The organism is Bradyrhizobium sp. UFLA06-06 (assembly GCF_054820065.1).
On record NZ_JADFUD010000005.1, the window covers coordinates 55,772 to 241,088 of the forward strand.

Consider the following 185,317-nt stretch of genomic DNA (forward strand, 5'->3'; position numbering starts at 1 on the left):
TAGCTCAGGCCAAGGCACGTACCCGGAGACGGCGGATTGTTCGTCGGCCTGATACAGCCGGGCACGTTGACTTCGCCGGTCGCCGCCCACGAGGTCGGGCCCTGGTAATCGTACAGGCCGCCGGCGTCGGCATAGACCGCGCCCTTGAGCCCGACTTCCTTCGGCAGGAACCAGAACGGCATCTGCAGTTCCGCCGACACACCCCAGTACTTGGTGCCGCCGATGGCGTCCATGGTGCCGTACGGGTTGATGTCACGCGGACCGATACCGTTCGGCGCGAAGCCGCGGACCAGGTTCGGGCCCATCTGGAAGTGATCGAGCATGCGCAGATCCGAGGTCCCGAGCTTGTTCAGGATGCCGCCCTGGGCGTGGATCACGCCGACGATGTCGGAGACCAGCGGGGTGTAGTACTTCGCGTCGATCGCGGTCTTGATGTAGCTGACGTCACCGCCAACGCCGGCGAAGTCCTGCTTGAAGTCGACGATCAGACCGTCGGTCGGGTTCTTGTTGTTGTCGAGCGTGTTGTAGTTGAGCGTGTAACCCAGCGCCGACGTGAGGGTCTTGCCGCCCGCCAGCTCCTTGCGGACCGGCAGCGAGGCTTCGCCGTCAAAGAAGCAGCCGAGACCATTGGTCGATACCAGGCTGATTCCGTTCAGGTTCGCATAGGCCGGGCTCGGATTGAACGCGGGATTGGGCGTTCCATCCGGCAGGAGCGGCACGTTGTTACAGTTGTTCAGCGTCGACGGCAGGGTGATTTCCTGCTGGTAGATCGAGTAGCGCAGCTGCAGCGACAGATCTTCCCGCAGGCTGAAGCCGAGCCGCGGGCTGAAGCCCAGCGTCTTGGTGCCGTACGCGATGTAGCTGTTGGACAGCTGCTGGCGCTGATAGAGGTCGAGGCCGAGCGCGACGCGGTAGTCGAGCAGATAGGGCTCGACGAACGACAGCGAGTAGCCGCGGGCATACTGGCCGTAGGTCACCGACGCCTTCGCGTACAGGCCGCGGCCGAGCAGGTTGCGCTCGGAGACGCTGACTTCGGCCAGCGCGCCGTCGGTGGTCGAGTAACCGCCCGACACCGAGAAGTCGCCGGTCGACTTCTCCTCGAGATCGACAATCAGGATGACGCGATCGCTGGAGGAGCCCGGCTCGGTGGTGATCTTCACCGTCTTGAAGAAGTCGAGGTTCTTCAGCCGGCGCTCGGCACGGTCGACCAGCGCACGGTTGTAGGCGTCGCCTTCCGAGATATCGAACTCGCGGCGGATCACGTAGTCGCGGGTACGGCTGTTGCCGCGGATGTTGATGCGCTCGATATAGGTGCGCGGACCTTCGTCGATCGCGAAGGTGATCGACACCGTGTGATTGTCGAAGTTGCGATCGCCGCGCGGCCGGACCACCGCGAAGGCGTAGCCGCGGCGCGATGCCTCGATCTGCATCTCCTCGACCGATTTCTCCAGCGCCTCGGCGTTGTAGAGCGAGCCGACATTGACGCGCGAGTAGGTGCGCAGCGCGTTCGGGTCGAGCGTTGCGATCGACGACGTATAGTTGACGGACGCGACGCGGTACTGCTGGCCTTCCTCGATCTTGAAGGTAACCAGGAAGCCCTTCTTGTCGGGATCGTATTCGGTCAGCGCGGCCACGACCTGGACGTCGGCATAGCCGTTCTTGAGGTAGAAGCGACGCAGCAGGTCGCGATCGGCCTCGACCCGGTCGGGGTCGTAGACGTCGTTGCCGCCGAGGAAGCTCAGGATGTTCGATTCGCGGGTCTTGATGACGTCGCGCAGACGGGACGCCGAATAGGCGCTGTTGCCGATGAACTCGATCGACCGGACGCCAGTCTTCACGCCTTCATTGACCTCGAAGATCAGGTCGACGCGGTTGTTCGGCTGCTCGATGATCTGCGGATTGACCCGCACGTCATAGCGGCCGGACCGGCGGTAGATTTCGGCGATGCGCAGGGCGTCCGACTGGACCATCGGACGCGAGAACGTGCCGCGCGGCTTGGACTGCACTTCAGCGGTGAGCTGTTCGTCCTTGATCTTCTTGTTGCCCTCGAAGGCAACGCGGCCGATCACCGGGTTCTCGACCACGACCACGACGAGGCGCCCGCCCCGCTGGTCGATATGGACGTCCTGGAACAGGCCGGTCTCGATCAGCGCCTTCAGACCGTCGTCGATCTGGGCCTGGCCCAGCCGACCGCCCGGCCCGGGATGGAAGTAGGAGCGGATGGTTTCAAGCTCGACACGGCGGTTCCCCTCCACCGTGATCGAATCGACGGTCTGCGCCGACGCAGGCACAGACACAGCTACGGTCGCCAAGGTGGCAACCACCGGCGCGGCGAACATGACCAAGGCGGCGAACAGCCCCCCCCTCACTCGCATTCCAAACATCATGCGCAACGCGCCCTTATCTTAACGATGCCAGATCGTTCCCCAACGACCCGACAGATTCCCAACCTGCCGCTCAGCTTGTAACCAAATTTGCCAAGGGGGCAAACTTACTAGAGCTGAACATTTCCATTTTCGTTCCAAGACGTTGCCCATTGGCAACGCCACAAAAAAGCCCGTTTCAGGACCCGGCGATCCTGAGGATGTCGTTATACGTCGCAAACACCATCAACATCAGGACCAGACCCAGCCCGATTCGGAAACCCACCTCTTGCGTCCGCTCCGACAGCGGGCGTCCCCGCAGCGCCTCCGCACCGTAGAAAAGCAGGTGTCCGCCATCCAAAAGCGGGATCGGAAACAGGTTCAGCAGGCCGATCGAGACCGACAGGATGGCGCAAAGATTGATCACGAACTGGAACCCGGCGCTCGCGGCCTGCCCCGACAGCTTCGCGATTCCAATGACCCCGCTCACCTCGGCAGGATTGCCGGTTCCAACGAACAGCGACCCGAGGAACTTGAACGTGCTGGAAATGATGTACCAAACCTGCTCGACGCCGATCTTCAGGGCCTCCAGCACGCCGACCGAGGCGCTGGTCGCCTCGCCGACCTGAGCCTTATGCTCGATTCCCAGCACGCCGATTCGGTGGGCATTGCCGAAGGGGTCCTTGACCTCCCTGAGCGCCGGCGTCGCCTTGAGCGCGACGATCGCGCCATCGCGCTTCACCTTGAACCCAAGCTCTGAACCCGCGTTCGAGGCTACAATCCGCTGCATGTCGGCGAAGCTCTGGATCGCGCTGCCGTCGATATCCACGACGACATCACCGACCTTAAAGCCGGCGTTCGCGGCGACGCTTTCGGCCACCAGGCCGTCGACCCGGGCAATCGTGCTCGGCTTGCCGTAGTAGAGCGCCATGCCCGCAAAAATCAGGGCGCCGAGAATGAAGTTCGCCACCGGCCCGGCCGCGACGATGGCAGTGCGCTTTCCGACCGATTTGTGATGGAAGCTGCCTTCGCGCTCCTCCGCCGTCATGGCGGCGAGCGTCTCGGTCGACGGCGTCGATGCCTCGCTGTCGTCGCCGAAGAATTTGACGTAACCGCCGAGCGGTATCGCCGAGATCTTCCAGCGCGTGCCATGCCGGTCGTTGAAGCCGGCGAGCTCCGGCCCGAAGCCCAGCGAGAACGTCAACACCTTCACGCCAGCCCAGCGCGCGACCAGGAAGTGGCCGAGTTCATGGAAGAAGACGACGATGGTCAAGACGAAGAGGAAGGGAACGATGGTACCGAGAAGCCCATGACTCAACGCATTGATACTATGAATAAAATACTCGGGCATTCGATTTCCCTCGACAAGAGCCAAAGGCTCCGCCCCCAACCCTCTAGGTTGCCTTTAAGGCAATTTGAGGCAATAGGGCGGCAGCTTTATTTCGCGCGATATGGTCAACGGAAATCGCATCATCCGCCGAGCGCAGTGGTGGCTGATTCCCTGACTTGATCCAATCGTTCATCGTCGCCTCGACCAGCCGGGCGATCGCGCCGAACTTGATCTTGCCGGCGATAAACGCGGCGACCGCGATCTCGTTCGCGGCGTTGTAGACCGTCGTCGCGCCGTGCCCCATCCGCAGCGCCTCATATGCCAGCCGCAGTCCCGGGAAGCGCTCAAAGTCCGGCGCCTCGAAGGTGAGCTGTCCGATCTTGGCGAGGTCGAGCTTGGCGGACGGGCCGACGACGCGGTCGGGCCAGCCGAGGCAATGCGCGATCGGGATCCGCATGTCGGGCGTACCGAGTTGCGCCACCACCGAACGGTCGGAGAACTCGACCATGCCGTGGATGATCGACTGCGGGTGCACCAGCACGTCGATCTCGTCGGGCGCCAAAGCGAACAGATAGGACGCCTCGATCACCTCGAGGCCCTTGTTCATCATCGACGCGGAATCGATCGTGATCTTCTGCCCCATGCTCCAGTTGGGATGTTTCAGCGCCTGTTCCAGCGTCGCCTGCTCGATGTCGGCGGGCGCCCAAGTGCGGAACGGCCCGCCGGACGCGGTGATGATCACCCGCGTCAGTTCCTCGCGATTGCCGGAAGCCAGCGCCTGGAACAGCGCATTGTGCTCGGAGTCCGCCGGCAGAATGCAGGCGCCGGCCTTCTTGGCCCGCTCCATGAAGATATCGCCGGCGCAGACCAAACATTCCTTGTTGGCGAGCGCGACGGTGGCGCCGCGATCGACCGCGGCAAGCGCGGGCTTCAGCCCGGCCGCGCCGCTGACCGCCGCCATCACCCAATCGGCAGGCCGCGCGGCCGCCTCGATGATCGCGCTCGCCCCGGCCCCGCATTCGGTCCGGGTTCCGGCCAGCGCGTCCTTCAGTTCCGAAAGCTTCGCCGGGTCGGCAATGGCGGCGAACCGCGCGCCGAATTCCTTGGCCAGCTTGGCGAGGCCCTCGACATTGCTGTTCGCGGTCAGCGCCTCGACCCGGTAGCGGTCGCGCGCGCCGCGCAGCAGATCCAAGGTGCTATCGCCGATCGAGCCGGTGGCACCGAGGACGGTTACGGTCCGCACGGCGGACACCGCCGCGGCCTTGTTGTTACGCAACGGAACTGCGCTCATCTCATCACCAAACCATAAGACCGCGCCCGACGCCATCGGCGCCACCACGGAGAAAGCCGAAAATCGCCGCCACAATGACGGCCGCGACAAATCCGTCCAGGCGGTCCAGGAGGCCGCCGTGACCGGGAATGATGTGGCTCGAATCCTTCACGCCGAACCGCCGCTTCACCGCGGATTCGAAGAGATCGCCGAGTTGCGAGACCACCGACAACACGGCGCCGAGCATCAAGAGCGGACCGGTCGAGCCGATCTCGAAGGCGGCAAAGCCGGCAGCGACCAGCAGGCTCGCCACGAAGCCGCCGACCGCGCCCGCCCACGTCTTCTTCGGGCTGACCCGCACCCAGAGCTTTGGCCCGCCGATGCTGCGGCCCGCGAAGTAGCCGCCGATATCGGTGACCCACACGATCAGCAACACGAACATCAGCGCGGCAAAGCCCTTCGCCGTGTCGAGGCGCAGCAGGACCGACGCGATCTCGGCCCCTGCCGCATAGAGCAATCCCGCAATGGCCCAGTTGCGCCGCGCGCCGGACGTCAGTGCCATAACAACCGCTCCGACGGCGAGCACGATCAGGGCCGCATCGATACGGCCGGCCATCAGGCACAGTCCGGCGAGCAGCAACGCGATTACGCCGGGCACCAGGATCCGGAGCTCGCGTCCAAGTCCGGTGACAACAAGCCATTCCGCGAACAATCCGGCCGCCGCCAATGTCACGAGGAGCGACCAGGCGACGCCACCCATATAGGCCAGCGCGATCGCAACCGGCGCCAGCACCAGCGCCGCAATCACGCGCATCGCGAGATTGCGCGACCCCTGTTCGTTTGCTGCCGCCGGCGCGGCCTCGCCCTCGGTCACGATCCGGTTTTCGCAGCGAGTCCGCCGAACCGGCGCTCGCGCCTGCCGTATTCCGCAATCGCGCCTTCGAGCGCCGCCTTGTCGAAATCCGGCCAGTGAATCGGCACGAACACGAGCTCGCTATAGGCCGCCTGCCACATCAGGAAGTTGGACAGACGCTGCTCGCCGCTGGTGCGGATAATCAGATCAGGATCCGGGATGTCGGGCGCATCGAGATATTGCCCGAGCGTGTCGGCATCGATGGAGCTGGCGTCGCGCTTGCCTTCGGCGACCTCGCGCGCAAGGCGCCGCGCTGCGGAAGCGATCTCCGCGCGCGAACCGTAGTTGAAGGCGACCACGAGGTTGAGCTTGTCATTATTCCTGGTCAGCTCCTCGGCTTCGTTGAGCAGCGCGCAGATGTCGGCGTCGAGGCCGTCACGCTCGCCGATCACGCGTACCCGCACCCCATCGCGGTGCAGCGTCGCCAGATCGTTGCGGATGAAGCGGCGCAACAGGCCAAACAGATCGCCGATCTCGCTGGCCGGCCGCGACCAGTTCTCCGAGCTGAAGGAAAAGATCGTGAGATAGACGATGCCGAGTTCATGGGCTGCGCGCACCACGCGGCGCAGCGCTTCGACGCCGCGGCGGTGGCCCTCGACGCGCGGCAGGCCGCGCGACTTGGCCCAGCGCCCGTTGCCGTCCATGATAACAGCCACATGCAACGGACTGCCGGAGCGATCCGGTCCGTCGGTTGCTGGGGCGGCGGCGTTCGACATCGGCTGTTTCCGTAGCGCCTTCAGACCGTCAGGATTTCCTTTTCCTTGGCGGCGAGCAGCTGATCGATTTCGGCGATCATGCCGTCGGTCGCCTTCTGCACCTCGTTCGACAGGCGCTCCTGATCGTCCTCGGAGATCTCGTGATTCTTCTCGAGCTTCTTGATCACGTCGAGACCGTCTCGGCGCACGTGGCGCACGGCGACCTTGGCCGCTTCGGCATATTTGTGCGCGACCTTGACGAGCTCCTTGCGGCGCTCCTCGTTGAGTTCGGGAATCCGCAAGCGCAACACCTGACCTTCGGTCGCGGGCGACAGGCCGAGATTGGAATCGACGATCGCCTTTTCGACCGCCTTCACCATCGTCTTGTCCCAGACCTGCACCGAGAGCAGGCGCGGCTCGGGCACGCTGATGGTCGCAACCTGGTTGAGCGGCATATGCGAGCCGTAAGCCTCGACCTGAACCGGCTCCAGCATGGACGCCGCGGCACGGCCGGTGCGCAAACCGCCGAGCTCGTGCTTGAGCGATTGTGTGGCGCCCTGCATGCGGCGCTTCACGTCGTTGATGTCAAAACCAGGTGCGGCCATGACGTTCTCCCTTCCCTAGAAACCGACTGTCGACGCCCGGAGGCGCGGCATCAGCCGGCGACGACCGTGCCGTGTCCGGTACCGCGCAGAATCGCACCGATCGAACCGGGCTCCGCGATCGAGAACACGATGATAGGCAGCGACGTCTCGCGGGCAAGCGCGAAAGCGGTCGCGTCCATGACCTTGTAGCCGCCCTCGATCGCCTGCGAATGGGTCAGGCGGTCGAAGCGCTTGGCTTTGGGGTCCTTCTTCGGATCGGCGCTGTAGACGCCGTCGACATTGGTGGCCTTCAGCACCGCCTGCGCGCCGATTTCGGCCGCGCGGAGCACGGCGGTGGTGTCGGTCGTGAAGAACGGGTTGCCGGTTCCACCGCCGAGCAGGACGATGCGTCCCTCGGCGAGATATTTGTGCGTTGCACTACGGGTGAACAGCTCGGAGATCTCCGGCATCACGAATGCCGATAGGGTCCGCGCCGGGGTTCCCTTGCGCTCGATCGCCGCCTCCAGCGCGAGGCAGTTCATCATGGTGGCAAGCATGCCCATGGTGTCGCCGGTCGGCCGGGAAACGCCGCGCGAGGACACCTCGACGCCGCGGACGATGTTGCCGCCGCCGATCACGACGGCGACCTCGATGCCAAGCTTGCGGGCTGCGATCAGGTCGTCGGCGACGCGATCGACCGTCGGTTGATCGATACCGAACCCGTGGGAGCCGGCCAGATATTCGCCGGACAGCTTGATCACCACGCGACGATAGATCGGCTCAGCCATGATGCGATCGCTTTCCTATCCCGCGCAGGCAGGCTTCCGGCGCAAAGCGCCGGAGGCCCTCTGGGGTCAGCGGTTACTTCTTGCCGCTGGCGGCCGCGACTTCGGCGGCGAAGTCGCTTTCCTGCTTCTCGATTCCCTCACCGAGAGCATAGTTCACAAAGCCAGCGATTTTGATCGCCCCGCCGACCTTACCCTCAGCTTCCTTCACCGCCTGGGCAACCGACTTGCCGCTGTCGTGGATGAAGGCCTGATCGAGCAGGCAGACCTCCTTGTAGTAGGTCTTCAGGCCGGAATCGACGATCTTCTCGATGACGTTCTCCGGCTTGCCCTGCTGGCGGTACTTGTCGGCCAGCACGTCCTTCTCGCGCTTGACGGTCTCCGGATCGAGCCCGGCCGGGTCGAGCGCCAGCGGCTTCGCCGCCGCCACGTGCATGGCGAGCTGGCGGCCGAGCACCGCGAGCTCGTCGGCCTTGCCTGCGGACTCCAGCGCCACGATCACGCCGATCTTGCCGGCGCCCTCGACGACCGCATTGTGGACGTAACTCGACACCACGCCCTTGCTTACCTCGAGCGAAGCGGCGCGGCGCAGCGTCATGTTCTCGCCGATGGTCGCGATCGCGTCGGAGATCGCGGTCTCGACGGTGACGTCGCCGACCTTGGCCGCCTTGATGGTCTCGACGTCGGCACCGTTGTGCAGCGCGACCTGGGCGATCATCTTGACCAGGCCCTGGAACTGCTCATTGCGCGCAACGAAGTCGGTCTCGGAATTGACCTCGACGAGCACGCCCTTGGTGCCGGAGGTCAGCGCGCCGATCAGGCCCTCGGCCGCCACGCGGCCGGCCTTCTTGGCGGCCTTGGAAAGGCCTTTCTTGCGCAGCCAATCCTGCGCTTCCTGCATGTCGCCGTTGTTCTCGGTCAGCGCCGCCTTGCAATCCATCATGCCCGCGCCGGTCGACTCGCGGAGCTCCTTGACCATCGCTGCTGTGATCGTTGCCATCGTTCAATGTCCTTCTTGCCTGTACAGAAACCGCGGCGCCCAATGGCGCCGCCGTCTGCGACAGGGAGATCGTTGTTCGTGGAATAGAAGCGGCGGCCGGGCGAGACCCGGCCACGCCGCGTAGCCTTTATTCCGCTTCGGCGAGCGTCTTGGCCTGGGCGACCCAGGCGTCGGCACGGCTCGGCAGACCGACTTCTTCGCCGATCTTGTGCGCGGTGTCGTGATCGAGCTCGGCGAGCTGCCAGTAGTGGAAGATGCCGAGGTCGTTGAGCTTCTTCTCGATCGCACCGGACACGCCGGTGAGCTTCTTGAGGTTGTCGGCGGTGCCGCGCGGGCCAGCGAGGCCCTGGAAGCCGGACGGCGCAGCCGCCGGAAGGTCTTCCTGCACGGGCGTCGCCGACGCACCGATGTCGATTCCGGAATCGCCCTGAGCGCGCGAGATGCCGTCGATGGCGGCGCGCGCGACGAGATCGCAATACAGCGAGATCGCGCGGCCGGCGTCGTCATTGCCCGGCACCACATAGGTGATGCCCTTCGGGTCCGAATTGGTGTCGACGATCGCGGCGACCGGGATGTTAAGCCGCTGGGCTTCCTGGATCGCGATGTCTTCCTTGTTGGTGTCGATCACGAAGATCATGTCGGGAAGACCGCCCATGTCCTTGATGCCGCCGAGCGAACGGTCGAGCTTGTCGCGCTCGCGCTGCAGCGTCAGCCGCTCCTTCTTGGTGTAGGAGTTGGCTTCGCCCGACGACAGCACGTCGTCGAGATGACGCAGGCGCTTGATCGAGGCCGAGATCGTCTTCCAGTTGGTCAGCGTGCCGCCGAGCCAGCGCGAGTTGACGAAGTACTGCGCCGAACGCTTGGCAGCGTCGGCAACGCCGTCCTGGGCCGAGCGCTTGGTGCCGACGAACAGGATGCGGCCGCCCTTGGCGACGGTATCGCTGACCGCCTGCAGGGCACGGTGCAGCATCGGCACGGTCTGCGCGAGGTCGATGATGTGGATGTTGTTGCGGGCGCCGAAGATGTAATCCTGCATCTTCGGATTCCAGCGGTGGGCCTGGTGGCCAAAGTGAACGCCAGCTTCCAAAAGCTGACGCATGTTGAATTCGGGCAGCGACATAGATCTAATTCTCCGGTTGGTTCCTCCGGAAACGTGTGAGCAAACGTGCCTGAATGGCCCGGTTGCCACCGGACGGCCTTGAGAGCCATGTTTCCGTGTGAGATGGCGCGCTATATAGCGCGATTTGCGCGAGAAGCAAGGAAATACGGCCGGTTACACCGGCCGGCCGGGCCCAAATCGTGCCGAAACAGCCCTGTTTGGCGCCCGAAATCCCCCTTTAGAGGGTCTGCACGTCGACCACGCCCGCCACCGCCTTGATCGCGCCGGCGATCTGCGGCGAGACCTTGTAGCGGCCGGGCAGCTTCATCTCCACCTCGGTTTCGAGGTCCAGCATCATCACCAGCGAGACGTCGCCATCGGCCCCTGCCGCCGGTGGCGGCGGCGCGGCGGCCGGCTTCACGGCCGGCGCCTTGGCGGCGCCGCCCGGGGCGGGCGCGGCTTCCGGCATGTTGAGGCGGCGGGCGATCGAATCCAGCGGCTTGGTGTCGCGGACGAAGATGCGCAGGCCCTTTTGCGTCTTGGCGGCGGCGTGATCCAGCGGCTCGGCGTGCAGCACCCTCGCCCGCACGTCCTCGCCCTGCAATTCGGCGCCGAGCTGCAACAGCACGGCCGCCCCCGGCTCGAGCACGTCGCGGTATTGCGCGAGGCCCTCCGAGAACAGCACCGCCTCGAAATGGCCGGTCGGGTCCGACAGGCCCATGATGCCCATCTTGTTGCCGGTCTTGGTGCGCCGTTCCATGCGCGACACCACGGTTGCCGCGACCTTGCCCGCGGTGGCGCCGGTCTTCACCGCGCGCGAGAATTCCGCCCAGGACTGCACGCGCAGCCGCTTCAGCGCGGTCGCGTAATCGTCGAGCGGATGGCCCGACAGGAAGAAGCCGATGGCGTCGTATTCGCGCCGCAGCCGGTCCGCGGGCAGCCACGGCTCGATCTGCGGCAGCATGATGCTCGGCGCATCCGCCGCACCGCCGAACATGTCGTTCTGGCCCGAGGTCGCCGCCTCATGGCTGCGCTGGCAGGCGGCGAGAATCGCATCGGCACCGGCGAAGACGCGCGCGCGGTTCGGCTCCAGCGTGTCGAAGGCACCGGCCGCCGCAAGGCTCTCGATGATCCGCTTGTTGACGGCGCGCGGGCTCACCCTTGCTGCGAAATCGGCGAGCGAGGTGAAGGCGCCCTTCCTGTTGCGCTCCTCGATGATCTGCTCGACCGCCTGGATGCCGACGCCCTTCAGCGCCGCGAGCGCGTAGTAGATCGTGTTGTCGCTGACCTCGAAGGTCGCGCCGGAGCGATTGATGTTGGGCGCCTCGACCTTGATGCCGAGCCGCTGCGCCTCGGAACGAAATTCGGAGAGCTTGTCGGTGTTGTTGAGTTCGAGCGTCATCGACGCCGCCAAAAACTCGACCGGGTAGTGCGCCTTCATATAGGCGGTGTGGTACGACACCAGCGCATAGGCGGCCGCGTGGCTCTTGTTGAAGCCGTAGTCGGCGAACTTGGCGAGCAGCTCGAAGATCGTCTCGGCCTGGCCCTTCGCCACGCCGTTCTTCATCGCACCGGCGACGAAGATGTCGCGCTGCTTGTCCATCTCGGCGCGGATCTTCTTGCCCATCGCGCGACGCAGCAGGTCGGCCTGGCCGAGCGAGTAGCCCGCCATCTGCTGCGCGATCTGCATCACCTGTTCCTGATAGATGATGACGCCGAAGGTCTCCTTCAGGATCGGCTCCAGGATCGGATGCAGATATTCCGATTCCTCGTCACCGTGCTTGCGCGCGCAATAGGTCGGGATGTTCGCCATCGGGCCCGGGCGATACAGCGCCACCAGCGCGATGATATCCTCGAAGCGGTCCGGCCGCATGTCGATCAGCGCACGCCGCATGCCCTGGCTTTCCACCTGGAACACGCCGACGACATCGCCCCGCGCCAACATCTGATAGCTCGGCGCATCGTCGATCGGCAGCGTCGCGAGATCTACATGAACGTTGCGCTGCTTGAGCAGCTTCACCGCGACGTCGAGCACGGTCAGCGTCTTCAGGCCGAGGAAGTCGAACTTCACGAGGCCCGCCGGCTCGACCCATTTCATGTTGAACTGGGTAACCGGCATGTCGGATTTCGGATCGCGGTAGAGCGGCACCAGCTCGCTCAGCGGCCGGTCGCCGATCACGATGCCGGCGGCATGGGTCGAGGCATGGCGCGTCAGACCCTCGAGGCGCTGCGCGATGTCGAACGCACGCGCCACCACCGGATCCTCGTCGCGGAATGCCTGCAGCTTCGGCTCGCCCTCGATCGCCTGCGCCAGCGTCACCGGTGCTGCGGGATTCTGCGGCACCAGCTTGGTCAGCTTGTCGACCTGCCCATAGGGCATCTGCAGCACGCGCCCGACGTCGCGCAGCACGCCGCGCGCCTGCAGCGTACCGAAGGTGATGATCTGCGCCACCTGGTCGCGGCCGTAGCGCTCCTGCACGTACTGGATCACCTCGCCGCGGCGGTCCTGGCAGAAGTCGATGTCGAAGTCCGGCATCGAGACGCGTTCGGGATTGAGGAAGCGCTCGAACAGCAGCGCAAACCGCATCGGATCGAGGTCGGTGATGGTGAGCACCCAGGCGACCAGCGAGCCCGCGCCGGAGCCGCGGCCCGGTCCGACCGGAATGCCCTGCGCCTTCGCCCATTTGATGAAGTCGGAGACGATCAGGAAGTAGCCCGCATATTTCATGCGGGTGATGACGTCGAGCTCGAAGGCAAGCCGCTTGCTGTAGTCTTCCTCGGTCATTCCCGGCGAGAGACCGTGCACCCGCAGGCGATTCGCGAGCCCCTCCTCGGCCTGGCGCTTCAGCTCGGCGGCCTCGTCGGCGGCGGCATCGGCGCTGGCGGCGGCACCCACCGTGAAGAACGGCAGGATCGGCTTGCGGGTCTTCGGCCGGAACGAGCAGCGCTCGGCGATCTCCACCGTCGAGGCCAGCGCCTCCGGGATGTCGGCGAACAGCACCGCCATTTCCGCGCGGGTCTTGAAGCGATGATCCGGGGTCAGTTGCTCCCGGTTGGTCTCGGCGATCAGGTGGCCGCCGGCGATGCAGAGCAGCGCATCATGCGATTCGTAGTCGTCATTGCTGGCGAAATACGGCTCGTTGGTCGCGACCAGCGGCAGGCCCTTGCTGTAGGCGAGATCGATCAGGCCGCCCTCGGTGCGGCGTTCCTTGTCGGCGCCGTGGCGCTGCAATTCGATGTAGAGGCGATCGCCGAACAGGCTGGCCAGGCGCTCGCAGCGGGTGGTCGCCAGCGCCGCCTGTTCGGCCCGGAGTGCCAGCGCGATCGGGCCGTCGGGGCCGCCGGTCAGCGCGATCAGGTCTTCGGCGTCGTCGGTGAGCCAATCGAACTTGATGTGCGGGGTCTGGTTGACCGGCGTCTCCAGGAACGCCCGCGAGTTCAGCCGCATCAGGCTGCGGTAGCCGCGCTCGCGCGCCGCCAGCAGCACGATTCGCGCCGGGCCCGTCGTCGCAAGGATGCTCCGCGTATTCGGATCGACGTCGCCGAAATCCACCGCCAGCTCGCAGCCGACGATCGGCTGGATGCCGTAGCCGGCCATCTTGTCGGAGAATTCCAGCGCCCCGAACATGTTGTCGGTATCGGTCAGCGCCAGCGCCGGCTGGCGGTCGGCCTTCGCGAGCTCGCCCAGCTTGGCGATCTTGATCGAGCCCTTCAGCAGCGAATAGGCGGAATGAACGTGAAGATGAACGAATCCGGCATTCGGCATGGCTGCTTACGGAAGCTCTTGGGTCAGGGATGGAGCGAGCGCCAAGGCCGGAACTCGAAAGCGTCAGACCCGACTCGCGATCCCATCGTGGGGCCTGAACCCTGCCAAGTCCACGCCGAACGCGGCGTGGCGGCAAGTCCTCCCGCTTTTCCCCAAGGGCAAACCATGCCGTCGGCTCCGCCCCTGTCCCCGCGGGCGCATTTTCAGAATTGGGTGATCAGCTGGGCCCACACCGCGATCATCCCGACGAACAGCGTGATCGATGCCAGCGCTGCAGCTTCCTGCACGAAAATCTTCAACATGGCCGCTCTCCCTGAACTGGAACGTATGCAGAACACTGTTCCTTTTTTGTTCTCGGAGTCAAGCAACGGTCCGTGGGTCAGATTGAAAACTGCCCGCGAAAGAATTCCCTTGGTTAATCGTGGCAGGAAGTGGCAGCGACTCGATAGTTTGAAGCGTTGCTGCGCTCAGCGTAGGACGTGCTGAATCACTTCTCAAACTGGGCTGCCAGCGTTGCTTGGGTAGTGGGTCGGTTTGATTGTGGCAGTCGGCCGGGGTGGAAATTGGCTGGCACAGGGTGCATACTTGCTCCATGAGCCACTGGCTAAAAACTGCCTTGATCATTTTCGGCATGTGCGCCGGGTGGATGGCCTTTGGTTACTTGACCACCGATGACGATGAGATCGTCCGAATCGTTGCGGCGCAAAAATGACGCCTAAACGCCCCAGAGACCCCAACCTCTGTGGTTAATTCCTGACCGGCCGACGTCTCGCCGCCGATCTGGATGGCGAGCTGGTCGGAGGCTCCGGGGAGCTAGTTACTGCAGCAATTCCCCGCCTGCTTGGGCGGGCACGGGATCGTTCCGTATGAGCAAAATACGCAGCAATCTCCTGCTTTCGGCTTCAGGCGAGTGCCGCACCCCTTGCAGTCATAGAAGAACCGGCAGGCATCGGTCGGCATCGTCTCGATGGAGACATGGCCGCAGGATGGGCACGTCAGTTCGGAGATAAGCTGCACGTTCGTCATGCCCCCAATATGTGGCGTTGACCGTTCGGTTGGAAAGCCCCGCCCAATCAAACCTGCCCCGAATCCCGAAGCGGACAGCAAGCCCCCTTGCTCCTGGCCGACGAGCTGCGCCGCCAAGCCAACAAAAAACCCCGGGCCGAAGCCCGGGGTTTTCGATGCCGCTTGAATTAAGCGAGCGATCAGTACTTCGCGATGACCGGACCACCGAACTTGTAGTTCAGACGGCCGAGGACCATGTCGGTGTCGCCACCGGTGTGGAAGCCAGCCACTGCAACACCAGCCGGGGTGACGAAGGTCGCGCCGTGGGTGTCTTCGAAGATGTGGTTGTATTCGACGCCGAGCGACCAGCCCTGCGAGAAGGCGAATTCGAGGCCAACGCCCACCGTCGGGCTCCAACGAGTGTCGAAGCCGGTCTGGGAGGCCAGATTGCCGGCCGCGTTGAGGAACTGGAAGTTGCGATCGGTGACCGCAGCACCGCCCTTGGCGTACAGCAGGACGTTGTTCCAGGCGTAGCCGATCTGACCGGTGAACAGGCCGAACGCATCGGTCTTCGAGCGAACGATGCCGCCCGGGACGACCAGGTTGCCGGTGCTGCCGGAGAAGTCAGCCCAGTTGCCCTGAGCTTCCAGACCGAACACCCAGCCGCCGGCCTGCCAGCGGTAGCCGATCTGGCCACCGACGGTGCCGCCGTTGGCGTCGTAGCTTCCGACGCCGCCGAAGCCGTCGACCGAACGGTTGTCGTGGCTCTGGCCCCAACCGCCGTTGATACCGATGTAGAAGCCAGTCCAATCATAAACAGCGGCAACCATGGGCGGCGGAGCCTTGGTGTAAGGGCGAGCCGCGAGGTCAGCCGCGGAAGCAGCAGTCGCGCTGAGCGCGATCATGCTGGCGGTGACAAGCAAAATCTTTTTCATTTTCCCGTTCCAACTTTTTCTACAGGCCCCCAAGGCCGCGAGACACCGTCATAGCAGCCCCCGGCGGAATTGCTGTAACTTCGCGGCAACAGGCAGGGCCAAACGACTTCGCTCAAATTTGAAGTTAATACTGTATTACGGGCACTTCCTGGGGCTTTTGCCACATAACTGCCGCACAATCTTCACAATTCAGGTCCGCCGCGCAGCTGCGCGCAAGATCGTGTTGACCGGAAACGGCTTGTCCGATTTGGATCGTCGCCAAGGTCGAATCTTCGCAGCAAAAGGAATGCACATGCGGACGATGATTCTTGCTGCTGCAGCGTCGGCGGCCGCACTCGCAACGCTGGGGACTGCGCCCGCGCATGCCGTCGGCGTGCGTTACCCGTTCTGCATTCAGGGCGACCGCTATCCCGGCCTGAGCAACTGCTCCTATCCGTCGTATGAGGCGTGCCTGGCCACTGCTTCGGGCATCGGGCAGAACTGCGTCGCCAACCCCTATTATGCCGGCGACAACGACCCGCGCTCCTATCTTCACGTGTCCCCGCGGGACCGCCGTGAGGGCAATTTCTTCGACCTGTTCATCCACTGACGCCCGATCCGGCAAGCACCGGCGCGGGAATGTGAGTTGATCCAGCGCTGCGCGCAGGTGCCTATTCGCGCGCGCTCGGTATGAGCGTTGCCGACGCCTGACCGACGAGGAGATTTGTGATGCGCAGTCTGATTCTGGCACTGTTGCCGGCATTCCTGGCCTTGGCGGCGCCGGCACCAGCCAGCGCCCAGAAATACGATTCGACCTCGCCGGTCTGCAAAACCAACTACCGATGGGGCGGTGAGGATACCGACTGCGGCTACACGTCGATCGCGCAGTGCCAGGCCTCGGCGTCCGGCCTGGCGGCGATCTGCAGCAACAACCCCTATTATGCCGGACCGCCGGTCGACCGTCGGCCGAGGCAGCCCGGCAGACGCCCCGCCTATTGAGGATCAAGCGCTTTCCGAGCCGCGCGAAGCAGGACGAAAAAGGCTCCGGATTCCAGCCCTTAGCGCGCGTTCTTCGCGCGAACAATTACCCGGTTCGCGCGACGGCGCACTATTCGAGCTCGACAACCTGTCCGTTCGACAGCGACACCCTGCGATCCATTCGCGCGGCGAGATCCAGATTGTGGGTTGCGATCAGCATCGCGACCCGGGTCGCCTTCACGAGTTGCATCAGCGCGCTGAAGACGTGGTCGGCGGTGCCGGGATCGAGATTGCCGGTCGGCTCGTCCGCGAACAGCACCCGGGGCGCGTTGGCGACCGCACGCGCGATCGCGACACGCTGCTGCTCGCCGCCCGAGAGCTCGGCCGGACGATGGGTGATGCGGTCGCCGAGCCCGAGATAGGAGAGAATCTCGGTCGACCGTTTCACGGTTTCGGAGCGTTTGAGGCCGCGAATCATCTGCGGCAGCATGACGTTCTCGAGCGCCGAGAACTCCGGCAGCAGCCGGTGCGATTGATAGACGAAGCCGATATCGGAACGGCGAATCTGGGTGCGGTCGACGTCGGACATCTGCGAGGTCGGCGTGCCCGCGACATAGACTTCGCCGTCATCAGGGGTCTCCAGCAGGCCCGCGATGTGCAGCAATGTCGACTTGCCGGATCCCGACGGCGCCACCAGCGCCACCGATTGCCCGGGCCACAGCGCGAGCTTGGCGCCGTTCAGGACCGTCAGCGTCGCTTCGCCCTGCCGGTATTCCCGCTTTATGTCATGAAGATAGACGACCGGTGTGTCTTCCGCCCCCTCAGCCATGTGCGCTCCTTATTCGTACCGGAGCGCGTCGACCGGATCGAGGCGCGCGGCGCGCCAAGACGGGTAGAGCGTCGCAAGGAAGGACAGCGTCAGCGCCATGATCACGACGGCGAGCGTCTCGCCAAAATCGATTTCAGCAGGCAGCTTCGACAGGAAATACAGCGTGGGATCGAACAGTTCCGTGTTGGTGAGCCACGACAGGAATTGCCTGATGGTTTCGATATTGAAACAGATCAGCAAGCCGACCAGCAGACCGACCAGCGTGCCGACAACGCCAATCGATGCGCCGGTGATCAGGAATATCCGCATGATCGAACCCTGCGAGGCGCCCATGGTACGCAGGATCGCGATGTCCTGGCCCTTGTCCTTCACCAGCATGATCAATCCCGAGACGATGTTGAGCGCCGCGACCAGCACGATCATGGTCAGGATCAGGAACATCACGTTGCGTTCGACCTGAAGCGCGTTGAAGAAGGTCGAATTGCGCTGCCGCCAGTCGACCAGGAAGACCGGCCGGCCCGCCGCCTCGGTCACCAGCTTGCGATAGGTCTCGATCTTGTCCGGATTGGTGGTGAATACCTCGATCGAGGACACGTCGTTGTTACGGTTGAAATAGGCCTGCGCCTCGGTCAGCGGCATGAACACGAAGGTCGAATCATATTCCGACATGCCGATCTCGAACACCGCAGTGATCTTGTAGGGCTTGATGCGCGGTGTGGTGCCCATCGGCGTCACCGCGCCCTTCGGCGAAACCAGCGTGATCATGTCGCCGGCATGCAGCGACAGCTGGTCGGCGAGGCGGCGACCAATCGCGACGCCCTGCCCCTCATCAAAGCCCTCGAGCGAGCCTTGCTTGATGTTCTTGGCGATCGAGGTGAGGTTGTTGAGATCGTCGGCGCGGATGCCGCGGATGAAGACACCGGCGGCGTTGAACGGCGACGATCCGAGCCCCTGCCCGTCGACGACAGGCGCGGCGAGGCGGATGCCCTGCACCTGGCTGATGCGGTCGGCGACATCCTTCCAGTCGGTCAGCGGCGATTCCAGCGGCTGCACCAGAATATGTCCGTTGAGGCCGAGGATCTTGTCCAGCAATTCCTTGCGGAAGCCGTTCATGACCGCCATCACCACGATCAGCGTGGCGACGCCGAGCATGATGCCGAGGAACGAAAAGCCGGCGATGACCGAAATGAACCCTTCCTTGCGGCGCGCGCGCAAATAGCGTCCGGACAGCAGCCATTCGAATGGCGCAAAGGGCGGGGTACGGACTGGCTCGCTCATGGTCTCATCCATCTGTCGATAATCCCATGATTCGGGCCAAATGTGGCCGGATTACCCCGCCGATCAGCGCGGCGCGAATAAACTTTAACCCGCGAGCTTCGCGACCACGTCGGCGGGGCTCATGTTGTCGCGTGAGCCGTCGCTGCGACGCTTCACTTCAACCTTGCCGTCCGCAAGCCCCTTGGGCCCGACGAGAATCTGCCACGGGATGCCGATCAGATCGGCCGCGGCGAACTTGGCGCCGGCACGCTGGTCGGTGTCGTCGTAGAGCACGTCGACGCCCTTCGCCGAGAGCTCGCGATAGAGCTGCTCGCAGGCGCCATCGACCGCGGCATCGCCCTGCTTGAGATTGAGGATCGCGGCGCGGAACGGCGCGACGGCCTCGGGCCATTTGATGCCGGCGTCGTCGTGACACGCTTCGATGATCGCGCCGACCAGACGCGACACGCCGACCCCGTAGGAGCCGCCATGGATCGGCACGTCGACGCCGTCGGGACCGGCCACCATCGCCTTCATGGTGTCGGAATATTTGGTGCCGAAATAGAAGATCTGGCCGACCTCGATGCCGCGCGTGTTCAACCGCTTTGCCTCGGGCACTTCCTGTTCGAAGCGCGCGGCCTCGTGGACGTCCTCGGTCGCGGCGTAGACCGAAGTCCACTGCTTGATGATCGGCGTCAGATCACCGTCATAATCGACGTCCTCGCCCGGCACCGGCAGGTCCAGCACATCGCGGTTGATGTAGACGCCGGACTCGCCGGTCTCCGCGAGCACGATGAATTCGTGGCTGAGGTCGCCGCCGATCGGGCCGGTCTCGGCCCGCATCGGGATCGCCTTGAGGCCCATCCGCGCAAAAGTGCGCAAATAGGCCACGAACATCTTGTTGTAGGAGCGCCGCGCGCCGGCCTCGTCGAGGTCGAACGAATACGCGTCCTTCATCAGGAACTCGCGGCCGCGCATCACGCCGAAGCGCGGACGCTGCTCGTCGCGGAATTTCCACTGGATGTGGTAGAGGTTGAGCGGCAGGTTCTTGTAGGACTTGATGTAGGAGCGGAAAATCTCCGTGATCATTTCCTCGTTGGTCGGCCCGTACAACAGCTCGCGCTTGTGACGATCGAGGATGCGCAGCATCTCCGGGCCATAGGCGTCGTAGCGGCCGCTTTCGCGCCAGAGATCGGCGAGCTGCAGCGTCGGCATCAGGAGCTCGAGCGCGCCGGCGCGGTCCTGTTCCTCGCGAACGATCTGCTCGATCTTCTTCAGCACCCGGAAGCCGAGCGGCAGCCAGGCATAAATGCCGGCCGCCTCCTGCCGCATCATGCCCGCGCGCAGCATCAGCCGATGCGAGACGATCTCCGCCTCTTTCGGGTTTTCTTTCAGGATGGGCAGGAAAAACCGCGACAATCGCATGGCGTTACTCGGGAATCAGGAAAGCGTGGGAAGAGCTGCAGTGAAACCGGATCGGCTGTGAAAACACAAGGCCGCCAAATAAGAAAAACCCTTCAAATCAGGCGATTTTCGGCCATTTGAACGAATTGCGTCCCAGCGAAGCGCCGAGCGCGCTGACCGCGGCTTTACCTCACCTCGAAATCGTCTTCCAGCGTCACTTTCTTGAAATCGGTCACCAGGGCGTCGATCTGCATGTGCCAGCGGCCCGGGACCGGCAGCGGCACCTTGCGCACGTGCCAATAGCCGTCGGCACCGCGCGCGGCGGCGCGTTCCATCGGTTCGATGCCGCGCTCGGGCAGGCTCAGCGTCAGCGTCGCCTCCTTGGCTGCAAACGGGCTGGCATCGCCGTTCATCAGCTGCAGCACGAAGTCGTTCGGCCCGACCTTGCCCGGCGCGATCAGGACCTGGAACATCGCGGCATCGGTGTGGATGTGGACCGCGAGCGGAACATCGGCCGACATCGCCAGAACGCGCGGCGGCGGCGTGAAGCGCCAGAGTGCGACGAGGCCGAGAATGGCGATCATCAGCACGAATTCGAGCGCAATCGAGCGCTGCAGCGGCCGTGTCCGATGAAACTCGCGCGCGATGGCCGGCGTGAACACCAACCGGTTCAGCGCAGCGAGCCCGAGCAACAACACCACCAGCACCAGTTTCGCAACCAGGATGTTGCCGTACCCGGTATCGATCAGCGCGCCAAAGCTTTCGAGTTGGACGACGCGAGGGCGAGGCCCGACAAGGCGATCAACGCGACGACTGGTACCGCGATCGTCGAAAAATGCCGCAGCACCCGCAGCAGCGAATCCTTGCGCTGCCAGGCGAGTACCGCGAGCGGCGCCAGCGCGCCCATCCAGAACGCCAGGCCCACGCCATGGATGAACAGCGCGGTTCGCGTCAGCCATTGCGGCGAAGCGGTGGCGGCGTGGCCGCTGACCGCAAACGACAGCCCGACACAGATCATTGCGATCGCAGTGCGGGTGAAAGCTGCACCGAACGACGGGCTGCGCCACGCGATCGCCGCGATCAGCATCGCGGCGATCGCGAGCAGCAGCGCGGGAAACAGGCTGGTGCCGGCGGCGCTGGCCCATGCCGCCCACGTCACGATGCCCGAGAGCGGCAGGTTCAACAGGTCGACGCCCTGCAATCCAAGCGACGCGATCGCGCCGACAAGGCCGATCTTCAGCGACCACATGATCAGCCGTTCGCCGGCCGGGCCCTGCCCGATCCAGGCCGCAAAGAACACGCCGCCGACGCCGGCAAACAGGCCCAGATAGAGCCCGAGCCGCGCCAGCCAGATCAACACATCGAGCACGCCGTCGCTTGACGGCGCCGCCGAGCCGGTGACGACGCCGATCGAAAACAGCAGCGAGCCCGCGACCGGATGGCCATCCTGCGACACCACGCGATAGCTGACCACCTGCGTGCCCTTCGGCAGGCCCGCCGGCAGTGTCACCATCACCGACTGGTCGACGGCGCGGATCGCGACGTCGCGCGGCTTGCCCGCAGCGTCGAGCAGGCTGACCGCAGTCGGCGCCACCGCTTCGTTGAAGCGGAGCACCACCATCTTGGGTGCTTCAGCCACCACACTGCCGTCGGCCGGTTCAGCGCCGATCAGGACGGCATGCGCATGGGCTGAGGTCGCAAGACACAGCGCCGCGAGCAGCGCTGCGAGGTTTGCGACCAGCCGCATCGCTTACGACTTCGGCAGCAGCTTGACGCCGGGAGCCGGTGTCTTGCTGCCATGGTCGTGCCCGCCGCCCTGCCCGTCGGCCGGGATATCGATCCAGCGGCTGACGCCCTGCTCGCACTCCTGCACGACCGGAAAGTACAACGTGGTGTTGGGCTTCAAGGTATCGGTGAGAAACGTCTGCATCACGAACTCGTCGTAGTTCTGGTCCGAAAGCTTGCCACCGCTCCAGGCGACTTCCCTGACGCCCTCGGAAAGCTTGGCGCCGTGATAGTCGTATTGGGCGGCGTATTTGCCGGTGACCGTATCGAGAGTCCAACCCGCCTTCGGCATCGGCTTTACTCCGATCACGCCCTCCGGAATCTGCACCCGGATCTTGATCGTCGCCGAGCCCGCGCAGCCATGCGGCACGGCGAACACCGCCTTGTAGTACGATCCGACCGCCGCCTGCTTTCCTTCGAGCGTGATATGCGCGATCGCCGGCTGCGCTGCGAGCAGCGCCGCCGTGGCAATGAGGAGCGTCTGTGATCGCATGGCTCCCTCACATCTTCTTCATGTCCATGTGACCGGAATGCTCGCCATGGCCGGAACGATCGCCGCCGCCCGGCGCCTGCGCGCCGACGGCCTGCACGTCAAGCGAGACCGAGACCTTGCCGGCCTTTTCGAATTCGAGCGTGACCGGTACCTTGTCGCCCTGCTTCAGCGGGTTCTTCAGGTCGAACATCATCAGATGATAGCCGCCCGGCGCGAGCTTCACGGTCTTGCCGGGCTCGATGGAGAGGCCCTTGTCGAGCGCTCGCATCTTCATCACGCCATTGTCCATCGACATCTCGTGGACTTCGATCTTGCCGGCAACATCGCCGGAGCCTGACACCAGCCGGTCGGGCGTCGTTCCCTTGTTCTCGATCGTCAGGTAGCCGCCGCCGATCTTGGCGCCGTTCGGCGTTGCGCGCGTCCAGGCCTGCGTGATCACGAGGTCGCCGGCCTTGACGTCCTCGGCGCGTGCGGACGTCGACACGAGTGCAGCGGTCAGCGCTGCGAGGGCAAGGATGCGGGGGAGCGTCTTCATGGTGACGGATTTCCTTTCAAGTTGAAATTCAAGTGTCATCGAGCAGCTGCCGACTGGGCGCTGGACCATTTGTCCAGATCGGCAATTTCGGCCGATCCTTCGATCGTCGTGATCGTTCCATCCCGCGCAATCAGCATGGTTCGCGGGATATCGCCTTGCCAGGCCGGATCGATCTCAAATCTCAACCGCTCGGCAAAGCCGTCGTCGAAGATCCAGTTTTCGGCCGCGCCGAGGCCGGCGCGATCCAGCATCGATCGCGTCGCCTCCGGTAGGTTGGGAACCAGATCCGCGCTGATCGTGACGACATCGATTCCGGGATGATCCTTCATGAACTTGCCAAGCTGCGGCAGCTCGACCTTGCATGGTCCGCAGGTTACTCCCCAGAAGTGCACCAGGGTCGGATGACCGGCATGCGCATGCAGCAGCTTTTGCCAGCTGCCGCGTTCGAACGGCTTTGGCGCCCCCTCTCCCGCCGCCAATGCGGTCGGCAGCGTTGCGAACAGGATCAGCGCAGCGAGCAGATGACGCTTCATGGTTCGCCCTCGATCGCTTGAAAATGGTAGCCGTCGGCCTTCGTCATCCACGACAGATAGGTCTGCCGGCTGTCCGAGACGAGCAGCGGATGGTCGGAACTGTCGGCGGTGTCCGAAATCACCGTTGGCTTCGACCATGTCGCTCCATCGTCGTGCGATGTCATGAGGTCGACTGTCGTCTTCTGCCCGTCGAATTCCTTCCAGGCCATGACAAGCCCCTGCGGCCCCGCGATAATCTGCGGCCGGGATGGGCTGCGGTTTGGCTGACCAACCGGAAGCGGATCGGAGAAGGTTTTGCCGCCGTCGCGCGATCGCGCATAGAACAATCCCTTGCGCGCCTTGCCGTTGGTGTACCACGTCACATGGTAGGTTCCTTCGGGCGATATGGTCAGGCTCGGACCGTGATGCGGACAGGCCGATATCTGCCAGTCGTCACGGCTCACCCGATGTATCTCGCCGGGCGTGGCCAGATCGGAGAACGTCACGATCGCATGGTCGCGCACGCCGCCCTCAAAGATGTTCCGGAATACGACCACCGGATGGCCCGCGCCGTCGAACGCCAAAGCGAGGCGGCAGCATTCGCAGGTGTTGTCGGCGACGAGCCGCGCGTCGGAATAGGTTGCTCCGCCATCTCCCGATGACGCGAAAAACAATCCGGCGCCGTCATATTTCTGGCCGCGCTGCTGCGCCGGCACGCGGTTGCGCTTGTCGAGCCACGCGGCAAACACCGCCCCCGCAGGATCGAAACCGATCGCCTCGAACCGTTGGCTCTCATTGCTCGCGGTGATCGGCTTCGGCGCATCGAAGCTGCGCCCGCCATCGGTCGATCGCGTGGTCAGCACCTGACCGTTGAAATTCTGATCGCGGAAGATCGAGAAGGCCACAGCGATGTTGCCCTTGGCATCGATCGCAAGCTTCGGCCGCGCATCCGGTCCCCAATCGAGATTGAGCCGCTCCCGGGTGACCTGCACCGGTGTGGAAAAGCTCTTGCCTTGGTCTTTTGAGCTCGCGACGGAGATCTGGCCTCCGGCCATCCACACCAGCCACAATGTCCCATCCCGCCCAAAGGCGGGCGTGACCTTGGTCGCGCAGCGCAGGGCCGCCTCTTCGCAGGCAGCTTCAGAGGCGTGCTGATGGCTCATCTGTGCGACGGCAAGGCTCGGCAAGGCCGCGAGCACGAGCGACGCAAGCAACGTCAGGGCGACCGGTTTGCGATAGGTCATCGATGCGCTCCTCATTTGAACGCAATCTTCATGCCCGCCACGAAGGCGCGCGGCGATCCGGCATAGATCGAGTTGGTCGAGTTCGCCAGTACGCTCGCGGGATTTTGAATGCCGGCCGCGGTCACCGAATTTGAGATGTTGTTCGCCGACGCCACGTAGGTCCGGTCGAAGACGTTCCTCACCTCGATGTACAGGTTCAGCGCCTTGAAGTAATCGGAGACGAGATCAGTCTTGTAGTGCAGGTTGAGGTTGACCAGCTCATAGCCCGGCGCCTTCAAGAGGTTGGCGTTGTCCATGTAGAAGCTGTCCTTCCACTGGACTTCGACGAACCCGCCAAGTCCCTGCAACGGACCCGACAACTGGTCGTAGCCTAGCCGCGCCGTGAGCTCGTTGGGTGAGATGCCGGGGATCTTGTTGCCGGCGCGATTGAAGCTGAACACCGCGCCGTTCGTGATGTTCTCGACGTATTCGGTGTAGACCTCGTCGAGATAGGTGTAGGCCGCCGAGAACCGCCAGCCCGGCAGGAATTTCCAGTCGGCGGCCAGTTCGACGCCGCGATGCTCCGATCGCGGCGCGTTGAACGTGTAGGAGATGCCCGCAAGTGGCGTGGCCTGGGAAACGAGCTCGTCCTTGAAGAACTCGTAGAACCCGGTGACGCTGAGCTTGAGCGCGTTGTTCGGTGTCCAGTCGGCGCCGACGTCGTAGCCGAGATTCTTCTGCGTCCGCAGCTGGGTGTTATTGCCCGAGGCGCCGCTCGGCAGGACGAACAAATTGCCGACCTGCGGCGTACCATATCCTGTTGCCACCCGCCCGCGGAATTGCCACTCGCTGCTCAGCCGGTAGAGCAATGCGAGCTCGGGCGCGGTATTCTGGAATTGCCGGTCCGCCGTCGTGATCGCCGTGGTGGTGGTTCCGGCCGCGCCGGCGTAGCTGTAGGCGGTGTTTCGGCCCGTCAGACTGGTGGCCTCCCAGCCAATGCCGGCAACGGCCGTCAGCGCAGACGTGAGCCTCAATTCCTCCCGTGCACGAACACCGTAATTCGTCGTCGTGCTGAGCAAATTGCTGGACAGGCTTCCGAGCGTCGCGTTTCCGCCCGGCATCACATTGCGCGTGTCGCTCGACGCGGTGAGCGTATTGTAGAAGCCGCCGAAATAGGTCGTCGAATCCAGCCCGAAGATATCGCCGCGTCTGACGACGTCGCTCATGTAGTTGTAGGACGGGAAGTCGCCGATCGCGCTCGTCGATCCAGTCGGCTGGTTGATGTTGCGATCGTCGAAGACGAACTGGTTGCGCCAGGTGGTCTGGTTGTCGAAGTCGTGCTCCCAACGGCCTCCGACGATGGTACGGCGGTCGTCGCGCCCGAGGCCGGCCTGAACCGCGGTCTCCCTGTCGGTTCCTGCCGCCGCGTTGAAGCCGTTGTTGAACAACGTCACGGTGGCGCATCCCGGCGCGGCCGTCGCGCCGGTCGTGCAACCCTGCTGGAACGGGTTCTGGTAGAACTGGTTCAGCGAAGAGCGGATCGGCAGGCGCGTCGTCAGGTCGTTGTTGATCAGCTTCACCGTGAAGCGGTCGTCCGGCGTGACCTGCAGCGTGCCGAGGAAATTGACGGTCTGGGTGTTGAACCAGCTGTTGCCGATGTAGCCGTCGCCGCGCGCATCGCTCGCGAACAGCGAGCCCTCGAAATTGCCGACCTTCTTGCCAGCGGCGAGATAATTGTTGAGGTAACCGAAGCTGCCGCCGTCGACGCCATACTCGACGCCGTCGATCGTGCCGCCCGGCCGGGTCCGGAAATTCAGCGCGCCGCCGGTCGCGTAGTTGCCGTAGAGCGCCGAGGATGGCCCGCGGACCACGTCGATCGCGCCATAGGCACGCGGATCGATCAGGTCGCTGCGCGATAGGCCGTCCGGCTGGGTCACCGGGAAACCATCGTCGAAGATGACGAGGTTGCGGATGCCGAAGCCGTTCCGCGCATTCGACCCGCGGATCGAGATGCCGAAATCACGCGGGCCGTTGCCCTGCTTGATCGAGATGCCCGGACTGTCCCGCAGCACATCGGCGACGGAGAACGCCGGTCGGTTGTCGAACTGGCTGCGGTCGATGGTCGTCTGCGTCTGGCCTGTGGGCGCCCGGTTCAAACCGTCGCGAGTCGCGGCAAGCGTCTCCCCCGGCCTCGCGCCGCCCGCCGGGGCCGCCGTCGCGGCCGGCCCTGCCGCCGGCTTCGGTGGCCGCCGGACGGACGCCGCACGAACGCGCGGCTTCGCCGCCGCCGGTTTGGCGCGCACCGCCGTCCGGGGCGCCTCGACGGTGACGGAGGGTAGCTCCGTGCTGGGTGCCTGGGCTTCGGCAGCGGACGGCAATGCGCAAAGCGTCGCGCCCAGCGCGAGCACGCTTGCCGCTTCCAGCGGATGATAGCGAAACATGGATGAATCCTGACACCGGCGCTCCGGCCGGCTTGCTCAAGGGCACTTGCCGGCGCGGGACGCACCGGCAGCGACAAGGTCGTCAGGAAAACAGCGGCGGCGCGCGGGCTTGCGCCGAGAGGCCGGCGCGCGAACGATCGAGCTCGGAGGCGAAATCAAGCCAGGCGATGCGGCTCGGCAGGCGTTCGACGGCCTGGGCCGCAACTTGCGGGCTATCAACCGGCGCACCTGTCTGCAGCACGCTGCAGGCCGAGCAGCAGCCGTCATGGGCGTCGTGACTGGTCTGGTCACCCTGCCCGGCTCCGGAGCCGGCATCGCCGTGGCAGATGGTGGCGGCCGCGAGCGGATCGGACGCGGCAAGGCTCGCCGCCCAGCAGGCCCCGATCGGCGCAAGAATCTGCACCAGCAGGGCAACCAGGACGATGGGCAGAAAATTCTTCAGCCGCCGGCGCATCGCAAAACCATCCGGGACGGAACTAACCACCATGAGCGCCGGAAGTCGAGATCGCCGACGCGCCCCGTTTCTTCCAGCCGACGGAAATAGCCGAGCGTGGCACTTGTGTCACGGCGGCCCCGAAATCAGTCGTATCCCCTTACCCTGCCACGTGTTTTACATCTCCCGTCACAACCGCCAGTGGCGCCATCCCAATCATTTCGCAAATTGCTCGAAAATTGAACAATCGTTGCCGAAAATGATGACAAGCCTGGAAAGATAGTCTACCAATTCGGGCTCAGGCCAGCCGCGAGGTGTGTCCTGGTGGTCCAAGTCTCGGGAGGAGCCCGACGCGCACAAGCAGCGTCACCCCATCAATCAAGATCAAATCGAATTTTTGGGGCAAATAGGGTCGACACAATTTTTGGAGCAGGGCTTTCAGCCCTGCTCTTTTTTTATGTGATGATCGCAATCCGCTATGACTCCATCATTGAATCCGATCGAACGCAGCTTTGAACTCGCAGCCGCGCGTTGCGATGATTTGACACCATTGGTCTATCGCCGCCTGTTTCACGAACATCCCGAGACGCAGGCGATGTTTCGCACCGAAGGCAGCGAGCCTGTGAAAGGCTCGATGCTGCAGCTGACGATCGAAGCCATCCTCGATTTCGCGGGCGAGCGCCGCGGACATTTTCGCCTGATCGAGTCGGAAGTGTTCTCGCACGACGCCTACGGCACGCCGCGCGAACTGTTCGTGGCATTCTTCGCGGTGATCGCCGATGCGCTGCGCGACATTCTCGGCGAGCAATGGACTGCGGAGATCGATGCTGCGTGGCACAAGCTGCTCGGCGACATCGAAGCCATCGTGCTGCAGCAGAAACATCTCGTGGACGAGAGGCCGTAGCGTCATCGTTCCGATTGTGACACACTCGTTTTATCCGCGGCGCGTGCAACTGACGCCGACGGTCAGAAAAACGAAGAGGGAGCAAGCAATGCCAGGGACCGACAAGGGGATGGACAAGGCGTCGACGACGCGGCGCGACCTTTTGCAGATGGCGGCGGCGGGTGGAGCTGCGGCCGGCCTGTTCGGCGGAATGGGCATGACGACGTCCGCGCTCGCCGCCGAAATGGGACGCTCGGAAAAGCCGCTGAAGGCGGCGTTCTCCAACGCCGGACTGCAGGCGACGTGGTGCGCACAGGGCAAGCAGGCCGCCGAATTCTGGGGCAAGCTGTTCAACGTCGAGGTGACCTGGTTCGACGGCCAGCTCGATGCCGTCAAGCAGCGCGCCGCGATCGACAACATGGCGTCGCAGAAATGGGACTTCGTCGCGATCCAGGCGTTCGGCATCGGCACGCTGACCCAGCCGGTGCAGAAGATGATCGACGCCGGCACTCCCGTGATCGACATGGACACGCTTATTGCTCCTCTCGATCAAATTAACGTCCACTCGTTCCTCGCGCCCGACAACGAGTTCATGGGCGCCTCGGTGACCCAGGCGCTGTGCAACGCGATCGGCGGCAAGGGCAAGGTCATCATGACCCAGGGCGCGCTCGGCCACACCGGCGCGCAGGGCCGCGCCAAGGGCTTCAACTCGGTCATCAAGCAGTTTCCGAACATCGAGGTGCTGGACACCCAGCCCGCCGACTGGGACGTCTCCAAGACCGCTCGGCTCTGGGAAACCTATCTGACCAAATACTCGCAGATCGACGCCGCCTTCTTCCACAATGACGACATGGCGCTCGCCGCCTACAACATCATGAAGGCGCGCAACCGCACCAACATCCTGATCGGCGGCGTCGACGCCATGCCGCCGGCGATCCAGGCGGTCAGCGAAGGCCGCATGTTCGCGACCGTCCGCAATCCGTCCTGCCGCATCCATGGCGGCGCGATCGTCGCGGGTGTCGCCGCCGTGGTCGGCGGCGAGAAGAGCGGCCAGGGCATTCCGAAGAACGTCGTGACCGACGGTCCCGTCGTGACCAAGGCCAACGCCGCCGGCATGCAATGGATGGAGGATCACTTCCTGATCTGAGCGGGCCTCATGACGCAGGGACGCTCGGCGATCCTCGAATTGCACCAGATCACGAAGGCCTTCGGCGGCGTCGAAGCCCTTCGTGGGGTCGACTTCGCGCTGCACGCCGGCGAGATCCACGGTCTCGTCGGCGAGAACGGCGCCGGCAAGAGCACGCTGATGAAGATCATCGCCGGCGTGCACCCCGAGTTCTCCGGCCGCTTCATGCTGGACGGCAAGGAGACCCGCTTCCGCTCCACCCGCGACGCACACGCCGCCGGCATCGGCATGGTGCATCAGGAGCTCAGCGTCGCGCCTGATCTCACGGTCGCCGAGAACGTGTTCCTCGGCAACCAGCTCACCAACCGCCTCGGCTTCGTGCAGTGGCGGCGGATGGCGCGCGAGGCCGGCGAGCAGCTGGCACGGTTTGGCATCGACGTCGACCCGATGACGCGGCTCGGCGATTTGCCGATCGGCCTGCAGCAGCTGATCGAGATCGCCCGCGTGCTGTTTTCCGGCGCACGCATCATCATCCTGGACGAGCCGACCTCCGCCCTCTCCCCACCCGAGGTGGAACGCCTCTTTGCGACGCTCCACAAGCTGCGCGACCAAGGCACCAGCATCGTCTTCATCTCGCATTTCATCGAGGACATTTTGCGGGTCTCCGACGTGGTGACGGTGTTCCGCAACGGACGGAAGATCGCCGAGACGGCGTCCGCGGACACCACCAAGGGCGCGCTGATCGAGGCCATGATCGGCCGCGGCGGCGAGGCGCTGGAGCACAGCTACACCGACGACCTCATGCTCCCGCAACCGGGCGGCGGCGCGGCGGTGCTGAAGGTCGATCAGCTCTCGCTCCGCCGCAGCCTGCAGGACGTCACGTTCGAGGCCCGCTCCGGGGAAGTGCTCGGCATCTACGGCTTCATGGGCTGCGGGCAGTTGGAGCTGTCGCGCATCCTGTTCGGCAAGCTCCGGCCCGACGGCGGAACGCTGGTGGTCGACGGCGCCGCCAAGACCTTCCGCAGCACCGCAGCCGCCCGGCGGGCCGGCGTTGCGCTGGTACCTGAAAGCCGCCGCGCCATGCTGTTCCACCAGGAGCCCGTCTACAAGAACATCTCGATCAGCATCCTCGAGCGGATCTCGGCGCTGCTGCTCAAGCCGGTGCGCGAGCGCGCGATCGCCCAGCGCCAGGTCGAGCAATTGCAGATCCGGCCGCCAGTGGTCGGCCTCGATCTCGGCATGCTGTCCGGCGGCAATCAGCAGAAGGTGGCGCTGGCGAAATGGCTCGCCTATCCGCCGCGCGTCCTGGTGCTGTGCGAGCCGACCCGCGGCATGGATGTCGGCGCCAAGAACGACGTGATCAACATCGTGCGCGATCTCCGCGCCAGGGGACTGGCGATCATCGTGCTGTCGACCGAGCCGGAGACGGTGCTGTCGCTCGCAGACCGGATCCTGGTGCTGAAGCGCGGCGCGGTGGTGCGCGAATTCGCGGGCGAAGCGGTCAGCAAGGACCGGCTGCTGGAGGCCGCCTAGAGCATGATCCGGAAAATTGCGAAGCGGTTTTCCGATGAGATCATGCTCAAACAAACAGAGAAAGCGCGATGACCACCTCATCGCGCTTGATGGAGAGACATGATGGCAAGCAGTGACGGCGCGACGGCGCGAGCGGATCACCGGCGGTCGCGCGGGCTGGCGCCCTTCCTGCGCTCGCAGATGCGCAACATCGCGCCGTTCCTGACGCTGATCTTCCTCAGCGCCTTCTTCGCGATCGCGAGCCCGTCGTTTGCCACCATCGACAATGTCGGCAACATCCTCACGCAAGTCTCGGTCACCGGCATCATCGCCGTCGGCCTCACCTTCGTGATCCTGTGCGCCGAGATCGACCTGTCGATCGCCAGCATCGCCAACGTCACCGGCATTGCCGTGGCGTACTTCACGCTGCAGGAATCCTACGTCAACATCGCCAATGTCCCGATGCCGGGCATCGTCGCGATCCTGCTGGCGTTGGCGCTGTGCGCACTGCTCGGCCTCGTCAACGCGCTGGGGCTGACCATGATCGGCATCCCCTCCTTCATCATGACGCTGGCCATGATGCAGATTGCGGCCGGCGTCTCGGCGCTGCTGGTGCGCGGCCAGATCGCCTACAAGGTGCCGGACCTGATCACGACGCTGGGCTCCGGATCGATCGGCGGCATCCCCTGGATCGTGATCGTCGCCGCGGTGATGCTGCTCGGCGGCCATCTGGTGCTGACCTATACGCGGTTCGGCCGCTACGTCTACATGGTCGGCGGCAACCGCGAGGCCGCCGAATTCGCCGGGCTGAACGTCAAGCTCATCCTCGGCAGCGTGATGGTGATCTCGGCGGTCTGCTCCGGGATCGGCGGCATGCTCGGCGTCGCCCATTTCGGCAGCGCCCAGCAGAACGAATTCGATACCTATCTCTTGGATTCGATCGCGGCCGTGGTGGTCGGCGGCACCAGCCTGTTCGGCGGCCGCGGCGGCATCGGCAACACCATCGTCGGCCTGTTCGTGCTCGGCGTGCTCAACAACGGCCTCGACCACATCAATATCGACAGCTTCCTCAAGATCCTGATCCGCGGGTTGATCCTGCTCGCGGCGCTGATCATCAACGTCTACGCGCAGCGGCTGCGGGAGCAAGCGGCGGAGTGACATGTTAGGTCCGTCATCCTGAGGTGCGAGCCTTGCGGCGCAATTGCGCCGCTGGGCGAGCCTCGAAGGATGGATCGGCCGGAGTGGGGCCGTGCATCCTTCGAGGCTCGCAAGGGCTCGCACCTCAGGATGACGGGGCCGCGATCGTTGGCACGCGTTCTCTCCATTCGTCGTCCCTGCGAAAGCAGGGACCCATACTCCGCGGCGGATGTGGTGAACCGGACTCGTCGTTCCGCGATCGCACAACAATGACCATCTGTGGTTATGGGTCCCTGCTCCCGTGCGCAATTGCGCACTAGGCAGGGACGACAGCGAATGTGTGGCTCGGTTCGTGAGTCATACTTCGGTGTTCTCGCGACATGAATTGCCCGAGCTTTGCTGTTCGTTTCACCTTCTGAAAGCAGAGGGCGCAGGGAAAGCCGGGTGCCGATCGCACCCATGGGCCCCGTGCAAAAGGTAGAAAGCACGGGGGTAGGACCACAGGTGTAACCGGAAACAACCCGGCTTTCCCTGCGCGATGGGCTACGGCTTATTTCGTGCTCTCCCCGGCGAGACTGGGCTTGCTTGTCACCGTCTTCGCAACGCGCACCGCGCAATCGGAAAAGACACCTGCCGCTAGGACGTCAGGACCACACGACTTCACCGTCCGCCTCATGCGCGTTCGTCAACTGCGCAATCGGCGTCCACCGCATCTCGACCCACGTTCGTGACGACCGCGAAGCGCCCCTCGTGTCGGGCGAGACGGAGGGATTAAACATCTGAGTTGGGGTCCACGTCAAGATAAAATTCGGAAAACACGAATATCTCCACCCCCGCTACCTGGCAAAATCCGGCTGCCAGTGGCGCAGCTCGCGCGCGGCGTAGGTGACTGCGCCGATCGTCGTGAAGGATGCGGCCTCCAGCATCATGTTGCGGGCGAGCTTGAGGGCCCGCGCCTCGCAGATCGCGCGCTGCTTCTCATCCGCGATCCACTCGAAATCGATGTTGTGCGCGAGACCAAGGATGCGCCGGACGGTCTTGGCCGCGGCGAAGCCGACGGTGTCCTGGAACAATCGCGCCATGTAGGCCTGCCGTTCGGCCTCCAGCCGCGCGGTGCCAGCTTCGCCCGTGAACAGCGACGACGGATAACCGTCGCCCTTCGCCTCGCTGCGCCACAGCGCGAGAAATTTGCGCGAGAACCCGGCCCAGACGCCCTCGATGGTCTCCAGCAGCCATGCCTCGAACGAGGCACGGTCGCCCGGCGCGCGCTCGTGGCCGGCGGAGGCGAGATAGGCCATCAGCAGATTGCCGATCACCGCGCCGATGTCGAAGCCCATCGGGCCGTAGAAGGCGAATTCGGGATCGATCACCTTGGTTTCGCTCTCGGTGACCATGATCGAGCCGGTGTGCAGGTCGCCATGCAGCAGCGCTTCCGGGCTCGCCATGAATTTCAGCTTCAGCCTGCTGATCGCGACATGCAGGTCGAGATCCTCGCGGAATGCAGCGGCCGTGGCGTCGAGATACGGCGCGGTCCAGCGGTTCTGCTCGGCGGTGCGGTAGGGATCGGTGAAGATCAGGTCCTCGGTGATCTTGCAGAGCGCATGGTTGCCGGCGAAATCGGCGATCCCTTGCTTCTTCTCCGCGGCCGACAACGCAAGGTCGGACGTGAAGAACAGCGTCTGCGCCAGGAAGGTCGAAATATCCTCGACAAAGCGCGGGTACCGCGTGGCCTCGATCAGGCCCTTGCGCATGATGATGTGCGGCTCGAGCAGCTCCATCGCCGTGAGCGCGAGCGGCGCATCATGATGCAGCACCGCCGGCACGAGCATCGGCGCCAGCCGCGCCTGATGCACCAGCGCCATGTGCTCGTAGTGCGCCCGCGACAGCGGCAGCGGCCAGCTCTCGCCGACGAGGCGCACATAGGGCAGCGCCTGCTTGACCGCGAGGCCGCCGCTTCCGCCCTTGACGATGAAGACGAGGTTGAGGTTGCCGTCGCCGACCTCGCTGATCGACCAGTCCGCCGGCGCGCCGCCGAGCTGCGCGACTATGGAAGGAATGTTCGCGAGATAGTCCCGCAGGTCCGCTTCCCGCAGGATTCGATACTGGCTCTGCCCGGAGCCCGGCTGGGCCTGCAGGTTCATCGTGGTCGCCTCCTCCGCATTGCCAGGGCGAGGTTGATCCCCGCTCCATTGGCGTCAGTTTCTAAAACAGCATCCCCATCGGTACGTAGCCCGGGTGAGCGAAGCGATACCCGGGAAAGTGATCCCGCATGTCGCTTCGCTCATGCGGGCTACTTCTGATCCAACGAAAACTGCGTATCAGAACGGCATCCCCATCAGTTTCGACAGCCGCTCGATCGAGAGATAGCCGGAATGATAGGCCCACATCGCGATCGCGAAGATCACGGCCGAGATCAGCGTGGTCCACAACAGCTTGCGGCCCATCCGCGCCAGGATCGGCGCGCCGGGATCGGTGCCGGGCGCGCCGACGCCGTCCTCATGCTGGCTGCGTATGCCAAACGGCAGCGTCAGGAACAGCACGAGCCACCAAAGCACGAAGTAGATCGCTAGCCCTGTGGAGATCTGGTACGCCATATGGCCTCAGGCCTGTTCGATCTCGACCAACGCGCCGGAAAAGTCCTTCGGGTGGAAGAACAGCACCGGCTTGCCATGCGCGCCGATCTTCGGCTGGCCGTCGCCGAGCACCCGCGCGCCCTCGGCGATCATGCGGTCACGGGCGGCGATGATGTCGGGCACGTCGTAGCAGACATGGTGGATGCCGCCGTCGGCATTGCGCTCGACGAATTTCGCGATCGGCGAGGCATCGCCCAGCGGCTCGATGAACTCGATCTTGGTGTTCGGCAGCGTCACGAACACGGTGATGACGCCGTGCTCCGGCAGCGGCACCGCATCGGAAATCTCGGCATTGAAGGCAGTGCCGTAGATCTTCGCGGCCTGCTTGGCGTCCTTGACCGCGATCGCGACGTGATTGAGCCGGCCCAGCATCTCTCTCTCCCTTTAGTTGAGCATGATCTTTTCGGAAAACCGCTTCGCACTTTTCCGGATCATGCTTAGGCTCAAACCGTCAGAACGTGCACGACGCAGATCGGCTTCTTGCCCCATTGCTCGTTCAGCACCGCCCGCACCGCGCGCCGCACCGATTCCCCCAGCGCGTCCGGATCGCGCCGCCGCGGCTTCGGCAGGCCCTCGATCGTCGATACCACCACATCGAACACGATGTCGTCGAGCAGTTCGCCTGCCGCATTGTTCTCCGGCATGCCGACCAGATCAACCTCGGGGTCGTCGACGAGCTCGCCCTGCGCGGTCATGGCGATGGCGACGAAGGCGCAGCCGGCAAAGCCCATCCGCCGCCGCTCCACCACGGCGCGCGACTTCGAGTCCTCAAGGATGGTTCCGTCCTTGTAGAGCCGGCCCGCCGGCACCTCGCCGACGATGCCGGGCTCACCGGGCCCGAGCTTGACGAGGTCGCCGTTGCGGCAGGTCAAGACCTTGGGCACGCCGGCGGCGCGCGCCAGCTTGGCGTGTTCGGCCAGATGCAGCGCCTCGCCATGGACGGGGATCAAGAGCTGCGGCCGCACCCAGGAGATCATGTCGCGCAACTCGTCGCGACGCGGGTGGCCGGAGACGTGCACCAGATGCTCGCGGTCGGTGATGATCTCGACGCCCTGCATGACCAGGTTGTTGATGATCGAGCCGACCGCCTTCTCGTTGCCGGGAATGGTGCGGGAGGAGAAGATCACGGTGTCGCCCTTGTTCAGGGTGACCTGCGGATGGTCGTCATTGGCGATCCGCGCCAGCGCCGCGCGCGGCTCGCCCTGGCTGCCGGTGCACAGCGCCAGCACCTTGTCGGCCGGGAAATGGCCGTAATAGTCGGCGCTGCGGAATTTATGCGAGCCGTCGAGATAGCCGCATTCGCGCGCCACCTGCACCACGCGCTCCATGGCGCGGCCGACCACGACCACCTCGCGGTCGGCGGCGTTCGCGGCGTCCGCCACCGCCCGCACCCGGGCGACATTGGAGGCGAAGGTCGTCACCGCGACCCGGCCCTTGGCCGCCTTGACCAGCTTCTTGATGGTGGCGGCGACCTCGGTCTCCGACGGCGAGCGCCCGTCGCGCACCGCATTGGTGGAATCGCCGACCAGCGCCAGCACGCCTTCATCGCCGAGCTCGCGCAGCCGCCGCTCGTCGGTCGGCTGGCCGATGATCGGGGTCGGATCGATCTTCCAGTCGCCGGTATGCAGCACGGTGCCGACATCGGTCTTGATCGCCAGCGCGTGCGATTCCGGAATCGAATGCGCGACGGGGATGAACTCGACATTGAACGGGCCGATATCGACCCGCCCGCCCGACGGGATCACCGTGACCGGGATTTTTGGTGGGTTGCGCTCGGCGGCGCATTTGGCCTCGAACAGCGCCGCGCTGAATTGCGTCGCGTAGATCTTGCAGCCGAGCTTCGGCCAGAGATCGATGATGGCGCCGAAATGATCCTCATGGGCGTGCGTCAGCACGAGGCCCACCAGGTTGTTGCGCTCCTTCTCGAGGAAGCGGACATCGGGCATGATCAGGTCGATGCCCGGCAGATGCTCCTCGTCGCCAAAGGAGACGCCGAGATCAACCGCGAGGAAGGAGCGCTGGTGGCGGTTGCCGAGGCCGTAGATCGACAGGTTCATGCCGATCTCGCCGACGCCGCCGAGCGGCGCAAAGGTGAGCTCGTCGGGACGCGCCATCAGTTCGCCCTCACCGAGGCTGCGGAGCCGAAATAGACCTCGCCCGCCGTCACGGGCAGGCGCTCGCCATCAGCGGTGCGGACGATCAGGCAGCCGGTATCATCGATGGTGTCGAACGTGCCCTCAAGGGTCGCCGATCCGGTCTGGACCGCGACCTTCTCGCCGAGCCCGGCCGCGCGCTCCAGCCAGAGCCTGCGGATCCCGGGGAAGCCGCGGCCGTCGTCCCAGATGCCGCGAAACTCGACCCAGGCGTCCGACAGCGCGGCAAACAGCTCCTCCGCCCCGATCTGGATGCCGAGCGCCGCGAGCGATACGGCCGGCGTCGGCGTCCCCTCGGGTGCTGCGACGACATTGGTGCCGATGCCGACCACGACCGCCAGCCGGCTCCCGATGGCCTCGGCCTCCAGCAGGATGCCCGAGAGCTTCTTGCCGTTGGCCAGCACGTCGTTCGGCCATTTCAGGGTGAACTTCGGGCTGTCCGGCCCGAGCCGCAGCGCCGCCTCGATGCTGACCTTCCGCAGCGCGGCTTCGAGCGACAGCCCGGCGGCAAAGCCGAGGGTGGCGGCGACTGCCGGCTGGACGTCCGTCACCTCGAGGATCGTGCTGGCGAGATTGCCGCGCGGCGCGACCCAGACCCGCTGCCGCCGCCCGCGGCCCGCGGTCTGTTCCGGCGTCACGAACCACATCGGCCCCTGCTCGCCGTCGCGGGCGCGCAGCATCGCCTCGGCATTGGTCGAGCCGATCTGATCGAAGGCGGCGAGCCGGTAGCCCGCCGCTATGGCCCGGGGCCCGAGCGTGAAGGTCATGTCAGCGTTATGCGCATGATTGGTTCCGAAAGCCAGCATCCCGATTTCGGAACCGCAGGCGTCAAAATAGTGATTTGGCCGCCGCCGTGGCCACGCTCACCAGCGGACCCGGATAGGCGAAGAAGAAGATGTTGAAGATGCCTGCGACCGCCAGCACGGTGCGCAGCTCGACGCGGACCGGGTCGAGCTTGCCGAGCGGCTGGTCGAAATACATCACCTTGACGATCGACAGATAGTAGAACGCGCCCACCACGCTGGTCAGCACGCCGATCACGGCGAGCGTGAACAGATTGGCCTTGATCGCGGCGACGAACACGTACCACTTGCCGAAGAACCCGGCGAGCGGCGGCACGCCGGCCAGCGAGAACAGCAGCATCGCGAAGATGAAGGCGAGCAGCGGGTTGGTGCGGGACAGGCCGGCGAAATCGCTGATCTGCTCCAGTGCCTGGCCGTTCCGCTTCATCGCCAGGATGATGCTGAACGAGCCGAGCGTCATCGCGACATAGATCGCGATGTAGATCAGGACGCCCTGCGCGCCCTCGACCGTGCCGGAGGCGAGGCCGACCAGCGCAAAGCCCATATGGCCGATCGAGGAATAGGCCATCAGGCGTTTGATGTTGGTCTGGCCGATCGCCGCGAACGAGCCCAGCGCCATCGAGGCGATCGCCACGAATACCAGGATCTGCTGCCACTGGGTGACGATGCCCGGGAACGCGGTCAGTGTCGCGCGGGTGAACACCGCGAGGGCCGCGACCTTCGGAGCGGACGCGAAGAACGCGGTCACCGGCGTCGGCGCGCCCTCATAGACGTCCGGCGTCCACATGTGGAACGGCACCGCCGAGACCTTGAAGCAGAGGCCGGCGAGCAGGAACACCAGGCCGAACACGATGCCGATGCTGCCGGTGGTTGCCGCCGCGGCGATGCCGGCGAAGCTGACGGTACCGGTGAAGCCGTAGATCAGCGAGGCGCCGTAGAGCAGCATGCCCGACGACAGCGCCCCGAGCACGAAATACTTCAGGCCCGCCTCGCTCGACTTGGCGTTGTCGCGCTGGCTGGCGGCGACGACGTAGAGCGCAAGGCTCATCAGCTCGAGGCCGAGATAGAGCGAGATCAAATCGCCGGCCGAGATCAGCACCATCATGCCGAGCGTCGACAGCAGCACCAGGATCGAGAACTCGAAGTTGCGGCTCGACGGCTGGGACAGGTATTCGGTCGACAGGATCAGGGTTGCCGCCGAGGCGATCAGCGCGAGGACCTTCAGGAAGCGGGCGAAGTCGTCGACGATGAAGCTGCCGCCGAAGGTCACGAGCTTGCCGGCCGGCAGCCAGAGCTCCAGCACGCCAGTCAGCACCAGGAGACAGATCGCCAGCGCCGTGACGAGCCGCGTCGTCCCCTGCCCGCGATAGGCTCCGATCATCAACAGCACCATGGCGCCGACCGCGAGCACCAGCTCCGGCAGCACCGGCTGCAACTGATAACCTGCACTGGAAAAGCTCATGACGAGGGCCTTACTGGACGGTCAGCGCGGCTGCCTTCACGGCAGTCACGGCGGTTTGGTAATTGTTGACGAGCTGCTGCACTGAGGCGGCCGACATGTCGAGCACCGGCTTCGGGTAGACGCCGAACAGGATGGTCAGCGCGATCAGCGGGAACAGCGTCACGCATTCGCGGAAGGTGAGATCCTTGATCGACATCAGCGACGGCTTGACCAGCGCGCCGAACACCACCTTGCGGTAGAGCCAGAGCGCGTAGCAGGCCGACAGGATCACGCCGGTGGTGGCGAAGAACGCGGTCGGCAGCGAGATCTTGAAGGTTCCGAGCAGCGTCATGAACTCGCCGACGAATCCGCTCGTGCCCGGCAGACCGACATTGGCCATGGTGAAGACCATGAAGGTCAGCGCGTAGAGCGGCATCCGGTTGACGAGGCCGCCATAGGCCGCGATCTCGCGGGTGTGCATGCGGTCGTAGACCACGCCGACGCAGAGGAACAGCGCGCCGGAGACGATGCCGTGCGAGACCATCTGGAACATGCCGCCGGCGACGCCCTGCGTCGTCACCGCGAAGATGCCCATGGTGACGAAGCCCATATGCGCGACGGACGAATATGCGATCAGCTTCTTCATGTCCTCCTGCATCATCGCCACCAGCGAGGTGTAGATGATGGCGATGACGGACAGCACGAACACGAACGGCGCGAAGTCGTGCGAGGCCAGCGGGAACATCGGCAGCGAGAAGCGCAAGAAGCCGTAGCCGCCCATCTTCAGCAGGATCGCGGCCAGGATCACCGAGCCCGCCGTCGGCGCCTCGACGTGCGCATCGGGCAGCCAGGTGTGCACCGGCCACATCGGCATCTTCACCGCGAACGAGGCGAAGAAGGCCAGCCACGCCCAGGTCTGCATCGACCGCGGCACCGCGGTGTGCATCAGGGTCGGGATGTCGGTGGTGCCGGCGTTCCAGTACAGCGCCATGATGGCGAGCAGCATCAGGACCGAGCCGAGGAAGGTGTAGAGGAAGAACTTGAACGACGCGTAGACCCGGCGCGGGCCGCCCCAGACGCCGATGATCAGGAACATCGGGATCAGGCCGCCCTCGAAGAACAGGTAGAACAGCACGAGGTCGAGCGCCGAGAAGGTGCCGACCATCAGCGTTTCCAGGATCAGGAACGCCATCATGTATTCGCCGACGCGCTGCGTCACCGACTTCCAGCTCGCGATGATGCAGAGCGGCATGATCGCGGTGGTCAGGATGATCAGCGGCAGCGAGATGCCGTCGACGCCCATGTGATAGGTGATGCCGGTGGCGAGCCAGGATGCCTTCTCGACGAACTGGAAGTCGGTCGAGGCCGGATCGAAGCGCGCCACGAGGATCAGCGAAATCGCGAAGGTGATCAGCGTGGTCCACAGCGCGATCCAGCGCGCCGTGCGGCTCGCGGTCTCGTCACCGCCCCGCGCCAGCAGATAGACCAGAATCGCACCGACCGCCGGCAGGAAGGTCGTGACCGAAAGAATGGGCCAGGTTGTCATTTACTGGCCTCCCAAGCCGAACATGAACCAGGTGATCAATCCGGCGGCCCCGATCAGCATCGCGAATGCGTAGTGATAGAGGTAGCCGGTCTGCAATTTCACGACGTTGCGGGTGACGTCGAGCACGCGGGCCGAGACGCCGTCGGGACCTAAGCCGTCGATGATGAAGCCGTCGCCCTTCTTCCACAGAGTGTAGCCGAGCCACTTCGCCGGCCGCACGAAGATCCAGTCGTACAGCTCGTCGAAGTACCATTTGTTGAGCAGGAACTGGTACAGCATCGGCTGCTGCTGCGCGAGCTCGACAGGCAGGTACGGCCTGCGGATGTAGAACAGATACGAGATGAACAGGCCGAGCGCCATCATCACGGTGGGCAGCGGCGCAAGCCAGCCCGGCATATGCTCCATGTCCTCGAGGATGTGCGGGTTCATCTTCACGGACTCGCGGAAGAACTCTTCCACGCCGTGATGGCCGACGAACAGCTCCTTGAACGGCAGGCCGGCCAGGATCGAGCCGGCGGCGAGCACGCCGATCGGCACCAGCATCCACACCGGGCTCTCATGCGCCGCCTCGTAGTGCTTCTGGTCGTGCGGCTCGCCGAAGAACGTCTTGAAGATCAGACGCCAGGAGTAGAACGAGGTCAGGCCGGCGGCCACGATGGTCAAGAGATAGGCGTAGGTCGCGAACGGATTATGCGCCGCATAGGCCGCCTCGATGATCGCGTCCTTGGAGAAGTAGCCGGCGAACAGCGGGAAGCCAGTCAGCGCCAGGGTGCCGATGCACATCACCGCGAAAGTGTACGGAATCTTGCGCCACAGCCCGCCCATGTTGCGGATGTCCTGCTCGTGGTGCATCGCGTAGATCACCGAGCCGGAGCCTAAGAACAGCAGCGCCTTGAAGAAGGCGTGCGTGAACAGGTGGAACATGCCGACCGAATAGGCCCCCGCTCCCATCGCCACGAACATGTAGCCGAGCTGCGAACAAGTCGAATACGCGACGATGCGCTTGATGTCGTTCTGCACGAGGCCGATCGTGGCAGCGAAGAACGCCGTGGTCGCGCCGAAGAACATCACCACCGCCTGCGCAGTCGGCGACAGCTCGAACAGCGGCGACAGCCGCGCCACCATGAACACCCCGGCGGTGACCATGGTCGCGGCGTGGATCAGCGCTGACACCGGGGTCGGACCTTCCATCGCGTCCGGCAACCAGGTGTGCAGCAGGAACTGGGCCGACTTGCCCATCGCGCCCATGAACAGCAACAGGCAGGTCAAGGTCAGCGCGTCGACCTGCCAGCCGAAGAAGTTGATGGTCTTGCCGGTCAGCCCGGGCGCGGCGTGAAAGATGGTCTCGAAATCGGTCGAGCCGACCAGCGCGAAGATCGCGAAGATGCCGAGCGCGAAACCGAAGTCGCCGACGCGGTTGACCACGAAGGCCTTGATCGCCGCGGCGTTGGCAGACGGTTTCTGGTACCAGAAGCCGATCAGGAGGTAGCTCGCGAGGCCGACGCCCTCCCAGCCGAAGAACAGCTGCACGAGGTTGTCTGACGTCACCAGCATCAGCATCGCGAAGGTGAACAAGCTGAGATAGCCGAAGAAGCGCGGCCGGTTCGGATCCTCGTCCATGTAGCCGATGGAGTAGAGGTGGACGAGCGCCGACACCGTGTTGACCACGACCAGCATCACGGCGGTCAGGGTGTCGACCCGCAGCGTCCAGGCCACCTGCAGGTCGCCCGAGGTGATCCAGGGCAGCAGCACGACGCGCGCGTCATGGTGCATAAAACCGACATCGACCAACGCGAACCAGGACAGCGCCGCCGACACGAACAAGAGACCCGTGGTGATCAGCTCGGCGAGGCGCGAGCCGGCGGCCGCCGGCTCGGAGACATGGTGATCGTCATGGCCATGGTCGTCATGACCGTGATCGTCATGGGCGGCGGAGGCATGGGCGTCGCCATGCGCATCGTCGTGATGGTCGACGGTATCGCCGCCGGGGCAGCGCGCGTGGGCACCGACCAGCGAGATAATGCCTGCGAGGATGGCGCCCAGCAGAGGCAGGAATACGATTGCCTGAACCATAACTGCGCCTAGCCCTTCATCAGATTGACGTCTTCAACCGCGATCGAACCGCGGTTGCGGAAATACACCACCAGCACGGCGAGCCCGATCGCAGCCTCGGCTGCGGCCACTGTCAGCACCAAGAGCGCGAACACCTGGCCGACGATGTCGCCGAGGAAGGTCGAGAACGCCACCAGGTTGATGTTGACCGACAGCAGGATCAGCTCGATCGACATCAGGATGACGATGATGTTCTTGCGGTTGAGGAAGATGCCGAGGATCCCGAGCGTGAACAGGATCGCGGCGACCGCGAGATAGTGTCCGAGCCCGATCGTCATTTCACCCACTCCGCCGCGTCGGCATCTTGCAGGCCCTGCCCCGACGCCACCTTGCGCATCGCCATCGCCATCTCGGGCGTGCGCGCGTTCTGCACGTTGATGTTCTGCCGCTTGACCTTGGCCTTGTGACGCAGCGTCAGCACGATGGCGCCGATCATCGCGACCAGCAGCACCATGCCGGCGAGCTGGAAGTAATGGATGTACTTCGTATAGAGCACGAGGCCGAGCGCCTCGGTGTTGCTGACATTGGTCGGGATCGCCGCGGTGATCGTCTTGGTCACGGCCGGGTTGATCACCCAGGCGCCGACCACGAGCAGCAGCTCGAACATGAAGATGCCGCCGATCACGATGCCGATCGGCAGATACTGGATGAAGCCCTCGCGCAGCTCGACGAAGTCGACGTCGAGCATCATGATCACGAACAGGAACAGCACCGCGACGGCGCCGACATAGACCACGATCAGCATCATACCGAGGAACTCGGCGCCCATCAGGACGAACAGCCCGGCCGCGTTGACGAAGGCCAGGATCAGGAACAGCACGGAGTGCACGGGATTGCGCGAGACAATCACCATGACCGCCGAGGCCACGCAAGCCGCGGCAAACAGATAGAAGAACAGCGCCGGAAGGATCATGCCCTCACCTCACCGGTACGGCGCGTCGAGCGCGATCGACTTCGCGATCTCGCGCTCCCAGCGGTCGCCATTGGCGAGTAGCTTGGCCTTGTCATAGTACAGTTCCTCGCGGGTCTCGGTCGCGAATTCGAAATTCGGTCCCTCGACGATGGCGTCCACCGGGCATGCCTCCTGGCACAGGCCGCAATAGATGCACTTCACCATGTCGATGTCGTAACGCACCGTGCGGCGGGTGCCGTCGTTGCGGCGCGGGCCGGCCTCGATCGTGATCGCCTGCGCCGGGCAGATCGCCTCGCACAGCTTGCAGGCGATGCAGCGCTCCTCGCCGTTCGGATAGCGGCGCAGCGCGTGCTCGCCGCGGAAGCGCGGCGAGATCGGGCCCTTCTCGAAGGGATAGTTCAGCGTCGGCTTCGGCTGGAAGAAATAACGCATCGCGAGGAAGAACGCCGAGACGAATTCCGACAGCAGAAGGGAGCGGGCTGTTGCGTTGACATTGACACTCATGACGGCCTCACTTCGGCGCGATGCCGGCGAACTGCAGCACGCCGGCCACGATCACCACCATCGCCAGCGACAGCGGCAGGAACACCTTCCAGCCGAGCCGCATCAGTTGATCGTAGCGGTAGCGCGGCACGATCGCCTTCGCCATCGCGAACATGAAGAACATGAAGAACACCTTCAGGGCGAACCAGACGATGCCCGGAATCCAGGTGAACGGCGGCAGGTTGACCGGCGGCAGCCAGCCGCCCAGGAACAGGATCGACGCCAGCGCGCACATCGTGGTGATCGCGACATACTCGCCGAGCATGAACAAAAGATACGGCGTCGAGCCGTATTCGGTCATGAAGCCGGCGACCAGTTCGGATTCGGCTTCGACCAGGTCGAACGGCGGACGGTTGGTTTCCGCCAGCGCCGAGACGTAGAACACCACGAACATCGGGAACAGCGGCCACACGTACCAGTTCAGGATGGTGAGCTGCGGCAGGCCGATCAGGTGCGCAAGCCCGCGGGTATTCTGCGCCTCGACCACCGCCGACAGGTTCAGCGAGCCGACGCAGAGCAGCACGGTGATGATGACGAAGCCGATCGAGACCTCGTAGGACACCATCTGCGCCGCCGAGCGCAGCGCGGCCAGGAACGGGTATTTCGAGTTCGACGACCAGCCGGCCATAATGATGCCGTAGATCGACAGCGACGAGATCGCGAAGATGTAGAGAACGCCGACATTGATGTCGGAGATCACCCAGCCGAGATCGAACGGGATCACGGCCCAGGCGGCCAGCGCCAGCACGCACGAGACCAGCGGCGCCAGCAGGAACACGCCCTTGTTGGAGCCGGACGGAATCACCGGCTCCTTCAGCACGAATTTCAGGAGGTCGGCGAAGGATTGCAGCAATCCGAACGGGCCGACCACGTTGGGGCCGCGGCGGATCTGCACCGCCGCCCAGATCTTGCGGTCGGCGAGCAGGATGTAGGCGATCGCGATCAGGAGCACGACAAGCAGCAACAGGCTCTCCGCGACCATGATGATCAGCGGCCAGAGGAAGCCGGTCCAGAACGAGCTTGCGAAGAATTCAGCCATCAGGTCACGCTCACTCCGCTGCCGTCAGCATTCGGCCCGACGCCAGCCGCGAACATTCCGCCATCACGGCAGAGGCCCGCGCGATCGGGTTGGTCAGATAAAAATCCTCGACGGTCGGCTTGAATGCCGCCTTGTCGGCGCTGCCGCCCTTGCCGGCCAGCGCCTTGACGTCGTCGGCCCTGCCGGCCTCGATCTGGTCGAGCCGCATCAGATGCGGATAGGCCTTGAACATCGCCTGCCGCAGCGCCTGCAGCGAGTCGAACGGCAGCTTCTTGCCGAGCACGTCGGACAGCGCGCGGATGATCGCCCAGTCCTCGCGGGCCTCGCCCGGCGGGAACGCGGCCCGGTTGGCGATCTGCGCCCGGCCCTCGGTGTTGACGTAGATGCCGGACTTCTCGGTATAGGCCGCGCCCGGCAGGATGACGTCGGCGCGATGCGCGCCCTGGTCGCCATGGGTGCCGATATAGACGACGAAGGTGCCGTCCGGCACCTTGATCTCGTCGGCGCCGAGCAGGAACAGCACGTCGAGCGTGCCGAAGGTCGTCATCTGCGCCGAGGTCAGCCCGCCCGCCGCCGGCGAGAAGCCGATATCGAGCGCGCCGGCGCGGGAGGCGGTATCCTGCAGCACGGCAAAGCCGTTCCAGCCGTCCTTCAGCGCGCCGACGTCGACCGCGAGCTTGGCGGCCTGCGCCAGCACGGCCGCGCCGTCATGCCTGGTATAGGCGCCGGCGCCGACCAGGATGATCGGGTGCTGGGCCTTCTTCAAGACGTCGGCAAAGGAGTGCTTGCCCGCCACGAGATCGGCCAGCGTATCGGTGCCAGCGCCGAGATAGTCGTGGTCATAGGTGAAATCGGCCTTGGCGCCGATCATGCCGACCTTGAGCCCGCCGGTGCGCCAGCGCTTGCGGATCCGCGCGTTCAGCACCGCGGCTTCCTTGCGCGGATGCGAGCCGACGATCAGGATCGCGTCGGCCTGGTCGATCCCGGCGATGGTCGGATTGAAGATGTACGAGCCGCGGCCGGCCTTGGCGTCGAACGCATCGCCGCCCTGCACGGCGAGATTGACCGAGCCGAACTTCGCGAGCAGTTCCTTCAGCGCATACATTTCGTCGACCGCGGCGAGATCGCCGGCGATCGCGCCGATCCGCTTGCCGTCGCTGCGGCCGGCCCTGGCGGCGATCGCGGCGAAGGCTTCCTGCCAGGTCGCCGGCCGGAGCTGGCCGTTCTCGCGCACATAGGGCCGGTCGAGCCGCTGGGTGCGCAGGCCGTCGACGACGTGGCGGGTCTTGTCGGAGATCCACTCCTCGTTCACCGCCTCATTGATGCGCGGCAGGATGCGCATCACCTCGCGGCCGCGGGTGTCGACGCGGATCGCAGATCCCACGCCGTCCATGACGTCGACCGACTGGGTCTTGCCGAGCTCCCAGGGCCGCGCCGCGAAGGCGTAGGGCTTCGAGGTCAGAGCGCCGACCGGGCAGATGTCGACGAGGTTGCCCTGCAGCTCCGAGCTCAGCGCCTGCTCCAGATAGGTGGTGATCTCCATGTCCTCGCCGCGGCCGGTCGCGCCCATTTCCGGCGCGCCGCAGACTTCGGCCGAGAAGCGGACGCAGCGCGTGCACTGGATGCAGCGGTTCATCGAAGTCTTGACCAGCGCGCCGAGATACTTGTCCTCGACCGCGCGCTTGTTCTCGGCGAAACGGCTGGTGTCGACGCCGTAGCCCATCGCCTGGTCCTGCAGATCGCACTCGCCGCCCTGGTCGCAGATCGGGCAGTCCAGCGGATGGTTGATCAGCAGGAACTCCATCACGCCTTCGCGTGCCTTCTTCACCATCGGCGAACGGGTCGAAATCTCCGGCGGCTCGCCCTTCGGGCCCGGACGGCAGTCGCGCACGGCCCAGGCGCAGCTCGCCACCGGCTTCGGGCCGCCCTTCACCTCGACCAGGCACATCCGGCAATTGCCGGCGATCGACAGCCGCTCGTGATAGCAGAAGCGCGGAATCTCTGCGCCGGCCGCCTCGCATGCCTGCAGCAGCGTGTACTCCGGCGGCACATCGATCTCTTTGCCATCGACGATGATCTTGCTCATGTCTGTCTCAAGTCTTTCCGAGCTTGCAGTCGGGCGGTGCGACGCTCGCGGTTTTCAATGAGGTCTTCACCCATTGCTGGGTGTCGGCGCCGTAGGTCGCGAGATAGGCAGGCTGCGCCTGGTTCTTCTCGCAGAGGAACGGCAGATGCGGCTTCAGGTCGTAGTCACACGATGCCTGCCATTCGCGCTTGTCCGCGAATGCGGCAAAAGTCTCCTCGCAGGCATAGAGGAAGTACGAGACAAAACTCTCATACTGCGATCGCTCTTCGCGGCCGCCGGCCTTGATGGCGTCGTAATCGGGCTGAGCGAATTTCGGATTCTGGAATGCGAGATCGGTGTAGCCGAGAAACGCCGAACGCGCGCTGGAGGCGCGGTTCGAGGTGCGGATTTCGTTGATCTGCAGCAGGATTGCAACAAAGCCGAGCAGCGCCACGGTCGCCTGCGCCATCTGCGCAAGCGTCCCGTATTTCTGCCACCATACGGCCTGTTGCGTCATCGCCAGCATTACTCCGCAGCAACCATGTGCATGGGATCGCGCACGCCCTGATCGTCGAGATCGGCCTTGTGCGAATACTGGTCGATGCGCTCTTCGATCTCGTGACGGAAATGCGCGATCAGGCCCTGGATCGGCCAGGCAGCGGCGTCGCCGAGCGCGCAGATGGTGTGGCCCTCGACCTGCTTGGTGACCTCGAGCAGCATGTCGATCTCGCGCTTGTGGGCGCGGCCCTCGGCCATCCGGGTCAGGACGCGCCACATCCAGCCGGTGCCCTCGCGGCACGGCGTGCACTGGCCGCAGCTCTCATGCTTGTAGAAATAGGAGATGCGCGCGATCGCCCGGATCAGGTCGGTCGACTTGTCCATCACGATCACCGCCGCGGTGCCGAGGCCCGAGCGCAGCTTGCTCAAAGAGTCGAAATCCATCGGCGTGTCGATGATCTGCTCGGCCGGCACCATGCGCACCGACGAGCCGCCGGGGATCACGGCCTTCAGATTGCCCCAGCCGCCGCGGATGCCGCCGCAATGTTTCTCGATCAGCTCGCGGAACGGAATCCCCATCGCCTCTTCGACGTTGCAGGGGCGCTCGACATGGCCGGAGATGCAGAACAGCTTGGTGCCGACATTGTTCGGCCGGCCGATGCCGGCGAACCAGGCGGCGCCGCGGCGCAGGATGTCGGGCGCGACCGCAATCGACTCGACGTTGTTGACGGTGGTCGGGCAGCCATAGAGGCCGACATTGGCCGGGAACGGCGGCTTCAGCCGCGGCTGGCCCTTCTTGCCCTCGAGGCTTTCGAGCAGCGCGGTCTCCTCGCCGCAGATATAGGCGCCGGCGCCGTGCGCGACATAGATGTCGAACGGCCAGCCGTTGATGTTGTCCTTGCCGACCAGCTTGGCCTCATAGGCCTGGTCGATCGCCGCCTGCAGCCGCTCGCGCTCGCGGATGAACTCGCCGCGGATATAGACGTAGCAGGCATGTGCGCCCATCGCGAAGCTCGCGAGCAGGCAGCCCTCGACCAAAAGGTGCGGGTCATGCCGCATGATCTCGCGGTCCTTGCAGGTGCCGGGCTCCGACTCGTCGGCGTTGACGACGAGGTAGCTCGGACGGCCGTCCTTGGATTCCTTCGGCATGAAGGACCACTTCATGCCGGTCGGGAAGCCGGCGCCGCCGCGGCCGCGCAGGCCCGACGCCTTCATCTCGTTGATGATCCAGTCGCGACCCTTGTCGATGATCCCTTTGGTGCCATCCCAGGCGCCTCTGCGGCGCGCGCCCTCGAGGCCCCAATCATGCAGGCCGTAGAGGTTCTTGAAGATGCGGTCCTTGTCGTCGAGCATGCTCAAAACTTTCCGAACATCACCGATTGGCTTGCGAATAAGCGAGCCCGGCGGCGCAGCCGCCGAACACGATGGCCCACAACAGGCTGGATTCCAGCGTGGCGCTCAGGCCGTAGCGTTGCAGCAGGAACATGAAGCCCGCCGCGACGACGGTATGCAGGGCGATCGTGCGCCAGGCCTTCATCGCAGCGCCCCTTCCTGCCTTGTTTCCCTGCCCGTTTGCCAGCACCTGAAAGCTCCGCATCAGGTGGTTTCCTTCAGCGTCGTCGGCCCGCCCGCGGGCGCCGAGAACTGACGGTCGACCTGCGGGCCCGGCTTCGGCGGATTGCCGGCGGCAAAGCCGTCGAGCACCTTGCCGAAGCTTTCCTTGGTCAGGTCCTCATAGGTGTCCTTCCAGATCAGCACCATCGGCGCGTTCACGCAGGCCCCTAAGCACTCGACCTCTTCCCAGGAGAAGTTGCCGTCCTTCGACAGCTGGAAGGGATCGTGATGGATGCGATGTTGGCAGACCTCGATCAGGTCGGCGGCGCCGCGCAGCCGGCACGGCGTGGTGCCGCACACCTGCACATGGGCCTTCTTGCCGACCGGCGAGAGCTGGAACATGGTGTAGAAGGTCGCGATCTCCAGCATGCGGATATGCGGCATCTCGAGCAGGTCGGCGACGGCGCGGATCGCCGCTTCCGAGACCCAGCCTTCATGCTGCTCCTGCACGCGCCACAGGATCGCGATCGCGGCCGAAGCCTGCCGTCCGGGCGGATATTTCTCGATCTGCTTCTTGGCCCAGGCGAGATTCTCGTCCGTGAACGTGAAGCTCGCGGGCTGCAATTCCTTCGGGGCAAGGCGGCGGACGGACATCGATCAAACTCTCATTGCGCGCGGTGCGGATGCGAACATCGTCACCGGTCGACCTCGCCGAACACGATGTCCAGCGAGCCCAGGATGGCGGAAACGTCGGCCAGCAGATGGCCCCTGCAGATGTGATCCATCGCCTGCAGATGGGCGAAGCCCGGCGCGCGGATCTTGCACTTGTAGGGCTTGTTGGTGCCGTCGGCGACGAGGTAGACGCCGAACTCGCCCTTCGGCGCCTCGACGGCGGCATAGACTTCGCCGGCCGGCACGTGCACGCCTTCGGTGTAGAGCTTGAAGTGATGGATCAGCGCTTCCATCGAGCGCTTCATCTCACCACGGCGCGGCGGCGCGATCTTGTTGTCCTCGACCACCACCGGGCCCTGCCCGTCGGGTGCTTTGAGCTTCAGGATGCACTGCTTCATGATGCGCACCGACTGGCGCATCTCTTCCATGCGGATCAGATAGCGGTCGTAGCAGTCGCCGTTCTTGCCGATCGGAATGTCGAAATCCATCTCGGCGTAGCACTCGTAGGGCTGCGACTTGCGCAGGTCCCAGGCCGCGCCCGAGCCGCGCACCATCACGCCGGAGAAGCCCCACTCCCAGGCTTCCTTCAGCGGCACCACGCCGATATCGACGTTGCGCTGCTTGAAGATGCGGTTGCCGGTGAGCAGCCGATCGAGGTCGTCGACCACCTTGAGGAACGGATCGCACCACGTCTCGATGTCGTCGATCAGCTTCGGCGGCAGGTCCTGATGCACGCCGCCGACGCGGAAGAACGCCGCGTGCATGCGCGAGCCCGAGGCGCGCTCGTAGAACACCATCAGTTTCTCGCGCTCTTCGAAGCCCCACAGCGGCGGGGTCAGCGCGCCGACGTCCATCGCCTGCGTGGTGACGTTGAGCAGGTGCGAGAGAATGCGGCCGATCTCGCAATAGAGCACGCGGATCAGCTGGCCGCGGCGCGGCACCGTGATGCCGAGCAGCTTTTCGGCCGCGAGGCAGAACGCATGCTCCTGGTTCATCGGCGCGACGTAGTCGAGCCGGTCGAAATACGGAATCGCCTGCAGATAGGTCTTGTGTTCGATCAGCTTCTCGGTGCCGCGGTGAAGCAGGCCGATATGCGGATCGACGCGTTCGACGACTTCGCCATCGAGCTCCAGCACGAGGCGCAGCACGCCGTGCGCCGCCGGATGCTGCGGTCCAAAGTTGATGGTGAAATTGCGAAGATTCTGTTCGTTCATGATCAGGCCTTCGGTTCCGCCTTCGCCTTTTCGTCACCCGGCAAGGGGTAGTCAGCCCCCTCCCACGGAGACAGGAAATCGAACTTGCGGAATTCCTGGTTGAGCCGGACCGGCTCATACAGCACCCGCTTCTCCTGGTCGTCGTAGCGGACCTCGACGAAGCCGGTGAGCGGGAAATCCTTGCGCAGCGGATGGCCGTCGAAGCCGTAATCCGTCAGCAGGCGGCGCATGTCCGGATGACCGGTGAAGATCACGCCATAGAGGTCGTAGGTCTCGCGCTCGAACCAGTCGGCGCCGGGGAAGACGCCGATAATCGACGGCACCTGCGTGGTCTCGTCGGCCTGGCCGCGCAAACGGATGCGCGCGTTCAGCGTCGGCGACAGCAAATGGTAGACGACATCGAAACGCTTCTCGCGGCTCGGATAGTCGACTGCGGTCACGTCGGTGACGTTGACGAAGCGGCAGCCGGGATCGTCACGCAGAAAACGTGCGACCTCCACGATTCTGCCAATCTCGACGTCGATAGTGAGTTGATTGAACGCGACCGAGTGCGCCGTGGCCGCGCCCGGAAGCGCGCTCACGATCGTCTGCCCAAGGGCGTCGAGCTTGCCGTCGTCCATACCTGAAACCTTAGCGTTCAATGGTGCCGATACGGCGGATCTTCTTCTGCAGCAGCAGCACGCCGTAGAGCAACGCTTCCGCCGTGGGCGGACAGCCCGGCACGTAGATGTCGATCGGCACGATGCGATCGCAGCCACGCACCACCGAATAGGAGTAGTGATAGTAGCCGCCGCCATTGGCGCAGGAGCCCATCGAGATGACGTAGCGCGGCTCCGGCATCTGGTCGTAGACCTTGCGCAGCGCGGGCGCCATCTTGTTGGTCAGGGTGCCCGCAACGATCATCACATCGGACTGCCGCGGCGAGGCGCGCGGTGCGAAGCCGAAGCGTTCGACGTCATAGCGCGGCATCGAGACCTGCATCATCTCGACCGCACAGCAGGCGAGACCGAAGGTCATCCACATCAGGGAGCCGGTGCGCGCCCAAGTGATGAGGTCATCGGCCGCGGCGACGAAGAAGCCCTTGTCGGACAGCTCGTGATTGACCTCGAGGAAAAACGGATCATTGGCGCCGACCGGCTTGCCGGTCGACGGATCAAGAATCCCCTTCGGAGCCATGGCGATCTCAGATTTGGCAATCGCCGGCTGGGAGGTTGCGGCGGTGGGGCTCAATCCCATTCGAGCGCGCCTTTCTTCCATTCATACGCAAACCCGACCGTCAGCACGGCCAGGAACACCATCATCGACCAGAACCCGGTGGCGCCGAGCTTTCCGAACGCCACGGCCCAGGGGAACAGGAACGCCACTTCGAGGTCGAAGATGATGAAGAGGATCGCCACCAGATAGAAGCGGACGTCGAACTTCATGCGGGCGTCGTCAAAAGCGTTGAATCCGCATTCATAGGCGGACAGCTTTTCCGGGTCCGGCGATTGGAACGCGACCAGGAACGGTGCGATCAGGAGCGCCAGACCGATCAGGCTCGCAACTCCGATAAAGACCACAAGTGGGAGATAATTCTGCAGGATGCCGGTCATCGGCGAGGCCTTCTTGCTGCGGTTTCGGACGTGCCGCAGATTCGTTGATTGGAATTGTTCTTGAGGCTTTAGCGCAGCGCAACAGGGGGCGCAAGACAAGCTATTTTGACGCTTTTACCGTCCTTCCCGCGGGCTCTTGGCCTCATCAGGCGGATGCGCTTGCCTCCATGGGCAACGCCGCGACGGCCATCCTGTGCCCTGCGCTCTCCCCATATCAGCCCAGCCCCCGTTCGGCAGCGAGCATCTCGGCGGCGGTCAGGGTGAGCCGATCGATGTGTCCGAGCAGCAGCTCGAGATCCCCCGGCGCAAGCTGTTCCAGCAGACGCCGGTTTCGCTCCTGCGCGCCGGCCACGATGGCATCATGGGCGGCCAGGCCGGCCTTGGTAAGAGAGACCAAAGTCTCCCGGTTGTCGCGCGGATTGGCCGCCTTCGCCACCAGCTTGCGCGCCACGAGCTCGGCGAGCGCCCGGCTGATCTGCCCCTTGTCCATGCCGACGGCCTCGGCGAGCCGCACCACACTCATCGGCGGCCGCCGGCCGAGCGAGGCGACCAGGCCGAACTCGACCGAGGATAGGCCGGTCAGGCGCTTGTAGCGCAGCATCGCGCCGCGCCTGAGCAGGTTCGCCAGCACCATCAGCCGCGACGACATCATCGCGGTGATCGGCGCCAGTTCGGAATCGACAACGGCCTCCGGCGGCAAGGCCCTCTCAGTCCTGAGCTTCTCGGTCATCACCAACCTCTGCCAACAAAGCCGCGCGCTGCCAAGCTCAACGAGATCGTTGACATTGTCATCGATCTATCGTTGACTTGGTCAACGATAGATCGGCCGCCGGCGCCAGACCAGCGGCGGGGAGGACAACATGACGATCACCCAGCGGGACCGCGATCTCGGCACGGCCTATGCGATGAAGCCGTCCAGCACCCGGACCGAGCTCACCTCGGTCGGCCGCGGCACGCCGATGGGCGAGCTGCTGCGCCGGTATTGGCACCCGGTCGGCCTCACCGGTGACGCCACCGATATCCCCAGAAAAGTCCGCGCGCTTGGCGAAGACCTGATCCTGTTCCGCGACCGGCATGGCCGGGTCGGCCTGCTGCATGCGCGCTGCTGCCACCGCGGCACCACACTCTATTACGGCAAGGTCGAGGAAGACGGCATCCGCTGCTGCTATCACGGCTGGAAGTTCGACACCGAGGGCCGCTGCCTCGAACAACCCTGCGAGCCCGAAGGCGGCCTGTTCAAGGACAAGGTGCGCCAGCCCTGGTATCCGGTGCAGGAACGCTACGGCCTGATCTTCGCCTATATGGGGCCGGCCGAGAAACGGCCGGTGCTGCCGCGCTACGAGTGCCTGGAGAACATGGACGACGGCGAGTTCGTCGAGGCCGACGATTCCTCGATCGGCGGCGGCGGCCCTGCCGTGATCCCCTGCAACTGGCTGCAGCATTTCGAGAACGTCGCCGACCCCTATCATGTGCCGGTGCTGCACGGCTCGTTCTCGGGGCCGCAGTTCACCAACATGATGGCCTCGATGCCCGAGGTGAAGTTCGAGATGTCGCCGCGCGGCGTTGCGGTGCGTTCGATCCGCAGGCAGAACGACGGCAAGGTGTTCTATCGCGTCACCGAGGCCGCCCTCCCCACGCTCCGCGTCGTGCCCAATCCGCGCGTCGCGCAGTTCGCGCGCGTCGAATCGATCGGCTGGACCTTGCCGATCGACGACACCTCGTTTCGCATCTACGTCGCCGGCCGGGTCAACAACGCGGGCGATATCGGGCGGATGCGCTCGAAGTTCAACGGCAAGTTCTGGTGGGACATGACCGAGGCCGAGCACCAGCAATTCCCCGGCGACTATGAGGCCCAGGTCGGCCAGGGAGCGGTGACGATCCATTCCGAAGAGCATTTTGGCCAGAGCGACCGCGGCGTCCTGATGATCCGCCGGATGCTCTCTGACCAGCTCGAGGCCATGGCCAGCGGCCGCGACCCGATCGGGGTGTCGTTCGACGCCGACACGAGGCCGGTCGAATTCGAGGCAGGGAATTACATCCGCGAGGCGTAAGGCCCGCGCGCAAGCAGCAACAATAAAGAAGATCCGGGGGAGGAAGTCATGGTCGATGTCGCACCGCAGGCGGCCGCGCCAACCCAAGCTGCGGCCGCGCCGTCGGCGCGCCGCTACTACGTCCTCGCCTTGCTCACGATCATCTACGCCCTCAACTTCCTCGACCGCACCATCTTCAACGTCCTGATCGAACCGATCAAGAAGGAGTTCACGCTCAGCGACACCACGATGGGACTGCTCGCCGGGTTCGGCTTCGTGCTGTTCTATTCGCTGCTCGGCATCCCGATCGCGCGGATGGCCGATCGCCTCAACCGCCGCAACATCGTCGCGGTCGCCTTCGCGTTCTGGAGCGCGATGACCTATCTCTGCGGCCTCGCCTCCAGCGTCACGACGCTGGCATTGGCCCGGGTCGGCGTCGGCATCGGGGAGTCAGCGGGAACGCCGGCCTCACAATCGATGATCGCCGATCTGTTCGACAAGAACGAACGACCGCGCGCGCTCGGCATCTACGCGATCGGCACCTATCTCGGCGTCTTCCTCGGCTATTTCATCGGCGGCTATGTCAACCAGCACTATGGCTGGCGGATGGCGTTCTTCACCGCGGGCCTGCCCGGCATCGCGCTTGCCGCCGTGCTGTGGCTGACGATCACCGAACCGAAGCGCGGCGCAATGGCCGAGACCTTCAAGGCCGAGCCGATCGGGCCGACATTGCGCTTCCTCGTATCGCAGCCGAGCTTCGTCATCGTGCTGATCGGCTTTTGTCTGACGACCTACACCAACTACGCCACCGCGGTGTGGATCCCGCCGTTTCTGGCACGCATCCATCACCTCACCAGCGCCGAGATCGGCACCTATGCCGGCACCTTCAAGGGTCTCGCCGGCATGGCGGGCACGCTGGTCGGCGGCCTCGTGGTGGCGCAGATCGGCCGTCGCGACGACCGCTGGAAGCTGTGGGCGCCCGCGATCATGTCCGGTCTCGCCGGCCCGGTGTTCGCGTTGTGCATGCTGACGCAGAGCTTCACGCTGATGGTCGCGACCCTGGCGCTGACCTCGTTCATGGTCGGCTTCCATCTCGGCCCGATCTTCGCGATCGCGCAGACGGTGGCAAAACCCAGCATGCGCGCGCTGGCCTCGGCGATCGTGCTGTTGACCGCCACCTGCTTCGGCCAGGGCGTCGGCCCCCTCGCCGTCGGCATGATCAACGACGCGCTGAAAGGCGCCTACGGCGTCGATGCGGTTCGCTACTCGCTGCTGTCGGCCGCGCTCACCACGACGCTCGGTGCCCTGCTGTTCGTCTGGGCAGCGCGCGCGATCCGCGCCGACATCGCGCGCGCGAGCTAGCGCCCGTCTCAGCCGAGCCTGCGCGTGGTGTCAGGCGGCGCTCACGTCAGCTTTCCCGTATACTTCTCCAGCGCCGCCCAGGCGTCCGCGCCGTAGGTCTTCTGCCACTGCGTGTAGAAGCCGGCCTTCACCAACGCGGCCCTGAACTGCACGGGATCAGGCTTGTTGAAGGTCATGCCCTTCTCGGTCAGCTCGGCCTGCAGCGAGCGGTCCATCTCGACCAGATCGGCGCGCTCCTTCACCGCCGCGGCGTCGAACGCGGCATTGATGAGCTCGAGCAGATCGGGCGGCAGGGCCGCCATCGCGCGGCGGTTCCAGAGGATCCAGTAGCCGCTCCAGCAATGGTTCGAGAGCGCGCAGAATTTCTGCACCTCGTAGAGCTTTCCAGTGGAGACCTGCGCCAGCGGATTCTCCTGCCCTTCGACGATGTGGGTCTGCAGCGCCGAATAGAGCTCGCTGTAGGAGATGCTCGACGGCAATGCGCCGAGCCCTGAGAACAGCGACGTCAGCAATGCCGTCACCGGCACGCGGATCTTGAAGCCCTTGAGATCGTCGACGCTGTTGAGCTGCCGGCTCGACGACGAGGTGATCTGGCGGAAGCCGTTGTCCCAGACCTTCTTCAGCGGCACGACGCCGGTCTTCGCGATCGCCTCGCGCACGAGGTCGCCGACGCCGCCGTCCATCGCCGCCCAGACCTGGTCGTAGGACTGGAAGGCGAAGCCGATGCTGGGCAGCCCCGACAGCGGCACCAGCGTCGACAGCGTCATGCTGGGCGCCGCCAACAGCTCGATCCCGCCGGCCCGGACCTGCGACAGCATCTCCGGATCGCCGCCGAGCTGGCTGTTGGCGAACACCGTGATGTTGACCCGGCCGGACGACTGCGCGCCGACCGCCTTGGCGGCCTCAGTCAGGCGCATTGTTAGCGGATGGGTTTCCGGAGTGTTGACGCCGAGCTTGAGATCGAACTCGGCGGCGGCAAGGGCCGGCTTACCAAACATCGTGGCGGCAACTGCAGCAGAACCGGTTCCCAGCACCCGGCGTCGGGTCATTCTCATTGTTATCATTATTGTTTTTCTCCCAAGCGCATGTCCACGCTCGCGGCCAGTTTTAGCCGGCCGCCAGTGTGACGCAAGGCACGGTGAAACCAATCCGCCCGTGGCACGAAACCATTTCCCGGAACTCACGAAACGATCCGGAAACAGATGGGGCTTACCAGTACCTGCCATAGACGGCGCACAGACGCCCGGAGGCGACCATGAACCACTCGATCCATTCAGCTGACCGCGCGACCCATCTCAAGATTGTGGTGGTTGCCCTTGTTGCGGCGATCGGGATTGCGGCGCTCGGCATCTCGGCCCGGAACAACGCGGATTTCACCCAGACCGCCCAGTCCACGCAGGTCGTCAAGGCCGGCAAACCGGTGGCGATCACCTCCTCGGGCACCTCGACGGTTCGCTAAAGATTTCTGCTGGCTTCCACAGGCAAGACGGCCGCCCTCGGGCGGCCTTTTTTGTTGGTCCTGATCGTCTCGAGCTCGGACCAGGAGTGTGTGGCCTTTGCGAGCAAGTTCGGCTACGGCGATTGCCGGACCACCGAGACCGGGGCGCGCGCGATCGACGTGTGCAAGGTCGCAACCCGGCTGAGCGCCGCGCATGACTGAGCCTCGCCTCGCCGGCGACAACATTGCGAAGCCGCCGGATGCTTCCCGCACCGACGGGGCGCCCCCGTTGCTCGGCCTCCCGGCATCGCTGCCGCTGGTGCTCGACCTCGACGGCACGCTGATCACGGGCGACCTGCTCTATCTGAGCTTCTTCTCGATCCTGCGCCGCAATCCGCTGATCGCCGTGTCTTGCGCCGTTTGGCTGACGCGCGGCCGCGCGGCGCTGAAGCGCCGGCTCGCACAGCGCCAGCACATCGACTGGAGCCGGATCGAACTGCACCAGGACGTCGTCGCATTGGCCGAGCGCGAGAACGCGGCCGGCCGCCGCATCGTGCTGGCAACCGCGGCCGACGCGCTGCTCGCACAGAAGCTGGCGTCGCGTCTGCCCTGGATCGAGCAGGTGCTCGCCTCCGACGGCGAACATAATCTCAAGGGCGCGAACAAGGCCGACCTGTTGCGGAAGACATTTCCCGGGGGCTTCATCTACGCCGGCGACAGCGCCTCCGACCTCGCGGTCTGGGCCCACGCTGCCGGCATCATCACCGTCAATGCCCGCGATGCCGTGCGCGCCGCCGCGGCCGGGCTCGGCAGGCCGACGCTGCATCTGCAGGGCCGCGCGGCCGCAGCGAAGTCTTAATCGCGTCCTAACGCGGTCGCTCGATTGCAATCCGCTCCGCGACCCCAGTCTTAAAAGTTGTTCGGTTAAGGTCGGCGTCAACAGAGGCGCAGGCCACAATGAATTTGCAGCAGCAAGTAATTTCAACCGGCTTCAAGATCATCTGCACGGATTGCGGCAGCCTGGCGATCAAGGTCGCCGATCCGGCGCACGCATCCGGCGACACCATCATCGAATGCCGCCGCTGCAACGCGGTGCGCGGCACGGTGGCGGACCTGCACAACCTGGCGCGGCACGGCCGCGACCTGTTCGAATTCTAACCGCGGCCCCGTCGATGCTGTCAGACCCGAAGGCAACCGTGCAGAGCGACGTTCCCTTGGACACGGTCTGGTCGATCCTCGAGGCCGCCAACGAATTGGGCGACACCCACACGGTTGACGCCTGCCGCCGCGTGATCGACGCCAATCTGCGCGGCGATGCGCCGGGACAATCCGACCTCAACGCGGTCGCCGCATTCTTTGCCTGATCAAGACAACGTGTTGCCGTTCTGTGAATTCAATAAGGCGTCGCGGTGACGAATCGCCAAGCAGAAACATAACAACACAGACCGAGATATTGCTTTACTTGCTTCGTCCAGGGCCGACCGGCTAGCTGCCCGGCAGCTTTCGGATTCGGACTGGCCGATGACATTGACGCGCGATGACTTGGCTGTCGGGGTCACGATCCCCGGGTTCTTCGTCCTCAGCGTCGTCTCGATGATCGCCTGCGGGCACGCGTTCCCGGCGATGCATGTCTGGCGATCCGACATCACCCCGCAGGCTGTCCTCGGCACCGCCATCATGGTCGCGTTCGTCCCGGCGTTCGTCGCGGCACGGTTCAGCTTCGGTTATCTGGTGGGCTTCTCGCTGCTGTCAGCCGTGTTCGGCTTCGTCTGGCTCAGCTTCTTCAGCGCATTCAATTATCCGCACGCCATCGCCCGCTGGGCTATGATCGCCGCGCTGGCCGCCGCGATGATCCCTCTGATGCTGCAGAATATCCCGGTTTGGCGGCCCGATTTGTCCGATGCGGCCGTCAAGCGCATCACGGTTCTGCTGGTGGCGTCGTGTTTCGCCGTGTTGGTCGGCGACATCTCCTACGGGGCCAATCTTGGCAATCCCTATGGCGCAACCCGCACCGCCGTCGTGCGGCCGGCGCTGCTGAACTATCTCACCGGGATCATGATCGGCGCGGTGCTGCCCTACCTGTTCGCGCATTTCGCATCGTGCAGGCGATGGATGCCGGCAGCCGGCGTGCTGCTGCTTGCGCTTTGCTTCTATCCCGTCGTCAACAACAAGACCGTGCTGCTGCTGCCGATCTGGCTGCCGTTTCTGTTCTGGCTGTATGGCCGGTTCGAGCCGCGGCTGGCCACGGTGCTCGCATTTCTGATCCCGATGATCATCGGCCTTTCGGCTTTCGTCATTCTCGTCGCCGACAAGAACTACATCGTGTTCAGCGCCATCAATCTGCGCTTCGTCGCGATCCCGTCGCTCGCGCTCGATCAATACGCCGACTTCTTCGCGCACCGCGAGCTCACCCGGTTCTGCCAGATCACCGTCGTGCGATACATGACCGCCTGCCCGTACGGCGAGCTCGGCCCGACGCTCGGAGCGATCTATCAGGATGGCAATTTCAATGCGTCGTTCCTCGCCACCGAAGGTATCGCGTCGGTCGGTCTTGCGCTCGCCCCTCTGTCGGCGCTTGTCTGCGGCCTGATCCTGTCGGTGGGATCGATGGTCTCAAAACACCTGTCGCCGCGCTTCATTGCGGTTTCGTCCGGCATCGCAGTTCAGGCGATCATGAACGTGCCGCTCACGACAGGCCTGCTGTCGAACGGCTTAGCGCTGCTGTTCCTGCTGTGGTGGCTGACGCCCGAACGGCGCACGGCATTATCCGTCAGGCCCGAGCAGGCCGCTCAACCGGTCAGCGCCGTCGGCCTCGCGGCGTCCTGAGCTGTCGCGACACTCGCCAGATGCAGTGAACAGGAGGGCAAGCAACTCGTTACGGCACCGGCCCAGAGGGTCCGATGGTTCCGGATCAACACGCTGCTAAGTCATTGAAATGAATGGCGCGAGAGACGGGACTCGAACCCGCGGCCTCCGCCGTGACAGGGCGGCGCTCTAACCAACTGAGCTACTCCCGCGGATGCCGATCATCGGATTGATCCGCGCAGGACCGAGGGCATAAAGGCCCGCATCCGGTTAGTCAAGGACGTTGCGGATCCCTGCACAGCGTCGGCATTTTCGCGGCGCCGGCGCGAGTTGTCGCCTGTTTTCAGGGGAAACGGCGTAGTCAGCGAAGCCCCGAATCAAATAAGGCCTGATACGTCTGGGTTTCCTGTGGCCGGCCCGGCGCTGCCCGTTCCCGGAACCGGCGGTTTTCAGGACTTGTCCGGACGCACTTTCCCGACGCGAACGGCGCGCCATTCGCGTGAAAGCAGCAATCCAGCCATTCAGCAACGAGGAGGGCCAGACATGGCGAAGAAAGCAGCGACACCGGCGACGATCACGCTGAAGCATTTGGCGGCGGCCATCGCCGAAGAGCAGGAGCTGTCCAAGAAGCAGGCCGAGGCGATCCTGACCGACATGGTCACAAGGATCACCAAGCACCTCAAGAAGGGCGAGCGCATCAGGATCGTCGGCCTCGGCATCCTGCAGGTCCGCAAGCGCGCCGCCCGCATGGGCCGCAACCCGGCGACCGGCGAACAGATCCACATCAAGGCAAGCAAGAAGGTCGCCTTCCGCGCCGCCAAGGAGCTGAAGGAAGCCGTCTAGCGCCTTCTCTCTCCGTTAAGGCAAAGCGCCATTCCGGCTCGTGACGCGGCCCCGGAGTGGCGCTTTTCTGTTATTGTCCTTCGAAATTCGCCTTGACGCGGTTTGCTCGCGCGAACCAACTTCGCTAAAGCGCATTGTTCCTTTTCCCTGTTTTTGCGCGGTTTTCATGCTGGTACCGGCTCTCGACTTCAAGCACACCGTCACCGAGCGCTTCCTGCGCTATGTCGTGATCGATACCCAGTCCGACCCGGATTCACCGACCTGCCCCTCCACCGAGAAGCAGAAGAATCTCGGGCGCCTGCTGGTCGCCGAGCTGCAGGCGATGGGAATATCCGACGCACATCTTGATCCGCACGGATACGTCTATGCGACGATCCCGGCCAACACCGACAAGACGGTGCCGGTGATCTGCTTCTGCTCGCACATGGACACCTCCCCCGACTGCACCGGCAAGAACGTCAGGCCGCAGGTCGTGAAGAACTACCGCGGCGGCGACATCGTGCTTCCCGCCGATGCCTCGCAGGTGATCCGCCCCGCCGAGCACGAAGCGCTGGCCGACCAGATCGGCAACGACATCATCACCACCGACGGCACTACCCTGCTCGGCGCCGACAACAAGGCGGGCCTCGCCGAGATCATGGATGCCGCGCATTTCCTGGTCACCAATCCGCAGATCAAGCACGGCACCATCAAGATCCTGTTCACGCCGGACGAGGAGATCGGCCGCGGCGTCGACAAGGTCGACATCAAGAAGCTGGGGGCCGATTTCGGCTACACCATGGACGGCGAGACCGCCGGCCATATCGAGGACGAGACTTTCTCGGCCGACGGCGCCAGCATCATCATCGAAGGTGTCGCGACCCATCCGGGCTTCGCCAAGGGCAAGATGGAGCACGCCATCAAGATCGCCGCCGCGATCGTCGATCGCTTGCCCAAAGACACCTGCTCGCCCGAGACCACCGAGGGCAAGGAAGGCTTCCTGCATCCGGTCGCGATCTCGGGCGCGCTGGAGAACGCGCGGATCGATTTCATCGTGCGCGATTTCACCGAGGCCGGCCTGAAGCAGAAGGAAGCGCTGCTGGAAGACATCGTGAACGATGTCATGAAGGGCTATCCGCGCTCGACCTACCGCATGGAGGTCAAGCAGCAGTACCGCAACATGAAGGATGTGATCGATCGCCACCCGCAGATCGTGGCCTATGCGATCGAGGCGATCGAGCGCGCCGGCCTCACGCCGGTGAAGACCTCGATCCGCGGCGGCACCGATGGCTCGCGGCTGTCCTTCATGGGACTGCCCTGCCCGAACATCTTCGCCGGCGAGCACGCGTTCCATTCGCGGCTCGAATGGGTCAGCCGGCAGGACATGGAGAAGGCCGTGCAGACCATCGTGCACCTGGCGATGATCTGGGAAGAGAAGGCCTGATCAGGCCCGCGCCGTCACGATCCAGATCGCGCCGGGCAGCAGCACCGCATCGCCCTTGACGAACGGCGCCAGCGCCTCGCGCATCGAGGCGATCGCCGCAGCGCGCACCTCATCGGGGTGCCCTTCCAGCGCGCGGCTGGCCGGCCCGATCTCGAGCGCGCCCTGGATCGCGGCATCGATGCCGCGCCCGGTCGCGACATCGAGCTCAACCCGGCACGGCTCCATGGCAATGCCGGAGAAGCCGGCTTCGCCCAGGATCCGCTTCACCCGCGCCTCGGAGGCGAACGCGAACGGGCCGGGATCCTCGGGCCCGAGCGGTGGCAGTTTCGGCACGTGCTTGTAGACGGCAGCAAGCGGCGTCATGAAGAACGGATTTTCGCGCGGCTCCTGCCAGCAGGCGAAGGCGAGACGGCCCGTCGGCTTCATCGCCTTGTGCAGATTGGCGAACGACACCACGGGATCGGCAAAGAACATCACGCCAAAGCGCGAGGCCAACAGATCAAAGCTCGCGCTGACAAACGGATAGACGGTCGCATCGGCCAGCGCGAACTCGACCGGCAAACCCTGCGGCGCGCTCTGCCGCGCCCGCGTCAGCATCGGCTCCGAGACATCGACGCCGAGCACGTGACCAGCGGGCGCGACCTTGGCCGCCAGCGCAAAGCTCGAGGCGCCGCTGCCACAGCCGACATCAACGACGCGTTCGCCGGCCTTCGGCGCGGCGCGATCGATCAGGAGGTCGAGCACCGGTTGCAGCACGATATCCTGCGCGGCCTGCCGTGTGGCCCAGCGCTGACCGCCCGGCCCGTTCCAGTATGCGATCTGATCGGCGTTTTGCGGGTGGCCTGCGTTCATGCGATCCAAACCTTCTCAGGAAGCTTCTGTCGTCTCATGTTTGGGGAAAACCGCTTCGCACTTTTCCGGATCATGCCCTAGCAGCTCTCGCGCGTCGCGGCGCGCAGCATCGGCATCACCTGATAGGTGAATCCGGCATTGGCCTTGGTGACGGGATCGTTGGCGACGATCTCCTGCGGATCGGCATCGTCGGAGAGTTGCAGCACGCCCAGGCCCCAGATCCCTGCCGGATCGGCGACCGGCCCAAACACCAGCGCCTTGCCGGCCTGCAGCAGCTCGCCGCAATAGGCGACGTGCGCCTGCATGATGGCGGCTTCCTGCGGCGTCATGTCCTGCGGAAAGGTCGGGCGCGGTCCTGTCAATTTGCAGACGTAGTATTTCATCGACCCGATCCGCGCTCGGAGATTATTTGGCGGCTGCGCTCGTGGGCTTGGCCGGCTTCGGCTTCGCGGCATTCGCCTTGGGCGCGCCCTGCCCGTCGCTGCGCGCAATGCCCCAGGGATCGGTCGGCTTCTGATCCGGCACACCGCTGAGCGCACGCTGATAGGCACGCTGCTGCCGCGCCTCGTTGGCCACATCGGCCGGCGACTTCTCGACCTCTTCGCGATAGCGCTGAACGTGATCCGACTGTGCGAATGCGGGTCCGGCAATCATGGTGAGAAGAAAAATCGCGGCGAGTTTGCGCATGCATCAAGTTCCCGGTTAGGCGGACAGAATAGCATCGCTGCAGCGTCGGCATCAAACCTGAGCGCGTGACTTTCGGCACCTTTCGCGCGATCGGCCATCGAACGACACTTGCCACGCCAGCGCGGAGCAAGCGCGGTCCCGGCCACCCCATCCACGCCACGGCCGGGATCGCGCCCTCTCCACGCGTTCACCGAGAGCCGTGCAATGGGCTTGCTCCGTAGGGCTCATCAACCAGAGGCCGCTTTGCAGCTCGTGAAACACCGCGCCACCGTCATCCTGCGCGAGCATGTGCAAGCGGAGGCCGAGCTGGTCGGACGAGCCGCGGTTCTCACCGATGGAACCGCAGGGACCATCGAGGGCGTGTTTCTGGACGAATCTCATGGGTTGCGCATCTCGATCAAGGGCCACATCGGGAAGTGGCCGATCGCGACCATCAGAATGCTTCAGCCATAGGCTGGATCCAGCGCCTTTACCTCAACGGGCAAGCGCCGATGCAATCTCCCAATCATCGGGAGAAGCATGCCCACTCGTCCGGACGGCTGGGCCGCTCGATAGGCTTCGTCTGAGGGGCGCGAATGGTGGGCGGTGAGAGGATCGAACTCCCGACCAATGGTGTGTAAAACCAGTGCTCTACCGCTGAGCTAACCGCCCTTGCCAGCGCGCCTCTTTAGCCTCGCCAGCCCTCAGGGCGCAAGGTCGCAAACGCCTCAATCTGTCAGCTCCAGTCCTTGGGTCGCGCCGGCAATTCCTTGAGATCATTGATCCATGGCGCGGCGGAGCGGCACCAGACCTGGCGTCGCGGGGGCAATCGGTCGCGCTGGAGAATGCTGCCCCAGCGGATGCCCCAGTCGTCGGGCCCGCCGTCCTCGCCACTCGTGAACAGCGGCGAACCGCAGTCGCCGCAAAAATGCTGGAAGCGGATCCGGCCGTTGTCGCCCCGCTTGCTGTAGATCTTCGGCACACCTGCGGTCAGCCGCATCTGTTCGGCGCCACAGATCACCGTGACGCGATAGGGCGAGCCGGTCAGCGCTTGGCAGTCCGTGCAATGGCAGATCGACACCCGTTCGGGGTCGATCTCGGCCTGATAGGTGATAGCCCCGCAATGGCATTGCCCGTCGATACGCATGTGGCGCGCTCCAATTCCGTCAAACAAAGCAGCCGCCGTGGGCGCGGTTCCATCGTCCAGGGCCCCGGCGCTCGGCCCGCCTCCCTCGACGGAGCAACGCCGGTATCCCGTACCCGCCTTGTTTGGGATACCAAATCGGGATACGAAAGCCGCCTGACCGAGATTCCGCGCCCGCCAAGGGGCGGCCAAAGGACGGCGCCATGTCGCAGATGCTTCAGATCCATGACCAGCTCCGGGAGATGATCCTGTCCCTCGACCTCGGTCCCGGCGAGCGGCTGACCGAGCGCTGGCTGGAGAGCCGGTTCGAGGGATCTCGCACGCCGATCCGTGCCGCGCTGGTCCGGCTCGAAGGCGAAGAGCTGGTGCGTCGCGACGGCCGCAACTGGATCGTCGCACCGATCGACCTCGGTGAGCTGGAGGCGCTGGCCGAGTTCCGGATTCCCCTGGAGACGACGGCCGTCCGCCTCGCCTGCGCGCGGGCGAGTGCGGCCGATATCGCCGGCGTCGAGGAAATGCTGGATGCCTGCCAGTCCGGCGCGCCGCGCGAGGAATGGCATCGGGTCGGCACCGATTTCCATGTCGAGATCGCGCGGCTCTCCGGCAATCCCTTCATCGTCAAGGCAATCGCCGGCGCCATGACCCGGCTGTCGCGGGCGCGCTGGCTGGAAGTGTGGACCGAGCCGTCGCGCGAGCAGGCCTGGCGCGAGCACCGGCGCATCCTCGGCTTCATCAAGGCCAACGATCCGGAGGCCGCCGCGCGCGAGGCCGCCGACCACATCACCGATACCCGCGATCGCCTGCTGCGTTCGCTCAACGAGGATCGCCGCGGCCTGCGCGCGCGCGGCTTCGCCGTGATCGGGCTGCGCTAACATGAACATCGAAGTCGATCGCGAAGCCCTGCTCGACGCGGGTCCCTGGAAACGCAATTTGATCGTCTGCGTGTTCGGCTCCTTCACGACAATCGTGGGGATGACGCTGCTGCTGCCGTTCCTGCCGCTCTATGTCGAGCAGCTCGGCGTGACCGATCATGCCGCGATCGTGCAATGGTCGGGCGTCGCCTATGGCGCAGCCTTCTTCAGCGCGGCGCTGACGGCCCCTCTGTGGGGACGGCTCGCCGATCGCTACGGCCGCAAGCTGATGCTGATCCGCGCCAGCCTCGGCATGGCGATCGCCATGTCGCTGATCGGCATGGCGCACAATGTCTACGAGCTGGTCGGCCTGCGGCTGCTGACCGGCCTGCTCGGCGGCTACGCGTCGGGTTCGACCGTGCTGGTCGCGGCGCAGACGCCGAAAGCGCGGTCCGGCTGGGCAATCGGCGTGCTGTCGGCCGGCATCATGGCCGGCAGCCTGGTCGGCCCCTTGATCGGCGGCGTGCTGCCGGGGCTGATCGGCATCCGCGCGACCTTCTTCCTGATCGGCGGCGTCATCTTCTTTACCTTCCTCGGCACGACGTTCCTGATCCGCGAGGAAGCACGCCCGAAGACCGCGAAAGGCGGCAAGGCGCGTGGCGGCTGGTCGCTGGTCCCGGACAAGCGCCCTGTCGTCGCGATGTGGGGAACGGGCCTGCTGCTGATGGTCGCCAACATGTCGATCGAGCCGATCATCACGGTCTATGTCGCGCAGCTCGTCGAGACACCGCAGGTGACGTTCGTTGCCGGCCTCGTGATGTCGGCGGCGGCCTTCGGCAGCCTGTTGTCGTCCTCGCATCTCGGCAAGCTGGCCGATCGGGTCGGCCACTGGCGGATCATCACCATCTGCCTTGCTGTCTCGGCGCTGCTGTTGATCCCGCAGGCCTTCGTGGTCAGCGGCTGGCAGTTGATCCTGCTCCGCTTCCTGATGGGGCTCGCGCTCGGCGGCCTCCTGCCCTGCATCGCGAGCGTGATCCGGCACAACGTGCCCGATGCGGTCACCGGCAGCATGCTCGGCTATTCGATCTCGGCGCAATATGCCGGCCAGGTGATCGGCCCGCTCGCAGGCGGCTTCATCGGCGGCCATATCGGCATGCCCGCGGTGTTCCTCGGCACCAGCGTGCTGATGGCACTCGGCGCGATCGGCAATTTCATCGTCGAGAGGAAAGACTAGTTCCGGCGCCGGCGTACCCACGTCGGCAACTCGATCGTTCCGTACCGCAACGACGAAAAAGCCCGTCGGGGTGTCGGAACGCGCGCCATTCGTTCGTCCTTTTGCCTGTGAAGCCAGCAAATGGAGATACCCAATGGCCGACCTGACGCTGACCACCTTCGATTGGGTTCCGGAGATGCCGCGGGGATTTGTGCGCGACCTCCGGGTGCGCTGGGCATTGGAAGAGGCGCGCTTGCCGTATCGCGTTGCGAGCGTGCCATTTCGCAATCGGAGCGCCGAGCACTTCGCGCACCAGCCGTTCGGCCAGGTGCCGTGGCTGACCGACGGCGACATCTCGATCTTCGAGAGCGGCGCGATCCTGCTGCATCTCGGCGAGCGCAGCGACGCGCTGCTGCCGACCGATCCGCGCCAACGCAACGAGGCATTGAAATGGCTGTTCGCAGCGCTCAACTCGGTCGAGATGGCGAGCCTGCCTTGGTCGCTCCTGGTATTCTCGGGCGAGAGCGGCGGCACGTCGGCATGGACACGCTTCGACGGCTTCCTGCAATCCCGGCTCAGGCACATGGAGCCGGTGCTGACGGGCCGCAAATGGCTGGCCGGGCCGTTCTCCGTCGCCGACGTTCTCATGGCGGATGTGCTGCGCCTGGTCGACCGCTTCGACGGACTGGCGGAATATCCCGCGTGTCGCGACTACGTCGCGCGCGCCACGGCGCGGCCGGCTTTCGCAAAAGCGCATGCCGATCAGATGGCGCACTTTGCCGCCGCGGACAGAGCCGCAGCCTTCCCGACCTGATCGCGAACAGCGAAAGCAAAAACGGCGCCCGAAGGCGCCGTTTTCTTATGTCGATCTGAGCTCGCTTCAGTGCGCCGTCAGGCCGCCGGACGCTTCATCGGAAGCATCGGGCTTGACGTCGACCTTGCTGGTCTCCTCTTCCCAGACGATCGGCGCCGGCACGCGGGTCAGCGCCTTGGCGACGACCTCATCCAGCCGCGAGACCGGAATGATGTCCATGCCGCCCTTGATCGCATCGGAAATCTCCGTGAGATCCTTGGCGTTGTCCTCCGGGATCAGCACCGTCTTGATGCCACCGCGCGCGGCAGCCAGAAGCTTCTCCTTCAGACCGCCGATCGGCAGCACGCGACCACGCAGCGTGATCTCGCCGGTCATCGCGACATCGTGGCGAACCGGGATGCCGGTCATGACCGAGATGATCGCGGTGGCCATCGCCACACCGGCGGACGGACCGTCCTTCGGCGTCGCGCCCTCCGGCACGTGAACGTGTATGTCGCGGCGGTCGAACATCGGCGGTTCGATGCCGTAGACGATCGCACGCGAGCGGACGTAAGACGCCGCCGCCGAGATCGACTCCTTCATCACGTCGCGCAGATTGCCCGTGACGGTCATCTTGCCCTTGCCGGGCATCATGACGCCTTCAATGGTCAACAGCTCGCCGCCGACATCGGTCCACGCCAGACCGGTGACGATACCGACCTGATCCTCGTCGTCGATCTCGCCGAAGCGATACTTCGGAACGCCAAGGAACTCTTCGATGTTCGCCTCGGTGACCTTCACCGACTTCTTCTTGGAGATCATCAGCTCCTTCACCGCCTTGCGGGCGAGTGTGGAGAGCTCACGCTCCAGGTTACGCACGCCCGCTTCGCGGGTGTAGCGGCGGATCATCAAGAGCAAGGCCGCGTCGTCGATCGACCATTCCTTGGAGTCCAGACCGTGCTTGGAGAGCGCGCTCGGGATCAGATGCTTGCGCGCGATTTCGACCTTCTCGTTCTCCGTGTAGCCGGCGATCCGGATGATCTCCATGCGGTCCATCAGCGGGCCGGGAATATTCAGCGTATTCGCGGTCGTGATGAACATCACGTTGGACAGGTCGTAGTCGACCTCCAGGTAGTGGTCGTTGAAGGTCGAGTTCTGCTCGGGGTCCAAGACCTCAAGCAGCGCCGACGACGGATCGCCGCGGAAATCGGCGCCCATCTTGTCGATCTCGTCCAGCAGGAACAGCGGGTTCGAGGTCTTCGCCTTGCGCATCGACTGGATGATCTTGCCGGGCATCGAGCCGATATAGGTGCGGCGGTGACCGCGGATCTCGGCCTCGTCACGCACGCCGCCGAGCGACACGCGCACGAATTCGCGCCCCGTGGCCTTCGCGATCGACTTGCCGAGCGAGGTCTTGCCGACGCCGGGAGGCCCGACCAGGCACAGGATCGGTCCGGTCAGCTTGTTGGCGCGCGACTGCACCGCGAGATACTCGACGATACGGTCCTTGACTTTCTCGAGCCCGTAGTGGTCGGAGTCCAGCACCGCCTGCGCGGCCTCGAGGTCCTTCTTGACCTTGGACTTCTTGCCCCACGGGATCGACAGCAGCCAATCCAGATAGTTGCGCACGACGGTCGCTTCCGCGGACATCGGCGACATCTGGCGCAGCTTCTTCAGCTCGTGCTGGGCCTTCTCGCGTGCTTCCTTGGACAGCTTGGTCTTGGAGATCTTCTCCTCCAGATCGGCCAGCTCGTCGCGACCTTCGTCGTCGCCGAGCTCCTTCTGGATCGCCTTCATCTGCTCGTTCAGGTAATACTCGCGCTGGGTCTTCTCCATCTGGCGCTTGACGCGCGAGCGGATGCGCTTCTCGACCTGCAACACCGAGATCTCGCTTTCCATCAGGCCCAGCACCTTCTCCAGGCGCTGCGTGACGGACAACGTCTCCAGGATCGCTTGCCGATCGGCAATCTTGACCGCGAGATGCGAGGCGACGGTATCGCCGAGCTTGGCGAAATCGGTGATCGCCTGAACCACGCCGACGACTTCGGCGGAGATCTTCTTGTTCAGCTTCACATAGCTTTCGAAGTCGGACACGACCGACCGCGCCAGCGCCTCGGCTTCGACCGAGTTGGCGTCAGTGTCGGCGAGCGCGACCGCGGTCGCCTCGTAATATTCGCTGCGGTCGGAATACTTCTCGACGCGCGCGCGCTCGAGGCCCTCGACCAGCACCTTCACGGTGCCGTCGGGCAGTTTCAGGAGCTGCAGGACGCTGGCGAGCGTACCGGTCTCGTAAATTGAATCGGGTGCCGGATCGTCATCGGACGCGTTCTTCTGCGTCGCGAGCATGATCAGCGCGTCGTTCTTCATCACCTCTTCGAGCGCGCGGATCGATTTCTCGCGGCCGACGAACAGCGGCACGATCATGTGCGGGAAGACGACGATGTCGCGGAGCGGCAGCACCGGATAGGAGTGGCTTTCGCCGTGGACGATCGTTGGCCGGGGTTTTGAGGTCGTCATGGCCTAATCCTTTTGTTGTGCCCCCTTGCACGCAGTCCGCCTGCTTGCGCAACCGCCACAAGGTGCCTTGGTGATCCGGAATGAGAGTGCCGTCAGCAGCCGCTTATTCCGCATCGTGAAGCGACGAATCTCAACGCATGAGATCCCTCACCGATAGCATTAGGTGGCTATCAGGCGGGGGGGTGTCAAGTCTCAGAAGTGTCGGGAAATATAGGCTAAACAGGCATTTGCTGCTACGCCGCAAGGGCGCCGCTGCTGCGCCACCGCGGCCGCCGGAGCGTCCGGCAGCCGTGCATTTTTGGCGGGTCGAGACGAGCGCCGTTTAGGCGCTCGCGCTGCTCTCGACGGCGCGGTCGGAACGATCCGCGTAGATGTAGAGCGGACGCGCCGTTCCCTCGACGACCTCGCGCGAGATCACGACTTCCTCGACGCCTTCCAGGCCCGGGAGGTCGAACATGGTTTCGAGCAGGATGCTCTCCAGGATCGACCGCAGGCCGCGCGCGCCGGTCTTGCGCTCGATCGCCTTGCGGGCGACCGCGCCAAGCGCCTCGTCGGCGAAGGTCAGCTCGATGTTCTCCATCTCGAACAGCCGCTGGTACTGCTTCACCAGCGCGTTCTTCGGATCGGTCAGGATCTTCTTCAGCGAGGCCTCGTCGAGGTCCTCCAGCGTCGCGACGACGGGCAGACGGCCGACGAATTCCGGGATCAAGCCGTACTTCAGCAGGTCTTCCGGCTCGACGTGACGGAAGATCTCGCCGGTGCGGCGGTCCTCCGGCGCGAGCACCTGCGCCGCGAAGCCGATCGAGGTCGAGCGGCCGCGCGCGGAGATGATCTTCTCGAGACCCGAGAACGCACCGCCGCAGATGAACAGGATGTTGGTGGTATCCACCTGCAGGAATTCCTGCTGCGGATGCTTGCGGCCGCCCTGCGGCGGGACCGAGGCCACCGTGCCTTCCATGATCTTCAGCAGCGCCTGCTGGACGCCCTCGCCCGACACATCGCGGGTGATCGAGGGATTGTCCGACTTGCGGCTGATCTTGTCGATTTCGTCGATATAGACGATGCCGCGCTGCGCACGCTCGACGTTGTAATCGGCGGCCTGCAGCAGCTTCAGGATGATGTTCTCGACGTCTTCGCCGACATAGCCGGCTTCGGTCAGCGTCGTCGCATCAGCCATGGTGAAGGGCACGTCGAGGATGCGGGCCAGCGTCTGCGCGAGCAGCGTCTTGCCCGAACCGGTCGGACCGATCAGCAGGATGTTCGACTTCGCCAGCTCGACGTCGTTGTGCTTGGTCTGATGGTTGAGCCGCTTGTAGTGGTTGTGGACGGCGACCGACAGCACCTTCTTGGCATGGCTCTGGCCGATCACGTAGTCGTCCAGGACCTTGCAGATTTCCTTCGGCGTCGGGATGCCGTCGCGCGACTTCACCAGCGAGGACTTGTTCTCCTCGCGAATGATGTCCATGCACAGTTCGACACACTCGTCGCAAATGAAGACAGTCGGTCCGGCAATCAGCTTGCGAACTTCATGCTGGCTCTTGCCGCAGAACGAGCAATATAGCGTGTTCTTGGCGTCGCTCGTGCCGACCTTACTCATTCATTATCTCCGTCCGCCGTTCGATCTTGTTTGCCAGATCGACCCAATCCGGCACAAAACCGGGGTCTTGGGTAGATAGAGCAAATTCCGTACCAAAAAAGACCCTACGCAATACTGACCGTGTGGATCACGGTTTATTCGAATCTCCGCGATCATAGCCGATGCATCACAGCCAACCATGCTGGCACCCGACTATCAAGAATTCGCTAATCGGATGGCCGGCTCAAGACCGTGACAATACCGTGATTTTCAACGATCGCACGTGGAATACGCGTCGAAATCCACGGAACGTTGCGGGATTACCACGTCGGTATATGAGCACGAAACCGGAACTTTCCGCCTGTGCGCATGCACCCGCCCGCGGGTCCATCGCCCTGCTTTTGCCGGTTATGTGAGGCGTCAATGTGGAGATCACACCGACGCCTCGAGATACCTGCCCAGATCAGGCCGCCTTCGCGGCGGCCGGATCGTCCGGACGCTTGTCGATGACCTTGTCGACGAGGCCGAACGCCTTGGCGTCCTCGGCGGTGAGGAACTTGTCCCGCTCGAGCGCGTCCTCGATCGCCTTGTAGGTCTGGCCGGTGTGCTTCACGTAGATCTCGTTGAGGCGCTTCTTGAGATTCAGGATCTCCTGCGCGTGCAGCATGATGTCGGTGGCCTGGCCCTGGAAGCCGCCGGAGGGCTGGTGCACCATGATGCGGGAATTCGGCAGCGTGAAGCGCATGTCCTTCTCGCCGGCGGCCAGCAGCAGCGAGCCCATCGAGGCCGCCTGCCCCGTGCACAGCGTCGATACCGGCGGACGGATGAACTGCATCGTGTCGTAGATCGCAAGGCCCGACGTCACCACGCCACCCGGCGAGTTGATGTACATCGAGATTTCCTTCTTCGGATTCTCGGCCTCGAGGAACAGCAGCTGCGCGACGATCAGCGTCGACATGCCGTCTTCCACCGGACCCGTGACGAAGATGATGCGCTCTTTCAGAAGGCGCGAGAAAATGTCGTAGGCGCGTTCGCCGCGATTGGTCTGCTCGACGACCATCGGCACGAGGTTCATGTAGGTTTCAACGGGATCGCGCATGAAAGAACCCAAGGGTTAGGGGTGATGCAGAACTTTGCTCAAGACTACTTGGCTCAAGACTACCGCCTCAAGGCTTAACCCAGATATGGGCCAATTTCCGGCCGACAAGACCGTCAACTCGCCGCACTAGCCGCCTGGGCAGGTCGCAGAAGTTCAAGCTGATTCGCGTCGGTGCGCCTAGCGACGGGACCCGTCGCGAGGCGCGCTTTCGCGGTTCATCATTAACGCGAGGTGCCGAAATTAAGCGGCAGTTTTCTCGGCGTCTTCATCCTTGAACAGCTCTTCCTTGGTGACCTTCTTCTCGGTCACATTGGCGAGCTCCAGGACGAAGTCGACGACCTTGTCCTCGTAGATCGGGGCGCGGAGCTGGGCCAGCGCCTGGGCGTTGCTGCGGTAGTAGTCCCAGACCTCCTTCTCACGGCCGGGCATCTGGCGCGCACGCTCGATCACGGCGCGCGACACCTCGTCGTCGGTCACGGTGATCTTGTTCTTCTCGCCGATCTCCGACAGCACGAGGCCGAGGCGGACGCGGCGGTCGGCGATCTTGTGGTACTCCTCCTTTGCCGCTTCCTCGGTGGTGTTCTCGTCGGCGAAAGTCTTGCCGGACGAGTCCATCTCGGCCTTGATCGAGTTCCACATCAGGTTGAACTCTTCGGCGACAAGCGACGGCGGGGCCTCGAATTTGTGGCTCTCGTCGAGCCGGTCGAGCAGCGCGCGCTTGACCTTCTGGCGGGTGGCGCCGGCGAACTCGGCCGTCAGGCGCTCGCGGGCGGCTTCCTTCAGCTTGTCGAGCGACTCGAGGCCCAGCGTCTTGGCGAACTCGTCGTCGATCGTGGTCTCACCGGGCGCCTCGATCAGCGTTGCCGTGGTCTCGAACTCGGCCGGCTGGCCGGCGAGCTTCTCGTTCAGATAGTTCTTCGGGAACGAGACCTTCAGCGTGCGGGTCTCATTGGTGCCGATGCCGATCAGCTGCTCCTCGAAGCCCGGGATGAACTGGCCGGCGCCGATCACGACCTGGATGCCCTCGCCGGTGCCGCCCTCGAAGGCCTCACCGTTGATGGTGCCCTTGAAGCTGATGGTGACGCGGTCGCCCTTCTCCGCCGCGCCCTCGGCCTTGGCATTGTACGGGCGGCTGCCTTCGGCGATCCGCTTGATGGCATCGTCGACGTCGGCGTCGGAGACGTCGACCACCGGCTTCTCGACCGAGAACGACTTGAAATCGGCGAGCTGGATCGGCGGCACGACCTCGATCGCGACGGTGTAGGTCAGGTCGGTCTTGCCCGACAGCAATTCCTCGACCTGGTCCTTCTCGGTCGGCATTGTGATCTTCGGCTCGCCGGCGAGGCGGAAGCCGCGATCTTCGAAGATCTGCCGGTTGGTGTCGCTGATGGTCTGGTCGATGGTCTCGGCCATCACCGAGCGGCCGTAGATCTTCTTCAGATGCGCCACCGGCACCTTGCCGGGACGGAAGCCGTTGAGACGGACCTTGTCCTTGAGGTCGACCAGCTTGGCGTCCGCCTTGGCATCGAGATCGGATGCCGGGACGCTGATCGTGAATTCGTGCTTCAATCCCTCGTTGAGGGTCTCGGTGACCTGCATGGTATCAATCTTCTTCCGCTTTTGCCGCGGCCCGAGCGGCCGTGGCAGTGTTCAATCTGTTCGACGGTGGGCCTTGCGGCCTAACGTCTGTGGGTTCGGCGAACCCTCACCCCATCGGGGCCAAAGGTTCTCCAAGAATTCGTCATGCAAACGCTGTAAGCGCTTGGTGCGGGCGGAGGGACTCGAACCCCCACAACTTTCGTCACTGGAACCTAAATCCAGCGCGTCTACCAGTTCCGCCACGCCCGCGCGAAAAGCATCCCAGTCCGGCCGCGATGCCGCGGGCGGCCGGGCTTATAACATGCGCCCACCGGTTCGCAGCAAAAAAATGGCCGCTGTTGAGCCCGCCCTGCGACCGATCGCGACTGGACAGGTACTCTTGAAAATGGTCCGCATCGGCCGGATGGCAAGTCCTCCCGCAACTCCCGAATTTTCACTCAGCCGGCGCAATCTGATCGCCGCCCTCGGCGCCGCGGCGCTTTGCCCCGCTCTGCCGGCCACCGGCTTGGCGCAGGGCCGGACCGCGGTCGCGCTCCAGGCCAAACCCGACCGCATCTCGCTTCGCCCAGGCGACGGACCGGGTCCAGGCGGACCGGGTCGTGGCGGACCGGAGACGCCGGTCTGGTCACTCGGCAGCGGCGACCTCCGCTTCAAGCGCGGCGAGGTCCTCGACGTGACCTTTGGCAATGAACTGCCGGTCGCGGCCGCGCTGGATTGCCGCGGGCTCGACGGCGTCGCGGCCGCGGAGCCACTGGCCTCCCGGGCGCTGCTTGCCTCCGGGGCCAAGGATAGCTTCCAGCTGCCGCTTCGGCATGCCGGCACCTTCCTGTGCGAGCCGCTGCTCGGCGATGGCGGCATGGCACCGGCACGGCCGCGGCCGCTGATCGTGACCGGCACTTCGCCGGTGGCAGTCGATCGCGACGAGGTCTTGCTGATCGAGGAGTGGCGCCTGCAGCCGGACGGAAGCGCAATCCCGGCCGGCAACGATCCTAAAGATTCGACGCAGATTCATACAATTAACGGCAAAACCTCATACGACATCTCGGCACCGGCCAATGCCCGCCTCAGACTTCGCTTTATCAACGGCAGCCAACGCAGGGTATTGGCGATCAAGCTGGAAAACCTCGACGTCCGGGTGATGGCCATCGACGGCCAGCCGGCCGAACCGTTTCCGGCCCGCAACGGTGCGTTGGTCCTCGCTCCCGGCAGCCGCACCGATGTCTTCGTCGACGCGGCCGGACCGGCCGGAACCAGCTTTCCGATCCTGCTGCACGACGGCAAGCAGGCCCGCCCGGTCGGCAGACTGGCCGTCTCGAACGACCCGCCGGTCCGCCCGGCGCCGTTCCCGCCGGCACCGCCGCTGCCCGGCAACGATATGCCCGCCCAGCTCGATCTCAAGAGCGCCGCCAGGTTCGAGCTAACCCTCGGCACGCCGACCGAATGGTTCCGCCCGGCGGACTTCAAGCCATCGGCCGCGCCGGCCTTTCAGGCCAAAGCCGGCCGGCCGGTGGTGCTGGCGCTGACCAACCGCGGCCCGATCGCCAGCGTCTTTCATCTGCACGGCCATCACTTCCGTCTGCTCGACCGGCTCGACGACGGCTGGAAGCCGTTCTGGCTCGACACGCTCGCGATTGAGCCGGGCCAGACCCAGCGCATCGCCTTCCTCGCCGAATATCCCGGCCGCTATTTGATCGAGCAGGTCGCGACCGACTGGGCCGCGCCGCGGCTGGTCCGATGGTACAGTGTCCAATAACAAGAAGAGGAAACGTCCATGAGCCAGACAGTTGCAGCGATCCGCGGAGTTCGGGCGCGAAGCGTCGTGGTGCCGCTCAAGCGCCCTGTGAAGAATGCCTTCGGCGTGATCGATTCCGGCCCGCTGGTTCTGATCGATGTCGAGACTGATCAGGGCGTTACCGGTCGCACCTACATCTTCGCCTACAGCAAGCTCACGCTTAAACCTCTTGCCTATCTGATCGAGGAGATCGGCCGCGAGCTCATCGGCAAGCCGGTCGCCCCGTTCGACCTCATGAAGGCGATGGACGCCAAGTTTCGCCTGCTCGGCTGGCAGGGCCTCGTCGGCATGGCGGTATCCGGACTCGACATGGCCTATTGGGACGTGCTCGGCCAGCTCGCCGGCCGGCCGCTGGTCGAACTGCTTGGCGGCTCGGCGAAGCCGATCAAGGCCTATGACAGCTACGGCGTGGTCGATCCCGTCGCCGATGAGCGCGCGCTGCGCCGCTCGCTCGACCAGGGCTTTCGCGGCATCAAGATCAAGGGCGGCGATGGCGACGCCGCCAATGACGAGCGCGTCGTGAAGGGCGTGCGCGCCCTGCTCGGCCCCGACATCGCGTTGATGATCGACTTCAACCAGTCGCTCGATCCGGCGGAAGCGACCCGGCGCATCGCCCGCCTTGCGCCCTACGATTTGCACTGGATCGAGGAGCCGGTCCCGCAGGAGAGCCTGTCCGGCCACGCCAAAGTCCGCGAGACCTCGCCGACACCGATCCAGGCCGGTGAGAACTGGTGGTTTCCGCGCGGCTTTGCCGAAGCGATCGCGGCCGGCGCATCCGACTTCATCATGCCCGACGTGATGAAGGTCGGCGGCGTCACCGGCTGGATGCAGGTCGCGGGACAAGCCGACGCCGCCTCGATCCCGATGTCGAGCCATCTGTTCGCGGAAGTCAGCGCGCATCTGCTCGCGGTGACGCCGACCGCGCACTGGCTCGAATTCCTCGACTTCGCCGGCTCCATCCTCGCAAGGCCCGCCGAAATCGTCGACGGCGCGGTGACCGCCCGCGGTCCCGGGCTCGGGATCGACTGGAACGAGCCGGCGGTAGCGAAGTATCTCGTGACCTAGCGGCGATCCTGGCTGGTGAGCGCGCGCTTCACCTTTGCGACGCATTCATGTAGGTCGATCCGAAATCGGAGCGCCCAATGTCGACCAACAACAAGCTGACGCTCAAATTCCGTTGCCCGACGGAACTCGAGGGACTGATACCGGCCCCCATATCGGCGGCGCAGGGCGTTCCCGACTGGCTCAAGGCCATGCCGGCGACGGCCTTCTCTTCGATCAACCTGCACGACGAGGACACCATCAAGCGCTGCCCGCCGTTCGTGGATGCGATGACCTGCGGGTTCTTGCTGCCGCTGGTTTGCGATCTCAAGGTCGAGGACGGCGAAATCACCTGGGACCATGATCTGCCGCCGGGAGGCACGCCGGAATTCCCACGCTCACCGATCGGCTTCCACGACCCGGGTCAGGTCACCGGCACCCCGCTGTTTGAAGAGGGCCGCTTCTTTCTCAAATTCCACAATTTGTGGACCGTCGAAGCCCCGGAAGGCTACGCGATCTACTTCACCCATCCCGTCAACCGCTTCGACCTGCCATTCACCACACTCAGCGGCCTGGTCAATTCCGACCTCTACGCCGACAATTGGGTGCACTTTCCGGCGTACTGGCACGACAGGAATTTCAGAGGCGTCCTGCCCAAGGGTACTCCGATCGCGCAATGCATTCCGGTCAAGCGAGACGACTGGACCGCGCAAGCATCGCCGTTCACCGCGGAGGACGCCAAGCGGGTCGGCGAACTCCGCTCCGAGCTCAAACGGCAGCCGAACCTCTACCGGAGAAACTTCAGGGCGTAAGGCAAGGCGGAATGTCGTCCGCCGCGCTCAATCTCACTCCCCGCCGAGGAACTTCGCAGCGGCACTCTGGGAGAAGAAGAAGCGGCCGTGAGATCCCGAGGCCATGACGAATGCCGCGCGTCCAAATAGCTGGGGCTGACCGCGCATCACCGAACGCAGCGCCGCCTCGGCGGCATCGCGCTCACCCTGCTCGAAAAGGCACGTGGCAAGGTGGGCGCGGGTCGAGCGATCATCCGGGTATTGCCCGAGCACGCGGCGGAACGCATCCGCGGCTGCGGCGTAGTCGCCAACGAGGATCAGGACCCGCCCGAGCTGGTTGAGAACGTCGGGGCGTCCCGGCGCAGCATCACGTGCCGCCGTCAGAACGCTTGCAGCCCGCGCGATGTCATTGGTCTCTTGCAACAGGCGCCCGAGATCGAGCTTCAGATCGACGCTCTCAGGAGCCAGCGCCAGACCGGCCTCGATCGTGCTGATCGCCTCGTCGTGTTGACCGGCCTTGGCAAGCTGCCCGGCGAGTTCCTGAAAGGACGGAAAATATGGCGGGCGGCGCGCCGCCGTGCGCCGAAGCTGCGCGATGCCGTCGGTGACGCGGCCCGCGCCGCACAGCAGCGCGCCGAGCAAAGTCTCGACCTCTCCATCGTCGCCGCGACGCGCAACGCGCTCGAGCGCTGCGATCGCCTCGCCTCCCCGGTTCTGCCCCATCAGGGCATGCGCCAGAAGAAGCGCGGCGTGTCTGTCCGTGCGGTTTGATTTGAGGATGTTCGTCGCAATCTGCTCGGCCTGAGCAAACTGCTGCGCCCGCAACGCCAAGGCGCCTTGTTGCAGTGCCTGAGCGAGGAAATTGTTCTGCCTGCCACTCACGAGCGAGATTCACGGTGCCGAGGGAATACCCTGCGCGTTTAGCCCGCATCTTTCGACGCGTCCACCAAAAGTATCGTAAGGTGGACGAGGCCCGGATGTCCGCATGCGTTGATCACGCGGACATCGTGCGCTTCGTCCCGCTATTCCCCGCCGGCGGCGATCCCGCCGGGGCTTGGTTGCAGCTTGCCGCGCACCTCCGCGGATGACGCTTCGCCGTCCATCGCCTCCGGCCGCAACGCCTCCAGCGGACGCTTGCGGGTCTCGATGCCGAGCGCCGCGACCGCGATCGCCTGCACCACGAGGAGCCCGGCCACCACAGAGACAACGCCGGTGACGCCGAACCTCGTGAACAGCTCGACCACGATGAACGGCGTCACGATCGACATCAGGCGACCGGCGGTGTTGCAGATGCCGGATCCGCGCATCCTGAGCTCGGTCGGGAACAGTTCGGGGATGTAGAGCCCCCAGGCCAGCGCCAGCATCACCGCCACCGTGAACACCAGGAGGAAGCCGATCGCGACGAAGGCGACGGGGTTGATGAACATCGGATAGATCAGCCCCAGCCCGGCCGCCGCGAGCGACAGCACGATCAGCGACGGCTTGCGGTCGATCTTCTCGCCGATCCACATGCCTGACAGCGTGCCGAGCGGGCTGCCGAGCGTCATCAGCATGGTGTAGCCGAGCGATGACGACAGGTTGATGCCCTGCTTGACAAAGAAGGTCGGGATCCAGGCGATGAAGCCGTAGACCGCAGTGTTGAGCCCGATCAGGATCAGGCAGCCGACGATGGTCCGCGCGATCAACGCGCGCGAGAACAGGCGCGTGAAGCGAACGTCCGGCTGCACCGGGGCCGGCTGATAGGCCGGGGTCGGCAGGGTCCTGCCCTTGCCGACCTCTTGCTCGATCGCCGCCAGCACCGCCTCCGCCTCGGCGCTCTTGCCCTGCGTCTCGAGCCAGCGCGGCGATTCCGGCAGCGAGCGCCGCAGGAACCAGACGATCATCGCGCCGATGCCGCACAGCGCGAACATCCAGCGCCAGCCGAGATGCGGAATGACGACCCAGCCGACCAGCGTCGCGACGAACAGCGCACCATTGGTGCAGGTCGCGAGCGCCGCGCCCCAGCGGCCGCGCTGCTGCGGCGGGATGAATTCGCTGAGCACGACATAGCCGACGACGATCTCGGCGCCGAGCCCGAGGCCCATCACGAAGCGGGCCCCGATCAGCCAGTTCATCGACGGGGCGAGCGTTGCCGCCAGCGCGCTGAGGCCGAAGATCAGGAGATTGGCCTGGTAAGCGAACTTGCGGCCGAAGCGGTCGCCGGCGACGCCCGCCAGCCAGGCGCCGATCAGCATCCCGACAAAGGTCGCCGAGATGAAGCGCGCATTCTGGGCAAGGTCCGAATAGCCGGATTGAACCAGTGCGCCGAGAATGCTGCCGGCGAGGAAGATCTCGAAGCCGTCTACGAACAGTCCGGCTCCGATCAGCGCGAATATCCGGTAGTGAAATCCGGCGATCGGCAATCTATCGAGCCGGCCCCCCGCGTTAACGCCCTTGGTCACTTCAGCCTCCCTGATTTTGATTTTGTTCTGATCGTTGTCTGCGCCGATTTTTGTGCCGGGGCTATCCGGTCGAGACGCGCGCCTCCTCGTCTGCGCTTGCATGCGCGGCTTGCGGCCGCGGCAGGCCGAGATTCTCGCGCAACGTGTCACCCTGATACTCGCGCTGGAACAGGCCGCGGCGTTGCAGCTCGGGCACCACGAGGCGCACGAAGTCCTGGTAGGTGCCGGGCACATGGGTGGCGGCGACGACAAAGCCGTCGCAGCCGCCTTCGCAGAACCAGCGCTCCATCTGATCGGCGACCGCCTTGGGCGAGCCGACGAAGGTCGGCAGTTCGGCGAGTGTCCCGCGCCCGCTGAACTGCACGAAGTCCCGCGGCGTCGGATTGGGCTTGCCGCTGAGATTCACCACGCGGTCGCGGATTGCCTGCAATCCGCTGATCGAAGCCAGCTCGTCCGACGTGAACGGTTCGTCCATCGGCTTGGCCGCGAAATCGTAGTTCAGCACCTCCGACAACAGCGTCAGCGCGTCGATCGGCTTGGCGAGCCGGCTGATCGCCGCGAACTTATCCTCGGCCTCGGCCTGGGTCTCGGCGACGACAGGATAGACCGCCGGCGCGATGCTGATGTCCCTGCCCGTCTTGGCCAGCGTTCCCTTGAGGTCGGCATATTGCTTCTTCGCAAGGTCGAGATTGGGATAGATCACGAAGATCAGTTCGCCCCAGCGCGCCGCGAAAGTCTTGCCGCGGCCGCTCTGGCCGGCCTGGATGATCACCGGATGGCCCTGCGGCGAGCGCGGCACCGTGAACGGGCCGCGCGAGCGGAAGAAATGCCCGTGATGGTCAAGCCGGTGCACCTTGGCCGGGTCGGCGAACAGCCCGCTCTCGCGGTCGAAGCTGACGGCGCCGTCCTCCCAGCTGTTCCAGTGGCCGAGCACGACCTCCATGAACTCGTCGGCGCGGTCATAGCGCAGATCGTGGCTCAGATGCTGCGAGGCGCCGAAATTCGCCGCCTCGGAGTCATTCAGCGAGGTCACCACGTTCCAGGCCGCGCGGCCGTTCAGCAGCAGGTCCATCGTTGCGAACACCCGCGCGACGTGAAACGGCTCGTAATAGGTGGTCGAATAGGTCACGCCGATGCCGAGCCGCTCGGTCGCCAACCCCATCGTCAGCGCGACCGAGACCGGATCGAGCTTCGCCGCGCGTACGCCGTGGCGGATGGTCTCGCGGAAATCGTCGCCAAAGCGATCGGGGATTGCGAGCCGGTCGTCGAAGAAGGCGAGATGGAACTTGCCGTGCTCCAGCGTGCGCCCGATCTCCTGATAGTAGTCGCGCGAGAACCAGTTCGGCTTCGAGTCCGGATGGCGCCAGGAGGCGGGATAGTTCGAGCAATTCTGGGCCTGCAGGAAGCCGATCAATTTCATCTGCCTGGTCATGGCGTGGTTCCTTCGTGGCCGCGGGAGAATTGGGGCATGTCAGATCACCCCGTCGCTGCGCAGCGCGGCGAGCGCCGCCGCGGTTGCGCCGGCAAGCGAGGTCAGGACGTCGTCGGTGTGGGCGCCGAGCGCGACGCCGGCGTGCCGGAACTGGGGCGGCGTGCGCGACATTTTTGGGATCGCACTAGGCACCGCGATCGGGCCGGCGCGGGAGGGCACCTCGGCGATGTTGCCGCGAGCGCGGTATTGCGGGTCGGCGAAGATGTCCGCAACGCTGTAGATCGGCCCGCAGGGCACGTCGTAGCGCTCGCATTCGGCAAGCGCCGCCTCCAGCGGCATGGAGCCGATCCAGTCGGCGACCATCCCGTTGACCTCCTCGCGCCGCGCCAGGCGGCCGGCCATGGCTGCATAGCGCGGGTCGGTCGCGAGATCCGGCCGCTGCATCGCCTGCGCCAGGCGCTCGAACATCTTGTCGCTCGAACAGGCCAGCGCCACCCATTTGCCGTCGGCGGTCTGGTAATGGCTGTGCGGCACGACATTGACCGTGTCGGCGCCGAGGCGTTCGCGGACGAAGCCGGTCTTGGCGAACACGGTCGCCATTTCATCAAGCAGCCGAAACACCGATTCATAGAGCCCGATATCGACCACCTGCCCGTGTCCGGTGGCTTCGGCATGGCGCAGCGCCAGCAGCACGCCGAGCGCGCCCCAGAGCCCGGAAATATAATCGGCGAGCGAGGTCGATCCCGGCATCACCGGCGCCCGTCCCGCCTCGCCGGCAAGATAGGCGAGCCCGCTGAAGCCGTGCGCGATCCGGGCAAAGCCCGGCTTGTCGCGCAGCGGGCCATCCTGCCCATAGGCGCTGATGCGCAGCATCACGAGTTTTGGGTTGATCTCGCGCAGCGCCTCGAAGCCGAGCTCCCATTTCTCCAGCGTGCCCGGCCGGAAGTTCTCCAGCACCACGTGGGATTGGCGGACCAGCTCGCGAAACAGCGCGGCGCCCCGCTCGCTGCGCAGATCGAGCGTCACCGACTTCTTGTTGCGGGCTTCGCTGAGCCAGACATAGGTGTCGCCGCAGTCGCTCGGCGTACCGAACCGGCGCAAGGGATCGCCGACGCCCGGCTGCTCGATCTTGATCACCTCGGCGCCGAAGTCGGACAGCACCGTCCCGCAGAACGGCGCCGCCACGAAGGTCGCGATGTCGAGCACGCGAATTCCGGCAAGCGGTGGTTCATGCGACATCGCGCGCTCCTGCCCTGCCCGCCGCCTGAATTGCGTCATGGCGGTCGATGATCGCCTGCGCGCGCTTGAGCACCGCAAGATCTATCAACACCCCGTCCTGCCCGAAGGCGCCGTCGCCGCCGGCGCTGGCGGATTGAATCTTGGCCGTGATCTCGCGCGCCCAGCCGGTCTCGCGCGCGGTCGGCGAGAACACCTCGTTGGCGGTCTCGAGCTGCGAGGGATGGATCGCCCATTTGCCCTCGAAGCCGAGCGCGGCCGCCCGCGCCGCACTGGCGCGAAAGCCCGCGGCATCGCCGAAATTGGCATAGGGGCCGTCGATCGCACGCAGGCCGTGGGCGCGGCAGGCATTGGCAATCCGGGCGAGCGCGAAGTGCCACTGGTCGTTCCAGTGCACGCGGCGCGCGCCGCCCTCGTCCGCATCGGTGAGCACGGCATAGCGCGGATCGGAGGCGCCGATAATCTCGCCGCAGGTGCGCAGGTCGATCGAGTAATCGCCGATGCCGAAGATCACAGCCTCCAACCGCTCCGACGCCTCCACGATGTCCTCGACATTGGCGAGCCCAAGCGTGGTCTCGATCAGGATCTCGATGCCCAGCGGCCTTGCGCGCGGGAACTCGCGCTCGAGCCCCGTCAGCAGCGCATCGACGAAACGGACGTCGAATGCGGTGCCGACCTTCGGCACCATGACGAGGTCGAGGCGCGGCGCGCGGCTGACAATCTCGATGATGTCGCGATGCGCCCATTCGGTGTCGAGGCCGTTGATCCGCACCGCCAGCGTCTTGTTGCCCCAATCCATCCGGTTCAGCGCCTCGATCGCGATCTCGCGCGCCTCCACCTTTCGCGGCGGCGCAACCGCGTCCTCCAGATCGAGGAAGATGAAATCGGCGGCGCTACTCGCGGCGCGTTCGAAGAAATGGGTCGAGGTCGCGGGAACCGCGAGTTCGGAACGCTGGACGCGGCGGGTGCGCGGCTTGGTGACGGTGAAGGACATGAAGCATCTTTTCTGCATCGCGCCGCAGGATCGTCTCCCGCGGCCAACACAATCATGCTAGATGTCCGACACTGATCTTTCTAACGAGATTATCTTAAGAACTGTTCAGTTCTTCGGGACGATCCCCTGCAGGGCAAAACGATGTCGCAGATCAATTTCAAGCTGCTGCACATGTTCATCGCGGTCGCCGAGAACAAGAGCTTTCGCCAGGCCTCCGAGCAGCTCAATCGCTCGCAATCCGCGGTCAGCATGCAGATCAAGCTGCTGGAGGACCAGGTCGGCGCCGCCCTGTTTCATCGCACCACGCGGCGCGTCGAGTTGACCGCCGAGGGACTGCAATTGCTGACGCACGCGCGGCGTGCGCTCGGCGAATGGGAGAACGGCCTGCGCGAGATCCGCGAGGTCATCGACATCCAGCGCGGCACGCTGTCGCTGGCCTGCGTTCCGACCATTGCCGCGACCATCCTGCCGCAGGCGCTGCATGCCTTCCAGGCGAGCTATCCCGGCATCAACATCAATCTGCGCGAGCTTGCGGCCGAGGACATGCTGGACTGCCTGCGCCGCCGCGAGGCGGATTTCGGCATCGGGCCGGAGATGGACGGCTCGACCGAGTTTCAGTTTGCGCCGCTGTTCAACGACCCGATCTATGCGCTGGCGACCAAGGCGTTTCCGTTTCGCAAGCGCAGCGCGGTCGACCTGACCGAGCTGTCCGCCTACCCGATCCTGCTCAACTCAAAATCGGCGGCGCTGCGCTCGATGCTGGAGCGCGCGCTCGCCACGCGCAATCTGCAGATGAAGATCAAGTTCGAGGTCGAGCACAGCTACACGCTGGCCGCGCTGGCCGGCGCCGGCCTCGGCGTCGGCATCCTGCCGAAGGTCGCCTTGCCGCGGCCGATCAGGAAGACGATGCAGGCGCTGCCGATCGTCAATCCGACGCTGGAGCGCACGGTCTGCATCGTCTCGCTGCGCGGACAATCGTTCTCGCCGGCCGCCGGCGCGCTGACATCAGTGATTCACAAATTCCTCAAGCCGCGCCCTTAGGTCTGCCGGGCCACCCCGCAGAACGCGCCGCCAAAATAGATCAGCGGCGTCTCCCCCTCACGTAGATGCATCGCGCGGACCGCGCCGACGAAGATCGAATGCGTGTCGTGCGCATGCTCGTCGATCAGCTCGCAGTCGAGCCCGATCAGCGCACCCTTAAGGATCGGCGCGCCGGTCGCAAGCGACAGCCAGCCGTCGGCGTCGGAAAACCGATCGTCCCGCTCGATGCCGCGGCGGCCGGCGAACACGTTGGCCAGCTCGGCTTGGTCGGCGTGCAGCATGTTGACGCCGAACGCGGCGGTGCGCCGGATCAGGCCATGCGCGCTCGCCGAACGGTTGACGCAGGCGATCAGCCGCGGTGGCGTGTCCGACAGCGAACAGACCGACGTCGCCGTCATGCCCGTTCTGTCGCCCGGCCCGCCCGCCGACAGGATCGTCACCGCGCCGGCGTGGTGGCGCATCGCCGCGCGATAGGACGCGGGGTCGACGTCGTGGTGAAGCGCGCCGGCGGTCCGTGCGGCGGTAGAGAGCTGGCTGCTCGGTGCGATCATCTGACTGTTCCGCGCAAGTGACAAGGATGCCGATCCTATAGGTCAGTCGAACCGATCGCGGAAACGCAAATATCTAACGAGTTGTTCAGTTCAGCCGATCAATGCCGAAAGGTCCGGCAATCCCCAGTTCGCCTTGGGCAAAAACATAACGTCGATCGCGGACTATGACGCTGTCATCGATCCAATCCGCTAGCGCCGCATGGAAATGAGTGGCCGGCAGGTTGGCGATCCCAAAGAGGCCGCGCAGGCGATGCTGAAGCTCGCAATGTCGGCCGATCCACCGGCGCATCTGCTGCTCGGCAGCGGTGCCGTGCGGCTGGTCGAGGACAAAATCAAACTGCAGCGGGCCGAATTCGACGCGTGGAAGGGCGTTTCGCTCTCCACCGACGTTGCCTGAGTGGCGTCAGCCGTTCGAACAAGAAGCCAGAGCTTCAGTCCTGATCCAATCAGAACCGAAGCTGTAGCGAACTTTGCCGTCCATCAACCGGCAGACTAGATGAACTCATTGCACAAGCGCCCTGGCCTTCACCGGAGGTGTACCGTCCAACTCGGCAATCCGGCGTTCAATCACACCGATCACGTATTTCGAGAACGGCCCGAAGTGCAAGTACAGCGCCATCAGCATCACGATGTAGCGCAGCGCGCCTGGATTGGACTTGGCGACCTCGACGAAGACCTTCCAGAACGGCTCGCGAACCTCCGGCAGGGCACTTATGATCTTGTGTACGCCTTCGATGCCGCCAAGTCTCTTGCGCATGTCGCCATCCGGCAGGTCGCGGCGCCGGTCCGACCGGTCGAGCATGGCGGCAAGCCGCGACAGCCGTCCTGCATATTCCGTCGGGCTGTACACGTGCCCGAGCACCGCCTTGTAATCCGTGAGGATGTCACGAAGCGGACGCTTGGTGTCGAAATTGCAGCCCAGCGTGCATTGGTCGCCCGCCTGCTCGACCTTCATAAGATCATGGCCCTCGTGCAGTCGGCCCTCCTGGGCCAGCCGCCGCGTCAGCTGTGTGCCAGGCAGCGCATAGAGCAGTCCAACCATGCAGACTGGAATGCTCGCCTCCTCGATGAAGTCGATCATCGCCTGTGCCATCGAGACTTTCTCGGTATCGAACCCGACGATGAAACCCGCGGTGACGAACATGCCGTAGTCATAGATCTTGTGAACGCTCTCGGCGATGTTGCGCCTGGTGTTCTGCTTTTTCTTCATCTGCACGAGGGTCTCTGGATCCGGACTCTCAATGCCGACGAAAATGCCGAAGAAGTTGGCGTCCTTCATTGCCTGCAGCAGTTCGCTGTCGTCAGCGATATTGATCGAGGCTTCGGTCGAGAATTCGAACGGATAGTCCCGCTCTTCCAGCCAGGCTTTGAGCCGCGGCAGCAAGACTCGGAGGTTTTTCTTGTTGCCGATGAAATTGTCGTCGACGAAATCGACATGCCCTCGATAACCATGATCGTAGAGCGCTTGCAGCTCGGCGAGAATCTGATCGGGAGTTTTGGTACGCGGCACGCGCCCGTACAGCTCGATAATATCGCAGAACTCGCAGGTAAACGGGCAGCCGCGCGAATACTGCACGCCAATGAAGAGATAATGCTCGAACTTGATCAGATCGTAGCGGGGCATCGGGCTTAGCGTGACGTCGATCTTGAATTTCTCGGCGGTGAACACGCCCTTGCGCTCACCGCGTTCCCAAGCGGCGATGAATTCCTCGATGATGTGCTCGGCCTCGCCGATCACCTGGAAGTCCGCATCCGCGTAGAGGTGCGGGCTGGAGGAGACGTCGGGCCCGCCGACACATACCGGCTTGCCGCGCCGGTGGGCGAGATCGATCAGGTGGAGAAAATCAGGCTGCTGGTTGAGCATACCGCCGATCATGACGAGATCGGCCCAGTCGAGGTCCGCGTCCGTCGAAGGCTCGGTGTTACGGTTGACGAGGCGAATCTCCCAGTGCTTCGGCAGCATGGCGGCCACGGTGATCAGTCCGAGTGGCGCCGCCGGATACTTCGCGCCGACGAGTTCGCAAGCCTCCGTATAGTTCCAGAAAGAATCCGGAACGAACTTCGGATAGATCATGAGGACGCGGCAGGGACTCGTCATGTTGCTCCGGTCCGTACCACAAAACCTCAAGGCTCAAGGGTACATTCGCTGGTCGATACAGGCATTAAGTGCTCAAAAGGTGGCGGATAGCCAGACGATATTTCGTCTTGCCGCGAGCCCGGTCCTATCCCCGGGCCTGCCGCGGTCAGCTACTCCGGTCAAAATCACTCACCCGCCGGCCCGCGCGTCCAGCGATAGCGCACGCCCGGCTCCCTCTCCTCGTTGTCGCTGCCGTCGGTCTCCTCAACCGCGACAAAACCGCGCGTCTCGTAGAAGCGGCGCGCGCGGGCGTTGCGTTGAAACGTCCAGAGCTGCAGCCGGTCCTCCGCGTCTTGCCTTGCGATCTCGAGCAGCGCGCCGCCGATGCCGCGGCCCTGCGCGTCCGGCAGCACATAGAGCTGCTCGATCCAGTCGTCATGAAACGCAATCACGCCCCGCATCGCCGTGCCGTCGAACGCCCCCCATAGCGTGCAGGTCGCAAACATCCGCTCGCGGTAGAACCAGCGATCGTCGTCGGGCGTGTGCAGACCGGCGAGCCACGGCAGCGCCTGATCGAACGCCGCGCGATGCACGCGCGCGGCGGCATCCATGTCGGCCAGCGTGAGCCGCCTAATACTCAACCCCGAACTCGTCATAGAGGCGGCGGAACACGGCGGGCAGCACTTCGGTGAGATCTTCCGCGATCAGGCCGGGGCCCGCCTCGCTCGCGCTCTCGCCGTGCATCCAGACGGCGATGCTGGCCGCCTCGAAGGCCGCGACGCCCTGCGCCAGGAAACCCGCGATGATGCCTGACAGCACGTCGCCGGCGCCGGCGGTGGCGAGCCACGGCGGCGCGTTGGCGGCGACGGTGGCGCGGCCGTCGGGAGACGCGATCACCGTGTCGGCGCCCTTCAGCAGCACCACCGCGCCGGAGCGCTCAGCCGCCGCGCGCACGCGCTCGAGCTTGGAACGGCCTGGATGCTTGTTCGAAATATCGCTGAACAGCCGCGGAAACTCGCCCTCATGCGGCGTCAACACCACCTGCTGACCGTCGCATGCCTTGATCGCCTCGAACAGCCGGTCCGGCGCGCCGGCAAAGCTGGTCAGCGCGTCGGCGTCGAGCACCAGATGCCGCTGCGCCGACAGCGCGGTGTGGACGAAGTCACGGGTCCGCGCGCTGACCCCGGCGCCGGGACCGATCACGCAGGCATTGAGGCGCTTGTCGCCGAGCAACTCGGCGAACTGGATCGGGTTGTCGACCGCGCGCACCATCACCGCGGTCAGCGCCGCGGCATTGACGGCAAGCGCATCGCGCGGCGAGGCCAGCGTCACGAGGCCGGCGCCGGCGCGCAGCGCCGCGCGCGCGGCGAGCCGTGCCGCCCCGGTCGAGGCGAGATCGCCCGAGACCACGACGGCATGCCCCCGCGCGTATTTGTGGCCGTCGATCCGCGGCACCGGAAACGACCAGCGCCAGGCCTCCGGCAAGTTCTCCGCGGTCAGCGGCTTGATCTCGTCGAGCACCTGCGCGGCGATGCCGATGTCGGCAACGCGCACCCGGCCGCAATACATCCGGCCCGGCAGCAACAGATGCGCGGGCTTCTTGCGGAAGAAGGTGACGGTCTCGGTTGCCTGCACGGCCGCGCCCATCACGGCGCCTGATGTGCCGTTGATGCCGCTCGGCAGGTCGACCGCCAGCACCGGCGTACCGTTGGCATTGATGGCCGCGATCATCTCCAGCGGATCGCCCTTCACCGGCCGGTTGAGGCCGGCACCGAACAGCGCGTCGATGATCAGCGCCGGCCTGCCGAGTGCCTGCGGGTTGAACGGCAGCACCGGATATTTCCAGCCCTTCGCCGCCAGCGCCGCGTCGCCCTGCAGGCTGTCGCGCTCGCAGAGCAGGATCACCGAGACCTCGCGGCCGCGCGCGGCAAGCTCTGCGGCCGCAACGAAGCCGTCGCCGCCATTGTTGCCGCGGCCGGCGACCACCACGATCGGGCCCTCCTCGACGAGGTCCATCGCGGCTTCCGCGACGGCCTGGCCGGCGCTCATCATCAGCGCGAAGCCCGGCGTTCCGGCTGCGATGGTCAGCCGGTCGGCGCGTTCCATCTCGGTGGTGGTCAGAACGTCCATGCCGAATCCTCAATCGCTTCGCCTTTTCGAGAGGCAATTCCTGTGACGTTCGCGGGGTTTCTACTGGCCGACTGCATACGGATTGATCTATTTGCCTATTTGTTAGGCTTGGATATCATAGCCCATGTGGTTCGATATCAGCCGATTGCCTGTTAAAAGGCTGATAACATTCCGAAATCGGGGACCTTAACAACTTGGCATAGACCCTGCTTTTGAGGAAGCCGCGCGCAAGGCCGCTCCATGCGACCATTGCGCGTGTTTCCGGCAACCGGCCGGAAGCCTTAAGACCAACCAGACTGCGCCCCACGCGCATCGAACTCGACCCTGCAATCTGCAATGCCCGGGAGGCGCTCAGTGAAGAAGATTGAAGCCATCATCAAGCCCTTCAAGCTCGACGAGGTGAAAGAAGCGCTCCAGGAAGTCGGACTGCAAGGCATCACCGTCACCGAGGCCAAGGGATTTGGCCGCCAGAAGGGCCATGCCGAACTCTATCGCGGTGCGGAATACATCGTCGACTTCCTGCCCAAGGTGAAGATCGAGATCGTCATCGGCGACGACCTGGTCGAGAAGGCGATCGACGCGATCCGCCGCGCGGCGCAGACCGGCCGGATCGGCGACGGCAAGATCTTCGTCTCCAACATCGAGGAAGCCATCCGCATCCGGACCGGCGAATCCGGGCTGGACGCTATTTAAGGGCGGTGCTATCCGGATTTTCTGACGGCAAAAGAGAAAAAAGGCTGCTTCGGCAGCCTGATTTCGTTTGTGCAGTCACACGAACTCGCCAAAAGCGGGAATAACGTCGCTCTCCGCTGGAAACCGACCCGCACATCCATAAGGGGTATTCATGAAGACCGCCAAAGACGTCCTGAAATCGATCAAGGACAACGACGTCAAATACGTCGACCTGCGCTTCACCGATCCGCGCGGCAAGTGGCAGCACGTCACCTTCGACGTCAGCATGATCGACGATGACATCTTCGCCGAGGGAACGATGTTCGACGGTTCGTCGATCGCCGGCTGGAAGGCGATCAATGAATCCGACATGTGCCTGATGCCCGACCCGGTCACCGCGACGATCGACCCGTTCTTCGCCGAGACCACCATGGTCATCACCTGCGACGTGCTCGAGCCGACCACCGGCGAGCCCTACAACCGCGATCCCCGCGGCATCGCCAAGAAGGCCGAGGCGATGGTGAAGTCGATGGGCGTGGGCGACACCGTGTTCGTCGGTCCCGAGGCCGAGTTCTTCGTGTTCGACGACGTGCGCTATTCGGCCGAGCCCTACAACACCGGCTTCCGCCTCGACTCCTCCGAGCTGCCGATCAACTCGGCGACCGAATATGAGGGCGGCAACCTCGGCCACCGCATCCGCACCAAGGCCGGCTACTTCCCGGTGCCGCCGCAGGACTCGGTGCAGGACATGCGCTCGGAGATGCTCGGCGCAATGGCCAAGATGGGCGTCAAGGTCGAGAAGCATCACCACGAAGTCGCTTCGGCCCAGCACGAGCTCGGCATGAAGTTCGACACCCTGACGCTGATGGCCGACCATATGCAGATCTACAAGTACTGCATCCACCAGGTCGCCCACATCTACGGCAAGACCGCCACCTTCATGCCGAAGCCGGTCTATGGCGACAACGGCTCGGGCATGCACGTCCACCAGTCGATCTGGAAGGACGGCAAGCCGACCTTCGCCGGCAACAAATACGCCGACCTGTCGGAGACCTGCCTGCACTACATCGGCGGCGTCATCAAGCACGCCAAGGCGATCAACGCCTTCACCAACCCGTCGACCAACTCCTACAAACGTCTGGTCCCGGGCTATGAAGCCCCCGTGCTGCTCGCCTATTCCGCGCGCAACCGCTCGGCGGCCTGCCGAATCCCCTACACGGCGAACCCGAAGGCCAAGCGCGTCGAGGTGCGTTTCCCCGACCCGATGGCCAACCCCTATCTCGGCTTCGCCGCGATGCTGATGGCCGGCCTCGACGGCATCAAGAACAAGATCGATCCGGGTCCGGCGATGGACAAGGACCTCTACGATCTGCCGAAGGAAGAGCTGAAGCAGATCCCGACCGTCTGCGGCTCGCTCCGCGAGGCGCTCGAGAGCCTCGACAAGGACCGCGCGTTCCTCAAGAACGGCGGCGTGTTCGACGACGACTTCATCGACGCCTATATCGAGCTGAAGATGACCGAGGTCGCGCGTTTCGAAATGACCCCGCACCCGGTCGAGTTCGAGATGTACTACTCGCTGTAAGTTTTACGGCACCGACGAAATGCGAAAGGCGCTTCCACGGGAAGCGCCTTTTGTTTTGCGGGGTGTCGCCGTCGCGCGCGATCCGTAGGATGGGTAGAGCGAAGCAAAACCCAACATCTCGAAGCTTGCACCGGCGCGATGGGTTTCGCTTCGCTCTACCCATCCTACGAAGGGTGGTTACACCTTCGCCTTGGCGAGCCGCCGTCCGCCGGCGTCGAGCGCGCCGAATTTGCCCGCGATCATGTCCGGCGTCGGGATCATCCCGCCGAGCGACCAGCTCGCCGGCTCGCCCTCCTCGATCTTGACCCAGACGTTGCGGCGGAAGTCCGGGTTGCCCTGCCCCTCGATCTCGACCATGAGATCGGTGACGCGCTCCAGCAGCGCCTGCTTCTGCGCGACATCGAAGATGCCGCGGACGGTAGAAATGGTGACGTAAGGCATGGTCTCTCTCCATTGCTGAGGGTGTGATAACGCAGCGAAGATGGACCGGCACGGCACAATCAGGCAGTGGCCGATCGGACAGAGATCGGGCAATATCTGCCACCGCCCGATCGCGCGGATCGGCTAGCATGACGGCAAATTCCGGAGGTCCCATGAAGCTTGCGATCCTCGCGCTGGAAGGCTGCATGCAATCGGCGGTCGCCGGCATCGCCGACATCCTCACCCTCGCCAACCACGTGATGCAGCTGCGCGGCGGCAAGGCGCGCTTCAGCTGGCAGACGCTCTCGCTCGACGGCAAGGCGGTGCGCGCCGGCGGCGGCAAGTTGCTCGCCGTCGATGGTGCGGTGGGCGGACGGACGGCGTGCGACGCGATCATCGTGCCGGGCAGCCTGGTCGATCATCTCATCGCCGAGCGCCTGCAGCCGCAATATGACCGTGCCGGCGCCTGGCTGCGCCGGCAGCATGCCAGCGGCCGCTTGATCGGCGCGTTCTGCAGCGGCGTGCTGCTGCTCGCCAATGCCGGCCTGCTCGACGGCCGCCGCGCCACCATCACCTGGTGGCTGCAGAGCGAGCTTCGCCGCCGCCATCCCAGGGTCGATCTCGCCGGCGATGCCGTGATCACACAGGCCGATCGCCTGGTCTGCGCCGCCGGCCCGATGTCGTGGGTCGATCTCCTGCTGCGGCTGATCGAGCTTGTCGAAGGCGCGGAGGTCGCAAAAATTTGCGCCGACTATGCGGTGATCGACACCGCGCAGCGCACCCAGGCGATCTTCATGCCGCTCGGCTACATGCTCGGCCAGGATCCGCTGCTGATCAAGGCGGACATGCTGGTGCGCCGCACCGGCAAGACCCCGATCACGGTGCGCGGCCTCGCACACGCGCTCGGCCTCAGCGAACGCACGCTGAACCGCCGCTTCCGCGAACTGACCCACGAGTCTCCGCAGGCCTTCATCATGCGCCGCCGCGTCGAGCACGCCCGCACGCTATTGGAGACCACGGCGCAGCCGATCAAGGCGATCGCCCGCGCCACCGGCTATGAGGACGAGAGCAGCTTTCGAAAAGCCTTCCGCAAGCTCACGCTGACATCGCCACAGGCCTATCGCGCGCAGCGATCGATGCGCGCGGCCTGATCGCGGGAAGCCCGGAAGACTACGGTCAGCAACGCTGACGAACCTGATGACGTGCTGCGAACCGCACACAAGGTTGTGTTTCCGGGATCGACAACGCCTGGGCTCGGGTGTTCACTGCCGGCAAGGACCCGAAAAGCGGCCTCCGATAAAACACGCATTCATTTTCTGCATGGGGAGAAACGAGATGTCTTTCGTCGCTCGACGAATGGCGGCGCTTTCGACCGCCATCACCATTCTCGCTGTCTGTGCTGGCAGCGCATTTGCCCAGAAGAAATACGACACCGGCGCAACCGATACTGAAATCAAGATCGGCAACATCATGCCCTACAGCGGGCCGGCATCGGCCTATGGCACCAGCGGCCGGGCCCAGGCGGCTTATTTCCGCAAGATCAACGCCGAGGGCGGCATCAACGGCCGCAAGATCAACTTCATCTCCTACGACGACAGCTACAGTCCGCCGAAGACGGTCGAGCAGGCGCGCAAGCTGGTCGAAGGCGACGAGGTCCTGCTGATCTTCGCCTCTCTCGGCACGGCATCCAACGGCGCGATTCAGAAATACATGAACGTGAAGAAAGTACCGCAGCTGTTCATTCAAACCGGTGCCACCAAGTGGAACGATCCGCAGAACTTCCCGTGGACCATGGGCTGGCAGCCCAGCTATCAGAGCGAGGGACGGATCTACGCCAAGCACATATTGAAGGAAAAGCCGAACGGCAGGATCGCGGTCCTCTACCAGAACGACGATTATGGAAAGGACTATCTCAAGGGCCTGAAGGACGGCCTCGGCGACAAGGCGGCGTCGATGATCGTCATCGAGGATGCCTATGAGGTGGCCGAGCCGACCATCGACACGCACATCGTCAAGATGAAATCGATGAATGCCGATGTATTCGTCGACATAGCCACACCGAAATTCGCGGCGCAGGCCATCAAGAAGACGGCCGAGATCGGCTGGAAACCGCTGCACATCCTCAACTCGGTCGGTTCCTCGCTCGGTGCCGTGATCCAGCCCGCCGGCTTCGAGAACGCGCAAGGCATCATTTCGGTGGCCTACCTGATGGATCCGCTCGATCCGCAATGGAAGGACGACCCCGGCATGAAGGCGTTCGACGAATATCTCTCCAAATATTTCCCCGAGGGCAATCGGGCCGACGGCCTGATTGTGACAGGGTACAATGCCGCCCAGACGCTGGTTCAGGTGTTGAAGCAGTGTGGCGACGATCTCACGCGCGCCAACGTGATGAAACAGGCCGCCAACCTGAAGGCCTTCCGGACCACCAACCTGCTTCCCGGCATCACGATGAACACCAGCCCGATCGATTTCGCGCCGATCAAGCAGATGCAACTCAGACGACTCAAGGGCGAGAGATGGGAGCTGTTCGGGCCGATGCTCAGCGCGGAAGTGGGCGGTTAGCGCGATCTGTAGGATGGGTAGAGCGCAGCGAAATCCATCACCCTCGCCCCTTTGCACAGGCGATGGGTTTCGCTTCGCTCTACCCATCCTACGGGGGCCGAACTACACCCGGAACAGCTTCGCGTACTTCGCCTTGATCTCCTCGGACTGCACCTGCACCTGAGCCGGATCGGCTTTCAGCATTTTCAGTTTGTCGAGCGGCACGTGCCCGGCCTTCTCCTTCACCTTGGCGTGGAACGAGCGGTGCGCGAATTCGTCGGCCAGCATCTGCTGGGTCTCGGCGCTGAAGAAATAGCTCTGGAACAGGCGCGCGGCATTCGGGTTCGGCGCGTTCTTGAAGATGCCGCTGGGGACGATGATCAGCGGCGCGCCCTCGGTTGGATAGACCACCTCGACCGGCTTGCCCTGATCCTTGGCCAGCACGAGGTTATAGTCGTTGCCGTCGGCCATCACCGCGCGCTCGCCGAGCAGGATCTTTTTCGGTGGATCGGCCGCCGACTGCACCTGCATCACCCGCTGCTGAGAAAGCTTCTCCAGATACGGCCAGCCGAGATCGCGCGCCAGCACGAAGGTCGCGGTCATGATCGCGCCGGAGTAGCTCGGGTGGCCCTTGACGATCTTGCCGCGCCACTTGGGATCGAGCAGGTCGGCGTAGCTCTTCGGCGCCTCCTCGCGCTTCACCTGCTCGGTGTTGTAGCCGATCACCTCGAACCAGGCGCAGGATGTCGCCGAGGTGCCGTCGGGATCGACCTGGTCGGCCGGAAAATGCCTGGCGACGTCCTCCGGCACATAGGCCGCGAGCCAGTCGTTCTTCTTCCAGTCGAGATAATGCGCGGGATCGGTGGAATTGGCGACATCGACGGCGTTGATGCCGCTGCCCTGCTCCTGCGCGATGCGCTGGAAGATGCGCTCCGCGCCGGAGCGCTCAACGCGGACGCTGATCCCGGGATATTTCTGCTCGAAGTCACGCGCGAGACGCTCGGCCGTGTTCAGTTCCAGCGCGCTGTAGAACGAGATCTTGCCTTCCTTCTTGGCGGCTGCGATCAGCTCCGGCGTCACCGCTTCCGCCGGCGGCACCGCCGCGCGCAGCGGCTCCGCAAATACCATGCCGGCGGCGGTGGCCGCCGTCGCCTTGAGCCAGTCGCGCCTCGACCATTTGCGGTCCTGCATTCCATACTCCCTGAGATCGGGCCGTTGACCGGCCGCGGCTTTGTCGCGGGAGCTTAGCGCGTAGGATGGGTAGAGCGAAGCGAAACCCAGCGGCCACATTAGAGATATTGGGTTTCGCGAAGTTATCATCGGGCCGCGCGTTGCGCGGCCCGATTGGCTGTACCTATCCTACACATCGCTCGACGCCGGCTAAATCTTCCCCGGCGGATTCTCGCGCAGGAAGCGTTCGAGATCGGGCTGTACCGAGTAAGGCTGCGGAACCGGATCGCCCTGAAAGTCGACCTGAAGATCAAGGCAGCGCCGCAGCATCCGCGCCAGCTCGCCGCGCCGATAGGGCTTGGTGAGCAGCGGAATGCCGTGGCCACCGCGCCCCTGTTGTGCGGGCAGCACGCCGTCGCTGTAGCCCGAGGTGAACAGCACCCGCAGCGCCGGGCGCCCCGCCATCAGTGTCTCCGCCAATTGCCGGCCGTTCATGCTGCCGGGCATCACGATATCGGTGAACAGCAGGTCGAAGGCGGTGCCTCGTTTGACGATTTCGAGCGCGGCGTCCGCGTTCGCCGCGACCAGAACGTGGTAGCCGAGGCTTTCGAGCTGGCCCGTGACATAGTCCCGGATCGTAGGATCGTCCTCGACGCACAGGATCGTCTCGTCGCCGCCCCTGACGGGCAGATCGTCCTCGTCCGCCGCGCGCTGTGCGGTGCCGTCGGCCTTCGGCAGATAGATCCTGAAGATGGTGCCGCGCCCCTGCTCGCTCTTGACCTCGATGCCGCCGCCGCTTTGCTTGACGAAGCCGAACACCATGCTGAGCCCGAGCCCGGCGCCCTGCCCGACCTCCTTGGTGGAAAAGAACGGATCGAAGATCTTTTCCAGATGCGTCGGCGAAATGCCGGTGCCGGTATCGGTTACCTCGATCACGAGATGATCGCCGGCGCGCTCGACGCCGCACGCCACGGCGTCGGGAATCCCGAGCTGGATGTTGCGGGTCGCAAAGCTCAGCGTGCCGCCGTCAGGCATGGCATCGCGCGCATTGATGGCGAGATTGACCAGCGCGGCACCAAGCTGACTGCGGTCGACGAGGGCGAGCCAGGCGTTGCGGCCGAGCTCCGTCCTGATCTCGGTCTGCGAGCCCAGCGTCTGCGACAGCAGCCGGACCACCTCGCCGATCAGGTCGTTGACGTCGGTCTCGGCGGGCTGCAGCGGCTGCTTGCGCGCGAATGCCAGGAGGCTCGAGGTGAGCTGCGCGCCGCGATCGGCGGCATCGCTGATCAGCTTGGCGATCGCGGCGAGCTGCGGGTTGTCCTTGACGCCGTCGGCGAGGATCTCGATCGTGCCGGTGATCACGGTCAGCATGTTGTTGAAGTCGTGCGCGATGCCGCCGGTCAACCGCCCCAGCGATTCAGACTTCTGTGCCTGGATCAGCTGCTCCTCGGCGATCCGGCGCTGGCTGACGTCCCTGACAAAGGAATTGATGATCCAGCCATCGCCGCGGCGCAGCGCGTTGAGCGACACCTCGACATAGAACCGATGACCGTCGCGGTGCAGGCACGCCGTTTCATAGCGCATGCCCATGCCGCCGGCCGCGGTCTCCTGCAGGAAGCGGGTGATCCGCTGCCGGTGCGCAAGGCGCAGCTCCTCCGGAAACACCAGTTCGACCACCCGATAGCCGACCGCCTCGGACCGCGTCCAGCCGGTCAGTACCTCGGCCTGCGGGCTCCAGTCGAGAATGAAGCCGTCCTGGTCGGTCTGGACGAAGGCGTCGAGCGCGGTCCTGACGATGGCCTGCGCCATCTGCTCGCTTTCAACCAGCGCCTGATGTGCCCGCCGCTGCGCGGTGACGTCGTGCAGCACGGCGACCGCGCCCCGCAGATTGCCGGTATCGTCGCGCAGCGGCCGCGCGTTGACGACAAGACAGACGGCCGGTTGCGGCGGTTGCGGTTTGACGATCAGCTCGAAATCGTCGACGTCATCGCCGCGCAGCGCACGCGCCATCGGCGTGTCCGGGATCGGCATCACGGTGGTGCCGTCGGCATAATAGTTCTGGAAGGTGCGAACGCCGGTCAGGGTATCAAACCCGGGTTCGACACTGTACAACCGTCGCGCCGCGGCGTTGATGATCACGATCATCCCGTGCTCGTCGGCGACCACCACCGGATCGCGGATGCTCTCGACGGTCTTCTCCAGCAGGTGCTGCCTGCTGCCCAGCTGCGCCGACAATTCGGCAAGCGTCGCCGCGAGCTGAGCAGTCTCGCCGTCATCGCTTGAGCCGAGCGAGACCTGCTGGCCGCGCGACAGCGCCTCCGCCGCCCGCACCAGCTGGGCGGGCGTCCTGGACAGCGATCTCGCAATCACCTCAGCCGTCATCAATACCACCGCAACCGCGCCACCCGCGAGCAGAATGCCCGGCCAGGTCACGCCATGGATGAAGCCCAGCGCGAGCAGGAGCGCGGCGACGGGAAACATCATCCCCATCGCCAGACGGCCCGACAAATTCATCCCGACCAACCCCTCGTGTCGGCTGCACCGAAAATCGAAAAGGAAAAACAGTATTCGGAAAAGGGGGTCGTCGGCGCCGGAGCAAATATCCCTGTTGCTTAGCCGAGTCCGGCGCTGCAATCCGCCACTTTCGTATCCGTATTAGTACGGAGAAAGACCGATTCCGGCGCGCGCTCGATACCGGAAGAACAGCTGCGGCCTGTCGACCAGCGGGACTTTCTCGCCAGCAGCGCAACTCAACATACCGAGAATGCGCGTGAGGGCCCCGGGATACATGTCTGGCGCCACGGTCAGGCACCGGCCGAAGGCGCCATGCAGGATGCCGACATGGTCGCTTGCCGAACATGGAGCGCTCCGCATCCCCGCGTTTCAGGGTCCAGCCCGCCCTCTCCGGCGCTTGGTGACGCTCTCAACGCCGACCAACGATACCTCGACGTAATGTGCCTCGGCTCCGAGAGGCATCCGATGTTCGCGCTCGATAGCGTGAGGCGGCCGAACAGCACCCCGATCCACGAGCTCCAGCGCTCCATGGCAAGCGGTGTTCCCGATTGCGGACGAACGATATCTCGGTCAAAATCGTCGGGACAGTTCAGGAAGGGTGAGCTGATAAAAGAAAGACGATGTGACGTACAGGCCGCATCCTCATCCCTGGGAAGCTTAAGCTGCAAATACCCATCCGGGTCCCGTTGAATGTTAGCGCGCCGAGGAGCGGATCTGCTCTCAAGGCGGGTGACCTTGCATTTGATACGGAGCAAAAAATGCATTCCATGCTGGATGACAGAGGCGCGGAAGGGCGGCTCGCGAGCTTGGAAGAGCAGCTTTCGAACCTCGCGCGCGAAGCAGGAGTCACTCCTTCCGACCCGCCGACCACCATGAAGGCGTTTCGCGCGCCGCTAGCGACGGTTCATCGATTGGTGGATTGGCGCCACCTGGCTGTTGTCGGTACTGTGTTGGCAGCATGCATTGGTGGCGCTGCTTGGTGGTGGTCGTCACCCGTTGATACGGCGATGGTGGCCTCCTCCGGCCCCCCATCGCCTCCTGCGCAAACCCCGCCGAAAGACGCCGCGCCGAAAGACGTTGCGCCGACTGCTGCGGCACTTTCTTCCGACTTGGCGCAGCAGCTTCAACCGATGGCGCGCGATCTCGCTGCCTTAAGGCAAGCGGTCGAACAGCTTGAGGTGAGGCAGGAACAATTGGTCCGCGACCATAAAAACGTCGCGAGCCAACTCGAGGCGAGCCAAGCAGAAATGGCGCGCAGCAAAGATATCATCGACCAGATCAAGGCGACCCAGGATCAGATGGCGCGCGAAAGCGAGACGGTCACCGAGCGGCTCAACGCAAGCCAGGAACAGCTGGCTGGTGTCATCGCCAACGCCGCAGAGCCAAAGGTGAGCTCCGAACAGCCAACGGTAACCCCGGAAATACCACTGCCGCGCCCGCGGCCGTCGGCCAATGTTGCCCAGACACGCAAACCGGCGCCACCCCCGGCGCGGCCGCACGCCACCGCCAAACCGCAACCGTCGGCATGGCCATGGTCAGTGCGCTAATGCCGTGACGTGCTTGCTTCCTGCGCGCCATCGACGCGGCAACGGCCCATACCTGCATTTGTGATCAATGAAGCAACACGAAGAGGCCGCTGGCGCTGGTCAGCGGCCTCCTGAACCTGATCTCAAATGAACGTCTTGGTGGTAAAATCTTTGCCTCAGGTCCGCCATTATTAAACGGGGAATTCGCCACACAGTGAAGTCCCAACAGGTGCGATGCTCAACGGAACTCTTGTGACGTTGCGGGGACAACACACTTTGCGTTCGTGACGCCCGGATTTGGGGACGATCTATTCACCTGCCGCTCGGCTCGCGCGGATTGGCTCAGGAAAGCCCCGCGTCTTTCATGGCTTCCCAAACCGGCGAGACTGGGCTTGTTTGTCACCGTCTTCACAGACGACGCCACACATTCGCTGTCGTCCCTGCGAAAGCAGGGACCCATAACCACCGATGGTCATTGTTGAGCAGTGCTGCAACGACGAGTCCCCTCCACTACAACCGCTGCGGAGTATGGGTCCCTGCTTTCGCAGGGACGACAGCGCGCTTTTTGAAGACGACGTCGTGACTAGACGCGCAGGGACGATGGCGGTGAGACCATCCTACGCCGCCCGCCGCCGCTCGCGCAGCGCGTCGCCGAAGGCCTCGAACAGGGCGCGGTTGATCGGATTGCGCTGCGGATCGTATTCGGCGTGCCACTGCACACCCAGCGCAAAACCCGGCGCGTCGGCGATGCGGATCGCCTCGATGGTGCCGTCCTCGGCGATGCCCTCGATCACGACGCGCTTGCCGGGCTCGAGGATGCCCTGGCCGTGCAGCGAATTGACCCGAATGGTCTCCCGGCCGAGGATTCTTGCGAACGCACCGCCCGGCGTCAGTGCGACGTCGTGACGGTCGGCGAACACAACGGTCGGGTCAGGATGGATTTCACCGTTCTCGAGCCGTGGCATCCGGTGGTTCATGCGGCCCGGAATCTCGCGGATCTCCGGATGCAGCGAGCCGCCGAAGGCGACGTTCATCTCCTGCAGGCCGCGGCAGATGCCGAAGATCGGCACGCCGCGCGCGACGCAGGCTTCCGACAGCGCCAGCGCGACGTCGTCGCGATGGATGTCGTAAGGCTCGTGCGCGGCACACGGTTCGGTGTTGAAGCGCGTCGGATGAACATTGGCGCGGGCTCCGGTCAGCACCACGCCGTCAACCACGTCGAGCAAGGCGCCGACCTCGGTGATTTCGGGGCTGCCCGCGAACATCAGCGGCACTGCGCCCGACACCTCGGCAACCGCACGAAGGTTGCGCTCCCCGACCATCTGGACTGTGAAACGATTTTCGATGCGATGGGCGTTTCCGATCACGCCGACCACGGGCCGTCTCATTATTGAAGTCTCGCGCAATGATTCTTCTAAGTTTGCGACGTTGCGGAGACGATCATGCCTTCGAGTTCCGGCCGGATCAACTGTCTATATCTGCACAGGGGGCCTTGCAGTCCTGCACAGATTCGCGCCCCTCGGGACCCAGAGCCGGCCAGATGCCCACCAATCGCGCCCGGCGCCGCGGCGCGTCAGCGGCAAACCGGCACGCTCCCGCCAGCTTGATCCCGGCGGGATTTTCGCCAAAGACTGCTTCGGACCGTCGCGAAGGGGGAATCACCCGTGACAGACTCGGCTGACAATCGCCTGCAGGCCCGCAACGACTTGGCATGGGCGATCGCCGTCGGCGGCATCGGCGTGGTGCTGTTCGCAGCCCTGCTGACCTTCGCCTGGCATTTCGCCGCGACCCTGTTCCTGCTGTTCGCGGGCATGCTGCTCGGGGTTGCCCTCAATGCCATGACCACCCTGCTCGGCCGGCTGACCAAGCTGCCCCACGCGCTGCGGCTTGCGATCGTCTGCCTGGCGATGGCCGGGCTGCTGTCCGGCATCGTGTTCCTCGGCGGCACCACGATCGCGCAGCAGGCCACGGTGTTGAGCAACACGATCAAATCACAGCTCGGCAGCGTCAAGGACTTCCTCGAGCAGCACGGGGTCGACACCAGCTATCTCGATTTCACAAATGCCGCCGGCGAGGCGAAGGGCGAAGGCAGCGCCGTCACGACAACGACGACGACACCCGCGCCGTCCCAGTCCCATGGCATCCCCGGCGCCGGCGCGCTGGCCTCAAGCGGCGGCGCCATCATCAGCCAGACGCTAAAGGTGCTGCTCGGCACCGTCAGCGTCGTCGGCAACTTCTTCATCGTGCTGTTCCTCGGGCTCGCCTTTGCGGCCCAGCCAAGCATCTACCGCGCCGGGCTGTTGTTCATCGCGCCGGCGAAGTACCGCGCGCAGTCGACGGTCATCGTCGACCGCATCGGCGAGACGCTGGAGCGCTGGCTGATCGCGCAGATCATCACGATGACGGCGGTGTTCCTCGTCACCTGGATCGGGCTTGCCATCATCGGCATTCCGAGCTCGTTCATCCTCGGCATCCAGGCCGGCCTGCTCGCCTTCATCCCGACGGTCGGCGCGATCCTCGGCGGGCTGATCGTGGTGCTGGCGAGCCTTGCGACCGGATGGATCGCGGCGCTCTCGGCCTTCATCCTGTTCCTCGGCGTCCACGCGCTGGAAAGCTACGTGCTGACGCCGATCATCCAGCGCCAGGCGCTCGACATCCCGCCGGCCACGCTGTTCGCGTTCCAGATCCTGCTCGGCGTCGTGTTCGGCATCTGGGGGCTGGCGCTGGCGCTGCCGCTGATGGCAATCGCCAAGGTGATGATCGACCACTTCAAGACGGAGGATCCGGCGCGGGCCGCGTGACGTCAGGAGAGCAGCAGCACCGTTCCCGCGACCATCAGCATCACGCCGGCCAGCATCACCACCGGCCAGCGACTCTTCGGCGGCTGGTATCGCCCCTGCGCGCGCCGTTCGGCGATCAGCGCGGTCTCGTATTCATGGGAGTCCGAGAACAGGCAGGCGAAACCGCTGCGCGCCGAAACCGCATCGGCTTCGAGCGACATCAGGGCTGACTGCGGATTACGGGTGCGGATCGACTCCATGCCCGAAAGCATGGGATTGAATGGTTAACCGCTCGTTACCGCGCTCATGCCCGGACGCTCGCCGGCTTTTGTCGCGCCGAAGCCGGCAGGCCCGCGGTCTTGCGCCGCCAGTTCTCCAGCGAGAGCGGCAATTCCTCCGCCGCCTCGACGCGGTTGCGGCCGCCGCGCTTGGCCTGGTAGAGCGCGGTGTCTGCCGAGGCCAACAGCACCTCGAGCTCGGTCCCGGCGGGGCCGCCGGCGACGCCGATGCTGACCGTGGTGTCGACCGCGCCTTCCTCGCAGGTGATGTTGCTGTTCTCGAAGGCTTCGCGCACGCGCTCGGCGACCAGCACACCCTCCTCCAGCGAGCACGGCAGCAGCGCCGCGAATTCCTCGCCGCCGATCCGGCCCGACAGATCGCTGATCCTGAGACTGTTGACCACGACAGCGGAGAACAGCTTCAGGATCTCGTCACCGGCGGGATGGCCGAAGCGGTCGTTGATCGACTTGAAGTGATCGATGTCGAAGATCATCACGGTGACCGGCCGGCCGGCAATGGACTCGCGCTCGATCACCCGCGCGCAGGCCTCGGTGAAGCCGCGGCGGTTGAGCATGCCGCTCAGGGGGTCGATCGACGCGGCCGTCTTGTGCACGGCCACCGCGCGGTCCGACACCATCATGAAGATCACGAACACGGTGCCGATCGCGTACAGAACGAGCTCGATCGAAAACAGCGTGACCCAAAAGCTGGATACGAAATTCTGGCCGTTCAATCGCAGCAGGTCGCCGACCAGGATCGGCAGCATCAGGACGCAACCGTGCGCGACCGGGATGACGATCGCGAGCCAGCGCCGCTGCATCGCGCGGCGGCGCTCGCTCCACAGCTCGGAGGCGGTCAGCGCGGCGTAGATCGCGACGATCCCGGCGCCGATCGTCAGGCGCATCGCGGGATCCTCAACCGTCGTCACCGCCCCGATCCATGCGATCGGGCCGAGCACGAGGCCCAGCAAATTGGCCTTGCGGCCGTGGAAAATGCGCGCGGCATTCCAGACCAGGCCGCAGGCGGCGAAGCCGATCGCATTGAGGCCCAGCAGAACCATCGGATCGAGCGTCGAACTGCCGACCGTCCAGACCGCGACCGAGGCCGCGCCGAGCAGATAGGCGGTGCCCCACCATTTCAGCGCGGAAATGTTCTCCTGCCTGCCGAACAACCACAGCATGGCGCCGAGCATGCCCGCGACCATGGTGGCGAACAAATAAAGTGTCGATGGATCGAACGACATAAACTCACCCCAGCCCGGTGTGATGCAACGTTCGCAGGCGCAAATAAATACGGTGATGCAGCGCCACTGCGAGCCCGCAAGCTAGAAGGTGCGAGTTCCAATTTCGTTTGCACGCAGGCGCAAGTTTTCATGAAAAACTGCGCTAATTCGCGCCGAAGCACGGCCGGTCGGACGCAGCAAAAAGGGCGCCTCGCGGCGCCCTCTGCAACTCGATGCTTGCGGCAATTGCCGCCAATTTTAGAACTCGAATTAGCGCTTCGAGAACTGGAAGGACTTGCGGGCCTTCGCCTTGCCGTACTTCTTGCGCTCGACCGAGCGGCTGTCGCGGGTCAGGAAGCCGCCCTTCTTGAGGACGCCGCGCAGCTCGGGCTCGAAGTTGGTCAGCGCCTTCGAGATGCCGTGCCGAACAGCACCGGCCTGGCCCGAGAGACCGCCGCCGGCGACGGTGCAGATCACGTCGTACTGGCCGTTACGGGCCGCAGCGACCAGCGGCTGCTGGATCATCATGCGCAGCACCGGGCGGGCGAAGTAGACTTCGAACTCGCGGGTGTTGACCGAGATCTTGCCGGAGCCGGGCTTGACCCAGACGCGGGCGACCGCGTCCTTGCGCTTGCCGGTGGCGTAGGCGCGATTGTATTTGTCGACCTTCTTGACGTATTTCGGCGCGTCGGGCGCGGCCGGCTTGACCTGCGAGAGCTGGTCGAGGGACTGCAACGTATCGGACATTATGCGGCCCTCGTGTTCTTGCGATTCAGGGAAGCGATATCGACCTTCTCGGGGCTCTGCGCTTCATGCGGATGATCGGCACCCGGATAGACGCGCAGATTGCCCATCTGCATGCGGCCGAGCGGACCGCGCGGGATCATGCGCTCGATCGCCTTCTCGACGACGCGCTCGGGGAAGCGACCCTCGAGGATCTGCTTCGCGGTGCGCTCCTTGATGCCACCGATGAAGCCGGTGTGCTTGTAGTAGGTCTTCTGGTCGCGCTTGCGACCGGTCAGCACCACATGCGCGGCGTTGACGATGATGACGTTGTCGCCGCAATCGACATGCGGCGTGTAGGTGGGCAGGTGTTTGCCGCGCAGGCGCATCGCGACGAGGGTGGCGAGACGACCGACGACCAGACCCTTGGCGTCGATCACGACCCACTTCTTCGTCACTTCGGCGGGCTTGGCCGAGAACGTGCTCATGTGTGAAATCCGTGAAAAGGAAATCGGCGCCGTATGCGCCGAACTGGGCGGCTTTCTAGAGAAGCCGCGATCGCGCGTCAACGCCCACGCGATCAAATTACACCAGCGAAAACAATGGCTTGTAAATATGGTGCAATAATACCGTAGAAAAGCCTATTGATTCGGAATGGAATAGGTCGCCGTGACATGGGCAATGGGATCGGGAGACGAGCCGGACAGCAGGTTGACCTCGCCGACCGCGAGCCGCTTGCCGAGCTTGAGCAGCCTCGCCACCGCGAGTACGTCCTGCCCCGGCTGGCCCTTGCGCAGGAAGTTAATGTTGAGGTTGGTGGTCACGGCAAGGCCGACCGGCCCGATCGCCGACAGCAGCACCACGTACATCGCGAAATCTGCCAGGCCCATCAGGGTCGGCCCGGACACCGTACCGCCCGGCCGCAGCATGCGCTCGCTGAAGCGCTGGCGCAGCAGGGCCGTCTCGCCGTCGGCGCTTTCGATCCGGACATCGTCGTGGACGAACGCCTGCGGGAATTCCCTCCGCAGGAACTCCTCCACGTCAGCCACGCTCATTTTCGCTGTCGCCATGCCGTCCCTGCCCTCGCTTCAGCCTGCCTGTTACATTAAGTTGTCACAGAGACCAAAGTGGAATTTTCATCATGTCCGCCCAAGCCGCCCGCGCCGAAGCGCCGCAACGCCAGCCGATCCTGCTGCGTGAGACCATCGGCAGTATCGCGCTATTGACGCTCAATCGGCCCGGAGCGCGCAACAGCCTCTCCGAGGGCCTGATCGCCGAGCTGCACGCCGCGTTGAACGAGATCAGCGGTGAAAAGCGCATCCGCGCCGTCGTGCTCGCCGCCAACGGCCCGGCGTTCTGCGCCGGCCACGACCTCAAGGAGCTTACCGCGCGCCGCAGCGATGCCGACCGCGGCCGCGCCTATTTCGCGCAAATCATGAACGCCTGCAGCGCGATGATGCAGGCCATCGTGCGCCTGCCGAAGCCGGTGGTCGCATCCGTCCAGGGCATCGCCACCGCGGCCGGCTGCCAGCTGGTCGCAAGCTGCGACCTCGCGGTCGCCTCCGACGCGGCGGCGTTTGCGACGCCGGGCGTCGACATCGGGCTGTTCTGCTCGACGCCGATGGTGGCGCTGTCGCGCAACGTGCCGCGCAAGCAGGCCATGGAGATGCTGCTGACCGGAGAGCCGGTCTCGGCGGCAACGGCGCAGAGCATCGGCCTCGTCAACCGCGTGGTATCCGCGGGCACCGAACGCGACGCCGCGATCGCGCTGGCCGAGAAGGTCGCGCTGAAATCGGCCTACACCGTCAAGCTCGGTAAGGAAGCGTTCTATCGCCAGGCCGAGATGACCCTCGCCGACGCCTATCGCTTCGCCGCCGAGGTGATGACCGAAAACATGATGGCGCGCGACGCCGAGGAAGGTATCGGCGCCTTCATCGAGAAGCGCGATCCGAAGTGGCAAGACAAGTGACGACCTGAGGTCGTCATTCCGGGATGGTGCGTTAGCACCAGACCCGGAATCTCGAGATTCCGGGTTCTCGCTACGCGAGCCCCGGAATGACAAACCCGGAAGAAAAATGAACCACGACACCTACGACGACAATTACATCCGCAGCATTCTGAACAACGTCAAGACGATCGCGATGGTCGGCGCGTCGCCGGTCAATGTGCGGCCGAGCTATTTCGCCTTCAAATATCTGGCGCAGCGCGGCTACGACATGATCCCGGTCAACCCCGGCCATGTCGGCAAGACGCTGATGGGCAAGCCGTTCGTCGCCTCGCTTGCGGACATCGATCGGCCGATCGACATGATCGACATCTTCCGCAATTCAAGCCACATCATGCCCGTGGTCGAGGAGGCGCTGAAATTGTCGACGCCGCCGAAGGTGATCTGGATGCAGCTTGGCGCGCGCGACGACGCCGCGGCCGAGAAGGCGGAAGCCGCGGGCCTCAAGGTGGTGATGAACCGCTGCCCGAAGATCGAGTATGGCCGGCTGTCGTCGGAGATCTCGTGGATGGGCGTCAACTCGCGCACGCTGAGTTCCAAGCGTGCGCCGATCCCGACGCAGGGCATGCGGCTGTCGCTCAATCGCACGAGCTTCGGCGGCGGACAGACCGCGGCATCCGACCGCGCGGCAAAGAACAAGACCGAGACGACCTGACATCGCGGCGGAATAATCGCTGCGATCTTCCGGTATAGCGCGGGATGCCCCTCCAGAAACTGGCGGCGTGCCCAACTCGCTTGACGGCGGGCGCCGGCGCCATCAGCATGCCGCGCGTTTCGACCAGGCTACAACAGGATACAAAGAATGACCGATCGCCTTCCGGGATTTTCCACCCTCGCCGTGCACGCCGGCGCGCAGCCTGATCCCACCACCGGCGCGCGGGCGACGCCGATCTACCAGACCACGTCATTCGTCTTCAACGACGCCGACCACGCGGCCTCGCTGTTCGGCCTGCAGGCATTCGGCAACATCTATACCCGCATCGGCAACCCGACCAATGCCGTGCTCGAGGAACGTGTCGCAGCCCTCGAAGGCGGCACCGCGGCGCTCGCCGTCGCTTCCGGTCACGCAGCGCAGGTCGTCGTGCTGCAGCAGCTGTTGAAGCCCGGCGATGAGATCATCGCGGCACGCAAGCTCTATGGCGGCTCGATCAACCAGTTCACCCACGCCTTCAAGGCGTTCGGCTGGAATGTGGCCTGGGCCGATCCCGATGAGATCGAAAGCTTCGAGCGCGCGGTGACGCCGCACACCAAGGCGATCTTCATCGAGTCGATCGCCAACCCGGCCGGCAGCATCACCGACATCGAGGCGATCGCCGCCGTTGCGCGCAAGGCCGGCGTGCCGCTGATCGTCGACAACACGCTGGCCTCGCCCTATCTGATCAAGCCGATCGACCACGGCGCCGACATCGTCGTGCACTCCCTGACCAAGTTCCTCGGCGGTCACGGTAACTCACTCGGCGGCATCATTGTCGACGCCGGCACCTTCGACTGGTCGAAGGACAACAAATATCCGATGCTGAGCGAGCCGCGCCCGGAATATCACGGCATCAGGATCCAGGAGACCTTCGGCAACTTCGCCTTCGCGATCGCCTGCCGCGTGCTCGGCCTGCGCGACCTCGGCCCCGCACTGTCGCCGTTCAACGCCTTCATGATCCTGACTGGCATCGAAACGCTGCCGCTGCGCATGCAGAAGCACTGCGACAACGCCAAGGCGGTGGCGGAATTCCTCTCCACCCACCCCGCGGTCTCAGCGGTGAATTATGCCGGCCTGCCCGGCGACAGGTACAACGCGCTGCAGCGCAAATATTCGCCGAAGGGCGCCGGGGCGGTGTTCACCTTCAGCCTCAAGGGCGGCTACGACGCCGGCGTCAATCTGGTGTCGAACCTGAAGCTGTTCTCGCATCTCGCCAATGTCGGCGACACCCGCTCGCTGGTGATCCATCCGGCCTCCACCACCCACAGCCAACTCGACGACGCCGCCAAGGTGAGGTCGGGCGCGGCGCCCGAGGTGGTGCGGCTTTCGATCGGCATCGAGGACAAGGAAGACCTGATCGCCGACCTCGACCAGGCCCTGCGCGCCTGATCCCGCAATTGTTCCGGAGCGGTGCGCCGCATCGCTCCGGCAACTTGCCCAAGGCGACCGACCTCCCGTTAACGCTTAATACCGACGGGCCTCTCGTTAACGTTCAATCCGGCTTAAAGTGGCAGTGATAGGCTCCGGATGATTCGGGAGACCATTGATGCTGCGCTGGACATTGCCGCTCGCGATCGCATTGTTTGCGATCCCGCCTGCTGACGCCGCCGACGGCCCGGCCGTCGCCAAGAGCGCCACCGTCAAGGCCGCGCGCCAGCTGCCGGCGGGCCTGCCGCGGCAGCATTACGCCTACCGCACCACCATCACGCCGCCGACCTATGTGCGGCGCGGACGCCAGCTCGTGGTCGTCGAGCCCGTGGTGATCCCGCTCAATACCGAGCCGTATATCCCGTTCGTGCCCGGCGAACCGCTGCTGCCGGGATCGTCGTCACTGCCCGGCTATTACGGCAACTGGCACTCCTACAACTATTTCGGCCCGTACTACGGCGGTGCCTATGTGACCTATTGGGACCGCCTGCCCTACGCCTGCGGCGTCTACGGCTACTGCTAGCGCGGACCGATCGCGTGGCCAGATCGCCGCAGAAATCCAGCGCACCGGCTTCGGGGAACGCGGTGACCGCCGATCTCGTCGCGGTGCTGGTCGCCGTCACCGAGGGCACGCCGAAGATCATGACCATCGCCGGCGGCTCCGCGCTGCCGAGCGGCCCGTTCGAGTTCACCCATCGCTCGCTGCAGACCGCGCTGCGGGCCTGGGTCGAAGCGCAGACCGGCCACCCGCTCGGCTATGTCGAGCAGCTCTACACCTTTGCCGACCGCGGCCGCTCCGGCGACACCAAGGTGCCGCACAGCGTCTCGATCAGCTATCTCGGCCTGACCCGCGAGGATCGTGTCGGCGAAGGCTTCGAGGCCCACTGGTCCGGCTGGTACGACTACTTCCCCTGGGAGGATCATCGCGCCGGCGCGCCGGCCTTCCTGGCCAAGACGATCGCGCCGAAGCTCAAAACGTGGGCGAAGGCGGCGCCGTCACCAACGCTGCAACGCGAGCGCTGGCAGCGCTGCGCCATCACCTTCGGTCTCGATGATCGCGACTGGAACGAGGAGCTGGTGCTGCAGCGCTATGAGCTGCTCTACGAGGCCGCTCTGATCCCGGAAGCCGGGCGCGCGCATGGCCGCGAGGCGCCGGTCGTGCCGGGCAAGCCCATGACGGCGGATCACCGCCGCATTCTCGCGACCGGGATCGCGCGGCTGCGCGCCAAGATCAAATACCGTCCGGTGGTATTCGAGCTGATGCCGGCCGAGTTCACCCTGCTGCAACTGCAACGCAGTGTTGAGGCGCTCGCAGGCCGGCTGGTCCACAAGCAGAACTTCCGCCGGCTGATCGAGCAGCAGGAACTCGTTGAAGAGACTGGCGCAATGGCCGCCGATACCGTCGGCCGGCCGGCCAAGCTATTCCGCTTCCGCCATGCCGTGCTGGCCGAGCGGGCCGTCGCCGGCACCAAGCTCCCGCTTTCGCGCACTTGACACGCCTTATGCTCAGGATAAGTATAAGCCATCTTATGCTCACGGAGAGTATAAATGGTTGCACTCGATACCGATCTTCTCACCCGCACCGCGCCGCTCTATGAGCGCGTCAAACGCGTCATCCCGCCGTTCGAATGGGCCACGTTCGCCGAGGACGTCGACGCGATCCTCGCGCTGAAACGCCGCCGCAATGCGGTGGTGCTGGCGCACAATTACCAGACGCCCGAAATCTTCCACGGCGTCGCCGATATCGTCGGCGACAGCCTGTTGCTCGCGCGCGAAGCGACCAAGGTCGATGCCGATGTCATCGTGCTCGCGGGCGTGCATTTCATGGCCGAGACGGCGAAGCTGCTCAATCCGGCCAAGACCGTGCTGATCCCCGACCTCAAGGCTGGCTGCTCGCTGGCGGATTCCATCACGGCGCAGGACGTGCGGCTGATGCGGGCGCGCTACCCGGACGCACCGGTCGTCGCCTATGTCAACACCTCGACCGCGGTGAAGGCCGAGTCTGACATCTGCTGCACGTCGGGCAATGCGCTGAAGGTGGTTGAATCGCTCGGCGCCGAGCGCGTCATCATGCTGCCGGATGAATATCTGGCGCAGAACATCGCCAAGCAGACCAGCAAGAAGATCATCGCCTGGAAGGGCCACTGCGAGGTGCACGAGCTGTTCACCGCCGACGACGTGCGTCAGCTGCGCGAGGATCATCCCGATATCACCATCCTGGCGCATCCGGAATGCCCGCCCGAGGTGGTCGCCGAAGCAGACTTTGCAGGGTCGACGGCTGCGATGCAGTCGTTCGTCGAGACCAAACGTCCGCCGCGCGTCGTGCTGCTGACGGAATGCTCGATGAGCGACAACATCGCGGCACGAAACCCCGATGTCGACTTCGTCCGCCCCTGCAATCTCTGTCCGCATATGAAGCGGATCACGCTGAAGAACATCCGCCACGCGCTGGAGACCAACCAGCACGAGGTCACGATCGACCCTGCGATCGCCGATCGCGCGCGCAAGAGCGTCGAAAGGATGCTGGCGATATGAGCACCGATATCTCCGATCTCAACGGCCGCCCGGTGATCATCGGCGGCGGCGCCGCCGGGCTGATGACCGCGCTTCAGCTCGCGCCCGAGCCGGTCGTCCTGCTGTCGAAATCGCCGCTCGGCGCGGAAGCTTCCAGCATGTGGGCACAGGGCGGCCTTGCCGCGCCGGTCGGCGCCGATGACAGCCCTGCCCTGCATCTCGCCGATACGCTCGCGGCCGGCGCCGGCCTTTGCGACGCGGCCGCCGCGAGCCGGATCGTCCACGCCGCGCCCGCCGCCGTCGAACAGCTGGCGAGGCTCGGCGTCGCCTTCGACCGGCACGCCGACGGCAGCTGGCGCCTCGGGCTCGAGGCCGCACACCGCCGCAACCGCATCGTGCACGCCACCGGCGACGGCACCGGTCGCGAGATCATGCGCGCGCTGATCGCGGCGGTCCGCCAGACGCCGTCGATCACGCTGCTGGAAGGCGTCGAGGCGCGCCGGCTGATCGTCGAGGACAATGCGGTGAGGGGCGTGCTTGCAGCCAGCGCAAGTGGCGCGCTGACGATCGCGAGCAACCGCGTCGTGATCGCGACCGGCGGCATCGGCGGGCTGTTCTCCGACAGCACCAATCCCGGCGGTTGTTTCGGCCAGGGGCTCGCGCTCGCCGCACATGCCGGCGCGAAACTGTCGGACATCGAGTTCGTCCAGTTTCATCCGACCGCGTTCGACGGGCCGTCGCGCCCGATGCCGCTGTTGACCGAGGCGATCCGCGGCGATGGGGCGGTATTGATCGACGAGACCGGCCAGCGCTTCATGGCCGATCAGCCCGGCGCCGAACTTGCGCCACGCGACATCGTCGCGCGCGCCGTGTGGCGCCACCGCGCCGCGGGGCATCGCACCTTCCTCGACGCGCGCCAACATCCGGGCGCGGAGTTTGCGCAGCGCTATCCTGTGATCAGCGCGTTCTGCAAGATGGCCGGCATCGATCCCGCCCATGATCCGATCCCGATCCGGCCGGCGGTTCACTACCACATGGGCGGCATCGCGGTTGACGGTTTTGGCCGCAGCACGGTGCAGGGCCTGTGGGCCTGCGGCGAGGCCGCGCGCACCGGGTTGCACGGCGCCAACCGGCTCGCCAGCAACTCGCTGATGGAAGCGATCGTCTGCGCGCGCTGGGTCGCCGAGAGCATCGAAAGCGTGAGTGCGGGCCCGCGCGCCATGCTGCGCGAGGACGCGATGCCACAGGCTTCCGATCCCTCCGCTGTGCGGCCGGTCCTCACCCAGGGGCTCGGCGTCCTGCGCGACCGCGACGGGATCGCTCGTGCGATCCGCAACCTCTATCCACTCGCATGCAGCCACAGTGCGGCGTCCGATGCAGCATTGATCGGATTGATGGTCGCGGTTGCCGCAATCAGGCGTGAGGAAAGCCGCGGCGGCCACTTCCGCAGCGATTTCCCACACACCGCTGCGTCGGCCGTTCCGTCGTCCCTCACCCGCGTCGATGCACTCGGCGCCGCGCGCGACATCGTCGAATCCACGCCATTTGCCAGGAGTGCCCTGTCATGACCCTCAATCCCCTGTTGCCGCTGCTCTATGAGCCGATCGTGCAGACTGCGCTGCGCGAGGATCTCGGCCGCGTCGGCGATATCACCGCAGACGCCATCGTGCCGTCCGCCCAGCAGGCGCGGCTGGTGATGCGGGCGCGGCAGCCCGGCGTGATCGCCGGGCTCGACGTCGCGCGGTCGGCCTTCCAGACGGTGTCGCCGGCGATCACGCTGCGCGCCGAACGGCCCGACGGCAGCGCGGTCGAACCCGACCAGGTCATTGCGATCATCGACGGCCCGGCCCGCAGCCTGCTCACCGCGGAACGCACCGCGCTCAACTTCCTCTGCCATCTGAGCGGCGTCGCCACCGCCACCGCCACGCTCGTGAAAGCCGTGGCTGGCACCCGCGCGCAGATCGTCTGCACCCGCAAGACCACGCCGGGACTGCGTGCGCTGGAGAAATATGCGGTGCGCGCCGGCGGGGGCGGCAATCACCGCTTCGGCCTCGACGATGCCGTGCTGATCAAGGACAACCACATCGCGCTCGCCGGCGGCATCCGCAGCGCGATCGAGCGCGCCAAGGCCAACGCGGGTCATCTCGTCAAGATCGAGGTCGAGGTCGACACGCTGTCGCAGCTCGAAGAAGCGCTGACGCTCGGCGTCGACGCGGTGCTGCTCGACAACATGACGACCGAGGAGCTCAGCCAGGCGGTGGACATGGCGCGCGGCAAGGCGCTCACCGAAGCCTCCGGCCGCATCACCGCGGCGACGGCCGCAGCGATTGCCGCAACCGGCGTCGACCTGATCTCGGTCGGCTGGGTGACCCACAGCTCGGCCGCGCTCGATATCGGACTCGACTATCTGTCCTGACGGATCAGAGGGACTGGCCGACCGGAACGAGGGTCGGCTGGTCCCGTTCGGTCCGGCGCGCCGCGAAGCGCTCGGCCTGCAGCACCGCGAGCGTCAGCACGACGATGGCGACGGCCTGGTGCGTCAGCGCCAGATCGATCGGCACCTGATGCAGCAGCGTCAGGATGCCGAGCGTCGCCTGCAACGTGATCGCCGCGACCAGCCACCAGGCGCCCGCGATCACCGCGCTGCCGGCGCGCGCGCGCATGGCATCGATCGCATGCGCGATCGCCAGCACGAACAGCAGATAGGCGGTCATGCGATGTTCGAACTGCACCGTCAGCGTGTTGTCGAACAGATTGCGCCACCACGGCGTCTCGAACCAGAGACGGTCAGCCGACGGGATGAAGCCGCCGTCGATGTCGGGCCAGGTATTATAAACCCTGCCGGCGCGCAGCCCGGCGACCAGCGCGCCGAAATAGAGCTGCACGAAGGTCAGCACGAGCAGCACCGCGCTCGTGATCTTCAGCCTGAGCGGCGCGATCACGGAAGGACGGTCCGTCAGGCGCCGCAGCGTCCAGACGATCGCCGCGAAGATCAGGAGCGCCAGCACCAGATGCGTCGCCAGCCGATACTGCGATACCTCGATGCGTTCCGAGAGGCCGGACGCGACCATCCACCAGCCGACGCCGCCCTGCAGCGCGCCGAGGCCGAAAATCACCCACAGCCGCCGGCCGAGCTCGCCGCTCACCGCGCCGCGCCAAAGGAAATACAGGAACGGCAGCAGATAGGCCGCGCCGATCACGCGGCCGAGCAGCCGGTGGCTCCACTCCCACCAGAAAATCGTCTTGAAGTCCGCGAGCGTCATCCCGGCGTTGAGCTCGCGATATTGCGGGATCCTCTTGTAGCCCTCGAAGGCCTGGGTCCACTGCGCCTCGGTCAGCGGCGGCAGCGTGCCGGTCACCGGCTTCCATTCGACGATCGACAGGCCGGACTCGGTCAGCCGCGTGGCGCCGCCGACCAGCACCATCAGCGCGATCAGGGCGGCCACCGCGACCAGCCATACCCTGACGGCGCGGAGCTGCGATGTCTTTGCGGAAATACCGGCCATTTCGCCCTGACTTGATTGGATTTTCGGGCCCCTTATAGTCCGCCGCGCCCGCAGCGCAAGATCACGAGTTACCCATATCAGCCATGGCCATACGCACCCGCAAACTGCTCGGAACCATTTTCCTGCTCATCTTGGTGGTGGTGTGGTCGCTGCTCGGCATGACCGTCGCGCAGACGCCGTGGCTCGCGAATTCCGGATTGTTGCAGGCGATCTTCTACGTCGTCGCGGGCCTCGGCTGGGTGCTGCCGGCAATGCCGATCGTCGCCTGGATGTCGCGGCCCGATCGCGTCTAAGTAACGTTCTGGTCGCGCGCGCTCCGTGTCGGCCGCACAGGCGCGAACATCACGCCCGACAGCAGCACCCGCATCATCCGCAGCGAGCGCACCCGGCCGTCCCATGCGATCCGCGGCAGCGCGTGCAGATTGGTGCGGCCCTGCGCCTCGACGACCCCGGAGATCGTCGACACCGCGCTGGCAAAGCCGGCCTCCTCGGCCATCACCACATGCGGACGGCCGAACGCTTCGCGGTCCCCGAAGGGGAATGCGAAATGCCTGACCTGGCGCCGCAGCGCGCTCTCGGCCACCGCCTTGCCCATCGCCATCTCGCGCTGCGCGTCGGCATCCCTGAGGCTCGACAGAGCGGAATAGTTCACCGTGGCGCTGCCAAACGTCACGTTCGGATCGGCGGCAAGCTTCGCCAGATCCTGCCAGTCGAGTGACGCATGGCGTGACAATTGGGCCGCGTCGACCGAATAGCGCCTGGCGAGATCATTCAGCGCGTAGGACAGGTCCGACGGCGGCAGCTTGCGCAGCCAGCCGGACAGGAAATCGAACAGCTCGTATTTGTCCGACGGCGTCGAGATCGCAAAGTGCTGCTCCCTGCCGTCGACCATCATGCTGATGCGGCTCTCGCGGGCGATGATGTCCTCGAGCGCCAGCCACCACGCGACGCCCACGCCGTCCGGGAAAGCCGTCGGCAAATACAGGGTGAAGGCGACGCCGTGCCTGGCGAGCACCGGCCAGGCATGGGTGACGATGTCCTTGCTGGCGCCGTCAAAGGTCAGGCAGGCAAAGCGTCGGCGCTTAGGCAAGGTCACCGCGCGGCGGCAAGCCTCGTCGATCCCGACGATGTCATACCGCCAGCGCCTCAACGCACGGATCGTGCGATCGAGGAAAGCCGGCGTGATCTCCTGGGACTTCAGCGGCTGAAACCGGCCGCGTCGCGCAGGACGAACGCGGGCGAAGCGCAGGATCACCCCGGCGCCGCCGCTTTCGCGTTCGCGCAGCTTGAAGGCGCCACTGAAATACGCGAGCTCCATTCGGGCCCGTCGTAAAATCCCGCTGTCCGGCGCCAAGATCCCCGTCCGTGTCAGGCGGTTCCCGCACACCGCCGCGGCATTGTTATTACTCTTTGTTGACATTTCCCTGCGAAGGTCGGCCCCAGCCGAGAACTGTAAATTAATACCTAAAGAAAATTTGGGTTCCGAGATGACCATGGCGGCGGCAATCGAAGGCCAAACGGCTGAGACGCGGGCGTGGCCGAACGCAATCCGCGTTGCCGGCGTCGACATCTTTCATGATCTCACCGCGGCCGAAGCGACCTGGCGCGGCTTCGAGACATCGCAGCACAGCTACACGCCCTATCAGCGGTTCGATTTCCTCGCCAGTTGGCAGCGCCAGGTCGGCGAGCGCGAGGGCCTGCGGCCCTTCATCGTCGTCGCTCATGACAGCGAACGCCGGCCGCTGCTGCTGCTGCCGCTCGCAATCGAGTCCCGCCTCGGCGCGAACTGCGCGAGCTTCATGGGCGGCAAGCATACGACCTTCAACATGGCGCTGTGCGCGAAGGATTTCGCCGCCAACGCGACGGAAGCCGACATCGCGGCTCTGATCGGATCGATCGCCGAACGCTCCCGCGCCGATGCGCTCGTGCTCTGCCAGCAGCCGCTGCGCTGGCAGGACCTCCCGAATCCGCTGGCGCTGCTGCTGCATCAGCCTTCGGTCAACGATTGCCCGGTGCTGGCGATCGAGCCCGGCGCGACACCGGCGACGCTGGTCAGCAACTCGTTCCGCCGCCGCCTCAAGGGCAAGGAGCGCAAGCTGCAGGCGCTGCCCGGCTACCGCTATTACGTCGCGAGCGAGAGCGCCGATGTCTGCCGCCTGCTCGACTGGTTCTTCCGCGTCAAGCCGCAGCGCATGGCCGAGCAGAAGCTGCCGAACGTGTTCGCCGAGCCGGGCATCGAGCATTTCATTCGCGCCGCCTGCCTCGCGCCGCGCGCCGACGGCAATGGCTATGCGATCGACGTCCACGCGCTGGAGTGCGACGAGGAAGTGATCGCGATCTTCGCCGGCGTGTCCGACGGTCATCGCTTCTCGATGATGTTCAACACCTACACGATGTCGGCCAATTCCAAGTTCAGCCCCGGCCTGATCCTGATGCGCGATATCATCGATCGCCATGCCGGTCTGAACTACCGCGCTCTCGATCTCGGCATCGGCTCGGACGAGTACAAGCGGCTGTTCTGCAAGGACGATGAAGCCGTCGTCGACAGCTTCGTTCCGCTCAGTCTGCGCGGCAAGCCGGCGGCCAGCGCGCTGTCGGCCATCAATCGCGCCAAGCGCGCCGTGAAGCAAAATCCGGCGCTGTTCGAGATTGCGCAGAACCTGCGCAGCATGTTCCGCTGAGCACTCAGCTCGCCGCGTCGCCCTGCTCTGTGCCGCCACCCGGTACGCCGAGCCGCTTCATCGCGTCGAACAGCAATGCCGCGGCGGGTGACAGCGCACGCTTGCGCAGCTTGATCAGGCCGTAATTCTCCAACAACAGCCTGTCCCGCAGGCGCAGCACCTTGAACCGCTGCGGATCGACCAGATCGAACACCAGCATGGGGACCGGCACGATCGCGTCGATGCCTGCGGCAATTCCGACCGATGCGAAAAACGACTCGGTATTGATGACCCGGCGCGGCGGCGTCACGCCGCGGCTCATGAACAGCCTCTCGAGCGCCTGGCGCATGAAGGATTCGCGCGGCTGGCAGATCCATTGCTGGTCGGCCATGTCCTCCAGTTCGACCGTCTCGCGGCCGGCCAACGGATGCTCCGCACGAACGAGCAGCACCGCCTCCTCCGCGCCGATCTCAAAATAGTCGAATTGCCGGGGATCGATGCCGGCGGGAATCCTGGCGACGACGAAATCGAACTCGAGCGCCAGCAGTCGCGTGATCAATGGCGGGCTGGTGCTGACATCGAGCGAGATGTTCACCCGATTCAGCTTCTCGCCGAGATACTGGATCACGTCGACGACGAGGTCGATGCTCGGCTTGGCGACCGTTCCAACGGAGACGGTGCCGAGCTCACCGGACTTGTAGCCCGCGAACTCGTCGGTGACCTGGTCGAGATCGGCCAGCACGCTCTTGCCGCCACGGATCAGGATCGACCCATAGGCCGTCGGTTCGACGCCGCGCGCGGTGCGCTCGAACAAGGGAACCCGCGCCAGCGCCTCGATTTCGGCGAGCATCTTCGATGCAGCGGATTGGGTGATGTTCAACCGCTCGGCGGCGAGCTGCAACTTGCGCTCATTGTCGAGAGCGACCAGCAGGCGCAGCTGGCGCAGTTTCAGATTATTGATCACGGCCCGCCACCATCCTGCCCGGCAAGAGCGTGTTCCGTTCCGATTAGACCGGAACGGGGCTCCAGATTCTGCTTTGAGGCGTTTTCTTGGCGCGAACGAGCAGCCACTTCGCTGGAAAACGCTCCAGGGTTCCCGCGTTTATACCGCGGTGCATCATGACAGTTTCGCCGTGGCTCCATTCCCAAATGCCATTAGTCACGCGGCAGTCGATTACACAACAATGAACAAGACTTGCAAGAGCAACGCGACGAACCGCTGCGGGTGCGCCAGGTGCCGCCTCGAACAGCGCAGTGATCGTCTGCCGATTCGAAAAACAGGAAGGGATGGGAACGATGAGCGACGATATCGAGAAGCGCGCGATCGGAAAGATGATGCGGCGGCTGATTCCGTTCCTCATCCTGTGTTACTTCGTGGCCTATCTCGATCGCGTCAATGTCGGCTTCGCCAAGCTGCACATGAACGCAGCGCTCGGCCTCAGCGAGGCCGCCTACGGGCTCGGCGCCGGCCTGTTCTTCATCGGCTACTTCTTCTTCGAGGTGCCCTCCAACATCCTTCTGGAGCGGTTCGGTGCGCGGCGCTGGATCGCCCGCATCATGATCAGCTGGGGCATCGTCTCGGCCGCATTTGCCTTCATCCCACAGATGTCCGCGGCGAGCGGCCTGTCGAGCGAGTGGATCTTCTACTTCCTGCGCCTTCTGCTCGGCGCCTGCGAAGCCGGCTTCTTCCCCGGCATCATCTTCTATCTGACGCTCTGGTTTCCGTCGGTGTACCGCGCGCGCGTCATCAGCCTGTTCATGCTGGCGATCCCGATCTCGAGCATCATCGGGGCGCCGATCTCGGGATTGCTGCTCAACCTGTCTGGCGCCGGCCTGACCGGATGGCAGTGGCTGTTCGTCTGCGAGGCATTGCCGTCGGTCCTGGTCGGCTTCGCTGTCCTGACCTTCCTTCCGGACTTTCCGCGCCAGGCAAGCTGGCTGCAGCCCGACGAGATCAAGTGGATCCAGACCACGCTTGAACGCGAGCGGCAGCAAACCGAGGCCGTGGAGCATATTTCCGTTCTGCAGTCGCTCACCGACTCGCGGGTCCTTGCCTGCGCCTTCGTGTATTTCTGCCTCAACGCTGCGAGCTACGGCGTCGCCTTCTTCCTGCCCACCATCATCAAGGCGTTTGGCGTCACCGACACCCAGACCGGCTTGATCGCGGCCCTGCCCTTCGTGTTCGGCGCGGTCGGCATGGTGCTGCTCGGCCGCCATTCAGACAAGACCGGCGAGCGGCGCTACCATGTCGCTGGCGCACTGACGCTCGCCGCCGTCGGCATCGGCCTTGCCGGGCTGATGTCGAATCCGGTGCTGATCGTCGCCCTGCTCTGCCTTGCGCAGATCGGCGTGTCGGCGGTGCCGCCGATGTTCTGGCCGATGCCGGCCGGCATCCTGACCGGCGCCTCGGCAGCGGCAGGCATTGCCGCGATCAACTCGCTCGGCAACCTGTCAGGCTTCGCCGGCCCGTTCGCCGTCGGCTACCTGAAGGACCTGACCGGCAGCTTCACGGCGGGGCTGCTGCTGCTCGCCGTGATGGGGCTGATCGGCGCGCTCGTCACGATCAGGCTGCGGATCGATCCGGTGCTCGAGCGAACCGCGCGCGAGCCGATGATGGCGCACTAGGCGTCGGGCGCCCGCACTGAAGGGAACGGCGCCCGCAATTCGCGTCATTTGCGGACGGCCGCTTTGCTTGCGGCCGCCTTGGCGACCTCGCGGATGCAGGCGATGAAGATCTCGGCGGTCGGACCCAAGGTGCGGCCTTTCAACGTGACGATCGCGGCCGAGACGGCGGCCGCTCGCGGAAGCTGAACCGGAAGCACCTTCAGGCCGAGATCGCCGCCGGCAAACCGCGCGACCGAGCCCGGCAGCACGGTGATGAAGCGGCCGGTCGCGGCGAGCCGGCAGCACAAATGAAGCGACAGCGTCGTGATCGGCGCGCTTGGCATCCGCATTCCGAATTCGCGAAACATCTCCGCCACCGCGGAGCCCGGAAAGGTGTCCGGCGGAGGCAACACCCAGCGCTCGCCTGCAAGGTCGGCCAATTCGAGCCTGGATGCACGCGCCCATTTGCTTCGCCTTCCCGCGACCACGACGCGCCGATCATCGAGCAAGGGCTCGACCGCCAAGTCCGTCTCGTCAAACGGCGTCGGCGTCCATCCAAGCAACAGATCGATGTTGCGCTCGCGCAGTTCGCGGTAACGCAGATCGCTGAGAACGGTCTGCGCGACATTGATGCGGATGCCGGGATGCTGCCGCGTGAAGCGGTCGATCGCCACCGGAAGCAAGCCCGCTGCGATGCTCTCCGTACTGCCGATGCGCAACTCTCCGATGCTCGGATCAGCCAGAAACTCGAGTTCCTGCAAGCCCTGGGTAAGCTCGTCGAAGATCGAGACCCCGCGTCGCACCAGAGCATGGCCATAGGCCGTCAGTTCGATGCCGTTACGGCAACGATCGAACAGCCGAAGTCCGAGCGCGTGCTCCATGTCGCTGACCGCCCGCGAGATGGCCGGCTGCGACACCGCGAGCTCCGCGGCAGCCTTCGCCATGCTGCCGCGCCGCGCGATGACGAGAAGGATGTGTAGGTCGCGCAGCTTGATCCGGCGTCGGGCACGCTCGATGTCCTGCATCAGCGATCGTTACCAAAACGGTTATGGACGCCTCAGACACTAGCATTGGACGTTTATCCCCGCCTCACGCATCCTCCGCGTGCGATGACGCAGATCGTCGCGCCCCGGACGGCGCGGCTCGACGACCATGGAGGCATGCATGTTGACCCGTCGCGACGTCCTGACCGCGTCAGCGGCCGGTGCCGCGCTCGCCGCCGCGGGCCTGGTCCGGCCAGTCGCCGCGCAGCCCCGCCTGAAGACCGCCCATATCCTGACCGGCTACACACCCGGATTGCCGGACGCCGTCGCAAGGCTCATTGCCGGGCAGATGAAGGATTATGCTGACTCCATCGTCGTCGAGACCCGGCCCGGCGCGAGCGGCCGGATTGCCATCGAGGCCGTGAAGAACGCCGAGGCCGATGGATCGGTCATGCTGCTCGCGCCGCTTGGGTTCATCGCGCTGTTTCCGCACACCTACAAATCGCTCGCATACGCACCGCAGGACTTCACGCCGGTCTCGACCGTCGGCTCATTCGCGACGCTGCTGGCGGTCGGCCCGAAAGTCCCGAACGACGTCAGGAGCCTCGCCGACTTCGTCGCCTGGTGCCGCGCCAACCCGACGCAGGCGACCTATGGCACGCCGGGCGTCGGCACCACGCTACATTTCATCGGTGCGATGCTCGGCCGGACCGCGGGTTTCGACTATCTCCACGTGCCCTATCAAGGCAGAGGGGCGGTCCAGGATCTCCTGAAGGGCGAGATCGCGTCGGCCGTGATGCCGATCGACAGCCTGCTGGGCCAGGTCCAGTCCGGACAGCTTCGCGCTCTGGCGACGACCGGTCCCAGCCGTCTCAAATCTCTCCCCGATGTGCCGACGGTGGCGGAAGCCGGTTATCCCGGACTTCAGGACGTGACCTGGTTCGGCATCTTCCTGCCGGCGAAGACGCCCGCGGCAATCGTCGCGCAACTCAACGGCGCGATCAAGGCGTCATTGCGCAGCGACGAGGTCAAGTCCGGCATGGCCAAACTGTCGGTCGCCGTCGACGCGATCGCGATGAATGACTTTGCGCAACTGCTCGCCACCGAATCCGATCGCTGGAAAGGGATCGTGCGGGCGACCGGATTTACCCCGACGGGCTGACGGTGGCGCTCAGGCGGCCACCACCCGCGGGCCCCTCGCGACCGCTTCCGACGCCGCGCACGGCTTGCTCAGCATCGTCACTTCGGCGAAGCCGACCGCCCTGAGTTGCTCGACCATCGAGTGGCGGGCATCCTGCGCCATGGCGGCGTCGGGCACGACGACCGCCTGTGCCTTCGCGGTCAGCAGTTCGGCCGGCAGGTCGACGGCCGAACCGGCGTCGAGCAGCACGTGGTCGTAGACCCTGAGCAGCGCGTCGATCGCAAGGGCGAGCCGCGGCGATTGCAGATGCGAGCGATCGAAGCCCGGACGCCCGGCGCTGACGATCTGAACACGCGACTGCCGATCCTTGGTGATGATCTGCGCGAAGGTCGCCTCGCCCTGCATCAGCTCGGCAAGGCCGGGCGCCGCCGGATCGACGGTCGCCGACGTCAGTACCGGCGAGGACGCGACGAGATCGACGACGACGACCTTGGACTGGCGCGCCATCAGGCGCGCCAGCGTCAGGGCGGTCAGCGTGACGCTATCAGGCGCAGCCGGGCCGAGCACGGTGACCTTGTGGGCGGCGGGACCGGCGGCGACAAGGCGCTCGGCGAGCTCATCGATCTCGTCGGCGGTCTGGGCGGACTCTGGCTGCGGCGGAGGTTCATAGGCAGCCGCAGGCTCCAGCGGCAGTTCGGGCTCCACCGCCGTCTTCGGCGCGACCGCCGATGCGAGCGCGGGTTCAGGCGGCAGCGCCGGCGCGGGCTGGTCCACGGTTGCGGCATCCATGACCGGCTCGCGGCGCCTGATCACGGCAGCCGCCGGCGCGAAGGCGCGGCCAACCGCACCGGGCGCGGAGATGCGCAGCAGCTCGCCGGTGATGATGATGCCGGACGACAGCAGCAGCGTCGCCAGCGTCGCGATCAGCACGATCGGCAGCTTCTTCGGATAGGCCGGCGTATTCGAAACCGACGCGCGCGAGATGATGCGGCCGTCGGTCGGCGCGGCCTCGATGTTCTCGCGCGCCGTCGCCTCGCGATACTTGGCGAGATAGGCCTCCAGCAGGTCGCGCTGCGCCTTGGCTTCACGCTCCAGCCCGCGCAGTTGCACGTCCTGGCTATTGCTCGACGACGCCTGCTTCTTCGACTGGTCCAGGCTAGCCTGCAGCGCCATGACACGGCCATCGGCGACGCGGGCGTCATTGTCCAGCGAGCGCGAAACCTTGCCGGCTTCCTCGCGCAATTGCCGATCGAGATCGGCGATCTGCGCCTTCAATTCCTTGATGCGCGGATGGTTGTCGAGCAGCGTCGAGGACTGCTCGGCGAGCTGCGCGCGCAGCGTACCGCGCTGTTCGGCGAGCCGGCGGATCAGCTCGGAATTGAGCACCTCCGACGCCTCGATCGGCTTGCCGCCCTGGAGCATCTCGCGGATCAGCCGCGCCTTGGTCTCGGCATCCGCCTTCAGCGCGCGGGCATTGTTGAGCTGCGTGTTCAACTCGCCCATCTGCTGGTTCGACAGCGGGATGTTGTTGGTGCCGACGAACAGGCTCGACTTCGAGCGGAATTCCTCGACGCGCGAATCCGCGTCCGCGACCTTGGTGCGCAGCTTGTCGATCTCGCCGAGCAGCCAGGTGCTGGCGGATTTGGCCTGGTCCTGCCGCGCGGCCTGCTGCAGCACGAGATAGCCGTCTGCAATCGAGTTGGCGACGCGCGCCGCGAGCTCGGGATCCTCGGACTGGAACTCGATCACCATGACGCGCGACTTGTCGACCGCGAAAGCCTGGAAGCGCTCGTAATAGGAATCAAGCACCCGCTCTTCCGGCGTCAGGCTGAACGGGTCACGGCCGATGCCGAACAGCGCCAGCAGCGACTTCAACGGCGAAAAGCCCCGCAGCACCGGATCGAACTCCGGACGTTCGGCCAGCTTGTTCTTCTTGATGATGTCGCGTGCGAGATCGCGCGACAGCAACAGCTGCACCTGGCTCGTCACCGCCTCGGCGTCGAGCGAGGTACGCTCGAGGTCGCGCTCGCCGTTCGGACGCAGGAAGGCGTTCTCGCGATTGTCGATCAGGATTCGCGCTTCCGACTTGTAGCGCGGCGTCACGACATTGACCGCGGCAAGCGACAGCGCAAATACGAGCACGGTCGGCACGATGATCCAGCCGCGCTTGCGTGCCAGCGCGCGGCCGAGCACGTGCAGGTCGAGATCGGCCGCCTCCGCTGGACGCGCCGGCTTGTCAGGAGCAGGCTTGTCAGAAGCAGGCTTATCAGGCGCAGGCTTGGGCGCAGCCGCCTTCACGACAGCGTCGTCGGCGACGGGCGCAGACTTCGGCAACGCCCGTTGCACGACGGCCTTATCCTTGCCTCTACGCCAGAATGCAAAACGCATAACGAACTCCCGCGGACGCCGCGACTCCATCGCAATGGGGCGATTACAGTCCATTAAGGTTGCCGCTGGGTTAATCGGTGGGGTTGACGGGCATCGCGGCCACCACCCACCCCGTCATTCTTTGTTAACCACGAGTGCCGTTAATCGAGGCCGATATTGTCGCGGGATTCCTCATATGCGCGATCTGCGCGCTCCCCTTATTTGCCTGGTCGCTGCGCTCGCGCTGTCGGGCTGCATGGGCCGGACGTCGCCGGTCGCCGGCGACCCCGGCCTCGATTCGATGGCGTATGCTGCGCCCGTGGCCTATGCCGAGCCCGCGCGGACGCGCGAAGGCTACAATCTCGGCCCCGGCGACAGGCTCCGGGTCGTGGTCTATGGCCAGGAAGGGCTCACCAACGCCTATGCGATCGACGCCGCCGGCGCGATCACCATGCCGCTGATCGGCTCGGTGCCGGCGCGCGGCCGCACCCCTGCCGGGCTTGCCGCCGAGATCACCGCACGGCTGCGCAACGGCTTCATCCGCGAGCCGTCCGTGGCGGTCGAGATCGAGGCCTACCGGCCGTTCTTCATCCTCGGCGAAGTCCAGGCCCCCGGCCAATATCCCTATGTGCCCAACATGACGGTCGAAAGCGCGGTTGCAATCGCCGGCGGCTTCTCGCCGCGCGCCAGGCGCGACGAGGTCACCCTCACCCACACCGATGCATCCGGCGCGGGCCGCTTCGTCGCTCCGCTGGGCACGCCGATCGGCCCCGGCGACACCGTGTTCGTCGGCGAGCGCTGGTTCTGATCGATGGCGCGGGATCAAAATCAGCAACCGCCGCTCCGCATCCTGCATGTCGTCCGTGCCCCGGTCGGCGGCATCATTCGTCATATCCTCGATGTCGCCAACGGCCAGATCGAACGCGGCCATCATGTCGGAATCGTCGCCGACAGCCTGACCGGCGGCGCGCGGGCCGACGCGGCGCTTGCCGAGATCGAGCCGCGGCTCAAGCTCGGCGTCCGCCGGGTGGCGATACGCCGCGAGCCGCGCTTCGCCGACTTCATGGTCTGGGCCCACATCGCCGGCCTGATCCGCAAGCTGAAACCCGATGTCGTGCACGGCCATGGCGCCAAGGCCGGCGCCTATGTCCGGCTGCGGCGGCGGTCGAGCAAGGTGATCCGGGTCTACACGCCGCATGGCGGCTCGCTGCACTACCCGCTCGACACCTGGAAGGGCCGCTTCTACAGCCAGCTCGAGCGCACCCTGATGAACAGCACCGACCTGTTCCTGTTCGAGAGCGCGTTTGCCCGCGACACCTATCAGCGCACCGTCGGCAAACCGGCAGGCCTCGTGCGCTGCGTGTTCAATGGCGTCACCGCGGAGGAATTCGAACCGGTCCCCCGGGCCGACGATGCCACCGATGTGGCCTATGTGGGCGAGTTCCGGCGCATCAAGGGCGCCGATCTCCTGATCGACGCGGTGGCGAAGCTGCGAGCCGAGGGGAAGCCGGTGACGCTGACGCTCGGCGGTGACGGCGAGGAATTCGAGCGTCTCAAGGAGCAGGTGAAGCGGCTGTCGCTCGGCGAGGCCGTCCGCTTCATCGGTCACGTCAAGGCGCGCTACGGTTTCTCCAAGGGCAGCCTGCTGGTGGTGCCCTCGCGCGGAGATTCGATGCCCTATGTGGTGATCGAGGCCGCAGCCGCCGGCGTTCCGATGATCGCCGCCGATGTCGGCGGCATCCCCGAGATATTCGATACCCACACCGACGCCCTGTTCGCGCCGAGCAATGCCGGGGCGATGGCCGACGCGATCGAGGCCGCGCTGGACAATCCCGCCGCGACCGCGGCGCGCGCCGAGAGACTGCGTGAGCGGATTTCGGAACATTTCTCGCAGGACGCGATGGTCGAAGGTGTGCTGGCCGGCTATCGCGACGCATTTGCCAAACGTTAACCACTTCTTGCACACGTAACCGTTTCTTCCGATTTGTCCCCTTAAGTCACGTCCGGGGGAATTTTCGTACTGCGCGCGGATGCCCATCTGCTTGCGCAGGAATGGACGTGGACTCGTGGAACCGTTTAACGCACGCTCGATGCTGAATGCCGCTGCGTCTGCGACGGCCGCTCAGCCGCAGATCGAACGGCGCCGGCGCCTCTCGCCGGCCGCGCTCGCCGTTACCAACCAGAAGGTTCGCGGTGCTTACTCGCCGGTCGTGATCGCTGGCGTGGTTCGCCTCGCCGACTTCGTGCTGCTCAGCCTGGTCGGCGTCGGGCTTTATCTCGCCTATGTCAGGCCGCTCGCCGGCGGGGGCATTCACTGGGGATACATCGCATCGATCCTCGGCATGGCGGCTGCCGCCGTGGTCTGCTTCCAGGCCGCCGATATCTACCAGGTGCAGATCTTCCGCGGCCAGCTGCGCCAGATGACGCGCATGATCTCGTCATGGGCCGTCGTGTTCCTGCTGTTCATCGGCATCTCCTTCCTGGTCAAGCTCGGCGGCGAAGTTTCGCGGGTCTGGCTGTCGTCGTTCTTCTGCGTCGGCCTTGCGGTCCTGATCGCCGAACGGCTGCTGCTGCGATCGATGGTGCGCGCCTGGGCGCATGACGGTCGGCTCGACCGCCGCACCATCATCGTCGGAGCCGACCATAACGGCGAGCAGCTGATCGAGGCGCTGAACGCCGAGGATGATTCCGACATCCATTTGCTCGGCGTGTTCGACGACCGCAATGACGATCGCGCCACCAATACCTGCGCCGGCTCACCGAAACTCGGCAAGATCGATGACATCGTCGAATTCGCCCGCCGCACCCGCGTCGACCTCGTGCTGTTCGCGCTGCCGATTTCGGCGGAGACCCGCATCCTGGAAATGCTGAAGAAGCTCTGGGTGCTGCCGGTCGACATCCGCCTGTCGGCCCATACCAACAAGCTGCGCTTCCACCCCCGTTCCTATTCCTATATCGGCAAGGTGCCGACGCTCGATATGTTCGAGGCGCCGATCACCGACTGGGATCTGGTGCTGAAATGGCTGTTCGACCGCGTGGTCGGCGGCATGGCCCTGCTTGCCGCGCTGCCGGTGTTGGGACTGGTGGCGCTCGCGGTGAAACTCGACAGCCCCGGCCCGGTGCTGTTCCGCCAGAAGCGCTTCGGCTTCAACAATGAGCGGATCGACGTCTACAAATTTCGCTCGCTCCACCATCACCAGGCCGATCCCACCGCCTCCAAGGTGGTGACCAAGAACGATCCGCGCGTCACCCGCGTCGGCCGCTTCATCCGCAAGACCTCGCTCGACGAATTGCCGCAACTGTTCAACGTCGTGCTGAAGGGCAATCTGTCGCTGGTCGGCCCGCGGCCGCACGCCGTGCAGAGCAAACTGGAGAACCGCCTGTTCGACGAGGCGGTCGACGGCTACTTCGCCCGCCACCGCGTCAAGCCCGGCATCACCGGCTGGGCGCAGATCAACGGCTGGCGCGGCGAGGTCGACACCGACGAGAAGATCCAGAAGCGCGTCGAATATGACCTCTACTACATCGAAAACTGGTCGGTGCTGTTCGACCTCTACATCCTGCTCAAGACCCCGTTCTCGCTGCTGACCAAGAGCGAGAACGCGTACTGAGAACCAACCTACTGTCGTCATTGCGAGCGCAGCGAAGCAATCCAGTTCGCAATTCGGGGATAGGTGGATTGCTTCGTCGCTTCGCTCCTCGCAATGACGAAGCATCTGTTGCGTGTTTTGTACCAAGTTGCGTGAGTATCCGATGGCCTATGCGGCGACAGCCGGGACGTCCCATTCGCTGACATCAGCACCAACGGGCGTGCTGGCGCTGCAGCGGGCGCTGGTGTGGCTGGCCGGCGCGTCCGGCGCCATCGTGTTCATCGAGCCGAGCCCGTATGAGCTCGTCACGCTGACCGCCTGCGTGCTGTTCTTCGCCACGGGCCTGCGCATGCGGCTCGTGTTCATGCCGCTGCTGTTCACATTGATCGTGCTCAATGTCGGCTACAGCATCGGCGCGATACCGTTCCTCGACAAGCCGGAGGTGGTGAACTGGGTGCTCACCTCCTGGTACATGGCCGTCACCGTCATCTTCTTCGCGATGGTGATGTCGGAGGATACCGAAGCCCGCCTCGACATGCTGCGCCGCGGCCTGATCGTCGGCGCGATGATCGCCTCGCTCGCGGGCATCGCCGGCTACTTCCGTCTGGTGCCCGGTGGCTACGACCTGCTGACGCTGTACGATCGCGCCCGCGGCACCTTCAAGGATCCGAACGTGCTCGGCGCCTTCCTGATCCTGCCGGCGCTGTTCACGTTGCAAAGCGTCGTCTCCGACCGCTTCGGCAAGGCGTTCCGCAACGCCATCGCCTTCGGCATCATCTCGCTCGCGATCCTGCTGTCGTTCTCGCGCGCCGCCTGGGGCGGCCTCGTGATCACCGCGGCCTTCATGCTGGCGCTGATGGTGTTCACCAGCCGCTCGCAGGCGCAGCGCTCGCGCATCATCGTGATGACCTTGATCGCCGCGATCCTGGCCGTGGCGCTGATCGCGGTGCTGCTCTCGATCGGCTCGGTCGCCGACATGTTCAAGCAGCGCGCGAGCTTCGATCAAAGCTATGACGAAGGCCGCTTCGGCCGGTTCGGCCGCCACATCCTCGGCGCGCAGATGGCGCTGGAGCTGCCGTTCGGCATCGGGCCGCTGCAATTCCACACCTACTTCCCCGAGGACACCCACAATTCCTATCTCAACGCCTTCATGTCGGGCGGCTGGATCTCCGGCATCTGCTATCCGGCGCTGGTGTTCGTCACCGCGATCATCGGCTTCCGCTACATCTACCTGCAGGTGCCGTGGCAGCGCGGCTATCTCGCGGTCTTCTCGGCGTTCCTCGGCTTCGTCGGCGAGAGCTTCATCATCGATACCGACCACTGGCGGCACTTCTGGATGATGCTGGGCACGATGTGGGGCATGTATGCGGCCGCCGAGCGCTATCGCGCGATGTCGGCGCGGATCATCGACGAGTCTTCGGCGGCATCTTGAGACTGGCGCGCTGCTCCGGCGGCATGTCGATCACCGCTTTCAACGCTCCGGTCGCTTCCAGCACGCCCTTGTAGCCGTCATTGGCGAAGCGCAGCAGCAAGCGCAGCTCGTCGTCGGTGTAGCTGCTCCACAGCTTGAGCATCGCCTCCTGCATCGGCACGTAGAACTTGCCGATCTCCGCCGCCTTTTCCTCCACGACCGAGATGAAGACCTTGCGGCGGTCGCTCTCGTCCCGCTCGCGGCGCACGTAACCCGCCTTCTCCAGACGATCGACCACGCCGGTGATCGCGCCGGTGGTCAGGCCGGTGACTTCGGCGAGACGGCCGGCGGTCACGCGCCCCTCCAGATGCAGGATGTCCATGCACTCCATGTCGGAGTTGGAGATTCCGGCCATGTTCGCAACGGCTTGGCCGTACATCACGCCCTGCGCCGATGACCGGCGCATCGCCTCCTCGAGTTCCTGCATCAGCGCTGCACGCGACTTCGCACTTGACAAAGCGGCTCCTGTATCTTACTCGCCTTATATCTTAGATACTAAGATAGTTAGCAATTGACCTTTCCTACCCCACACGGATGCATGGAGCAAGGCATGACCTCTCGTCCCCGTAAAGCTCTGATCATCGGCGCCGGCATCGCGGGTCCAGTGACCGCGATGTTCCTGACCCGCGCCGGAATCGAGACCGAGCTCTATGAAGCCTGGCCCTATTCCACCGGGATCGGCGGCGGGCTTCAGATCGCGCCGAACGGCATGCATGTGCTGGCGGAGCTCGGCCTCGCCGACGAACTGATCCGCAACGGCTCGATCGCGGAGTCCTTCGACTTCTATTCGCAGGGCGGCAAGAAGCTCGGCTCGCTCAACCAGAACATGCAGCAGCGCTTCGGCCAGCCCGCGGTGAACATGTGCCGCGCGACGTTGAACGAGACGCTGATCGACAAGGCCTGGGCCTCCAATGTCTCGGTGTTCTTCGAGAAGAAGCTTGTGAAGATCGAGGACCGCGGCGACCAGCCCGTCATCGCCTATTTCAACGACGGAACAACCGCCGAAGGCGATTTCGTGATCGGCGCCGACGGCGTGCACTCGGCGGTGCGGCGCCACGTGATCCCGGATGGGCCGACGCCGTTCGACACCGGGCTGATCGGCTTCGGCGGATTCGTGCCCCGCGCGGTGATCGAGAAGCTGCCGATCGGCCAGAGGGTGGCGACCACGTTCGGGCAGAGCGGCTTCTTCGGCTATGGGATGTGCAGCCCCGATCCGGACACGGGCGCGATGTGGTGGAGCACGCAGCCGTCGCACGGCATGACCGCGGCGGCCTACCGGCTGCAGAGCCAGGACGCGATCAGGCAGCATCTGCGCGATTTCCACGCCGGCTGGCACGCGCCGATCCCCGCGATCATCGAAGCCGCCGAGAATATCGTGGTCACCGACACGCTCGACGTCGCAACGCTACCGACCTGGTCGCGCAAGCGCACACTGTTGATCGGCGACGCCGCGCACGCCACCAGCCCGCATGCCGGCCAGGGCGCATCGCTGGCGCTGGAGGACGCGCTGCGGCTCGGGATCCTGATGCGCGAGGGCCAGGAGTTCGGCATGACGTTCCAGGCCTTCGAGCACGAGCGGCGCCCGCGCGCCGAGAAGATCGTCGCAATCGCCCGCCGCAACGGCAACAGCAAGCGCGAGTTCAGCCCGACCGGCGCCTGGCTGCGCGATCATATCCTGAAGCTGCTGCTGCCGGTGTCGTCCAAGGGCATGGACTTCATGTACGCCTATGATCCGCGGGCGGCGGCGTAGCCGTTACTGTCATGCCCCGCGAAAGCGGGGCATCCAGTACGCCGCGGCGTATCCGCTCAGGCACAACGGTCTCTGGAATACTGGATCGCCCGGTCCCGTCTTCGCCAAGGCTTCGACGAGGCCACGGTCCCCTGGCGCGCCGAAGCTTTAGCGGAGGCGGCGAGCCGGGCGACGACATCGAGCAAGATTGCGAGACGCTACTTCTCGACCTCGAATGTCAGCCCGGCGTGATCGACCAGGCGCTTGATGAGCTTGTGCTGCATCGCGGCCCCCGGCGTCCAGAAGCCGGGCGCAACGTCGGGCGTATCGCGCAACAGGCAGATCGCGCATTCCGAGATCATCTTCGAGGTCGAGCCATAGCCGGGATCGCGATCGCCCTTGATGCCGGCGCGGACCATCCGGCCGTCGGGCGCGACCGCGAGATAGAGCAGATCGTAGCGGCCGTTCTCGCGCTCTTCCTTTGACGGGCCCTCGCCCGGCTTCGGCGCGCTTGGGCCGGTCTTCTCGGCGTTCAGCGCCATCACACGCTTGGCGTTGGCCTCGCCCTTCTCGCCCGGGCCGGTCAGGACCATCTCGTCGTAGACGAAGTCCCGTCCGTAGGGAAAGCCCATCAGCATGTTGGAGCGGTGGACGTTGCGTGTATTGATCAGCGCCATCATGAACGGCGCGGTCCAGGAGTGCAGATCCTCCTCGTAGGCCGGCTTGCTGCCGCGCGGCTGCTTCGACCCCTCGAAGCCCGGCGTCAGCGCGAACGGGTTGTTGAGGATCGCAACCAGGCTGAGGTCCTTGGCGACCGCATCGAAAGTCGCCTTGGCGCTCGCCGCGGTGCCGCCGGACAGCGTACCGCGCATGTCGCGCACGCGGCCCTTGACGCGCTGCGCCGGCGCGCCGAACACCCGCTTGGCTTCCTCCTGGACAAAGAACGCACCCAGTTCGAACGGCACCGAGTCGAAACCGCAGGAGAATACGATGCGCGCGCCGCTCGTCTTCGCGGCGGCTTCGTATTTATCGATCATCTGCCGCATCCAGACCGGCTCGCCGCAAAGATCGAAATAGTCGGTGCCGCTTTCCACGCAGGCCGCGATCAGCTCGTTGCCATAGAGCTGATACGGTCCGACCGTCGAGATGACAGACTTGGTTTGCGCCAGCATCGCCTTCAGCGAGGCGGCATCGCCGGCATCTGCGACGATCAGCGGCGTGTCGGCGGGCGCGCCGATCGCGTCGCGTACCGAGGCGAGCTTGTCCTTGCTGCGCCCGGCCATGGCCCATTTCAGGCTGCCGTCGCGATAATGCGCCGCGAGATATTCGGCGACGAGTTGGCCGGTGAAGCCGGTCGCACCGTAGACGACGATGTCGAGTTTCGACGAGGACATGGATCAGGCTCCCTGCGCAGCGAATGGGCGCCCTTTTGTCATCGCGGGCGCGGCAACGCAATGCGCTATTTCTTGTACGATACGCCCATGCCGGCGCGCACGTCGGCCTGGATGCCGTAGGGCGCGATCGGGTAGCGCAAACCGTTCTTGGCAAGCTGCTTCATGCCCGCGATCGCCTTCACCAGATGGGCCGGCGGCAGTGCCATCAGCATCTCCTCGTCCGGCACGCCGCCATAACGGCGTTCGGCGAAGCATGGCAGCGACAGGCTCGGCTCGCCGGTCTTCAGCGCCCGCCCCCACGAATCCGCGCAGGCAGTCTCGCCGACCACGCCCCATTCGAACTTCTTGTAGCCGGTATACTGGAGTCCGTTGATCAGGATGATCATCTGTCCCGGCGTCGCATAGACGAGGCAGATGTCGGGCGGATTGAGCCGTCCGCTGGTCAGTGGGCTCACCGCCATCGCCTGGTACTGGCCGTAAGGCACCACGTCGAGCGCCTCCTGGCGCTTGCGCGCGTCTTCGGCGGTGCCGTGCCAGACGCCGACATAGTTCTCGCCGGCAAGCCATTTCTCATCCTGCGGCGCGAGCCCGATCACGGCGCGGCATTGCGCGCCGACCAGATCGTCGCCGGTGATGCCGACGGTCCAGCCGAGCCGCGAGGCCATGCTGACGATCTGGTCCGTGGTGTGGACCGCCGACGGGCGGCGGATCTTCGGGATCGCCTCCATCTCCTCGACGCGCGCGAACATCTTGATGCCGATGACCGTGGTCTTCAACCGCAGCAGATTGTTCAGATCGGCGACGATTGCGCCGAGGTCGAACTGTTCCGGCGGTGTCTGCTGTTGCATGGCGTGAACTCCCGTGATCGGCGGCTTGGCGCCGCTTGTTGCGTCGATGTTAGGATTGGCCGTCGGAGGCGACAAGTGCCTGCGGCTCAGCGCGCGGCCGGTCCCGGCAGCAAATCATCGGTTCTGCCGGCCAGATGATAGGCCAGAAGCCCGATCCATTCCCGTGTGCCGAGATCGGTGCGCGACAGGCCCTCGATCGCAAGCGTTGCGAAGCTGAAGACATTGCCGACGCGCCAGTCGACCGGATAGGCCTCGACGTTGAATCCCGCCTTGCGGAACAGCCCGACCGAGCGCGGCATGTGGTAGGCCGAGGTGACGAGCAGCCAGCGCTCGCCCGGCTTGGGATCGACCAGCGCCTTGGAGAATTCGGCATTCTCCACCGTGTTGCGGGAGCGGCGCTCGATGATCAATCGCGACCTGGCAATACCGAGACCCTCGAACATCTCGGCCGCATAGTCGGCTTCGCGCGCATCGTTCGAGATCAGGTTCGCGCTGCCGCCGGTGAACACGAGGCGCGCATTCGGATATCTGCGCGCGAGCGCCGCCGCCGCGATGACGCGATCAGCCGCGCTGCGCACCACCGGCGTACCATGCGCAAGCGACAGATCGGCGTCGATCGAGCCGCCGAGCACGATGATGCCGTCCGGCGCGCCGCGCGAGGCGTCCCATGGCGGGAAGCGCTGCTCCAATGTGGAGATCAGGACATTGCCGAGCGGCGAGAAGCCGCAGATCGCGAGCAGCAGCAGCGCGGCGACCATCAACCTGCGGCCGAGGCGCGCAAACCGCGTCAACAGCAGCACGGCGCCGATCACGCCGATGCCGATCAGGAAGTTGATCGGCAGCAGCATGATGCCGAGCGTCTTGGAGAGCACAAAAAACAAGAGAAGCCCCTGAGAAGTTCTGCTACAGCGTCATACGCTGCTGGGAAACCAATCAAAAGCCGTCACATGACCCATCATCATCTCAAGTCGAGCCCCGAAACCTGCCATTGGGGCTTCTTTGAAGCCAAGCTGAAACCGGTTCTGACCGTTGCGAGCGGCGACGAGATCACGATCGAGACCGTCAGCGGCGGCCCGGACGTGGTGCCCGACCGCGGCAAATTCTTCGTTCCGCCGGAGCTCGACGACATCCATGCGAAGTGCGAGCGGATGGTACCCGGACACATTCTGACCGGCCCGATCGCCGTTGCCGGCGCCGAACCCGGCGACGTGCTCGAGGTCGATATTCTCGACGTTCAGCTGCGACAGGACTGGGGTTACAATCTGATCAAGCCATTGTCCGGCACCCTGCCCGACGATTTCCACGAGACACGCGTCCTCAACATCCCGCTCGATCGCGGGCGCATGGTCGGCCGCATGCCCTGGGGGCTCGATCTGCCGCTCAAGCCGTTCTTCGGCGTGATGGGCGTGTCGCCGCCGCCAGCCTGGGGCCGGATCTCCTCGCTGATCCCGCGCGCGATGGGCGGCAATCTCGACAACAAGGAGCTCGGCGCCGGCGCCAAGCTCTATCTGCCGGTGTTCGTTCCGGGCGCGCTGTTCTCCTGCGGCGACGGTCATGGCGTGCAGGGCGACGGCGAGGTCTGCGTCACCGCGATCGAGACCGCGCTGACCGGCCGCTTCCGCCTCACACTGCGCAAGGATATCAAGCTCACCTATCCACGCGCAGAGACCGCGGACCATTACATGACCATGGCGATGGATCCCGATCTCGACCAGTGCGTGGTGCGGGCGCTGCGCGACATGATCGTGCTGCTCGGCGAGAAGCGCAACCTGTCGCGTGAGGACGCCTACACGCTGTGCAGTCTGGCCGCCGACCTGCGCGTGACGCAGACGGTCAACGGCTCCAAGGGCATCCACTGCATGATCGCCAAATCCGTGGTCCACGGCTGACAGGCGGTCGATAAGCCGCACTTGTGTTCCGCGAGCACGGCTCGATACAATCCCCGTCCCAACGAACAAGAATGGACGGGGACGGATATGCTGAAGGACAGGCTTTCGCCGGCCGACGAGGCTGCGCGCGACAGGGAGATGCAGGAGACGCTCGCCGCCTGCCCGCGCATCCTCGACCTCATTGCCCGCGGCCCGCAGGGTGCGCCGGACGCTGAAGCCGCGATCTATCTGCGCTCGCCGCTCGATCCCGACCCGGTCGTGATCTCGAACGATCATTTGATGGGCTGCATCAAGGCCGCTGAAACCTATTTCCGTAAGCAGGGCATCGGCAAGGACGATGCGGTGGCTGTCCTGCTCCCGGCGTGCCCTGCGACCGTCGTCGCGATCTTCGGCGCTGCCGCCTGCGGTGTCGCCGAGCCGCTCAACCTGCTGTTCACGCGCGAAGCGATCGTCGCCCAGCTCAATGCGATCAACGCAAAGCTGTTGCTGGCGCCGCCGCCGGGCATGCCGGGCGGGCTCTATGAGAGGGTCGAGGGCCTGCAGCGCGAGGTGCCGTCCCTGAAGCGCATCGTGATCGTGCCGCTCGACGGCAGCATCGCCTTCGACGGCGAGGTGCTGCGGCCTGATCCCGCCTGGCGCGACGACTACGGCAAGTCCAAGGACATGAGCGAGGCCGACCGCGTCGCCGTGATGCTGCCGACCGGCGGCACCACCGGCCACCCCAAGGTGGCGCGGCTCACCAATCGCGCGATGGTCGCCTCCACGGTATCCTCGCGGATGGCGCTCGATTTCCATCGCGGCGAGCGCGCGATGATCACGATGCCGCTGTTCCATGTCGGCGGCCTGTTCTGCACCACGGCCAATTCCCTGGCGGCCGGCACGACGATGGTCATCCCCGGCCCCGCCGGCGCGCGCGATCCGGCGCTGGTCCGGCACTTCTGGCAGATCATCGAGAAGTACCGCATCAACATCGCCGGCAACGTGCCGACGATACTCGGCGCCCTCGCCGATATCCCGGTCGCGGACAGCGACATCTCGACCCTGCGTGTCACTGCCACCGGCGCCTCGATCTGCCCACCGGAGATCGAGCGGCGTTATCTTGCGACCTGGGGCGGTCCCTGCATCCAGCAGCTTTACGGCATGACCGAGCTCGCCGGTGCCATCACTCACGATGTGCACGGCGTGAAGCCGCGCGCCGAGAGCGTCGGCACCCGCAATCCGCTGGTCGAGCTTGCGATCCTCGACGGCGGCAAGCTCCACACCGGGCCGTGGCCCTCGCCGGTCGGCGAACTGCTGACCAGGGGCCCGCAGGTGTTCGCTGGCTATGTCGACAAGAAGCAGACCGAGGAGGCGTTCCGCGACGGCTGGCTGCGCACCGGCGACATCTGCCGGATCGATGCCGACGGCTTCGTCTACATCATGGGCCGTGCCAAGGACGTCATCATCCGCGGCGGCCACAACATCGATCCGCGCGCGATCGAGGATGCCGCGCTGGCGTTTCCGGGCGTGGCGCTTGCCGCTGCCGTCGGACGTCCCGACACCTACGCCGGCGAAGTGCCGATGCTGTTCGTCTCGGCGCAGCCCGGCTCCCATATCGATCCGAACGCGCTCGCCGCCTTCGTGCAGGACAACATCCTGGAGCCGCCGGCACGCCCGCGCGTGGTGTCGGTGATTCCTGAGATGCCGGTCACGCCTGTCGGCAAGATCTTCAAGCCGAAGCTGCGCGAGATCGCCGCCGGCGAGGCCGCGCGCGAACTGCTGGCGCTGGAAGGATTATCCGGCGAGGTCAGTGTCGACGCGATCACCGATCCGTCCCGCGGGCTGTACCTGAGTGTGAGCGCGCCTCCGGACAAGGCAGAGACGGCTGAGCGACTTCTCAAGAAGTTCCCGGTCAAGGTCGAGTTACGGTCCTAACACCCTCATTATTCAAGACAGTCTGACTACAATACCGCGCCGGAACTGGCCTCCGGCGCGGCAGGACGCGGCCGCCCGTATTTTGCAGTCTATGGCTTGACGGACCGTCATATTCCTAAATAGACTCTAAATAGATACTTTTCAGTACAAGCGTTCAGGGTTAAGCGTTTCACCATGGCTACGGAAAAGGCCGAAACCGACCGCGTCCCGGTCACGCTGGCGCTCTCGACCATCGGATACCTCGAGAAGCTGGTGAGACAGGGCACCCACGGCACGAGCGTCCCGGGCGTCGCACGGACATTGATCGAGGAAGGCATTCGGCTCGCCATCAAGGACGGGTTGCTTGCAATCCGCGACAACGGCCGCACGCCCTAGAGCATGATCCGGAAAAGTGGAGACCGGTTTTCCGAAGAGATCATGCTCAAAAGGGGATGAGATCACGGCGCGATCGCTTGTCATCGCGTGGTGAGCTCAGGCGTGTGCCGGCGCGGCGGTTCAACACAGAACGTGGAACCGTCAAATGATTGCCATCGAACCAACCTGGACGCCGGAGCGCGTCGACCAACTCAAGATCTACTTTGAAGCCGGCCTCTCCTGCCGCGATATCGCCGTCAATATCGGCGTCAGCCGCAATGCGGTGATCGGCAAGCTGTCGCGGCTGAACCTCACGCGCGCGACGCCGGACGAACGGCGGGCCCGGCGCAAGAAATCCGCCGCGCACGCCGCGCAACGGGCGACCGCCAAGCAACAGCTCCGGTTGCTTCAGGCGGTCTACGAGCAGCCCTGCGACGATGCACCGATCGTCAGCGCCAACAATTGCTCGCTGTTCGAGCTGAGCGAGCAGCGCTGCCGCTGGCCGATCAGCACGCCCGGCGCCGACGATTTCTGCTTTTGCGGCAACACGCCGCTCGGCGGCATGCCCTATTGCTCGGGGCATTACCGCCTCGCTTATCAGGCGGGCTCGCGCCAGCGCGCGATGCGCGGGTAGTTGGATCGCAAGACGGAAGCGCTTATCCCGTCATCCTGAGGTGCGAGCGGAGCGAGCCTCGAAGGATGAACGGCCCCGCAGTCGGGCCGTCGACCCTTCGAGGGCCGCTGAAGGAGCGGCCACCTCCAGCGACAAAGGCAAAGCCTTTGCGCGGGGGTGACGGGTCTTCTGCAATCAGCCGACCTTCCAGCCGGTTGCCGCTACGATGTTCTGGTAGAACTCCGGCGTGTAGGCCTGTTCCGGCGACTCGCGCACGCGCTCGTCGAGCACATGCGCATCGTCGCCGACCAGAATGCGCCAGCGCTCGGCCTTCACGCCGTCGAGGATGATCTTGGCGGCGGCCGCGGCCGAGGTCGGGGCTTCGTCATGGAAGATGCGGGCGCGATCGAGCGCGAGCTGCTGGATGTCGGCATCCGACATCTTGGCGACGTCGATCCCCTGCCCTTGCAGACGCTGACGGGCCTGCTTGAGCTCGTCGGCATTGAGTTGGTCGGAGCCGTTCTGCACCTTGCGCGAGTTCGACACGATCGAGGTGCCGATATGGCCGGGCATCACGACCGCGCACTTCACATGCGGCGCATTAAGGCGGAGATCGTTGATCATCGCCTCGGTGAATCCCTTCACGGCAAATTTCGCCGCGCTGTAGGCGGTGTGCGATACGCCCATGCCGACCGAAGCCCAGAAACCGTTGACGCTCGAGGTGTTGACGATGTGCGCCTCGTCGGCCTTCACCAACAGCGGCAGGAAGGTGCGGACACCGAGATAGACGCCGCCCCAGCAGATGTTGAAGGTGCGCTCCCACTGCTCGCGCGTGTTGGAGAACAGGCTGCCGCCGCCACCGATGCCGGCATTGTTGATCAGCAGGTGGATCTTGTCGGTCGCCTGCTGCTCGATCAGCTCATCGCGGAAGCGCTTGTAGTGATCTTCGATCGAGACGTCGGCCACGTGGGTCGTGATGCGCAGGCCCTGCGGCAGCTTCTCGACCTCGCAGAGTCGCTTGGTCTCGGCCATCGCCTCGGCCGAGACGTCGCACATCGCGACATTGCAGCCCTCGGCAACGAGCTGCCGTGCCAGCTCGCGCCCCATGCCCGTGCCGCCACCGGTGATGACGGCAATCTTTCCGGCAAAATCCTTCATGTGAGATTCGTTCCTTCCCTTATTTTTCTTGCCCTGGTTCTTCTTTGTTTCGGCCGGAGCGCGGATCGCAGTCCCAACCGCTTGGCTGCGGCACCTTACATCACCGAATTGTCGCCCAGCAACGGCGCCTCCTCACGCGCAAGTGAGCCGCGTACAGCAAATTGAAGCAGCGGCCGCGTAACGAAATCATTCCGCGTTGCGAACAATCCGACATCGACAATCGGAGACGATGATCGTGCACATCCTGAACAGATTGGTCGCGACAACGCTGATGGCGATCGCGGCCGGAATTTCCACCGCGGCCGCTGCCGCCGAGGTAACTCCAGCGAAGCAGAACGACAGCACCTGCGCAGCTGGACCACGTTGATCGCAATCGGCGCAGAGCGCGGCGCGCGGCGTGGCACAGCGCGCGATCGTCATAGCCGGAGCTCTGACAATGTTGGGATCAGGTCGCCCGAATTCGAATACTTGTTTGCGAGGCGCGTGAGCCCCACGCGATGATCGCGCGCATCTTGGCCGCAGGCCAAGCCGCGTCATGACGCGGCCCCGCGCTATTCGGCTGTCTCGATGCGTACGGATGCGCGCCGCCGCAGGACGCCGGCACCCGCGCTCAGGGCCAGCTTGAACAGGCCGCGCCACGAGAAATCGATGATCACCTCATGGTGCCGCAATCCCTTGCCGCCCTTCACCAAACCGAGATCCCGGATCAGGCAATAGTGGCCGCTGCTCATGCGCGCCAGGCGGCTGTTCTTGAAGCGTCCCATGAATGGCGAGAATGCACTGCGGATCGATTCCGTCAAATCTTGACGGCGTCGAATCGGCGAGGCGACGGCAACCCGATCGCCAGCCGCAGCTTGCGCGGGCCGCGCACGCCACCGTCGTCGACGCCGGCTGGGGCCCTTGAATCAAAAACCTCCGGCAGGGCATTGCCGGAGGTTTGGGAGGCTTAGCAGCTAGCTAAGAGCCACATTCAATGTGTTGGCCGTGGCGTATATAGTTTAGTAGATCAGGTAAGTAAATAAGTTTGCGGCTAATGAATCGCATGGCTCGTCTTCGTCGTTCGCGTGGACCGAAATGACGCAGCTCAGCTCTTCTCGGAATCTTCCGCAAACAAAAACCCCGGCAGTTGCCTGCCGGGGTTCTGTTGGATCGTGATCAGATCAACCGGAATTACCAGTTGCGCTGAGCGCGGAAGAGCATCTGGACAGTGTCCTGATCCTTCAGCTCGTAGGTCGCGGTCGGCTTGCCGATAGCAGTCGACGACGTGGTGATGATGCCCGCATACTTCTGATCGAGGTGCGAGTAGGTCACGTCGGCCGAGAAGGTCAGGTTCTTGACCGGGGTCCAACGGGTGATCACGCCGATCTGCGCGATGTTGTAGTCGGGGTTGCAGGCGGTCACGCCAGCGCCGCCAGCGAATGCGGCACGGAACGAACCACCGACGCCACCAACGCCGCAGATGAGCGACTTAGCCGCGTCGTTGTACGAGACAGCGGCGAACGCACCGTACAAGCTGGTGTTCCAGTAGGGATCCCAGTTGTGGGTGTACGCACCGCGCATACCCCAGGTCTTGATGGACTGCTGCTGACCGCCGGGGCCGAACACCGTGTCGGGTGCCGTTCCGAAGCCAACGCTGCCATAGACGCCCGGCAGGCTCGAACCGCCGAAGATGGCGATCGAGCTGGCCTGGCTGGCCAGTTCCTGGATGTTGTAACGGGTCGCACCGTCGGTGTAGACGCCCTGGATGTTGATGGTGTCGCCGGGTCCGGTCGGGATGTTCTTGATCGACAGGGCCAACGCACCAGCCCAACCCCACTTGTCGTCGGGATGACCGGTCAACTCGGTGCCGCCGTAGTAGGCAGCGTGGTTGTCATGCGCGGCGACCGACGCCTGGAAGATACCCCAAGCCTGGTCGACCTTGAGCGAAGCGACGAAGTCCGGAGCGATCGTGCCGGCGTAGTCGCTGGAGCCGTAAGCACCACCGACACCGAGGTTGTTCACGCCAGCCTGCATGTAGGCAACCTGGTCCTGCGCCGACAGAGCGAGCGACACGCCGTTGCCGAACTGCGCGGTGTAGGTGAACTGGTTGATGCCGTTGGTGGTGTTCACGCCACCGACGAGCGCGTCGTAGTTGTTGCCCGGATAACCGTTCCAGGGGGCAGCGAACTGCGAAACCGCCTTACCCATCGTGAAGCCGGCGAACTGGATGAAGGCATAGTAGACGCCGACCGTGCCGGCAGCCACGTTGCCCGAACCTGCGTTGTTCGGCGCAGAAGACGAGCCGATCGCCGAGTACACGGTCGAGCCGTTGCCCTGGCCGGCGTAGGTGTCGGACGTCCAGGTGAACACCGCATCGAAATAGGTGCGGACCACGCCGTATTCGGTCGCGGTGCGCGTATCGATGTTGAAGTCTTCACGCGAACGCCAGGTGTAGCCGTTCGTGAAACGGTTGTTGGCACCGCTGGCGCCGTTGTAGTTCGCGCCGTACACGCTGTTGCCGTTCACCACGACGTCAGCACGCACATAGCCGCCCAGCTTGATGCAGGTGTCGGTGCCGGGGATGTAGTAGAAGCCCGGACCGTAAAGCGAGCAAACCTTCACGTACTCGACCGCTTTGGCCTTGACGGGAAGATCGGCCGCCTGTGCCCCGCCGACCGCGACCAGCGCAGCCGTCGAGCCCAGGATAAGGCTCTTCAAATTCATATTAAACCTCCAAGTTGCTCATATGCGGAGAGTCCGAGGCCGCGAGCGCCCCGTGATCCTCCCGCATTGTCCAAGACCGTTTTCCCCAAACCCCGCACCCTCAGATCAATCTGTGGTGTGCGACGGACTTGAACGATCACCGCAACGGGACGATCGAGATTCCCCTACCGCCGGGTTCAATATGCATTGGCCAGTTCGCCAATCAAAATAGTTTATAAAGTCAGGAATACGAATGAGGCCACACTGTGTCTCGCCGGCAACGCTGCCTGTAAGCCCTTTGCTTACCTGAGAAAACTTGTCACATCCCAAATAGTCCAACCGTCACACGGCCATCATAATTACTTTACGTTCACTTGCGTTCGTTGGCGGCTTGCGAGAAAAAACGTACTGCAGCGCAGAAAACAAGAAATAAATCAGCACAAAGCTGAGTCGGCGCCCGAGGGAAGAGGAAGCTGTGTCAGTGACAAGGAAGGATACGACGCGCCAGCGCGCCATCGAACATCTCGACATCATCAAGCGGTTCACGCTCGAGATTTCCGCCATCAACTCGCATCTGGAGCGCGTCCGTCAGTTCTGGGGCAGGTCGCTTGGCGTCAGCGGTCCGCAATGGATGATTCTCATCGCGATCTCGGATCTCGACAAGGATGACGGCGTGCCGATCAACGTGGTGTCGAAGCTGCTGCACGTCGATCCGTCGTTCGTGACCACGCAGTCCAAGCTGCTCGAGCAGAAGGAGTTGCTGCGGCGCGCGCCCTCCCCGGCCGATGCGCGCGTGGTCCGGCTGTCGCTGACCGACAAGACCAAGAAGCATCTCGCGGGCCTCGCCGAACAGCACAAGGCGTTCAAGAAAACCGTCTTCGAGGAGTTCAGCGAGCCTGAGCTGGCCGAGTTCACGGCCAAGCTTTCGATGCTCACCAACCGCCTGGAAAAGGCCTGCCTGATTGTTGCGATGGAGGCCGAGGCCTGAAGTCGCGGCCACATCGGCCGCAAGGAACGCCGCCGAACGTTCCGAAAAATAGTCGGAGCGAGAGGATTTGAACCTCCGACCCCTAGTCTCCCAGACTAAAAAATGACGCTAAAGGCTAGAAGCCGAACTTCGTGCGCAAGTAGTCAACCAGAAACGTGATAAACCCCATCTTCTTTACCCACTGCCACGCTATCGGCCCTATCGAACGCGCGACCTCAAACCAATACATTCGCGTCGCCTGCTTATCGCCGAAGCGCTCGGCGTTCTTTTGGAACATTTCCTCAAGATCACCGAGCAGTGCTTGCGCTGAATCCTTGGGTGCGATGAATGCCAGCAGGAACGCTGCCGTCACGGGCGGCGATGAGCGCTTAGGAGGCGGTGCGGCATGCACTTCGACGTTTTCTATTTTCTTGCGAGCGGCTTTGAGGACCGCAGCAAACGCCGCGTGTTCCAGCTTCGCCACTTCTATCTCTCTTTGAAGAAAGAGGTTACCCAGAGCCACCTTTGATAAGGTCAGTTCGTAGGCATCCTGGAAATACCTCACGTGTTCCAGGTTTTCTTCCGAATTGGCCTGTTTGTCGTTGTCCCCGCTCGTCTCAGTCACGCCATGGCTCCTGCCAATTTGGTCCCTGCACGCAACCGGTCGAGTGCAGAGAGTGAAGCGTTCAGGGCCATTTGCCCCTTGCCGGTTATCTCGAAGAACATCTTCGCCCGGCCGCCGCGTTCTGCAGTTGCCTGGCCTTGTTTGCTTTTAACGAACCCCTTCTTTTCGAGGGTTTCCAAAGTCGCATAGATCGTCGCCATCGGAACTTTGTTTTGACGCTTTTCGAGTTCCTCGAAGATGGAGACGCCATACGCGTCGGGCTGCTTACGCAAGATTGCGAGCATTACGACCTGCTCCGTCTGCTTGAGGGTGTCCATTTTTCGCCTTCTCAGCCATTCTGAATTTTGATTCTGTTTCGTTCGTTTGATTTTTGCCGGTGCAAACCTCCCCCGGTATTTTCCAATGTATGGAAGAAATGCGGTGGAGTCAATCTTCCAGAAACTGGAAAATATCTACCGGCCGTTCGCATCGCTGCGCGCGATACCCGATCCGTTACCCTGACTGAAATCCGGACGCCCTGAAATCCGGCTAAGTATTGGTCGGAGCGAGAGGATTTGAACCTCCGACCCCTAGTCTCCCAGACTAGTGCGCTAACCGGGCTGCGCCACGCTCCGATGCCGTTCCATTAGCTGCGATCCTGCGTTCGCGCAAGGCGGGGCAGGCTCTCAAAGACTGTATTCCGAGGCCGGTTCCCTTGGCAGGCGTCGTTGCCTCAGCCGTCCTTCATCGCAGCGTCGATCATCTGCCGGCAGGCGACCAGCTCCTGCAGCACGCGCTCGAGTCGCTCCCGATCGACTGACGGGACGGAGGGACGCACCGGCGGCGCCACGGCGGGCGCCTTGCCCGGCTGGGCGTGCGCCTTGTAGGTCGACAGGATCGGATCCTCGTCGGGATCGACGAATCGGTAGTCGATTCCCTTCTCGTCGCCGTCGCCCTCCTCGCCGTCGAAATCGAGGCCGTCGCTGCTCTCGAGGTCGTCGGGCTCGGCCATGCTGTTGCCGACGGCTTCCTCGACCGCGCCGAACGAGACCGCCGCGGTCTGGTCGGCGATGCCCTGCACCGACTTGATGCCGTGCTCCTTCAGGATCCGCTGCACGCCGCGGATGGTGTAGCCCTCGCCGTACAGCAGCCGGCGGATGCCCTTGAGCAGATCGACGTCGTCGGGGCGATAATAGCGGCGTCCGCCGCTGCGCTTCATCGGCTTGATCTGCGCGAAGCGCGTTTCCCAGAATCTCAGCACATGCTGGGGAATATCGAGTTCATCAGCGACCTCGCTGATAGTACGGAACGCATCCGGCGCCTTGTCCAAATGCCCGCTCCTCTGGCTTCAATGCCTGGCGCCTTTTCCGTTCCGATTGAATCGGAACGGGGCTCCGGATTCTAGTTTTGCCGCGTTTTCTTCACGCGAACCGGGTATCCACTTCGCTTGAAAACGCTCTAGTCGGCCTTGCTGCCGTCGCCATTGGTGACGACATGGCCATTGATCCGCTGCTTCAGGATCGCCGACGGCTTGAACACCATCACCCGCCGCGGCGAGATCGGCACCTCGGTGCCGGTCTTCGGATTACGGCCGATACGCTGGCCCTTCTTGCGCACCATGAAGGAGCCGAATGAGGACAGCTTCACCGTCTCGCCCTTTTCCAGGCAATCGGTGATCTCCTTCAGCACCAACTCGACAAATGCCGACGATTCCGTGCGCGACAGACCCACCTTTTGGTAGACCGCCTCACACAAATCGACGCGCGTAACTGTTTTTCCGGTTCCCGTGGTCATCGCCTGCCCCGCACTCTCGGCGAACAATTTCTTGACTGAAATTAAAAGCTTAGCGCGCAATGGTCAACAGCGACAAGCATCCGGGTGCAGAAAGATACCAGCAACCTGTCGATACTCTTTGGCGATGCGCTACCAGCGCACGAGCGCCGAGCCCCAGGTGAAGCCGCCGCCCATCGCCTCGAACAGCACCAGATCGCCCTTCTTGACGCGCCCGTCCTTCACGGCGACCGACAGCGCGAGCGGGATCGAGGCCGCCGACGTGTTGCCGTGCTTGTCGACCGTCAAGACCACCTTCTGCGGCGCAATATGAAGCTTGTGCGCCGACGCATCGATGATTCGCTTGTTGGCCTGGTGCGGAATGAACCAGGTGATGTCCTCGGCGGTGAAGCCGGTGGCGTTGAAGGCGTCGACGATCACGTCGGTGATCATGCCGACGGCGTGCTTGAACACCTCGCGGCCCTCCATCCGGAGATGCCCGACCGTCCGGGTCGAGCCGGGCCCGCCATCGACGAACAGCTTGGCCTTGTGGCGGCCGTCGGAGCGCAGATGCGTCGTCAACACGCCGCGGTCGCTGGTGGTGCCGGAATGCTGCTGCGCCTCCAGGACGACCGCGCCGGCGCCGTCGCCGAACAGCACGCAGGTGCCGCGGTCGTTCCAGTCGAGGATGCGCGAGAAGGTTTCGGCACCGATCACCAGCGCCCGCTTGTGGGTGCCGGCGCGCAGGAAATTATCGGCGGTGGCCAGCGCGAAGACGAAGCCGGAACAGACCGCCTGCAGGTCGAACGCGACGCCATGGTTGATGCCGAGCCCGTGCTGGACGGCGACCGCGGTGGCGGGAAAGGTGTTGTCGGGCGTCGAGGTCGCGAGCACGATCAGGTCGATCGACTGCGCATCGACTTGCGCATGGGCGAGCGCGGCCTGCGCCGCCTTGATCGCCAGATGCGAGGTGAATTCGTCGTCGGCCGCGATGTGGCGCTCGCTGATGCCGGTGCGCTGCACGATCCAGTCATCCGACGTGTCGATCCGGCTGGCCAGTTCGGCATTGGTCAAAACCCGCTCCGGCAAATATGAGCCGCAGCCGAGCACTACCGAACGTATAGCAGTCACGAGACAGCCTCCTGCGCGGTCTGCGCCTGCACCAAGGCGCTGCCGTCGCGATTAAGCATCTGATTGATCTTGGTGAGGAGATCGAAGTGGGCCATCTCATAGCCAACATCCACCGCATAGGCAAAGCCTTCCGCGTTGGTGCCGCCATGGCTCTTGACCACCACGCCCTTCAGGCCGAGCAGCAGGCCGCCATTCGACTTGTTGGGATCGAGCTTGTCGCGCAGCTTCTGGAACGCGCCGCGGGCCAGCACATAGCCGATCCGCGCCAGCCAGCTCGATGACATGGCCTCGCGCAGCAGCGTGAACATCTGGCGCGCGGTTCCCTCGGCGGCCTTGAGCGCGATGTTGCCGCTGAAACCTTCCGACACGATGACGTCGGCGAGGCCCTTGCCGATCGCGTCGCCCTCGACGAAGCCGATATAGTTGAACTGGGTCGAGTTCATCGCGCGCAACATCTCGGCCGCCTCGCGGATTTCCCCATGCCCCTTGATCTCCTCGGATCCGATATTGAGCAGGCCGACGGTCGGCCGTTCGAGGTTGAACAGCACGCTCGCCATGGCGCTGCCCATCACCGCCAGCGTCGCCAGATGGCGGGCGTCGCCGCCGATCGTGGCGCCGAGGTCCAGCACGACAGAGTCGCCGCGCAGCGTCGGCCACACCGCCGCAAGCGCCGGGCGGTCGACACCGGGCAGCGTCCGCAGATTGAGGCTGCCCATCGCCATCAGCGCGCCGCTGTTGCCGGCGGAGACCGCGACGTCGGCCTGGCCATGCTTGACGGCGTCGATCGCGAGCCACATCGAGGACGCCCTGCGGGTCCGCCGCAGTGCCTGGCTCGGCTTCTCATCGTTCTTCACGGCGACGTCGGTATGGATCACTTTCGATACCGCCTTCAGCGCCGGATGCTTGGCGAGCTCCGGCTCGATCTGGGCCCGGTCCCCGACCAGCAGGAATTCGCTGTCGGGATGACGGCTTAACGAGATTGCGGCGCCGGGAATGACGACGGAAGCGCCGACATCGCCCCCCATGGCGTCAAGCGCTATTCGAACCTTTTGAGGCATGAACGTCCCGGAAGCCTGCTTTCCCGCAGCCTTCAGACGAAGACCGCGAGCTTGAAGTCACCGCCGTCAACGGCGCGCGGCGAAACACCAACTCGCGTCCCGGCCGGGCCGCGACAATAGCGTGTCCTCGATCCGACACAACCTCTTGACCGCAAATGAGGCAGCTGCCGAACCGTCACGCAACACATCAAAGCATACCAGAAATGCATTGTATTTCAATGTATTGTGACGCTTATTTGAAGTAACTGGGAACACCGCTCGCGCAAGCTTGCAGGCAAGCCATCCCCGCAAATGTGGCGCCGGCTACCCTCAATTCCCCTTGGGCTTCTTGCCGTCCGGCTTTTCCTTCAGCGCCTTCAGGGCCGCGAAAGGATGATTTTCCGGGTCAGGCACATCAACCTTCTGTTCAAAGACCGCATCCACCTTGCGCGGATACGGGTCTATGCCGAGAAACAGCGCATCGGTGGCGAGCCGGCCGATGTCGATGAAGCCGCCGACGATCGGCTCCGGCGGGTCCGGCGTTTCCTCATCGCTGTCGTCGGCGTCGTCGACCAGGTCGGCCATTTGCGGAATCTGCGCGGGCGGCGCGAACACCACATCGATCGGCTCATCGACCTCGTTCTCGATCGGATCGAGCGTCACCACGCAGGTCTGCCCGACCCTGGCCTTAACTCTGCCGGTGACGTGGTAGCTGCCGTCGCGCTTGGGCTGCAGGTCGAACTCTGCATGCGCGGAGACGACCTCCCGCAACTCGGCAACTTCGGCCATCGCCTTGCGCACCGGCTCGTCGGCCGCGATCTCGCGATGCAGGCCGGTCTCCGGTATCTGCGCGACATTGACGAGGACCCGCCAGGGGTCGCGGTCGCGCCGTGCATCGGGCTGCCCTGTGGTGCCGCCGCTCATGCCGCCGTCCCCGCAGCCTGTGGTACCGGAAAGCGCCACGCGCCCTTGGCCAACGCCGCGAGATCGGCGCGCGCCAGCTCTTCGATCGCCTCCCGGGCGTAGGCGGCGAGCTCGCGGGCCTTGTCGAAATTCTGACCGTTGAGGATGTTCTTGCAGAACGACTCGGCCAAAGCCGCCTCGCTGTCGGTCAGCGCCAGATCATAGGCCGCGGTGCGGCCGTAGAAGGCCTCGCCGAAGGCCTGCATGCGCTTCGGCACCGTGAGGTCGCCGACGCCCATTTCGCGCAGATTGTCGTCCATATCGATGCAGAAATGATCGAACAGGGCCTGGGACAGCCCCACGCCGCCCTCGACGGATTTGAGGCGCCGCAGCACCAGCCACAGATGCATCAGAAGCAGGTCAAAACGGCCGTTAACCGTGTCCGGAACGCCCAAGTCACGGTAAAACAACGGTTCTCGCGCCTGCGTCACGATCATGCCATAGATGGTCTCAATGGTGCTGCGCGCGGGCACCCGGGGTCTTCTGAAGTGATTGAACGGCCAAAGCATGACGGGTTCCGGCTGCCGGTCCCCAAAGGGTCGCCTGTTGAGAGGTCGCCCATTGGAGCTCGGCATGATTGCAATCCATTGAGCTGCCCGGTACGTCAATGCCTCGGCCGATGCAAGGGGACGGATCAGTTCCGCCGATGAACCACACTCTTTCACGACAGTCTCGCGCCGCTTCCGCGCGCGGGTTCTTTTCGCGTCTCCGCGCCGTCGCGGCGATTGGCCTCGTCTGCGCCGCACTCGGCGGCTGCGCCGGCGAACAATTCCAGAAGGGCTACATCCTGCCGGAAGGGGCGCTCGAGCAAATCCCGATCGGCGCGAGCCAGGACCAGGTGCTCATCGTCCTCGGCACGCCCTCGACGGTCGCAACGCTGGACGGCGAGGTGTTTTATTACATCTCGCAGCGGACCTCTCGCCCGGTCGCCTTCATGAATCAGCGGGTGATCGACCAGCGCGTGATCGCGGTCTATTTCGACAAGAACCGGCAAGTGCGCCGGCTCGCCAATTACGGCCTGAAGGACGGCAAGATCTTCGACTTCGTCAGCCGGTCCACGCCGACGTCGGGCCAGGAAATGTCCTACCTGACACCGCTCTTCAAGCTGCTGAGCTTCAACTAGAGCGAAGTGGACTCCGGTTCGCGTGAAGAAACGCGTCAAACCGGAGTCCAGAGCTTAAGCCGCTGCGCCAAGTTGTCGCTTGCCCGAGGGGCAAGCGGTCCCCTAGTTTGCTCGCAAACAAAAGCCTGAGCAGGGGGTAAGCGCATGAGAGCCAAGAGATTTTCCCGTCGTACGGTATTGTCGGGCACAGCAGCAATGACGGCCGCGTCGATCCTGCCGCGCACAAGCCTCGGCGCCGGCGACTGGCGGCCGACCGAGACCGTCCGCATCATCGTGCCGGCGGCGGCGGGCGGCTCGACCGACGTGATGGGGCGGCTGCTCGCGGCGCATTTGCAGCCGCTCTGGGGCCAGTCGGTGGTGGTGGAGAATCGCTCCGGCGCCGGCGGCACCATCGGCACATCCGAGGTCGCGCGCGCCAAGGGCGACGGCCACACCATCCTGATCGGCAATCCCGGCCCCAACGCGATCGCCTACAGCATCTTCCGCAACCTGACCTACAAGGCCGACCAGTTGCAGCCGGTCTCCAACATGATCCGGATCCCGAACATCGTGTCGGCGCATCCGTCGACCGGCCTCAAATCGATCCCCGAATTGATCGCCTTCCTGAAGCAGAACCCCGACAAGCTTACCTACGGCTCGTCCGGCACCGGACAGAGCCCTCACCTCACCGGCGCCTGGTTCCTGCAACTCACCGGGCTGAAGATGACGCACGTGCCGTTCCGCGGCGCCGGTCCCGCATTGCAGGCGGGGCTCGCCGGCGACATCCAGATCCTGTTCGACAATCTCTATCCGTCGCTGCCGCAGGTGCAGGACGGCAAGCTCAACGGCCTCTGTGTCACCACGCCGGAGCGCAGCGATTCCGCACCGAACCTGCCGACGATGCGCGAGGGCGCGCCGGAACTGGCAAAGTTCGACGTCTCGTCCTGGTTTGGCGTGTTCCTGCCGAAGACCGCGACTGCCCCGGTGCTCGACGAGCTGAACCGCCAGGTCAAGGCGCTGCTGGAGCGCGACGACGTCAAGAAGAACATCGCCGGCATGGGCGCGCGCGCCGACTACGGCACGCCCCAGCAATTCTCAGACTTTGTCGATGCCGAGACGAAGAAATTTGCCGCGATCATCGAGAAGGAAGGCTTGCAGATGGAGGTGAAATAGCCTCCGAACAAAGCTCGCGCCGCGCGCTTCGCGTCATCCTGAGAGCCTGACCGAAAATGAAATCGAGTCATTTCTACATCTTGCGGCGGGCATCATCGGAACAGAAACCTCGGATCGCTGTTGCGAAAGCGCTTAATTCGTAGAGGATTCCGATCGGGAGGAATCTATTACCTCCTAAGAGCCCGGCACCGCGTCCCTTGGTTTTCAAAGACTTATTTTGAGTCAGACTCTGAGGAGCCGCGCGCTTGCGCGGCGTCTCGAAGGATGGCCGCATGCACCGCCTCTCATCCTTCGAGGCTCGCTCCGCTCGCACCTCCAGCGACAAAGGCGAAGCCTTTGCGCGGGGATGACGACTGCTGAGCTGTAAGGCGGATCGGCCGACCGCGTCCGCCGTAGCTCAACGAGCGAAGGCAGAAGGCGTAATCCGCCGCCGCGGTTAGACCTGTCGGTGGATTACGCTTCGCTAATCCACCCTACGATTCTGTCCCAGTCCGCAGCTCGGTGCGGCTACGACGACTTGTTGATCTTCTTGACCTTGGCGTCGGTTGCTTCAATCGACATCGCCAGTTCCATGATCGCCTTCGAGAGCAGTTCGATGGCCTCCTTCTGATCCTGTGACTTGGAAGCGCGGAGCGCGTAGTTCCGTGCGGATGAGAGCGACATCGATTGATCTCCGTGTTGTTCGCGTCTGGTTCTCGGCGGATATCGTTGGCGGAAAGTCGATCAGTTCGGCAAGCACGCCGAACCAAGCCCATGCAGAAATAAAAATCCCGCGGCTCGCACCGCGGGATTTTGCGCTTCAGTCGTGTCGCGCCGCTCAGTGCGCCAGGATAGCCAGCAGCAGCAGCGCCACGATGTTGGTGATCTTGATCATCGGGTTCACCGCCGGGCCCGCCGTGTCCTTGTAGGGATCGCCGACGGTATCGCCGGTCACCGCGGACTTGTGGGCGTCAGAGCCCTTGCCGCCATAGTGGCCGTCCTCGATGTACTTCTTGGCGTTGTCCCATGCACCGCCGCCCGAGGTCATCGAGATCGCGACGAACAGACCGGTGACGATGACACCGAGCAGCATGGCGCCGACCGCGGAGAAAGCCGCCGACTTGCCGGCTGCGCCACCGCCCGCGATCGCGTAGATCAGGAAGTAGACCACGATCGGCGACAGCACCGGCAGCAGCGACGGGATGATCATCTCCTTGATCGCCGCCCGGGTCAGCAGGTCGACCGCCTTGCCGTAGTCGGGCTTGTCGGTGCCCTGCATGATGCCGGGCTTCTCGCGGAACTGACGGCGCACCTCCTCGACGATCGCACCGGCGGCGCGACCGACTGCGGTCATGCCCATCGCACCGAACAGATACGGCAGCAGGCCGCCGAACAGCAGGCCGACCACGACGTAAGGATTGTTCAGGGAGAAGTCCGGGTTGACGCCCTTGAAGTAGGCATGGGCGTTGGCGTCGCTGATGAAGAATTTGAGGTCCTGGTTATAGGCCGCAAACAGCACCAGCGCGCCGAGACCGGCGGAGCCGATCGCGTAGCCCTTGGTCACCGCCTTGGTGGTATTGCCGACCGCGTCGAGCGCGTCGGTCGACTTGCGCACTTCCTTGGGCAGCCCGGCCATCTCGGCAATGCCGCCGGCGTTGTCGGTGACCGGCCCGAACGCGTCGAGCGCGACGATCATGCCGGCCAGCGCCAGCATGGTGGCGGTCGCAATCGCGATGCCGAACAGGCCGGCCAGGCTGTAGGTGACCAGGATGCCGGCGATGATCACGATCGCGGGCAGCGCGGTCGCTTCCATCGAGACCGCGAGACCCTGGATCACGTTGGTGCCGTGACCGGTGACCGAGGCTGAGGCGATCGACTTCACCGGGCGGTAGTCGGTGCCGGTGTAGTATTCGGTGATCCAGATGATCAGGCCGGTGACGACGAGACCGACCACGCCGCACCAGAACAGCGCCATGCCGGTATAGTCGACGCCGTCGAGCTTGCCGAAGCCGACCAGCCAATTGATCACGAGCGCGACGCCGACCAGCGACAGGATGCCGGTGGCGATCAGGCCCTTGTAGAGGGCGCCCATGATGGACTGGCTGGCACCGAGCTTGACGAAGAAGGTGCCGATGATCGAGGTGATGATGCAGATACCGCCGATCGCGAGCGGCAGCGTCATCATGTTCACCAGGATCGGCGTCTTGGCGAAGAAGATCGCCGCGAGCACCATGGTGGCGACCGCGGTCACCGCATAGGTCTCGAACAGGTCCGCCGCCATGCCGGCGCAGTCGCCGACGTTGTCGCCGACGTTGTCGGCGATGGTGGCCGGGTTACGCGGATCGTCCTCGGGGATGCCGGCCTCGACCTTGCCAACGAGGTCGCCGCCGACGTCCGCACCCTTGGTGAAGATGCCGCCGCCGAGACGGGCGAAGATCGAGATCAGCGAGGCGCCGAAGCCGAGCGCCACCATGGCGTCGACCACGGTGCGGCTGCCCGCTTCCAGACCCATGAACTTGACCAGCACCATGAAGTAGATGGTGACGCCGAGCAGCGCGAGACCGGCAACCAGCATGCCGGTGATCGCGCCCGCCTTGAAGGCGAGCTCGAGGCCGCCGGCGAGCGAGGTGGTTGCCGCCTGCGCGGTGCGGACGTTGGCGCGCACCGAGACGTTCATGCCGATGAAGCCGGCAGCCCCCGACAAGATGGCGCCGACCGCAAAGCCGATCGCCACGAGCAGGCCCAGGAAGTAGGCCAGCACCACGAAGATCACGATACCGACCATGCCGATCGTAGTGTACTGCCGCCGCAGATAGGCCTGTGCGCCCTCGCGCACCGCGGCCGCGATTTCCTGCATGCGGGCATTGCCCGCATCCGCGTTCAAGACCGACTGCGTCGCCCAGATCGCGTAGACGATGGAAAGCGCCCCGCAGAGCACAATCAACCATAAAGCTGTCATGTTGCCTCAGATCCTTGATGTAACCCCCGCGCCTTCTTGTGCCGCTAGGGGGCGGCAGGCGCTTATTTTGCGAGGACAATCCTCCCCAAAAACGGATTGCCTCAAATCGGGCGCGACCTTGCCAAAATCGTTACCGGTGTGCAACGCCACCTGTGGCCGAAAACGCCGATATCGGCAGCTATTTAGAAGGAGAATCGGCGCCATCAGGCGCGGGAAGTCTAGCGCTGCTTCCGTTCCGACGCGTTTTCCTGTGCCCACTCCGCTCGGAAACGCTCTAGAAATGGCTGTAGGACAGCCGCTTCAACTTCAGTTCCCGACCCTGCCCGTCAAGGAAGCTTGGTGGCGACAAGCCTGCGATCAGGCCGCCGATTGCGGTTACCGCGACCCTGGCCTGCCGTGCGTCGCGCAGAAACGCGTCGACATGATCGCTCGGGACCGCGCACAAGAGCTCGTAATCATCACCGCCGGCCACCAAGGTCTCGATATCAATCGCCTTGCGCGCGAGCAGCCCTGCGGCTGCAGACGACAACGGGACACTCGGCACATTGATCACGGCCGCCACACCACTGGCTGCGCAAAGCTTGGCCAGATCGCCGGCAAGGCCATCGGACACATCCATCGCGGCGCTGGCGTGGGTGCGGACGGCCTTGGCCAACGCGTTGCGCGGCTGCGGAACGCGGTAACGGGCGGCAAGAAAATCCCGCCCGACGACATCGTCCGCCAGAGCCGCGGCGACCGGGCCACCCCGGAGCACATCGAGGCCGAGCGCGGCGTCTCCGATCGTGCCGGTGACGAACACGCGGTCGCCCGCCTGTGCCCCCGCGCGATGCACCATCGTGCCCCGCGGCACCCGGCCGAACGCGGTGATCGAGATCATCAGCGGCCCCGGTGTCGAGACCGTGTCGCCACCGAGCAGCGGGCAGCCGAAATGCGCGGCGTCCTCGCCGAGCGCCCGGGCAAACGGCTTCAGCCAGGCCTCCTCGGCGCCGCGCAGCGCCAGCGTCAGCACGAAGCCCGCCGGCACCGCGCCCTTGGCGGCGATGTCGGAGAGGTTCACCCGCAGCGCCTTGCGCGCCAGCGTATCGGGCGGATCATCGAGAAGGAAGTGCACGCCCTCGACGATGGCGTCCGTGGTGACCACGATGTCCTCGCCATCAGCCCTCAGCGCGGCGGCGTCATCGTCGAGCCCGAACGCACCCGGATCAGTCGCGAGCGGCTTGAAATAGCGCGCGATCAGGGAGTCTTCGCCGGATATCGGTTTGTCGCTCTGCGTCACGATAGCAGCCCCGTCATCCTGAGGTGCGAGCGGAGCGAGCCTCGAAGGATGCACGGCCCCAGCCGGGCCGCCGCCCTTCGAGACGGCCGCTGCGCGGCCTCCTCAGGGTGACGGTCAAGCGATCATATGTCTCCACTCAGCTCCGCACAAACTCGTCGCCGCGGAACTGGCGCGCGATCTGGTCGAGCACGGCGTTGACCATGCCGGTCTCGTCCTTCTCGACGAAGGCGTGCGCGACGTCGACATATTCGGAGACCACCACCCGGCCCGGCACGTCCTTGCGATGCTCGAGCTCGTAGGATCCTGCCCGCAGCACCGCGCGCAGGATGGCGTCGATCCGCTTCAGCGGCCAGCCCTTCGACAGCGCCTCGTCGATCAGCGGATCGAGCCTGGCCTGGTCGCGCACCACGCCGGAGACCACGTCGCGGAAAAACGCGGCTTCCGCCGGCAGGTATTTCTCGCCCTCGACCTCGTTGCCGAGCCAGTGGCTCTCGAACTCGGCGAAGATGTCGTTGATACCGGCGCCGCCAATGTCCATCTGGTAGAGAGCCTGCACCGCCGCGAGCCGTGCCGCACCGCGGCGGTTGGCTTTTCTGTCGGGAGCTTTCGCGGGCTTCTTGTTGTCAGCCATGGTCAGGCCTTTGCCAGGCGGCGTTTGATCCGCAGCATCGCCAGCGCCGCACGCGCCGCGTCGCCGCCCTTGTTCAGTTCGCCGGCACGCGCCCGCGCCCAGGCCTGCGCCTCGGTGTTGACGGTGAGGATGCCGTTGCCGAGCGGGAATTTCCGGCTGACGGCCAAATCCATCAATCCGCGTGAGGACTCCTGCGAGACGATTTCGAAATGGATGGTGTCGCCGCGCACCACGCAGCCGAGCGCGATCGCCGCGTCATAGGGCTTGCCGTTCGCTTCAGCCGCATCGATCGCGATCGCGATCGCCGCCGGAATCTCCAGCGCGCCCGGCACCGTGATCACGTCATGGCTGGCGCCTGCGGCCTTGATCTCGGCAAGCGCGCCTTCCAGCAGCGCATCCTGGATGTCGTCATAAAACCGCGCCTCGACGATCAGCACGCGTGCGCCGGTAATGTCGGTCTGGTCCTTCAGGGGTGCGCGCCGCGCGTCAGCCATTGCAATACCAATCGGAACTTGGGAGGAGTTGTGCAGCGTTTTAGGCGCAGCAGGGGCTAAAGCCAAGGGCAATACTGGCCCGGATGTCACCGCGATCAGCCCGATTTTTCAGGCCGGGTTCGCCTGCAATGCATAGGCCCCGGGACTGGAAATCGCCCCGAAGCGAATAGGCAGATAAGGATGCCTGCCTCGGCCGCAATGCGCGGGCCGAAGCTATTTCATCTCCGACAGCCGCGCCGCGTAGCGGGCCATCAGATCGACCTCGATATTGACCTCGCTGCCGGCCTTCCAGCCGCTCAGGGTCGTGACAGCAAGCGTGTGGGGGATGATCAGCACCGAAAATGTCACGTCGTCGACCGTATTCACGGTCAGCGACACGCCGTCCAGCGTGATCGAACCCTTCGCCGCGATGAAACGCGCCAGTTCGCGGCTGGTTCGCAGCTCGAAGCGCGCCATGTCGGGCAGGTCGTCGCGCTTGACGATGGTGGCGATGCCATCGGCATGCCCGGCCACGATGTGACCGCCGAGTTCGTCGCCGATCTTGAGCGCGCGCTCGAGATTGAGCCGGCCGCCCTGCGCCCAGTGCTTGGCGGTGGTCATGCCGAGCGTCTCGGCCGCCGCATCGACATCGAACCAGGTCTTGCCGTCGGCGGTGCCGGAGGCGACGACGGTGAGGCAGACGCCGTTGCAGGCGATCGAGGCGCCGTCGGCGATCGTGGTCTGATCGTAGTCGCAGGCAATCCGCATCCGGTGCAGTTGCCCCTGCGCGACCTGCTTCAGGCTGGTGATCTCACCGATATCGGTGACAATTCCGGTAAACATTACGCGCGCTCGTAGATCATGAGACTGTCTTTGCCGAGGGTTTCGCTAGCACGAAGCCGGAAGGCGGGCGACTGCGTGATTGCGTCGAGCGGCATTGCGTCCAGCGCGGGAACGCCGTCGGCACCGATCGCATCAGGTCCGCGCAACAGCCAGATTTCATCGACCAAGCCCGCTGCCACGAAAGAATTTGCCACGCGCGATCCGCCCTCGACCAGCAGCCGCGATATCCCCTTCTCCGCCAGCGCATGCAGAACGGACGGCAGATCGAGCCCTTCAGGCGCGCTGGCGGCGACGCGGATCACCTGCGCGCCGGCGGCGCCGAGCTTCACCGCGGCAGGCGCCTCCGCCATGTCGGATGTCAGCACCCAGAGCGGCGTCTCGCGCGCCGAATGCACCAGGCGGCTGTCGCCCGAGATCCGCAGCGCGCGGTCCAGCACCAGGCGCACTGGCGAGCACGCCGCCATCCCCGGCAACCGGCAGGTCAAGAGCGGATCGTCGGCCTTGACCGTGCCGATGCCGACCAGGATCGCATCGCTCTGCGCGCGCAGCAGATGCACCCGGGTCCGCGCGGCCTCGCCTGATATCGCGACCGGCTTGTGGCCGCTGGCGGCGATCTTGTCGTCGACGGACACCGCGAGCTTGAGGATCACATGCGGGCGCTTGTCGCGGATGCGGCGGAAGTGTCCGGCATGGTCGCGCGCGGCCTCCGCCGCGCACAGCCCGACATCGACGGCGATGCCGGCGGCGCGCAGCTTGGCGTGCCCCTGCCCCGCGACTTCCGGATTGGGATCCTCGATCGCCGAGACGACGCGGGCGAGCCCGGCCGCCACCACGGCGTCCGCACAGGGCGGCGAGCGGCCGAAATGCGAGCAGGGTTCGAGCGTCACGTAGAGCGTGGCGCCGCGCGCGGCATCGCCTGCGCGCCGCAGCGCCTCGACCTCGGCATGCGGCCGGCCGCCCGGCTGCGTCCAGCCGCGGCCGACGATCACGCCGTCCTTGACGATGACGGCGCCGACCGCCGGATTGGGCCAGGTGCGCCCGAGCCCGCGCCGGCCAAGCGCCAGCGCCAGCTGCATGAAGCGCAGATCGGCCGCCCTTACCGCTTCCTTGGCCTCTTTGGCCTTCTGCGCGAACTGGTCTTCCAGAATGCGGAAGATCATTTGCGTAGCGTCGCGAGCCGCGGGTCCTCTTCGCCGGTCAACTCGTCGAGCACGGCCTCGAAGTCCTTGGCCTCGCGGAAGTTGCGATAGACCGAGGCGAAGCGCACATAGGCCACGTCGTCGAGCTGGCGCAGATGCTCCATCACGATCTCGCCGATCGCCTCCGAGGAGACCTCGGCCTCGCCGCCGCTTTCGAGCTCGCGCACAATGGTCGACACCATCTTCTCCACCCGCTCGGATTCCACCGGGCGCTTGCGCAAGGAGATCTGCAGCGAGCGCACCAGCTTGTCGCGGTCGAACGGCACGCGGCGGCCGTTGCGCTTGATGACGGTCAGCTCGCGCAGCTGCACCCGCTCGAAGGTCGTGAAGCGGAAGTTGCAGGCCATGCAGACGCGACGCCTGCGAATGACCGCGGAGTCCTCAGTCGGACGCGAGTCCTTGACCTGCGTGTCGAGAGAATTGCAGCTCGGGCAGCGCATCCGACGGGACCTCTACAGCGACCTTTTACTGATAGATCGGGAAGCGATCGGTCAGCGCCTTGACGCGCTCCTTGATCGCGGCCTCGACCAGCGGCGCCTTGCCGTCCGGCGACTGCGCCAGCGCGTTCAGCACTTCGGCGATCATGCCGCCGACCTGCTTGAACTCGGCGACGCCGAAGCCGCGCGTGGTCGCCGCCGGTGTGCCGAGGCGCAGGCCCGAGGTGACGAACGGTTTTTCGGGATCGAACGGGATGCCGTTCTTGTTGCAGGTGATGGCGGCGCGCACCAGCGCCTTCTCGGAGATGTTGCCCTTAAGGCCCTTCGGCCTGAGGTCGACCAGCATCAGATGGTTGTCGGTGCCGCCGGAGACGATGTCGAGGCCATGGCCGCGCAGCGTCTCCGCCAGCGCCTTGGCGTTCTCGACCACGTTCCTGGCGTAGACCTTGAAATCCGGCCGCAGCGCTTCGGCGAACGCCACCGCCTTGGCGGCGATGACGTGCATCAGCGGACCGCCCTGCAGGCCCGGGAAGATCGCCGAGTTCAGCTTCTTGGCCAGCGTCTCGTCATTGGTGAGGATCAGGCCGCCGCGCGGGCCGCGCAGCGACTTGTGCGTCGTCGTGGTGGTGACGTGGGCGTGCGGCACCGGCGAGGCATGTACGCCGCCGGCGACGAGGCCCGCGAAATGCGCCATGTCGACCAACAGATACGCGCCGACCGAGTCCGCGATCTCGCGGAAACGCTTGAAGTCCCAGGCGCGCGAATAGGCCGAGCCGCCGGCGATGATCAGCTTCGGCTTGACCTGCTCGGCCTGCTTCTGCACCGCGTCCATGTCGATGATCTGGTCCTCGCGGCGCACGGTGTAGTGCGCGGCCTTGAACCACTTGCCGGACATGTTGACCGGCGAGCCGTGGGTGAGATGGCCGCCGGCCGCGAGGTCGAGGCCCATGAAGGTGTCGCCGGGCTGCAGCAGCGCCAGAAACGCCGCCTGGTTCATCTGGCTGCCGGAGTTCGGCTGGACGTTGGCGAAGCCGGCGCCGAACAGCTTCTTGGCACGCTCGATCGCCAGCGTCTCGGCGACGTCGACCCACTCGCAACCGCCGTAGTAGCGCGCGCCCGGATAACCCTCCGCGTATTTGTTGGTCATCACCGAGCCCTGCGCCTCCAGCACGGCGCGGCTGACGATGTTTTCGGAGGCGATCAGCTCGATCTCATGACGCTGCCGGCCGAGCTCGCCCTTGATCGCGGCGGCGATCTCGGGATCGGCCTCGGCGAGGGTCGCCGTGAAGAAGGAATCGGGCGCGGAAGCGGTCTTGGTGGATGAGGTCATCGGCGAAATATCTCCACCGCCGCAAGCCTTTAGGCGGGATGCGGACGGTCACGAGTGGCGGTCGAAGCTGGTTTCAGAGCGTTATCACATCGCCCCAAAATGGCCAAGCGGTTGCGGTCCCTGCCGGTCAATTATGCCAGATATGGTGGGGATGGCGGGGATTGCCAGCCGGCGGGGTGGCCGCCCCCGCCACCCGGTTCCAGCCGCCCGGCGAGCACGGCTGAGGCGGCCGCCGAATGGAACGTGACGCCCCCCTTCCCGTCCGCGCGGGGCTAACGGACAAGACGACCAGCACCTCGAGGTTTTGCAAGCGCTGCTCGTGCAACCACGCGACATCGAACTCGCTTGATCGCGACAGACTCGCCTGATCGCGACGCGCGCGATCGCGATGCATTGACTCACGAGACGACGAGACGATTTTTGAATCGTTCGATTTTTGAATCGTTCAACACTGGATCGATTCAAAGCTCGCACGCGATGCGTGCAATTGCGCGTCATGAGCCGTTGTCTCCCGGTCACACAGCCAAGCTTTGCGCGCAACTTCGACAGCTTCTAACCGCGTGCAGGCTGCTCGCGAAAATCACCGTGATAACGACTCGCTCAAGATTTTTTTACGGAGCGTGGATTAAATGTCGTGCAGGTGGATTCGGCCGCAGCGGTTTGCCGCTTCGGCTGTCGCGGTGCTTTCGGTTGTCGGCGCGGACGATGTCTTCGCCCAGACGCAATTGCCGTCCGTGACCGTCGAAGCGCCGCAGCGGCAAGCGGCGCGATCGCAGCAGCCCTCGCAACGAACCGCACGCCCGCGCAGCGCCTCGCGCCGCGCGACGGCCGCCCCAGTGGGCGCGCAGCCGCAGGTCGCTCAGCAAGCCGCGGGCGCCGGCGGCGGGCACGAACGCGCCAACGGCCCGGTCACCGGCTATCTGGCGCGGCTGAGCGCCAGCGGCACCAAGACCAGCACGCCGATCATCCAGACGCCGCAATCGGTGTCCGTCATCAGCGCCGAGCAGATCCGCGACCAGAAGATCGTCAGCAAGTTCGACGAGGTGCTGCGTTACACGCCGGGCGTCATCGGCGGCACCTACGGCGCCGATTTCCGCAACGACTGGTTCATGATCCGCGGCTTCCCCGCGCAGAACGAGTCGCTGTTCCTCGACGGCCTGCAGCTGTTCTACACCTCCTATGCGAGCTGGAAGCTTCAGCCCTTCAATCTCGAGCGCGTCGAGGTGCTGCGCGGTCCGTCCGGCATCCTGTATGGCGGCTCGGCGCCGGGCGGCCTCGTTAACGCGGTGAGCAAGCTGCCGCAGGCGGAGCCCATTCGCTACATCGAGACCGGCGTCAACAATTTCGGCAACGCCTATACCCAGTTCGACATCGGCGGCGCGACGGCGCAGCCCGGCAATGGCCAGGTGCAGTACCGCCTGGTCGGCCAGGCCCAGGGCGGCGGCACCCAGACCGACTATGTCTACGACAACAACTTCTTCTTTGCCCCCTCGGTGACCTGGCGGCCCGATGCCGACACCAGCCTCACCGTGTTCGGCATGGCCTCGCACAGCAACACCCGCGCGCTGAACTTCCTGCCCTATGTCGGCACCGTCACCAACGCGCCGTTCGGCCGGATTCCGACCAGCCTGTTCGTCGGCGATCCCAGCGCCGACCAGTTCCGCCGCGACCAGCAGATGGTCGGCTACCAGTTCCAGAAGAGCGTGACTGACAGCGTCGATTTCCGCCAGAACGCGCGCATGGCGCATGTCGACGTCTATTATGCCGGCCTCTATGGACTCGGCTACGCGACGACGCCGGCCGCCGCCGACATCACCCGCGGCAATTTCTACACCCGCGGCATCGCCACCCAGCTCAACCTCGACAATCAGCTCGAATACCGCTTCACCACCGGCGCGCTGCAGCACACCGCGCTGGTCGGCGTCGATCTGAAATATTACGGCATCGACGACCGCCAGGGTTTTGGCATGGGCACCAATCTCAACGTGCTCAATCCGGTCTATGGCACCAACCTGCCGTACAGCGGCCCGCTCTATCAGAACGGCTATCTCGCCCAGGGCATGGCCGGCCTCTATCTGCAGGATCAGGTCAAGCTCGACCGCCTGACGGTCGTGCTGTCCGGACGCCAGGACTGGGTCGATCTCACCAACAACAACCGGATCGGCGCGTCCCAGGGCCGCGACGACAGCAAGTTCTCCGGCCGTGTCGGCGCGATCTACAATTTCGACAGCGGCGTTGCGCCCTACGTCTCCTACATGACGGGCTACAATCCGGTCATCGGCACCACCGCGGCCGGCCAATTGCTGCTGCCGGAAACCTCCGAGCAGACCGAGGTCGGCGTCAAGTACGAGCCGGTCGGGCTCAACGCGCGGTTCGGCGTCGCGTATTTCGACCTCAAGCGCGAGAACGCGCTGACAACAGATCCGAACAACCCGCTGTTCCAGACCCAGAACGGCGAAGTCACCTCGCGCGGCGTCGAGCTCGAGGCGGTCGCGAACATCACGCCCGATTTCAAGCTGGTGGCGAGCTACACCAATTACGAGCTGTTCGTCAGCAAGGACCTCAATCCTGCGCTGATCGGCACCGTGCCGACCAACGCGCCGCGGCAGCTCGCATCAGCGTGGACCGACTACACCTTCCGCGATGGCCCGCTCACGGGCTTCGGCTTCGGCGGCGGTGTGCGCTATGTCGGCTCGTCCTTTGCCGACACCGCGAACACCGCACGCGTCCCGGGAGTCGTGCTGGGCGACCTCGCCTTGCATTACGAATGGGACAACAACTGGCGCGCGGCGCTCAATGTCGTGAACGTCACCGACAAGATCTACGTCGCGAGCTGCGCGACCATCAGCTCCTGCTACTACGGCGATCGCCGCCGCATCACGGCGAGCCTCGCCTACAAATGGTGAGCTGAACTTTCCGTTCACGGAAAATCCTGCGACAGCGAGGCGGCATTCGGCTGCCTCGCTTTTTTCGCCGTCGTCAGGGTGGTGTCAGCTTGTCGCGCTAGGTTTCGCGTCGCGGCGATATTTGCCGTGCCCAGACTGGCCCGCTCCGAAATGCGAGCCCCGGAGCGGGCCTTTTACGGTCTGGTCGCATCCTAATCCTCGTTGGCCTTGAACCGCCCGAGCCCCTTGAGCACGAACGGCGCCAGCAGCGCGATCAGCGCGATGCCGAGCAGCGTCGCCGACATCGGGCTTTGCAGCAGCACCATGGGATCGCCGAGGCTAATCGCGAGCGCGCGGCGCAGCTGGCTTTCGGCGATCGGCCCGAGGATCAGCCCGATCACGACGGGCGCGATCGGGAAGTCGAACCGGCGCATCAGAAAGCCCATCACGCCGAACGCCGCCAGCATCGACAGCTCGACGACCGACGGCTTCGCCGCGATCGTGCCCATGGTCGCGAACACCAGGATGCCGGCATAGAGCCAGGGCTGCGGAATCGCCAGCAGCCGCACCCAGAGCCCGACCAGCGGCAGATTGAGTACCAGCAGCATGCCGTTGGCGATGAACAGGCTCGCGATCAGGCCCCACACCAGGTCGGGCCGCTCCGCGAACAACAGCGGCCCCGGGTTGAGGCCGTATTGCTGGAAGCCCGCCAGCATCATTGCGGCCGTTGCCGAGGTCGGCAGCCCGAGCGTCAACAGCGGCACCAGCGTGCCGGCGGCGGACGCGTTGTTCGCCGCTTCCGGCCCTGCGACGCCTTCGATCGCGCCCTTGCCGAATTCCTCGGGATGTTTGGTCAGCCGCCGCTCGGTGGAATAGGACAGGAATGTCGGGATCTCCGCCCCGCCGGCCGGCAGCGCCCCGATCGGAAAACCGAACATCGTGCCGCGCAGCCACGGCTTCCACGACCGCCGCCAGTCCTCCCGCGTCATCCACAGCGAGCCGCGCACCGGCTCGAGCTTCTCCTCGGCGTGATGACGGCGCGAGGCGACATAGAGCGCCTCGCCGACCGCGAACAGGCCGACCGCGAGCGTCGTCACCTCGACGCCGTCGAGCAGCTCGGGGATGCCGAAGGCAAGCCGCGCCTGACCGGTCAGCTTGTCGATGCCGACCAGCCCGAGCGTGAGGCCGATGAACAGGCTGGTGAGGCCGCGGACCGGCGAGTCGCCGAAGGTTGCCGACACCGTGACGAAGGCGACGCACATCAGCGCGAAGTAATCCTCCGGCCCGAAGCGCACCGCGAAATCGACCAGCCATGGCGCGAGGAATGCGAGGCCGATGGTGGCGATGGTGCCGGCCACGAACGAGCCGATCGCCGAGGTCGCCAGCGCCGGACCGCCGCGGCCGGCCTTGGCCATCTTGTTGCCCTCGAGCGCGGTCGCCATCGACGCGCTCTCGCCCGGCGTATTGATCAGGATCGCGGTGGTCGATCCGCCATACATGCCGCCGTAATAGATGCCGGCGAACATGATCAGCGAGCCGCCGGGATCGAGCTTGTACGTCACCGGCAGCAGCAGCGCGACCGTCAGCGCCGGACCGATGCCCGGCAACACGCCGACCGCGGTGCCCAGGAACACGCCGATCAGGGCGTAGAGCAGGTTCATCGGCTGCATGGCGACCGCCATGCCGTGCGCCAGCGCGGCGAAAGTATCCATCACAGCAGTCGCTCCAGCGGGCCGGCGGGAAGGCTCAGCGTCAACAGCTTGTCGAACGCGAGATAAATCAGCGTCGTGATCACGAGCGCGATGGCGGTGTCGGCCAGCACGGCGCGCCGGCCGAACGCCGCCGACGTGGTGACGAACAGCGCCGAGGTCGCGAGGATGAAGCCGCCGCCAAGGCCGATGATGGCGATCAGGAGCGCCAGGCCGCCGATGATCAGCCACACCGGTTTCGGATCCATGCTCTCGCGCGGCGGCAGGTTGCCGCGCAGCGCATCGATCAGATTGCCGACGGCGAGGATGACAAGGCCGATCGCAATGACGACCGGCATCGCCTCCGGCCCCATGCCGTACATCGTGGTCGACGGCAGCTTGCTGGCGTCCCACACCAGCACCGCGGCAAGCCCGGCAAGCGCGGCCGCGATGACCACGCCGGCGCGATCGACGCGCCGCGCCGGCGCGGGCGCGAGATTTTCAGACGCCGCGTCCGGCGTCATGACTTCACGAGGCCGACGGACTTCAGCACCTCGGTCACGCGCGCGGTCTCCTTCTTCAGGAAATCCGCGAAGGCGTCGCCGCCGAGATAGGCGTCATCCCAGCCCTTCTGCTTCAGGATCTCCTTCCAGGCATCGGACTTCACCATCTTCTCGACCGCATCGCTCAGCACCTTGCGCTGCTCCGGCGTGATGCCGGGCGGTGCGACCACCGAGCGCCAATTGGCCAGCACGAGATCGATGCCCTGCTCCTTGAAGGTCGGGATGTCGACGCCGGGCAGACGGTTCGCCGACGTCACGCCGAGCGCGCGCAACTTGCCGGCCTTGATCTGGCCTTCATATTCGCTGAGGCCGGAAATGCCGGCCGTGACCTTGCCGCCGAGAATGGCCGCGAGCGACTCGCCGCCGCCCGAGAACGGAATGTAGTTGATCTTCTTGGCGTCGGCGCCGACCGTGCCCGCGAACAGCGCCGCCATCACATGGTCGACGCCGCCGGCCGAGCCGCCGGCAAAGGTCACCTTGGCGATATCGGCCTTCACCGCGGCGGCGAGATCCTGCGCCGTCTTGATCGGCGAGTTCGCCGGCACCACGATGACCTGGGTCTCCTCGGTGAGGCGCGCAATCGGCGTCACCTGATCCAGCGTCACCGGTGACTTGTTCATGGCGAGCGCGCCCACCATGACGAAGCCGTTCACCATCATCTGGTTGCCGTCGCCCTTGGCGCCGTTGACGAACTGCGCGATGCCGACGCTGCCGCCGGCGCCGGGAACGTTGGTGACCTGGACGCTGCGCGCGACACCGGAGGCGACCAGCGCCTGCTGCATCGAGCGCGCCGTCTGATCCCAGCCGCCGCCGGGCGCCGCCGGCGCCATCAGCTTGAGCTCGAGCTGCTGCGCGGGCGCCGGACCGCTCGCCCCAAGCAACAGCGCGACGACCGCGCCGACCAGGCGCATGTGGGACGGGATCATGGGGCTTCCTCCTGAATTGTCGGAAAGCAGCCTGCCGATCGCCGGCTGCATCCGGTCACGTGATCGCATCGCCACTCGGACAGCGCGGTCCCTTCGGTCAGGAATCGCTCGCCGATCTCGCGTCTGCGTGTCCCTAGCGACCATTCGCCACAGCCTTCGGCAAGCCGCAGGGCACGGCTAGTCAGTGCTGCAAATCGCCGCACCATCGCCGGTCATTTTTCGCTTGCTTTGATTCGGAGCGGGCCGCGCCTGTTTCAAATACGATCGCGCCAGCACGACCTGGAAGCCGGAGAACAAGTAGCACCGACGTCCCGCCTGCTCACTGAGGGCAGACAGGACGCTGCGGCAGATCACTCACGGGATGGTGGCGCTGTCGAAGCTCGCCCGAAACGCATCAGGTAATGCGCCAAACAACGAAATGGCCCCAGCACCTTTGGGGGCCTGGAGGCCGGTGCTGGGGCCGTTTGCCTGATCCGGGGCTGAGCTGTTGGAGCCAGGCAGCCCCATCCATCAAGAACCGCGCGGTTCCAGCATTAGCTTATGTAAATCGCTGCGGGATATCCCAAGGCGAGTGTCTTGCGCGCAACAGCCGATTGGCTGGGCAAAGCCGGCAGCTCAGGGCGAAGCCGGCGCGACCGTCGAATGAGGGTCTCGGTGGAGCCCTCGGTCGAATTTCAACCTAGCAATTTTCACCCGAGCAAAAGCCAGGCCATGGAGGCGATGAGAGCCACAAGCGACACGGTCGCAGCGCTTACAAAGGCAATCTCCACACCGTCGATATGGTGGTGGTTTGTATGCATTGAGCGTCCTCCTAGATGGGTGCCCGCGGACCTTGGGACAGCAGCCACGCCGTCAAATTGGCGGTGGTTTCGTCATGCCGCGCCTGCCTCAACAGGGTCTCTCGCTCTCGACAGGGAGGAAGGTTCTTGGCCCGTTGACGTAGCCTTTTGGCTTCCTGGGCAAGGCGTTTTTCAAGCGGGAAAATCTGCCTAACCCGGCGTCGTCGCATCATGGCTCCTCTCTCCAACGCTGACGTTTGGCTGCCCCAAAGCAAAATCAAAAAGCCCGGGAGCGTGAAAAGTTCCCGCCAGCTTCGCGTCAACGAGAAGAAACAGGTGCCACTTTTCGACGTCTCTCATTCGTTCAGCCAAACGAGAATTCGTTGATCGCTATCGTGAAATCAGACGGATGGAACTGCCGCAACGGCGTGGAAGTTACAGGACATGGGCATCGCCAAGGACCTGAAGAAGCAGGCCAAGACCGCCGAGCAGGCGGCGGTCCGGACGGCTGACGAATTCGCAGCCGAGCAAATGAAGAACCTCGCCCAAGCCTTCCGGGCCCAGGCCGAGGTCGTCAAGCGAAACAAGAAAAAGAAGAAAGATGAGCTTCACCGTAAAGGCTAGGTGCAAGTTTGGAGAAATCGTGCACCGTCGCGGCACCGCCGAGGCAGCTCTGCGCAAGGCAAAAGAGCTTTCACGGTCACAATGTTACGACATCCACATCGTGACACCTGAAGGCCGAGACTACGACTCGTCCGAGTTTGGGGATCTTCCCCGCACGCCGTTGGCTGTGCGCGTTGCTCAGAAAGGCCACACCTATCCATAGAGCAGCAGAGGTTTCAAAAAGGCCGGCTCAAAAAGCGGCCCCAGCGAGGGGGTACAGGCTGAGGCCGGAGCAACTTGGTGCTCAATTCTAACCTGGACCCGACATCTGCCGCCTCTCCGTCCGGTATCGGCGCTTACGAAATTGAGGTACCTCTTCTTGGCTACGAAACTCTTGGACCCGCCAGCCGACCAATTGTCGTCAGGATTTTGCATCACCCATCCTGGGGCTAGAGCCATCGCCGCTCGCATGCATTTCAAGCGGGCGGCGTTCGGTTATGAGCGCCCCCCTCCGCGACCCGCCTTGCGCGCGCCATTGGCGAGACAATCAATAGCGGCTGCGATATCCCTGCCGCTGCTGGCCAAATGCCGCGCGAGGATTGATGCCGCAGGTCACGTTCCTTCCGGAAGCTGACGCGAGACACTGGGCGCGGGTTCGGTACATGCAATCGCCGGGATAGCCGACGCCGCGTCCCTGCACGCACCAGGGATAATCCCGGGCGCTGGCCGGGCTCACATTCGCCAGCCCTGCAATGCCGAACGCCAGAACGAACGCCAAGACAGCGAATAGGGCAGTTGTGCGCATGATTGGCTCCTCGCAAGCAATCGAGGACCAACGGAGTGGCAAGATCAGCGTTCCCTTCGGATCGTGGCCGGCCGGTGAGCAAGATCGCGGGCCGCGGCTGGAGCGGCCGCGCCGAGAGCGAGCGCAGGAACCATGCTCCGTTGGGTCGGTTGTCGGAAACCATCCATCCCACACAAGTCAATTGGCATGCCGTCACGACTGCTTTGGTTTCTGGGTTTTCCGGTTCTGGCTGTTCTGGGTGGCTGCGGCGATCAACTCGAGTGCGATTCAATCGTAACCCGGAAGGCCGTGCTCGAGACCATCTCCAACGATCACCGCAATCCGCTGGTCAATTTCGCCGCCAGGGAGTCGACGGCAAAGCCCACTGCGGAAAACTCAAAGCCGCAATACCTCCTCGGTGAAAAGATCGTCACGACGTCGGCCAGTGAGGACAAGCGAACATTGCAGTGTAGCGGCGGCATCTCGGTTTCCCTCGGCGACATCAAGGCTTCCAAGGAAGTCGAATTCACCGTGCAGAAATCAAGCGACGGAAAGCTCGCGGTTTCGGTTGCTCCATTTCAGTTTTGAGATGCGACAAACTCAGTGTCGTCCTGGCGAAAGCCAGGACCCATTACCCCAAATCTCAATTGTTGCGCGACGCTGGGGCCGCGATCCCGTTCATCGTCAAATGCGGTGGTTACGGGTCCTGGCTTTCGCCAGGACGACGATCGTGTGTGAGGAACCCGCACCGTCATAGCCAGGTTGGCGATCCAGTACGCCGCGGCCTCTCGGCTCAATCACCGCGGCCTCTGAAATACTGGATCACCCGCTTTCGCGGGTGATGACACCGAACAGCTGTTTGACAGTTGAACCAGACTGCGAAGCCGCGCCGGCCTTACAGCCCGGTATACCCGGCCTTGACATGGTCGGTGCTGCCGTCGAGCTGGCGCAGATAGGTCAGCCCGCACACCGTCAACCGATGCGGATCGCGCTCGCCGGCGTCGAACAGCGTCTGCACGTACTCCGTCACCTTCGCGCGCGCTTCGTCGCTTGCAGCGGGCGTGCGGTTGAGCAGCAGATCATACGTCTGCATGATCCGATCGATAGCGGCTTCCATTGAAGTCTCCGGGTTGACGCTCAGGCGACCACCAGCGTCTCGGCCTCGAACTTCGCGATCGCCTTGTTGGCGAGGCGGAGGCGGTTCATCTCGCCGCGCTGGAACAGCTTCACGATGATGCCGAGCAGGCGCTCATTGGTGGCGAAATTGTCGGGAATGGCACCGGATTTGCGCAGATAGTTCGAGGCGATCGCGTAGGCGTCACCGACGACCTCGACGTTCAGCACCTCAATCCCGCGTTCGAGCAACATATCCCTGCCTCTCCGTTGGCTAACGGATAAGCCGCAGGGAATGCCTTGGTTCCTCGCCGGGGCTCATTTATTTTCGCAGGTGCAGCATGAAAAACGCACCGGCCGGGCATGACCGATGCGTTGACTGGAGCAAGGTTGAACTGGAGGAAGGCTGCCGGTCTTCTCGAGCGGCCGGCTTGGCCATCAGGCGAAAACAGGAAGGCTTAGAGGCGATACAGGATCTGGTCGGTCCAGAAGCGCTCGAGGCGATGCAGCGACTTGTTGAGGCTCGCGAACTCCTCGTTCGAGATGCCGCCGACCTGCTCCACCGTCTTGACGTGCTTCTGATAGAGCGCATCGACGATCTTGCGGACTTCCTGGCCCTGCGGGGTCAGGCGGATGCGGACCGAACGGCGATCGACGCGCGAGCGCTGATGATCGAGGAAGCCGAGCTCGACGAGCTTCTTCAGATTGTAGGAGACGTTGGAGCCGAGATAGTAGCCGCGGGTGCGCAGCTCGCCGGCGGTCAGTTCCTTGTCGCCGATGTTGTACAGGAGCAGCGCCTGCACCGAGTTGATGTCGGCGCGGCCGCGACGATCGAATTCGTCCTTGATGACGTCGAGGAGCCGGCGATGCAGCCGCTCCACCAAAGTCAGGGCTTCGAGATAGAGCGGCTGCACCGGAGCTTGATCGGCAGCGCGATCAGCGGCATTCGCCGCCGTTGTCGCAACGGCTTTCATCATGACACTTCCCCTGTTTGTCGTTTTTATCGACTTTATTCGACGAAACTTGTGTCCCGCCTGATAGGTCCAACGTAAGGGGGCCGTTTGAATATCCGCTTAAATAAGAGAATAAAGAGATCATGAATTTAAGACAGTGAATCGTGGATTAAGCCCATGGATCAAAGGCTTTTCGCAACTTTTCATTGACGGTGGCAGAGCCTTGTTCACGCTTCGTCTGCCTGCCCTGTCACATTCGGAAACAGCATCGTCTGAATTCGAAACGGTGGCGTAACGGGTATGAGGGAACCCTTTACGGTGACCGATCGGTTACCGGAAAATTCTTTGAAAATTTTATCGGCGTGCAGCGGCGGGACGTGCACGCGATGCGCGCAAGCGGAGCTGATCCGGGGGCCAGACCGGTTCCGCCGTCGGCCCGCGCAAAGCCGGCCGGCACACGCGCCGAGATCCGGTGAAATGGGTCCCGACGGCAGGTCCCGTAGAGACGGTCCCGGAACGGGTTGTCTCAAACGGATGCGATCTGTCGGCACCCACCTATCAGAACCAGCGATGCTGTCTTCTCGTTGCGCGCACCGCTGCCAAATTTTGCCGGCTGCGGCCAGCTATTCATGGCCCTGTCGCCACGGGGCAACAGTGCATCAGGCCATCGCCGCACGCCGGCCTATGGCGGGCGTTCGCGCGCCGACATCCAGGCCAGCGCGAGATAGGCCGCGAGCATCAAGGCCTCGAGCCCGACCACCGTGAGACTGCCGCCATAGATGCCGGGAAACATCAGCTCGATGACCGCCATCGACACCACGGTGGTCAGCCACACCACGGCGCCCCAGGGCGTCGCGAGCCAGAGCCCGACGGCGGCGACGAGCTCGATGACGGCGAAATAGATCGTGGCGGTCTGCCAGGCCATCGACTGGTTTTCGAAGGCCTCCTCCTCGCCGCCGACGAAGCCGGTCACCTGGGCCCAGTGATAGAGGCCCTTGGCGACCGAGACGACGGCCATGATGCGCAGGAAGATGACGAGGCGCCGCGTCCACGCATTGTCGTCCGGCTCGATCCGGTCGGACGAGATCGCGCTCACCGAGATGGCATTGTCCCGCGCCTGATCGCGTGCAGAGGTGTCAGACATCCGAATCGCCGCATAGCGGCTGCAAAATGGGGTTCATGGGCGCAGTCTTGGCCCGCCGGGGACGCAAAATCAATTGCCGTTGCGGCAAATCAAGGGCGCCAAGGATGCAATAGCGGCGCAATGACGGCGCCCCTGACAGGTGCTAGAACTGGACTTATATCAGGTCCAGAACTGCCGTCCGTCGAGGAGAAGAAGACATGGCGATCAAATTCGGGCGCCCCATCGAACTGCGCGATGCGCCGCGGCGCCAGACGGATGCCCTCGCCTCCCCCTCGCTCGACCTCACGATCCGGATGCGGCGCAATCGCAAGTCGGAATGGGCCCGCCGCCTGGTGCGCGAAAACGTGCTGACCACCGATGACCTGATCTGGCCGATGTTCGTGGTCGATGGCCACAACACCCGCACGCCGGTGGCCTCGATGCCCGGCGTCGACCGGCTCACCGTCGACCAGATCGTCCGCGACGCCGAGCGCGCGGCAAAGCTCAACATTCCCTGCACCGCGCTGTTCCCGTTCACCGAGCCCTCGCTGCGCGACGAGCACGGCTCGGAGGCGCTCAATCCCGACAATCTGGTCTGCCAGGCGGTGCGCGCGATCAAGAAGGAGTTTCCCGACATCGGCGTGCTGTGCGACGTCGCGCTCGATCCCTTCACCAGCCACGGCCATGACGGGCTGATCGAGGACGGCAAGATCCTCAACGACGAGACCGTCGCGGTGCTGGTGAAGCAGGCGCTGACCCAGGCCGAGGCCGGCTGCGACGTGATCGCGCCGTCGGACATGATGGATGGCCGGATCGGTGCGATCCGCGAGGCGCTCGATGACAACGGCTTCGGCGACGTGCAGATCATGTCCTATGCGGCGAAATACGCCTCCGCCTTCTATGGGCCGTTCCGCGACGCAATCGGCTCGGCCAAGACGCTGACCGGCGACAAGCGCACCTACCAGATGGACAGCGCCAATTCCGACGAGGCGCTGCGCGAGGTCGAGCTCGACATCGCCGAGGGCGCCGACATGGTGATGGTGAAGCCGGGCATGCCCTATCTCGACATCGTCCGCCGCGTGAAGGACCATTTCGCGATGCCGACCTTCGTGTACCAGGTGTCCGGCGAGTACGCGATGATCGCGGGCGCCGCCGCCAATGGCTGGATCGACGGCGAGCGCGCGATGATGGAGAGCCTGGTCGGCTTCAAGCGCGCCGGCGCCGACGGCATCCTCACCTATTTCGCGCCGAAGGCCGCCGAAAAGATCAAGGCGGAGAGCTGATAGTTTCCTCCGCCGTCATTGCGGAGAGCTCGCGACAAAATTGCAAAGCAATTTTGCACTGAAGCGACGAAGCAATCCATGCCGCCGCGAGCTCAGCAATGCGTTGCTTCGCTCCGCTCGCAATGACGGCGTGGAGGTAGAACCGCTCAATTCAGCCGCCGAATCGCCGGAATATTTCGGCTAGTTAATGTTCGCGCAGGCTTGGCGAACGCGCCTCCTGTTCCCATCTCCTGCGCGGGACTTTCATCGGAGGTTGGTCATGTCCTACGGCAATGACGGCGGCACCTGGCGCAATGAGGCCTGGCGCAACGACGGCGGCGTTCCCCCGCATGCGTTCGATCCGTTGATGCAGCCGGACCTGTTCCGCGGCGTGCTGACGCGGCGCGTGTTTGCATTCCTGATCGACCTGTTCGTGCTGTCGGTGCCGGTGATCCTCGCGGTGATTTTCATCGCGGTGTTCGGCCTCGTCACGCTCGGTCTCGGCTGGGCGCTGTTCTGGCTGGTCTCGCCGGCCTCGATTGTCTGGGCGATCGTCTATTACGGCGCCTCGATCGGCGGGCAGCACTCGGCCACCATTGGCATGCGCATGATGGATCTGGAACTGCGGACCTGGTACGGCGCGCGCGGCTATTTCGTGCTCGGCGCCACCCATGCGGTGCTGTTCTGGGTGACGATCTCGTTCCTGTCGCCGCTGGTGCTTCTGGTTGGGCTGCTCAACGGCCGCCGCCGGCTGCTGCATGACATCATCCTCGGAACCGTCATTATCAACAGCTCGGTCCGGACCCCGGTCGCCCCGGCCGCGCGGGCCTCCTATTAGGCCCGCCTAAACCAATTGACCGTTAGCCTCAGGGGGGCGATGCTTACTCGGCTGCCTGTATTGTTTGTGGAGCCCGACGATCTGACGTGACCCAGCATTCGCGTGATACTCCCCAGTTCTATTTGACGGCGCCCTCGCCCTGCCCGTATTTGCCGGGCCGCCACGAGCGGAAGGTTTTCACGCACCTGGTCGGCGACAAAGCGGGCGATCTCAACGACTTGCTGACCCATGGCGGCTTCCGCCGCAGCCAGTCGATCGCCTACCGCCCGGCCTGCGACCAGTGCCGGGCTTGCGTCTCGGTCCGGGTGATCGCCAACGAATTCCGTCCCTCCCGCAACTTCCGCAAAGTGCTGGCCCGCAACGCCGACGTCATCGGCGAGCAGCGCACCGCGGTGCCGACCTCGGAGCAATATTCGGTCTTCCGCGCCTATCTCGACCGCCGCCACCGCAACGGCGGGATGGCCGACATGACCGTGCTCGACTACGCCATGATGGTCGAGGACAGCCATGTCGAGACCCGGATCATCGAGTACCGCAAGCGCAATGCCGACAGCGCGATCACCGGCCGCGGCGACGAGCTGATGGCGGTGGCGCTGACCGACGTGCTCAGCGACGGGCTGTCGATGGTCTATTCGTTCTTCGAGCCCGGGCTGGAGGCCCGCTCGCTCGGTACCTTCATGATCCTCGATCACATCGCCCGCGCCCGCCGGCAGGGCCTGCCCTACGTCTATCTCGGGTACTGGATCGAGGGCTCCAAGAAGATGGACTACAAGGGCCGCTTCCTGCCGCAGCAGCGGCTCGCGCCGTCGGGCTGGCTGCGCGTCGACGCCTCAGGCGAGGTGCTCGCCGAGCCGCAGGACTAGCTGCCGAAGAACGTATCGATCAGCAGCTTCACGTTCAGGATCACGATCAGCCCGGCGACGATCCAAGCCGCCACCGCGACGGGGCGCGAAATCGCAAATGCGCCCATCTTGCGCTTGTCGGATACGAAGCGCACCAGCGGGATCACCGCGAACGGCAGCTGCATCGACAGCACGACCTGGCTGAACACCAGCAGCTGCGCCGTACCGCTCTCGCCATAGAGCGCGGCGACCACGATGACAGGGACGATCGCGATGCCGCGGGTCACCAGCCGCTGCAGCCAGTCGGGCAGCCGCAGATCGAGAAAGCCCTGCATCACGATCTGGCCGGCCAGCGTCGCCGTTACCGTCGAGTTGAGGCCGGACGCCAGCAGCGCCACGGCAAACAGCGTCGAGGCGATGCCCAGGCCAAGCAGCGGCGACAGCAGCTCGAACGCCTGGTCGATCTCGGCGACATCGGAGTGGCCGCTCTTGTGGAAGGTCGCGGCCGCCAGCACCAGGATCGCGGCATTGACGAACAGCGCCAGCATCAGCGCGATGGTGGAATCGGTGGTCGCCCACTTGATCGCGTCGCGCCGCCCCTCCTCGGTGCGCGGATAGGCGCGGGTCTGCACGATCGAGGAGTGCAGATAGAGATTATGCGGCATCACGGTGGCGCCGATGATGCCGATCGCGATGTAGAGCATCTCCGGATTGGTGACGATCTCGCGCGACGGCACGAAGCCGCGGATCACGGCGGCAACCGGCGGCGCGGCGGCGGCGATCTGGACGACGAAGCAGACCGCGATGACGATCAGGAGCGCGATGACGAAGGCCTCGAGGAAGCGGAAGCCGCGGTTCATCAGAAGCAGCAGCAGGAATGCATCGAGCGCCGCCAGCAGCGCGCCGCCGATCAGGGGAATGCCGAACAGCAGCTTGAGCGCGATCGCGGTGCCGATCACCTCGGCGAGGTCGCAGGCGATGATCGCGGCCTCGCAGGCGAGCCACAGCAGCAGGTTCACCGGCCGCGAATAGGTCGCGCGGCAGGCCTGGGCGAGATCGCGGTCGGTGGCGATGCCAAGCCTTGCTGCTAGCGCCTGCAGCAGGATCGCCATCAGGTTGGAGAGCAGGATGACCGACAGTAACGTGTAGCCAAACTTCGATCCGCCCGCGAGGTCGGTGGCCCAGTTGCCGGGGTCCATATAGCCGACCGAAACCAGATAGCCCGGCCCGGCAAACGCCAGCAGCCGCCGCCACCACAGGCCGCCTGACGGCACCGCGACGGTCGCGTTCACTTCCGGCAGGCTGCGCACATGTCCGGCATCGCCCCGCCAGCCGCCTGGCACGGCATTGGGAACGGAAACGGAAGAGAGTTCAGGGGTCCGAGCATCCATCCGCCAAGGATGGCCGATCTCTCCCGTTATTGCAACTCATTTGCAACTGCATCTAGACTCACGAAAATGATATCAGTCTCCCAGCTTGTAAAGCACTGAGGAAGTGCTTTACGTTAGATACATGATCAAGCTGCCCGTCGAGACGCCCACCGCAACGCTGCGCTACGCCCTCGCCCCTGACCCTTCGGGCATCGAGGCGATCGAGGCGACCTTTGCGGCCTATGACCGGATGATGGCGATCCTCGCCGAGGTCGCCCCCGTCGGCGCCAACCTGGTCTCGCTGCACGCCCAGGCCTACGAGAAGATCCGCAAGGAGACCGGCCTGCCCGCACGGCTGGTGACGCTCGGCCTGCGCGACCGCGCCAATTACATCGCGGGCGCCGCCGTCCGCCGGATACCGCTCGACGACAAGTTGTTCGCGATCAAGGGCCCAACTTCACTGACCATTAGCACTGTCAGCGGACGCGTCTTGGTGCCGTTCGACGTGCCGGGATATGTCTCGGGCTGGGAAAGCCCCTTCCCGGCGCATTTGATCTCGGATGGACGCGGCTACGAAATCCACATCGCCGTCAAATCGAAATCAGCACCACCGGAGGAGAAGACCATGCTTCACGAAGGCATCCTTGCGCGCATGGGCCGGCTTCTTGCCGCCATCGCGAGCCAGACCATCGACAATGTCGAGAACAACAACAAGGTCGCGCTGGTCAAACAGGCGATCCGCGAGATCGACGCCGGCGCCGACGAGGCGCGCTATGCGCTCGGCAAGTCGCGCGCCGAAGAATTCCGTTTGAAGAAGCGGCGCGAAGAACTGGATACCGAAACGACTGGTCTGAACGAGAAGATTCGTCTCGCACTTGCGGAAAATCGCGAGGATCTCGCGCGCGCCGGCGTCGCACGGCAAATTGATCTGGAGTCGCAGGTGATCGCGCTGGAACGCGCGATGGATTTCATCGAGCTCGAAATCGACGAGCAGACCAAGGCGCTGCAGGCCATGCTCGGCGCGCGCCGCGAGGCGGAGACGCGCCTGGCCGATCTGGAGCAAAGCCTGATCCGCGAGGCCCAGGACGAAACCAGCCGGGGCCCATCCGCGACCAATACATTGAGTGCTGAGCGCGCCATGGCGGCGATCGCCCGGGTCACCGGTGTTCCCGCCTCCAGCGTGCTCGGCGACAAGGAGCTTGACGAACTCGATCGCCTGCATCGCGAAAAGGAAATCGCGGCGCGGCTTGAAAGGATCAAGTCAGAAAAATGAGTGCAGTTGGCGACATTCTGCTCGCCCCCGACGTGCGGCCCTTCGCGGTCGCGGCTGCGATCATGGTGGCACTTGGCGGTATCGAATTGCTGAGCACCATGATCGGACTTTCGATCAGCGAACTCATCGGCAAGGATTTCGCGGTCGAGGCCGAGAGCCACAACGCTCTCAGTGGCCTGTTTCTCTGGATCAACGCCGGGCGGCTTCCCCTCCTGATCCTGATCATCCTGATCCTCGGCATCTTCTCGATCGGAGGCTTCCTGCTTCAGGGACTGGCGCATGCCGCAGGCACCGCCATCCCGGTCTCGCTTGCCGCGGTGGTTGCTGCCGCAGGCAGCATCCCCGTGATCAGAAATACCAGCCGCGGCCTCGCCCGCGTCATTCCGCGCGACGAGAGCTATGCGGTCAACGACAGCGACTTTGTCGGCAAGGTCGCAACCGTGTCGGTCGGCCCGCTCGATCAGGGCCTGCCCGGCAGGGTCCGTCTCAAGGATGTCTTCGGCAACTGGCACACCGTGTCGGCGCGTGCCAGCGCGGAGTCCGGGGCATTGCCGGTCGGCGCCAGCGTGCTGCTGGTCGATCGCGATGCCAAGGGCTTCATCGCGATTGCCGCTCCAGCCGACCTCGTCGAACAACAACCGTCTTCCAACAGGGCATAACACATGTGGGAACTTGCTGTACCCGTCGTTATTGGCGTCATCGTCATCCTCGTTATCGGTCTCTTGTTCGCAAAGCTCTACAAGCGCTCGACGCGCGATGAGGCCTATGTCCGCACCGGCCTCGGCGGCCAGAAGGTGGTGCTCGACGGCGGCTCGCTCGTGCTGCCGATCTTCCACTCCACCGCGGCGGTGAACCTGAAGACGCTGCGGCTCGAGGTCGCGCGCGGCGGCCCGGACTCGCTGATCACCAAGGACCGCATGCGCGTCGATATCGGCGCCGAGTTCTATCTGCGCGTCAAACCCGACTCGTCGTCGATCGCGCTCGCCGCGCAGACGCTCGGCAACCGCACCAATGACGCGGCCGAGCTGCGCGAGCTGGTCGAGGCCAAGTTCGTCGACGGCCTGCGCTCGGTCGCCGCGACGATGAACCTCGAGGAATTGCAGGAGCAGCGCGCCACCTTCGTCAAGGCGGTGCAGGACGCGGTCGGCGCCGACATCCAGAATAACGGTCTCGAGCTTGAATCGGTGTCGCTGACGAAGCTCGACCAGAGCGACATCAAGCACTTCAACCCGAGCAATTTCTTCGACGCGCATGGCCTGACCACGCTGACCAAGATCACCAAGGAGCGTGAGCAGGAGCGCAACCAGATCGTCCGCACCACCGAGGTCAACATCGCCCAGCAGGACCTGGTAGCGCGGCAGACCACGCTGACAATCGAAAGCACCAAGCGCGAGGCCGAGCTCGCCCAGCAGCGCGACATCGCCAACAAGACCGCCGCGATGCGCGCGCAAACGGCGCAGGTCGAGCAGACCGCGTTGCAGAACGAGGCCGAATACCGCATCCAGCAGGAGCTCGCGGTCGCCAACAAGCAGACCGAGGCCAACCAGGCCCGCGACACCCGCAAGATCGAAGCCGATCTTGCGGTCAAGCGCCGCAACACCGAGATGGAGCGCGACCTTCAGATCGTGGCGCAGGAAAGCGCCATCGCGGTCGCAGCCAAGAGCAAGGAGCAGTCGGAGGCCCAGACCATCGCCGAGACCGCGCGCGCGGTCGCGATCGCCGCCGAGGAAAAGGTCACCACCGCCCGCGCCACCGAGATCGCCGAGCGCGACAAGATCATCAACGTGATCGCGGCGCGCAAGGCGGCCGAGACCGACGCGATGCCGATCACGGTGATGGCCGAGGCCGAGCGCCAGGCCGCAGCCAACAAGGCGGAAGCCACCAACGTGCTCGCCAAGGCCGATGCGGCCGCCGCCACCACCCGCGCCGCCGGCGTCAAGGCGCTCGGCCAGGCCGAAGCCGAGGTCGCGACGATGAAGGCGGAGGCGCGCAACAGACTGAGCGCCGACATGATCGCCTACGATCTCAACCTCGCGCGGATCAACGTGATCCCGAGCGCGCTCGCCGAGGCGGTGAAGCCGATCGAGAAGATCTCCGACATCCGGATCTTCGACACCGGCAGCATGCTCGGCCGCGGCGGCGCCAACGGCCACGCCAACGGCAATGGCGGCCTCGGGCTCGGCGACGGCCTCGCCGCGCAGCTGCTGTCGGTCTCGGCGTTCAAGCCGATGATCGACAAGATCCTCTCGGAGGCAGGCTTCCCGGCCGGAGCCGACGCACTCACCAGCCTGACCAGCGCGCTGGCGCAGCACAAGGCCGAGGTCGCCCCGTCGTCTGCAAACGGCGAGGACAGCCGTCCTGCAACACTGGTCGGCACCATCACCGGCCAGCTCGCGCCCACGCCGCAATAAAAGCGCCGAGGTGTTGGGCTGAATGAGTCTGATGGCAAACGCACTTCACCTCTCCCGCTTTGCGGTGGAGGTTGGATCGCATCGACAGATGCGATCCTGTTGCCGCCTCAGGGCGTGATGTTCCCACAGATGGCGCCTGAGCATGGGCGCATTCTTGCCCGTGCATGTCCGCCGTAGGTTGAACAAGTTGTTCTAGGCGAATGGCATGTCGATGAGCCGAAGCTGGATCGCCTTCGCTATCGCATGCGGCCTGTTCGACGCGTTGAGGTGCGCGATCGCACGCTTCATGTGAGAACGTACGGTCTCGCAGGACAAACCGAGGATCAGGGCAATGTCATCCGAGGTCTTCCCTTGCGCGGCGAGGGACAGGCACTCCTTCTCACGCGCGCTGAGCCAGGCCTTGGTGTCGGCGGCTTGGTTCCACAACCATCTCCGGAGAGAGGTGTTCTGGAATTGATGACACAGTGCGAACAGCCCATTGACAACCGTCGGTGAAGAACCGGTCTCGTACTTCGTCGCGCTTTCCGAAATCGCGCTGACGAACGCAAATGACCCGTTCGGCATGTGCATCGGAATCGTGATTCCGTAGTGCAGGTTCTTGTCGTTCAGGTGGTCCACGCACGCCCGCTCGCCAGTGCTCAGGCGTTCATGGGCTTGTACGTCGATCCACTTCAGGGGCAAGGTTGTCGTGAAGCAGAACCGGTAGTAGGGATCGCAAAGGTGGCTCCAGTGCCGATCCCATCGATTTGGAAAGGCTCGCGTCTTCACGACGGGTGACGTGAAGCTGCCGTCTTGCGCTCTCGGCGTGCTGGCCATGCCGTAGGCGAAGGAGGAAAAACCCAGCTCCGACAGGGCTTGATGCAAGGCATCCAGGGCGGACTCGAGGTCACCCGCCTGTTCGAGGTCGGCCGCGAAGCGTCCCATCAGAGCTTCGCGGTCGGCGGTGGGAAATGCGTGCGCTGCTGGGAGAGACATCGAGGTCCATCTCTCATCATGGGCCATAATGCTCCGCCTGCGGCTCGCCTGTGTCAAGCCACGCTAGGAGGCCAGCTTCGGTCGCCGATGCTGCCAGGGGCGCGTCGCGCCTTCGAACGCGGACGCGATGCGGAACACCCTCAGGTCGTCATAGGCTGGACCGACAATCTGCATCCCGGTGGGCACGCTTGTTTCGGCATCGAAACCGGTGGGCACGGACATCACCGGGAGGATGCCGACCAGGTTGAAGGGATACGTCATGAACCAGCCGATAAAGGGGTTCACCGGCTTCCCGTTGATGGTGAGCGGCTCTTCGCTGCTGCGCCCTGCGACGATCTTCGTCGTCGCGGTGGTCGGACAGATCAGCGCGTCGTGGGTCTCGAAGAGCTTCGACATCGACGCGTACATCTTCTGCCGCACGGTATTCAGGTTGTAGAACTTCGTGACGTCGAGCTTCTTGCCCTCTTCGAGGATCTTGATGACGTACGGGTCCACGTCGTTGCGGGACTTGGTCAGAAGACTGCCCGCCAGCGCGTAGAACACGCCCTGCCACCGGGTGTTCCATGTCTCTTCGATTTCCTTGGTCCAGCCGATGTCGACCTCATCGACCACGGCGCCGAGCGAACGCAGGACCGACACAGCATTGCGTGTGTTCTTCTCGACCTCAGGATCGACCGCGAAATAGCCCAGGTCCATCGACAGCGCGATCCTCATGCCGGCGATGCCGTCGAAGGTCGGCGGGATGACCACCTTGTCCCGCAGGGACGACATGTCGGCCGGATGCTGGCCGGAAGTGACATTCTGCATCAGCCCGCAATCGCCGACGCTGCGGGCCAGTGCGCCATAATGGATCAGCCACTCATTCGGGTGCTCGCGGTCGTTGGGGTTGCGTCCCCATGGCGGCTTGTAGCCGAACACGCCGTTCATCGCGGCCGGGATGCGAATAGACCCGCCACCATCCGTGCCGTCCGACAAGGTCGTGTAGCCGGCGGCCAGGGCCGCGCCGCCTCCGCCGGTCGAGCCGCCGGGGGTATAGGCAGGGTTCCACGGGTTGTGCGTGACGCCCCAAAGCAAGGACGCCGTCACACCTGAATGCGCGAACTCCGGTGTCGTCGTGCGGCAATGCATGATCGCCCCTGCGGCGAGAAGGCGCTCCACAGTCGGCGCGGATTGGTCCGGAACGAAATCCTTGTAGAGCCGCGAGCCGTAGGTGGTGATCTTGCCCTTGACGGAGTGATAGTCCTTGATGGCAAGCGTGATGCCTTCCAGCGGGCGGACCGCTTCACCGCGCACGTACTTGCGCTCCGCAATTCGCGCCTGTTCCAGCGCCTCGTCGAAATAGGTGTACGTCGTTGCCTTGAGCGTCGGCTCCCATGCTTCGACCTGTTTGATCTGCGCCCGCAGCAGTTCGACCGGCGATAGCGTCTTGGCCTTGAATCTCGCGAGCGCCTCGCCGGCCGTCAGATAGGCAATGTCGTCGGCATCGGCCTTTTCGGACGGCCCCGCGGCGGCCGCGCGCGATGCTGCCGGCAGGACCGCCCCCGCGACGCCTGCAAGGGCGATGCTCAGGAGCCGGCGACGCTCCGGATTCGGCTGGGCTTCAAAACTCTCGTAGGAGGCTTGGCTCATGATTTCTCGTCTCCCGTTGGTGGAGCCGGTGAGCGACCGGACAGCTTCCGCCAATTCGACGCCGCGCGATTCCAAGTCACAATTCCCCTAAAGGGTGAATCGAGATGAGAACGAGACGGAAATGGTGCTGCCCGCCACGCGGGCCTTTGTTTTGGTGTTGTCGGGAAACGGGTGGGATCGGGCCTGTTCCAACCACACACTATGGGCAGTCGAATGATCAAGGATTCCGTCATGTCTGCCGATACGCCTCGCCTGCCGGCCACCTTCAACCGCCTGGCCTGGTCCAACCTCGCCGCGCAGTCGGCCGAACAGATTGCGCTTGCGGCTGCGCCGATCGTCGCCGTGCTGCTGCTCGGCGTCGGCGAAGGCCAGACCGGCCTGTTGCAGACCGCGCTGACGCTGCCCTTCATCCTGTTTGCGATCCCCGCCGGCCTGCTCGCCGACCGCGTGTCGCGGCGCTGGGTGATGGCGGGGTCCGAAGCGCTGCGCGCGGCCGCGCTTGCCGCGATCCTGCTGCTCTTGTGGCTGGGCCTGATGACGCTGCCGCTGCTGGCCCTGCTCGGCTTCATCGCGGTCTGCGGCACGGTCGCCTATAGCGTCGCTGCGCCGGCGCTGGTCCCCTCGCTGGTGACGTCACAGCAATTGCCGGCGGCGAACGCCCGCATCGAGCTCGCGCGCACCGTCGCGTTCGCCAGCGGCCCCGCGCTCGGCGGCGTGCTGGTCGGCTGGGTCGGTGCCGCGCCGGCGTTCGGCTTCGCCGCGGCATTGTCGGCGATCGCAGTCGTGCTGCTCGCCGGCATCTACGAGCCGGCGCGCCAGCCTGCCCCGCGGCGCCATCCGTTGCAGGACATCAAGGAAGGCGCAGCCTTCGTGATGCACCACGCCTTGCTGCGACCAGTGTTCATCACCCAGTTCATCTTCAACACGGCGTCGTTCCTGCTGCTCGCCGTGTTCGTGCCCTATGCGGTGCGTCATCTCGGGCTCAGCGCGACCGGTGTCGGCACCACGCTTGCGATGTACGGCGTCGGCATGGTGGTCGGCGCGCTGTTCGCAACGCGCGTGATGAAGCGGCTGGCGTTCGGCACCGTGATCGGGCTCGGCCCGGTCACCGGCTTCGTCGCCGCGGCCGTGATGGCGCTGACGACCTTGATCGCGACGCCGCTGCTCGCGGGCCTCAGCTTCTTCCTGCTCGGCGTCGGCCCGATCCTATGGGTGATCTCGACCACCACGCTGCGGCAGTCGGTGACGCCGCCCTCGCTGCTCGGCCGCGTCTCGGCGATCAACATCATGAGCTACGGCGCGCGCCCGCTCGGCTCCGCGCTCGGCGCCATCGTCGGCGGCCTCTACGGCGCCGAAGCCTGCCTCTATCTCGCGGCCGCGATCTTCGCCGCCCAGGCGCTGGTGATCTTGATGTCGCCCGCGGTGTCGCTGACGCGGCAGCCCGACATGGTCGGCGAACCCGCGCGCTGCTGAGCGAGACTATCGCATCCCGTCATTGCGAGCGGAGCGAAGCAATCCATGTCGCCACTTGCGGGGAGATGGATTGCTTCGTCGCTTCGCTTCTCGCAATGACGGTGGAGAGACGCTAAAGCGGGATGGGTTTAGGTTGAATCGATTTGGGATTCCCAAATCAGTGTGTTTCTGATTCACCATGCTGGCTGGA

General features: G+C 64.7%; 178 protein-coding genes and 4 tRNA genes (1 of these 182 only partly in view). 65 read left to right on the forward strand and 117 right to left on the reverse strand.

Annotated elements, in window-relative coordinates; all coding sequences use genetic code 11:
• The 12 genes from bamA to IF803_RS05890 all read right to left on the reverse strand — a co-directional run.
• Positions 1-2,387 carry the 5' portion of an outer membrane protein assembly factor BamA gene (gene bamA, locus IF803_RS05835; RefSeq protein WP_304495532.1) on the reverse strand. It extends 154 nt beyond the left edge of the window, so the window shows 2,387 of its 2,541 coding nt (coding positions 1-2,387); the start codon lies at positions 2,385-2,387; its stop codon lies beyond the left edge, outside the window.
• A 175-nt stretch (positions 2,388-2,562) separates the two neighbouring features.
• Positions 2,563-3,714 (reverse strand): RIP metalloprotease RseP, encoded by a 1,152-nt coding sequence (rseP, locus tag IF803_RS05840; protein WP_461191662.1) that lies wholly within the window; start codon positions 3,712-3,714, stop codon positions 2,563-2,565.
• A gap of 43 nt (positions 3,715-3,757) precedes the next feature.
• Positions 3,758-4,984 carry a 1-deoxy-D-xylulose-5-phosphate reductoisomerase gene (gene dxr / locus IF803_RS05845; protein WP_411782542.1) on the reverse strand — a complete coding sequence of 409 codons (1,227 nt, stop codon included), beginning with the start codon at positions 4,982-4,984 and terminating at the stop codon, positions 3,758-3,760.
• A gap of 4 nt (positions 4,985-4,988) precedes the next feature.
• Entirely contained in the window at positions 4,989-5,837 is an 849-nt protein-coding gene (locus IF803_RS05850) for a phosphatidate cytidylyltransferase (protein WP_411782541.1), read from the reverse strand.
• Complete coding sequence (locus IF803_RS05855; protein ID WP_411782540.1) at positions 5,834-6,592, reverse strand: isoprenyl transferase; 759 nt, start codon at positions 6,590-6,592, stop codon at positions 5,834-5,836. The genes IF803_RS05850 and IF803_RS05855 overlap by 4 nt, the downstream gene beginning before the upstream one ends.
• A gap of 20 nt (positions 6,593-6,612) precedes the next feature.
• Positions 6,613-7,176, reverse strand: coding sequence for a ribosome recycling factor (gene frr, locus IF803_RS05860; protein ID WP_016844334.1), 564 nt, complete (start codon positions 7,174-7,176; stop codon positions 6,613-6,615).
• 50 nt (positions 7,177-7,226) lie between these two features.
• A complete protein-coding gene (gene pyrH / locus IF803_RS05865) occupies positions 7,227-7,943 on the reverse strand; it encodes a UMP kinase (RefSeq protein WP_038385104.1) in 717 nt (238 codons plus the stop codon).
• Positions 7,944-8,016: 73 nt separating this feature from the next.
• Positions 8,017-8,940, reverse strand: coding sequence for a translation elongation factor Ts (tsf, locus tag IF803_RS05870; protein WP_028339654.1), 924 nt, complete (start codon positions 8,938-8,940; stop codon positions 8,017-8,019).
• 127 nt (positions 8,941-9,067) lie between these two features.
• Entirely contained in the window at positions 9,068-10,060 is a 993-nt protein-coding gene (locus tag IF803_RS05875) for a 30S ribosomal protein S2 (RefSeq protein ID WP_028339653.1), read from the reverse strand.
• A gap of 217 nt (positions 10,061-10,277) precedes the next feature.
• On the reverse strand, positions 10,278-13,805 hold the full coding sequence (gene dnaE, locus IF803_RS05880; RefSeq protein WP_461191576.1) for a DNA polymerase III subunit alpha: 3,528 nt from the start codon (positions 13,803-13,805) through the stop codon (positions 10,278-10,280).
• Positions 13,806-14,618: 813 nt separating this feature from the next.
• The gene (locus tag IF803_RS05885; protein WP_461191663.1) at positions 14,619-14,822 is read right to left on the reverse strand and encodes a GDCCVxC domain-containing (seleno)protein; all 204 of its coding nucleotides are present in this window, start codon (positions 14,820-14,822) and stop codon (positions 14,619-14,621) included.
• A gap of 188 nt (positions 14,823-15,010) precedes the next feature.
• Entirely contained in the window at positions 15,011-15,745 is a 735-nt protein-coding gene (locus IF803_RS05890) for an outer membrane protein (protein WP_461191577.1), read from the reverse strand.
• Positions 15,746-16,037: 292 nt separating this feature from the next.
• Here IF803_RS05890 and IF803_RS05895 point away from each other — a divergent pair, with 292 nt between their 5' ends.
• A complete protein-coding gene (locus IF803_RS05895; protein ID WP_461191578.1) occupies positions 16,038-16,334 on the forward strand; it encodes a DUF3551 domain-containing protein in 297 nt (98 codons plus the stop codon).
• 119 nt (positions 16,335-16,453) lie between these two features.
• Positions 16,454-16,723, forward strand: a complete 270-nt coding sequence (locus IF803_RS05900) for a DUF3551 domain-containing protein (RefSeq protein ID WP_461191579.1) — start codon at positions 16,454-16,456, stop codon at positions 16,721-16,723.
• Positions 16,724-16,832: 109 nt separating this feature from the next.
• Here IF803_RS05900 and IF803_RS05905 read toward each other — a convergent pair whose 3' ends face one another.
• From IF803_RS05905 to IF803_RS05955, 11 genes are all read right to left on the reverse strand, one after another.
• Complete coding sequence (locus IF803_RS05905; protein WP_038385096.1) at positions 16,833-17,531, reverse strand: ABC transporter ATP-binding protein; 699 nt, start codon at positions 17,529-17,531, stop codon at positions 16,833-16,835.
• A gap of 9 nt (positions 17,532-17,540) precedes the next feature.
• Positions 17,541-18,821: a lipoprotein-releasing ABC transporter permease subunit gene (locus tag IF803_RS05910; protein ID WP_028339647.1), complete on the reverse strand. Its 1,281-nt coding sequence runs from the start codon at positions 18,819-18,821 to the stop codon at positions 17,541-17,543.
• A gap of 72 nt (positions 18,822-18,893) precedes the next feature.
• Positions 18,894-20,213 carry a proline--tRNA ligase gene (gene proS, locus IF803_RS05915; RefSeq protein WP_461191580.1) on the reverse strand — a complete coding sequence of 440 codons (1,320 nt, stop codon included), beginning with the start codon at positions 20,211-20,213 and terminating at the stop codon, positions 18,894-18,896.
• Positions 20,214-20,377: 164 nt separating this feature from the next.
• Entirely contained in the window at positions 20,378-20,941 is a 564-nt protein-coding gene (locus IF803_RS05920; protein ID WP_461191664.1) for a CopD family protein, read from the reverse strand.
• Complete coding sequence (locus IF803_RS05925; RefSeq protein WP_461191581.1) at positions 20,938-21,939, reverse strand: copper resistance CopC family protein; 1,002 nt, start codon at positions 21,937-21,939, stop codon at positions 20,938-20,940. Before IF803_RS05925 ends, IF803_RS05920 begins: the two co-directional genes overlap by 4 nt.
• Positions 21,940-21,942: 3 nt before the next feature.
• Entirely contained in the window at positions 21,943-22,470 is a 528-nt protein-coding gene (locus IF803_RS05930; protein WP_028339644.1) for a YcnI family copper-binding membrane protein, read from the reverse strand.
• Positions 22,471-22,477: 7 nt separating this feature from the next.
• Positions 22,478-23,005, reverse strand: a complete 528-nt coding sequence (locus tag IF803_RS05935; protein WP_028339643.1) for a copper chaperone PCu(A)C — start codon at positions 23,003-23,005, stop codon at positions 22,478-22,480.
• Between the two features lie 35 nt (positions 23,006-23,040).
• Positions 23,041-23,538, reverse strand: a complete 498-nt coding sequence (locus tag IF803_RS05940; RefSeq protein ID WP_028339642.1) for a TlpA family protein disulfide reductase — start codon at positions 23,536-23,538, stop codon at positions 23,041-23,043.
• A complete protein-coding gene (locus IF803_RS05945) occupies positions 23,535-24,761 on the reverse strand; it encodes a sialidase family protein (protein WP_461191582.1) in 1,227 nt (408 codons plus the stop codon). The genes IF803_RS05940 and IF803_RS05945 overlap by 4 nt, the downstream gene beginning before the upstream one ends.
• Before the next feature lie 11 nt (positions 24,762-24,772).
• Positions 24,773-27,181 carry a TonB-dependent receptor family protein gene (locus tag IF803_RS05950; protein WP_411784225.1) on the reverse strand — a complete coding sequence of 803 codons (2,409 nt, stop codon included), beginning with the start codon at positions 27,179-27,181 and terminating at the stop codon, positions 24,773-24,775.
• A gap of 82 nt (positions 27,182-27,263) precedes the next feature.
• Complete coding sequence (locus tag IF803_RS05955; RefSeq protein ID WP_028339639.1) at positions 27,264-27,635, reverse strand: DUF2946 domain-containing protein; 372 nt, start codon at positions 27,633-27,635, stop codon at positions 27,264-27,266.
• A gap of 457 nt (positions 27,636-28,092) precedes the next feature.
• On the opposite strand from IF803_RS05955, the gene IF803_RS05960 reads away from it, so the two are divergent.
• The 4 genes from IF803_RS05960 (at position 28,093) to IF803_RS05975 (ending at position 32,293) form a co-directional block, all read left to right on the forward strand.
• On the forward strand, positions 28,093-28,518 hold the full coding sequence (locus IF803_RS05960) for a globin (RefSeq protein WP_304495545.1): 426 nt from the start codon (positions 28,093-28,095) through the stop codon (positions 28,516-28,518).
• Positions 28,519-28,606: 88 nt separating this feature from the next.
• Positions 28,607-29,644 (forward strand): sugar ABC transporter substrate-binding protein, encoded by a 1,038-nt coding sequence (locus IF803_RS05965; protein ID WP_016848453.1) that lies wholly within the window; start codon positions 28,607-28,609, stop codon positions 29,642-29,644.
• A 9-nt stretch (positions 29,645-29,653) separates the two neighbouring features.
• Positions 29,654-31,156 (forward strand): sugar ABC transporter ATP-binding protein, encoded by a 1,503-nt coding sequence (locus tag IF803_RS05970; protein WP_028339636.1) that lies wholly within the window; start codon positions 29,654-29,656, stop codon positions 31,154-31,156.
• 102 nt (positions 31,157-31,258) lie between these two features.
• Entirely contained in the window at positions 31,259-32,293 is a 1,035-nt protein-coding gene (locus IF803_RS05975) for an ABC transporter permease (protein ID WP_028339635.1), read from the forward strand.
• A gap of 815 nt (positions 32,294-33,108) precedes the next feature.
• Here the strand turns inward: IF803_RS05975 and mtnK are convergent.
• The 22 genes from mtnK to IF803_RS06085 all read right to left on the reverse strand — a co-directional run bounded on the left by mtnK (position 33,109) and on the right by IF803_RS06085 (position 53,780).
• The gene (mtnK, locus tag IF803_RS05980) at positions 33,109-34,413 is read right to left on the reverse strand and encodes an S-methyl-5-thioribose kinase (protein WP_461191583.1); all 1,305 of its coding nucleotides are present in this window, start codon (positions 34,411-34,413) and stop codon (positions 33,109-33,111) included.
• Between the two features lie 177 nt (positions 34,414-34,590).
• Positions 34,591-34,866 carry a DUF1467 family protein gene (locus tag IF803_RS05985; RefSeq protein ID WP_028340120.1) on the reverse strand — a complete coding sequence of 92 codons (276 nt, stop codon included), beginning with the start codon at positions 34,864-34,866 and terminating at the stop codon, positions 34,591-34,593.
• Positions 34,867-34,872: 6 nt separating this feature from the next.
• The gene (gene mce / locus IF803_RS05990; protein ID WP_024583489.1) at positions 34,873-35,277 is read right to left on the reverse strand and encodes a methylmalonyl-CoA epimerase; all 405 of its coding nucleotides are present in this window, start codon (positions 35,275-35,277) and stop codon (positions 34,873-34,875) included.
• Between the two features lie 71 nt (positions 35,278-35,348).
• Positions 35,349-37,019: a ribonuclease J gene (locus IF803_RS05995; RefSeq protein ID WP_453945995.1), complete on the reverse strand. Its 1,671-nt coding sequence runs from the start codon at positions 37,017-37,019 to the stop codon at positions 35,349-35,351.
• Positions 37,019-37,825 carry a biotin--[acetyl-CoA-carboxylase] ligase gene (locus IF803_RS06000; protein WP_461191665.1) on the reverse strand — a complete coding sequence of 269 codons (807 nt, stop codon included), beginning with the start codon at positions 37,823-37,825 and terminating at the stop codon, positions 37,019-37,021. The genes IF803_RS05995 and IF803_RS06000 overlap by 1 nt, the downstream gene beginning before the upstream one ends.
• A 61-nt stretch (positions 37,826-37,886) precedes the next feature.
• Entirely contained in the window at positions 37,887-39,323 is a 1,437-nt protein-coding gene (gene nuoN, locus IF803_RS06005) for an NADH-quinone oxidoreductase subunit NuoN (RefSeq protein ID WP_028340123.1), read from the reverse strand.
• A 10-nt stretch (positions 39,324-39,333) separates the two neighbouring features.
• Complete coding sequence (locus tag IF803_RS06010; RefSeq protein WP_016841819.1) at positions 39,334-40,848, reverse strand: NADH-quinone oxidoreductase subunit M; 1,515 nt, start codon at positions 40,846-40,848, stop codon at positions 39,334-39,336.
• The gene (gene nuoL, locus IF803_RS06015) at positions 40,849-42,921 is read right to left on the reverse strand and encodes an NADH-quinone oxidoreductase subunit L (protein ID WP_461191584.1); all 2,073 of its coding nucleotides are present in this window, start codon (positions 42,919-42,921) and stop codon (positions 40,849-40,851) included.
• An 8-nt stretch (positions 42,922-42,929) separates the two neighbouring features.
• On the reverse strand, positions 42,930-43,238 hold the full coding sequence (gene nuoK, locus IF803_RS06020) for an NADH-quinone oxidoreductase subunit NuoK (RefSeq protein WP_016841823.1): 309 nt from the start codon (positions 43,236-43,238) through the stop codon (positions 42,930-42,932).
• On the reverse strand, positions 43,235-43,873 hold the full coding sequence (locus tag IF803_RS06025; protein WP_461191585.1) for an NADH-quinone oxidoreductase subunit J: 639 nt from the start codon (positions 43,871-43,873) through the stop codon (positions 43,235-43,237). The genes nuoK and IF803_RS06025 overlap by 4 nt, the downstream gene beginning before the upstream one ends.
• Before the next feature lie 9 nt (positions 43,874-43,882).
• A complete protein-coding gene (gene nuoI / locus IF803_RS06030) occupies positions 43,883-44,377 on the reverse strand; it encodes an NADH-quinone oxidoreductase subunit NuoI (protein ID WP_018271854.1) in 495 nt (164 codons plus the stop codon).
• A gap of 7 nt (positions 44,378-44,384) precedes the next feature.
• Positions 44,385-45,455: an NADH-quinone oxidoreductase subunit NuoH gene (gene nuoH, locus IF803_RS06035; protein ID WP_028340126.1), complete on the reverse strand. Its 1,071-nt coding sequence runs from the start codon at positions 45,453-45,455 to the stop codon at positions 44,385-44,387.
• A 10-nt stretch (positions 45,456-45,465) separates the two neighbouring features.
• Positions 45,466-47,541: an NADH-quinone oxidoreductase subunit NuoG gene (gene nuoG / locus IF803_RS06040; RefSeq protein WP_461191586.1), complete on the reverse strand. Its 2,076-nt coding sequence runs from the start codon at positions 47,539-47,541 to the stop codon at positions 45,466-45,468.
• Positions 47,542-47,548: 7 nt separating this feature from the next.
• Positions 47,549-48,037, reverse strand: coding sequence for a hypothetical protein (locus tag IF803_RS06045; protein WP_461191587.1), 489 nt, complete (start codon positions 48,035-48,037; stop codon positions 47,549-47,551).
• An 8-nt stretch (positions 48,038-48,045) separates the two neighbouring features.
• Positions 48,046-49,371 (reverse strand): NADH-quinone oxidoreductase subunit NuoF, encoded by a 1,326-nt coding sequence (gene nuoF, locus IF803_RS06050; protein WP_069276819.1) that lies wholly within the window; start codon positions 49,369-49,371, stop codon positions 48,046-48,048.
• Between the two features lie 19 nt (positions 49,372-49,390).
• Positions 49,391-49,615, reverse strand: coding sequence for a hypothetical protein (locus tag IF803_RS06055; protein WP_461191588.1), 225 nt, complete (start codon positions 49,613-49,615; stop codon positions 49,391-49,393).
• Entirely contained in the window at positions 49,615-50,226 is a 612-nt protein-coding gene (gene nuoE, locus IF803_RS06060; RefSeq protein WP_461191589.1) for an NADH-quinone oxidoreductase subunit NuoE, read from the reverse strand. The genes IF803_RS06055 and nuoE overlap by 1 nt, the downstream gene beginning before the upstream one ends.
• A gap of 41 nt (positions 50,227-50,267) precedes the next feature.
• Positions 50,268-51,458 (reverse strand): NADH-quinone oxidoreductase subunit D, encoded by a 1,191-nt coding sequence (locus IF803_RS06065; protein WP_461191590.1) that lies wholly within the window; start codon positions 51,456-51,458, stop codon positions 50,268-50,270.
• Between the two features lie 2 nt (positions 51,459-51,460).
• Positions 51,461-52,078, reverse strand: coding sequence for an NADH-quinone oxidoreductase subunit C (locus IF803_RS06070; RefSeq protein ID WP_411781707.1), 618 nt, complete (start codon positions 52,076-52,078; stop codon positions 51,461-51,463).
• 10 nt (positions 52,079-52,088) lie between these two features.
• The gene (locus tag IF803_RS06075; protein WP_018271859.1) at positions 52,089-52,634 is read right to left on the reverse strand and encodes a NuoB/complex I 20 kDa subunit family protein; all 546 of its coding nucleotides are present in this window, start codon (positions 52,632-52,634) and stop codon (positions 52,089-52,091) included.
• Positions 52,635-52,684: 50 nt separating this feature from the next.
• On the reverse strand, positions 52,685-53,050 hold the full coding sequence (locus tag IF803_RS06080; protein ID WP_018271860.1) for an NADH-quinone oxidoreductase subunit A: 366 nt from the start codon (positions 53,048-53,050) through the stop codon (positions 52,685-52,687).
• A gap of 214 nt (positions 53,051-53,264) precedes the next feature.
• Positions 53,265-53,780, reverse strand: a complete 516-nt coding sequence (locus IF803_RS06085; RefSeq protein ID WP_050384956.1) for a MarR family winged helix-turn-helix transcriptional regulator — start codon at positions 53,778-53,780, stop codon at positions 53,265-53,267.
• Between the two features lie 130 nt (positions 53,781-53,910).
• Here IF803_RS06085 and IF803_RS06090 point away from each other — a divergent pair, with 130 nt between their 5' ends.
• Both IF803_RS06090 and IF803_RS06095 read left to right on the forward strand, forming a co-directional pair.
• Positions 53,911-55,101, forward strand: coding sequence for a Rieske 2Fe-2S domain-containing protein (locus IF803_RS06090; protein ID WP_461191591.1), 1,191 nt, complete (start codon positions 53,911-53,913; stop codon positions 55,099-55,101).
• A gap of 48 nt (positions 55,102-55,149) precedes the next feature.
• Positions 55,150-56,442 (forward strand): spinster family MFS transporter, encoded by a 1,293-nt coding sequence (locus tag IF803_RS06095; protein ID WP_461191592.1) that lies wholly within the window; start codon positions 55,150-55,152, stop codon positions 56,440-56,442.
• A gap of 41 nt (positions 56,443-56,483) precedes the next feature.
• On the opposite strand, the gene IF803_RS06100 is transcribed toward IF803_RS06095, so the two are convergent.
• Positions 56,484-57,497: a TRAP transporter substrate-binding protein gene (locus IF803_RS06100; protein WP_461191593.1), complete on the reverse strand. Its 1,014-nt coding sequence runs from the start codon at positions 57,495-57,497 to the stop codon at positions 56,484-56,486.
• A gap of 200 nt (positions 57,498-57,697) precedes the next feature.
• On the opposite strand from IF803_RS06100, the gene IF803_RS06105 reads away from it, so the two are divergent.
• From IF803_RS06105 to IF803_RS06130, 6 genes are all read left to right on the forward strand, one after another.
• Positions 57,698-57,901, forward strand: coding sequence for a hypothetical protein (locus tag IF803_RS06105; protein WP_411781704.1), 204 nt, complete (start codon positions 57,698-57,700; stop codon positions 57,899-57,901).
• A 51-nt stretch (positions 57,902-57,952) separates the two neighbouring features.
• Positions 57,953-58,102, forward strand: a complete 150-nt coding sequence (locus IF803_RS06110) for a hypothetical protein (protein WP_461191594.1) — start codon at positions 57,953-57,955, stop codon at positions 58,100-58,102.
• The gene (locus IF803_RS06115; RefSeq protein WP_461191595.1) at positions 58,095-58,739 is read left to right on the forward strand and encodes a haloacid dehalogenase-like hydrolase; all 645 of its coding nucleotides are present in this window, start codon (positions 58,095-58,097) and stop codon (positions 58,737-58,739) included. Before IF803_RS06110 ends, IF803_RS06115 begins: the two co-directional genes overlap by 8 nt.
• A gap of 98 nt (positions 58,740-58,837) precedes the next feature.
• On the forward strand, positions 58,838-59,038 hold the full coding sequence (locus tag IF803_RS06120; protein ID WP_209945024.1) for a hypothetical protein: 201 nt from the start codon (positions 58,838-58,840) through the stop codon (positions 59,036-59,038).
• A 14-nt stretch (positions 59,039-59,052) separates the two neighbouring features.
• On the forward strand, positions 59,053-59,244 hold the full coding sequence (locus IF803_RS06125; RefSeq protein WP_028340141.1) for a hypothetical protein: 192 nt from the start codon (positions 59,053-59,055) through the stop codon (positions 59,242-59,244).
• Positions 59,245-59,401: 157 nt separating this feature from the next.
• Positions 59,402-60,706 (forward strand): hypothetical protein, encoded by a 1,305-nt coding sequence (locus IF803_RS06130; RefSeq protein ID WP_461191596.1) that lies wholly within the window; start codon positions 59,402-59,404, stop codon positions 60,704-60,706.
• Positions 60,707-60,820: 114 nt separating this feature from the next.
• On the opposite strand, the gene IF803_RS06135 is transcribed toward IF803_RS06130, so the two are convergent.
• A tRNA-Asp gene (locus tag IF803_RS06135) sits at positions 60,821-60,897 on the reverse strand.
• Between the two features lie 307 nt (positions 60,898-61,204).
• Here IF803_RS06135 and IF803_RS06140 point away from each other — a divergent pair.
• Positions 61,205-61,528, forward strand: coding sequence for an HU family DNA-binding protein (locus IF803_RS06140; RefSeq protein WP_259171327.1), 324 nt, complete (start codon positions 61,205-61,207; stop codon positions 61,526-61,528).
• Positions 61,529-61,694: 166 nt separating this feature from the next.
• Positions 61,695-62,951, forward strand: coding sequence for a peptidase T (gene pepT / locus IF803_RS06145; protein WP_461191597.1), 1,257 nt, complete (start codon positions 61,695-61,697; stop codon positions 62,949-62,951).
• Here the strand turns inward: pepT and IF803_RS06150 are convergent, their stop codons facing one another.
• The 3 genes from IF803_RS06150 to IF803_RS06160 form a co-directional block, all read right to left on the reverse strand.
• Positions 62,952-63,803, reverse strand: coding sequence for a class I SAM-dependent methyltransferase (locus IF803_RS06150; RefSeq protein WP_461191598.1), 852 nt, complete (start codon positions 63,801-63,803; stop codon positions 62,952-62,954).
• 77 nt (positions 63,804-63,880) lie between these two features.
• The gene (locus IF803_RS06155) at positions 63,881-64,186 is read right to left on the reverse strand and encodes a YciI family protein (RefSeq protein WP_461191599.1); all 306 of its coding nucleotides are present in this window, start codon (positions 64,184-64,186) and stop codon (positions 63,881-63,883) included.
• 22 nt (positions 64,187-64,208) lie between these two features.
• Positions 64,209-64,490: a hypothetical protein gene (locus IF803_RS06160; protein ID WP_028340146.1), complete on the reverse strand. Its 282-nt coding sequence runs from the start codon at positions 64,488-64,490 to the stop codon at positions 64,209-64,211.
• A gap of 204 nt (positions 64,491-64,694) precedes the next feature.
• Between IF803_RS06160 and IF803_RS06165 the strand changes: the two genes are divergently transcribed.
• Positions 64,695-64,943, forward strand: a complete 249-nt coding sequence (locus IF803_RS06165) for a hypothetical protein (RefSeq protein WP_051447815.1) — start codon at positions 64,695-64,697, stop codon at positions 64,941-64,943.
• 123 nt (positions 64,944-65,066) lie between these two features.
• Here IF803_RS06165 and IF803_RS06170 read toward each other — a convergent pair.
• Positions 65,067-65,141: transfer RNA gene (locus IF803_RS06170), tRNA-Val, on the reverse strand.
• A gap of 64 nt (positions 65,142-65,205) precedes the next feature.
• Positions 65,206-65,616 (reverse strand): GFA family protein, encoded by a 411-nt coding sequence (locus IF803_RS06175; protein WP_461191600.1) that lies wholly within the window; start codon positions 65,614-65,616, stop codon positions 65,206-65,208.
• Between the two features lie 200 nt (positions 65,617-65,816).
• Between IF803_RS06175 and IF803_RS06180 the strand changes: the two genes are divergently transcribed.
• The 3 genes from IF803_RS06180 to IF803_RS06190 all read left to right on the forward strand — a co-directional run bounded on the left by IF803_RS06180 (position 65,817) and on the right by IF803_RS06190 (position 68,491).
• Positions 65,817-66,485, forward strand: a complete 669-nt coding sequence (locus IF803_RS06180) for a GntR family transcriptional regulator (protein WP_028340149.1) — start codon at positions 65,817-65,819, stop codon at positions 66,483-66,485.
• A 1-nt stretch (position 66,486) separates the two neighbouring features.
• Positions 66,487-67,698: an MFS transporter gene (locus IF803_RS06185; protein ID WP_461191601.1), complete on the forward strand. Its 1,212-nt coding sequence runs from the start codon at positions 66,487-66,489 to the stop codon at positions 67,696-67,698.
• 133 nt (positions 67,699-67,831) lie between these two features.
• Positions 67,832-68,491 (forward strand): glutathione S-transferase family protein, encoded by a 660-nt coding sequence (locus IF803_RS06190; protein WP_461191602.1) that lies wholly within the window; start codon positions 67,832-67,834, stop codon positions 68,489-68,491.
• A 66-nt stretch (positions 68,492-68,557) separates the two neighbouring features.
• On the opposite strand, the gene lon is transcribed toward IF803_RS06190, so the two are convergent.
• From lon to IF803_RS06215, 5 genes are all read right to left on the reverse strand, one after another.
• Positions 68,558-70,987, reverse strand: a complete 2,430-nt coding sequence (lon, locus tag IF803_RS06195; protein WP_028340152.1) for an endopeptidase La — start codon at positions 70,985-70,987, stop codon at positions 68,558-68,560.
• Positions 70,988-71,309: 322 nt separating this feature from the next.
• Positions 71,310-72,584, reverse strand: a complete 1,275-nt coding sequence (clpX, locus tag IF803_RS06200) for an ATP-dependent Clp protease ATP-binding subunit ClpX (protein ID WP_024583449.1) — start codon at positions 72,582-72,584, stop codon at positions 71,310-71,312.
• A gap of 442 nt (positions 72,585-73,026) precedes the next feature.
• The gene (locus IF803_RS06205) at positions 73,027-73,662 is read right to left on the reverse strand and encodes an ATP-dependent Clp protease proteolytic subunit (protein ID WP_016847729.1); all 636 of its coding nucleotides are present in this window, start codon (positions 73,660-73,662) and stop codon (positions 73,027-73,029) included.
• Positions 73,663-73,902: 240 nt separating this feature from the next.
• Complete coding sequence (tig, locus tag IF803_RS06210; protein ID WP_038385054.1) at positions 73,903-75,261, reverse strand: trigger factor; 1,359 nt, start codon at positions 75,259-75,261, stop codon at positions 73,903-73,905.
• 164 nt (positions 75,262-75,425) lie between these two features.
• Positions 75,426-75,510 (reverse strand) — tRNA-Leu (locus IF803_RS06215).
• Positions 75,511-75,646: 136 nt separating this feature from the next.
• Between IF803_RS06215 and IF803_RS06220 the strand changes: the two genes are divergently transcribed.
• From IF803_RS06220 to IF803_RS06230, 3 genes are all read left to right on the forward strand, one after another.
• Positions 75,647-77,014 (forward strand): multicopper oxidase family protein, encoded by a 1,368-nt coding sequence (locus IF803_RS06220; protein ID WP_461191666.1) that lies wholly within the window; start codon positions 75,647-75,649, stop codon positions 77,012-77,014.
• An 18-nt stretch (positions 77,015-77,032) separates the two neighbouring features.
• Positions 77,033-78,118, forward strand: a complete 1,086-nt coding sequence (locus IF803_RS06225) for an enolase C-terminal domain-like protein (protein ID WP_461191603.1) — start codon at positions 77,033-77,035, stop codon at positions 78,116-78,118.
• 77 nt (positions 78,119-78,195) lie between these two features.
• On the forward strand, positions 78,196-78,906 hold the full coding sequence (locus IF803_RS06230; RefSeq protein ID WP_461191604.1) for a hypothetical protein: 711 nt from the start codon (positions 78,196-78,198) through the stop codon (positions 78,904-78,906).
• Between the two features lie 33 nt (positions 78,907-78,939).
• Here IF803_RS06230 and IF803_RS06235 read toward each other — a convergent pair whose 3' ends face one another.
• From IF803_RS06235 to IF803_RS06255, 5 genes are all read right to left on the reverse strand, one after another.
• Positions 78,940-79,716 (reverse strand): tetratricopeptide repeat protein, encoded by a 777-nt coding sequence (locus IF803_RS06235; protein WP_461191667.1) that lies wholly within the window; start codon positions 79,714-79,716, stop codon positions 78,940-78,942.
• Between the two features lie 191 nt (positions 79,717-79,907).
• Positions 79,908-81,326 (reverse strand): MFS transporter, encoded by a 1,419-nt coding sequence (locus IF803_RS06240; protein WP_461191605.1) that lies wholly within the window; start codon positions 81,324-81,326, stop codon positions 79,908-79,910.
• A 61-nt stretch (positions 81,327-81,387) separates the two neighbouring features.
• Complete coding sequence (locus tag IF803_RS06245) at positions 81,388-82,758, reverse strand: LLM class flavin-dependent oxidoreductase (RefSeq protein WP_411781695.1); 1,371 nt, start codon at positions 82,756-82,758, stop codon at positions 81,388-81,390.
• 39 nt (positions 82,759-82,797) lie between these two features.
• On the reverse strand, positions 82,798-83,997 hold the full coding sequence (locus IF803_RS06250) for a CaiB/BaiF CoA transferase family protein (protein WP_461191606.1): 1,200 nt from the start codon (positions 83,995-83,997) through the stop codon (positions 82,798-82,800).
• Positions 83,987-84,988 (reverse strand): HpcH/HpaI aldolase/citrate lyase family protein, encoded by a 1,002-nt coding sequence (locus tag IF803_RS06255; RefSeq protein ID WP_461191607.1) that lies wholly within the window; start codon positions 84,986-84,988, stop codon positions 83,987-83,989. The genes IF803_RS06250 and IF803_RS06255 overlap by 11 nt, the downstream gene beginning before the upstream one ends.
• Positions 84,989-85,129: 141 nt before the next feature.
• Here IF803_RS06255 and IF803_RS06260 point away from each other — a divergent pair, with 141 nt between their 5' ends.
• Positions 85,130-86,029, forward strand: coding sequence for a LysR family transcriptional regulator (locus IF803_RS06260; protein WP_028340161.1), 900 nt, complete (start codon positions 85,130-85,132; stop codon positions 86,027-86,029).
• On the opposite strand, the gene IF803_RS06265 is transcribed toward IF803_RS06260, so the two are convergent.
• Positions 86,026-86,580 carry a flavin reductase family protein gene (locus tag IF803_RS06265; RefSeq protein WP_028340162.1) on the reverse strand — a complete coding sequence of 185 codons (555 nt, stop codon included), beginning with the start codon at positions 86,578-86,580 and terminating at the stop codon, positions 86,026-86,028. The two genes, IF803_RS06260 and IF803_RS06265, sit on opposite strands and share 4 nt — an antisense overlap.
• 250 nt (positions 86,581-86,830) lie before the next feature.
• Between IF803_RS06265 and IF803_RS06270 the strand changes: the two genes are divergently transcribed.
• A complete protein-coding gene (locus IF803_RS06270) occupies positions 86,831-86,977 on the forward strand; it encodes a hypothetical protein (RefSeq protein ID WP_155258431.1) in 147 nt (48 codons plus the stop codon).
• Positions 86,978-87,082: 105 nt separating this feature from the next.
• Here the strand turns inward: IF803_RS06270 and IF803_RS06275 are convergent, their stop codons facing one another.
• The 3 genes from IF803_RS06275 to IF803_RS06285 form a co-directional block, all read right to left on the reverse strand.
• Positions 87,083-88,678, reverse strand: coding sequence for a B12-binding domain-containing radical SAM protein (locus IF803_RS06275; RefSeq protein ID WP_461191608.1), 1,596 nt, complete (start codon positions 88,676-88,678; stop codon positions 87,083-87,085).
• 164 nt (positions 88,679-88,842) lie between these two features.
• Positions 88,843-89,313 carry a GNAT family N-acetyltransferase gene (locus IF803_RS06280; protein ID WP_461191609.1) on the reverse strand — a complete coding sequence of 157 codons (471 nt, stop codon included), beginning with the start codon at positions 89,311-89,313 and terminating at the stop codon, positions 88,843-88,845.
• Positions 89,288-90,787 (reverse strand): NAD(P)H-hydrate dehydratase, encoded by a 1,500-nt coding sequence (locus IF803_RS06285; RefSeq protein WP_461191610.1) that lies wholly within the window; start codon positions 90,785-90,787, stop codon positions 89,288-89,290. The genes IF803_RS06280 and IF803_RS06285 overlap by 26 nt, the downstream gene beginning before the upstream one ends.
• Before the next feature lie 354 nt (positions 90,788-91,141).
• Here IF803_RS06285 and IF803_RS06290 point away from each other — a divergent pair, with 354 nt between their 5' ends.
• Both IF803_RS06290 and glnA read left to right on the forward strand, forming a co-directional pair.
• Entirely contained in the window at positions 91,142-91,480 is a 339-nt protein-coding gene (locus tag IF803_RS06290) for a P-II family nitrogen regulator (RefSeq protein ID WP_011441447.1), read from the forward strand.
• Between the two features lie 151 nt (positions 91,481-91,631).
• Entirely contained in the window at positions 91,632-93,041 is a 1,410-nt protein-coding gene (gene glnA / locus IF803_RS06295; protein WP_028333940.1) for a type I glutamate--ammonia ligase, read from the forward strand.
• 177 nt (positions 93,042-93,218) lie between these two features.
• Here the strand turns inward: glnA and IF803_RS06300 are convergent, their stop codons facing one another.
• A complete protein-coding gene (locus IF803_RS06300) occupies positions 93,219-93,482 on the reverse strand; it encodes a tautomerase family protein (RefSeq protein WP_168855915.1) in 264 nt (87 codons plus the stop codon).
• 152 nt (positions 93,483-93,634) lie between these two features.
• On the opposite strand from IF803_RS06300, the gene IF803_RS06305 reads away from it, so the two are divergent.
• Together IF803_RS06305 and IF803_RS06310 are read left to right on the forward strand one after the other, a co-directional pair.
• Positions 93,635-94,612, forward strand: a complete 978-nt coding sequence (locus IF803_RS06305) for a GlxA family transcriptional regulator (protein WP_461191611.1) — start codon at positions 93,635-93,637, stop codon at positions 94,610-94,612.
• A 184-nt stretch (positions 94,613-94,796) separates the two neighbouring features.
• Positions 94,797-96,026 carry an ABC transporter substrate-binding protein gene (locus IF803_RS06310; RefSeq protein WP_259243111.1) on the forward strand — a complete coding sequence of 410 codons (1,230 nt, stop codon included), beginning with the start codon at positions 94,797-94,799 and terminating at the stop codon, positions 96,024-96,026.
• Between the two features lie 102 nt (positions 96,027-96,128).
• Here the strand turns inward: IF803_RS06310 and IF803_RS06315 are convergent, their stop codons facing one another.
• Together IF803_RS06315 and IF803_RS06320 are read right to left on the reverse strand one after the other, a co-directional pair.
• Positions 96,129-97,196, reverse strand: a complete 1,068-nt coding sequence (locus tag IF803_RS06315) for an ABC transporter substrate-binding protein (protein WP_461191612.1) — start codon at positions 97,194-97,196, stop codon at positions 96,129-96,131.
• Between the two features lie 189 nt (positions 97,197-97,385).
• Positions 97,386-99,659 (reverse strand): PAS domain S-box protein, encoded by a 2,274-nt coding sequence (locus tag IF803_RS06320; RefSeq protein ID WP_461191613.1) that lies wholly within the window; start codon positions 99,657-99,659, stop codon positions 97,386-97,388.
• A 788-nt stretch (positions 99,660-100,447) separates the two neighbouring features.
• On the opposite strand from IF803_RS06320, the gene IF803_RS06325 reads away from it, so the two are divergent.
• Entirely contained in the window at positions 100,448-101,236 is a 789-nt protein-coding gene (locus IF803_RS06325) for a hypothetical protein (protein WP_461191614.1), read from the forward strand.
• A 596-nt stretch (positions 101,237-101,832) separates the two neighbouring features.
• Here IF803_RS06325 and IF803_RS06330 read toward each other — a convergent pair.
• Positions 101,833-102,603: a gamma-glutamyl-gamma-aminobutyrate hydrolase family protein gene (locus IF803_RS06330; protein ID WP_411780337.1), complete on the reverse strand. Its 771-nt coding sequence runs from the start codon at positions 102,601-102,603 to the stop codon at positions 101,833-101,835.
• A 276-nt stretch (positions 102,604-102,879) separates the two neighbouring features.
• Here IF803_RS06330 and IF803_RS06335 point away from each other — a divergent pair, with 276 nt between their 5' ends.
• Positions 102,880-104,016 (forward strand): AI-2E family transporter, encoded by a 1,137-nt coding sequence (locus IF803_RS06335; RefSeq protein ID WP_461191615.1) that lies wholly within the window; start codon positions 102,880-102,882, stop codon positions 104,014-104,016.
• Between the two features lie 2 nt (positions 104,017-104,018).
• Here the strand turns inward: IF803_RS06335 and IF803_RS06340 are convergent, their stop codons facing one another.
• From IF803_RS06340 to IF803_RS06360, 5 genes are all read right to left on the reverse strand, one after another.
• Positions 104,019-104,255: a hypothetical protein gene (locus IF803_RS06340; RefSeq protein ID WP_304495581.1), complete on the reverse strand. Its 237-nt coding sequence runs from the start codon at positions 104,253-104,255 to the stop codon at positions 104,019-104,021.
• Positions 104,256-104,299: 44 nt separating this feature from the next.
• A complete protein-coding gene (locus IF803_RS06345; protein WP_057020653.1) occupies positions 104,300-105,517 on the reverse strand; it encodes a GGDEF domain-containing protein in 1,218 nt (405 codons plus the stop codon).
• Positions 105,518-105,766: 249 nt separating this feature from the next.
• Positions 105,767-106,243, reverse strand: a complete 477-nt coding sequence (gene rpsI / locus IF803_RS06350) for a 30S ribosomal protein S9 (RefSeq protein ID WP_028333930.1) — start codon at positions 106,241-106,243, stop codon at positions 105,767-105,769.
• Positions 106,243-106,707: a 50S ribosomal protein L13 gene (rplM, locus tag IF803_RS06355; RefSeq protein ID WP_016840522.1), complete on the reverse strand. Its 465-nt coding sequence runs from the start codon at positions 106,705-106,707 to the stop codon at positions 106,243-106,245. Before rplM ends, rpsI begins: the two co-directional genes overlap by 1 nt.
• Before the next feature lie 153 nt (positions 106,708-106,860).
• The gene (locus tag IF803_RS06360) at positions 106,861-107,289 is read right to left on the reverse strand and encodes a PaaI family thioesterase (protein WP_028340177.1); all 429 of its coding nucleotides are present in this window, start codon (positions 107,287-107,289) and stop codon (positions 106,861-106,863) included.
• Between the two features lie 71 nt (positions 107,290-107,360).
• Here IF803_RS06360 and IF803_RS06365 point away from each other — a divergent pair, with 71 nt between their 5' ends.
• From IF803_RS06365 to nadC, 8 genes are all read left to right on the forward strand, one after another.
• Entirely contained in the window at positions 107,361-108,188 is an 828-nt protein-coding gene (locus IF803_RS06365) for an enoyl-CoA hydratase (protein ID WP_461191616.1), read from the forward strand.
• Between the two features lie 106 nt (positions 108,189-108,294).
• Positions 108,295-108,879 carry a CoA-binding protein gene (locus IF803_RS06370; protein WP_461191617.1) on the forward strand — a complete coding sequence of 195 codons (585 nt, stop codon included), beginning with the start codon at positions 108,295-108,297 and terminating at the stop codon, positions 108,877-108,879.
• Between the two features lie 147 nt (positions 108,880-109,026).
• Positions 109,027-110,307 (forward strand): O-acetylhomoserine aminocarboxypropyltransferase, encoded by a 1,281-nt coding sequence (locus tag IF803_RS06375; protein WP_461191618.1) that lies wholly within the window; start codon positions 109,027-109,029, stop codon positions 110,305-110,307.
• Positions 110,308-110,464: 157 nt separating this feature from the next.
• Positions 110,465-110,869, forward strand: coding sequence for a hypothetical protein (locus IF803_RS06380; protein ID WP_461191619.1), 405 nt, complete (start codon positions 110,465-110,467; stop codon positions 110,867-110,869).
• Between the two features lie 14 nt (positions 110,870-110,883).
• Positions 110,884-111,840, forward strand: a complete 957-nt coding sequence (locus tag IF803_RS06385; protein WP_461191620.1) for an NUDIX hydrolase — start codon at positions 110,884-110,886, stop codon at positions 111,838-111,840.
• A 54-nt stretch (positions 111,841-111,894) separates the two neighbouring features.
• The gene (gene nadA / locus IF803_RS06390; RefSeq protein WP_461191621.1) at positions 111,895-112,881 is read left to right on the forward strand and encodes a quinolinate synthase NadA; all 987 of its coding nucleotides are present in this window, start codon (positions 111,895-111,897) and stop codon (positions 112,879-112,881) included.
• Positions 112,878-114,428 carry an L-aspartate oxidase gene (locus tag IF803_RS06395; protein ID WP_461191622.1) on the forward strand — a complete coding sequence of 517 codons (1,551 nt, stop codon included), beginning with the start codon at positions 112,878-112,880 and terminating at the stop codon, positions 114,426-114,428. Before nadA ends, IF803_RS06395 begins: the two co-directional genes overlap by 4 nt.
• The gene (gene nadC, locus IF803_RS06400; RefSeq protein ID WP_461191623.1) at positions 114,425-115,276 is read left to right on the forward strand and encodes a carboxylating nicotinate-nucleotide diphosphorylase; all 852 of its coding nucleotides are present in this window, start codon (positions 114,425-114,427) and stop codon (positions 115,274-115,276) included. Before IF803_RS06395 ends, nadC begins: the two co-directional genes overlap by 4 nt.
• Before the next feature lie 4 nt (positions 115,277-115,280).
• Here the strand turns inward: nadC and IF803_RS06405 are convergent, their stop codons facing one another.
• The gene (locus tag IF803_RS06405; protein ID WP_461191624.1) at positions 115,281-116,366 is read right to left on the reverse strand and encodes a COX15/CtaA family protein; all 1,086 of its coding nucleotides are present in this window, start codon (positions 116,364-116,366) and stop codon (positions 115,281-115,283) included.
• 83 nt (positions 116,367-116,449) lie between these two features.
• On the opposite strand from IF803_RS06405, the gene IF803_RS06410 reads away from it, so the two are divergent.
• Positions 116,450-116,659 (forward strand): DUF2842 domain-containing protein, encoded by a 210-nt coding sequence (locus IF803_RS06410; RefSeq protein WP_074128835.1) that lies wholly within the window; start codon positions 116,450-116,452, stop codon positions 116,657-116,659.
• Here the strand turns inward: IF803_RS06410 and IF803_RS06415 are convergent.
• Positions 116,656-117,684, reverse strand: coding sequence for a polysaccharide deacetylase family protein (locus IF803_RS06415; protein WP_461191625.1), 1,029 nt, complete (start codon positions 117,682-117,684; stop codon positions 116,656-116,658). The genes IF803_RS06410 and IF803_RS06415 overlap by 4 nt on opposite strands.
• Before the next feature lie 169 nt (positions 117,685-117,853).
• On the opposite strand from IF803_RS06415, the gene IF803_RS06420 reads away from it, so the two are divergent.
• Positions 117,854-119,047, forward strand: coding sequence for a GNAT family N-acetyltransferase (locus IF803_RS06420; protein WP_461191668.1), 1,194 nt, complete (start codon positions 117,854-117,856; stop codon positions 119,045-119,047).
• 4 nt (positions 119,048-119,051) lie between these two features.
• On the opposite strand, the gene IF803_RS06425 is transcribed toward IF803_RS06420, so the two are convergent.
• The gene (locus IF803_RS06425) at positions 119,052-119,990 is read right to left on the reverse strand and encodes a LysR family transcriptional regulator (protein ID WP_461191626.1); all 939 of its coding nucleotides are present in this window, start codon (positions 119,988-119,990) and stop codon (positions 119,052-119,054) included.
• Positions 119,991-120,313: 323 nt separating this feature from the next.
• Between IF803_RS06425 and IF803_RS06430 the strand changes: the two genes are divergently transcribed.
• Positions 120,314-121,651 carry an MFS transporter gene (locus tag IF803_RS06430; protein ID WP_028340190.1) on the forward strand — a complete coding sequence of 446 codons (1,338 nt, stop codon included), beginning with the start codon at positions 120,314-120,316 and terminating at the stop codon, positions 121,649-121,651.
• 44 nt (positions 121,652-121,695) lie between these two features.
• Here the strand turns inward: IF803_RS06430 and IF803_RS06435 are convergent, their stop codons facing one another.
• Complete coding sequence (locus tag IF803_RS06435; RefSeq protein ID WP_461191627.1) at positions 121,696-122,655, reverse strand: LysR family transcriptional regulator; 960 nt, start codon at positions 122,653-122,655, stop codon at positions 121,696-121,698.
• Between the two features lie 139 nt (positions 122,656-122,794).
• On the opposite strand from IF803_RS06435, the gene IF803_RS06440 reads away from it, so the two are divergent.
• A complete protein-coding gene (locus IF803_RS06440; RefSeq protein WP_461191628.1) occupies positions 122,795-123,775 on the forward strand; it encodes a Bug family tripartite tricarboxylate transporter substrate binding protein in 981 nt (326 codons plus the stop codon).
• Between the two features lie 9 nt (positions 123,776-123,784).
• Here IF803_RS06440 and IF803_RS06445 read toward each other — a convergent pair whose 3' ends face one another.
• A complete protein-coding gene (locus tag IF803_RS06445) occupies positions 123,785-126,142 on the reverse strand; it encodes a GumC family protein (RefSeq protein WP_461191629.1) in 2,358 nt (785 codons plus the stop codon).
• Between the two features lie 175 nt (positions 126,143-126,317).
• Here IF803_RS06445 and IF803_RS06450 point away from each other — a divergent pair, with 175 nt between their 5' ends.
• The 4 genes from IF803_RS06450 to IF803_RS06465 all read left to right on the forward strand — a co-directional run bounded on the left by IF803_RS06450 (position 126,318) and on the right by IF803_RS06465 (position 131,143).
• Entirely contained in the window at positions 126,318-126,929 is a 612-nt protein-coding gene (locus IF803_RS06450; protein WP_461191630.1) for a polysaccharide biosynthesis/export family protein, read from the forward strand.
• Between the two features lie 3 nt (positions 126,930-126,932).
• Positions 126,933-128,072 carry a glycosyltransferase family 4 protein gene (locus tag IF803_RS06455; protein WP_461191631.1) on the forward strand — a complete coding sequence of 380 codons (1,140 nt, stop codon included), beginning with the start codon at positions 126,933-126,935 and terminating at the stop codon, positions 128,070-128,072.
• Positions 128,073-128,187: 115 nt separating this feature from the next.
• The gene (locus IF803_RS06460; protein WP_461191632.1) at positions 128,188-129,732 is read left to right on the forward strand and encodes an undecaprenyl-phosphate glucose phosphotransferase; all 1,545 of its coding nucleotides are present in this window, start codon (positions 128,188-128,190) and stop codon (positions 129,730-129,732) included.
• A gap of 142 nt (positions 129,733-129,874) precedes the next feature.
• Entirely contained in the window at positions 129,875-131,143 is a 1,269-nt protein-coding gene (locus IF803_RS06465; RefSeq protein ID WP_461191669.1) for an O-antigen ligase family protein, read from the forward strand.
• On the opposite strand, the gene IF803_RS06470 is transcribed toward IF803_RS06465, so the two are convergent.
• Positions 131,115-131,609, reverse strand: coding sequence for a MarR family transcriptional regulator (locus tag IF803_RS06470; protein WP_141341084.1), 495 nt, complete (start codon positions 131,607-131,609; stop codon positions 131,115-131,117). The two genes, IF803_RS06465 and IF803_RS06470, sit on opposite strands and share 29 nt — an antisense overlap.
• Before the next feature lie 123 nt (positions 131,610-131,732).
• Between IF803_RS06470 and IF803_RS06475 the strand changes: the two genes are divergently transcribed.
• Entirely contained in the window at positions 131,733-132,932 is a 1,200-nt protein-coding gene (locus IF803_RS06475; protein WP_461191633.1) for an FAD-dependent oxidoreductase, read from the forward strand.
• Positions 132,933-133,129: 197 nt separating this feature from the next.
• On the opposite strand, the gene IF803_RS06480 is transcribed toward IF803_RS06475, so the two are convergent.
• The 3 genes from IF803_RS06480 to IF803_RS06490 form a co-directional block, all read right to left on the reverse strand.
• The gene (locus IF803_RS06480) at positions 133,130-134,305 is read right to left on the reverse strand and encodes a saccharopine dehydrogenase family protein (RefSeq protein ID WP_461191634.1); all 1,176 of its coding nucleotides are present in this window, start codon (positions 134,303-134,305) and stop codon (positions 133,130-133,132) included.
• 65 nt (positions 134,306-134,370) lie between these two features.
• Positions 134,371-135,153 (reverse strand): DUF169 domain-containing protein, encoded by a 783-nt coding sequence (locus IF803_RS06485; RefSeq protein ID WP_461191635.1) that lies wholly within the window; start codon positions 135,151-135,153, stop codon positions 134,371-134,373.
• A gap of 86 nt (positions 135,154-135,239) precedes the next feature.
• A complete protein-coding gene (locus IF803_RS06490) occupies positions 135,240-136,034 on the reverse strand; it encodes a YdcF family protein (protein ID WP_461191636.1) in 795 nt (264 codons plus the stop codon).
• A gap of 66 nt (positions 136,035-136,100) precedes the next feature.
• On the opposite strand from IF803_RS06490, the gene IF803_RS06495 reads away from it, so the two are divergent.
• From IF803_RS06495 to IF803_RS06510, 4 genes are all read left to right on the forward strand, one after another.
• The gene (locus IF803_RS06495; protein ID WP_461191637.1) at positions 136,101-137,042 is read left to right on the forward strand and encodes an acetamidase/formamidase family protein; all 942 of its coding nucleotides are present in this window, start codon (positions 136,101-136,103) and stop codon (positions 137,040-137,042) included.
• 87 nt (positions 137,043-137,129) lie between these two features.
• On the forward strand, positions 137,130-138,956 hold the full coding sequence (locus IF803_RS06500) for an AMP-binding protein (protein WP_461191638.1): 1,827 nt from the start codon (positions 137,130-137,132) through the stop codon (positions 138,954-138,956).
• A 174-nt stretch (positions 138,957-139,130) separates the two neighbouring features.
• Positions 139,131-139,331, forward strand: coding sequence for a hypothetical protein (locus IF803_RS06505; RefSeq protein ID WP_016844973.1), 201 nt, complete (start codon positions 139,131-139,133; stop codon positions 139,329-139,331).
• 145 nt (positions 139,332-139,476) lie between these two features.
• Entirely contained in the window at positions 139,477-139,944 is a 468-nt protein-coding gene (locus IF803_RS06510) for a GcrA family cell cycle regulator (protein ID WP_304495605.1), read from the forward strand.
• A gap of 174 nt (positions 139,945-140,118) precedes the next feature.
• Here the strand turns inward: IF803_RS06510 and IF803_RS06515 are convergent, their stop codons facing one another.
• The 4 genes from IF803_RS06515 to IF803_RS06530 form a co-directional block, all read right to left on the reverse strand.
• Positions 140,119-141,081: an SDR family oxidoreductase gene (locus IF803_RS06515; protein ID WP_461191639.1), complete on the reverse strand. Its 963-nt coding sequence runs from the start codon at positions 141,079-141,081 to the stop codon at positions 140,119-140,121.
• Between the two features lie 186 nt (positions 141,082-141,267).
• The gene (locus IF803_RS06520) at positions 141,268-141,501 is read right to left on the reverse strand and encodes a hypothetical protein (protein WP_461191640.1); all 234 of its coding nucleotides are present in this window, start codon (positions 141,499-141,501) and stop codon (positions 141,268-141,270) included.
• A gap of 131 nt (positions 141,502-141,632) precedes the next feature.
• Positions 141,633-141,812, reverse strand: a complete 180-nt coding sequence (locus tag IF803_RS06525) for a hypothetical protein (RefSeq protein ID WP_304500318.1) — start codon at positions 141,810-141,812, stop codon at positions 141,633-141,635.
• Between the two features lie 439 nt (positions 141,813-142,251).
• Positions 142,252-143,784: a porin gene (locus tag IF803_RS06530; protein ID WP_016844978.1), complete on the reverse strand. Its 1,533-nt coding sequence runs from the start codon at positions 143,782-143,784 to the stop codon at positions 142,252-142,254.
• 454 nt (positions 143,785-144,238) lie between these two features.
• Here IF803_RS06530 and IF803_RS06535 point away from each other — a divergent pair, with 454 nt between their 5' ends.
• Positions 144,239-144,751 (forward strand): MarR family winged helix-turn-helix transcriptional regulator, encoded by a 513-nt coding sequence (locus IF803_RS06535; protein ID WP_028340207.1) that lies wholly within the window; start codon positions 144,239-144,241, stop codon positions 144,749-144,751.
• Positions 144,752-144,866: 115 nt separating this feature from the next.
• Here IF803_RS06535 and IF803_RS06540 read toward each other — a convergent pair whose 3' ends face one another.
• The 9 genes from IF803_RS06540 to IF803_RS06580 all read right to left on the reverse strand — a co-directional run bounded on the left by IF803_RS06540 (position 144,867) and on the right by IF803_RS06580 (position 150,744).
• Positions 144,867-145,355, reverse strand: a complete 489-nt coding sequence (locus tag IF803_RS06540; RefSeq protein WP_461191641.1) for a permease prefix domain 2-containing transporter — start codon at positions 145,353-145,355, stop codon at positions 144,867-144,869.
• Positions 145,352-145,672: a PadR family transcriptional regulator gene (locus IF803_RS06545; RefSeq protein WP_461191642.1), complete on the reverse strand. Its 321-nt coding sequence runs from the start codon at positions 145,670-145,672 to the stop codon at positions 145,352-145,354. The genes IF803_RS06540 and IF803_RS06545 overlap by 4 nt, the downstream gene beginning before the upstream one ends.
• A gap of 219 nt (positions 145,673-145,891) precedes the next feature.
• Positions 145,892-145,969: transfer RNA gene (locus tag IF803_RS06550), tRNA-Pro, on the reverse strand.
• A gap of 98 nt (positions 145,970-146,067) precedes the next feature.
• Positions 146,068-146,664 carry a MerR family transcriptional regulator gene (locus IF803_RS06555; protein WP_461191643.1) on the reverse strand — a complete coding sequence of 199 codons (597 nt, stop codon included), beginning with the start codon at positions 146,662-146,664 and terminating at the stop codon, positions 146,068-146,070.
• A gap of 128 nt (positions 146,665-146,792) precedes the next feature.
• Positions 146,793-147,128 (reverse strand): integration host factor subunit alpha, encoded by a 336-nt coding sequence (locus tag IF803_RS06560; RefSeq protein ID WP_035631661.1) that lies wholly within the window; start codon positions 147,126-147,128, stop codon positions 146,793-146,795.
• Between the two features lie 129 nt (positions 147,129-147,257).
• The gene (locus IF803_RS06565) at positions 147,258-148,235 is read right to left on the reverse strand and encodes a beta-ketoacyl-ACP synthase III (protein ID WP_028340939.1); all 978 of its coding nucleotides are present in this window, start codon (positions 148,233-148,235) and stop codon (positions 147,258-147,260) included.
• Complete coding sequence (gene plsX / locus IF803_RS06570) at positions 148,232-149,293, reverse strand: phosphate acyltransferase PlsX (protein WP_028340940.1); 1,062 nt, start codon at positions 149,291-149,293, stop codon at positions 148,232-148,234. The genes IF803_RS06565 and plsX overlap by 4 nt, the downstream gene beginning before the upstream one ends.
• Positions 149,294-149,602: 309 nt before the next feature.
• Positions 149,603-150,196, reverse strand: coding sequence for a YceD family protein (locus tag IF803_RS06575; protein ID WP_461191644.1), 594 nt, complete (start codon positions 150,194-150,196; stop codon positions 149,603-149,605).
• On the reverse strand, positions 150,193-150,744 hold the full coding sequence (locus IF803_RS06580; RefSeq protein ID WP_304495610.1) for a ubiquinol-cytochrome C chaperone family protein: 552 nt from the start codon (positions 150,742-150,744) through the stop codon (positions 150,193-150,195). The genes IF803_RS06575 and IF803_RS06580 overlap by 4 nt, the downstream gene beginning before the upstream one ends.
• A gap of 137 nt (positions 150,745-150,881) precedes the next feature.
• Between IF803_RS06580 and IF803_RS06585 the strand changes: the two genes are divergently transcribed.
• The gene (locus IF803_RS06585) at positions 150,882-151,358 is read left to right on the forward strand and encodes an outer membrane protein assembly factor BamE (protein ID WP_018271914.1); all 477 of its coding nucleotides are present in this window, start codon (positions 150,882-150,884) and stop codon (positions 151,356-151,358) included.
• A gap of 144 nt (positions 151,359-151,502) precedes the next feature.
• The gene (locus IF803_RS06590) at positions 151,503-152,510 is read left to right on the forward strand and encodes a Bug family tripartite tricarboxylate transporter substrate binding protein (RefSeq protein WP_461191645.1); all 1,008 of its coding nucleotides are present in this window, start codon (positions 151,503-151,505) and stop codon (positions 152,508-152,510) included.
• Between the two features lie 507 nt (positions 152,511-153,017).
• Here the strand turns inward: IF803_RS06590 and IF803_RS06595 are convergent.
• From IF803_RS06595 to glyA, 9 genes are all read right to left on the reverse strand, one after another.
• The gene (locus tag IF803_RS06595; RefSeq protein WP_167350400.1) at positions 153,018-153,173 is read right to left on the reverse strand and encodes a hypothetical protein; all 156 of its coding nucleotides are present in this window, start codon (positions 153,171-153,173) and stop codon (positions 153,018-153,020) included.
• Positions 153,174-153,327: 154 nt separating this feature from the next.
• Positions 153,328-155,448 carry a sodium-translocating pyrophosphatase gene (locus tag IF803_RS06600; RefSeq protein ID WP_028340944.1) on the reverse strand — a complete coding sequence of 707 codons (2,121 nt, stop codon included), beginning with the start codon at positions 155,446-155,448 and terminating at the stop codon, positions 153,328-153,330.
• A 274-nt stretch (positions 155,449-155,722) separates the two neighbouring features.
• Positions 155,723-156,724 (reverse strand): thiamine-phosphate kinase, encoded by a 1,002-nt coding sequence (gene thiL / locus IF803_RS06605; protein WP_461191646.1) that lies wholly within the window; start codon positions 156,722-156,724, stop codon positions 155,723-155,725.
• Between the two features lie 136 nt (positions 156,725-156,860).
• On the reverse strand, positions 156,861-157,355 hold the full coding sequence (nusB, locus tag IF803_RS06610) for a transcription antitermination factor NusB (RefSeq protein ID WP_016844994.1): 495 nt from the start codon (positions 157,353-157,355) through the stop codon (positions 156,861-156,863).
• Between the two features lie 2 nt (positions 157,356-157,357).
• A complete protein-coding gene (gene ribH / locus IF803_RS06615; RefSeq protein ID WP_461191647.1) occupies positions 157,358-157,849 on the reverse strand; it encodes a 6,7-dimethyl-8-ribityllumazine synthase in 492 nt (163 codons plus the stop codon).
• A gap of 213 nt (positions 157,850-158,062) precedes the next feature.
• A complete protein-coding gene (locus IF803_RS06620; RefSeq protein WP_038385409.1) occupies positions 158,063-158,671 on the reverse strand; it encodes a riboflavin synthase in 609 nt (202 codons plus the stop codon).
• The gene (ribD, locus tag IF803_RS06625) at positions 158,671-159,831 is read right to left on the reverse strand and encodes a bifunctional diaminohydroxyphosphoribosylaminopyrimidine deaminase/5-amino-6-(5-phosphoribosylamino)uracil reductase RibD (RefSeq protein ID WP_461191648.1); all 1,161 of its coding nucleotides are present in this window, start codon (positions 159,829-159,831) and stop codon (positions 158,671-158,673) included. Before ribD ends, IF803_RS06620 begins: the two co-directional genes overlap by 1 nt.
• A complete protein-coding gene (gene nrdR, locus IF803_RS06630) occupies positions 159,828-160,310 on the reverse strand; it encodes a transcriptional regulator NrdR (RefSeq protein ID WP_016844999.1) in 483 nt (160 codons plus the stop codon). The genes ribD and nrdR overlap by 4 nt, the downstream gene beginning before the upstream one ends.
• A gap of 25 nt (positions 160,311-160,335) precedes the next feature.
• Positions 160,336-161,637, reverse strand: a complete 1,302-nt coding sequence (glyA, locus tag IF803_RS06635) for a serine hydroxymethyltransferase (protein ID WP_028340949.1) — start codon at positions 161,635-161,637, stop codon at positions 160,336-160,338.
• A 629-nt stretch (positions 161,638-162,266) separates the two neighbouring features.
• Between glyA and IF803_RS06640 the strand changes: the two genes are divergently transcribed.
• Entirely contained in the window at positions 162,267-164,543 is a 2,277-nt protein-coding gene (locus IF803_RS06640; RefSeq protein WP_461191649.1) for a TonB-dependent siderophore receptor, read from the forward strand.
• Between the two features lie 191 nt (positions 164,544-164,734).
• On the opposite strand, the gene IF803_RS06645 is transcribed toward IF803_RS06640, so the two are convergent.
• Genes IF803_RS06645 through IF803_RS06655 form a run of 3 tightly spaced genes read right to left on the reverse strand, consistent with a single transcriptional unit; the run spans position 164,735 to position 167,699 of the window.
• Positions 164,735-166,234 (reverse strand): tripartite tricarboxylate transporter permease, encoded by a 1,500-nt coding sequence (locus IF803_RS06645; protein ID WP_411781205.1) that lies wholly within the window; start codon positions 166,232-166,234, stop codon positions 164,735-164,737.
• The gene (locus IF803_RS06650) at positions 166,234-166,734 is read right to left on the reverse strand and encodes a tripartite tricarboxylate transporter TctB family protein (protein ID WP_461191650.1); all 501 of its coding nucleotides are present in this window, start codon (positions 166,732-166,734) and stop codon (positions 166,234-166,236) included. The genes IF803_RS06645 and IF803_RS06650 overlap by 1 nt, the downstream gene beginning before the upstream one ends.
• Positions 166,731-167,699 carry a Bug family tripartite tricarboxylate transporter substrate binding protein gene (locus tag IF803_RS06655; protein WP_461191651.1) on the reverse strand — a complete coding sequence of 323 codons (969 nt, stop codon included), beginning with the start codon at positions 167,697-167,699 and terminating at the stop codon, positions 166,731-166,733. The genes IF803_RS06650 and IF803_RS06655 overlap by 4 nt, the downstream gene beginning before the upstream one ends.
• Before the next feature lie 1,223 nt (positions 167,700-168,922).
• Here IF803_RS06655 and IF803_RS06660 point away from each other — a divergent pair.
• On the forward strand, positions 168,923-169,102 hold the full coding sequence (locus IF803_RS06660; protein WP_028340956.1) for a hypothetical protein: 180 nt from the start codon (positions 168,923-168,925) through the stop codon (positions 169,100-169,102).
• Between the two features lie 526 nt (positions 169,103-169,628).
• Here the strand turns inward: IF803_RS06660 and IF803_RS06665 are convergent.
• On the reverse strand, positions 169,629-169,886 hold the full coding sequence (locus tag IF803_RS06665; RefSeq protein WP_461191652.1) for a DUF3551 domain-containing protein: 258 nt from the start codon (positions 169,884-169,886) through the stop codon (positions 169,629-169,631).
• 186 nt (positions 169,887-170,072) lie between these two features.
• Here IF803_RS06665 and IF803_RS06670 point away from each other — a divergent pair, with 186 nt between their 5' ends.
• On the forward strand, positions 170,073-170,453 hold the full coding sequence (locus tag IF803_RS06670) for a hypothetical protein (protein ID WP_461191653.1): 381 nt from the start codon (positions 170,073-170,075) through the stop codon (positions 170,451-170,453).
• Positions 170,454-170,760: 307 nt separating this feature from the next.
• On the opposite strand, the gene IF803_RS06675 is transcribed toward IF803_RS06670, so the two are convergent.
• The 4 genes from IF803_RS06675 to IF803_RS06690 all read right to left on the reverse strand — a co-directional run bounded on the left by IF803_RS06675 (position 170,761) and on the right by IF803_RS06690 (position 173,075).
• Positions 170,761-170,982 carry a hypothetical protein gene (locus tag IF803_RS06675; RefSeq protein ID WP_016845010.1) on the reverse strand — a complete coding sequence of 74 codons (222 nt, stop codon included), beginning with the start codon at positions 170,980-170,982 and terminating at the stop codon, positions 170,761-170,763.
• A 20-nt stretch (positions 170,983-171,002) separates the two neighbouring features.
• A complete protein-coding gene (locus IF803_RS06680) occupies positions 171,003-171,233 on the reverse strand; it encodes a hypothetical protein (RefSeq protein ID WP_016845011.1) in 231 nt (76 codons plus the stop codon).
• A gap of 203 nt (positions 171,234-171,436) precedes the next feature.
• A complete protein-coding gene (ldtR, locus tag IF803_RS06685; RefSeq protein WP_028340958.1) occupies positions 171,437-171,955 on the reverse strand; it encodes a transcriptional regulator LdtR in 519 nt (172 codons plus the stop codon).
• A 658-nt stretch (positions 171,956-172,613) separates the two neighbouring features.
• A complete protein-coding gene (locus IF803_RS06690) occupies positions 172,614-173,075 on the reverse strand; it encodes a DUF6163 family protein (RefSeq protein WP_016845013.1) in 462 nt (153 codons plus the stop codon).
• 197 nt (positions 173,076-173,272) lie between these two features.
• Here IF803_RS06690 and hemB point away from each other — a divergent pair, with 197 nt between their 5' ends.
• From hemB to IF803_RS06705, 3 genes are all read left to right on the forward strand, one after another.
• The gene (gene hemB / locus IF803_RS06695; RefSeq protein ID WP_461191654.1) at positions 173,273-174,337 is read left to right on the forward strand and encodes a porphobilinogen synthase; all 1,065 of its coding nucleotides are present in this window, start codon (positions 173,273-173,275) and stop codon (positions 174,335-174,337) included.
• Between the two features lie 259 nt (positions 174,338-174,596).
• Positions 174,597-175,154: an RDD family protein gene (locus IF803_RS06700; RefSeq protein WP_461191655.1), complete on the forward strand. Its 558-nt coding sequence runs from the start codon at positions 174,597-174,599 to the stop codon at positions 175,152-175,154.
• A gap of 86 nt (positions 175,155-175,240) precedes the next feature.
• Positions 175,241-176,017, forward strand: a complete 777-nt coding sequence (locus IF803_RS06705; protein WP_028340961.1) for an arginyltransferase — start codon at positions 175,241-175,243, stop codon at positions 176,015-176,017.
• Here IF803_RS06705 and IF803_RS06710 read toward each other — a convergent pair.
• The gene (locus IF803_RS06710; RefSeq protein ID WP_461191656.1) at positions 176,014-177,387 is read right to left on the reverse strand and encodes an Nramp family divalent metal transporter; all 1,374 of its coding nucleotides are present in this window, start codon (positions 177,385-177,387) and stop codon (positions 176,014-176,016) included. The genes IF803_RS06705 and IF803_RS06710 overlap by 4 nt on opposite strands.
• A 121-nt stretch (positions 177,388-177,508) precedes the next feature.
• Between IF803_RS06710 and IF803_RS06715 the strand changes: the two genes are divergently transcribed.
• The 3 genes from IF803_RS06715 to IF803_RS06725 are packed head-to-tail and all read left to right on the forward strand — an operon-like array spanning position 177,509 to position 181,050.
• The gene (locus tag IF803_RS06715; RefSeq protein ID WP_461191657.1) at positions 177,509-178,639 is read left to right on the forward strand and encodes a PspA/IM30 family protein; all 1,131 of its coding nucleotides are present in this window, start codon (positions 177,509-177,511) and stop codon (positions 178,637-178,639) included.
• Positions 178,636-179,298, forward strand: a complete 663-nt coding sequence (locus IF803_RS06720; RefSeq protein ID WP_461191658.1) for an OB-fold-containig protein — start codon at positions 178,636-178,638, stop codon at positions 179,296-179,298. The genes IF803_RS06715 and IF803_RS06720 overlap by 4 nt, the downstream gene beginning before the upstream one ends.
• A gap of 3 nt (positions 179,299-179,301) precedes the next feature.
• Positions 179,302-181,050, forward strand: coding sequence for a flotillin family protein (locus IF803_RS06725; protein WP_461191659.1), 1,749 nt, complete (start codon positions 179,302-179,304; stop codon positions 181,048-181,050).
• A gap of 192 nt (positions 181,051-181,242) precedes the next feature.
• Here IF803_RS06725 and IF803_RS06730 read toward each other — a convergent pair whose 3' ends face one another.
• Entirely contained in the window at positions 181,243-181,974 is a 732-nt protein-coding gene (locus IF803_RS06730; protein WP_304495626.1) for a helix-turn-helix transcriptional regulator, read from the reverse strand.
• A 114-nt stretch (positions 181,975-182,088) separates the two neighbouring features.
• Complete coding sequence (locus tag IF803_RS06735) at positions 182,089-183,729, reverse strand: amidase (protein ID WP_461191660.1); 1,641 nt, start codon at positions 183,727-183,729, stop codon at positions 182,089-182,091.
• Between the two features lie 156 nt (positions 183,730-183,885).
• Here IF803_RS06735 and IF803_RS06740 point away from each other — a divergent pair, with 156 nt between their 5' ends.
• Positions 183,886-185,127 carry an MFS transporter gene (locus tag IF803_RS06740; RefSeq protein ID WP_461191661.1) on the forward strand — a complete coding sequence of 414 codons (1,242 nt, stop codon included), beginning with the start codon at positions 183,886-183,888 and terminating at the stop codon, positions 185,125-185,127.
• Positions 185,128-185,317 lie beyond the last annotated feature (190 nt).

Coding starts and splice junctions, on each gene's coding strand:
- nusB (WP_016844994.1), bottom strand. CDS start 157,355: ATGGCTGACAACAAGAAGCCCGCGAAAGCTCCCGACAGAAAAGCCAAC.
- IF803_RS05895 (WP_461191578.1), top strand. CDS start 16,038: ATGCGGACGATGATTCTTGCTGCTGCAGCGTCGGCGGCCGCACTCGCA.
- lon (WP_028340152.1), bottom strand. CDS start 70,987: ATGACGACCTCAAAACCCCGGCCAACGATCGTCCACGGCGAAAGCCAC.
- IF803_RS06680 (WP_016845011.1), bottom strand. CDS start 171,233: ATGTTGCTCGAACGCGGGATTGAGGTGCTGAACGTCGAGGTCGTCGGT.
- rplM (WP_016840522.1), bottom strand. CDS start 106,707: ATGAGCACGTTCTCGGCCAAGCCCGCCGAAGTGACGAAGAAGTGGGTC.
- IF803_RS06010 (WP_016841819.1), bottom strand. CDS start 40,848: ATGACAACCTGGCCCATTCTTTCGGTCACGACCTTCCTGCCGGCGGTC.
- IF803_RS05855 (WP_411782540.1), bottom strand. CDS start 6,592: ATGTCGAACGCCGCCGCCCCAGCAACCGACGGACCGGATCGCTCCGGC.
- IF803_RS06475 (WP_461191633.1), top strand. CDS start 131,733: ATGACCTCTCGTCCCCGTAAAGCTCTGATCATCGGCGCCGGCATCGCG.
- IF803_RS06205 (WP_016847729.1), bottom strand. CDS start 73,662: ATGCGCGATCCCGTTGAAACCTACATGAACCTCGTGCCGATGGTCGTC.
- IF803_RS06160 (WP_028340146.1), bottom strand. CDS start 64,490: ATGCGCAAACTCGCCGCGATTTTTCTTCTCACCATGATTGCCGGACCC.
- IF803_RS06445 (WP_461191629.1), bottom strand. CDS start 126,142: ATGCGTTTTGCATTCTGGCGTAGAGGCAAGGATAAGGCCGTCGTGCAA.
- IF803_RS06150 (WP_461191598.1), bottom strand. CDS start 63,803: ATGAACGCAGGCCACCCGCAAAACGCCGATCAGATCGCATACTGGAAC.
- IF803_RS06175 (WP_461191600.1), bottom strand. CDS start 65,616: ATGCGTATCGACGGGCAATGCCATTGCGGGGCTATCACCTATCAGGCC.
- IF803_RS06650 (WP_461191650.1), bottom strand. CDS start 166,734: ATGACGCCGGACGCGGCGTCTGAAAATCTCGCGCCCGCGCCGGCGCGG.
- IF803_RS06320 (WP_461191613.1), bottom strand. CDS start 99,659: ATGATGTTTCCCGTCGCCGCGCTCCTGCTCGCGCTGGGCTTCATCCAT.
- IF803_RS06500 (WP_461191638.1), top strand. CDS start 137,130: ATGCTGAAGGACAGGCTTTCGCCGGCCGACGAGGCTGCGCGCGACAGG.
- IF803_RS06260 (WP_028340161.1), top strand. CDS start 85,130: ATGTCGCAGATCAATTTCAAGCTGCTGCACATGTTCATCGCGGTCGCC.
- IF803_RS06315 (WP_461191612.1), bottom strand. CDS start 97,196: ATGCAGGACCGCAAATGGTCGAGGCGCGACTGGCTCAAGGCGACGGCG.
- IF803_RS06155 (WP_461191599.1), bottom strand. CDS start 64,186: ATGAAATACTACGTCTGCAAATTGACAGGACCGCGCCCGACCTTTCCG.
- IF803_RS06115 (WP_461191595.1), top strand. CDS start 58,095: ATGACTGAGCCTCGCCTCGCCGGCGACAACATTGCGAAGCCGCCGGAT.
- IF803_RS06230 (WP_461191604.1), top strand. CDS start 78,196: ATGTCGACCAACAACAAGCTGACGCTCAAATTCCGTTGCCCGACGGAA.
- IF803_RS06025 (WP_461191585.1), bottom strand. CDS start 43,873: ATGATCCTTCCGGCGCTGTTCTTCTATCTGTTTGCCGCGGCTTGCGTG.
- IF803_RS05995 (WP_453945995.1), bottom strand. CDS start 37,019: ATGGCGCGTCCCGACGAGCTCACCTTTGCGCCGCTCGGCGGCGTCGGC.
- IF803_RS06560 (WP_035631661.1), bottom strand. CDS start 147,128: ATGACCACGGGAACCGGAAAAACAGTTACGCGCGTCGATTTGTGTGAG.
- IF803_RS05945 (WP_461191582.1), bottom strand. CDS start 24,761: ATGACCTATCGCAAACCGGTCGCCCTGACGTTGCTTGCGTCGCTCGTG.
- IF803_RS06465 (WP_461191669.1), top strand. CDS start 129,875: ATGGCCTATGCGGCGACAGCCGGGACGTCCCATTCGCTGACATCAGCA.
- glyA (WP_028340949.1), bottom strand. CDS start 161,637: ATGACCTCATCCACCAAGACCGCTTCCGCGCCCGATTCCTTCTTCACG.
- IF803_RS06575 (WP_461191644.1), bottom strand. CDS start 150,196: ATGAGCGGCGGCACCACAGGGCAGCCCGATGCACGGCGCGACCGCGAC.
- IF803_RS06620 (WP_038385409.1), bottom strand. CDS start 158,671: ATGTTTACCGGAATTGTCACCGATATCGGTGAGATCACCAGCCTGAAG.
- IF803_RS06250 (WP_461191606.1), bottom strand. CDS start 83,997: ATGTCGCATGAACCACCGCTTGCCGGAATTCGCGTGCTCGACATCGCG.
- IF803_RS06655 (WP_461191651.1), bottom strand. CDS start 167,699: ATGATCCCGTCCCACATGCGCCTGGTCGGCGCGGTCGTCGCGCTGTTG.
- IF803_RS06185 (WP_461191601.1), top strand. CDS start 66,487: ATGAACATCGAAGTCGATCGCGAAGCCCTGCTCGACGCGGGTCCCTGG.
- IF803_RS06075 (WP_018271859.1), bottom strand. CDS start 52,634: ATGGCTCCGAAGGGGATTCTTGATCCGTCGACCGGCAAGCCGGTCGGC.
- IF803_RS06300 (WP_168855915.1), bottom strand. CDS start 93,482: ATGCCTTACGTCACCATTTCTACCGTCCGCGGCATCTTCGATGTCGCG.
- ribD (WP_461191648.1), bottom strand. CDS start 159,831: ATGATCTTCCGCATTCTGGAAGACCAGTTCGCGCAGAAGGCCAAAGAG.
- IF803_RS06665 (WP_461191652.1), bottom strand. CDS start 169,886: ATGCGCACAACTGCCCTATTCGCTGTCTTGGCGTTCGTTCTGGCGTTC.
- IF803_RS06100 (WP_461191593.1), bottom strand. CDS start 57,497: ATGAGAATGACCCGACGCCGGGTGCTGGGAACCGGTTCTGCTGCAGTT.
- clpX (WP_024583449.1), bottom strand. CDS start 72,584: ATGAGTAAGGTCGGCACGAGCGACGCCAAGAACACGCTATATTGCTCG.
- IF803_RS06120 (WP_209945024.1), top strand. CDS start 58,838: ATGAATTTGCAGCAGCAAGTAATTTCAACCGGCTTCAAGATCATCTGC.
- nuoG (WP_461191586.1), bottom strand. CDS start 47,541: ATGAGCAAGATCATCGTCGATGGCAAAGAGATCGATGTGCCGCCGGAG.
- IF803_RS06330 (WP_411780337.1), bottom strand. CDS start 102,603: ATGAGACGGCCCGTGGTCGGCGTGATCGGAAACGCCCATCGCATCGAA.
- IF803_RS05900 (WP_461191579.1), top strand. CDS start 16,454: ATGCGCAGTCTGATTCTGGCACTGTTGCCGGCATTCCTGGCCTTGGCG.
- IF803_RS06285 (WP_461191610.1), bottom strand. CDS start 90,787: ATGGACGTTCTGACCACCACCGAGATGGAACGCGCCGACCGGCTGACC.
- IF803_RS06095 (WP_461191592.1), top strand. CDS start 55,150: ATGGTCGATGTCGCACCGCAGGCGGCCGCGCCAACCCAAGCTGCGGCC.
- nuoK (WP_016841823.1), bottom strand. CDS start 43,238: ATGACGATCGGGCTCGGACACTATCTCGCGGTCGCCGCGATCCTGTTC.
- nuoI (WP_018271854.1), bottom strand. CDS start 44,377: ATGAGTGTCAATGTCAACGCAACAGCCCGCTCCCTTCTGCTGTCGGAA.
- IF803_RS06440 (WP_461191628.1), top strand. CDS start 122,795: ATGTTGACCCGTCGCGACGTCCTGACCGCGTCAGCGGCCGGTGCCGCG.
- IF803_RS06420 (WP_461191668.1), top strand. CDS start 117,854: ATGACCATGGCGGCGGCAATCGAAGGCCAAACGGCTGAGACGCGGGCG.
- IF803_RS06495 (WP_461191637.1), top strand. CDS start 136,101: ATGACCCATCATCATCTCAAGTCGAGCCCCGAAACCTGCCATTGGGGC.
- IF803_RS05955 (WP_028339639.1), bottom strand. CDS start 27,635: ATGCGCCGGCGGCTGAAGAATTTTCTGCCCATCGTCCTGGTTGCCCTG.
- IF803_RS06525 (WP_304500318.1), bottom strand. CDS start 141,812: ATGAGCAGCGGCCACTATTGCCTGATCCGGGATCTCGGTTTGGTGAAG.
- IF803_RS05935 (WP_028339643.1), bottom strand. CDS start 23,005: ATGAAGACGCTCCCCCGCATCCTTGCCCTCGCAGCGCTGACCGCTGCA.
- nuoN (WP_028340123.1), bottom strand. CDS start 39,323: ATGAGCTTTTCCAGTGCAGGTTATCAGTTGCAGCCGGTGCTGCCGGAG.
- IF803_RS06700 (WP_461191655.1), top strand. CDS start 174,597: ATGTCCTACGGCAATGACGGCGGCACCTGGCGCAATGAGGCCTGGCGC.
- IF803_RS06130 (WP_461191596.1), top strand. CDS start 59,402: ATGACATTGACGCGCGATGACTTGGCTGTCGGGGTCACGATCCCCGGG.
- IF803_RS06600 (WP_028340944.1), bottom strand. CDS start 155,448: ATGACAGCTTTATGGTTGATTGTGCTCTGCGGGGCGCTTTCCATCGTC.
- IF803_RS06340 (WP_304495581.1), bottom strand. CDS start 104,255: ATGGAGTCGATCCGCACCCGTAATCCGCAGTCAGCCCTGATGTCGCTC.
- mce (WP_024583489.1), bottom strand. CDS start 35,277: ATGCTGGGCCGGCTCAATCACGTCGCGATCGCGGTCAAGGACGCCAAG.
- IF803_RS06375 (WP_461191618.1), top strand. CDS start 109,027: ATGACCGATCGCCTTCCGGGATTTTCCACCCTCGCCGTGCACGCCGGC.
- nadA (WP_461191621.1), top strand. CDS start 111,895: ATGGTTGCACTCGATACCGATCTTCTCACCCGCACCGCGCCGCTCTAT.
- tig (WP_038385054.1), bottom strand. CDS start 75,261: ATGCAGGTCACCGAGACCCTCAACGAGGGATTGAAGCACGAATTCACG.
- IF803_RS06085 (WP_050384956.1), bottom strand. CDS start 53,780: ATGACCGAGAAGCTCAGGACTGAGAGGGCCTTGCCGCCGGAGGCCGTT.
- proS (WP_461191580.1), bottom strand. CDS start 20,213: ATGCGATTGTCGCGGTTTTTCCTGCCCATCCTGAAAGAAAACCCGAAA.
- IF803_RS06585 (WP_018271914.1), top strand. CDS start 150,882: ATGAACCACACTCTTTCACGACAGTCTCGCGCCGCTTCCGCGCGCGGG.
- IF803_RS06380 (WP_461191619.1), top strand. CDS start 110,465: ATGCTGCGCTGGACATTGCCGCTCGCGATCGCATTGTTTGCGATCCCG.
- IF803_RS06360 (WP_028340177.1), bottom strand. CDS start 107,289: ATGGCGACAGCGAAAATGAGCGTGGCTGACGTGGAGGAGTTCCTGCGG.
- IF803_RS06395 (WP_461191622.1), top strand. CDS start 112,878: ATGAGCACCGATATCTCCGATCTCAACGGCCGCCCGGTGATCATCGGC.
- IF803_RS06640 (WP_461191649.1), top strand. CDS start 162,267: ATGTCGTGCAGGTGGATTCGGCCGCAGCGGTTTGCCGCTTCGGCTGTC.
- IF803_RS06325 (WP_461191614.1), top strand. CDS start 100,448: ATGCATTCCATGCTGGATGACAGAGGCGCGGAAGGGCGGCTCGCGAGC.
- nadC (WP_461191623.1), top strand. CDS start 114,425: ATGACCCTCAATCCCCTGTTGCCGCTGCTCTATGAGCCGATCGTGCAG.
- frr (WP_016844334.1), bottom strand. CDS start 7,176: ATGGCCGCACCTGGTTTTGACATCAACGACGTGAAGCGCCGCATGCAG.
- IF803_RS06430 (WP_028340190.1), top strand. CDS start 120,314: ATGGGAACGATGAGCGACGATATCGAGAAGCGCGCGATCGGAAAGATG.
- IF803_RS06675 (WP_016845010.1), bottom strand. CDS start 170,982: ATGGAAGCCGCTATCGATCGGATCATGCAGACGTATGATCTGCTGCTC.
- IF803_RS05965 (WP_016848453.1), top strand. CDS start 28,607: ATGCCAGGGACCGACAAGGGGATGGACAAGGCGTCGACGACGCGGCGC.
- IF803_RS05970 (WP_028339636.1), top strand. CDS start 29,654: ATGACGCAGGGACGCTCGGCGATCCTCGAATTGCACCAGATCACGAAG.
- IF803_RS06370 (WP_461191617.1), top strand. CDS start 108,295: ATGAACCACGACACCTACGACGACAATTACATCCGCAGCATTCTGAAC.
- tsf (WP_028339654.1), bottom strand. CDS start 8,940: ATGGCAACGATCACAGCAGCGATGGTCAAGGAGCTCCGCGAGTCGACC.
- IF803_RS06070 (WP_411781707.1), bottom strand. CDS start 52,078: ATGGACGACGGCAAGCTCGACGCCCTTGGGCAGACGATCGTGAGCGCG.
- IF803_RS06310 (WP_259243111.1), top strand. CDS start 94,797: ATGTCTTTCGTCGCTCGACGAATGGCGGCGCTTTCGACCGCCATCACC.
- IF803_RS06225 (WP_461191603.1), top strand. CDS start 77,033: ATGAGCCAGACAGTTGCAGCGATCCGCGGAGTTCGGGCGCGAAGCGTC.
- pepT (WP_461191597.1), top strand. CDS start 61,695: ATGCTGGTACCGGCTCTCGACTTCAAGCACACCGTCACCGAGCGCTTC.
- IF803_RS05960 (WP_304495545.1), top strand. CDS start 28,093: ATGACTCCATCATTGAATCCGATCGAACGCAGCTTTGAACTCGCAGCC.
- glnA (WP_028333940.1), top strand. CDS start 91,632: ATGAAGACCGCCAAAGACGTCCTGAAATCGATCAAGGACAACGACGTC.
- IF803_RS05985 (WP_028340120.1), bottom strand. CDS start 34,866: ATGGCGTACCAGATCTCCACAGGGCTAGCGATCTACTTCGTGCTTTGG.
- IF803_RS06065 (WP_461191590.1), bottom strand. CDS start 51,458: ATGAACGAACAGAATCTTCGCAATTTCACCATCAACTTTGGACCGCAG.
- nuoF (WP_069276819.1), bottom strand. CDS start 49,371: ATGCTCGACGACAAGGACCGCATCTTCAAGAACCTCTACGGCCTGCAT.
- IF803_RS06220 (WP_461191666.1), top strand. CDS start 75,647: ATGGTCCGCATCGGCCGGATGGCAAGTCCTCCCGCAACTCCCGAATTT.
- IF803_RS06520 (WP_461191640.1), bottom strand. CDS start 141,501: ATGACGATCGCGCGCTGTGCCACGCCGCGCGCCGCGCTCTGCGCCGAT.
- IF803_RS06455 (WP_461191631.1), top strand. CDS start 126,933: ATGGCGCGGGATCAAAATCAGCAACCGCCGCTCCGCATCCTGCATGTC.
- IF803_RS06055 (WP_461191588.1), bottom strand. CDS start 49,615: ATGCGGAGCTTTCAGGTGCTGGCAAACGGGCAGGGAAACAAGGCAGGA.
- IF803_RS06265 (WP_028340162.1), bottom strand. CDS start 86,580: ATGATCGCACCGAGCAGCCAGCTCTCTACCGCCGCACGGACCGCCGGC.
- IF803_RS06180 (WP_028340149.1), top strand. CDS start 65,817: ATGTCGCAGATGCTTCAGATCCATGACCAGCTCCGGGAGATGATCCTG.
- IF803_RS05875 (WP_028339653.1), bottom strand. CDS start 10,060: ATGTCGCTGCCCGAATTCAACATGCGTCAGCTTTTGGAAGCTGGCGTT.
- IF803_RS06480 (WP_461191634.1), bottom strand. CDS start 134,305: ATGTCCTCGTCGAAACTCGACATCGTCGTCTACGGTGCGACCGGCTTC.
- IF803_RS06365 (WP_461191616.1), top strand. CDS start 107,361: ATGTCCGCCCAAGCCGCCCGCGCCGAAGCGCCGCAACGCCAGCCGATC.
- IF803_RS06305 (WP_461191611.1), top strand. CDS start 93,635: ATGAAGCTTGCGATCCTCGCGCTGGAAGGCTGCATGCAATCGGCGGTC.
- IF803_RS06515 (WP_461191639.1), bottom strand. CDS start 141,081: ATGAAGGATTTTGCCGGAAAGATTGCCGTCATCACCGGTGGCGGCACG.
- nuoL (WP_461191584.1), bottom strand. CDS start 42,921: ATGGTTCAGGCAATCGTATTCCTGCCTCTGCTGGGCGCCATCCTCGCA.
- IF803_RS05905 (WP_038385096.1), bottom strand. CDS start 17,531: ATGGCTGAGGGGGCGGAAGACACACCGGTCGTCTATCTTCATGACATA.
- IF803_RS06255 (WP_461191607.1), bottom strand. CDS start 84,988: ATGTCCTTCACCGTCACCAAGCCGCGCACCCGCCGCGTCCAGCGTTCC.
- IF803_RS06510 (WP_304495605.1), top strand. CDS start 139,477: ATGATTGCCATCGAACCAACCTGGACGCCGGAGCGCGTCGACCAACTC.
- IF803_RS06670 (WP_461191653.1), top strand. CDS start 170,073: ATGCCGTCACGACTGCTTTGGTTTCTGGGTTTTCCGGTTCTGGCTGTT.
- IF803_RS05950 (WP_411784225.1), bottom strand. CDS start 27,181: ATGTTTCGCTATCATCCGCTGGAAGCGGCAAGCGTGCTCGCGCTGGGC.
- IF803_RS06530 (WP_016844978.1), bottom strand. CDS start 143,784: ATGAATTTGAAGAGCCTTATCCTGGGCTCGACGGCTGCGCTGGTCGCG.
- IF803_RS06165 (WP_051447815.1), top strand. CDS start 64,695: ATGGGCTTGCTCCGTAGGGCTCATCAACCAGAGGCCGCTTTGCAGCTC.
- IF803_RS06275 (WP_461191608.1), bottom strand. CDS start 88,678: ATGACGAGTCCCTGCCGCGTCCTCATGATCTATCCGAAGTTCGTTCCG.
- IF803_RS06580 (WP_304495610.1), bottom strand. CDS start 150,744: ATGCTTTGGCCGTTCAATCACTTCAGAAGACCCCGGGTGCCCGCGCGC.
- IF803_RS06190 (WP_461191602.1), top strand. CDS start 67,832: ATGGCCGACCTGACGCTGACCACCTTCGATTGGGTTCCGGAGATGCCG.
- IF803_RS06715 (WP_461191657.1), top strand. CDS start 177,509: ATGATCAAGCTGCCCGTCGAGACGCCCACCGCAACGCTGCGCTACGCC.
- IF803_RS06270 (WP_155258431.1), top strand. CDS start 86,831: ATGCTGAAGCTCGCAATGTCGGCCGATCCACCGGCGCATCTGCTGCTC.
- IF803_RS06660 (WP_028340956.1), top strand. CDS start 168,923: ATGGGCATCGCCAAGGACCTGAAGAAGCAGGCCAAGACCGCCGAGCAG.
- IF803_RS06415 (WP_461191625.1), bottom strand. CDS start 117,684: ATGGAGCTCGCGTATTTCAGTGGCGCCTTCAAGCTGCGCGAACGCGAA.
- ribH (WP_461191647.1), bottom strand. CDS start 157,849: ATGGCTGACGCGCGGCGCGCACCCCTGAAGGACCAGACCGACATTACC.
- IF803_RS06595 (WP_167350400.1), bottom strand. CDS start 153,173: ATGTCGCTCTCATCCGCACGGAACTACGCGCTCCGCGCTTCCAAGTCA.
- nrdR (WP_016844999.1), bottom strand. CDS start 160,310: ATGCGCTGCCCGAGCTGCAATTCTCTCGACACGCAGGTCAAGGACTCG.
- IF803_RS05910 (WP_028339647.1), bottom strand. CDS start 18,821: ATGGATGAGACCATGAGCGAGCCAGTCCGTACCCCGCCCTTTGCGCCA.
- plsX (WP_028340940.1), bottom strand. CDS start 149,293: ATGCCTCAAAAGGTTCGAATAGCGCTTGACGCCATGGGGGGCGATGTC.
- IF803_RS06080 (WP_018271860.1), bottom strand. CDS start 53,050: ATGACCGGCATCCTGCAGAATTATCTCCCACTTGTGGTCTTTATCGGA.
- nuoH (WP_028340126.1), bottom strand. CDS start 45,455: ATGGCTGAATTCTTCGCAAGCTCGTTCTGGACCGGCTTCCTCTGGCCG.
- IF803_RS05930 (WP_028339644.1), bottom strand. CDS start 22,470: ATGCGATCACAGACGCTCCTCATTGCCACGGCGGCGCTGCTCGCAGCG.
- IF803_RS06710 (WP_461191656.1), bottom strand. CDS start 177,387: ATGGATGCTCGGACCCCTGAACTCTCTTCCGTTTCCGTTCCCAATGCC.
- IF803_RS06485 (WP_461191635.1), bottom strand. CDS start 135,153: ATGCAACAGCAGACACCGCCGGAACAGTTCGACCTCGGCGCAATCGTC.
- dnaE (WP_461191576.1), bottom strand. CDS start 13,805: ATGCCGAATGCCGGATTCGTTCATCTTCACGTTCATTCCGCCTATTCG.
- ldtR (WP_028340958.1), bottom strand. CDS start 171,955: ATGATGAAAGCCGTTGCGACAACGGCGGCGAATGCCGCTGATCGCGCT.
- IF803_RS06720 (WP_461191658.1), top strand. CDS start 178,636: ATGAGTGCAGTTGGCGACATTCTGCTCGCCCCCGACGTGCGGCCCTTC.
- IF803_RS05975 (WP_028339635.1), top strand. CDS start 31,259: ATGGCAAGCAGTGACGGCGCGACGGCGCGAGCGGATCACCGGCGGTCG.
- rseP (WP_461191662.1), bottom strand. CDS start 3,714: ATGCCCGAGTATTTTATTCATAGTATCAATGCGTTGAGTCATGGGCTT.
- IF803_RS05925 (WP_461191581.1), bottom strand. CDS start 21,939: ATGCGGCTGGTCGCAAACCTCGCAGCGCTGCTCGCGGCGCTGTGTCTT.
- IF803_RS06725 (WP_461191659.1), top strand. CDS start 179,302: ATGTGGGAACTTGCTGTACCCGTCGTTATTGGCGTCATCGTCATCCTC.
- IF803_RS06245 (WP_411781695.1), bottom strand. CDS start 82,758: ATGACCAGGCAGATGAAATTGATCGGCTTCCTGCAGGCCCAGAATTGC.
- IF803_RS06405 (WP_461191624.1), bottom strand. CDS start 116,366: ATGGCCGGTATTTCCGCAAAGACATCGCAGCTCCGCGCCGTCAGGGTA.
- hemB (WP_461191654.1), top strand. CDS start 173,273: ATGGCGATCAAATTCGGGCGCCCCATCGAACTGCGCGATGCGCCGCGG.
- IF803_RS06690 (WP_016845013.1), bottom strand. CDS start 173,075: ATGTCTGACACCTCTGCACGCGATCAGGCGCGGGACAATGCCATCTCG.
- IF803_RS06045 (WP_461191587.1), bottom strand. CDS start 48,037: ATGACGCAACAGGCCGTATGGTGGCAGAAATACGGGACGCTTGCGCAG.
- IF803_RS06090 (WP_461191591.1), top strand. CDS start 53,911: ATGACGATCACCCAGCGGGACCGCGATCTCGGCACGGCCTATGCGATG.
- IF803_RS06435 (WP_461191627.1), bottom strand. CDS start 122,655: ATGCAGGACATCGAGCGTGCCCGACGCCGGATCAAGCTGCGCGACCTA.
- IF803_RS06345 (WP_057020653.1), bottom strand. CDS start 105,517: ATGTCGTTCGATCCATCGACACTTTATTTGTTCGCCACCATGGTCGCG.
- nuoE (WP_461191589.1), bottom strand. CDS start 50,226: ATGTCCGTCCGCCGCCTTGCCCCGAAGGAATTGCAGCCCGCGAGCTTC.
- IF803_RS06450 (WP_461191630.1), top strand. CDS start 126,318: ATGCGCGATCTGCGCGCTCCCCTTATTTGCCTGGTCGCTGCGCTCGCG.
- IF803_RS06590 (WP_461191645.1), top strand. CDS start 151,503: ATGAGAGCCAAGAGATTTTCCCGTCGTACGGTATTGTCGGGCACAGCA.
- IF803_RS06505 (WP_016844973.1), top strand. CDS start 139,131: ATGGCTACGGAAAAGGCCGAAACCGACCGCGTCCCGGTCACGCTGGCG.
- IF803_RS06280 (WP_461191609.1), bottom strand. CDS start 89,313: ATGACGAGTTCGGGGTTGAGTATTAGGCGGCTCACGCTGGCCGACATG.
- IF803_RS05940 (WP_028339642.1), bottom strand. CDS start 23,538: ATGAAGCGTCATCTGCTCGCTGCGCTGATCCTGTTCGCAACGCTGCCG.
- rpsI (WP_028333930.1), bottom strand. CDS start 106,243: ATGTCCGATACGTTGCAGTCCCTCGACCAGCTCTCGCAGGTCAAGCCG.
- IF803_RS06000 (WP_461191665.1), bottom strand. CDS start 37,825: ATGACCTTCACGCTCGGGCCCCGGGCCATAGCGGCGGGCTACCGGCTC.
- IF803_RS06545 (WP_461191642.1), bottom strand. CDS start 145,672: ATGGACACCCTCAAGCAGACGGAGCAGGTCGTAATGCTCGCAATCTTG.
- IF803_RS06740 (WP_461191661.1), top strand. CDS start 183,886: ATGTCTGCCGATACGCCTCGCCTGCCGGCCACCTTCAACCGCCTGGCC.
- IF803_RS06410 (WP_074128835.1), top strand. CDS start 116,450: ATGGCCATACGCACCCGCAAACTGCTCGGAACCATTTTCCTGCTCATC.
- IF803_RS05890 (WP_461191577.1), bottom strand. CDS start 15,745: ATGAAAAAGATTTTGCTTGTCACCGCCAGCATGATCGCGCTCAGCGCG.
- mtnK (WP_461191583.1), bottom strand. CDS start 34,413: ATGAACCTGCAGGCCCAGCCGGGCTCCGGGCAGAGCCAGTATCGAATC.
- IF803_RS06645 (WP_411781205.1), bottom strand. CDS start 166,234: ATGGATACTTTCGCCGCGCTGGCGCACGGCATGGCGGTCGCCATGCAG.
- IF803_RS06105 (WP_411781704.1), top strand. CDS start 57,698: ATGAACCACTCGATCCATTCAGCTGACCGCGCGACCCATCTCAAGATT.
- dxr (WP_411782542.1), bottom strand. CDS start 4,984: ATGAGCGCAGTTCCGTTGCGTAACAACAAGGCCGCGGCGGTGTCCGCC.
- IF803_RS06125 (WP_028340141.1), top strand. CDS start 59,053: ATGCTGTCAGACCCGAAGGCAACCGTGCAGAGCGACGTTCCCTTGGAC.
- pyrH (WP_038385104.1), bottom strand. CDS start 7,943: ATGGCTGAGCCGATCTATCGTCGCGTGGTGATCAAGCTGTCCGGCGAA.
- IF803_RS06730 (WP_304495626.1), bottom strand. CDS start 181,974: ATGGGACGCTTCGCGGCCGACCTCGAACAGGCGGGTGACCTCGAGTCC.
- IF803_RS06470 (WP_141341084.1), bottom strand. CDS start 131,609: ATGCAGGAACTCGAGGAGGCGATGCGCCGGTCATCGGCGCAGGGCGTG.